Source organism: Streptomyces sp. NPDC002958, from assembly GCF_055563255.1.
On the sequence record NZ_JBVHDS010000002.1, the window covers coordinates 115,344 to 345,479 of the forward strand.

At 69.4% G+C, this 230,136-nt stretch carries 194 protein-coding genes, 6 tRNA genes, 6 pseudogenes and 1 riboswitch (2 of these 207 running past the window's edge); of the genes and pseudogenes, 60 read left to right on the top strand and 146 right to left on the bottom strand.

From position 1 onward, the window contains the following. Window positions 1-47, bottom strand: the 5' end (the start) of a protein-coding gene (gene rpsB, locus ACZ3IC_RS03970) for a 30S ribosomal protein S2 (protein WP_467412319.1). Its footprint begins 859 nt before the window's first position; the window shows 47 of its 906 coding nt (coding positions 1-47); the start codon lies at window positions 45-47; its stop codon lies beyond the left edge, outside the window. 278 nt (window positions 48-325) lie between these two features. Here rpsB and ACZ3IC_RS03975 point away from each other — a divergent pair. Next, window positions 326-985, top strand: a pseudogene (locus ACZ3IC_RS03975) (M23 family metallopeptidase); the annotation flags it as partial. 80 nt (window positions 986-1,065) lie between these two features. Here ACZ3IC_RS03975 and ACZ3IC_RS03980 read toward each other — a convergent pair. From ACZ3IC_RS03980 to proS, 18 genes are all read right to left on the bottom strand, one after another. Continuing rightward, the gene (locus ACZ3IC_RS03980; RefSeq protein ID WP_467413111.1) at window positions 1,066-1,632 is read right to left on the bottom strand and encodes a TetR/AcrR family transcriptional regulator; all 567 of its coding nucleotides are present in this window, start codon (window positions 1,630-1,632) and stop codon (window positions 1,066-1,068) included. Between the two features lie 117 nt (window positions 1,633-1,749). Beyond that, window positions 1,750-2,586: an RNA polymerase sigma factor WhiG gene (whiG, locus tag ACZ3IC_RS03985; RefSeq protein WP_467412322.1), complete on the bottom strand. Its 837-nt coding sequence runs from the start codon at window positions 2,584-2,586 to the stop codon at window positions 1,750-1,752. A 238-nt stretch (window positions 2,587-2,824) separates the two neighbouring features. Continuing rightward, a complete protein-coding gene (gene dprA / locus ACZ3IC_RS03990) occupies window positions 2,825-3,979 on the bottom strand; it encodes a DNA-processing protein DprA (RefSeq protein WP_467412323.1) in 1,155 nt (384 codons plus the stop codon). 107 nt (window positions 3,980-4,086) lie between these two features. Continuing rightward, on the bottom strand, window positions 4,087-5,712 hold the full coding sequence (locus tag ACZ3IC_RS03995; RefSeq protein WP_467412325.1) for a YifB family Mg chelatase-like AAA ATPase: 1,626 nt from the start codon (window positions 5,710-5,712) through the stop codon (window positions 4,087-4,089). Continuing rightward, on the bottom strand, window positions 5,712-6,071 hold the full coding sequence (locus ACZ3IC_RS04000; protein WP_467412328.1) for a YraN family protein: 360 nt from the start codon (window positions 6,069-6,071) through the stop codon (window positions 5,712-5,714). The genes ACZ3IC_RS03995 and ACZ3IC_RS04000 overlap by 1 nt, the downstream gene beginning before the upstream one ends. Window positions 6,072-6,198: 127 nt before the next feature. Continuing rightward, complete coding sequence (locus ACZ3IC_RS04005; RefSeq protein ID WP_003965949.1) at window positions 6,199-6,507, bottom strand: DUF2469 domain-containing protein; 309 nt, start codon at window positions 6,505-6,507, stop codon at window positions 6,199-6,201. A gap of 64 nt (window positions 6,508-6,571) precedes the next feature. Continuing rightward, on the bottom strand, window positions 6,572-7,060 hold the full coding sequence (locus ACZ3IC_RS04010; RefSeq protein ID WP_467412329.1) for an NUDIX hydrolase: 489 nt from the start codon (window positions 7,058-7,060) through the stop codon (window positions 6,572-6,574). Then, window positions 7,050-7,796, bottom strand: a complete 747-nt coding sequence (gene lepB / locus ACZ3IC_RS04015; RefSeq protein ID WP_467412332.1) for a signal peptidase I — start codon at window positions 7,794-7,796, stop codon at window positions 7,050-7,052. Before lepB (ACZ3IC_RS04015) ends, ACZ3IC_RS04010 begins: the two co-directional genes overlap by 11 nt. Window positions 7,797-7,847: 51 nt before the next feature. Then, the gene (gene lepB, locus ACZ3IC_RS04020; protein WP_467412334.1) at window positions 7,848-8,582 is read right to left on the bottom strand and encodes a signal peptidase I; all 735 of its coding nucleotides are present in this window, start codon (window positions 8,580-8,582) and stop codon (window positions 7,848-7,850) included. A 22-nt stretch (window positions 8,583-8,604) separates the two neighbouring features. Beyond that, window positions 8,605-9,720 carry a signal peptidase I gene (gene lepB / locus ACZ3IC_RS04025; protein ID WP_467412337.1) on the bottom strand — a complete coding sequence of 372 codons (1,116 nt, stop codon included), beginning with the start codon at window positions 9,718-9,720 and terminating at the stop codon, window positions 8,605-8,607. After that, window positions 9,713-10,483 (bottom strand): signal peptidase I, encoded by a 771-nt coding sequence (gene lepB, locus ACZ3IC_RS04030; protein ID WP_467412338.1) that lies wholly within the window; start codon window positions 10,481-10,483, stop codon window positions 9,713-9,715. Before lepB (ACZ3IC_RS04030) ends, lepB (ACZ3IC_RS04025) begins: the two co-directional genes overlap by 8 nt. 45 nt (window positions 10,484-10,528) lie before the next feature. Beyond that, entirely contained in the window at window positions 10,529-10,879 is a 351-nt protein-coding gene (gene rplS / locus ACZ3IC_RS04035) for a 50S ribosomal protein L19 (protein WP_366134408.1), read from the bottom strand. Between the two features lie 130 nt (window positions 10,880-11,009). Further along, complete coding sequence (gene trmD / locus ACZ3IC_RS04040; RefSeq protein WP_467412340.1) at window positions 11,010-11,831, bottom strand: tRNA (guanosine(37)-N1)-methyltransferase TrmD; 822 nt, start codon at window positions 11,829-11,831, stop codon at window positions 11,010-11,012. Further along, complete coding sequence (gene rimM, locus ACZ3IC_RS04045) at window positions 11,831-12,415, bottom strand: ribosome maturation factor RimM (RefSeq protein ID WP_467412343.1); 585 nt, start codon at window positions 12,413-12,415, stop codon at window positions 11,831-11,833. Before rimM ends, trmD begins: the two co-directional genes overlap by 1 nt. A gap of 79 nt (window positions 12,416-12,494) precedes the next feature. Next, window positions 12,495-12,734 (bottom strand): RNA-binding protein, encoded by a 240-nt coding sequence (locus tag ACZ3IC_RS04050; RefSeq protein WP_005311361.1) that lies wholly within the window; start codon window positions 12,732-12,734, stop codon window positions 12,495-12,497. Between the two features lie 2 nt (window positions 12,735-12,736). Next, window positions 12,737-13,180, bottom strand: coding sequence for a 30S ribosomal protein S16 (rpsP, locus tag ACZ3IC_RS04055; RefSeq protein WP_467412345.1), 444 nt, complete (start codon window positions 13,178-13,180; stop codon window positions 12,737-12,739). A 157-nt stretch (window positions 13,181-13,337) separates the two neighbouring features. Then, complete coding sequence (locus ACZ3IC_RS04060; protein ID WP_030928573.1) at window positions 13,338-13,931, bottom strand: hypothetical protein; 594 nt, start codon at window positions 13,929-13,931, stop codon at window positions 13,338-13,340. A 227-nt stretch (window positions 13,932-14,158) separates the two neighbouring features. Beyond that, entirely contained in the window at window positions 14,159-15,574 is a 1,416-nt protein-coding gene (gene proS / locus ACZ3IC_RS04065) for a proline--tRNA ligase (RefSeq protein ID WP_467412348.1), read from the bottom strand. Between the two features lie 241 nt (window positions 15,575-15,815). On the opposite strand from proS, the gene ACZ3IC_RS04070 reads away from it, so the two are divergent. Then, complete coding sequence (locus tag ACZ3IC_RS04070; protein ID WP_467412350.1) at window positions 15,816-16,676, top strand: methyltransferase domain-containing protein; 861 nt, start codon at window positions 15,816-15,818, stop codon at window positions 16,674-16,676. A 124-nt stretch (window positions 16,677-16,800) separates the two neighbouring features. Here ACZ3IC_RS04070 and ftsH read toward each other — a convergent pair whose 3' ends face one another. Next, complete coding sequence (ftsH, locus tag ACZ3IC_RS04075; RefSeq protein WP_467412353.1) at window positions 16,801-18,714, bottom strand: ATP-dependent zinc metalloprotease FtsH; 1,914 nt, start codon at window positions 18,712-18,714, stop codon at window positions 16,801-16,803. Between the two features lie 165 nt (window positions 18,715-18,879). Between ftsH and yhfZ the strand changes: the two genes are divergently transcribed. The 8 genes from yhfZ (at window position 18,880) to ACZ3IC_RS04115 (ending at window position 26,643) form a co-directional block, all read left to right on the top strand. Continuing rightward, entirely contained in the window at window positions 18,880-19,818 is a 939-nt protein-coding gene (gene yhfZ, locus ACZ3IC_RS04080) for a GntR family transcriptional regulator YhfZ (protein ID WP_467412355.1), read from the top strand. A gap of 96 nt (window positions 19,819-19,914) precedes the next feature. Next, complete coding sequence (locus tag ACZ3IC_RS04085; RefSeq protein WP_467412358.1) at window positions 19,915-20,301, top strand: PRD domain-containing protein; 387 nt, start codon at window positions 19,915-19,917, stop codon at window positions 20,299-20,301. A 64-nt stretch (window positions 20,302-20,365) separates the two neighbouring features. Beyond that, window positions 20,366-20,722: a DUF2620 domain-containing protein gene (locus ACZ3IC_RS04090; protein WP_467412359.1), complete on the top strand. Its 357-nt coding sequence runs from the start codon at window positions 20,366-20,368 to the stop codon at window positions 20,720-20,722. A 42-nt stretch (window positions 20,723-20,764) separates the two neighbouring features. Continuing rightward, window positions 20,765-22,099 carry a YhfT family protein gene (locus ACZ3IC_RS04095; protein WP_467412362.1) on the top strand — a complete coding sequence of 445 codons (1,335 nt, stop codon included), beginning with the start codon at window positions 20,765-20,767 and terminating at the stop codon, window positions 22,097-22,099. A 35-nt stretch (window positions 22,100-22,134) separates the two neighbouring features. Beyond that, window positions 22,135-23,097, top strand: a complete 963-nt coding sequence (locus ACZ3IC_RS04100; protein WP_467412363.1) for a phosphotriesterase family protein — start codon at window positions 22,135-22,137, stop codon at window positions 23,095-23,097. Continuing rightward, window positions 23,094-24,209, top strand: coding sequence for an aminotransferase class V-fold PLP-dependent enzyme (locus tag ACZ3IC_RS04105; RefSeq protein ID WP_467412405.1), 1,116 nt, complete (start codon window positions 23,094-23,096; stop codon window positions 24,207-24,209). Before ACZ3IC_RS04100 ends, ACZ3IC_RS04105 begins: the two co-directional genes overlap by 4 nt. A gap of 2 nt (window positions 24,210-24,211) precedes the next feature. Next, the gene (locus tag ACZ3IC_RS04110) at window positions 24,212-25,375 is read left to right on the top strand and encodes an alanine racemase (protein WP_467412407.1); all 1,164 of its coding nucleotides are present in this window, start codon (window positions 24,212-24,214) and stop codon (window positions 25,373-25,375) included. A gap of 26 nt (window positions 25,376-25,401) precedes the next feature. Then, on the top strand, window positions 25,402-26,643 hold the full coding sequence (locus ACZ3IC_RS04115) for a phosphopentomutase (RefSeq protein ID WP_467412409.1): 1,242 nt from the start codon (window positions 25,402-25,404) through the stop codon (window positions 26,641-26,643). Window positions 26,644-26,725: 82 nt separating this feature from the next. Here ACZ3IC_RS04115 and ffh read toward each other — a convergent pair whose 3' ends face one another. The 5 genes from ffh to nsdA all read right to left on the bottom strand — a co-directional run bounded on the left by ffh (window position 26,726) and on the right by nsdA (window position 34,535). Next, window positions 26,726-28,276 (bottom strand): signal recognition particle protein, encoded by a 1,551-nt coding sequence (ffh, locus tag ACZ3IC_RS04120; protein WP_467412412.1) that lies wholly within the window; start codon window positions 28,274-28,276, stop codon window positions 26,726-26,728. Window positions 28,277-28,507: 231 nt separating this feature from the next. Beyond that, window positions 28,508-30,967 (bottom strand): [protein-PII] uridylyltransferase, encoded by a 2,460-nt coding sequence (locus ACZ3IC_RS04125; protein ID WP_467412415.1) that lies wholly within the window; start codon window positions 30,965-30,967, stop codon window positions 28,508-28,510. A gap of 29 nt (window positions 30,968-30,996) precedes the next feature. After that, the gene (locus ACZ3IC_RS04130) at window positions 30,997-31,335 is read right to left on the bottom strand and encodes a P-II family nitrogen regulator (protein ID WP_093899110.1); all 339 of its coding nucleotides are present in this window, start codon (window positions 31,333-31,335) and stop codon (window positions 30,997-30,999) included. After that, entirely contained in the window at window positions 31,332-32,690 is a 1,359-nt protein-coding gene (locus tag ACZ3IC_RS04135) for an ammonium transporter (protein WP_467413112.1), read from the bottom strand. The genes ACZ3IC_RS04130 and ACZ3IC_RS04135 overlap by 4 nt, the downstream gene beginning before the upstream one ends. Before the next feature lie 369 nt (window positions 32,691-33,059). After that, window positions 33,060-34,535: a transcriptional repressor NsdA gene (gene nsdA / locus ACZ3IC_RS04140; protein ID WP_467412417.1), complete on the bottom strand. Its 1,476-nt coding sequence runs from the start codon at window positions 34,533-34,535 to the stop codon at window positions 33,060-33,062. A 422-nt stretch (window positions 34,536-34,957) separates the two neighbouring features. Here nsdA and ACZ3IC_RS04145 point away from each other — a divergent pair, with 422 nt between their 5' ends. Further along, window positions 34,958-35,617: a bifunctional DNA primase/polymerase gene (locus ACZ3IC_RS04145; protein WP_467412419.1), complete on the top strand. Its 660-nt coding sequence runs from the start codon at window positions 34,958-34,960 to the stop codon at window positions 35,615-35,617. A gap of 199 nt (window positions 35,618-35,816) precedes the next feature. On the opposite strand, the gene ftsY is transcribed toward ACZ3IC_RS04145, so the two are convergent. Beyond that, window positions 35,817-37,037, bottom strand: coding sequence for a signal recognition particle-docking protein FtsY (gene ftsY / locus ACZ3IC_RS04150; RefSeq protein WP_467412421.1), 1,221 nt, complete (start codon window positions 37,035-37,037; stop codon window positions 35,817-35,819). 110 nt (window positions 37,038-37,147) lie between these two features. On the opposite strand from ftsY, the pseudogene ACZ3IC_RS04155 reads away from it, so the two are divergent. Further along, window positions 37,148-37,450: pseudogene (locus ACZ3IC_RS04155) on the top strand (cytosine permease); the annotation flags it as partial. A gap of 334 nt (window positions 37,451-37,784) precedes the next feature. Next, window positions 37,785-38,750, top strand: a complete 966-nt coding sequence (locus ACZ3IC_RS04160; protein WP_467412422.1) for an LLM class flavin-dependent oxidoreductase — start codon at window positions 37,785-37,787, stop codon at window positions 38,748-38,750. Between the two features lie 73 nt (window positions 38,751-38,823). Here ACZ3IC_RS04160 and ACZ3IC_RS04165 read toward each other — a convergent pair whose 3' ends face one another. From ACZ3IC_RS04165 to ACZ3IC_RS04225, 13 genes are all read right to left on the bottom strand, one after another. Further along, window positions 38,824-40,242: a sugar porter family MFS transporter gene (locus tag ACZ3IC_RS04165; RefSeq protein WP_467412425.1), complete on the bottom strand. Its 1,419-nt coding sequence runs from the start codon at window positions 40,240-40,242 to the stop codon at window positions 38,824-38,826. 229 nt (window positions 40,243-40,471) lie between these two features. Beyond that, entirely contained in the window at window positions 40,472-44,146 is a 3,675-nt protein-coding gene (locus ACZ3IC_RS04170) for an AAA family ATPase (RefSeq protein WP_467412427.1), read from the bottom strand. A gap of 319 nt (window positions 44,147-44,465) precedes the next feature. Continuing rightward, window positions 44,466-44,678: a hypothetical protein gene (locus ACZ3IC_RS04175; protein WP_018551753.1), complete on the bottom strand. Its 213-nt coding sequence runs from the start codon at window positions 44,676-44,678 to the stop codon at window positions 44,466-44,468. Between the two features lie 440 nt (window positions 44,679-45,118). Then, complete coding sequence (locus ACZ3IC_RS04180) at window positions 45,119-45,400, bottom strand: acylphosphatase (protein WP_467412429.1); 282 nt, start codon at window positions 45,398-45,400, stop codon at window positions 45,119-45,121. 79 nt (window positions 45,401-45,479) lie between these two features. Further along, entirely contained in the window at window positions 45,480-46,397 is a 918-nt protein-coding gene (mutM, locus tag ACZ3IC_RS04185) for a bifunctional DNA-formamidopyrimidine glycosylase/DNA-(apurinic or apyrimidinic site) lyase (RefSeq protein WP_467412431.1), read from the bottom strand. A gap of 102 nt (window positions 46,398-46,499) precedes the next feature. Next, a complete protein-coding gene (gene rnc, locus ACZ3IC_RS04190; protein ID WP_467412433.1) occupies window positions 46,500-47,324 on the bottom strand; it encodes a ribonuclease III in 825 nt (274 codons plus the stop codon). Window positions 47,325-47,343: 19 nt separating this feature from the next. Further along, window positions 47,344-47,517 carry a 50S ribosomal protein L32 gene (gene rpmF / locus ACZ3IC_RS04195; RefSeq protein WP_003965982.1) on the bottom strand — a complete coding sequence of 58 codons (174 nt, stop codon included), beginning with the start codon at window positions 47,515-47,517 and terminating at the stop codon, window positions 47,344-47,346. A gap of 2 nt (window positions 47,518-47,519) precedes the next feature. Further along, entirely contained in the window at window positions 47,520-48,191 is a 672-nt protein-coding gene (locus ACZ3IC_RS04200) for a YceD family protein (protein WP_467412434.1), read from the bottom strand. A gap of 175 nt (window positions 48,192-48,366) precedes the next feature. Next, a complete protein-coding gene (locus ACZ3IC_RS04205; RefSeq protein WP_467412437.1) occupies window positions 48,367-49,440 on the bottom strand; it encodes an ATP synthase subunit B family protein in 1,074 nt (357 codons plus the stop codon). Window positions 49,441-49,538: 98 nt separating this feature from the next. Continuing rightward, window positions 49,539-50,018 (bottom strand): pantetheine-phosphate adenylyltransferase, encoded by a 480-nt coding sequence (gene coaD / locus ACZ3IC_RS04210; protein WP_467413114.1) that lies wholly within the window; start codon window positions 50,016-50,018, stop codon window positions 49,539-49,541. 26 nt (window positions 50,019-50,044) lie between these two features. Then, window positions 50,045-50,629 carry a 16S rRNA (guanine(966)-N(2))-methyltransferase RsmD gene (gene rsmD, locus ACZ3IC_RS04215; RefSeq protein ID WP_467412438.1) on the bottom strand — a complete coding sequence of 195 codons (585 nt, stop codon included), beginning with the start codon at window positions 50,627-50,629 and terminating at the stop codon, window positions 50,045-50,047. A gap of 135 nt (window positions 50,630-50,764) precedes the next feature. Then, the gene (gene recG, locus ACZ3IC_RS04220; protein ID WP_467412441.1) at window positions 50,765-53,050 is read right to left on the bottom strand and encodes an ATP-dependent DNA helicase RecG; all 2,286 of its coding nucleotides are present in this window, start codon (window positions 53,048-53,050) and stop codon (window positions 50,765-50,767) included. 338 nt (window positions 53,051-53,388) lie between these two features. After that, window positions 53,389-55,011 carry a DAK2 domain-containing protein gene (locus ACZ3IC_RS04225; protein ID WP_467412444.1) on the bottom strand — a complete coding sequence of 541 codons (1,623 nt, stop codon included), beginning with the start codon at window positions 55,009-55,011 and terminating at the stop codon, window positions 53,389-53,391. Between the two features lie 276 nt (window positions 55,012-55,287). Between ACZ3IC_RS04225 and rpmB the strand changes: the two genes are divergently transcribed. Further along, on the top strand, window positions 55,288-55,473 hold the full coding sequence (gene rpmB / locus ACZ3IC_RS04230) for a 50S ribosomal protein L28 (RefSeq protein WP_030928661.1): 186 nt from the start codon (window positions 55,288-55,290) through the stop codon (window positions 55,471-55,473). 86 nt (window positions 55,474-55,559) lie between these two features. On the opposite strand, the gene thiD is transcribed toward rpmB, so the two are convergent. Together thiD and ACZ3IC_RS04240 are read right to left on the bottom strand one after the other, a co-directional pair. Next, complete coding sequence (gene thiD, locus ACZ3IC_RS04235) at window positions 55,560-56,366, bottom strand: bifunctional hydroxymethylpyrimidine kinase/phosphomethylpyrimidine kinase (RefSeq protein ID WP_467412446.1); 807 nt, start codon at window positions 56,364-56,366, stop codon at window positions 55,560-55,562. Window positions 56,367-56,376: 10 nt separating this feature from the next. After that, entirely contained in the window at window positions 56,377-57,348 is a 972-nt protein-coding gene (locus ACZ3IC_RS04240; protein ID WP_467412448.1) for a thiamine-phosphate kinase, read from the bottom strand. Window positions 57,349-57,672: 324 nt separating this feature from the next. Here ACZ3IC_RS04240 and ACZ3IC_RS04245 point away from each other — a divergent pair, with 324 nt between their 5' ends. Together ACZ3IC_RS04245 and ACZ3IC_RS04250 are read left to right on the top strand one after the other, a co-directional pair. Continuing rightward, a complete protein-coding gene (locus tag ACZ3IC_RS04245) occupies window positions 57,673-57,906 on the top strand; it encodes an Lrp/AsnC family transcriptional regulator (RefSeq protein ID WP_327370084.1) in 234 nt (77 codons plus the stop codon). 20 nt (window positions 57,907-57,926) lie between these two features. After that, a complete protein-coding gene (locus ACZ3IC_RS04250) occupies window positions 57,927-58,415 on the top strand; it encodes a DUF3515 domain-containing protein (RefSeq protein ID WP_467412451.1) in 489 nt (162 codons plus the stop codon). A 52-nt stretch (window positions 58,416-58,467) separates the two neighbouring features. Here ACZ3IC_RS04250 and ACZ3IC_RS04255 read toward each other — a convergent pair whose 3' ends face one another. From ACZ3IC_RS04255 to ACZ3IC_RS04265, 3 genes are all read right to left on the bottom strand, one after another. Next, window positions 58,468-59,625: a D-alanine--D-alanine ligase family protein gene (locus tag ACZ3IC_RS04255; RefSeq protein WP_467412452.1), complete on the bottom strand. Its 1,158-nt coding sequence runs from the start codon at window positions 59,623-59,625 to the stop codon at window positions 58,468-58,470. 105 nt (window positions 59,626-59,730) lie between these two features. Further along, entirely contained in the window at window positions 59,731-60,741 is a 1,011-nt protein-coding gene (locus ACZ3IC_RS04260) for an NAD(P)H-dependent glycerol-3-phosphate dehydrogenase (protein ID WP_467412454.1), read from the bottom strand. Next, window positions 60,738-61,490, bottom strand: a complete 753-nt coding sequence (locus tag ACZ3IC_RS04265) for a lysophospholipid acyltransferase family protein (protein WP_467412455.1) — start codon at window positions 61,488-61,490, stop codon at window positions 60,738-60,740. Before ACZ3IC_RS04265 ends, ACZ3IC_RS04260 begins: the two co-directional genes overlap by 4 nt. A 170-nt stretch (window positions 61,491-61,660) precedes the next feature. On the opposite strand from ACZ3IC_RS04265, the gene cofC reads away from it, so the two are divergent. Both cofC and ACZ3IC_RS04275 read left to right on the top strand, forming a co-directional pair. Further along, window positions 61,661-62,344 (top strand): 2-phospho-L-lactate guanylyltransferase, encoded by a 684-nt coding sequence (cofC, locus tag ACZ3IC_RS04270; RefSeq protein ID WP_467412458.1) that lies wholly within the window; start codon window positions 61,661-61,663, stop codon window positions 62,342-62,344. 10 nt (window positions 62,345-62,354) lie between these two features. Beyond that, a complete protein-coding gene (locus ACZ3IC_RS04275) occupies window positions 62,355-62,558 on the top strand; it encodes a hypothetical protein (RefSeq protein ID WP_467412460.1) in 204 nt (67 codons plus the stop codon). A 122-nt stretch (window positions 62,559-62,680) separates the two neighbouring features. Here ACZ3IC_RS04275 and ACZ3IC_RS04280 read toward each other — a convergent pair whose 3' ends face one another. The 4 genes from ACZ3IC_RS04280 to leuC all read right to left on the bottom strand — a co-directional run bounded on the left by ACZ3IC_RS04280 (window position 62,681) and on the right by leuC (window position 65,821). Next, window positions 62,681-63,322, bottom strand: coding sequence for an HU family DNA-binding protein (locus ACZ3IC_RS04280; RefSeq protein WP_467412462.1), 642 nt, complete (start codon window positions 63,320-63,322; stop codon window positions 62,681-62,683). A 143-nt stretch (window positions 63,323-63,465) separates the two neighbouring features. Further along, on the bottom strand, window positions 63,466-63,693 hold the full coding sequence (locus ACZ3IC_RS04285) for an SCO5555 family protein (protein ID WP_093545158.1): 228 nt from the start codon (window positions 63,691-63,693) through the stop codon (window positions 63,466-63,468). A 104-nt stretch (window positions 63,694-63,797) separates the two neighbouring features. Then, window positions 63,798-64,391 (bottom strand): 3-isopropylmalate dehydratase small subunit, encoded by a 594-nt coding sequence (gene leuD / locus ACZ3IC_RS04290; RefSeq protein ID WP_467412464.1) that lies wholly within the window; start codon window positions 64,389-64,391, stop codon window positions 63,798-63,800. Between the two features lie 5 nt (window positions 64,392-64,396). Continuing rightward, a complete protein-coding gene (leuC, locus tag ACZ3IC_RS04295) occupies window positions 64,397-65,821 on the bottom strand; it encodes a 3-isopropylmalate dehydratase large subunit (RefSeq protein ID WP_467412467.1) in 1,425 nt (474 codons plus the stop codon). A gap of 174 nt (window positions 65,822-65,995) precedes the next feature. On the opposite strand from leuC, the gene ndgR reads away from it, so the two are divergent. Continuing rightward, the gene (ndgR, locus tag ACZ3IC_RS04300) at window positions 65,996-66,712 is read left to right on the top strand and encodes an IclR family transcriptional regulator NdgR (protein WP_467412470.1); all 717 of its coding nucleotides are present in this window, start codon (window positions 65,996-65,998) and stop codon (window positions 66,710-66,712) included. A 148-nt stretch (window positions 66,713-66,860) separates the two neighbouring features. Here the strand turns inward: ndgR and ACZ3IC_RS04305 are convergent. From ACZ3IC_RS04305 to ACZ3IC_RS04350, 10 genes are all read right to left on the bottom strand, one after another. Continuing rightward, window positions 66,861-66,933 (bottom strand) — tRNA-Glu (locus tag ACZ3IC_RS04305). 25 nt (window positions 66,934-66,958) lie between these two features. Continuing rightward, window positions 66,959-67,030: transfer RNA gene (locus tag ACZ3IC_RS04310), tRNA-Gln, on the bottom strand. A 12-nt stretch (window positions 67,031-67,042) separates the two neighbouring features. Next, window positions 67,043-67,115, bottom strand: a tRNA-Glu gene (locus ACZ3IC_RS04315). A gap of 60 nt (window positions 67,116-67,175) precedes the next feature. Beyond that, a tRNA-Glu gene (locus tag ACZ3IC_RS04320) sits at window positions 67,176-67,248 on the bottom strand. 25 nt (window positions 67,249-67,273) lie between these two features. Continuing rightward, a tRNA-Gln gene (locus ACZ3IC_RS04325) sits at window positions 67,274-67,345 on the bottom strand. 87 nt (window positions 67,346-67,432) lie between these two features. Further along, entirely contained in the window at window positions 67,433-68,152 is a 720-nt protein-coding gene (locus ACZ3IC_RS04330) for an HAD family hydrolase (RefSeq protein ID WP_467412472.1), read from the bottom strand. A gap of 18 nt (window positions 68,153-68,170) precedes the next feature. Next, window positions 68,171-68,347, bottom strand: coding sequence for a hypothetical protein (locus ACZ3IC_RS04335; RefSeq protein WP_467412473.1), 177 nt, complete (start codon window positions 68,345-68,347; stop codon window positions 68,171-68,173). A gap of 109 nt (window positions 68,348-68,456) precedes the next feature. Further along, entirely contained in the window at window positions 68,457-69,968 is a 1,512-nt protein-coding gene (gltX, locus tag ACZ3IC_RS04340) for a glutamate--tRNA ligase (protein WP_467412475.1), read from the bottom strand. Further along, window positions 69,961-70,737, bottom strand: coding sequence for a fumarylacetoacetate hydrolase family protein (locus ACZ3IC_RS04345; protein WP_467412478.1), 777 nt, complete (start codon window positions 70,735-70,737; stop codon window positions 69,961-69,963). Before ACZ3IC_RS04345 ends, gltX begins: the two co-directional genes overlap by 8 nt. A gap of 231 nt (window positions 70,738-70,968) precedes the next feature. Next, a complete protein-coding gene (locus tag ACZ3IC_RS04350; protein ID WP_467412479.1) occupies window positions 70,969-71,151 on the bottom strand; it encodes a hypothetical protein in 183 nt (60 codons plus the stop codon). 579 nt (window positions 71,152-71,730) lie between these two features. Between ACZ3IC_RS04350 and ACZ3IC_RS04355 the strand changes: the two genes are divergently transcribed. The 8 genes from ACZ3IC_RS04355 to ACZ3IC_RS04390 all read left to right on the top strand — a co-directional run bounded on the left by ACZ3IC_RS04355 (window position 71,731) and on the right by ACZ3IC_RS04390 (window position 82,226). Then, window positions 71,731-75,567: a sensor histidine kinase gene (locus ACZ3IC_RS04355; protein ID WP_467412481.1), complete on the top strand. Its 3,837-nt coding sequence runs from the start codon at window positions 71,731-71,733 to the stop codon at window positions 75,565-75,567. Between the two features lie 9 nt (window positions 75,568-75,576). Next, window positions 75,577-75,990 (top strand): roadblock/LC7 domain-containing protein, encoded by a 414-nt coding sequence (locus ACZ3IC_RS04360; protein WP_006127850.1) that lies wholly within the window; start codon window positions 75,577-75,579, stop codon window positions 75,988-75,990. 122 nt (window positions 75,991-76,112) lie between these two features. Then, on the top strand, window positions 76,113-76,520 hold the full coding sequence (locus tag ACZ3IC_RS04365; RefSeq protein ID WP_072487285.1) for a DUF742 domain-containing protein: 408 nt from the start codon (window positions 76,113-76,115) through the stop codon (window positions 76,518-76,520). Then, complete coding sequence (locus ACZ3IC_RS04370) at window positions 76,501-77,082, top strand: GTP-binding protein (protein WP_275537291.1); 582 nt, start codon at window positions 76,501-76,503, stop codon at window positions 77,080-77,082. Before ACZ3IC_RS04365 ends, ACZ3IC_RS04370 begins: the two co-directional genes overlap by 20 nt. A gap of 347 nt (window positions 77,083-77,429) precedes the next feature. After that, complete coding sequence (locus tag ACZ3IC_RS04375; RefSeq protein WP_467412484.1) at window positions 77,430-80,537, top strand: sensor histidine kinase; 3,108 nt, start codon at window positions 77,430-77,432, stop codon at window positions 80,535-80,537. 10 nt (window positions 80,538-80,547) lie between these two features. After that, complete coding sequence (locus ACZ3IC_RS04380) at window positions 80,548-80,961, top strand: roadblock/LC7 domain-containing protein (protein WP_467413115.1); 414 nt, start codon at window positions 80,548-80,550, stop codon at window positions 80,959-80,961. A 91-nt stretch (window positions 80,962-81,052) separates the two neighbouring features. Beyond that, entirely contained in the window at window positions 81,053-81,664 is a 612-nt protein-coding gene (locus ACZ3IC_RS04385) for a DUF742 domain-containing protein (RefSeq protein WP_467412485.1), read from the top strand. After that, window positions 81,645-82,226 (top strand): GTP-binding protein, encoded by a 582-nt coding sequence (locus ACZ3IC_RS04390; protein ID WP_014048542.1) that lies wholly within the window; start codon window positions 81,645-81,647, stop codon window positions 82,224-82,226. The genes ACZ3IC_RS04385 and ACZ3IC_RS04390 overlap by 20 nt, the downstream gene beginning before the upstream one ends. A 150-nt stretch (window positions 82,227-82,376) precedes the next feature. Here the strand turns inward: ACZ3IC_RS04390 and ACZ3IC_RS04395 are convergent, their stop codons facing one another. The 10 genes from ACZ3IC_RS04395 to ACZ3IC_RS04440 form a co-directional block, all read right to left on the bottom strand. After that, on the bottom strand, window positions 82,377-82,583 hold the full coding sequence (locus tag ACZ3IC_RS04395; protein WP_467412488.1) for an acyl-CoA carboxylase subunit epsilon: 207 nt from the start codon (window positions 82,581-82,583) through the stop codon (window positions 82,377-82,379). Between the two features lie 65 nt (window positions 82,584-82,648). Then, a complete protein-coding gene (locus ACZ3IC_RS04400) occupies window positions 82,649-84,235 on the bottom strand; it encodes an acyl-CoA carboxylase subunit beta (protein ID WP_467412490.1) in 1,587 nt (528 codons plus the stop codon). 153 nt (window positions 84,236-84,388) lie between these two features. Beyond that, entirely contained in the window at window positions 84,389-85,624 is a 1,236-nt protein-coding gene (locus ACZ3IC_RS04405) for a carbohydrate ABC transporter substrate-binding protein (RefSeq protein WP_467412492.1), read from the bottom strand. After that, window positions 85,621-86,640 (bottom strand): hypothetical protein, encoded by a 1,020-nt coding sequence (locus ACZ3IC_RS04410; protein WP_467412493.1) that lies wholly within the window; start codon window positions 86,638-86,640, stop codon window positions 85,621-85,623. The genes ACZ3IC_RS04405 and ACZ3IC_RS04410 overlap by 4 nt, the downstream gene beginning before the upstream one ends. Beyond that, window positions 86,640-88,040 carry a vWA domain-containing protein gene (locus ACZ3IC_RS04415; RefSeq protein ID WP_467412496.1) on the bottom strand — a complete coding sequence of 467 codons (1,401 nt, stop codon included), beginning with the start codon at window positions 88,038-88,040 and terminating at the stop codon, window positions 86,640-86,642. Before ACZ3IC_RS04415 ends, ACZ3IC_RS04410 begins: the two co-directional genes overlap by 1 nt. 250 nt (window positions 88,041-88,290) lie before the next feature. Further along, window positions 88,291-90,591: a serine/threonine protein kinase gene (locus ACZ3IC_RS04420; RefSeq protein WP_467412498.1), complete on the bottom strand. Its 2,301-nt coding sequence runs from the start codon at window positions 90,589-90,591 to the stop codon at window positions 88,291-88,293. Further along, complete coding sequence (locus ACZ3IC_RS04425; RefSeq protein ID WP_467412500.1) at window positions 90,588-91,982, bottom strand: S1 family peptidase; 1,395 nt, start codon at window positions 91,980-91,982, stop codon at window positions 90,588-90,590. The genes ACZ3IC_RS04420 and ACZ3IC_RS04425 overlap by 4 nt, the downstream gene beginning before the upstream one ends. A gap of 142 nt (window positions 91,983-92,124) precedes the next feature. Further along, window positions 92,125-96,000 (bottom strand): endo-alpha-N-acetylgalactosaminidase family protein, encoded by a 3,876-nt coding sequence (locus tag ACZ3IC_RS04430; protein ID WP_467412502.1) that lies wholly within the window; start codon window positions 95,998-96,000, stop codon window positions 92,125-92,127. A 160-nt stretch (window positions 96,001-96,160) separates the two neighbouring features. Continuing rightward, window positions 96,161-97,645 carry an AAA family ATPase gene (locus ACZ3IC_RS04435; protein ID WP_467412504.1) on the bottom strand — a complete coding sequence of 495 codons (1,485 nt, stop codon included), beginning with the start codon at window positions 97,643-97,645 and terminating at the stop codon, window positions 96,161-96,163. Window positions 97,646-97,670: 25 nt separating this feature from the next. After that, window positions 97,671-98,153 carry an ATP-binding protein gene (locus ACZ3IC_RS04440; protein WP_467412506.1) on the bottom strand — a complete coding sequence of 161 codons (483 nt, stop codon included), beginning with the start codon at window positions 98,151-98,153 and terminating at the stop codon, window positions 97,671-97,673. A 111-nt stretch (window positions 98,154-98,264) separates the two neighbouring features. Here ACZ3IC_RS04440 and ACZ3IC_RS04445 point away from each other — a divergent pair, with 111 nt between their 5' ends. Together ACZ3IC_RS04445 and ACZ3IC_RS04450 are read left to right on the top strand one after the other, a co-directional pair. Continuing rightward, entirely contained in the window at window positions 98,265-99,086 is an 822-nt protein-coding gene (locus ACZ3IC_RS04445) for a helix-turn-helix domain-containing protein (protein WP_467412508.1), read from the top strand. Continuing rightward, entirely contained in the window at window positions 99,083-99,346 is a 264-nt protein-coding gene (locus tag ACZ3IC_RS04450) for a DUF397 domain-containing protein (RefSeq protein WP_467412510.1), read from the top strand. Before ACZ3IC_RS04445 ends, ACZ3IC_RS04450 begins: the two co-directional genes overlap by 4 nt. Before the next feature lie 251 nt (window positions 99,347-99,597). Here ACZ3IC_RS04450 and ACZ3IC_RS04455 read toward each other — a convergent pair whose 3' ends face one another. From ACZ3IC_RS04455 to ACZ3IC_RS04480, 6 genes are all read right to left on the bottom strand, one after another. Beyond that, complete coding sequence (locus ACZ3IC_RS04455) at window positions 99,598-99,966, bottom strand: DUF4253 domain-containing protein (protein WP_467412513.1); 369 nt, start codon at window positions 99,964-99,966, stop codon at window positions 99,598-99,600. Between the two features lie 498 nt (window positions 99,967-100,464). Beyond that, window positions 100,465-100,752, bottom strand: coding sequence for a hypothetical protein (locus ACZ3IC_RS04460; RefSeq protein ID WP_467412515.1), 288 nt, complete (start codon window positions 100,750-100,752; stop codon window positions 100,465-100,467). A 733-nt stretch (window positions 100,753-101,485) separates the two neighbouring features. Further along, entirely contained in the window at window positions 101,486-101,890 is a 405-nt protein-coding gene (locus tag ACZ3IC_RS04465; RefSeq protein WP_467412517.1) for a hypothetical protein, read from the bottom strand. 500 nt (window positions 101,891-102,390) lie between these two features. After that, window positions 102,391-107,493: an RHS repeat-associated core domain-containing protein gene (locus tag ACZ3IC_RS04470; protein WP_467412518.1), complete on the bottom strand. Its 5,103-nt coding sequence runs from the start codon at window positions 107,491-107,493 to the stop codon at window positions 102,391-102,393. A 387-nt stretch (window positions 107,494-107,880) separates the two neighbouring features. Beyond that, the gene (locus tag ACZ3IC_RS04475) at window positions 107,881-108,744 is read right to left on the bottom strand and encodes a DUF4253 domain-containing protein (protein ID WP_467412520.1); all 864 of its coding nucleotides are present in this window, start codon (window positions 108,742-108,744) and stop codon (window positions 107,881-107,883) included. A gap of 485 nt (window positions 108,745-109,229) precedes the next feature. Then, window positions 109,230-109,667 (bottom strand): Imm1 family immunity protein, encoded by a 438-nt coding sequence (locus tag ACZ3IC_RS04480; protein WP_467412522.1) that lies wholly within the window; start codon window positions 109,665-109,667, stop codon window positions 109,230-109,232. A gap of 573 nt (window positions 109,668-110,240) precedes the next feature. On the opposite strand from ACZ3IC_RS04480, the gene ACZ3IC_RS04485 reads away from it, so the two are divergent. Together ACZ3IC_RS04485 and ACZ3IC_RS04490 are read left to right on the top strand one after the other, a co-directional pair. Next, window positions 110,241-110,314, top strand: a tRNA-OTHER gene (locus ACZ3IC_RS04485). A gap of 192 nt (window positions 110,315-110,506) precedes the next feature. After that, window positions 110,507-111,076 carry a DinB family protein gene (locus ACZ3IC_RS04490; RefSeq protein ID WP_467412524.1) on the top strand — a complete coding sequence of 190 codons (570 nt, stop codon included), beginning with the start codon at window positions 110,507-110,509 and terminating at the stop codon, window positions 111,074-111,076. A gap of 290 nt (window positions 111,077-111,366) precedes the next feature. Here the strand turns inward: ACZ3IC_RS04490 and ACZ3IC_RS04495 are convergent, their stop codons facing one another. The 3 genes from ACZ3IC_RS04495 to ACZ3IC_RS04505 form a co-directional block, all read right to left on the bottom strand. Next, the gene (locus ACZ3IC_RS04495) at window positions 111,367-111,891 is read right to left on the bottom strand and encodes a hypothetical protein (protein ID WP_467412526.1); all 525 of its coding nucleotides are present in this window, start codon (window positions 111,889-111,891) and stop codon (window positions 111,367-111,369) included. A 148-nt stretch (window positions 111,892-112,039) separates the two neighbouring features. After that, window positions 112,040-113,050 (bottom strand): helix-turn-helix domain-containing protein, encoded by a 1,011-nt coding sequence (locus ACZ3IC_RS04500; protein ID WP_467413118.1) that lies wholly within the window; start codon window positions 113,048-113,050, stop codon window positions 112,040-112,042. Window positions 113,051-113,204: 154 nt separating this feature from the next. Next, window positions 113,205-117,026, bottom strand: coding sequence for a S8 family serine peptidase (locus ACZ3IC_RS04505; RefSeq protein ID WP_467412527.1), 3,822 nt, complete (start codon window positions 117,024-117,026; stop codon window positions 113,205-113,207). Between the two features lie 244 nt (window positions 117,027-117,270). Between ACZ3IC_RS04505 and ACZ3IC_RS04510 the strand changes: the two genes are divergently transcribed. Next, window positions 117,271-117,657, top strand: coding sequence for a hypothetical protein (locus ACZ3IC_RS04510; protein WP_467412530.1), 387 nt, complete (start codon window positions 117,271-117,273; stop codon window positions 117,655-117,657). Window positions 117,658-117,838: 181 nt separating this feature from the next. Here ACZ3IC_RS04510 and ACZ3IC_RS04515 read toward each other — a convergent pair whose 3' ends face one another. From ACZ3IC_RS04515 to ACZ3IC_RS04560, 10 genes are all read right to left on the bottom strand, one after another. Further along, entirely contained in the window at window positions 117,839-120,541 is a 2,703-nt protein-coding gene (locus ACZ3IC_RS04515; RefSeq protein WP_467412532.1) for a SpoIIE family protein phosphatase, read from the bottom strand. 165 nt (window positions 120,542-120,706) lie between these two features. Beyond that, complete coding sequence (locus tag ACZ3IC_RS04520) at window positions 120,707-122,062, bottom strand: hypothetical protein (protein ID WP_467412534.1); 1,356 nt, start codon at window positions 122,060-122,062, stop codon at window positions 120,707-120,709. 113 nt (window positions 122,063-122,175) lie between these two features. Next, window positions 122,176-123,783 (bottom strand): citramalate synthase, encoded by a 1,608-nt coding sequence (cimA, locus tag ACZ3IC_RS04525; RefSeq protein ID WP_467412536.1) that lies wholly within the window; start codon window positions 123,781-123,783, stop codon window positions 122,176-122,178. 278 nt (window positions 123,784-124,061) lie between these two features. Then, window positions 124,062-125,396 carry an MFS transporter gene (locus ACZ3IC_RS04530; RefSeq protein ID WP_467412537.1) on the bottom strand — a complete coding sequence of 445 codons (1,335 nt, stop codon included), beginning with the start codon at window positions 125,394-125,396 and terminating at the stop codon, window positions 124,062-124,064. Between the two features lie 81 nt (window positions 125,397-125,477). Next, a complete protein-coding gene (locus ACZ3IC_RS04535) occupies window positions 125,478-126,101 on the bottom strand; it encodes a TetR/AcrR family transcriptional regulator (RefSeq protein WP_467412540.1) in 624 nt (207 codons plus the stop codon). Window positions 126,102-126,104: 3 nt separating this feature from the next. Beyond that, entirely contained in the window at window positions 126,105-127,118 is a 1,014-nt protein-coding gene (locus ACZ3IC_RS04540; RefSeq protein ID WP_467412542.1) for an agmatine deiminase family protein, read from the bottom strand. A gap of 38 nt (window positions 127,119-127,156) precedes the next feature. Continuing rightward, window positions 127,157-128,845 carry an urease subunit alpha gene (locus tag ACZ3IC_RS04545; RefSeq protein ID WP_467412544.1) on the bottom strand — a complete coding sequence of 563 codons (1,689 nt, stop codon included), beginning with the start codon at window positions 128,843-128,845 and terminating at the stop codon, window positions 127,157-127,159. Beyond that, entirely contained in the window at window positions 128,842-129,522 is a 681-nt protein-coding gene (gene ureA / locus ACZ3IC_RS04550) for an urease subunit gamma (RefSeq protein ID WP_467412545.1), read from the bottom strand. The genes ACZ3IC_RS04545 and ureA overlap by 4 nt, the downstream gene beginning before the upstream one ends. Before the next feature lie 186 nt (window positions 129,523-129,708). After that, complete coding sequence (locus ACZ3IC_RS04555) at window positions 129,709-130,797, bottom strand: branched-chain amino acid aminotransferase (protein WP_467412547.1); 1,089 nt, start codon at window positions 130,795-130,797, stop codon at window positions 129,709-129,711. A 258-nt stretch (window positions 130,798-131,055) separates the two neighbouring features. Continuing rightward, window positions 131,056-132,099, bottom strand: coding sequence for a 3-isopropylmalate dehydrogenase (locus tag ACZ3IC_RS04560; protein WP_467412549.1), 1,044 nt, complete (start codon window positions 132,097-132,099; stop codon window positions 131,056-131,058). Window positions 132,100-132,198: 99 nt separating this feature from the next. On the opposite strand from ACZ3IC_RS04560, the gene ACZ3IC_RS04565 reads away from it, so the two are divergent. Then, window positions 132,199-132,336, top strand: a complete 138-nt coding sequence (locus tag ACZ3IC_RS04565) for a hypothetical protein (RefSeq protein ID WP_467412551.1) — start codon at window positions 132,199-132,201, stop codon at window positions 132,334-132,336. Window positions 132,337-132,408: 72 nt separating this feature from the next. Here ACZ3IC_RS04565 and ACZ3IC_RS04570 read toward each other — a convergent pair whose 3' ends face one another. The 3 genes from ACZ3IC_RS04570 to ACZ3IC_RS04580 all read right to left on the bottom strand — a co-directional run bounded on the left by ACZ3IC_RS04570 (window position 132,409) and on the right by ACZ3IC_RS04580 (window position 135,574). Then, window positions 132,409-132,537, bottom strand: coding sequence for a hypothetical protein (locus ACZ3IC_RS04570; protein WP_093772350.1), 129 nt, complete (start codon window positions 132,535-132,537; stop codon window positions 132,409-132,411). A 431-nt stretch (window positions 132,538-132,968) separates the two neighbouring features. Continuing rightward, window positions 132,969-134,600, bottom strand: coding sequence for an L-glutamate gamma-semialdehyde dehydrogenase (gene pruA / locus ACZ3IC_RS04575; RefSeq protein WP_467412553.1), 1,632 nt, complete (start codon window positions 134,598-134,600; stop codon window positions 132,969-132,971). Window positions 134,601-134,647: 47 nt separating this feature from the next. After that, entirely contained in the window at window positions 134,648-135,574 is a 927-nt protein-coding gene (locus tag ACZ3IC_RS04580) for a proline dehydrogenase family protein (RefSeq protein ID WP_467412555.1), read from the bottom strand. A gap of 179 nt (window positions 135,575-135,753) precedes the next feature. Here ACZ3IC_RS04580 and ACZ3IC_RS04585 point away from each other — a divergent pair, with 179 nt between their 5' ends. Then, a complete protein-coding gene (locus ACZ3IC_RS04585) occupies window positions 135,754-136,932 on the top strand; it encodes a PucR family transcriptional regulator (RefSeq protein WP_467412557.1) in 1,179 nt (392 codons plus the stop codon). A gap of 308 nt (window positions 136,933-137,240) precedes the next feature. Here ACZ3IC_RS04585 and ACZ3IC_RS04590 read toward each other — a convergent pair whose 3' ends face one another. The 7 genes from ACZ3IC_RS04590 to ACZ3IC_RS04620 all read right to left on the bottom strand — a co-directional run bounded on the left by ACZ3IC_RS04590 (window position 137,241) and on the right by ACZ3IC_RS04620 (window position 147,615). After that, window positions 137,241-137,828, bottom strand: coding sequence for a TetR/AcrR family transcriptional regulator (locus ACZ3IC_RS04590; RefSeq protein WP_467412558.1), 588 nt, complete (start codon window positions 137,826-137,828; stop codon window positions 137,241-137,243). Window positions 137,829-137,908: 80 nt separating this feature from the next. Beyond that, window positions 137,909-139,501, bottom strand: coding sequence for a phosphoglycerate dehydrogenase (gene serA, locus ACZ3IC_RS04595; RefSeq protein WP_467412560.1), 1,593 nt, complete (start codon window positions 139,499-139,501; stop codon window positions 137,909-137,911). A gap of 276 nt (window positions 139,502-139,777) precedes the next feature. Further along, window positions 139,778-140,779 (bottom strand): ketol-acid reductoisomerase, encoded by a 1,002-nt coding sequence (gene ilvC, locus ACZ3IC_RS04600; RefSeq protein WP_467412562.1) that lies wholly within the window; start codon window positions 140,777-140,779, stop codon window positions 139,778-139,780. Between the two features lie 100 nt (window positions 140,780-140,879). Beyond that, window positions 140,880-141,407, bottom strand: a complete 528-nt coding sequence (ilvN, locus tag ACZ3IC_RS04605) for an acetolactate synthase small subunit (protein WP_018102507.1) — start codon at window positions 141,405-141,407, stop codon at window positions 140,880-140,882. A 22-nt stretch (window positions 141,408-141,429) separates the two neighbouring features. After that, on the bottom strand, window positions 141,430-143,286 hold the full coding sequence (locus ACZ3IC_RS04610) for an acetolactate synthase large subunit (protein ID WP_467412565.1): 1,857 nt from the start codon (window positions 143,284-143,286) through the stop codon (window positions 141,430-141,432). Window positions 143,287-143,503: 217 nt separating this feature from the next. Beyond that, complete coding sequence (locus ACZ3IC_RS04615) at window positions 143,504-146,356, bottom strand: putative bifunctional diguanylate cyclase/phosphodiesterase (protein ID WP_467413119.1); 2,853 nt, start codon at window positions 146,354-146,356, stop codon at window positions 143,504-143,506. Between the two features lie 308 nt (window positions 146,357-146,664). Further along, window positions 146,665-147,615, bottom strand: a complete 951-nt coding sequence (locus tag ACZ3IC_RS04620) for a 2-hydroxyacid dehydrogenase (RefSeq protein WP_467412567.1) — start codon at window positions 147,613-147,615, stop codon at window positions 146,665-146,667. Between the two features lie 147 nt (window positions 147,616-147,762). Here ACZ3IC_RS04620 and ACZ3IC_RS04625 point away from each other — a divergent pair, with 147 nt between their 5' ends. The 3 genes from ACZ3IC_RS04625 (at window position 147,763) to ACZ3IC_RS04635 (ending at window position 150,384) form a co-directional block, all read left to right on the top strand. Beyond that, on the top strand, window positions 147,763-148,719 hold the full coding sequence (locus ACZ3IC_RS04625; protein ID WP_467413122.1) for an aldo/keto reductase: 957 nt from the start codon (window positions 147,763-147,765) through the stop codon (window positions 148,717-148,719). Window positions 148,720-148,859: 140 nt separating this feature from the next. Continuing rightward, a complete protein-coding gene (locus tag ACZ3IC_RS04630; protein WP_467413124.1) occupies window positions 148,860-150,107 on the top strand; it encodes a PQQ-dependent sugar dehydrogenase in 1,248 nt (415 codons plus the stop codon). 31 nt (window positions 150,108-150,138) lie between these two features. Then, on the top strand, window positions 150,139-150,384 hold the full coding sequence (locus tag ACZ3IC_RS04635) for a DUF6191 domain-containing protein (RefSeq protein WP_467413125.1): 246 nt from the start codon (window positions 150,139-150,141) through the stop codon (window positions 150,382-150,384). A gap of 39 nt (window positions 150,385-150,423) precedes the next feature. Here the strand turns inward: ACZ3IC_RS04635 and ACZ3IC_RS04640 are convergent, their stop codons facing one another. The 13 genes from ACZ3IC_RS04640 to ACZ3IC_RS04700 all read right to left on the bottom strand — a co-directional run bounded on the left by ACZ3IC_RS04640 (window position 150,424) and on the right by ACZ3IC_RS04700 (window position 167,574). Next, the gene (locus tag ACZ3IC_RS04640) at window positions 150,424-151,131 is read right to left on the bottom strand and encodes a hypothetical protein (protein WP_467412568.1); all 708 of its coding nucleotides are present in this window, start codon (window positions 151,129-151,131) and stop codon (window positions 150,424-150,426) included. Between the two features lie 78 nt (window positions 151,132-151,209). Beyond that, window positions 151,210-151,758, bottom strand: a complete 549-nt coding sequence (locus tag ACZ3IC_RS04645) for a GNAT family N-acetyltransferase (protein WP_467413129.1) — start codon at window positions 151,756-151,758, stop codon at window positions 151,210-151,212. Continuing rightward, the gene (locus ACZ3IC_RS04650) at window positions 151,758-153,995 is read right to left on the bottom strand and encodes an MMPL family transporter (protein ID WP_467412570.1); all 2,238 of its coding nucleotides are present in this window, start codon (window positions 153,993-153,995) and stop codon (window positions 151,758-151,760) included. Before ACZ3IC_RS04650 ends, ACZ3IC_RS04645 begins: the two co-directional genes overlap by 1 nt. A gap of 193 nt (window positions 153,996-154,188) precedes the next feature. Further along, on the bottom strand, window positions 154,189-156,309 hold the full coding sequence (locus ACZ3IC_RS04655; protein ID WP_467412572.1) for a phosphocholine-specific phospholipase C: 2,121 nt from the start codon (window positions 156,307-156,309) through the stop codon (window positions 154,189-154,191). A gap of 322 nt (window positions 156,310-156,631) precedes the next feature. Then, window positions 156,632-158,140: an Asp-tRNA(Asn)/Glu-tRNA(Gln) amidotransferase subunit GatB gene (gatB, locus tag ACZ3IC_RS04660; protein ID WP_467412574.1), complete on the bottom strand. Its 1,509-nt coding sequence runs from the start codon at window positions 158,138-158,140 to the stop codon at window positions 156,632-156,634. Between the two features lie 15 nt (window positions 158,141-158,155). After that, window positions 158,156-158,395, bottom strand: coding sequence for a hypothetical protein (locus tag ACZ3IC_RS04665; protein ID WP_467412575.1), 240 nt, complete (start codon window positions 158,393-158,395; stop codon window positions 158,156-158,158). Beyond that, window positions 158,392-159,894 (bottom strand): Asp-tRNA(Asn)/Glu-tRNA(Gln) amidotransferase subunit GatA, encoded by a 1,503-nt coding sequence (gene gatA, locus ACZ3IC_RS04670; RefSeq protein ID WP_467412577.1) that lies wholly within the window; start codon window positions 159,892-159,894, stop codon window positions 158,392-158,394. The genes ACZ3IC_RS04665 and gatA overlap by 4 nt, the downstream gene beginning before the upstream one ends. Window positions 159,895-159,899: 5 nt before the next feature. Then, window positions 159,900-160,196 carry an Asp-tRNA(Asn)/Glu-tRNA(Gln) amidotransferase subunit GatC gene (gene gatC / locus ACZ3IC_RS04675; protein WP_467412579.1) on the bottom strand — a complete coding sequence of 99 codons (297 nt, stop codon included), beginning with the start codon at window positions 160,194-160,196 and terminating at the stop codon, window positions 159,900-159,902. A 176-nt stretch (window positions 160,197-160,372) separates the two neighbouring features. Then, a complete protein-coding gene (locus ACZ3IC_RS04680; protein ID WP_467413131.1) occupies window positions 160,373-162,460 on the bottom strand; it encodes a putative bifunctional diguanylate cyclase/phosphodiesterase in 2,088 nt (695 codons plus the stop codon). Window positions 162,461-162,977: 517 nt separating this feature from the next. Then, complete coding sequence (gene ligA, locus ACZ3IC_RS04685; protein ID WP_467412582.1) at window positions 162,978-165,170, bottom strand: NAD-dependent DNA ligase LigA; 2,193 nt, start codon at window positions 165,168-165,170, stop codon at window positions 162,978-162,980. A 30-nt stretch (window positions 165,171-165,200) separates the two neighbouring features. Then, a complete protein-coding gene (locus ACZ3IC_RS04690; RefSeq protein WP_467412584.1) occupies window positions 165,201-166,226 on the bottom strand; it encodes a methionine synthase in 1,026 nt (341 codons plus the stop codon). A 90-nt stretch (window positions 166,227-166,316) separates the two neighbouring features. Next, window positions 166,317-167,006, bottom strand: a complete 690-nt coding sequence (locus ACZ3IC_RS04695) for an SDR family oxidoreductase (protein WP_467412586.1) — start codon at window positions 167,004-167,006, stop codon at window positions 166,317-166,319. Between the two features lie 28 nt (window positions 167,007-167,034). Further along, window positions 167,035-167,574 carry an LOG family protein gene (locus ACZ3IC_RS04700; RefSeq protein ID WP_467412588.1) on the bottom strand — a complete coding sequence of 180 codons (540 nt, stop codon included), beginning with the start codon at window positions 167,572-167,574 and terminating at the stop codon, window positions 167,035-167,037. A 110-nt stretch (window positions 167,575-167,684) separates the two neighbouring features. Between ACZ3IC_RS04700 and ACZ3IC_RS04705 the strand changes: the two genes are divergently transcribed. Then, the gene (locus ACZ3IC_RS04705; protein WP_467412591.1) at window positions 167,685-168,020 is read left to right on the top strand and encodes a DUF427 domain-containing protein; all 336 of its coding nucleotides are present in this window, start codon (window positions 167,685-167,687) and stop codon (window positions 168,018-168,020) included. A gap of 3 nt (window positions 168,021-168,023) precedes the next feature. On the opposite strand, the gene ACZ3IC_RS04710 is transcribed toward ACZ3IC_RS04705, so the two are convergent. Continuing rightward, window positions 168,024-168,251 carry a hypothetical protein gene (locus ACZ3IC_RS04710; protein ID WP_467412593.1) on the bottom strand — a complete coding sequence of 76 codons (228 nt, stop codon included), beginning with the start codon at window positions 168,249-168,251 and terminating at the stop codon, window positions 168,024-168,026. 377 nt (window positions 168,252-168,628) lie between these two features. On the opposite strand from ACZ3IC_RS04710, the gene ACZ3IC_RS04715 reads away from it, so the two are divergent. Together ACZ3IC_RS04715 and ACZ3IC_RS04720 are read left to right on the top strand one after the other, a co-directional pair. Continuing rightward, window positions 168,629-169,222: a lasso peptide biosynthesis B2 protein gene (locus ACZ3IC_RS04715; RefSeq protein WP_467412595.1), complete on the top strand. Its 594-nt coding sequence runs from the start codon at window positions 168,629-168,631 to the stop codon at window positions 169,220-169,222. 1 nt (window position 169,223) lies between these two features. Further along, window positions 169,224-171,044: an asparagine synthase-related protein gene (locus ACZ3IC_RS04720; RefSeq protein WP_467412597.1), complete on the top strand. Its 1,821-nt coding sequence runs from the start codon at window positions 169,224-169,226 to the stop codon at window positions 171,042-171,044. A 135-nt stretch (window positions 171,045-171,179) separates the two neighbouring features. On the opposite strand, the gene ACZ3IC_RS04725 is transcribed toward ACZ3IC_RS04720, so the two are convergent. Further along, window positions 171,180-171,401 (bottom strand): hypothetical protein, encoded by a 222-nt coding sequence (locus ACZ3IC_RS04725; protein WP_467412600.1) that lies wholly within the window; start codon window positions 171,399-171,401, stop codon window positions 171,180-171,182. Between the two features lie 468 nt (window positions 171,402-171,869). Beyond that, entirely contained in the window at window positions 171,870-173,000 is a 1,131-nt protein-coding gene (gene mnmA, locus ACZ3IC_RS04730; RefSeq protein ID WP_467412601.1) for a tRNA 2-thiouridine(34) synthase MnmA, read from the bottom strand. Window positions 173,001-173,061: 61 nt separating this feature from the next. Between mnmA and ACZ3IC_RS04735 the strand changes: the two genes are divergently transcribed. Both ACZ3IC_RS04735 and ACZ3IC_RS04740 read left to right on the top strand, forming a co-directional pair. Then, window positions 173,062-173,754, top strand: coding sequence for an N-acetylmuramoyl-L-alanine amidase (locus ACZ3IC_RS04735; protein ID WP_467413133.1), 693 nt, complete (start codon window positions 173,062-173,064; stop codon window positions 173,752-173,754). Continuing rightward, a complete protein-coding gene (locus tag ACZ3IC_RS04740) occupies window positions 173,751-173,912 on the top strand; it encodes a hypothetical protein (protein ID WP_467412603.1) in 162 nt (53 codons plus the stop codon). The genes ACZ3IC_RS04735 and ACZ3IC_RS04740 overlap by 4 nt, the downstream gene beginning before the upstream one ends. Here the strand turns inward: ACZ3IC_RS04740 and ACZ3IC_RS04745 are convergent. The 11 genes from ACZ3IC_RS04745 to ACZ3IC_RS04795 all read right to left on the bottom strand — a co-directional run bounded on the left by ACZ3IC_RS04745 (window position 173,905) and on the right by ACZ3IC_RS04795 (window position 186,348). Continuing rightward, on the bottom strand, window positions 173,905-175,074 hold the full coding sequence (locus tag ACZ3IC_RS04745) for a cysteine desulfurase family protein (protein ID WP_467412604.1): 1,170 nt from the start codon (window positions 175,072-175,074) through the stop codon (window positions 173,905-173,907). The genes ACZ3IC_RS04740 and ACZ3IC_RS04745 overlap by 8 nt on opposite strands. A gap of 269 nt (window positions 175,075-175,343) precedes the next feature. After that, on the bottom strand, window positions 175,344-176,210 hold the full coding sequence (locus ACZ3IC_RS04750; RefSeq protein WP_467412606.1) for a thioesterase family protein: 867 nt from the start codon (window positions 176,208-176,210) through the stop codon (window positions 175,344-175,346). Window positions 176,211-176,305: 95 nt separating this feature from the next. After that, the gene (locus ACZ3IC_RS04755; RefSeq protein ID WP_467412607.1) at window positions 176,306-176,977 is read right to left on the bottom strand and encodes a trimeric intracellular cation channel family protein; all 672 of its coding nucleotides are present in this window, start codon (window positions 176,975-176,977) and stop codon (window positions 176,306-176,308) included. A gap of 18 nt (window positions 176,978-176,995) precedes the next feature. After that, window positions 176,996-178,228, bottom strand: coding sequence for an ABC transporter ATP-binding protein (locus ACZ3IC_RS04760; RefSeq protein ID WP_467413134.1), 1,233 nt, complete (start codon window positions 178,226-178,228; stop codon window positions 176,996-176,998). Between the two features lie 35 nt (window positions 178,229-178,263). Beyond that, on the bottom strand, window positions 178,264-179,364 hold the full coding sequence (locus ACZ3IC_RS04765) for an ABC transporter ATP-binding protein (RefSeq protein WP_467412609.1): 1,101 nt from the start codon (window positions 179,362-179,364) through the stop codon (window positions 178,264-178,266). After that, a complete protein-coding gene (locus ACZ3IC_RS04770) occupies window positions 179,361-180,362 on the bottom strand; it encodes an ABC transporter permease (protein ID WP_467413137.1) in 1,002 nt (333 codons plus the stop codon). Before ACZ3IC_RS04770 ends, ACZ3IC_RS04765 begins: the two co-directional genes overlap by 4 nt. A 144-nt stretch (window positions 180,363-180,506) precedes the next feature. Then, window positions 180,507-182,282, bottom strand: coding sequence for an ABC transporter substrate-binding protein (locus ACZ3IC_RS04775; RefSeq protein WP_467412610.1), 1,776 nt, complete (start codon window positions 182,280-182,282; stop codon window positions 180,507-180,509). A 95-nt stretch (window positions 182,283-182,377) separates the two neighbouring features. After that, window positions 182,378-183,382 (bottom strand): ABC transporter permease, encoded by a 1,005-nt coding sequence (locus tag ACZ3IC_RS04780; RefSeq protein WP_467412611.1) that lies wholly within the window; start codon window positions 183,380-183,382, stop codon window positions 182,378-182,380. 449 nt (window positions 183,383-183,831) lie between these two features. Further along, entirely contained in the window at window positions 183,832-184,614 is a 783-nt protein-coding gene (locus ACZ3IC_RS04785; protein WP_467412613.1) for an enhanced serine sensitivity protein SseB C-terminal domain-containing protein, read from the bottom strand. Window positions 184,615-184,796: 182 nt separating this feature from the next. Further along, complete coding sequence (locus ACZ3IC_RS04790; protein WP_467412614.1) at window positions 184,797-185,564, bottom strand: enhanced serine sensitivity protein SseB; 768 nt, start codon at window positions 185,562-185,564, stop codon at window positions 184,797-184,799. 106 nt (window positions 185,565-185,670) lie between these two features. Beyond that, window positions 185,671-186,348, bottom strand: coding sequence for an AAA family ATPase (locus tag ACZ3IC_RS04795; RefSeq protein WP_467412617.1), 678 nt, complete (start codon window positions 186,346-186,348; stop codon window positions 185,671-185,673). A gap of 156 nt (window positions 186,349-186,504) precedes the next feature. Then, window positions 186,505-186,602, top strand: a riboswitch (glycine riboswitch). Window positions 186,603-186,742: 140 nt separating this feature from the next. On the opposite strand from ACZ3IC_RS04795, the gene gcvT reads away from it, so the two are divergent. The 6 genes from gcvT (at window position 186,743) to ACZ3IC_RS04825 (ending at window position 192,045) form a co-directional block, all read left to right on the top strand. After that, window positions 186,743-187,858: a glycine cleavage system aminomethyltransferase GcvT gene (gene gcvT, locus ACZ3IC_RS04800; RefSeq protein WP_467412619.1), complete on the top strand. Its 1,116-nt coding sequence runs from the start codon at window positions 186,743-186,745 to the stop codon at window positions 187,856-187,858. Window positions 187,859-187,949: 91 nt separating this feature from the next. Then, window positions 187,950-188,327 carry a glycine cleavage system protein GcvH gene (gene gcvH / locus ACZ3IC_RS04805; RefSeq protein ID WP_189281127.1) on the top strand — a complete coding sequence of 126 codons (378 nt, stop codon included), beginning with the start codon at window positions 187,950-187,952 and terminating at the stop codon, window positions 188,325-188,327. A 20-nt stretch (window positions 188,328-188,347) separates the two neighbouring features. Further along, complete coding sequence (gene glyA / locus ACZ3IC_RS04810; RefSeq protein ID WP_467412623.1) at window positions 188,348-189,607, top strand: serine hydroxymethyltransferase; 1,260 nt, start codon at window positions 188,348-188,350, stop codon at window positions 189,605-189,607. Between the two features lie 185 nt (window positions 189,608-189,792). Beyond that, entirely contained in the window at window positions 189,793-191,175 is a 1,383-nt protein-coding gene (locus ACZ3IC_RS04815) for an L-serine ammonia-lyase (RefSeq protein ID WP_467412625.1), read from the top strand. Between the two features lie 202 nt (window positions 191,176-191,377). After that, window positions 191,378-191,656, top strand: coding sequence for a hypothetical protein (locus ACZ3IC_RS04820; RefSeq protein WP_467412626.1), 279 nt, complete (start codon window positions 191,378-191,380; stop codon window positions 191,654-191,656). Then, window positions 191,653-192,045 carry a type II toxin-antitoxin system VapC family toxin gene (locus tag ACZ3IC_RS04825; RefSeq protein WP_467412628.1) on the top strand — a complete coding sequence of 131 codons (393 nt, stop codon included), beginning with the start codon at window positions 191,653-191,655 and terminating at the stop codon, window positions 192,043-192,045. The genes ACZ3IC_RS04820 and ACZ3IC_RS04825 overlap by 4 nt, the downstream gene beginning before the upstream one ends. Before the next feature lie 212 nt (window positions 192,046-192,257). Here ACZ3IC_RS04825 and ACZ3IC_RS04830 read toward each other — a convergent pair whose 3' ends face one another. After that, entirely contained in the window at window positions 192,258-194,072 is a 1,815-nt protein-coding gene (locus ACZ3IC_RS04830; protein ID WP_467412629.1) for a serine/threonine-protein kinase, read from the bottom strand. Window positions 194,073-194,579: 507 nt separating this feature from the next. On the opposite strand from ACZ3IC_RS04830, the gene ACZ3IC_RS04835 reads away from it, so the two are divergent. Next, on the top strand, window positions 194,580-195,587 hold the full coding sequence (locus tag ACZ3IC_RS04835) for a terpene synthase family protein (RefSeq protein ID WP_467412630.1): 1,008 nt from the start codon (window positions 194,580-194,582) through the stop codon (window positions 195,585-195,587). Window positions 195,588-195,860: 273 nt separating this feature from the next. On the opposite strand, the gene ACZ3IC_RS04840 is transcribed toward ACZ3IC_RS04835, so the two are convergent. Then, entirely contained in the window at window positions 195,861-197,336 is a 1,476-nt protein-coding gene (locus tag ACZ3IC_RS04840) for a PucR family transcriptional regulator (RefSeq protein ID WP_467412632.1), read from the bottom strand. A gap of 177 nt (window positions 197,337-197,513) precedes the next feature. On the opposite strand from ACZ3IC_RS04840, the gene ACZ3IC_RS04845 reads away from it, so the two are divergent. From ACZ3IC_RS04845 to ACZ3IC_RS04855, 3 genes are all read left to right on the top strand, one after another. Next, entirely contained in the window at window positions 197,514-199,022 is a 1,509-nt protein-coding gene (locus ACZ3IC_RS04845; RefSeq protein ID WP_467412633.1) for a long-chain-fatty-acid--CoA ligase, read from the top strand. A 94-nt stretch (window positions 199,023-199,116) separates the two neighbouring features. Further along, window positions 199,117-199,257: a hypothetical protein gene (locus tag ACZ3IC_RS04850; RefSeq protein WP_467412635.1), complete on the top strand. Its 141-nt coding sequence runs from the start codon at window positions 199,117-199,119 to the stop codon at window positions 199,255-199,257. Window positions 199,258-199,266: 9 nt separating this feature from the next. Further along, window positions 199,267-200,754 (top strand): carboxylesterase/lipase family protein, encoded by a 1,488-nt coding sequence (locus tag ACZ3IC_RS04855; protein WP_467412638.1) that lies wholly within the window; start codon window positions 199,267-199,269, stop codon window positions 200,752-200,754. A gap of 73 nt (window positions 200,755-200,827) precedes the next feature. Here ACZ3IC_RS04855 and ACZ3IC_RS04860 read toward each other — a convergent pair whose 3' ends face one another. Continuing rightward, complete coding sequence (locus tag ACZ3IC_RS04860) at window positions 200,828-201,043, bottom strand: EF-hand domain-containing protein (RefSeq protein ID WP_467412639.1); 216 nt, start codon at window positions 201,041-201,043, stop codon at window positions 200,828-200,830. Window positions 201,044-201,193: 150 nt separating this feature from the next. Here ACZ3IC_RS04860 and ACZ3IC_RS04865 point away from each other — a divergent pair. After that, window positions 201,194-201,370: pseudogene (locus ACZ3IC_RS04865) on the top strand (GNAT family N-acetyltransferase); the annotation flags it as partial. Window positions 201,371-201,429: 59 nt separating this feature from the next. On the opposite strand, the gene ACZ3IC_RS04870 reads toward ACZ3IC_RS04865, so the two are convergent. The 7 genes and pseudogenes from ACZ3IC_RS04870 to ACZ3IC_RS04900 all read right to left on the bottom strand — a co-directional run bounded on the left by ACZ3IC_RS04870 (window position 201,430) and on the right by ACZ3IC_RS04900 (window position 208,462). Beyond that, a complete protein-coding gene (locus ACZ3IC_RS04870) occupies window positions 201,430-202,050 on the bottom strand; it encodes an ADP-ribosyltransferase (RefSeq protein WP_467413138.1) in 621 nt (206 codons plus the stop codon). Window positions 202,051-202,139: 89 nt separating this feature from the next. Continuing rightward, entirely contained in the window at window positions 202,140-203,342 is a 1,203-nt protein-coding gene (locus ACZ3IC_RS04875; RefSeq protein WP_467412642.1) for a YVTN family beta-propeller repeat protein, read from the bottom strand. Then, a pseudogene (locus ACZ3IC_RS04880) lies at window positions 203,342-203,506 on the bottom strand (polysaccharide deacetylase family protein); the annotation flags it as partial. The pseudogene ACZ3IC_RS04880 and the gene ACZ3IC_RS04875, both read right to left, overlap by 1 nt. 445 nt (window positions 203,507-203,951) lie before the next feature. Then, on the bottom strand, window positions 203,952-204,467 hold the full coding sequence (locus ACZ3IC_RS04885) for an ATP-binding protein (protein WP_467413140.1): 516 nt from the start codon (window positions 204,465-204,467) through the stop codon (window positions 203,952-203,954). Between the two features lie 251 nt (window positions 204,468-204,718). Next, window positions 204,719-205,486 carry an enoyl-CoA hydratase/isomerase family protein gene (locus ACZ3IC_RS04890; protein WP_467412645.1) on the bottom strand — a complete coding sequence of 256 codons (768 nt, stop codon included), beginning with the start codon at window positions 205,484-205,486 and terminating at the stop codon, window positions 204,719-204,721. Between the two features lie 87 nt (window positions 205,487-205,573). Continuing rightward, a complete protein-coding gene (locus ACZ3IC_RS04895; RefSeq protein ID WP_467412646.1) occupies window positions 205,574-206,827 on the bottom strand; it encodes a L,D-transpeptidase in 1,254 nt (417 codons plus the stop codon). A gap of 390 nt (window positions 206,828-207,217) precedes the next feature. Then, complete coding sequence (locus tag ACZ3IC_RS04900; RefSeq protein WP_467412649.1) at window positions 207,218-208,462, bottom strand: L,D-transpeptidase; 1,245 nt, start codon at window positions 208,460-208,462, stop codon at window positions 207,218-207,220. A 153-nt stretch (window positions 208,463-208,615) separates the two neighbouring features. On the opposite strand from ACZ3IC_RS04900, the gene glgX reads away from it, so the two are divergent. Further along, on the top strand, window positions 208,616-210,850 hold the full coding sequence (gene glgX / locus ACZ3IC_RS04905; protein ID WP_467412652.1) for a glycogen debranching protein GlgX: 2,235 nt from the start codon (window positions 208,616-208,618) through the stop codon (window positions 210,848-210,850). 3 nt (window positions 210,851-210,853) lie between these two features. On the opposite strand, the gene ACZ3IC_RS04910 is transcribed toward glgX, so the two are convergent. Genes ACZ3IC_RS04910 through ACZ3IC_RS04925 form a run of 4 tightly spaced genes read right to left on the bottom strand, consistent with a single transcriptional unit; the run spans window position 210,854 to window position 214,517 of the window. After that, window positions 210,854-211,504 (bottom strand): response regulator, encoded by a 651-nt coding sequence (locus ACZ3IC_RS04910; RefSeq protein WP_467412653.1) that lies wholly within the window; start codon window positions 211,502-211,504, stop codon window positions 210,854-210,856. A 19-nt stretch (window positions 211,505-211,523) separates the two neighbouring features. Beyond that, complete coding sequence (locus ACZ3IC_RS04915; RefSeq protein ID WP_467412656.1) at window positions 211,524-212,813, bottom strand: sensor histidine kinase; 1,290 nt, start codon at window positions 212,811-212,813, stop codon at window positions 211,524-211,526. Between the two features lie 23 nt (window positions 212,814-212,836). Continuing rightward, window positions 212,837-213,613, bottom strand: coding sequence for an ABC transporter permease (locus ACZ3IC_RS04920; RefSeq protein WP_467412658.1), 777 nt, complete (start codon window positions 213,611-213,613; stop codon window positions 212,837-212,839). 1 nt (window position 213,614) lies between these two features. Next, window positions 213,615-214,517 carry an ABC transporter ATP-binding protein gene (locus ACZ3IC_RS04925; RefSeq protein WP_467412660.1) on the bottom strand — a complete coding sequence of 301 codons (903 nt, stop codon included), beginning with the start codon at window positions 214,515-214,517 and terminating at the stop codon, window positions 213,615-213,617. A gap of 165 nt (window positions 214,518-214,682) precedes the next feature. Between ACZ3IC_RS04925 and ACZ3IC_RS04930 the strand changes: the two genes are divergently transcribed. The 3 genes and pseudogenes from ACZ3IC_RS04930 to ACZ3IC_RS04940 all read left to right on the top strand — a co-directional run. After that, window positions 214,683-216,554 (top strand): ABC transporter ATP-binding protein, encoded by a 1,872-nt coding sequence (locus ACZ3IC_RS04930; RefSeq protein ID WP_467412663.1) that lies wholly within the window; start codon window positions 214,683-214,685, stop codon window positions 216,552-216,554. Next, window positions 216,551-218,425: an ABC transporter ATP-binding protein gene (locus ACZ3IC_RS04935; protein WP_467412664.1), complete on the top strand. Its 1,875-nt coding sequence runs from the start codon at window positions 216,551-216,553 to the stop codon at window positions 218,423-218,425. The genes ACZ3IC_RS04930 and ACZ3IC_RS04935 overlap by 4 nt, the downstream gene beginning before the upstream one ends. 6 nt (window positions 218,426-218,431) lie before the next feature. After that, window positions 218,432-218,672, top strand: a pseudogene (locus ACZ3IC_RS04940) (flavoprotein); the annotation flags it as partial. A gap of 49 nt (window positions 218,673-218,721) precedes the next feature. Here the strand turns inward: ACZ3IC_RS04940 and ACZ3IC_RS04945 are convergent. Genes ACZ3IC_RS04945 through ACZ3IC_RS04965 form a run of 5 tightly spaced genes read right to left on the bottom strand, consistent with a single transcriptional unit; the run spans window position 218,722 to window position 224,078 of the window. Next, the gene (locus ACZ3IC_RS04945) at window positions 218,722-220,149 is read right to left on the bottom strand and encodes an FAD-dependent oxidoreductase (RefSeq protein ID WP_467412667.1); all 1,428 of its coding nucleotides are present in this window, start codon (window positions 220,147-220,149) and stop codon (window positions 218,722-218,724) included. Next, the gene (locus ACZ3IC_RS04950) at window positions 220,149-220,439 is read right to left on the bottom strand and encodes a (2Fe-2S)-binding protein (RefSeq protein ID WP_467412669.1); all 291 of its coding nucleotides are present in this window, start codon (window positions 220,437-220,439) and stop codon (window positions 220,149-220,151) included. The genes ACZ3IC_RS04945 and ACZ3IC_RS04950 overlap by 1 nt, the downstream gene beginning before the upstream one ends. Beyond that, window positions 220,436-221,638, bottom strand: a complete 1,203-nt coding sequence (locus ACZ3IC_RS04955) for an NAD(P)/FAD-dependent oxidoreductase (protein ID WP_467412670.1) — start codon at window positions 221,636-221,638, stop codon at window positions 220,436-220,438. Before ACZ3IC_RS04955 ends, ACZ3IC_RS04950 begins: the two co-directional genes overlap by 4 nt. Beyond that, window positions 221,631-222,569: a dihydrodipicolinate synthase family protein gene (locus ACZ3IC_RS04960; RefSeq protein ID WP_467412672.1), complete on the bottom strand. Its 939-nt coding sequence runs from the start codon at window positions 222,567-222,569 to the stop codon at window positions 221,631-221,633. Before ACZ3IC_RS04960 ends, ACZ3IC_RS04955 begins: the two co-directional genes overlap by 8 nt. A 51-nt stretch (window positions 222,570-222,620) precedes the next feature. Next, complete coding sequence (locus tag ACZ3IC_RS04965) at window positions 222,621-224,078, bottom strand: Na+/H+ antiporter NhaC family protein (protein WP_467412674.1); 1,458 nt, start codon at window positions 224,076-224,078, stop codon at window positions 222,621-222,623. A gap of 201 nt (window positions 224,079-224,279) precedes the next feature. On the opposite strand from ACZ3IC_RS04965, the gene ACZ3IC_RS04970 reads away from it, so the two are divergent. After that, on the top strand, window positions 224,280-224,813 hold the full coding sequence (locus ACZ3IC_RS04970) for a helix-turn-helix domain-containing protein (protein WP_467413143.1): 534 nt from the start codon (window positions 224,280-224,282) through the stop codon (window positions 224,811-224,813). A gap of 246 nt (window positions 224,814-225,059) precedes the next feature. Further along, window positions 225,060-226,082 (top strand): alcohol dehydrogenase, encoded by a 1,023-nt coding sequence (locus ACZ3IC_RS04975; RefSeq protein ID WP_467412677.1) that lies wholly within the window; start codon window positions 225,060-225,062, stop codon window positions 226,080-226,082. Here the strand turns inward: ACZ3IC_RS04975 and ACZ3IC_RS04980 are convergent. Together ACZ3IC_RS04980 and ACZ3IC_RS04985 are read right to left on the bottom strand one after the other, a co-directional pair. Next, window positions 226,069-226,212, bottom strand: coding sequence for a hypothetical protein (locus ACZ3IC_RS04980; RefSeq protein WP_467412679.1), 144 nt, complete (start codon window positions 226,210-226,212; stop codon window positions 226,069-226,071). The two genes, ACZ3IC_RS04975 and ACZ3IC_RS04980, sit on opposite strands and share 14 nt — an antisense overlap. Before the next feature lie 343 nt (window positions 226,213-226,555). Further along, window positions 226,556-226,762: pseudogene (locus ACZ3IC_RS04985) on the bottom strand (hypothetical protein); the annotation flags it as partial. Window positions 226,763-227,338: 576 nt separating this feature from the next. Between ACZ3IC_RS04985 and ACZ3IC_RS04990 the strand changes: the two are divergent. After that, entirely contained in the window at window positions 227,339-229,369 is a 2,031-nt protein-coding gene (locus tag ACZ3IC_RS04990; protein WP_467412681.1) for a M4 family metallopeptidase, read from the top strand. A 122-nt stretch (window positions 229,370-229,491) separates the two neighbouring features. Here ACZ3IC_RS04990 and glgP read toward each other — a convergent pair whose 3' ends face one another. Continuing rightward, on the bottom strand, window positions 229,492-230,136 hold the end of the coding sequence (glgP, locus tag ACZ3IC_RS04995) for an alpha-glucan family phosphorylase (protein ID WP_467412683.1). Its footprint extends 1,959 nt past the window's final position; the window shows 645 of its 2,604 coding nt (coding positions 1,960-2,604); its start codon lies beyond the right edge, outside the window; the stop codon is at window positions 229,492-229,494.

A 230,136-nucleotide genomic window follows, 5' to 3' on the forward strand; every position in this document is an offset into this window, starting at 1 on the left:
AAGTGGACGCCGCTTTCCAGCAGCTCCCGCATCGTGACGACGGCCATGGCCGTTCTCCTTGAGGTACTCGGTTGTCGCGACCGCAGGATTGCTGTCGCGCCTGACGCCCCGACGCGCCATGCCACAAGGGACCGAGGAGCGCGGCCACCGTCCGCAGAGAGGGAGGTGGCGGGGCGTGCGAAGTCGACCCGGTGACCCGGATCGCCATAGGAAGTGTACGGGACGGGCCGGGTGCCGGGTGACGGCGCTGTCCACAACCGGTCGGTAGTCCACAGATCCGGGTTCATGATCCCCCCGAATCCGAGCGGCGGGGGACGGTTCGGCCATGCGATGCACACCTGATCCGACCGTGTCCCGCTTCCGGTACAGACTCGGCTTCCGCGCGGCCGCACTCGTGGCGGTGGTGGCCGTTCTCGCCATGCTGTGCGGTACGCGGGTCGTCGCGGCGGCCGAAGCACCCGTTCCCACACCCGCGCCCGTCACCGCGCCCATTCCCTCGTCGGCGCCCGTTCCCTCACCGGTCCCCGGCCCGAATGACCCCCGGGTGTGGCCGCTCGCCGGGCGGCCTGCGGTCGTACGGGGCTGGGAGCCGCCTGCCAACGCCTACGGGCGGGGCCACCGCGGAGCGGATCTCGCCGCGGAGCCGGGCGCGGCGGTGCTCGCCGCGGCCTCGGGCCGGGTCTCGTTCGCGGGGCGTGTTGTGGCGGGGCGCGGGGTGGTGGCGATCGAGGTGGCCGACACCGGCGATCCGCCGCTGCGGACGACGTACGAGCCGGTGCGCGCGCTGGTCGCGAAGGGCGAGAAGGTGACGGCAGGACAGGTCGTGGCGGTCATGGAGGCGGGGCCCTTCCACTGTGCATCGGGCTGTCTGCACTGGGGACTGCGGCGTGGCGACACGTATCTGGATCCGCTGTCCCTGCTGCCGCCCGCGCTGCTGCGACGTGGGCCGTCCCGGCTGCTGCCGGTGTTCGGCGTGCCGAAGCCTTGGCTCCCGGCCGAGGGAGCCGGGGACGGACTCGCCGCCCCCGGCGTTCTGCTCGTCGTCGCCGCAGTCCGGCGACGACGTCAGTCCCGTACGCCCTGGACGCCTCGCAGGATCATGGCGACGGCGGTGTCGGCGATCACGGCCGGCTCCTCCGCCGCGCCGAGCTCGATACGCCGCACCGCGGCGTCCACCGAGCCCTGGAGCAGCATCGCCGCCAGCCTCGGCTGTTCGTGGCCGAGGTCGCCGAGCGCCTCGACGATCATGGCGATGAGCCCGCCGTGCGCAGCCCTGATCTTCTCGCGTGCGCCCGCGTCCAGCTCGCTCGCCGAGATGGCGACGACCGCCCGGTGGCGGCGGTCCCCGACGAGATCGAGCTGTCGGCGCACATAGGCCTCGATCTTGCCGTCGGGCGTGGTGGCCTGCTCCATCGCGCTCTCGACCTCGGCCGCCCAGACGGGGAAGTCGACGGCGCAGAGCTCCTCGACGACGGCCGCACGGGAGCGGAAGTACTCATAGACGGAGGACCGGGCAAGACCCGTGCGTTCGGCGAGGGCGGGGAAGGTCAACGCCTCCGTACCGCCCTCGGACAGCAGGGAGCGGGCGGCGTCCAGGAGGGCGCCGCGCTGCATGGTCCGGTGCTCGGCCACCGAGGCCGCTCGAATCCTGGGCACGTATCCACTCTACGGCGACCGATGTTCGAGAGGGTGCGTGCGGCCCCACTCGGTGGCCGAAGCAGCCACGGCCGGCACCGGCCACCGGTGGTGTCAGCGTCCGGCGTCTGCCAGTTTCGCGCGCAGTTGCAGCACCGATTTGGTGTGGATCTGACTGACACGGCTCTCGGTGACCCCGAGCACATTGCCGATCTCAGCGAGCGTGAGGCCCTCGTAGTAGTAGAGCGTGACGACCGTCTTCTCGCGCTCCGGAAGCGTATTGATCGCCCGGGCGAGCAGCCGTCTGAGCTCACGGTCCTCGGCGACCTCCACCGGATTGTCGGCGGTCGTGTCCTCGAGCGTGTCCATCAGGCTCAGCCGGTCGCCGCCTTCGCCGCCGACATGCAGCAGCTCCTCCAGCGCGACCACGTTCGCCAGCGACAACTGACTGAAAACCGCGTGCAGTTCCTCCAGCGCGATGCCCATCTCCGCGGCGACCTCCGGCTCGGAGGGTGTGCGTCGCAGCTGTGCCTCCAGCGTGGCGTAGGCGCGTTCCACGGCCCGCGCCTTCTGGCGCACCGAGCGCGGGATCCAGTCCAGGGCCCGGAGTTCGTCGATCATCGCGCCGCGGATGCGGGTGATCGCGTACGTCTCGAACTTGATCGCGCGCTCGATGTCGAACTTCTCGATCGCGTCGATCAGCCCGAACACCCCTGAGGAGACGAAGTCCGCCTGCTCGACGTTGGAAGGCAGGCCCACACTCACTCGGCCCGCGACGTACTTCACCAACGGCGAGTAGTGCAGGATCAACTGTTCCCGGAGCCGCTCGTCGCCCGTGGACTTGTAGGAACGCCACAACTCGTCGAGCGAGGAGGGGGCAGGGGGGCGCACAGTGCCACGCGCAGCCGGTGGTACTGCCGCGCGGTCAGACCCGGAGGTGTGCTGGGGCATGTGGTGCCTTGAGCCGTTCTGCTGTGAAGTGCCGGGGGAATTGTGTCTGAGTCGGGATTCTTGTGAGCGTAGCGTGACTGGGGCGTCGCGGTCCGCGCAGGACAGTGGTTCGGCGCTGTGCGATTCCGGCCGGTCGAACATGCCTTCCGGGGCCGCCGCCGCGTGCGTCGGCCCCGGAGGCGTCGCTGAAGGATCCGCCGAGGTCATCAGCATCACCTTTTCACCCGAATGCCCCAGGTCAAGTACCGCCTCGCCGCGCGTCGCGATTGCGCGCCGGTCGCGGCGTCAACCGCCATCCGTCGCCATCTCGTTCGACGAACCCCAGTGAGTGCAATTCGTACAGTCTGCCGAGCACTTCGTCGGCGCTGGTTCCCGCGGCACGGGCCACATCGCGCCCGCTGGCGGCTCCGCGGGGCGGCAGCGCGTCGAGGACCCTGGCGGAGACCGTGTCCAGCAGATCCCTGGGGCGTACGGTGCCGCGTCTGACCGGAGCGAGTTCGCCGATGTCCCCCACCAGTTCGGCGACTTCCGAGGCATCCGTCACCAGAATGCCCTCCCCGCGGAGGAGTTCATGGACTCCTGCTGACAACCCACTGGTGGCGGGCCCCGGCACACCCATGGTGAAGCGGCCGAGCCGCTGCGCGCTGCGCGCAGTGACCAGCGAACCGCTGCGGTATTCGGCCTCTACGACGACCGTCCCGCGCGTCAACGCGGCGATGACCCGGTTCCGGAGAATGAATCTGGTGCGGGTCGGATGATCGGACGGTGGTAATTCACCGATGACGAGGCCCTGTTCCGCCATGCGTCCGATCAACCCGGCGTGTCCCCGGGGATAGGCGACGTCCACCCCGCAGGCCAGGACCGCCATCGTCGCCCCGTCGACGGCGAGGGCACCACGATGCGCGGCCCCGTCCACCCCGAACGCCGCTCCCGACACCACCACCCACCCCAGCTCCGCGAGCCCCCCGCCGAGGCTCGCCGCCATATGGGATCCGTACGGTGTGCAGGCGCGGGCGCCCACCACGGCGACCGAGCGCAACGCCCAGAGCCGCAGATCGCGCGGCCCGCGCACCCAGAGGCCGGTCGGCCTGGCGTCCGCCAGGTCGTCGAGCTGGCTGGGCCATTCCCCGTCGCCGGGGCAGACGAACCGCCCGCCGAGCGCGGCGACCATCGAAAGATCCCGCTCGGGCTCGACGTTCTCGGCCCGCAGCCGGTATCCGTCGAGACGTTTCGGAGTCATTCCGCTCAGCTGCTCCGCGGCGCCGTCCCTGGTGGTGATCCGCCGTATCAGCTCGACGGCACCGCACTCGCGCAGCCAGCGGCCGCCGCGCTCGTCCCCCGGTTCCAGGATGCGGGTCAGCGCGGCCCGCGCCAGCCGCTCCCGGTCGCTCACCGCCACTCCTGGCCCCACGCCGCACCCCGGCACCCGCCCCGAGCCGCGTTCCGCGTCCCGTTCCGGAACGCACCCCGACGGTTCCTGCCCATCGTCCGCCCGCGGTGTCATGACACTCCGGCCTTCGTCCGGGCATCCCGTGGAACCCCGGTCCGCAGTTCCAGCGCCACCGCGATGTCGGAGGCGTCCGGGCGGTCGGCACCTCGCAGATCGGCGACCGTCCACGCCACCCTGAGCACCCGGTCCAGGCCCCGTGCGGTGAGCATGCCCCGTTCCATGTCCCGTTCGGCCTCCATGAGCGCGCCCGGCGCCGCGACCAGCCGGGTCCGCAGCTCATGGCCGGGCACCTCGCTGTTGGTGGTCCACGCGGTCCCGGCCAATCGGTTTGCTGCCCGCGCCCTGGCCTCCCGGACCCGGGCCGCGACCGTGGCCGTCGACTCGCCCGTGCCGCCCTGCCCCATCAGGTCCTTGCGCCGGACCGGATCGACGACCACCCGCAGGTCCACCCGGTCGAGCAGTGGCCCGGAGAGTCTCGCCTGATACCGCCGGACCGTCGAGGGCGGGCATTCGCAACCGGCACCGCTGAGGGTGTGCCGACCACACGGGCAGGGGTTGGCCGCCAGGACCATCAAAAATCTGGCGGGCAGCCGCACCACCGCGGCGCTGCGTGCCACCACCACATGCCCCGACTCCAGCGGCTGGCGCAGCGCGTCCAGTGCCCGCATGGAGAATTCCGGCGCCTCGTCCAGAAAGAGAATCCCTCGGTGGGCCAGGGAGACCGCACCGGGCCGCGGCAGTCCATTGCCCCCGCCGACCAGCGACTGCATCGTCGCCGAATGGTGGGGTGCGCAGTACGGCGCGCGGGTGACCAGTGGCTCGCCCGGCGGCAGTATGCCCGCCACCGAGTGCACCGCGGTCACTTCCAAGGACTCCTTCCTGGTCAGCACCGGCAGGATCCCCGGCAACCGCTCGGCCAGCATGGTCTTGCCCGCGCCCGGCGGTCCGGAGAGCAACAGATGGTGACCGCCCGCCGCGGCGACCTCCAGCGCCTTGCGGGGCAGCTCCTGCCCCGCCACGTCCGCCAGATCCGGCGGGTTGCCGTCCCCCTGCCCGGGCCCCCGGGCGAGCCCGGTGCCGATACCCGCGCCGGGCACCATCAGCCCGGCCAGCATGGCGTCGGGGCGCCCCTCGTCATGAGCCTCCCGCTCGTCCGGCACCGGCTCGTCGCAGAGCACCGCGATCAGCTGCCGCAGGCTCCGTACCCCGAGAACTGAGACCCCGGGCACCAGCGCCGCCTCCCCCGCGGTCTGCTCGGGGACGACGACCTGGCGGTAGCCGGCCTCCGCCGCGGCCAGTACGGCGGGGAGCACGCCGCGCACCGGCCGCACCCGGCCGTCGAGCCCGAGCTCACCGATCATCACCACATCGGCGATGGACGCCGGATCGATCCGCTCGGCCGCACCCAGCACCGCACAGGCAACCGCCAGATCGAAACCGGAGCCGCTCTTCGGCACGGAGGCCGGCGACAGGCCCACCGTGAGTTTCTTCTGGGGCCACTCGGCCCCAGAGTTCACGACCGCAGCCCTGACCCGGTCCCGGCTCTCCACCAGGCTCTTGTCCGGCAGCCCCACCAGGGTGAACGCGGCCACCCCCGCCTCCAGGTCCGCCTGGACCTCCACCACCACGCCCTCGACGCCGACGAGCGCCACCGAACACGCCCGCGCGAACCCCATCAGGCCACCCCACGCGCATGGTGGGAGACAGGCGCTCCGCGCCTGGGCAGCACCACGCCGATCAGGTCGATCCGGACCCCGCCGGGCGGCGGGCCGCCGTGCCGGTAGAGCCAGATCTGGGCCAGTCGGCGCAGCCGCTCCGCCTTGACGGGTGTGACGGCTGCCATCGGATGCTCGAAGGCTCCCGCCCTGCGGGTCTTCACCTCGCAGACCACGAGAGCGTCGCCGTCCATCGCGACGATGTCGATCTCACCGGCACGACAGCGCCAGTTGCGTTCCAGTACGGACATGCCGGCGTCGGTCAGCAGCCGCGCCGCCAGATCCTCGCCGTACCGCCCGAGTGCCCCCCGTGCGTTCATATCGGCACCACCTCCGGGACCGACTCTGACGCGTTCGGTCCCAGTTGGTGGATCTTGGTGGACAACTTCTGAAATGTGGATAACTCGGCCACCCGAAGGTGGGAATCAGTCCTTGGACTGAGCGGGCTCAGCCACCCGGAAGTTCGAGATCGCTCTTGTTGAGCTCCTCGATGTTGACGTCCTTGAACGTCAGCACACGTACCTGCTTGACGAAGCGTGCGGGCCGGTACATGTCCCAGACCCAGGCGTCCGCCATGGATACTTCGAAAAACACCTCACCCTGAACCGAGTGCACCTGCATCTCGTAGTCGTTGGTGAGGTAGAAGCGCCGTTCGGTCTCGATCACGTATTTGAACAGACCGACGACATCTCGGTACTCCCGGTAGAGCTTCAGCTCCATCTCGGTCTCGTACTTTTCGAGGTCCTCGGCGCTCATTGGCATGTTCCCCTTCAGCCGTGCGTCCCCCCATTGTGCGTCAGGGCCCGGCACCCCTGGGCGCTTAGGCGATTTCGGGGGCCAGAACCAATGGCGTACGCGGAGGACCCTCGTCGAGCAGCGTGCGCAGCAGCTCGGCGAGCCTGGTCGGGTACACCGTCTCACGTGCCGCCGACAGTTCGGCGGAGGTCCACCACCTCAGACCCGCGACGCTGCGCTGCTCCAGCCGCGTCAGCCCACTGATGTCGGTGGCGGTCTGCGCTGTACGTGCCAGGAAGTACCACTCGTCCTGGTCCCAGCGGCGCCCGTCGAACGGAAACGAGCACATCCGCTGCCAGAGCAACGGGCCGAGCTCGACATCGGTGATCCCGGTCTCCTCGGCCAGCTCGCGCAGCGCGGCCTGTTCGCGCGTCTCGTCGCCCTCCAGACCGCCACCGGGGGTGAACCACCAGGTACTCCCGGGGTCCTCCGGTTCGAATCCGTGCATCAGGAGAACGCGGTCGTCGGGGTCCAGAAGCACCACGCGGGCAACCTTCCGCTTCTCAATGCGCACCGGCAGTCACCCTCTCGCTCCTGTTCCGTGCCGATCGTGCGGACCGTGCCGCGATCGGGCCGTATGCGGCACCACCGAGGATGAGCACCACACCCACCACCATGGCGCCGAGCTGCAGTCGCAGCGGCCCTGGCGACGACACCCCACCGGGGAACTCGGCGAAGGCCTGCGGCCGCCCGACCATGCTGCCCAGTGGCCAAACGATGGCATCCACCCGTGCCTGCACCGCGCTGCGCGGCACGGAGCCCTGTCCCGGGTCGTCCAAATGGACCCGGGAGTCCAACGAGGTGCTGCGCTCGTCCCCGAGCAGGAAGAGCTGCCCCTCGGGCACATCCGCGGTGAAGTTGTTCGCCGAGGCGAGGCCCTTCGTCTGCAGATACGGTTCCTCGATGGATTTGCCGTTGACGGTGAGAAAGCCCTTGTCGCAGCAGGCGACCTTGTCGCCGCCGATCCCGACGACCCGCTTCACCACAGGCATGTCGCCCCACACCGGATCGGTGAAGACCACCACGTCGCCGCGGCGCACCTCGCCGCCGTCGATCCGCTGTGCAAGCACCCGGTCCCCGGCGTGCACCGTCGGTGTCATCGAGCCGGTCGGCACGGTGTACGGCCTGTACACCACGGCCCCCCAGGCGAACCCGCCGAGGAAGAGCACACAGCCGACGGCCACGGCCAGCCCCGACAGCATGCTGCCGAGCCGACCGTGGCCGCCACCCGTACGTCCTGTTCCACTCATCCCAGCGTCCCCCACCTCGAAGATCGACAATCGCTGATCCGAGTCGGCACCCTACCCGGCGGTACGCCCGCTGGTCCGCCTCCTGCGACGCCACAGCACGAGGGGCAGCGCTCCGGCCACACCGAGTGCTCCGGGCGCCAGACCCATCGCCGCGTTGATCCCCGGCTGGTCGAAGGTCTCCGGGATCGGCAGGGTCGACCAGCGGTTGATCGGCCACGCCACGACGATGGCCCGGCCGACCACCTCGTCGTTGGAGACGGTGCCGTTGCCCGGAAGCTCCTGGTGGTAGCGGGAGTCGAGCGAATTCTGACGGTGGTCGCCCATCACCCAGATCCGGCCCTCGGGCACCTTGATCGGGCCGAACGGCTCGTCATTGCAGGGGGTGTTCCCCGGGAAGATGAACGACTGGTCGTCCAGGGCCTTGCCATTGACCATGACAGGGCCGTTCTTCTTGCACTCCACCGTGTCGCCGCCGACCCCGATGACCCGCTTGATCAGGTCCTTCTCCTCGACGGACGGCATCAGTCCGATGAAACTGAGGAACTTCTGCACCACATTCGGTTCGGGCGTCGGGGTGTCCTCCAGCCAGCCGCCCGGGTCATGGAAGACCACGACCTCGCCACGCTTGGGCTCCGCGCCGAACCACGGAGTCAACTTGTCGACCAGCACCCGGTCGCCCCGCTGGAGCGTGTTCTGCATCGAGTCCGAGGGGATCGAGAACGCCTGCACCAGAAACGTCTTGATCAGCAGCGCGAGAATCAGCGCGATGCCGATGAGCAGGGGCAACTCCTTCCAGAAGGAGCGTGGCTTATTCTCGGCCGTGCTGCCGCCGTCCGGAGCGTCGCCGTCGCTCTCCGAACGGCCCGCCGTCGCCCCGGCGGACTCGACATTCTCCGGTTTGTCCCGCCGGTCCTCGGGTTCGTGTCCGGAACGTGCGCCGACCGCCAAATCCCCCACATCCACTCCTTACTCCGTGCCACCGCCCGCGCCCTAGCCGGTGCAGGCCCACCACTCCCATAACGAGCGGGAGTTCCGCAGGGGTCGGGAGAGGGATCATTCCGTTGGGATCCTTGGAAGACACACTATTCGACGGGTCGGACGCAGCAGCCGACCCGGCGCGCGCGTCAGGAACCGAACCGAATGTCGCCGGTTCCTCAAGCTTCCGCCAGTGGCCGAAGGGCCAGGCGATGACCACAGCCCGTCCCACGACATCGTCCTCGGAAACCGTGCCGTGTTCCGGCTCGTCCAGGTGATAGCGCGAATCAGCCGAATTGGAGCGGTGGTCGCCCATCACGAAGATCCGGCCGTCCGGAACCTTTACCTCGAATTTGATGAGGGAGGGAGGATCGCCGGGATACAGATACGGCTCGTCGAGCGGTACACCGTTCACGATGATCCGGCCGTCCTTGTCGCAGCACTTCACCGTGTCGCCGCCGACCCCGATCACCCGCTTGATCAGATCCTGCTCGTCGTCGGACGGCAGCAGCCCGATGAAGGTCAGTGCCTCCTTCACCTGCTTGACGACGACAGGTGGTTCCTTCTTGCCGACGGTCTCCTGCTTCAGCCAGCCACCCGGGTCCTTGAAGACGACGACATCGCCGCGCTGAGGCGTGGATCCGAACCAGGGCGTCAGCTTGTCCACGAGCACCCGGTCGCCGATCCGGATGGTCTGCTCCATCGATCCCGACGGGATCACGAAGGCCTGCACCAGGAAAGTCTTGAGTACGAGCGCGATCAACAGCGCCACGGTGACGAGAAGGGGGATCTCCCGCAGGGCCGTTCCGCGCCGCCGCCGCTTGACCTTGCGGGCCAGCTTGCGCCGCTCCGCCCTGGTAGGCAGTGAACGCGTGGCCGTCGGCCGGGGGCCGGTCGACAGCGGTATCCCGGAGTCGGCCCCGCCCCGCCCCCGCCCGCGGTTACCCATGGGCCTCGCCCGGCGCCGGTATGCCCTCGAAGGCGGCACTGTCCGGCAGCGAGCCCAGCCGGCCCAGCGGCCAGCCGATCCAGTCCACCCTGCCGACCACCATGTCGACCGGGACCATGCCACCGCCCGGCTCTCCCAGGTGGTCACGCGAGTCGCGGGAATTGCTGCGATGGTCACCCATCATCCACAGCGTGCCGTCGGGGACGACAACGTCGAAGCGCACCTGGGACGGCTCATCTCCCGGATACAGATAGTCCTCGTCGACCGGCCGGCCGTTGACCTCGACCCTTCCGCGCTTGTCGCAGCAGACCACCCGGTCGCCTCCCACGCCCACCACCCGCTTCACGTAATCGGTCTCGGCAGGTTCCGCCAGCCCCAGGGACGCCGCCGCACCGTGCAGCAGCCCGGTGACGGGATTCTCGTGAGGAGCCTCCTGCACAAAGGACCCGGTGCCGTCGAAGACCACCACGTCGCCGCGCTGCGGAACGGAGCCGAAACGGTACGCCAATTTGTTCACCAGCACCCGGTCGCCCACCTGCAACGTGGACTCCATCGAGCCGCTGGGAATCAGAAAGGGCTGCACCACGAAGGCGCTGAGGAGCAGCACGAAGACCGAGCAGGCGGCTCCGAGCGCGGCGGTCCGCCTCCACGACGGCGAGGCGGTCAACCGGTCCGGGATACGCGAAAAGCGCGACCTCTCCTCCGACCCTGTTGCGGGTGCGAAGGAGCGGTCGCGCTCCGAGGGCTTGGCTTCCGTGTCCATCGGGGCCAGAGCTTATCCGGCCGTCCTGTGAACCCGGGAGTCAGCTCAGTTGTCGCGCTTCTCCTTGATCTTCGCGGCCTTGCCGCGCAGCTCACGGAGGTAGTACAGCTTGGCGCGACGGACGTCACCGCGGGTGACGAGCTCGATCTTCTCGAAGATCGGGCTGTGCACCGGGAAGGTGCGCTCGACGCCGACGCTGAAGGAGACCTTGCGGACCGTGAAGGTCTCGCTGACGCCGGAACCCTGGCGACGGATGACAACACCCTTGAACTGCTGGATACGGGAGCGGTTGCCCTCGATCACTCGGACGTGGACGTTGACGGTGTCGCCGGGGCGGAACGCCGGGATGTCGGTACGCAGCGATGCGGCGTTGACGCCATCGAGCAGGGAAGCCATGTTGTCTGCTTTCTTCGCCGATGCCACAGGTCATCGACGGGAAATAGTAAGGAATTCGGGGGTGCTGATCGCGTCGGACGGGCGTCGTTCCCCCTGTGGCAGGGGCGCACACCGGACGTACAGCAGCGGCCTATTCTTCCACGGCTTCGGGCCTGCGCCAAAATCGGCCACCGGGCTCCGGCGACCAGCCGAGTATCGAGAGGATCTCGCGGTCCTTCTTGTCGAAGCCGCTCGCCTCGCAGCGCTCGATGAGATCGGGCCGGTTGAGCGCGGTGCGGCGGAACGCCTCGTCCCGCCGCCAGCGGGCGATCTTCCCATGGTGACCGCTGAGCAGCACGTCCGGAATGCCCCTGCCGCGCCACTCGGGCGGCTTGGTGTAGACGGGCCCCTCCAGCAGATCGGCCATCGCGCCGGGGGCGAAGGAGTCGTCCCGGTGCGATTCGGCGTTGCCGAGCACCCCGGGCAGCAGCCGGGCCACCGCCTCCGTGATCACCAGCACCGCAGCTTCCCCGCCGGCCAGCACGTAATCCCCGATGGACACCTCGACGACCGGCATGCGGGTCGCGTACTCGTCCATCACCCGCCGGTCGATGCCCTCGTAGCGGGCCGGCGTGAAGACCAGCCACGGTCGCTCGGAGAGCTCGACAGCAAGCTCCTGGGTGAACGGACGGCCGCTGGGGGTGGGCACCACCAGCACCGGGTGGTGCGCCCCGGACTCGTACCCGCCCGCCAGGACGTCGTCCAGCGCCTCGCCCCACGGCTCGGTCTTCATGACCATGCCGGGGCCGCCGCCGTACGGGGTGTCGTCCACCGTGTTGTGCCGGTCGTACGTCCAGTCCCGCAGCTCGTGGACGTGCACATCGAGACGGCCACGCGCGCGGGCCTTGCCGACCAGCGAGATGTTCAGCGGTTCCAGGTACTCAGGGAAGATCGTGACGACGTCGAGGCGCATCAGACGTCCTTCCCGGACTCGGGCGCCTCGTCCACGTCGCCCTCTTCGTCGCGCGAGGAGGCGATCACGGCCTGACTCTCGTCGATCAGGCCGGGCGGCGGGGTGATCACCGCGCGCTGCTCCTCCAGATCGATCTCGGTGACGATCTCCTCGACGAACGGGATCATCACCTCGCTGCCGTCCGGCCGCTCGACGATGAAGAGATCCTGGGACGGCAGATGCGTGATCTCGGTGATCCGGCCGATCTCGGTACCGTCGGCGAGGACCACGTCGAGATCCATGAGCTGGTGGTCGTAGAACTCCTCGGGGTCCTCGGGGAGTTCCGCCGGGTCGACCTCGGCGATCAGGAGCGTGTTGCGCAGGGCCTCGGCAGCCGTACGGTCGCGTACGCCCTCGAAACGCAGCAGCAGCCGTCCGCTGTGCACCCGGCCGGTCTCGATCGTCAGCGGTCCGGCGGTGGCCGGTTCGGTGGCGAGCACGGCCCCCGGCGCGAGCCGCAGTTCCGGCTCGTCCGTACGCACCTCGACGGTGACCTCGCCCTTGATGCCGTGGGCACGGCCGATCCGCGCGACTACCAACTGCACCTTGTGTCTCTCCTGTCATACGACGACGGGCCGGGGCGGGCGCATGGCCCTCCCCGGCCCGTGCCGGTGTTCAACTCTGTCAGCGAACCTGATCCACATCGACGAGGTCGACGCGGATGCCACGGCCGCCGATGGCGCCCACGACGGTACGCAGTGCGCGCGCGGTGCGGCCGTTGCGGCCGATCACCTTACCGAGGTCATCGGGATGGACCCGGACCTCGAGCACGCGACCACGGCGCAGGTTGCGCGAGGCGACCTGCACATCGTCGGGGTTGTCGACGATGCCCTTCACGAGGTGCTCGAGAGCCTCCTCGAGCATGCTCAGGCCTCGGTCGACTCGGCGGGCGCAGCCGCGTCAGCAGCCTCGTCCGCCTTCTTGTCGGACTTCTTCGACTTCTGCGTGATGGCCTCGCCCTTGGACTCCTCGCCGGTGTCCTTGGTCAGGGCCTCGAAGAGGGCGCGCTTGTCAGCCTTGGGCTCCGGCTGCAGCAGCGGCGCGGGGGCCGGGAGACCCTTGTGGGCCTGCCAGTCACCGGTGAGCTTCAGGATCGCGAGAACCGGCTCGGTCGGCTGGGCGCCGACGGACAGCCAGTACTGCGCACGCTCCGAGTTGACCTCGATGCGCGAGGGGTTCTGCACCGGGTGGTACAGGCCGATCTCCTCGATGGCCCGGCCGTCACGGCGGGTACGGGAGTCGGCGACGACGATGCGGTAGTGAGGCGAACGGATCTTGCCCAGACGCTTCAGCTTGATCTTGACTGCCACGGAAGTGGTGTCTCCTGGTCTCTGACGTGGTTGGGCACAACGAAAATGCCACGTGGGGTTGCGGTACTCGGGTGCCCGATGGACGCGTCAGCCGGAGGAGAGAGGGGTCCTGTGCGGCTGTCGAGTACAGCTAGCCATTGTGCCACACCGCATCGGGTCACCCCACCGCGACCGCGGCTTCCGGGATACGGAACGGCTTTCCGCAGCCACCGCAGACGATCGGCGCCTGCGCCAGGACCGACGGGACGACCCGCACATTGCGTCCGCAGTCGCAGACGGCCTTGACGCGGACGCCTCCACCGGAGGAACCGTGCCGGGCGGCCGGGCCTCGGAAGGAACGCTTGGTGTCGGCGGCCGTGGCGACCGTATGCGCCTTGAGGGCGCGCTGCAGCCGCTCGATCGTCGGGCGGTACCGGCGCTTGGCCTCGGGATTGAGCGTGACCAGGGAGAAGCCACTGCTGGGGTGGGGCTCCTCGGCATGGTCGAGGCCCAGCTCCTCGGCGATCGCGAGGAATCTGCGGTTGTGGTAACGGCCGGCCCGCGAGGTGTCGCGGACACCTCGCGCGGCGGCGATGCCATGGACTGCCTCATGCAGCAGTCGCTCGAAGGAGAGTTCGGCGCCACAGGCGGACGAGGACTCTCCGATCAGGGACTCGGGCGCGGCTAGATCCGGCAGCTCGGGGTGGTACCGCTGAATGTCGGCCCACGCCTGCGCCAGCTCTGCGGCAAGTACAGGTGGTGTCGTGCTCACGTCGTGACAACGAGCGCGGGTGCCCCGGTGTTCCGATTCCGGGCCATCCCAAATAATTTGCACGTACCAGTCAGTTGCCGTTGATGCGTCCTGACGAGGGCGGGTGCGCAGATCTGCGGAGAAGTCTCACAGCTCACACCAAGGTGGTACGTAGCGACCTGTACGCCCGGGCGCGCAAGCGGCAACCCTACGCCGGGTCGTCGAGCGGCCCCGGAGGCGGGTGAGCGTCAGTAGGCGCGTGCCACCAGGGCGACAGTACCGGGGGCATCGTCCGAATCCGGCACCGACCCGTCCTCGGCGACCAGACACCGTACGGACACCCCCTGCTCCGCGAGCCGGGCCTCCCCCGCCGGGCCGAGGGCCGCCCAGGCGATACGCGCCCAGCCGCCCGCTGCCGCCGCCTCCACGGCCTCCTCGACGGACGTGACCTCGCTGGTGGCGGATTCGCGCCGGCTCCGGGACTCACGCAGCAACGTCGCCTGATCCTCCTCCAGGGCCGCCACAAGCAGGGCGGGCAGGGCCTCGATCGCCACCGGTTCCTTCCCGCCGGGGATGCGGCGGGCCAGCATCGCGGTGCCGTTCTCCAGATCGCGCGGGCCGACCTCGATCCGTACCGGCACGCCCTTCAGCTCCCAGTCGACCGCGCGGCGGCCGAACGGGGTGTCGGTGCGGTCGTCGATCTCGGTCCTGATCCCCGCGGCACGCAGCCGCTCCCCGATGGACCGGACCGCGGTCAGCACCGCGTCGTCCCCCTTGATCGCGAGGACGACCGCCTGGACGGGCGCGAGCCGCGGCGGCACCCGGAGGCCGTGATCGTCGCCGTGCGCCATGATCAAACCGCCGACCATGCGGGTCGACGCGCCCCACGAGGTCTGCCAGACGAGCTCCTGCCTGCCCTCCCTGGACAGGTAGCTGGTGTGGAAGGCCCTGGCGAAATTGGTGCCGAGCTCATGGCTCGTGCCCATCTGCAGGGCCTTGCCGTCCCGCATCATCCCTTCGAGCGTCAGGGTGTTGACGGCCCCGGCGAACCGCTCGGCCGGGGTCTTGCGGCCGAGGACCACATCGATGGCCAGCACCTCGACCATGAAGTCCGCGTAGACGTCCCGGTGGATGTGCGCGGCGTACTCCCGGGCCTCCTCGTAGGTGGCGTGGGCGGTGTGGCCCTCCTGCCAGAGGAATTCCGTCGTACGGAGAAAGACCCGGGGGCGCATCTCCCAGCGCACGACGTTCGCCCACTGGTTGATCAGCAGCGGCAGATCCCGGTAGCTCTGCACCCACTTCGAAAAGTACTCATTGATGATCGTTTCGGACGTCGGCCGCACCACCACGGGCTCTTCGAGCTCTTTTCCGCCGGCGTGGGTCACGATCGCGAGCTCCGGCGCGAAGCCCTCGACGTGCTCGGCTTCGCGTGTCAGGTAAGACTGGGGGATGAAGAGCGGGAAGTAGGCGTTCCGGGCGCCCGCCTGTTTGATACGGGCATCCATCTCCTGCTGCATCCGCTCCCACAGGCCGTATCCGTACGGCCGGATGACCATGGTGCCGCGCACCGGACCGTTGTCCGCGAGTTCGGCCTTGTTGATCAAATCCTGGTACCAGCGGGGAAAGTCCTCGGCCTGGGGCGTGAGAACGGGTGGCTTTGCCATGGCGCGCATCGTACGGCGACACCGCCCACCACACGGAGCGACGGGCCCCGCTTCCACGGGCCGACCCCACGGGCGCACCACCGGAGCACACAACCATTGCCATCAGACCCCTGGACGCGGGCGCGGATGCGCAGTTCTCTGACACACGGGGGGGAGCGGGCGCACACGCACCAGGGGGAGCATCCACTCGGGCACGACCGATCGGAACACGACCGACCTCTCGGCGGATTGGGGCGCTTCCATGACACCAACGCTCGTCCGGCACCACAGCAACGCGGACACGGCCACCCCGGTGGACCCCGGTACCCGTGCCCGGGACTGGGCCGAGATCCAGGAACGGATGCTCGCACCGCTGTACGAAGCGGTGTACGAGCGGCTCGAAGTGGGAAGAGGCACACGGCTGCTCTCCCTGGGCTGCGGCTCCGGTCTCGCGCTGCTGATCGCGGCCGCGCGCGGGGCGCGCGTCACCGGCGTCGACACCGATCCCGAACGGCTGGCGCTCGCCAGGACCCGGCTGATGCCCGATCCGGGGAGCCGTGCCGGATCGTCGGCCGAACATCCCCGGCTCCTCGACGGTGATCCGTCCGCGGCAGCCCCGGCCGACGGAGCACCGTACAACCTGCTCACCGCGTTCACCCCGATCGGCTGCTCGTCCGGCGACGGGGAAGGTCTCGTGGACACGCTGCGGTCCGCCGTGCCGCTGGCCGCCCGGGGCAGCACGGTCGTGCTGACCGGATGGGGTCCGCCGGAACGGTGCGCGACGGCGCCGGTACTGCGGGTGGCGAGCAGGCTCTTCAACGGGGCCCGGGCGCCCCAGGCTGGCGGCTGGCGGGCGTCGGGCCGGGACGATCTGGAGGAGGTGGCGTACCGGGCCGGCCTGAATCCGGACGGCTCGGGCCGGGTGGCGTGCCCGTTCGGGTACGCGGACATGGACAGTGCGGTACGGGGGCTGCTGTCGACGCGGCACTTCGATACGGCGGTGCGGGCGACGGAACGGGACCAGGTGGAGAAGGAGGTCGCGGAGGCCCTGCATCCGCACCGGCGCCGGGACGGCACGATCTGGATGCCGAACGTCTTCCGCTATCTCGTGTGCACCATCTGAATCTCATGTGCACCATCTGGTCAACGCGGAGCGTTGGTGGCTGACGACGACAACACGGGAAGCGTGCGTGCCAGGTCGTGGCCGCCCGGTCGGCAGTCACCCGACAGGCTCTGAGCCCCAGCCGCTACTTGCCCGGGCGGAGGATGCCGGCCGCCCGGTAGGCCGCGGCCTCGTCCAGCGTCTCGTGCTCCAGCAGGGCTGCGGCCAGCGAGTCCAGCCTGTCCCGGTTCTCGCCCAGGAGCCGGCACGCCACCTCATAGCACTCGTCGACGATGCGCCGCATCTCACTGTCCACCGCGTCGAGCGTCGAGGGGGCCGCCGACAGTCCGTACGCCTGCTGGGCATCGCTCGGGAGGGCCGTCAGCCTGCCCACCCTGTGGCTCATGCCCCAGCGGCCGACCATGCCGCGGGCCAGGTTGGTGACCTGTTCCAGGTCGCTCTCCGCACCGGTGGTGATCATGTCGAAAACCACGTGCTCGGCGGCCATGCCGCCGAGCGCACCGATGATGCGGCCACGCAGATACTCCTCGGTGTAGGCGTACTTGTCGGCGTCCGGTGTCGAGAGGGTGACGCCCAGAGCCCTGCCGCGCGGCACGATGGTGACCTTGCGCACCGGGTCGGCACCGGGCTGGAGCATGCCGAGCAGGGCGTGCCCGCTCTCGTGGTACGCGGTCCTGCGGCGTTCCTCGTCCGACATGACGAGCGAGCGTTCCGCCCCCAGCTGGACCTTCTCCAGGGCGTCCGAGAGGTCGGACTGACTGACCTCGAACCGCCGGCGCTTGACGGCGAGCAGCGCGGCCTCATTGGCCAGGTTGGCGAGATCGGCGCCGGTCATACCGGGGGTCGTACCGGCCACCTGGGCCAGGTTCACGTCGTCGGCGAGCGGGATCTGGCGGGTGTGGATCTCCAGGATCGCCTCCCGGCCGCCCTTGTCCGGCGGGCTGACCTGAACGATCCGGTCGAAGCGGCCGGGCCGGGTGAGGGCGGGGTCGAGGACGTCGGCGCGGTTGGTGGCGGCGAGGACGACGACGCCCTCCGAACCGGAGAAGCCGTCCATCTCGGTGAGGATCTGGTTGAGCGTCTGTTCGCGCTCGTCATGGCCGCCCATGCCGGAGCCGCCGCCGCGGGCCCGGCCGATGGTGTCGATCTCGTCGATGAAGACGATGGCGGGGGCGACCTTGCGTGCCTCCGCGAAGAGTTCCCGCACCCGGCTCGCGCCGACACCGACAATCATCTCGATGAACTCGGAGGCCGATGCCGAGAAGAACGCCACTCCGGCCTCACCCGCGACAGCACGTGCGAGCAGTGTCTTGCCGGTGCCGGGCGGTCCCGCGAGGAGCACTCCCCCGGGCATCCGGGCGCCCATCTTCCGGTACGCCTGCGGGTTCTTCAGGAAGTCCACCACGTCGCTGAGCTCGCCCTCGACCTCGTCGATCCCGGCCACGTCCTGGAAGGTGGTGCGCTTGCCGCCCTCCAGCTCGACGGGTTTGGGCGGGGTCTTGCGCCCGAGGCCGCCCATCCCACCGCCCATGCCCCTGGCCATCCGGCGGGCGAAGAACACCCAGAGCAGGACGAGCAGGAGCATCGGGGCCAGCGAGATCAGCAGATTGGCGAGGAGGCTGCGCTGCTGGACGACCGGCTCCGCGGTGACCGTGACATCGCCCTTGACCAGTTCGGCCCAGAGATCGTCGGCCGCGAAGGCGGGCCGCTGAGTGACGAACTCGGTGTACTTCTTGTCGCTCCCCGGGACCTTCGCCTCCTTCTTGAGCTGCCCCTGGATGGCTTCACCCTTGGAGTAGATCTTGGAGACATTGCCCGAGGTGACCTGCTTGCTGAACTCCGTGTAAGCGATCGTCTGTTCTTTCCCCCCGTTGAAGAGGGCCAGTACCAAATTGGCGATCAGATAAACGGCGATCGCGGTCAGCAGCAGTCCGCGCCAGCCTCCCGGCATCTTCCGGCCCGGCGGCGGTGACGGCGGGGCACCCTCGGAGCGCCACGGCTGATCGGTTCGGTCACGGGGAGGTACGGGGGTGGTCACGCGCGCTCCTCTGCCGACAGCCAGTGCATGTGACATTAGCCGATAAACCGAGCCAAAGCGCCCCCTGGGCCCCCTAGTGGGCCCGCAGGGGGGAAGCGGGGCTCAGCGGATGAGCCTTCCGCAAACTTCTTGTCAATATCCAGAATCCTGTTTACTGTTTCATTCGTGAACGACTTCGATGACCGCTTCCTCACTCGAAACGGCCTCGCCGCCCGGCAGCTCGCCGTCCTGCTGCTCAACCATGAGCCGGACACCCGCCTGCCGCGTGTGCGCGACTTCGCCGAAGAGCTGGGCTGCGGAAACGGGACCGTTCAGGCGGCGCTGCAGCTGCTGGAGGATTCCGGGGCGATCGAGACGACCGCCCGTGGTCATCTCGGCACATTCCTTGCCCGTTCGGACCGCTCCGTCCTCTGGCGGCTGTCCGGACTCGGCACCCTGCTCGCCGCGATGCCGCTCCCGTACTCACGCAGGTACGAAGGCCTGGCGACCGGGCTGCGCGGCGCCTTCGAGGAGGCGGGCGCCCCGTTCGCGATCACGTTCATGCGGGGCGCCGGCGCCCGCACCGCCGCCCTGCTGGAGGGCAAGGTCGACCTCGTCGTCCTGTCCCGCTTCGCGGCCGACCAGCTGATCGCCGAGCACCCGGTGGAGCTCGTCGCCGACCTCGGCCCCGCCACCTACGTCGGCGCGCACGGCATGCTGCTGCGGCACGGCGTCGACCCGGACTCCCCCGGGCTGCGGGTGGCCGTCGACCACGCGTCCGAGGATCTGCGCATGCTCGTGGAGCGGGTCTTCGCCGGCCGGAAGGACATCAAGTGGCTGGAGGCCTCGTACATGCAGCTGCGCGATCTCTTCGCCCGCGACGAGGTCGACGCCACCGTCTGGAACCTGGACGAGGTACAGGACCGGCTCGGGCTCGGCGTCGATGTGCTGCCACTCGGCGACGAGGTCACCCGGGAGCTGTCGCTGCGCAACTCCAGTGCGGCCGTCATCGGCCGGACCGACGGGACGAAGGCCCTCGCCGCGGTCCGGGACTCACTCGATCTGTCCCTGGTGACCCGGCTGCAGAGTGAAGTACTGCGGGGCGAGCGCATGCCCTCGTACTGACCGGCACGGGTCCGGTGACGGAGATCTCATCCGTGCGGGACTTTCGCAATAGGAAAATACAGAATCCTGGTTACTGTTGATTTTAGGAGGTTCGCCATGGACGAGCAGCTCGCACTGCGGATCCAGCTGTTCCGCGAGGGCGGTCAGGTCAGGCCCGAGGTGGCCGACTTCGTCACCGCCGAGCTGACCGCCCTCGAAGCCGACGGCCGCACGGTCACCGAAGCGACCGCGGGCATGCTGACCAGCCATCTGATGATGGCGCTCACCCGGCTCCTCGACGGCGAACCGATCGAACAGTTCCTCACCGACGACCAGGTCGCCGCCGAACTGGCCGGCCACCCCGACGCCGTCGAACGCGCCCGCGCCGTATCCGCGCGGGCCGAGCGGGAGCTCGGCGCCGCGCTCCCCGACTCGGAGGTCAACTTCCTCGGCATGCACCTCGCCGTACTGGCCCAGCAGTCACCGGCCGCCCCCGCTTCCTGACCGTTCCCGCGCGGACGGACACCCCCCCCGCACGCAGAAACAGACCCAGAGAGAAGAGACAGCCATGACGAAGATCCTCACCGGTGGAGTCGGCAAGGTCGAGGTCGCCCAGGCCATCGGCAAGCTCGGCATCGACTCCCTCGACGTCGTCACCTCCAGCGACATGGACGCCGCGATGAAGCTCCGCGTGGGACAGGCCGATTTCTACCTCGGCACCTGTCACACCGGTGCCGGCGCCTCCCTCGGCGTCCTCGTCGGCCTCATGGGCAGCGCCGCCTGCCACACCTTCGGCCGGAGCGTGCCCACCGAGGAGGAGATCACCGCCCTGATCGCCGACGGCAAGAAGGTCTTCGGCTTCTCGATGGACCAGATCGACGCCATCGCCCCGCTCATGGCGCGCGCCATCGCCGCCCGCGGCTGATCCGGCCGCATCCCCCTCATCCCGGGCACGAAGGAGTGACTCGTGAGCACCACACTCGCCGCCGGCACCAGCCTTGATTTCACACTGGCCCAGCAGCTGACCGTGATAGCCCTCTGTGCGCTGACGGCATTCATCTCGCACATGGCTCTGGCCGTCTTCAACGACGGCGTGCGTCCGTTCCTGCTGGACTTCGTCCAGGGGCGCACCACCCGCAGTGCGACAACGGCGGTCTCCTTCGGCCTCTCCGCCGGGTTCATCTTCGGGCTCGGCGCCCCGATGGCACTCTCCACCGGCGTGCTCAACCCGTGGCTCCTCTTCCTGCCCACCGACATCCTCGGCATACTGGCGCCGAAGAAGTGGCTCGCGCCGATCCTCGGCGGCGCCTGGGGCGCGGTCGTCGTCTTCGGACTGGACGGCGCCAACAAGGTCGCCCACGACCTGCCCGTCGACTTCATCACCGCCATGCAGCAGATGTCGACGCCGATCCTCTACCTCTTCGCGCTGTTCCCGGTGCTCGCCATCACCAAGCAGTTCGGCCGCAAGTGGGGCGGCATCGCCGGAGTCCTGGAACTCGCCATGGTCGTCATGACGATGAAGATCTGGCCGAACATGTTCGCCGGGTCGCTCGCCATGGCCGTCGGTGTGCTGATGCTCATCGCGCTCGCCGTCTCCAAGGACGTCAAGCAGCGCAGGGCCGACCGGGCCGCAGGTGTCACCGAGGTCGTCCTGGAGGACGACCCGATGGCCTCGCTGTTCAGCGCCAGCGCGACCCGACTGCGCAAGTACCTCCCGCTGTTCATGGTGCTGGGCGCCGGAGTCTGCGTGCTGGCCCAGATGCACATATTCGGCGGCGGCGAAGCAACCAGCTTCCTGATAGCCAAGGGGCAGTACGTCGAGGCCGCCCAGGTCGACTTCTACCGGGTCTTCGGCTTCATCCCGCTGATCGCGACGACCGCGCTGGCCTCCGGCGCGTACGGCATCGCGGGATTCACCCTGGTGTACCCGATCGGCTATCTGATGCCGAACCCGTTCCTGGCAGCGATCGTCGGCGCCGCCGTCTTCGCCGCCGAGATCCTGGCCCTCTCGTACATCGGTAAGGTCCTCGGCAGGCTTCCCAGCGTCCGTGACTCCTCGGAGCACCTGCGCAGCGCGATCGGCGACACCCTTCAGCTCGCGATCCTCTTCGGCTCGCTGATGGCCGCCAACGCCATGGGCGGCGGGCTCGGCATCCTCATCGTCGGCGGGCTCTACCTGCTGAACGAGGCGATGGGCCGGCCGATCGTGAAGATGGCCGCCGCTCCCGCCGCGGTGATCGTCGGCGGCATCCTCCTCAACGTCCTGTACTGGCTCGACCTGTTCACCCCGATCAAGGGCTGAGGCCGGGTACGTACACGAAGAAGGAGCCCCCCACGATGAACCGTCCCGCACCGCACACCCTGCGCACCGTCACCGGCGATCTCAGCGCCGATTCCGTGGCCGGCCCCGCCCTCGCCCATGAGCACCTCGTCCTCGACCTGGACCACAGGGGCGACGGCGCGGCCGTCCTCGACCCGGTCCTTCACGCCGCGACGGTCACCGCCGAACTCGCCGCCCTGCGCGCCGAGTTCGGTCTCTCCCTCGTCGTCGAACTGACCTGCCGCGGTATGGGCCGCGACGTCCGTGCCCTGGCCCGCATCGCCCGGGACGCGCAGATCGCCGTCGTGGCCGCGACCGGCTGGTACTACGAACCGTTCCACACCCCCGAGATCGACGACAGCAGCGTCGAAGAGCTCACCGGCACACTCGTCCGCGAGATCGACGGCGGTATCGGCGCCACCGGTATCCGCCCCGGCGTCCTCGGCGAGATCGGCAGCCACGGCGATACCCCGACAGCGCCCGAGGCCAAGGTGCTGCGCGCCGGTGCGCGGGCCGCCCTCGCCACCGGACTCTCCGTCGCCACCCACGCGCAGCTCGGCCGCGGCGGAATCGCCCAGCTGGAGCTGCTGACCGGCGAGGGCCTGCCGGCCCACCGCATCAGCATCGGTCACCAGGATCTGCTCGACGACCCCGTCGTCCACAAGGAGCTGGCGGCGAGCGGGGCGTACGTCGCGTTCGACACCGTCGGCAAGGACGGCTACCAGAGCGACGACACCCGGCTGCGGCTGCTGCTCGCCCTCATCGAGGCCGGGCACGCCGACCGGGTACTGCTCAGCTGCGACATCTCCCGCCACGGCTACCTCCTCGACGAGGGCGGCCAGGGGTACGGACATCTCTTCCGGAGCTTCCTGCCCAAGGCCCGTGCGGCCGGTATCGACGACGACCTGATCGACCTGATGACCCGCCGTAATCCGCTGCGCTTCCTGACCGGCGCGCGCGTGGAGGAGATCCGCCCATGAGCCCCGTACTTCCGCAGACCTTCCCGCTCGCGACGGTGGAGCTGGACGACGCGATCGCCACACAGTTCCGGCTCCTGGAGGCCACCGCCGCGCACTTCGAGGGCCACCAGCTCTTCGACGCGGACGCCGGCGTCGTCCCCGGTCTCGGCCGCCCCCGCACCACCGCCCGCGTCGAGGCCGTGCTCGCGGACTTCTTCGGCGCCGAGGACGCCGCCTTCGTCCAGGGCGCGGGCACCGGCGCGATCCGTGCCGCGCTGGGCGCCGCCGTACGGGCGGGCGACCCGCTGCTCATCCACCGGGCCCCCGTCTACCGCACCACCGAGGTCACGCTGCGCGGCATCGGCGTACGGACCGTCGAGGTCGACTTCAACGACGCGCGGGCGCTGCGCGAGGCCCTGGAGTCCGGCCGGTTCCGGTGGGCCTACGTCCAGCACACCCGGCAGCGGCTCGCCGACTCGTACGACCCTGCGGGGGTCCTCGCCGCCTGCCGGGCCGCCGGGGTCCGCACAGTCGTCGACGACAACTACGCCGTGATGCGCACCCCCGCCGCGGGAGTGGAGCTCGGCGCCGACGCCTCCTGCTTCTCCCTCTTCAAACTGCACGGCCCCGAAGGCGTCGGCATCGTGGTCGGCGCCCGCGATCTGATCGGGCACATCCGCCGCGACAACTACTCCGGCGGCGGCCAGGTCCAGGGCCACCAGGCGCTCGACGCGCTGCGCGCCCTCACCCACGTACCGGTCATGTGGTCCGTGCAGTCCCGGGTCGGCGCCGAGGTCGCCGAACGGCTGACCGCGGGCGAGGTGGACGGCGTCGCCGAGGTACGGATCGCCAACGCCCAGGACCGCTGCCTGCTCGTCCGCCTCGACCGGCCGGTCGCGAAGGAACTGCCCGACGTCGCCGCCCGCTTCGGAGCCGCCCCCTACCCCGTCGGTTCCAACTCGCGCTACGAGATCGCGCCGCTCTTCTACCGGATGTCCAGCTCCGCCCTGGACGACTCCCCCGAGCTGGCCGACTGGACCGTACGCATCAACCCGATGCGGGCGGGCGCGGATCTCGTCATCGACATCCTGCGCCGCTCGCTCGACGTGCTGAACGACCCGAAGGACGGTTGACCGTGTTTCTCGAGACCGTGCTCACCCGCAACCCCGAGCTCGTCGACGCCGCGGCCACCCTTCACCGGCGCGGCGAGATCCCGCCCGACACCTATGTGATGGACCTCGACGCCATCGAGGCCAATGCCGCACTGCTGGCGGCCGAGTCCGAACGGGTCGGCATCGGCCTCTGGTTCGTCGTCAAACAGCTGGGCCGCAACCCCGAACTGATCAGGGCCGTCGCCCGGCACATCCCCAGGTTCGCCGCCATCGACCCGCCCGAGGCCCGCACCCTGCACGCCGCGGGCGCGCAGGCCGGCAACCTCGGCCACCTGGTCCAGATCCCCCGCCGCGCCCTGCCCGAAATGCTGGGCTGGCGCCCCGAGACCGTCACCGTGTTCGACCTCGCCAACGCCCGGGCCGTGTCCGAGACCGCCCAGCGGCTCGGCTTCGTCCAGGACGTTCTCGTACGTCTCGAAGGCGCCGAGGGCACCGTGTACCCCGGCCAGGAGGGCGGCGTACCGCTCAGTCGTCTCGACACCTTCGCCGAGGCCGCCGAACAGCTGCCCGGCATCCGGATCAGGGGCGTCACCGCCTTCCCCTGCGTCCTGTGCGACCCGGCGACCGGCATCCCCCACGCCACCCCCAACTTCGCGCTCGCCCTCAAGGCCCGCGAGGTTCTGGCCGCCCTGGGACACCAGCACCTCAAGCTGAGCGCCCCCAGCGCCACCTCGATGGCCTCCCTCCCCCTGCTCGCCGAACTCGGCGCCACCCATGGCGAACCCGGCCACGCCCTCACCGGCACCACCCCACTGCACGCCCTAGACCCGCAGCAGCCCGAGAAGCCCGCGTACGTGTACGTCAGCGAGATCGCCCACACCCTCGACGACGGCCGCCCGGCGATCCGCGGCGGCGGCTTCTACGCCCGGTCCCACATCCGCAGCGCCCTGCTGCCACGCACCGGCGCACGCCTCGGCGTACAGGACGCGCCCGCCGAGAACATCGACTACTACCGGCTGCTCGACGCTCCCGCCGACGGCCGGGACGTCCGGCTCGGCGACACCGCGCTGCTCGCCTTCCGTACCCAGATCTTCGTCACCCGCTCAACCGTCGCCGTCGTCTCCGGACTCGCCTCCGGCACTCCCCGACTGAACGGGCTGTACGACGCCCAGGGCCGGGCCCTGTAAGGCCGACCCCTGAATAGGAGGCACCCATGGCCAAGACCGTCATCGTCGTCATCGACGGATTCGGCATCGGCGCCATGCCCGACGCGGGCACCCTGCGCCCCGGCGATCTCACCGCCGACACCTGCGGGCACGTCCTCGACCACTGCCGCGCGGCCCTCGGCCGGCCGCTGCGCCTGCCGGTACTCGGCGCGCTCGGTCTCGGCCTGGTCCACCCGCACCCGGATCTCGCCCGCCGTACCCATCTGCCCGTCGCCGCGGGCCGCGCCGCGCTCGGCTACCCCGGCGCCGACACCTTCGCGGGCCACCAGACGATGATGGGCGCCGACTTCAGCCGGGTCACCGTGGCCCGGCTCGCCGACCATCTCGACGAGGTGACCGCAGCCCTGGAGGCGGCCGGGCACCACGTCGCCCCGCTCGACGGCAAGCCGCTCCTCCTGGTCGACGGGGCGATCCTCGTCCACGACAACCTGGAGGCCGACCCCGGGATCAACTGGAACGCCTCGGGGCGCCTCGACGATCTGCCCTTCGAAGGCCCCGGCGGCATCCTCGCCATCGCCCGTACCGTCCGCGCGGTCGCGCCCGTCGCCCGGGTCATCGCGGTCGGCGGCCACGCGGACGGCCCGCTGACGCGCTTCGTGCGCCCCGGTGACGGGGGAACCGTCGGCCTCGACACCCCCGCCACCGGTTTCTACCGCAACGGTGGCCTGGAGGTTCAGCACCTGGGTGCCGAGCTCGACCACACCCGCCAGCTCCCCGATCTGGCCGCCCGCGCGGGCATCCCGGTCACCCTCGTCGGGAAGGCCGCCGACATCCTGGCCTGCGACGCAGCGCGGCGGCATCCGGCCGTACAGACCGCCGACGTGCTCTCGTACACCCTCGAAGCGGTACGCGCCCCCGGCGACGCGCTCGTCGTCGCCAATGTCCAGGAGACCGACCTGGCGGGGCACCAGCAGGACACCGAGCGCTACGGACGCCTCCTGGAACAGGTGGACTCCGGGCTCGCCGGGCTCGTGGCGCTGCTCGACAATCCCGGCGACCGGCTGATCGTCACCGGCGACCACGGGAACGACCCCACGATCGGGCACGCCTACCACACCCGTGAGTACGTGCCTGTGCTGATCCATCGACCCGGCACGGACGGCGTCGAACTGCTGCCGGACACGGACAGCCTCGCGGACGTGGGTGCCACCGCAGCCGTATCGCTGTCCCTGAACCCCGGGCAGCTGGCCAACGGCACGACGCTGCGTCCGGGACGGCACGCCGCATAGAGCATGCGCAAGAGGCGCCATAGGGACATGCGCCAGGGGCGCCCACCATTGGTGGGCGCCCCTGGCGCATGTCGTCGGGCGCTCAGCCCATGAACTTCTTGAACTCGTCCGGCAGCTCGAAGTTCTTGTCCTCCTGCGCCGGCAGGCCGAACGCACCGCCCTGCGCCGCCGCCTGCTCGCGACGGGCCGCCGCGGCCTGCTCCTCGGCCTTGCGCTTCATCGGGTTGCCGCTCTTGCGCTTGCCCTTGGCCTGCTTGACCTGCTTCTTCTGACGGCCGGGACCGCCGCCCATGCCCGGCATCCCGGGCATCCCGGGCATGCCGCCGCCCTGCGCCATCTTCGACATCATCTTGCGCGCCTCGAAGAACCGCTCCACCAGGTTCTTCACCGTGCTGACCTCGACACCGGAGCCCTTGGCGATACGGGCCCGGCGGGAGCCGTTGATGATCGTCGGCTCGGCGCGCTCCTTCGGGGTCATCGACTTGATGATCGCGGCGGTACGGTCCACGTCGCGCTCGTCGATGTTGTTGATCTGGTCCTTGATCTGCCCCATGCCGGGCAGCATCCCGAGCAGCTTGGAGATGGAGCCCATCTTCCTGACCTGCTCCATCTGGGCCAGGAAGTCGTCGAGCGTGAAGTCCTTGCCCTTGCTGGACGCCAGCTTGGAGGCCATTTTGGCGGCCTCTTCCTGGCTGAAGGTCTTCTCCGCCTGCTCGATCAGGGTGAGCAGGTCACCCATGTCGAGAATGCGGGACGCCATGCGGTCGGGGTGGAAGGCGTCGAAGTCCTCGAGCTTCTCACCGTTCGACGCGAACATGATCTGCTTGCCCGTGACGTGGGCGATCGACAGCGCCGCACCACCGCGGGCATCACCGTCGAGCTTGGAGAGCACCACGCCGTCGAAGCCGACACCGTCGCGGAAGGCCTCGGCGGTGTTGACCGCGTCCTGGCCGATCATCGCGTCGACGACGAAGAGGATCTCGTCGGGGCTGACGGCGTCGCGGATGTCCGCGGCCTGCTGCATCATCTCCTGGTCGATACCGAGGCGGCCGGCGGTGTCGACGACGACGATGTCGTGGACCTTGGTCCTGGCGAACTCGATCGAGTCCTTGGCGACCTGGACCGGGTCGCCAACGCCGTTGCCCGGCTCGGGCGCGTACACCGCGACACCGGCGCGGTCGGCGACGACGCTGAGCTGGTTGACGGCGTTGGGGCGCTGGAGGTCACAGGCGACGAGCAGCGGGGAGTGGCCCTGGCCCTTGAGCCAGAGACCGAGCTTTCCGGCGAGGGTGGTCTTACCGGCACCCTGGAGACCAGCGAGCATGATCACGGTGGGCGAGGTCTTGGCGAACCGCAGCCGCCGGGTCTCGCCGCCGAGGATGCCCACGAGCTCCTCGTTGACAATCTTGACGACCTGCTGGGCCGGATTCAGCGCCTGGGAGACCTCGACGCCGCGCGCCCGCTCCTTGACGTTGGCGATGAAGGCGCGGACGACGGGCAGCGCGACATCCGCTTCGAGCAGGGCGATACGGATCTCGCGGGCCGTGGCGTCGATGTCCGCCTCGGACAAGCGGCCCTTGCCCCGGAGGTTCTTGAAAGTCGCGCTAAGGCGGTCGGAGAGAGTATCGAACACGGCGCTCGTCGGTCCTCAGGGTCGGGGGCGTGGTGGATCGCTCCCTAGAGTATCTGGCTCGAGCAAGCGGCAGCCCTTGCCGGTCGCGTGCGACCGGCAAGGGCTGAACCCCCGCAGTGGCGAGGCGCAGGTATCCACGCCGGGTGCGCATGCGATGGATGCCGGAACATCCCCTGACCGACGGGGAGCTTCTCCGTTCGTTCAAGGAGGACGAGCACGGTCCGCCATGCCTCACCGCAAGGCGTCCTCCAACGCCCTTGCCAGTGCCGCCGCCTCCACGTCCGGCAGCACCGAGCCGTCCTCACGCGTGACGTAGACCGTATCCACCGCGTTCGCCCCCAGCGTCGACACATGCGCGCTGCGCACCCGTACCTCGCTCTGTTCCAGCGCCCGGCCGATCCGGTGCAGCAGCCCCGGGGCGTCCTGGGCCCGTACCTCGATCACCGTCGCCAGCTGCGAGCCGGCCGCCGCGACCGTCACCCGGGGCGGCGGGGCCTTCATCCCGCGCCGCCTCGGGTGGGCGGCCTCGCGTTCGGCGAGGCGTGCGTGGATGTCCAGGGTGCCGTCCAGAGCGCGTACGAGGTCGGCGCGGAGCCGGGTGGCCTGCGGCAGGGAGCCGTACTCGGCCGCGACCCGCCAGCTGAGCAGGAGCAGGTCGGCAAATTCGCCCTCGCCGATCTCGGTGGGGAGTTCCACCGCACGCAGATCGGCCGCTCGGACGGTGAGGCGGTGCAGGGCGAGAACGCCCGCCGCCGCGGGCAGCACGCCGGGGCGGTCGGGCAGGGCGATGAGGAGCTCGACGCCGATGGGTTCCGGTTCACCGTCCTCGTTCGGGGTCTCGGCCTGGGCGTGCAGGGCGAGGACGGGTTCGCCGGTGCGCAGGGCCTCGATGGCGAGGCGTTCCTGTTCGGCGCTGGGTGCGGAGGGTTCCGGTTCCTCCGGGGCCCGGCCGGCGAGTACGGCGGCGACGCGTTCGACGAGGTCGGCGACGAGGGAGGCGCGCCAGGCGGACCAGGCGGCGGGCCCGGTGGCGAGGGCGTCGGCCTCCGTGAGGGCGTGCAGGAGTTCCAGGGTGGAGGTGGTGCCGACGGTGGTGGCGACGGAGCGGACGGTCGCCGGGTCGTCGAGGTCGCGGCGGGTGGCGGTCTCGATGAGCAGCAGATGGTGGCGTACGAGGGTGGCGATGACTCCCACGTCGTGCTGGTCGAAGCCGATCCGGGCGGCCATGTCGCGGGCGATGACCTCACCGGCGACGGAGTGGTCGCCGGGCCAGCCCTTGCCGATGTCGTGCAGGAGGGCGGCGACGAGGAGGAGGTCGGGGCGGCCGACGCGGCGGGTGAGGGAGGAGGCGCGGACGGCCGCTTCGACGAGGTGGCGGTCGACGGTCCAGGTGTGGACGGGGTTGCGCTGCGGGCGGCAGTGGACGCGTTCCCAGTCGGGGAGCAGCCGGGTGATCAGTCCTTCGGCTTCGAGTGCTTCCCAGACGGGGACCATGGCCTCGCCCGCGCCGAGCAGGGTGACGAGTTCCTCACGGGCCTCGGCGGGCCAGGGCACCGGCAGCGGGCGTGCGGCGATGGCGAGGTGGCGCACGACATGGCGGGAGAGCGGGAGTTCGGACTGGGCGGCCGCGGCGGCGGCACGCAGTACGAGCACGGGGTCGCGTTCGGGGCGGGCGGCGCGGGCGAGGACGACTTCGCCGTCGGCTTCGACAACACCGTCGGCGAGCGGGGTGCGTTCCGGGGAGGCCGCCTTGCCGCCGCCGAGCATGGCGCGCAGCCGGGGGCGCGTGGACCGGGAGCGGAGCACGCGGTTGACCTCGCGCCAGGTGACGTCGGTGGCGTACGAGACCGTGCGGGCGGCCTCGTACACCTGGCGGAGCAGGGCGTCCGCGTCGAGGAGGCCGAGGGCGGTGGCGACCTGGTCCTGCTCCTGCAGGGCGAGGCGGTCGGTGGCGCGGCCGGTGGTGAGGTGGAGGGCGTCGCGGGCGTCGAGGAGGATGCGGCGGGCTTCGGCGAGGCCTTCGCGGGGGGCGTCGGCGACCCAGGAGGCGGCGACGGCGCGCAGGGCGGTGGCGTCGCGCAGTCCACCGCGGGCCTCCTTGAGGTCGGGTTCGAGGAGGAACTGGAGTTCGCCCTGGCGTTCGGCGCGTTCGCGGCAGAGCTCGTCGAGGGCGGGGAGGCGTTTGGGGGCCTGGTTGCGCCAGTCGGCGAGGATCGCGGTGCGCATGGCGGCGATGAGGCCGTGGGCTCCGGCGACGGGCCGGGCGTCGAGCAGCCCCAGCTGGACCTTGAGGTCCTCGCCGGCCGTTCTGCGGGCTTCGGCGGGGGTGCGTACGGAGTGGTCGAGGGCCAGGCCGAGGTCCCAGACGGGGTACCAGATGCGGTCGGCGAGGGCGGCGAGGGCCGCGGTGTCGGCGTTGCCGTCGTGCAGGAGCAGGAGGTCGAGGTCGCTGCGCGGGGAGAGTTCGCCGCGGCCGTAGCCGCCGATGGCGACGAGGGCGGCGCCGCGGACACCTGTCTGTTCGGCAGCTGCGGTGAACAGCGCGGTGAGCCAGTCGTCGGTGAGCGATGCGAGGGCCGCCCGGCGCGGCGGCCCGGACTGCGCCTTCTCCTGGAGGAGGCGCAGCCGGGCCGCCGCGTAGCCGCTGGGTTCCGAGTCCTCGGATTCGGTGGTCACTTCGGTGCTCGTCACCCGGCTGCCTTTCGTTTCGGGACCTTCGGTCAGAGCGCGTCCGGGCCCCGTTCGCCCGTCCGTACGCGAATCGCGGTGTCGACCGGCACGCTCCAGACCTTGCCGTCACCGATCTTGCCGGTTCGGGCGGCCTTCACGACAACGTCGATGAGCTGTTCGGAGTCCTCGTCCTCGACGAGGACCTCGATGCGGATCTTGGGTACGAGGTCGACGGTGTACTCGGCACCCCGGTAGACCTCGGTGTGACCGCGCTGGCGCCCGTATCCGCTGGCTTCCGTGACCGTGAGTCCTTGGATACCGAAGGCCTGGAGGGCCTCCTTGATCTCGTCGAGCCGGTGTGGCTTCACGACTGCGGTGATGAGCTTCATGCGTCCACCTTCTTCGTCTTCGCTGCTGCCGTGCTGCCCGGTGCCGGTGCGGTGGCCGTGGTGCGCGGGGCCGCGCCGCCGCCCGCTCCGCTGAAGTCGTACGCGGTCTCGGCGTGTTCGACCTGGTCGATGCCGGAGATCTCGTCGTCCTCGTCGACCCGCATCCCGATCGTCCTGTCCAGGAGAAAGGCCAGGACGGCGGAGACGACCAGAGAGTACGCGAAGACGGCGAAGACTCCGACGGCCTGCTTGCCGAGCTGGTCGAGACCGCCGCCGTAGAAGAGCCCCTTGGCATCGGACTGGACACCGCCGGTGGCGAAGAAGCCGACGAGGAGGGAACCGGCGACACCGCCGACGAGGTGGACGCCTACGACGTCCAGGGAGTCGTCGTAGCCGAACCTGTACTTCAGGCCGACGGCCATGGCGCACAGGACACCGGCGATGGCGCCGACCGCGATGGCGCCGAGCGGGCTGACCGCGCCGCCGGACGGTGTGATGGCGACGAGGCCCGCGACCGCGCCGGAGGCCGCACCGAGGGTGGTGAAGGAGCCGTGGCGGAGCTTCTCGTAACCGAGCCAGGCGAGCATCGCGGCGGCGGTGGCGACCTGGGTGTTGACGAGCATGACCGCGCCGACGCCGTCGTCGTTGCCGAGCCACGAGCCGGCGTTGAAGCCGAACCAGCCGAACCAGAGCAGACCGGCACCGAGCATGACGAGCGGCAGGCTGTGCGGCCGCATCGGGTCCTTCTTGAAGCCGACGCGCTTGCCGATGACGAGGATCACGCCGAGCGCGGCGGCACCCGCGTTGATGTGGACGGCCGTACCACCTGCGAAGTCGATGACGCCGAGCTCGAAGAGCCAGCCGCCCTCGCCCCAGACCCAGTGGGCCACGGGGAAGTAGACGACGGTGGCCCAGAGTGCGATGAATAGGGCCCATGAGGTGAACTTGACCCGGTCGGCGAGGGCGCCGCTGATCAGGGCGGGGGTGATGATGGCGAACATCAGTTGGAAGACGGCGAAGACGTAGACCGGGATCGTGTAGCCGTCCCAGAGCTGGGTGATGCCGATCCCGCTGAGGCCGACGTAGTCCGAGCTCCAGCCGATGACGGAGCCGATGTCGGTACCGAAGGCGAGGCTGAATCCGTAGAGCACCCACAGGATCGTGACGATCCCGAGGCTGATGAAGCTCATCATCAGCATGTTGAGGGTGCTTTTGACGCGGACCATGCCCCCGTAGAAGAAGGCCAGGGCCGGGGTCATGAGCATCACCAGGGCGGAGCAGATGAGCATGAACCCGGTGTTGGCGGCAGACAGCGTCGGGGCGTCTGCGGCAAGCGTCGTCATGCCTGGGGGCATCGGCGTCTCCTCGTCGTCGGTGCGGCCGCGTGCGGGCGAGATGAGCGGCACTGCGTGCGGGACCACTGGGGAAAAAGTGCGGGCCGGTTATGTGCCATGAGATTCGCCCAGCACGGTTTCCGCCGATGCGTCACGGCGTTTCGCGACAGTGACGAAGAGGTCCGGCGTGTTACGTCCCCATGAACCGACCGTGGCGTATCCGGTGTCGGGCCTACTCTGCGGCCGGGGCCGCATACGGTGCGGTTACAACTCTCCCGTACGGGAACGGCAACATGAACCGGCCACGCCGACCACCCGCTGACCTGGCAATGGGGGAGCCGAAGTCGGTCTGTGCGGGGTGGTCGCCGTGGCCGGGGCCGGGGGTGCCGTTCAGACCGCTTCTGCGGTCTCGGGCAGCTGCTGGGTGAGGAGATCGGTGAGCCTGGCGACCTCGGGAATGTCCCCGAAGTCCCTGGCAGCGGTGTCGACGGTCTTGCGGAGACGGGTGTTGACGCGCTCGGAGCGGATCTTCTTGGCGACGCGCAGCGCCTTCTCGGCCAGCACCGTGGACTGCTCGGGCTCGCGCTGGAGGAGGTGGACGGTGGCGAGGCCGATCAGGTTGAGTGCGTACGACCGCTGGTGCTCGTCGTCCTCGCCGAAGAGCTGCACGGCCTTCTTCATGAGGGGTTCGGCGAGCGTGGCGTAGGTGGGGCTGCGGCCTGCGACATAGGCGAGGTCGCGGTACGAATGGGAGTTCTCGCCGTTGAGCTCGGCCTCCGTGAAGAAGCGGATCCAGTCGGGCTCGGGCTCGCCGTCGATCCCGACGTCGAGGAAGGTGTCCTCGGCCATCCGGACGGCTCGTTTGCACTTGCTGGGCTGGCCCATGTTGGCGTAGGCGCGGGCCTCCATCGCATACAGCATGGCCTGGGTGCGCGGGGTGGCGCAGTCGCGGCTGCCGTACTGCGCGAGGTGGATCAGTTCGAGGGCGTCGTCGGGCCGTCCGAGGTGGATCATCTGGCGGCTCATACTGGACAGAACATACGAACCGAGCGGTTTGTCGCCGGCCTCCTTCGAGGCGTGGAGCGCAAGGACGAAGTACTTCTGGGCGGTGGGATGGAGGCCGACGTCGTAGCTCATCCAGCCGGCCAGCTCCGCCAGTTCGGCCGCGCACCGAAAAAGCCGCTTGGCGGTGGCCGCCGGCTGGGGTTCCTGCAACAGGTCGGTGACCTCGTGGAGCTGTCCGACGACAGCCTTTCGGCGCAGTCCGCCGCCGCACTGCGCGTCCCACTGACGGAACATCGCGGTGGTGGACTCCAGCAGGTCGAGCTCGGGGCCGGAGAGCCGGGAGGGGCGACGGGCCGCAGCGGGCGACTCCGGCTGTGCGGGTCCGGTGGCGGCGACGGGCACCAGCCAGCGCTGCATGGGTTCGATGAGGGCGGGTCCCGCGGCCAGGACGAGCGAGGAGCCGAGGAATCCGCGGCGGGCGAGCATGAGATCGCTGCGGGAGAACTCGCTGAGCAGGGCGACGGTCTGTGGGCCCGCCCAGGGCAGGTCGACGCCGGCAACGGATGGTGACTGGTGCGCGGAGCGCAGCCCGAGGTCCTCGATGGCGACGACGGAGCCGAAGCGCTCCGAGAAGAGCTCGGAGAGGATTCGAGGGATCGGCTCACGCGGCTGTTCACCGTCGAGCCAGCGCCGCACCCGCGAGGTGTCGGTGCTGATGTGGTGGGCGCCCATCTGGCGCGCCCGGCGGTTCACCTGCCGCGCCAGCTCGCCCTTCGACCAGCCGCTGCGCACGAACCATGAGCCCAATTGCCCATTGGGGCGCTTACCGGCATTCGAATCGCCTGCGCCGCTGCCACTCACTGGAACGCCCCAATCCCGCCGAATACTGTCGCGCGAACCTTTATCAGAATGCCCTGATCCGATGCCGCCCATACGGAGGCTGCGCACGCTCGGACAGGAAATCGGGTTGCCTCCGGCATACCCATGGGTGCACATACTTCCACGACCCGCGTACCGACAGTAATCCTACGATCACGCCCTCCGCGAGGGCGATTACAGAATCGCCACCATTCGCCACCCCTTCGAATGAACGCCACCACCGTCGGTCGCGATTCACTTGACACACGGCGATCAGCAGCGGGCGCAGTGACGCACGACGGGGCGCGCGAACCATGTCGCACGACCCCGAGTGCACCGGCACGCCACGATCGACGCTGACGACGGAGCGTTACGACTCCGATCCGCGTCGTAACCACCGGCGAGTCGGACCCGTTGGAGGGGGCATGGGCTTCACGATCGGCGGCATCCGCGAGATGCGCACCGGCTCACGGCGCCGCGGCCGTGCGGCCGAGTGCACAGCAGTGGCCGAGTACACAGGACTGTGGGGCTGGGCCGTCGCGCCGGGAGCGCGGGCCGCGGCCGGCCGCTGTTCGTGCGGGGAGGCGGATTGCCCCTCCCCCGGCGCCCATCCGCTGGACTTCGCCCCCGAGGTCCCCGCAGGCGCCACGCTCGGCACGGCGGCGGACGCCTGGGCCCGGGTGCCGGGCGCCTCGATGCTGCTGCCGGTGGGCCGCACCTTCGACATCCTCGACGTCACCGAAGCGGCCGGGCGCAGGGCCCTGGTGCGCATGGAACGGATGGGACTGCCGCTCGGCCCGGTCTCGGTGACACCGGCCGGGCGGGCCCAGTTCTTCGTGGCCCCGGGGGCCGCCGCCGAGCTCCCGCAGCTGCTGTACCGGATGGGCTGGGACGACGCGGGGCTGGATCTGCGGGCGCTGGGGCCCGGCCGCCACATCACCGCCCCACCGTCCGACGAGGGCGGTCTCGGCCCGGTCCGGTGGCTGCGCCCGCCGGTGCTGGACACGGCGGCCGCGCCGCCGCAGGCACGGTTGCTGCTGGGCACGCTGGCGTACAGCTGCCATCGCGCGCCGCTGCGCGACTGAACGCGCCTTCACGACTGAACGCCCCTTTTCGGCTGAACCGCCGCCGCTTTCGCGGAGGTGGGCTCTCGCCGTCGTGGTCGCTCAATCGGTGATCGCTCTCGCGGCCACAGAGCCTGACAAGGCGCAAGGCCCGTTACGCCGAAGAGCCCGACCGCAGCTACGTCATGCGGTCGGGCTCTTCACGCGTACGCGAGAGGCGTCAGTCTCCGATCAGGGCATCCACGAACGCCTCCGGCTCGAACGGAGCCAGATCGTCCGACCCCTCGCCGAGACCGACCAGCTTCACCGGTACGCCCAGTTCACGCTGGACGGCGATGACGATGCCGCCCTTGGCGGTGCCGTCCAGCTTGGTGAGCACGATGCCGGTGATGTCGACGACCTCGGCGAACACCCGGGCCTGCACCAGGCCGTTCTGCCCGGTCGTGGCGTCGAGGACGAGCAGGATCTCGTCGAGCGGTCCGTGCTTCTCGACAACCCGCTTGACCTTGCCGAGCTCGTCCATGAGCCCGGTCTTGGTGTGCAGCCGTCCCGCGGTGTCGATGAGGACGACATCGGCGCCCTCGGCAATGCCCTCCTTCACCGCGTCGAAGGCGATCGACGCGGGGTCGCCGCCCTCGGGGCCGCGCACGGTGCGGGCACCGACGCGCTCGCCCCAGGTCTGCAGCTGGTCGGCGGCGGCGGCCCGGAAGGTGTCGGCCGCACCGAGCACCACGCTGCGGCCGTCGGCGACGAGCACCCTGGCCAGCTTGCCGGTGGTGGTGGTCTTGCCGGTTCCGTTGACGCCGACGACCATCACGACACCGGGGGTGTCGACACCGCTCTCCGTCTTGACCACACGGTCGAAGTCGGTACCGAGCAGGGTGAGGAGCTCCTCGCGCAGCAGCGCGCGCAGCCCTTCGGGGGTACGGGTGCCGAGGACGCGGACGCGTTCGCGGAGCCGCTCCACCAGTTCCTGGGTGGGTGCGACACCGACGTCGGCGGTGAGGAGGGTGTCCTCGATCTCCTCCCAGGTGTCCTCGTCGAGGTTGTCGCGGGACAGGAGCGTGAGCAGCCCCTTGCCCAGGGAGTTCTGCGAGCGGGCGAGCCGGGCACGCAGCCGTACCAGTCGCCCGGCGGTGGGCTCGGGCACTTCGAGGGCGGGGGCGGTGGGCACCTCCGGCTCGATGGCCTCGACAGCTTCCGGAGCTTCCTCGGCGGGAGCCTCGGCCGAAGGGGGGCCGACCTCCTCGATGGTGCGGCGCGGTTCCTCGCGCGGCTTTTCGGCTTCCTCGCCGACATGGGGCTCGGCGGGAGGAGTGATGGTCGGCGTGCTCGACGGCGCCGGGGGCAGCTGCCTCTTCTTGCGGCTGCTGACCACGAGCCCGCTGATCACGCCGACCGCGACCAGGGCGATGACTACAGCAAGGATGACGAATTCCATAACCCACCCAGTATCAGTCACGTCCGCCCGCGTGTGCCGCCCCGAAGGATCACCTCCACACCCCTCTTACCCGTTATGCACCCTTTGGCGGTAAAGATACGGTCCTGGCCGTGGAGACCCGTGACCTGGAGCCCGCCCCCGACAGCGGGCGCACCGACCGAGTCCGGCCCCTCTCCCCCACCTGGGTCGGCGCGAACCTGACCGTGCTCTTGCTCACCATGGGTGCGGGGCTGATCGTCTTCAACGGACTGAACTTCTGGCAGGTACCGGCCGTCGCTTCTGGCAGGTACCGGGCCGTCGCGATCGCGGCGCCGGTCGTCAGCTTCGGGCTCGTCGGCCCGGCCTCCATCGCGGGCAAGCAGGGCGGGGCTCCCGGCATGGCACCCTCCCGGGCCGTCCTCGGCCGGCGCGGCGGCGCTCCTGGGCGCCACACCGGCGGGCACCTACTGGCACACCGGCGGCTTGCCGTGACGGCCGCGGCCGCGTGGGCCGCGGGCCTGGTGACAGGCTTGCTCTTCACCGGCGTGGAGTGGCTCTGCGGCCCGCTCGCCACCACCTGGATCGGGCGCCACGGTCTGGGCCGGGGCGGCCACGATCGCCGTCTCCGCGGCGCCGCACGCGATCCTGCCGCGTCCCGCCGGGCGGGGCGCGGGCGACGGTCCGAAGGCGACACACCCCTACACTTCTGACGCTACGTCAGTTACTGTCCCGCCTCGCCGAGTCCGCCCGACGGAGGGGACAAGTGTCATGGCCTTCACAGTGGTCCGGTTCAATCTCGTCGATCCCGACGCCACCCCCGAGTCGCTCTCGGCCCGCTACCGCGCCGCGCTGGCGATGGCCGCGTACGCCGATGAGCATGGTGTCGACACCGTACAGACCGAGGAACACCACGGCGCCGCCAACTCCTGGCTGCCCTCCCCCTTCGTCTTCGCCGGCTCGGTCTTCGGCGCCACCCGCCGGATCGCGGTCACCGTCTCGGCGGCCATCGGCCCGCTGCACGACCCGCTGCGGCTGGCCGAGGACATCGCGGTCCTGGACCTGCTGAGTGCGGGCAGGCTGGTCACGGTGGCGGGGATCGGCTACCGGCCCGAGGAGTACGAACAGGCGGGCGTCGAATGGGGCAGGCGCGGCAGGCTCCAGGACGAGCTCCTGGAGACCCTGTTGCAGGCGTGGACCGGGGAGCCGTTCCTGTTCCGGGGCCGTACGGTCCGGATCACGCCGCGCCCGTACACCCGGCCGCATCCGCTGCTGCTGGTGGGCGGCAGCTCGCGGGCGGCGGCTCGGCGGGCGGCCCGGTTCGGGTTGCCGTTCTTCCCGAGCGCGCATCTGCCTGAGCTGGAGGCGTACTACCAGGAGCAGCGTGCGGAATTCGGGACGGAAGGCTTCTGCATGATGCCGTCCGCCCGGACGCCGCTGCTGCACGTGTCCGAGGACCCGGACCGGACCTGGGCGGAGTACGGCGAGCACTTCCTGCACGAGGCTCGCACGTACGCCTCCTGGCAGTCCAAGGACATCCGCTCGGCCGTGCGTTCGGCGGCGACAACGGTGGCGGAGCTGCGGGACGAAGGGGTCTACCGGGTCATCACTCCGGACGAGTGCGCGGGTGCGGTCGGGGAACTGGACAGCCTGGTACTGCATCCGCTGTGCGGCGGGATGCCGGTCGAGGAGGGGTGGCGCAGTCTGCGGCTGTTCTGCGACGCGGTCGCGCGCTGACCCGGTCCACCGGAACTGCCCGGCCCGCAGATAAGGGCCAGGGCACTCCGTGGTCGGGGAGGGGCAGCGGGGATCAGCCCATCTCCTCCAACGCCTTGCCCTTGGTCTCCTTCACGAGCTTGAGCACGAAGGGGATCGAGAGCGTGGCGAAGCATGCGTAGATGATGTACGTGCCCGACAGGTTCCAGTCGGACAGGCTCGGGAAGCTCGCGGTGATCGCCCAGTTGGCGATCCACTGCGCGGACGCGGCGATGCCGAGCGCGGCGGCGCGGATCCTGTTCGGGAACATCTCGCCGAGGAAGACCCAGACCACGACACCCCACGACAGGGCGAAGAAGAGCACGAACACATGGGCCGCGACGAGCGCCACGATGCCCTGGGTGTGAGGCAGTTTGCCGTCGACCAGGTGGGCGGAGAAGGCCCACGCCTCGAAGGCGAGGGCGATGGCCATACCGGTGGAGCCGACCAGCGCGAGCGGCTTGCGGCCCACCCGGTCCACCAGCACCATCGCGATCACGGTACCGACGATGTTGATGATCGACGTGGTGAAGGAATAGAAGAACGAGACCTCCGGATCGATGCCGACGGACTGCCAGAGCGTCGCCGAGTAGTAGAACGCCACGTTGATGCCGACGAGTTGCTGGAAGACCGAGAGGCCGATACCGACCCAGACGATCGGCAGGAAACCGAAGCGGCCGCCGAGCAGGTCCTTGAACGTGGACTTGTACTCACGGTGCATGGCGGTTTCGATCTCGGCCACCCGGGCGTCGAGGTCGACGTTCTTGCCTTCGACCTCCTCCAGGATCTGCCGGGCCCGGCCCTTCTTGCCCACCGAGATCAGGAACCGCGGCGACTCGGGGATCGCGAACGACAGGAGCCCGTACAGGGCAGCGGGGACGACCATCACGCCGAGCATCCACTGCCAGGCCTCGATGCCGCCGATCTCGCCGCGCTGATCGCCGTCGGCGAGCTGCAGAATGCCGTAGTTGACCAGCTGGGAGATGGCGATGCCGGTGACGATCGCGGCCTGCTGGAAGGAGCCGAGACGGCCGCGGTAGGCGGGCGGCGAGACCTCGGCGATGTACGCCGGGCCGATCACCGAGGCCATGCCGATGGCGAAGCCGCCGATGATGCGCCACATCGCCAGGTCCCAGAGCGCGAACGGGAGGGCTGAGCCGATGGCGCTGACGGTGAAGAGCACGGCGGCGATCTGCATGCAGCGGATACGGCCGATGCGGTCGGCGATGCGCCCCGCCGTGGCCGCGCCGATCGCGCAGCCGATCAGGGCGATGGCGATGACCTGGGCGAGCGTTCCCGAGCCGATGCCGTACCGGCTGCGGATCGCCTCGACGGCGCCATTGATGACGGAGCTGTCGTAGCCGAACAGGAAGCCGCCCATGGCAGCGGCTGCCGTGATGAAGATGACATGGCCGAGGTGGTCCGGGTGGGCCTCTCGGGCTCCGGACGCCGGTCCCTGCGCTGTGCTGGTCACGTGTACTCCTGATGCCTGGCCGCGTCGTCAGGTGTCGGGGTGAGCTCTCGTGTCTTTTGGGGGCTGAGCTCCTCCAAGTGGCGCATAACTTCCCACCTGCCACCACTTGAAGGTAAAGGAAAATTTGCAGAGCATATTCGTTCAATTTTCGAAGTAAATATCGGAAATTACGCAAATCGACCAGGCGCACCCAAAAGATGCGTTGAAGTATTGAAAATTGAGTAAAGGCTCAGCGCAGCCGCTGGCTGATGACCTTGGAGACGCCGTCGCCTTGCATCGAGACGCCGTACAGCGCGTCCGCGACCTCCATCGTCCGCTTCTGGTGCGTGATCACGATCAGCTGCGAGCTCTCCTGGAGCTCCTCCATGATCCGGATCAGCCGCTGCAGATTGGTGTCGTCGAGCGCCGCCTCGACCTCGTCCATCACATAGAACGGGCTCGGCCGGGCCTTGAAGATCGAGACCAGCAACGCCACCGCCGTGAGCGAGCGTTCCCCGCCGGACAGCAGCGAGAGCCGCTTGACCTTCTTGCCGGGCGGCCGGGCCTCGACGTCCACACCGGTGGCGAGCATATTGTCCGGGTCGGTCAGGATGAGCCGCCCCTCACCACCCGGGAAGAGCCGCGAGAAGACACCCTCGAACTCACGGGCCGTGTCCCGGTACGCATCCGTGAACACCTGCTCGACCCGCTCGTCTACCTCCTTGATGACCTGTATCAGGTCGGCCCGGGTCTTCTTCAGGTCTTCGAGCTGCTCGGAGAGGAATTTGTGCCGTTCCTCCAGCGCCGAGAACTCCTCAAGAGCGAGCGGATTCACCTTCCCGAGTTGCTGATACGCCCGTTCGGCCGACTTCAGCCGCTTCTCCTGCTCGGCCCTGACGAACGGCTTCGGCTGGTTGCGCGGGTGCTCCGGATCCTCCGGCAGCTCCTCGCCCTCGGCGGCCGGCGACGGCGGTACGAGCTGGTCGGGGCCGTACTCGGCGGCCAGCCCGGCCGGCTCGACACCCAGCTCCTCCAGCGCCTTCGCCTCCAGCTGCTCTATCCGCAGCCGCTTCTCTGCACCGAGCACCTCGCCGCGGTGGACGGAGTCGGTGAGCTTGTCCAGCTCGCTCTTGAGCTCGCGGCCCAGGTTGCGCTCGGTCGCCAGTTCCTGTTCCCGCTCCGCCTTCGCCGCCTCGGCCGCGACCCGCTGCTGCTCGGCCCGTACGACGGACACCTCGACATGGGCGAGCAGCTGACGGGCGCCGGACGCGACGGCCGAGGCCACCGCCACCTCGTGCCGCAGCCGGGCGCGGCGCTGCTCGGCGCGGGCGCGGGCCTCGCGTTCGGCGCGGGCGCCCCGGTCGAGGGAGTCCGCGCGGCCCGCGAGTCCCTTGACTCTCTCCTCATGGGTACGTACCTGGAGGCGGGCCTCCATCTCGGTCTGGCGTGCGTTGGCACCGTCGGCGGCGAGCCGGTCGCGTACGGAGGTGTCCGGCTCCTCCTCGACCGGCATCTCCTCGGCGACGAGCAGCCGCTCGGCCAGCTCCTCGGCCTCCTCCGTCGCGCGCTCCAGCGCCTCCTGGGCACGGGCGGCGGACGCGGTCATCCGCTCGGCCTCGCCCGCGGCACCGCGGGCCTGCCCGGCGAGCCGCCCGAGTTGCTGGGCCACCCCGGACTTCTCCCGCTCGGCGGCCCGACGCCGCTCCCCCAACTCCTCGACCAGCCCGGCACTCGCACTGCGCCGCTCCCCCGCGAGCCACTGCGCATCGGTCAGCTCCGCGCACCGTACGGCCAGTTCCTCCAGCTGTGCGGCGGCCTCGTCGACCGATGCCTGCACTTCGAGGAGGCTCGGCGCCCCGGCGGAACCGCCGTACGCAAAGTGGGCCGAGAGGATGTCCCCCTCGACGGTCACGGCCGTCAGCTCCGGGTGTACGGCGACGAGGTCCTCGGCATCCTCCAGGGTGCCGACGACCACCATGTCCCGCACCAGCCTCCGTACTGCGCCGATCAGTTCGACGGGCCCGCGGACGAGGTCGGCCACAACGGGCGGGGCTCCAACGGACGCTCCGGTCACACCGGCACCACCCGCATCACCCGCATCACCCGCATCACCCGCGCCACCCGCGCCACCAGCACCAGAGGCACCAGAGGCATGGGAAGCACCAGAGGCATCGGCAGCACCACCGTGATCAGCCACCCCGGCGCGCACCCCACCCAGCAGCAACGCCGCCCGCCCCGCGTCCTGCTTGCGCAGCAGCCGGATCGCTTCCGCCGCCGTGGCCGGGTCCGTAGCCGCGACCGCGTCCGCCGCCGCGCCCAGGGCCGCCGCCACCGCCACCTCGTACCCGGGCGCCACCGTCAGGAGTTCCGCGGCCAGGCCACGCAGGCCCGACAGGCGGTCCTGCGCGCCGAGCAGCACACCTGTGCCGTCCTTGCGGCGCAGGCCCAGGGCCAGCGCTTCATGGCGGGCCGCGACCGCCGCGCGCTTCCGTTCGGCGGCGGTGGCGGCCTCCCGAGCCGCGGAGAGCGCCGCCTCCGCCTCCGTGAGTTCCCGCTTGGCGGCGTCGTGCCGCTCGCCCAGCTCCGCATCGCCCGCGTCCAGGCCCTCGACCTCGGCCTTGAGCTGTTCGTACTCCTCCTGCGCGGCGGCCGCCCGTTCCTGCGCCTCGTCGCGGGAAGCGGCCAGCCGGTCGATCTCGGCCTGCGCCGAACCGGCCCGGCTGCGGGCCGCGTTGACCTGTCCGTTCAGCCGGGCGAGCCCTTCGCGGCGGTCCGCGATGGCGCGGGCGGCGTCCTTGAGCCTGCGCTCCTCGGCCGCCAACTCCCGTTCCAGGTCGGCGCGATGGGCGGCGGTGTCCTCCAAGGCGTGTTCCGCCGCCTCCAGTGCGGCCTCCAGTTCCGCCTCCTGCTCCCGGATGCGGGCGGCCTCCCGCTCCATGTCCTGCGGATCGCGGCCGCGCCGCTCCTCCTCGGGAGCGGCGGTGGCACTCTTCACCCGGGCGTCGGCCAGCAAGATCGTGCCGCGCACCCGCTCCGCCATCTGCGACAGCTCGTACCAGGTCTGCTGAGCGCGCTGGAGCCGCGGCGCCAGCCGCCGTACCTCGCCCTCCAGCTCCGCCTCGCGCGCCAGCGCCGCCTTGAGCTCCGCCTCCGCGGCCTCCCTGCGCCGCTTGAGCGCCTCTTCGTCGGCGATCTCGCTGCGCAGCGCGGTGTGCAGCCGCACCAGGTCGTCGGCGAGGAGCCGCAGCCTGGCGTCGCGCAGATCGGCCTGGATGACGGCGGCCCGGCGCGCCACGGCCGCCTGCCGGCCCAGCGGTTTCAGCTGTCGCCGCAGTTCGTCGGTCAGGTCCTGGACGCGGGCCAGATTGGCCCCCATCGCGTCCAGTTTCCGCAGCGCCTTCTCTTTGCGCTTGCGGTGCTTGAGCACGCCCGCGGCTTCCTCGATGAATGCGCGCCGCCCCATCGGATCGGCGTGCAGTACGGAGTCCAGCCGGCCCTGGCCGACGATGACATGCATCTCCCGGCCGATACCGGAGTCCGAGAGGAGTTCCTGGATGTCCAGGAGCCGACAGGTGTCGCCATTGATCTGGTATTCGCTGCCGCCATTGCGGAACATGATCCGAGTGATCGTCACTTCGGCGTACTCGATGGGCAGTGCGCCGTCGGAATTGTCGATGGTCAGCGATACTTCCGCCCGCCCGAGCGGCGGCCGTCCGGTGGTGCCGGCGAAGATCACATCTTCCATCTTGCCGCCGCGCAGAGACTTTGCACCCTGCTCCCCCATGACCCAGGAGAGCGCGTCCACCACATTGGACTTGCCGGACCCATTGGGCCCGACGACGCACGTGATACCGGGTTCGAACCGCAGCGTCGTGGCGGAGGCGAACGACTTGAAACCACGCAGGGTCAGGGCCTTGAGGTGCACGCCGCCGGACTCTACCTTTCACTCTCGGTTTCGCTGATGAAGGTGCAGGGCACATCAGACGGTAAGGGAAGGGGTGTACGTCCGGGGCGGGTCCCGCACAGGCCCGGGCGGAAAAGAAAGAAGGGGCGCCGAAGCGCCCCTTGTAAATCTTGTGCGGTATTGCGTGTGCGGTGTTGCTGGTGCAGCGGCACATGACGGATCAAGGACATGTCACCAACGTGACAGATCAAGAGCAGTGATCTTCAATGATCCGGCGACGATCCGGGTGAGGATCTCGGACGGCTGACGCGGCAGCCCGACCGGCCCTGGGGGCCATCGGTCAGGTCAGCGCCGGCTCCGCCTGAGGTACGTCGATGTCGATGCTGTCGAGCAGCGACTCTTGGTGCTGTGCGGCGGCATTGAGCGCGTCGTTCTCGTCCTGAATCCGTACGAGCTCGGATTCCAGGTCCTGGACGCGTTGCTGGAGCCGTCGCATCTCGGCGAGGAGTCGCGGGTCGGAACCGCCGACGTAACCGAGAAGCGCCTTTGCCATGATGGATGGTCCTCCACACTGAGTGACCGACCGATGCGGTGTGGGTCGTGAGGGAATCGCACCCGCGGTGCTCGGCAGTGCTCTGTATTCAATGCTGTTCTGCTGCCAAACAGCTCTGCCAAACAGCTAAGGTGCCGCGAGGATTTCAGCGTCTCACCAAAAAGTTTGACGGTCAACACGATCACGCCCGGTAGAGACGGGCAGCCCCGGGGCGCGCGGCTTGACGATCATGCGGCGCGACTCTCCTGCGGGGCCCTCGGGGGCGTTGAGATCATCCTTACTGCCGCAGCCTGGCACGCCAACCGAATCTTGGCAACCACCCGGTCATTCCGCAGGTCATTTCATGTGTATGCAGATGAGCGCCCCACCCCGTCACCCCACGCCGCCCGTCGAACACAGTCCGAACACAACCCGTCTCACGGACCCGGATCGAGCCCGCGTCAGCGGATCACGAAGCCCTCGTATCCGCCCCGCGGGGTGCCCCAGATCTCAGTGACTCCGTCAACGCGGCCGGGTGTGTCGTCGGAGCGCAGCCACTCCAGCAGACGGTGGCAATTTTCACGTTGCCCCTCGGCGACGACCTGCACCCTGCCGTCGTCGAGATTGACGGCGAATCCGGTGAGGCCACCGATCTCCAGAGCGTTTGCCCTGGTGAACCAGCGGAACCCTACTTGCTGCACTCGGCCGCGTACCCATGCGGTGAGTCGTACATCTTCATTCATGCCCGAACGCTAACCGGCCAATTGCTCTGGGAGCACTCCTTGCCGATGGGCCATGGCGTCCAGCCCCCTCGCAATAGCCTCACCCCATCGGGTGACGCGTGGTGACGCCGAGAGCGGCGGCCGGACCGCCGGAAGGGTGGGAAGTCGCGCGCGGCGGTCGCTGGCAGCGCGGGCAGAAGTAGCTGGAGCGATTCATCCATGCCCTGCGGCGCATCGGCGTACCGCAGCGATAGCAGGGCTCGTCCTCCCGCCCGTACGCGTCGAGCGAACGGGCGAAGTAGCCGGACTCGCCGTTCACATCGACATAGAGGCTGTCGAAGCTGGTGCCACCCTGGTCGAGCGCCGCGTTCATCACGTCGCGGACATGGCCCAGCAGCTCGGCCGATTTGGGGCGGGCCAGGGTCGCGGTCGGCCGGTCGTAGTGCAGCTTTGCGCGCCAGAGCGCCTCGTCGGCGTAGATGTTGCCGACTCCGCTGATCAACGACTGGTCGAGCAGAGCTCGCTTGATCGTCGTACGGCGCAGTCGCAGGGCCGTGTGGAACGCCGCGTCGTCGAACGCCGGATCCAAGGGGTCGCGGGCGATGTGCGCGATGGTGTCCGGCAGGCCGTCCGGGGTGTTCTCATGGAGCGAGAGCCCGCCGAAGGTCCGCTGGTCGACGAAGCGCAGTTCGGTGCCGAGGGAGTCGTCGAAGCGGATCCGTACGCGCAGATGCTTCTCGTCGGGTGTCTCCTGGGGCTGTACGAGCAGCTGGCCACTCATGCCGAGGTGGCCCAGCAGCGAGCTGGACGCATCGTTCAGCGGCACCCAGAGGTACTTGCCGCGGCGCATGGCCGTTCCGAAGCGGGCCCCGCCGAGCCGGGCCGCGAAGTCCACACCACCCGCGGGATGACGGCGGACGGCACGCGGGTGCAGCACCTCGACATCGCCGACCGTGCGGCCGGTGACCCAGCGCTCAAGACCACGTCGTACGACTTCGACCTCGGGCAGCTCGGGCACGGTATCGCTCCTGAGAGGTGAAGAGAAAAGAACTGCGGAGATGAAAAGAGTATCCGGGCAGGACAAACCCCCCGGTGCGCGGGGCACCGAGGGGTTCTCGGGTCAGGCCGGAGCGACGTCCGTGGACGGCGACGGGTCGGCAGGGGTGTCGGCGACCCCTCCGTCGGCAGCGGCCTTCGCCGCAGCCTCCCGCGCTTCCGCGGCGGCGGTGATCTCGCGCCAGGCGGACTCCGCCGCCTGCTGCTCCGCTTCCTTCTTGCTACGGCCGGTGCCGGTGCCGTACGAGACACCACCGACGCGAGCAGCAGCAGTAAAGGTCTTCTCGTGGTCCGGGCCGGTCTCCGTGACGAGGTACTCGGGGACGCCGAGGCTCTCGCTCGCGGTGAGCTCCTGGAGGCTGGTCTTCCAGTCCAGGCCGGCGCCGAGGTTCGAGGACCTGTCGATCAGCGGGTCGAAGAGCCGGTGGACCAGCTCCGAGGCCGCGCTGAGACCCTGGTCGAGGTAGACCGCGCCGATCACCGCTTCAAGGGTGTCGGCGAGGATGGACGCCTTGTCCCTGCCGCCCGTGCCCTCTTCACCACGGCCGAGCCGGATGAAGGAGCCGAGTTCGAGGCCGCGGCCCACTTCCGCAAGTGCACGCGAGTTGACCACCGCGGCCCGCAATTTGGCCAGCTGGCCTTCGGGCAGGTCGGGGTGGGTGCGGTACAGCGTGTCCGTGACCACCAGACCGAGCACCGAATCCCCGAGGAATTCGAGCCGCTCGTTGGTGGGCAGGCCGCCGTTCTCGTATGCGTACGAACGATGGGTCAGCGCACGCACCAGAAGGGCGGACTCGAGGTGGTACCCGAGCCGCCCTTCCAGAAGCGTGTGGGACGAGGCTGTGTTGACGTTGTCTGCCTGCTTCTTGGCGTTGGACAACTCAGACATCGGGCCTCTCACCAGCCGCTCAGACCTCGAGGACCTGGCGCTTGTTGTACGTGCCGCAGCTGGGGCACGCGATGTGCTGCAGCTTCGGCTCCTGGCAACGCTCACACGAAACCAGGGTGGGGACCGCAGCCTTCCACTGCGACCGGCGGTGGCGCGTGTTGCTGCGCGACATCTTCCGCTTCGGAACAGCCACGGCTACTTCTCCTGCTTCTCGTCGACGCCCGCATCGGCGCCGCCCATGTTGTCCTTCTCGCCGTCCTGAACGGTGTCGGCGAGTCCTTGCAATGCCGCCCAACGGATGTCGACGGCATCGTGGTGGTGACCGGGGTTCTCGTCCAGCCTGATTCCGCATTCGGAACACAGACCGGCACAGGACTCCCGGCACACCGGCTGCATCGGCAGTGCGAGCACCACCGCATCGCGCAGCACTGGTTCGAGGTCGAACAGGCCGTCCTCGATGAAGAGCCTGTCCTCATCGTCCTCGGCGTCGTCGGCCGGTTCCGCCTTGCTGCTGCGGCCCCGGTCATCGGCGTCAGGGTACGAGAACATCTCCTGGAAGTCCGCCGCAACCTCTTGGCGCAGCGGCTCCAGACACCTTACGCACTCCCCCTCGGCCGACGCACGGGCGGTGCCTGTGACAAGCACCCCTTCCATGACCGATTCGAGACGGAGGTCCAGCTCCACGGGTGCGCCTTCCGGCACACCGATGACCCCGTCGATGCCGAGGGCCGGCGAACCGGGTGCGTCCACCGAGCGGGTCAGCCGCTGGAGGGCACCGGGACGCCGACCCAGCTCGTGCGTGTCGAACACGAGGGGGTTTCGGTGGTCGAGGTGGCCGTTCAGGGCTTTTCCTGCTTTCGAAATCATGTGCATCACGCGGTGTGGGGAGGGCCGACCGGATTCGGATTCGAAACGGGCAGCCGGGATCGCGGACATACGCGCGACCGAAGGGCCAGGATACTGGACGCGCCGCTCAGCTCCCAATCCGGTCCGCCCAATCCGGTCCGCCCGGCCCCGTCCCGCCCGGCCCCGTCCCGCCCGGTCAGCGCTCCTGCTCGTACCGGCGGAGCTGGTCCAGGTCGATCATGCTGGTGTCGAACAGGCTGGTCTCGTCGAGGGCGCTCTCGCCCTGCGGCTGGAGTGCCTGCTGGGGCTGCACGGGCTGCTGCTGCCAGCTGTCGTACCCCTGGACCGGGATCTGGGCCTGGCTCTGGTCGTAGCCCTGCTGCTGATAAGCGGCGTACGGGTCCGGCTGCTGCTGGTACCCGTAGACATCCTGCTGCGGCTGCTCCTGGTACGCGTACGTCTCCGCATAGCTCGGCTGGGCCTGTGCGGGGAAGTGCGGCTGGGCCTGCTGGTGGACCGGCTGGGGCTCCGGGGTGGCGAGCTCGGCGAGGCCGGCCCAGTGGTCCTCGTCGCTCAGGTGCCGCTGGTTGCCTGCCGCGTCCTGGGCGGCCATGTGCGCGCCGAGTTCGTCGGTGGCGACCCGGCCGTGCAGCTTCTGCCGACCGCGACCGACCGCCTCCAGGGTCTTGGCGAGCACGGCCTCGAAGGCGCCGAGCTTGGTGTCGACGTACTCGTCCGCACGGCGCTGGAGCGTGGCCGGGTCGGTGCTGCGCTCGGGGGCCTCGGCGAAGTCCGGGTCCTCGTATCCCTGCTCGTCGAAGGCCTGGCCGCGGCCGAGGAGCTTCTCGCGGCCCCGGTCGACGGAACCGATGGTCTTGGTGAGGACGACCTCGAAGTTGGCGAGCTTGCTGTCGACGTACTCGTCGGCCTCGGCGCGAACCTCCTCGGCCTCCCTGCGGGCTTCGCCGAGGATCCGGTCGGCCTCGCTGCGGGACTGCCTGGCAACCTCGGTCTCGGAGATCAGCGAGGTGCGTTCGGCGTGTGCGGTCTCGATGATCCGCTCGGCCTCCTGACGGGCCTGCTCGACCATCTGTTCCCGGCCGCCGATGAGCTCCTGGGCATGGGCGAGGGAGCCGGGCAGGGCCTCTCGCACCTCTTCGAGCATCGCGAGCAGCTCGGCGCGGTTGACCACGCACGAAGCCGACATGGGCATGGACCGGGCGCTCCCGACCGCCTCGACGATCTCGTCGAGCTTCTTCTGCACGTCCACCGTGTGCTCGCCACTCTCTACAGCCGATTGGAGACGGACGGGACGACTGTACGGCCAGTCGGCGCCCACCCGACACCTGGTGACGGAACGTCAGCGATTCAGCGCTGGGCGAGGCGCTCGATGAGGGCCTCGTGGACCACCGGCGGCAGCAGGTGGGAGACGTCGCCGCCCCAGGTGGCGACCTCCTTGACCAGGGAGGAAGACAGGAAGCTGTAGGTGGGATTGGTCGGCACGAAGAGCGTTTCGACGCCGGACAGGCCGTTGTTCATCTGGGCCATCTGCAACTCGTAGTCGAAGTCGCTGACGGCCCGCAGGCCCTTCACGATCGCCGGGATGTCGCGCTGCTTGCAGAAGTCGACCAGGAGGCCGTGGAAGGACTCGACCTGGACGTTGCCGAAGTCCGCGGTGACCTGACGGATCAGGTCGATCCGCTCGTCGACCGTGAAGAGGCCCTTCTTGGACTGGTTGATCATCACCGCGACATGTACGACGTCGTACAGCTTCGAGGCGCGGCCAATGATGTCGAGGTGTCCATTGGTGATGGGGTCGAATGACCCCGGACAGACGGCGCGGCGCAACTTGATTCCCTCGCTCTCCGGTCCGGTCATCGTGCGTCTTCGCACGTAGAGGCGGCGCGACCGTACCAAAGCGTTCCCTCGCCATAGCGACGGGCCCGCAGTGGCTCGAATCCCTTGGGCCAGTTGAATTCTCCGCCTCTGGTGCTGCGTTCCACGGTGACGAGCGCATCGGCTGTGAGCCACCCCTGGGTACGGAGTGTGAGCAGTATCTCGCCAAGATCGTTGTCGGTCACGGCGTACGGCGGGTCCAGGAACAACACGTCGTACGGCTCCGCGGGCGCCGGACCCGTCACGATCTGTTCCGCTTTGCCGGTTCGGACTTCGGCGCCGGGCAGGCCGAGTGTGCGGACGTTGTCCCGGACGGTGCGGACGGCCCTGGGGTCGGCCTCGACGAGCAGCGCGTGGACCGCGCCGCGGGAGAGCGCCTCCAGGCCGACGGCGCCGGAGCCCGCGTACAGATCTGCGATACGGGTGCCGTGGAGGCTGCCCATAAGGGCTTCCCAGGTGGAGAAGAGGCCCTCGCGCGCACGGTCGGAGGTGGGGCGGGTGCCGGTGCCGGGCGGGACGGCCAAGCGGCGTCCGCCGGCCGAGCCGGCGATCACGCGGGTCATGGGTGTCTGGTCCTCGGTTCGTGGGTGGCCCACAGGGTGCTGCGGCGCCATGCCACCCACGATATGGCGTCGTGACGGATCGAGCCCGCGCACCCGTCGTCCCTTGTAGACCCCGGTCACTCCTGTCAGCCCTTGTCAGCCCTTGTCGAGGTACTCCTCGCGCTCCTTGTCGAGCAGCGCGTCCAGCGCGATCCGCAACTCGGGCAGGTGCTCCAGCTCCGGGTCGGTGGCGACGATCGCCACGGCCTCCTCGCGGGCGGCGACGATGACCTCCTCGTCATCGATGACGGTGAGCATCCGCAACGAGGAGCGGACCCCGGACTGGGCCTGGCCGAGGACATCGCCCTCGCGTCGTTGTTCGAGGTCGATCCGGGACAGCTCAAAGCCGTCGAGTGTGGCGGCGACGGCGGAGAGCCTGGCACGCGCGGGGCTGGCCTCGTGGGCCTCGCTGACCAGCAGACAGAGTCCGGCGGCGGAGCCGCGGCCGACCCGGCCGCGCAATTGGTGCAGCTGGGAGACCCCGAACCGGTCGGCGTCCATGATCACCATGGCGGTGGCGTTGGGGACGTTGACCCCGACCTCGATGACGGTGGTGGCGACGAGGACGTCGACCTGGCCCGCGGCGAAGCGGCGCATCACGTCGTCCTTGTCGTCGGGGTTCATCCTGCCGTGCAGCACCTCGATGCGCAGACCGGCGAGCGGGCCCTTGGCGAGCTGTCCGGCGATGTCCAGGACGGCGAGCGGCGGGCGCTTCTCGCCGTCGTCCTCAGCCGCCTTCTTCTTACTTTTCTTGCCCGCCGCCTCGTCCTCGGCGTCGTCGCCGATGCGGGGACAGACCACATAGGCCTGGTGCCCTTTCTCCACTTCTTCCCGGACCCGTTCCCAGGCGCGGCTGAGGAAGTGCGGCTTGTCCTTGGCGGGTACGACATGGCTGGCGATCGGTGAGCGGCCGGCCGGGAGCTGGTCCAGTACGGAGGTCTCCAGGTCGCCGAAGACGGTCATGGCGACCGTACGGGGGATGGGGGTGGCGGTCATGACGAGCAGGTGCGGCGGCCTCCTGTCCCCCTGGGAGTTCTCCTTGGACCGAAGAGCATCGCGCTGTTCCACCCCGAAGCGGTGCTGTTCGTCGACCACGACCAGACCCAGGTCGTGGAACTGCACCTTGTCCTCGATCAGCGCATGCGTGCCGATCACGATCCCGGCCTCGCCGGTGACGAGGTCGAGCAATGCCTGGCGGCGGGCCGCGACCCCCATGGAGCCGGTGAGCAGTACCACCTTCGTGCCCTGCTCGGAGCCACCGAGCGCTTGCCCGTCGCCCGACCGCCGCCCCTCCTGAGCAGGCGCTTCGCGCCACAGTCCCCAGTTCTCGGCCAGCTCGCCCATCATCTCGGTGATGGAGCGGTGGTGCTGCTGGGCGAGCACTTCGGTGGGCGCGAGCATGGCGGCCTGCCCGCCCGCGTCGACGACGCCGAGCATCGCGCGCAGCGCGACCATGGTCTTTCCGCTGCCCACCTCGCCCTGGAGGAGCCGGTGCATCGGGTGCTCGGTCGCCAGGTCATCGAAGATCTCCTTGGAGACCTTCTGCTGTCCTTCGGTGAGGGTGAAGGGCAGCTTGGCGTCGAAGGTGTCCAGCAGCCCGCCGGGCGTGGGTCTGCGGGCCACGGCCGGGAGTTGGGTGTCGGCGTATCTGCGGCGGGCCAGCGCGACCTGGAGGACGAAGGCCTCGTCCCATTTCAGCCGGTCCCTGGCCTGTGCGATGTCTGCCTTCGTCTGCGGGCGGTGGACCTTGAGCAGCGCTTCGGGGAGCGGGGTGAATCCGCGGCCCTCGCGCAGGCTCGGCGGCAGCGGGTCGACGGCCTCACGCGCGCTGGGCAGCACGGTGTCGACGGCCTTGGCGATCCGCCACGAGTCCATTTGCTTGCAGGCCGGGTAGATCGGCAGCAGCCGCCCGGCGAAGGCGTCCACCGCTTCCGTGGCGTCGGCCCCGTCGATGGACTCGGTGTCCAGCAGCTGGTACGTGGGGTGGGCCAGCTGCATCTTCCGGTTGAAGACGGAGACCTTGCCCGCGAACATCGCCCGCCGGCCGGGCAGCAGCTCCTTGTGCGGCTTGTGGACACCGTGGCCGAAGAAGACCAGCTGGAGGCGGCCGTTGCCATCGGTGAGAGTCACTTCGAGGCGCTTGCCGCGGCCGTTGTTGAACATCATGACGCGGGCGTCTGCGACCTGCGCGACCACCGTCACATGCTCGTCCAGCGGGAGGTCGGCCAGCGCCGTGAGCCGGCCGCGCTCCTCGTACCGCCGCGGGTAGTGATGCAGCAGATCACCGACCGTGTGCAGGTCGAGGTGGTCGGCCATCACCTTCGCGGTGGCTCCGCCGAGCAGCTTCTTGAGGGGTTCATCGAACGCAGACACGCGATCCATTGCACACCACACCACTGACAGATGTCCGGCGGGCACCACGCGGAACGCCGGAATCCCCTGTCAGAATTGTCGCCACACCCCCAGGATCGGCTCCCACGCTTCCGGCTCGCGATCACCTTCCACGGGATCGCCCGACTCGCGCCGTCGCAGGTGCCTCGCCCGGCGAGGCACAGGTATTCCCACCGCCACGCCGCGCACGATGCTGCCGTGGCTGTCGGCGGGCATTCCCGGCTCGCTGCGCGGCAGCGCGGCGCGCGCCCGGCTCGTACTGCACCATCTCAATCCGCTGATCCGGCGGGTCAGTTCGCTGGACGGCCCGGAGTCGGCCGCGCGCCGTCCTACTCCACCCCGATCAGCAGCGGAGCACACTGGTGACCGCCGCGGTACACCACCGTGTCGACCGCCAGGTAGCCCTCGCGTACGTGCTCCTCCAGCGCGTCCGCGAGGCTGTCGGGGACGTCCTCGCCCAGGACCAGGGTGACCAGTTCGCCGCCCGCCGCCAGCATGCGGTCCAGCACGTTCCGGGCCGTTTCCGGTACGTCCTCGCCGATGACCGCGACATCGCCGTCGATCAGGCCCAGGATGTCCCCGGCCTGGCAGATGCCCGCCATGGTCCAGGACTGCCGCTCGGCGACGGCCAGTTCGGCGTAGCGGGTGGCGCCGGCCGCGGCGGTCATCGCCACCACGTCCTCGTCGAAGCTGCGGTCGGGTTCGTGGACGGCGAGGGCCGCGATGCCCTGGACGGCGGCCCGGGTCGGGATCAGCGCGACCCTGACTCCCTCCGCGCGGGCTTGTTCGGCGGCGGCAGCGGCGGTGTGGCGAAGCTCCACGTCGTTGGGCAGGAGAACCACCTCGCGGGCGTGCGCCCGGCGGATCGCGTCGACCAGTTCACCGCTGGCGGGCGGCTCCCCGGGGCGCGCCAGGACCGTCGTCGCCCCGGCCTCCTTGCACAGGCCGCGGAGCCCGTCGCCGGGGACCACCACGACGACCGCGCGCTGCGCGGGCTCGGTATGGGGGTGCACCCGGTCCGCGCCGAAGTGGGTGATCCGGATGCGGTACGGCCGCCCCGCCTCGACGCCGGCCTCCACCGCCGCACCGGCGTCGTCGACATGCACATGGACGTTCCACAGCCCGTCGCCGCCCACCACCACAAGGGAGTCGCCGAACCCGTCGAGCCGGGTCCGCAACCGGTCCACGGCCTCGTCCGCGGCCTCCAGCAGGTAGATGACCTCGAAGGCCGGTCCGCCTTCCACGCATTCCTCCGGCACGGGAAATACGGGAACGAAGGGCGCGGGCACGGCCACGTCCGTACGCTCGGGCGCCTGCCCGGAGACCGCTTCGACGAGCGCCCCCAGGACCGTCACCAGCCCCCGCCCCCCGGCGTCCACGACGCCTGCCCGTCCCAGGACCGCGAGCTGTCCGGGGGTCGCTTCCAGGGCCGTCCGCGCCCCCTCGTACGCCGCCCGCGCGACCGCCGTGGTTTCGGCGGCGTCCGCCGTGCGTCCGGCGGCCTCGGCGGCTGCGGTGGCCACCGTGAGCACGGTGCCCTCGACAGGGTGGGCGACGGCCTGCCGGGCGGCGGTGGCGGCCCTGGTGAGCGCACGGCGCAGATGGTCGGCGTCATGCCCGTCGGCCAGTACCTCTGCCATTCCGCGCAGCAGCTGGGCCAGGATCGTGCCGGAGTTTCCGCGGGCACCGATCAGTGCTCCGTGCGCCATGGCCCGTACCGCGTCGGCTGCGACGGGCAGGGTCGTACCGGTCTCGTGTGCGGCGAAAACCGCTTCGACGGCCTGGGTCGCGGACTCCACGGTCAGATAGAGGTTCGTGCCGGTGTCCCCGTCGGCGACGGGGTAGACGTTGATCGCGTCGATCGCCTCGCGCTCCCGGCCCAGCGCCTCCAGGGCCAGTGAGCACCAGGTACGCACCGCGACGGCGCCCATGTCGTCGGCGGTCTGCGGCACCTGTCGGTCCTCCTCGAAATCGGCCGTGGGTGGCCGGCTGCACCGCAGAGTAGTCCCCGTGTGCCGGGTCCGGCGGGGACAGGGGGTCCGGCGGAAACAGGGGCGGGACGGGGGCGGCGAAACCCATGGTAGTTTCGTTCTGCCGACGCAGCCGTTGTATGCTGCTTCGGTTGCCCGGCGAGAGTCGGGCCATTCCTCCGGTACCGCCACTTCAGTCAAATGAATCCGGCGCGCCGGAATTCACTGTAAGTGCACCTGAAGTCTTTGGAGTGACCCGTGGCTGCCAACTGCGACGTCTGCGGCAAGGGGCCGGGCTTCGGCAACAACATTTCGCACTCGCACCGCCGTACGTCCCGTCGCTGGAATCCCAACATCCAGCGCGTGCGTGCCGTGGTCGGTCGGACGCCGAAGCGGCTCAACGTCTGCACCTCGTGCATCAAGGCCGGCAAGGTCGCGCGCTGACGTTCCCGTCGTAGCGCAGCCTTCCGGTTGCCCAAAAAGCCGGTCCACTTCGGTGGACCGGCTTTTTGCTGTGCGCTTCGGCGCGCTCAGGCGGTGCGCGTCCGCCAGCCGTGGTCGACCGGGCCGATCCCGGCGCCCAGCGGGAAGCCCGCTGCGATCGCCCCGGCGACGTACGCCTTCGCACCCCGTACCGCCGTGGGTACATCCTGTCCCAGGGCCAGTCCGCAGGCGATCGCCGAGGCGAGTGTGCAGCCGGTGCCGTGGGTGTGCCGGTTGTCGTGCCTCGGTGCGCGCAGCCAGTGTTCCTCGGTGCCGTCCGTCAGCAGGTCGACGGGCTCGCCCGGCAGATGCCCGCCCTTGATGACGGCCCAGCGCGGTCCGAAGTCCAGCACCGCGGTGGCGGCCTGCCGCATTCCGGCCTCGTCCGTGACGCTGACGCCGGTGAGTTGCGTCACCTCGTCCAGGTTCGGAGTGGCGACCGTGGCGACGGGCAGCAGTTTCGTCCGTACGGAATCGAGCGCCTCGGCGGCCAGCAGCGGGTCTCCGTGCTTGGAGACCGCGACAGGGTCCACGACGACCGGGGCGTCGGTGCCGGCGAGGAGTTCGGCCACGGTCTCCACGAGGGCGGCCGACGACAGCATGCCGGTCTTCACCGCGCGCACACCGATGTCGTCCACCACGCTGCGGTACTGGGCACGTACGGCCTCGACGGGCAGCTCCCAGGCGCCCTGCACCCCCAGCGAGTTCTGGGCCGTGACGGCGGTCAGCACACTCATTCCATGCACGCCGAGCGCCAGCATGGTCTTCAGATCGGCCTGAATGCCCGCGCCGCCGCCGGAATCGGATCCGGCGACGGTGAGCACTCGGGCGGGTACGGCAGCAGAGAAGGGCATACGCCGAAATCTACTGGGCGTCCTCGATGTCCCCGAAATGGTCCCAGCCGCTCTTGCTGGTCCACGGCGCCCCGTCGACCGTCACCTGCGGCAGCGCCGAAGGGTTGAGGACCTCGCCGATGACCTTCCAGCGGGCGGGCAGCTTCACGTCCGGTGGGAAGGTGGCGACGATCGCGTGGTCCTCTCCCCCGGTCAGCACCCACTGCAGCGGGTCCACGCCGACGGCCTGCCCGATGTCGGACATCTGCGAGGGGATGTCGATGAGTCCGGAGCGCAGGTCGATCCGGACCTTGCTGGCCGCGGCGATGTGCCCGAGGTCGGCGACGAGTCCGTCGCTGACGTCCGTCATCGCGGTGGCGCCGAGCCCGGCGGCCGCGGGGCCTGCGTGGTACGGCGGTTCGGGCCGCCGGTGGGCCTCGACGAAGGCGCGGGGCGAGCGGAAGCCGCGGGAGAGCACGGCGTATCCGGCGGCGGACCAGCCGAGCCAGCCGGTGACGGCGACGACGTCGCCGGGCTGGGCGCCGGACCGGGTGACCGGTTCGTGGTTGCGCAGATCGCCGAGCGCGGTGATCGAGACGGTGATCGTCTCGCCGCGCACCACATCGCCGCCGACCACGGCCGCACCCGCGACCTGACACTCGTCACGGATGCCGTCCATCAGCTCGCCGGCCCAGGTGACCGGGAGTTCGGCGGGGACGACCAGACCGAGCAGCAGCGCGGTGGGCACGGCGCCCATGGCAGCGATGTCGGCGAGGTTCTGGGCGGCGGCCTTGCGGCCGACGTCGTACGCCGTCGACCAGTCGCGACGGAAGTGCCGCCCCTCCAACAGGATGTCCGTACTGGCCACGACCCTGCGGTCGGGAGCGGACACGACCGCGGCGTCGTCGCCGGGGCCGAGCCGTACCGCCGGAGTGGTGGTGAGCCGGGAAGTCAGCTCCTTGATGAGCCCGAACTCCCCCAACTCGCCCACGGTTCCCTTCACCGAGTCTCACCTCTCATCTATCGCCCCGGACGATCATCCGGGCTGCTTCAGCGGCCGGGGGTCCGGATCGTGGACCGGCCGCCGCCGCAGGGAGCAGTCTGCACCGGTTTCCCATCGGCACGCCCGTCCCCCCTTCGCACCGCTGCGCTTGCGGTCGCGGGCCGTCACTGCTGTCGGTACTGTCAAGAGTTACGTCAACCTGTGTCTTGTGTACGCCACGCTGTGGGCGTCAACCGCCCCGTAGGTCTCCCCGCGGCCCGCGGCAACGCGATACCGTGGCGTCCCTTTCTCCCACATGATCCTCGTGGCCGCCCTGGAGGTTCCGTGGTACAGGCGTACATCCTTATTCAGACCGAGGTGGGCAAGGCGTCGACCGTCGCCGAGACCATTGCCAAAATTCCGGGAGTGATCCAGGCAGAGGACGTCACCGGCCCCTACGACGTGATCGTGCGCGCACAGGCCGACACAGTCGATGAACTCGGCCGCATGGTGGTCGCCAAGGTCCAGCAAGTGGAAGGCATCACCCGAACCCTGACCTGCCCGGTCGTTCATCTGTAGTCCCCGTCTACGCTGGGCCGGTGACATCTTCGCGCCGCCGGTTCCGCCGCCCCCTGTTTCTCGGTCCGTCCATTGCCGCGCTTTTGCTGACCGTGGCGGGCTGCTCCTCAACGGACGCCGCGGCGTCGATCACGGTTCCCACGCCGTCACCGGAAGCCGCAGCCTACTGCCGTGCACTGGACAAGGAACTGCCGCAGACCGTTGCCGGACTTGACCGCGGTGACACCGGGCCGGATTCCGAACTGACCGCCGCTTGGGGGGACGGAGCGATCGTACTGCGCTGCGGTGTCCCCCGGCCCGCGAAGATGGACGACCCCTCGGCGAAGGGAGTCGAGGCGGACGGCGTCAACTGGCTGCTGGAGCAACCGGAAGACGCCGGTCCGCGTTTTACGACGACCTACCGCAAGGCGTACGTGGAGGTGAGTCTGTCGACGGCGTACGCGCATGACGCGAGCCCGTTGGCCGCGTTCGGCCCGGCCGTCCGGAAGACGATTCCCAGCAGCCTGTAGGGAGTGCGCTCCCGCCCGGGAGCGCACACCCTGCGGCGCGGGTCCCGTCTTCTCAGCGCAGGCCGGTCGACCGGTTCAACGCGGCCTGGATCAGCCGGTCCACCAGCTCCTGGTAGCTCACACCGCTCTCCTGCCACATCCGCGGGTACATGGAGATCGGGGTGAAGCCCGGCAGGGTGTTGATCTCGTTGATCACGAAGCCGCCGTCCTCGGTGAGGAAGAAGTCGGCGCGCACCAGGCCCTCGCAGGACGCGGCCTCGAAGGCGTCGACCGCCAGCCGCTGGACCTCGGCCGTCTGCTCCTCGGTGAGCGGTGCGGGCACGATCCCGGAGGCCGCGTCGATGTACTTGGCCTCGAAGTCGTAGAAGTCGTGCGAGGTCACCGGCGGGATCTCGGCGGGCACGCTGGCGCGCGGGCCGTCCTCGAACTCCAGCACCCCGCACTCGATCTCGCGGCCCCGCAGCAGCGACTCGACCAGGAACTTGGGATCGTGGCGGCGGGCTTCCTCGATCGCCTCGTCGAGACCGGACAGGTTGTCGACCTTGGTGATGCCGATCGACGAGCCGGCCCGGGCGGGCTTGATGAAGAGCGGCCAGCCGTGGTCACCGGCGAAGTCCACGATGCGCTTGCGGACAGCGGAAGGGTCCGTGTCCCATTCGCGGGGGCGAACCACGACGTACGGGCCGACCGGCAGCCCGAACGAGGTGAAGACCCTCTTCATGTACTCCTTGTCCTGGCCGACCGCCGAGGCGAGCACACCGGCGCCCACGTACGGCACGCCGGAGAGCTCCAGGAGCCCCTGAAGGGTGCCGTCCTCGCCGTACGGACCGTGCAGCACGGGAAAGACGACGTCGACCTCGCCGAGCGCCTTGGGGACCGAGCCGGGCTCGCTGTACACCACTTCACGGATGCCGGGGTCGACGGAGAGCACCACGCCGCCCTCGGTGGACTCGGCCAGCTGGGCCACGTCCGGCATCTTCCGGTCCGTGATGGCCATGCGTTCGGGCTCGTCTGCGGTGAGCGCCCAGCGGCCGTCCGTCGTGATGCCGATCGGCAGGACGTCGTACTTGGTCCGGTCGATGGCGTTCAGGACGGCACCGGCCGTGACGACCGAGATGCCGTGTTCGGAGCTGCGGCCGCCGAACACGACGGCCACGCGCGGCTTGCGGAGCTGCTGCTCCGGGCTCTGGGGGAGGTTCTCGCTGCTCATATCGCGTTGAGCGTACCTGCTGGTACCACTCCGGTCAGCGTGGCCGGACCCGCTGGGGCGGTGACCGCGAACACTCACCGCCCCGACAGGCCCCAGGGCCTGTCGTCAGCGCCGCTCGGGCTTCGCGCTGCGCGACATCAGCTCGCCCAGCGCGACCATCGGCGGCTTGCCCTCGTGGACGATGCCGACGACCGTCTCGGTGATGGGCATGTCGACGCCGTGCCTGCGCGCCAGATCGAGCACCGACTCACAGGACTTGACGCCCTCGGCGGTCTGCTTGGTGACGGCGATCGTCTCCTGGAGCGTCATTCCGCGGCCGAGGTTGGTGCCGAAGGTGTGGTTGCGCGAGAGCGGCGAGGAGCAGGTCGCCACCAGGTCGCCGAGGCCCGCGAGTCCGGAGAAAGTCAGCGGGTCGGCGCCCATGGCGAGGCCGAGGCGAGTCGTCTCGGCGAGACCCCGGGTGATGAGCGAGCCCTTGGCGTTGTCGCCCAGACCCATGCCGTCGGCGATGCCGACGGCGAGACCGATGACGTTCTTGACCGCGCCGCCGAGCTCGCAGCCGACCACATCGGTGTTGGTGTACGGGCGGAAGTACGGGGTGTGGCAGGCGGTCTGGAGGCGCTGGGCCACGAACTCGTCCTGGCAGGCGACAACGGCCGCGGCGGGGCGGCGTTCGGCGATCTCCTTGGCCAGGTTGGGGCCGGTGATGACGGCGACGCGGTCCGCGGAGACCTTGGTGACGTCCTCGATGACCTCGCTCATCCGCTTCGCGGTGCCGAGTTCGACGCCCTTCATCATGGAGACGAGGACGGTGTCGGAGCCAAGGTGCGGGGCCCAGTCGACGAGGTTGGCGCGCAGTGTCTGCGAGGGCACCACGAGCACGGCGAAGTCGGCGCCGTGCAGCGCCTCGGCGGCGTCGGTGGTGGCCCGGATCGACGTGGGAAGTTCAATTCCCGGCAGATAGTCCGGGTTGGTACGGGTCGTGTTGATGGCCTCGGCGACTTCGGCGCGGCGGCCCCAGAGGGTGACGTCGCAGCCGGCGTCGGCGAGAACCATGCCGAAGGCCGTACCCCATGAGCCGGTTCCGAAGACGGCTGCCTTTGCGGGGTGCGTCACTTGAATCCCTTTCCTTCGGCCTTGCGCCGCTGTTCTGCACGCGCCTTGCGGTGGTCGTACGGCTCCACGGGGGCCTTCTCGCCCCGTACGGTCTCCAGCTGCGCGGTCACCGCGGCCATGATGGCCTCGGTCGCCTCGCGCAGGAGATCGGGCGTCGGCTCCCTGTCGTAGAACCGGGACAGGTCGACGGGCGGTCCGGCCTGTACCCGGAGGGTCTTGCGGGGGAAGAGCCGGAGCTTGTTCTCCTTGGCGTACGGCGGCATCACCAGGTTGGCGCCCCACTGGGCGACCGGGATGACCGGGGCCTTCGTCATCAACGCGACGCGGGCGGCACCGGTCTTGCCGGCCATCGGCCACATGTCGGGGTCGCGGGTGAGGGTGCCCTCCGGGTAGAAGGCGACGCATTCACCGCGCTCGATGGCGTCGACGGCGGCCCGGAAGGCGTCCAGCGCATTGGTCGTCTCGCGGTACACGGGGATCTGTTTGGTGCCGCGCAGCATCATTCCGACGAAGGGGGTCTTGAAGAGGCCCGCCTTCGCGAGAAGTCGCGGCACGCGTCCGGTGTTGTACTGGAAGTGACCGTAGGAGAGCGGGTCCAGATACGAGTTGTGATTGACCGCAGTGATGAATCCGCCGTCGGCCGGAATGTGTTCCATTCCCCGCCAGTCACGCTTGAACAGAACCACCAGCGGCGGTTTTGCGATGACCGCCGCCAGGCGGTACCAGAAGCCGATTCTGCGGCGGGACACTCGGACACCTTCCTGTAAGGACCTGACTGCTGCCTGTCCGGATCTGACTGCTGCCTGGCTACCGACGGTCAAGTCTCGCCCCAGGCCCCTGCTCTGTCGAGAACACCGTACGCCCCGCTTTCGGGACCGACCCTCCAGGTTCTCGCACCGGCAGGCGAGAATAAGCGGCGATGCCCATCGAGAGGGAGATCGCCACGAACACCGCCCCGGCCGGTCCTTGGACCCTGGTCGTCCCGTTGAAGCCCCTGGCGCGGGCCAAGAGCAGGCTCGCGCCGGCCGCGGGCGCCGCGCTGCGCCCGCGGCTGGCCCTCGCCTTCGCCCGGGACACCGTGACCGCCGCCCTGTCCTGCCCGGCGGTACGGGATGTGGTGGTCGTCACGGACGACACGGAGGCCGGGGCCGCGCTGGCGGCCCTCGGGGCGCGCATCGCCCCCGACGAACCGGACGACGGGCTCAACGCCGCCCTGGCACACGGTGAGCGGACCGTGCGGGCCCAGCGGCCCGGGGCGGCGGTAGCCGCTCTCAACGCGGATCTGCCCGCGCTGCGCCCCGGAGAATTGGCCAGAGTGCTCGCTTTTTCCGCCGCATTTCCCCGCGCATTTGTCACCGACGCGGCGGGAATCGGTACAACATTTCTTTCGGCTGCACCGGGAGTGGAATTGCGTCCGGTTTTCGGTGGCCCTTCCCGGGCCCGGCATCTGGAATCTGGAGCGGTGGAAATCACTCTGACCGGCATCGATTCGGTCCGCCAGGACGTGGACACCGGCGACGATCTCCGGGCGGCGCTGGCCCTCGGCGTCGGCCCGCACACGGCGGGACGCTGGGCCGCGGGAGTCCCCTCGCTGGACCGATAGGCTGCCGTTCATGCAGGCGACCTCGTACACGTACGACCCCGAGACCCGCACCGGCAGTGTGCTGCTCGACGACGGCACCCCGGTGGAATTCGACGCCCGGGCCTTCGACGCCGGCGGTCTGCGGCTGCTGCGTCCGGGCCAGCGGGTGCGGATCGAGGGCGTCGGCGAAGGTGCGGATCTGCGGATCACCCTGGTGACTCTGCAGACGCTCTGAACCCTGATGACCCCGCGGACGGCCTGAACGGCTCCGCGCGCACCGCCCGGATCAGCCCGCGGGCCGGGCTCCCCGAGGGGAACCCGGCCCGGCGCGTGTGAGCAGCCCTGCGTTGCTCGGCCTCACTTCTTCCGTGCAGTGGCCTTCTTCGCCGTGGTCTTGCGCGCCGTGGTCTTCTTTGCGGGCGCCTTCTTCGCCACGGCCTTCTTGGCGGGCGCGGTCTTCTTGGCGGCCGTGGTCTTCTTGGCCGCCGCCGTGGTCTTCTTGGCTGCCGCGGTGGTCTTCTTCGCGGCGGCCTTCTTGGCGGCGGTGGTCTTCGCCGCGGTCACGGCCTTCTTCGCCACGGCCTTCTTCACCACGGCCTTCTTCGCCACGGCCTTCTTCGCGGCGGCCTTCTTGGCGGCGGCCTTGGTCGTCGCACGGCCGGCACCGCCCGTGAGGCTGCCCTTGGGCGCCTTCTTCACGGCCACATCGTGCTTGGGGAGCTTCTTCGAGCCGCTCACCAGGTCCTTGAAGCCCTGTCCCGCGCGGAAACGGGGCACCGAGGTCTTCTTGACCCGCACCCGCTCACCCGTCTGCGGGTTGCGGGCGTAGCGGGCGGGGCGGTCGACCTTCTCGAACGAGCCGAAGCCGGTGACCGATACACGGTCCCCCGCGACAACCGCACGGACGATCGCGTCGAGCACCGCATCGACGGCGTCTGCGGCCTGCTGACGGCCGCCGACCTTGTCGGCAATCGCTTCTACGAGCTGCGCCTTGTTCACGTCTTCCCCTTCGGAGACATTGCCAGAACGAAAGTGTTCAAGCGTTTTCGCACGTTAGGTAGATATATACCGCAAATCAAACACGAAACGGGCTAATCACCCTAGTGCCGCAACGAAGTCGACCGCTGCGTAGTTCCGCAGAGTCAGTCACCTTCGGGGAATCGGCCCTCATCGAGGTCCTTCATCAACCGGTCCAGACGCCTTGCCGCATCCGGGAGATCGTGCTTAGCCGCGGCCGTGATGACCAACAGCTTCCGGGACAGCGCCATCCTTACGCCCTCCGGGACTTGCAGTGTGCGCACTCTTGTGTGCGCTTCCTTCAATCGGTCGGCGACTTGGCCGTAAAGCTTGAGTTGGCTGTCGCGTTCCATGCACCGATTGTGCCATCTGAGGCGAGTTGTCGCCCGACGGGGTCTCAACAAGCGACTGCGCCCCCTACCAGAAGGTAGGGGGCGCAGTCCTGGAAACGCGCTGCTCAGGCGTTAATTGTACGCGGCTTGAAGGTCGGCCTTAGCACCTCATAAGTCGCAATGTCCGCTTCGTTCCGAAGGGTGAGACTGATGTCGTCCAGCCCGTTCAGCAGTCGCCAGCGGGCGTTCTCGTCAAGCTCGAAATCGGCCGTGATGCCCTCGGCACGGACCTGGCGCGCCTCCAGGTCGACGGTGATCTCGGCCGCAGGGTCAGCCTCGGTCAGCTCCCAGAGCGCGTCGACGGCCTTCTGGTCGAGAACGACGGTCAACAGCCCGTTCTTCAGCGAGTTGCCGCGGAAGATGTCGGCGAACCGGGAGGAGATGACGGCCTTGAAACCGTAGTTCTGCAGCGCCCACACGGCGTGCTCGCGGGACGATCCGGTGCCGAAATCGGGACCGGCCACCAGCACCGTGGCACCGCTGCGCTCCGGGCGGTTGAGGACGAAGTTCTCGTCCTTGCGCCAGGCCTCGAAGAGTCCGTCCTCGAAGCCGTCGCGGGTGACCTTCTTCAGCCAGTGGGCGGGGATGATCTGGTCGGTGTCGACGTTGCTGCGGCGCAGCGGGACGGCCCGGCCGGTGTGTGTGGTGAAAGCTTCCATGATTCTCAGACTCCGGCGGGCGTACGAGCGTCGGACAGGTCGGCCGGCGAGGCGAGGTGGCCCAGCACGGCGGTGGCGGCGGCGACCTGCGGGGAGACCAGGTGCGTACGACCTCCCTTGCCCTGCCGGCCCTCGAAGTTGCGGTTCGAGGTGGAGGCCGAGCGCTCGCCGGGGGCCAGCTGGTCGGGGTTCATACCGAGACACATCGAGCAGCCGGCGTGCCGCCATTCGGCACCAGCGGCGGTGAAGACCTTGTCCAGGCCCTCCTCGACGGCCTGCAGAGCGACCCGGACGGAGCCCGGAACGACCAGCATCCGTACGCCTCTCGCGACTTTGCGGCCGTCCAGGATCGCGGCCGCGTTACGCAGGTCCTCGATCCGGCCGTTGGTGCAGGAACCTACGAACACGGTGTCCACGTTGATCTCGCGCAGCGGCTGTCCGGCGGTCAACCCCATGTATTCCAGGGCCTTTTCGGCGGCGTCCCGCTCCGAGGCGTCCTCGTACGAAGCCGGGTCGGGGACGTTTGCCGACAGGGGCGCGCCCTGGCCGGGGTTGGTGCCCCAGGTGACGAACGGTGCCAGTGCGGCGGCGTCGATGACGACCTCGGCGTCGAAGACCGCGTCGTCGTCGGTACGCAGCGTCTTCCAGTACGCGACGGCGGCGTCCCAGTCCTCGCCCTGCGGGGCGTGGTCGCGGCCCTCCAGGTAGTCGAAGGTGGTCTCGTCCGGGGCGATCATGCCTGCCCGGGCGCCGGCCTCGATCGACATGTTGCAGATGGTCATCCGGGCTTCCATCGAGAGCTTCTCGATGGCCGGGCCACGGTATTCGAGGATGTAGCCCTGGCCGCCGCCGGTGCCGATCCGGGCGATGATCGCGAGGATCAGATCCTTGGCGGTGACACCATCGGGCAGTTCGCCGTCGATGGTGATCGCCATGGTCTTCGGACGGGCCATCGGCAGTGTCTGGGTGGCCAGGACGTGCTCGACCTGGCTGGTGCCGATGCCGAACGCCAGCGCGCCGAAGGCTCCGTGTGTGGACGTGTGGGAGTCGCCGCAGACGACCGTGGTACCGGGCTGGGTCAGACCCAGCTGTGGGCCGACCACGTGCACGACGCCCTGCTCGACGTCACCCAGCGGGTGCAGCCGTACGCCGAACTCCGCGCAGTTCTTGCGCAGGGTCTCCAACTGGGCGCGGGAGACGGGGTCCGCGATCGGCTTGTCGATGTCGAGGGTCGGGGTGTTGTGATCCTCGGTGGCGATGGTGAGGTCGAGTCGCCGCACTTTGCGTCCGGCCTGCCGCAGGCCGTCGAAGGCCTGGGGGCTGGTCACCTCGTGCAGCAGGTGCAGATCGATGAAGAGGAGGTCGGGCTCACCTTCGGCGCGCCGGACGACATGGTCGTCCCAGACCTTCTCCGCGAGTGTCCTACCCATCGCTTTCCCTCCGGCCGGCGTCTTCGCCGACCCAACTAGAGATTCGGTGCGCCGCCGTCCGGACCCCCGTGCGGGGCGGTGGCTACGGGCCGTTGTGTGGCCGCCCGTACAGATTCGCAACTTCCGCCGAAAATTGAACTTGCGTTTCACAGAGTGAGACGGGAGTATCGTCGTATGGACAACTCTAGCGGCGTCGGCGTTCTCGACAAGGCAGCTCTGGTATTGAGCGCCCTGGAGTCCGGTCCGGCCACCCTCGCCGGGCTGGTCGCGGCGACCGGGCTCGCACGACCCACGGCACATCGACTGGCCGTGGCACTGGAACACCACCGGATGGTGGCGAGGGATATGCAGGGCCGTTTCATTCTCGGCCCCCGGCTGGCGGAGCTCGCGGCGTCGGCGGGCGAGGACCGCCTGCTGGCCACGGCGGGACCGGTGCTCACCCACCTCCGCGACATCACAGGCGAGAGCGCGCAGCTCTACCGGCGACAGGGCGAGATGCGGATCTGCGTGGCGGCTGCGGAGCGGCTGTCCGGTCTGCGGGACACCGTGCCGGTCGGCTCCACACTCACCATGAAGGCCGGATCGTCGGCCCAGATCCTGATGGCCTGGGAGGAGCCGGAACGCCTGCACCGCGGCCTCCAGGGCGCCCGCTTCACGGCAACGGCGCTCTCGGGCGTACGGCGCAGGGGCTGGGCCCAGTCGATCGGCGAGCGCGAGCCGGGCGTCGCCTCGGTCTCGGCGCCGGTGCGCGGCCCCTCCAACCGGGTGGTCGCCGCCGTCTCGGTCTCCGGACCGATCGAGCGACTGACCCGGCACCCGGGCCGGATGCACGCCCAGGCGGTCATCGACTCGGCGGCACGGCTCAGCGAGGCCCTGCGCCGCACCGGCTGACGTCCGCAACTTCCCTCGGCCGCCCCAGCGTCGCGGCGGCCTCCACCAAGTCACCGTCCGGGCCCCGGAGATGACGGGGAGACATACCTCAAGGACAAGCAGAAGGGCCCCTCACCGAGGTGAAGGGCCCTTCTCTGTCGCTCTGTTGTACCCCCGACCGGATTCGAACCGGCGCTACTGCCGTGAGAGGGCAGCGTGCTAGGCCGCTACACAACGGGGGCTTGTTACTTCTGTTGCATTTCTGCGCTGGGCTACCAGGACTCGAACCTAGAATGACGGTACCAGAAACCGTAGTGTTGCCAATTACACCATAGCCCATGGTGTTACAAGTACCCCCGACCGGATTCGAACCGGCGCTACTGCCGTGAGAGGGCAGCGTGCTAGGCCGCTACACAACGGGGGCCCTAGCGATCCTGCATCGAGAACGTGGGTGCGACCCAGATGATCTCGCGGGAAGGATCTGTACCCCCGACCGGATTCGAACCGGCGCTACTGCCGTGAGAGGGCAGCGTGCTAGGCCGCTACACAACGGGGGCTTGTTACTTCTGTTGCATTTCTGCGCTGGGCTACCAGGACTCGAACCTAGAATGACGGTACCAGAAACCGTAGTGTTGCCAATTACACCATAGCCCACCAAAACTCAACCCCTTTAAGGGGTTTTGTTCTGCTTGCGCTTCCCGTTCGGATCTTTCGTTCCGCTCGGGCGGCGCAGGAAGAACATTACCCGAAGGTGTCCGGCGCTCCAAAACGGGTATTGCCCGCCAGCAGGCCGGGCAACTGACCGAGCCCGTTGATACGGACGAGTTCGGGCCGCCCGCCGCGTCCGCCCCGGTCCAGCCAGATCCCCATCAGCCCTGCGGCGACCGCGCCCCCCGCGTCGATGTCCGGCTCGTCCCCCACGTACGCGACCTCCTGCGGCTCCAGCGCCAGCGCATCGCAGGCGGCGTGGAAGGCACCGGCCTCGGGCTTGGAGACGCCCAGTTCCACAGCGCACACCACGGCCTCGAACCGGTCCCGCACACCGAGCGTGCGCAGCTTCCGGTCCTGGTTGTGGATGCTGGAGTTCGACAGCACCCCATGCCGGAACCCGTCAGCCAACAGATCCAGAACGGGCAGCACATCGGGGAAGAGCGACCAGGCGGCCTCGTAATGGGCCGCGTGCCGACCAAACCAGTCGTCGGCCTCGGCATCGTCCAGGGCCCGCGAGACGAACTCCCGGACCCGGTCCCGGCGCTGCCCCTGGAAGTCCGTCTCCCCGGCGGCAAACCGCGCCCAGTGCACATCGGTGATCGCCCGCCACGCTGCGAGGGCCTGCTCGACGGAGTCGTATCCGTCGGGCAGGCCCTCCTGTTCGAGATGCTTGCTCATGCCGACGCGGTCGGCGCCCGTGTAGTCGAAGATCGTGTCGTCGATGTCCCAGAGGACCGCGCGGATCGTCATGCGGCCCAGCCTAGGGTCCTACGCTGCGAGCGCGGTGGGCTTCGCGGTGCTCCGCAGGCCGATGAAGACAATCTTCAGGTCGTCGATCTCCTCGGGGGTGAACAGGTCGTCCGGGCCACCGGGCGCCCGGTCGTGGAAGGGACTGCCGGCTTCGTACAGGTCTCCGCGGTCGAGCAGACCACGCTTCGTGACCACGTCGACAATGAGTGTGACGAAGTCCAGCTGACCGGCGCCCGGAACAAATGAATACCGATGGGGTGGCTGCTCGGCGAGAGCAGCCACCCCATCGTGTGACGCGAAACCGCTACGCGGCCAGCTTGGCCAGGGCGGCGTCGATGCGGGCCAGGGTCTTCTCGCGGCCCAGGATCTCCAGGGACTCGAAGAGCGGCAGGCCGATCGTGCGGCCGGTGACCGCTACGCGGACCGGGGCCTGGGCCTTGCCGAGCTTCAGGCCGTGCTCCTCGCCCGCGGTGAGGATGGCGTTCTTCAGGGCGTCCGCGTTCCACTCGGCGTCGGCCAGCTTGGCGCGGGCCGTGACGAGCAGGGCGTCGGAGCCCTCCTTCATCGCCTTGGTCCAGGACGCCTCGTCGGTGGCCGGCTCGTCGAGGAAGAGGAAGTCAACGTTGACCGTGATGTCCGAGAGGACCGTGACGCGGGTCTGGGCGTGCGGGGCGATCGCCGCGAACTGCTCGGCGTCGAAGGACTCCGGGGCCCACGGGGCGAACGGCGCCTTCAGCCAGGGGCCGCAGGCCTCGGTGAACGTCTTCACGTCGAGCATGCGGATGTGCTCGGCGTTGATGTGCTCGCACTTCTTGAGGTCGAAGCGCGCCGGGTTGGCGTTGACGTCCTTGATGTCGAACGCGGCCACCATCTCCTCGATGGAGAAGATGTCGCGGTCCTCGGCGATCGACCAGCCCAGCAGGGAGAGGTAGTTGAGCAGCCCCTCGGGCAGGAAACCTCGCTCGCGGTAGAGGTTGAGCGAGGCCTGCGGGTCACGCTTGGAGAGCTTCTTGTTGCCCTCGCCCATGACGTACGGGAGGTGACCGAACGCGGGGGTGTCCTTGGCGATGCCCAGCTCGATGAGCGCCTTGTAGAGGGCGAGCTGGCGCGGGGTGGAGGAGAGAAGGTCCTCGCCGCGCAGCACGTGGGTGATCTCCATCAGCGCGTCGTCGACCGGGTTGACCAGCGTGTAGAGCGGGGCGCCGTTGGCGCGGACGATGCCGTAGTCCGGCACGTTCTCCGGCTGGAAGGTCAGCTCGCCGCGGACCAGGTCGGTGAAGGTGAGCGCCTCGTCGGGCATCCGGAAGCGGACGATGGAGGTGCGGCCCTCGGCCGCGTACGCGGCGATCTGCTCAGTCGTGAGGTCGCGGCAGTGGCCGTCGTAGCCGGACGGCTTGCCGGCGGCGCGGGCGGCGTCGCGGCGGGTGTCGAGCTCCTCGGTGGTGCAGTAGCAGTGGTACGCGTACCCGCCCGCGAGGAGCTTCTCGGCGACATCCTTGTAGATGTCCATGCGCTGCGACTGGCGGTACGGGGCGTGCGGGCCGCCGACCTCGGGGCCCTCGTCCCAGTCGAAGCCGAGCCAGCGCATCGAATCCAGGAGCTGGTTGTAGGAGTCCTCGGAGTCGCGGGCCGCATCGGTGTCCTCGATGCGGAAGACCATGGTGCCGCCGTGGTGCCGGGCGAAGGCCCAGTTGAACAGGGCGGTGCGGACCAGTCCCACATGGGGGTTGCCGGTCGGAGAGGGACAGAAACGTACACGGGGGGGCACCCCGTGCTCGAGCGGAGCCGAGAGCTTGGGGGAGGGTGCGTTAACCACGCTTGATCACCTTGTTGGTGAGAGTGCCGATGCCTTCGATGGTGACGGCGACCTCGTCGCCGACATGGAGGGGTCCGACCCCTGCGGGAGTTCCGGTGAGGATCACATCGCCCGGGAGCAGCGTCATGGCTTCCGTGATGTGGACGACCAGATCCTCGATCGAGCGGATCATGTCGCTCGTACGGCCCAGTTGGCGTTGCTCGCCGTTGACCGTGGCCTGAATGGTCAGGTCGCTGGGGTCGAGGTCGGTCTCCACCCAGGGGCCCAGCGGGCAGGAGGTGTCGAAGCCCTTGGCCCGGGCCCACTGCTTCTCGCGCTTCTGGGCATCGCGGGCGGTGACGTCATTGGCGCAGGTGTAGCCGAAGATGACGTCCTTCACGCGCTCACGCGGCACTTCTCGGCACATGCGGCCGATGACCACGGCCAGTTCGGCCTCGTGGTGGAGCTCGTTGGAGAAGGAGGGGTACTCAATGGCGTCGCCGGAGCCGATCACCGAGGTGGTGGGCTTGAAGAAGGCGACGGGGACGTCCGGTACCTCGTTGCCGAGTTCCGCGGCGTGCTCCGCGTAGTTGCGGCCGATGCCGACGACCTTGTTGGGGAGCACGGGCGGCAGGAGGCGGACCTTGCTCAGCGGGACCTTGGTGCCGGAGAGCTCGAACTCGGCGTACGGAATGCCCTTGATGATGTCGAGGACGAGACCATCGGGCTCGTCGCCCTCGACGGCACCGAAGGCGACATTGCCGTCGATGGAGAACCTGGCGATGCGCACGGGATGCTGTCGCCTCTCACTTGCTGGCTGAAGACTGACGCTTCAGGCTAACGCGGGTGAGGGGGGGCGACGCGCGCTGGACCCACCGACCATCGGAGGGCGGGAGGAGGAGCGGGGGCCGGTGTGTGCGGCTGCAAGGCGGGGAGGGAGGTAACGCGGAGCGTTGTTGACTGACGGCAACGCCGCAGATGGGTGTGCCGACCTTCGCGACGCCGCCCCCGCCGGCCGGTCCTATTGCGTGGCTGCGGCCGGGGCTTGCATGAGGATGGTGCGGCGGGGGTTGGCCGTCTGGGTGGGCAGGTCGATGGCATGTTCCGGCACTTCCGGCGTCTGCAGCTCGTCGGCGTCCTCGAGGTGAGCCAGCGTGGTGCGCCGGGGGTTGGCGATATTGCGGAACATCGTCGTCGTCTTCATCTGCCGTGAGGACCCTGTCGGTACGGGCGCTGCCCGGAGGGGCGCCGGTTGTCGGATTTGCCATCACTGTAAAGCGTCAGGCTAAACATTCAATTCCCTCCGGAAGCCCGGATGAGACCGCGATCATCATGTGAGTTTGCTCACGATCGCGTCGACAATTGCCTTATTTCGGACGGTCGACCACCTCGACAGAAACGGACATTGCAGCACTGAATGATCCATTCCGCTCCTGATCATGTCGACTGGGACACCTTTCACTCTCCGCCGATTCACGCGTAATCGCCCACTTTGCCCTCGAACACGCTCCACGGCTTGTTACTCATCCATCACAACGCGTCACCCGGCTCGCGGCCCGGCGCTGGGCCCTTGTTGGAGATCCGGCACTGTGCTGGAATTCCAAGCACCGCCGCGGGTTTCAGGCCGGCGCGCAGGGGCGCAACGCAGCGCCGAGTGGCGGCGGGAAGGGGGAGAGCGCCGGTCACTCACGACCACCATGGGGCGTACACGACGCCCCACGACGCCGACACCGTCCCACCCGCTCCGTGCGGAGGGACGCCTGGTCCAGAGGTTGCGACGCTAGTGCAGGGACGTTTCAAGAGGGATGGCAGCGCTGCGGCGGAACAGGAGCCGCACGGCGGGACCGACCGCGGTTCCTCGCCCCAGCACGCCCAGAACGCCGGACCGACCGCGGCCGACGACAGCGGCGACCGCGACCGACACCCCGGCGCCACAGCGAGCAGCACCACCGATCCGATCACGTCGCTCAAGCCCCGGGGCCCCGCCAGCACGGGCCCGCGAGTAGCTCTTCGCAACTGGCGCATCAGCACGCGCCTGGTCTCCCTGCTCGCCCTCCCCGTGGTCGCCGCGACCACGCTGGGCGGACTGCGGATCAACGACTCCATGAACGACATCCAGCAGCTGGACCACATGCAGCTGCTGACCAAGATGACCAAGCAGGCGACCACGCTCGCCCAGGCGCTCCAGGAGGAGCGCGACCGCTCTGCCGGTCCGCTGTCCAACGGGGTCAAGTCCGACGACTTCAAGGTCACCGAGCCCCGCAAGAAGACCGACCGGGCGAAGGCGGCCTTCTTCGAGTCGACGAACTCGATCGGCGACCCCTCCGGCGACGAGTCCCTCGAGAGCATCTCCTCGAGCGTCCAGCAGATCGCCGGCCAGCTGGGCGAGATCCGCGACATCCGCAAGACGGCGTACGCCAAGGGCACCCCGAGTCTCCAGACCGTCGACCAGTACAGCCAGCTGATCACCTCGCTGCTGAGCCTCTCGCTGGACATGGCGCAGGCGACCAGCAACTCGGAGATGATCAAGCGGACCCGGGCGCTGGCGGCCTTCTCCTCCGCCAAGGAGTACGCCTCGGTCCAGCGGGCGATCATCGCCGCGTCGCTGCCCGGCGGCAACGACAAGCAGCCGCACCTCGACGAGAACGACCAGCAGTTCGGCCGCGCCGCGCTCCGCAAGGAGGAATCGGCACGCCGCTCCTTCGAGGCGGTCTACTCCGCCACCGGCCAGGACGCCGACGAGCTGACCGCCACGCTGGACGACGGCAATCCGGAGATCAAGGCCGCCGACGCCTACGCGAAGAAGGTGCTGGACAGTCCGTCGGGCATGAAGGGCACGGCCCCACGTTCCTACCTGGACTGGTACGACCAGAGCTCCACCAAGATCCAGGCGATGAAGACCATCGAGGAGACGCTCCTCAGCGACATGGAGGGCAAGGCCCGCGAGCTCCGCGACGAGGCGAAGCGCGAAGCGATCATCAGCGGTGCGCTCATCCTGCTGGTGCTCGGTGTCTCGCTGGTCGGCGCCTTCGTCGTCGCCCGGTCGATGATCCGCTCGCTGCGGCGGCTCCAGGACACAGCTACGCGCGTCGCTCAGGACCGGCTGCCCGAGCTCGTCAAGCAGCTTTCCGAGGCCGACCCGCAGGACGTGGACACCTCGGTCGAGTCGGTCGGTGTGCACTCCCGGGACGAGATCGGCAAGGTGGCCGCGGCCTTCGACGACGTGCACCGCGAGGCCGTACGTCTCGCCGCCGAGCAGGCCCTCCTGCGGGGCAACGTCAACGCGATGTTCACCAACCTCTCGCGCCGCAGCCAGGGCCTCATCCAGCGCCAGCTCTCGCTCATCTCCGAACTGGAGTCGCGCGAGGCCGACCCGGACCAGCTGTCCTCGCTCTTCAAGCTCGACCACCTCGCCACCCGTATGCGCCGTAACGGCGAGAACCTCCTCGTCCTCGCGGGCGAGGAGCCGGGCCGCCGGTGGACCCGCCCCGTCCCGCTGGTCGATGTGCTCCGTGCCGCCGCCTCCGAGGTGGAGCAGTACGAGCGCATCGAACTGGCCGCGGTGCCCGCCACCGAGGTCGCGGGCCGCGTCGTCAACGACCTCGTGCACCTGCTCGCCGAGCTGCTGGAGAACGCCACATCGTTCTCCTCGCCCCAGACGAAGGTCCGGGTCACGGGTCACGCGCTGCCCGACGGGCGGGTGCTCGTCGAGATCCACGACACCGGCATCGGCCTCTCCCCCGAAGACCTCGCGGCGATCAACGAGCGGCTCGCCTCGCCGCCCACCGTGGACGTCTCGGTTTCCCGCCGCATGGGCCTGTTCGTGGTCGGCCGGCTGTCCTTGCGTCACGGCATCCGGATCCAGCTGCGGCCCTCCGACTCCGGTGGTACGACCGCGCTGGTCATGCTGCCCGTCGATGTCGCGCACGGCGGCAAGCAGTCGGCCCCCAAGCAGGGGCCGGGGCAGCAGAACGCCGCCCCCGGCGGTCTGCTCGGCGGTGGCAGCGGTACGGGCGCGGGCAACGGCTCCCGTCCCGGCCTCGGGGGCGCCCCGTCGGCCCCGGCCGGCCGGCTCGCCGCGGGGCCGGGTGCCGCGCGCGGTCAGGTCGGTGCGGGCTCCGGTCCGCGCGCCGCACTGCCCTCGCGGGAGGGCGGCCCCCGCCGGCCTCAGAACCAGCAGGGTCAGCCGGGCCGGCAGAGTCAGTCCGGTCAGCAGAACGTCGACTTCCAGTCCGCCGGGCTGTCCAACACCGGTCCGCAGGACCTCTCGCGCCAGGAGCCGCAGCGTCAAGGCGGCGGCCTTGCCGGCGCCTTCGGCAACGGTGCCCGGCTCGGTGGCCGCGGCCAGGGCGGCGGAACGGGTCGTGCGGACTCGGGCCGGCCCGACCTGTTCGGCCAGAACCGCCAGGACCCGAACGGCCAGGACCCGAATCGTCAGGACCCGAACGGTCAGCAGGGCCGGTCGAACGGCCCGGTCCCGTGGCAGTCTCCGCAGTCGCAGCAGGCCCGGCAGAACCCGGCCGGTCGCGGTGGCTTCCAGCAGCCCGGCGACCCGGTCGAACCCGGCCGTCAGCTGCCTCCGGTCAGTGGTCCGCGCGCCGAGCTGCCCGGTGGAAATCCGCAGCCGCAGCGCCCGCAGACCACCAGTTGGGGCACCGAGGAGCCGTCCATTGCGCGGCGTACTCCGCTGGACGCCCCGCGCGGTCACGAGGAGCCCGAGTCCACGGGCCAATTCCAGCGGCCGATGAGCCCGCCGCTCACCCCGCGGCCGGCCATGGACGACCGGCAGGGCCCCGGCTCCACCGCCGAGTTCGCCCGCCCCGACTTCTCGGCTCCGGCCCCGCAGGACCGGTCGTCCCAGGACCCGGCGAGCACCGCGCAGTTCGCCCGCCCCGACTTCTCGGCTCCGGACCCGCAGGACCGGTCGTCCCAGGACCCGGCGAGCACCGCGCAGTTCGCCCGCCCGGACTTCGGACAGCCACAGCCCGCTCAGGCGCAGGACCAGGGCCTGCCGGCACCGCGTCAGCGCGGCCGGGACAACGAGGACTTCGGTGCCCCGCGTCCGATCGCCGCGTCCACCGGCGACGCGCAGTACCGTCCGATCCTGCCGCCGCAGCCGCAGCCCGAGGCGCTGCCTCCGGCGGCCGGGCCCGGGGACGGTCGCACGCCGCTGTACGACACCCTGGAGACGAATTGGTTCCACGGCCCGCAGCAGGGCGGCCAGCAGCCGCCCGCCGAGCCGCAGGCGCCCGACTTCGCTCAGGAGAGTCCCGCTCCCGCCGCACCGCGCCCCAGCGGCGGCGACACGGGCGGCACCACAAGCTCCTGGCGCCCCTCGCCGAACGACGAACTCGTACGGCAGGCGGAGCGGGTCAAGAAGCCCGCGGCAGGCGGAATCACCACCTCCGGACTGCCTCGCCGGGTACCCCGCGCCAATCTGGTGCCGGGCACCGCCCAGCAGCAGAACCACCAGTCCGGTCCTCAGGTGTCGCGTGCGCCCGATGATGTGCGCGGCCGGTTGACCAATCTCCGCCGGGGCATCCAACAGGGACGGCAGGCCAACAACGGCCAGTCGACCGAAAGTTTCCCACTCGGCCCCACTCACCAGCAGGAGCGTTAGTTGAGCCCGATGAGTCAGGCCGCGCAGAATCTGAACTGGTTGATCACCAACTTCGTGGACAACACCCCCGGGGTGTCGCACACGGTGGTGGTCTCCGCCGACGGACTCCTGCTGGCCATGTCCGAAGGTTTCCCACGTGACCGCGCCGACCAGCTGGCGGCCGTCGCCTCCGGTCTGACCTCGCTGACTGCGGGCGCCTCCCGGATCTTCGAAGGCGGCGCCGTCAGCCAGACCGTGGTGGAGATGGAACGCGGGTTCCTCTTCTTGATGTCCATTTCGGACGGTTCCTCGCTGGCCGTGCTCGCCCACCCGGACGCCGACATCGGTCTGGTCGGGTACGAAATGGCCCTCTTGGTCGACCGGGCGGGCACCGTCCTCACCCCGGACCTCCGCGCCGAGCTCCAGGGAAGCCTGCTCCACTAGGCGGACATGGATCGATGACAGACTCGATTGACCCTCATCCCTCGCCCGTCCGGCCGCTTCGAGCCCCCCACCGGCCCCTTCAGACGGCAAGCCGACACTCTGCTGTCACGCCCGGAGGATTCATGACCCCGCCACCCGCCTCACCCGATCCGTACGGCGCACTGCACCACGCGTCGTACGACGGTGAAGGCGACCAGCCTCTGGTCCGTCCGTATGCCATGACCGGCGGCCGGACCCGGCCTCGCTACCAGCTCGCGATAGAGGCGCTGGTCTCCACCACAGCCGACCCCGCACACCTGGGGACGCTGCTCCCGGAGCACCAGCGGATCTGCCACCTCTGCCGTGAGGTCAAGTCGGTGGCCGAGGTCTCGGCGCTGCTGTCGATGCCACTCGGCGTGGCCAGGATTCTTGTCGCGGACCTGGCGGAAGCCGGCATGGTGGCCATCCACCAGCCGGGCAATGGAGAGACCGGCGGCGCGCCGGATGTGACACTGCTCGAAAGGGTGCTCAGTGGACTTCGCAAGCTCTAGCGGCGGAGCGGCCCGGGCCACCACGTCGGCGAAGATCGTGGTGGCAGGGGGCTTCGGCGTGGGTAAGACCACGTTCGTCGGTGCCGTTTCGGAGATCAACCCGTTGCGTACGGAAGCCGTGATGACGTCCGCGTCCGCGGGCATCGACGACCTGACGCACACCGGGGACAAGACCACCACCACGGTGGCGATGGACTTCGGCCGCATCACCCTGGACCAGGACCTGATCCTGTACCTCTTCGGTACGCCCGGACAGGACCGCTTCTGGTTCATGTGGGACGACCTGGTCCGCGGCGCCATCGGAGCCGTCGTCCTCGTCGACACCCGGCGTCTCGCCGACTGCTTCCCCGCAGTCGACTACTTCGAGAACAGCGGGCTCCCGTTCGTCATCGCCCTCAACGGCTTCGACGGACACCAGCCCTACACGCCCGACGAGGTCCGCGAGGCGCTCCAGATCGGCCCCGACACCCCGATCATCACGACGGACGCCCGGCACCGCGCCGATGCCAAGAGCGGCCTCATCACGCTCGTGGAGCACGCGCTGATGGCGCGGCTGAAGTAGGCACAAGTCCGTATTGGTATACGGCAGTTAACGCGACTAAACGGGGGCGGGCTGTGTCCTTTGACACGATCCGCCCCTCGTGTTCATAACGTTTCGACAGAGAATTGACCCGCGTTCGACACCCGACGCATTCGCCCGGTACCACTGTGCGCACATGAGCCCCGCCTTTTGGCGGGGCTCGCTCTGTATGCCCGTTTTATCCGAGGCCTGGACCACTCGGAATGGCTGGTTCCGACTGTTTGGAACGCGACCGGTCCGCGTGCTGGAATTCGACGAATCCCGAGTAGTACGACCCTGAACGAAACACGGCACAACGTAGGTGCCGACGCCGAGAGGTTGTTGGTCGAGTGAGGCGAAGGAACGAGGGCTCCGCGGCGCAGCCGGAGCGGGGCAACTTCACCCCGCCGCCGCGCGCCGCGTCGTCGCCTGCCCGCGTGTCCAAAAAGACGGCGTCGGGTGGCAGCACCAGCCGGATGTCCCCCCGCAACTGGCGGGTGCCCACTCGGCTGAACGCGATCCTCCTGATCCCCGTGCTGGTAGGCCTGGTCATGGGCGGCACCCAGGTCAAGGGGTCGATCGACATCTGGCGAGAGGCGCAGGACGCCGAGAAGACCGCACTGATCGTGCGCGCGGCCTCCGAGTACGGCCAGGCGCTCCTCAATGAGCGTGACATCTCCGCTCAGCCCCTGTTGTCGAACAAGAGGGACGCCGCCGTCGTCAGCCGGGCCCAAGCCACCACCGACGCGGCCGCGGCCAAGTTCGACATGGCGGTGAAGGACCTGCCCGAGAAGCAGGGCCTGGAGCGGCGTCTCGAGCTGTTCCGGCAGGAAGAGCCCAAGCTCCCCGATCTGCGCAAGACAGCCTATGCCGAGGCCATGGACCCGGTGAAGACAGAAGAGGGCTACACCGAGGTGCAGCACTCCCTGATGGATTTCTGCAACGAGCTGGGTCTGGGCACCGGCAACATCACCAGCTATGGCCGTACGGTCTACGCGATCGAACTCGCCAAGGCCGCAGTATCGCTTCAGCGTTCCATCGGTATGCATCTGCTGGTACGTCCGAGCCAGGAGGGCGCCAAGTTCGACGCCCAGGTCAAGGCCTTCGGCTCGTACAACTACCTGGAGCAGATCGCGCTCGGCGAGTTCGTCTCCGGTGGTACGGAGGCCGACGCGGCCCGACTGAAGCAGGTCATGGCCGACAAGTCGGCCGAGGGTGCGAAGAAGCTGAAGAAGGCCAAGGAGCAGGCCGACGCCGCGGGTGTCCCGTTCGTCACGCCGCCCAGTGTCGACGGCTCGGTCTTCGACGGCATGGCCCAGCAGATCGGGCAGGGCAAGTCGCCCGAGAAGCTGGCCGAGCAGGGCATCACGCCCGAGACCTGGATGTTGGCCGCCACCGCCAAGTTCGACGGGTACACCACGATCGAAAACGAACTCGTCGACCAAGCGGTGACCGAGGCCGCGGACATCTCGTCCAGCGCCAAGAACGACGCCCTCATCAACGCCGCCGTCGTGATCGTCTCCCTGCTGGCCGCCTTCGTCCTGGCCGGGTTGATGGCCCGTCAGATGAGCCGCTCGATGCGCCGACTGCGTACCGCCGCCTTCGGGGTCGCCGAGCAGCGGCTGCCGATGCTGGTCGACCAGCTCTCCAGGACCGATCCGGGCCGGGTCGACACCCGCGTCCAGCCGATCCCGATCAACAGCCGTGACGAGATCGGTGAGGTCGCCCGCGCCTTCGACCAGGTGCACCGCGAGGCCGTCCGGCTGGCGGCCGAGCAGGCCATGCTGCGGGGCAACGTCAACGCGATCTTCGCCAACCTGTCGCGTCGCAACCAGTCGCTGATCGAGGGCCAGCTGACCCTCATCTCCGACCTGGAGAACAACGAGGCAGACCCGGACCAGCTGGAGAGCCTCTTCCGGCTGGACCACCTGGCCACCCGTATGCGCCGCAACGGCGAGAACCTCCTCGTACTCGCCGGCGAGGAGCCGGGCCGCCGCTGGAACCAGCCGGTCCCGCTGGTCGACGTGTTGCGGGCCGCCTCCTCCGAGGTGGAGTCGTACGAGCGCATCGAGCTCTCCGGGGTGTCGGAGACCGAGATCCACGGCCAGTCCGTCACCGACCTCGTGCATCTGCTGGCCGAGCTGCTGGAGAACGCCACCACGTTCTCCTCGCCGCAGACCAAGGTGCGGGTCACGGCGACCCGACTGCCCGACAGCCGTGTGATGATCGAGATCCACGACAAGGGCATCGGCCTCACCGCCGAGGACTTCGCCGACATCAACCACAAGCTGGCCAACCCGCCGACCGTGGACGCCGCGGTGTCGCAGCGCATGGGCCTGTTCGTGGTCGGCCGGCTCGCCGACCGGCACGGCATCCGGGTCCAGCTGCGCCCCTCGGGCGAGCAGGCCGGAACCACCTCGCTGGTCATGCTGCCGGACGCCATCACCCACGGTGGCGGTGGCGAACCGGCTTCCGCGCAGGACGACTTCACCGTCTCCTCGATCATTCCGCGGCAGCAGACCTCCGGGCAGCCGGCGCCGCAGCCCTCGATGCGCACGGCGGCGGAGCTCGGTTTCGACGACTCGCGCTACGAGCAGCCGTCGGTGGATGCCGCGCAGCTGGAGCCGGTGGGCCGCTCGCTGATGCGCAAGGAGCGCCGGGCCGCGCTGGGGGCTCGGACGGCCGACGGCGAGCGCCCGCAGTTCGCGCAGGAGCCGTACGCCGGGAACGAGCCCTCGGACAACGGGTACGCCGAGAACGGGTACGCCCAGGAGCCGTACGAGCAGACGTCGTACAAGGGCGGCTATGCGGAGGATGCGTATGCGGCCGGCGGGAGCGCGCAGCCGTCGTACGAGGAGCAGTTCGCTCCCCGGTCCCACCAGGATGAGTGGGCGAATCAGGGCGCGCACCAGGGTGCTTACGAGCCATCGGCACAAGTCGAAGCGGAATCTCTCCCGAGCACTGCCGCGGAGCCGCGGGAACGCGTAGGCTTCGACCGTCCGGGACCCATCCCGAACTCAGGTCCCGAGCTGACCGAGGCCGGTCTGCCGCGCAGGGGCGGTCAGCAGCACTGGCAGCCCACCGGCCGCGGGAACAACCGGCCCGTCGCCGCGCAGCAGCAGCCGCAGCAGCAGGAGGAACTGCCGCCGCAGCAGTCGCCCGCGCAGCAGGACGGGAACGGCTCCGCCGACTGGCGCTCGACGAACGACGAGCGCTGGGAGCGGGCCGAGCAGCTCCGGGAGCCGAAGGCGGGCGGGGTCACCCCGTCCGGACTCCCCCGGCGGGTGCCCAAGGCCAATCTGGTCGAGGGTACGGCGGAGCAGACCTTGCAGGGCGGCCCTCAGGTCTCTCGCGCCCCCGAGGACGTCCGTGGCAGGTTGAGCAACCTGCGGCGGGGCGTGCTGCGGGGACGTAACGAGGGTTCGGACACAAGTAATACCTACAACCAGGAGCGTTAGTGTGAGCCCGATGAGCCAGGCGGCGCAGAATCTGAACTGGTTGATCACCAACTTCGTGGACAACACCCCCGGGGTGTCGCACACGGTGGTGGTCTCCGCCGACGGACTCCTGCTGGCCATGTCGGAAGGATTCCCACGTGACCGTGCCGACCAGCTGGCGGCCGTCGCCTCCGGTCTGACCTCGCTGACCTCGGGCGCCTCCCGGATCTTCGAGGGCGGCGCAGTGAATCAGACAGTTGTGGAGATGGAGCACGGATTCCTCTTCATCATGTCCATCTCCGACGGATCTTCGCTGGCCGTGCTCGCGCATCCGGACGCCGACATCGGTCTGGTCGGGTACGAAATGGCCCTTCTTGTCGACCGCGCGGGCACCGTCCTCACCCCGGACCTCCGCGCCGAACTTCAAGGAAGTCTTCTTAACTAACAGACAGACAGTGCGTTTCGCGCCACCGGGCCATAAGGTGCGGTGGCGCGGACCCCCTGGGACGGGACCGGCAGGCGGAGGAGGAGGAATCGTGGCAACACCCCCAGACGGACACCAGTACAACGGTGGCCAGAACGTACCGGGTGAGCACGGGGACAACCGTTTCAACTTCCCCTCCACACCGAGCAGGCAGGGCACGCAGCAGCCGTATCAGCCCTATCAGCAGCCGCAGCAGCCGCAGGGCGCCCAGCAGAACACCGCTTGGCCTCCGCCGCGGCCGCACCACCACGGCTCGTCCCAGCCGCCCCGCATCCAGCCCGTACAGCCGCGGCAGGCTCCCGAGCCCGCCGCGCCCGCCGCGCACAATCCGTTGGTCCGTCCGTACGCCATCACCGGCGGCCGGACCCGACCGCGCTACCAACTCGCCATTGAGGCGTTGGTCAGTACCACGGCCGATCCGTCCCGGCTGCAAGGGCAGTTGCCCGAGCACCAGCGGATCTGCCGACTGTGCTTCGAGATCAAGTCGGTCGCCGAGATTTCGGCGCTGCTCTCGATCCCACTCGGCGTTGCCCGGATCCTCGTAGCCGACCTGGCAGAGGCCGGACTCGTCGCTATCCATCAGCCCGGCGGCGAAGAGTCCGCCGGCGGCCAGCCAGATGTGACACTGCTCGAAAGGGTGCTCAGTGGACTTCGCAAGCTCTAGCGGCGGAGCAGCCCGCTCCACTACCTCCGCGAAGATCGTGGTGGCAGGGGGCTTCGGCGTGGGTAAGACCACGTTCGTCGGTGCCGTTTCGGAGATCAATCCGCTGCGCACCGAAGCCGTGATGACGTCCGCGTCCGCGGGCATCGACGACCTGACGCACACCGGGGACAAGACCACCACGACGGTGGCGATGGACTTCGGCCGCATCACCCTGGACCAGGACCTGATCCTGTACCTCTTCGGTACGCCCGGACAGGACCGCTTCTGGTTCATGTGGGACGACCTGGTCCGCGGCGCCATCGGAGCCGTCGTCCTCGTCGACACCCGGCGTCTCGCCGACTGCTTCCCCGCAGTCGACTACTTCGAGAACAGCGGGCTCCCGTTCGTCATCGCCCTCAACGGCTTCGACGGACACCAGCCCTACACGCCCGACGAGGTCCGCGAGGCGCTCCAGATCGGCCCCGACACCCCGATTCTCACGACGGACGCCCGGCACCGCGCGGATGCCAAGAGCGCGCTCATCACGCTCGTGGAGCATGCACTGATGGCTCGGTTGCGGTAGGGCTCGCCGCCCGGCAGACATGCGTAAGGCCCCCGCACTCCTCGGGAGTGCGGGGGCCTTGTGGTTGCGCTGCCTTCGGCCGCGCTGTGTCCTCGGTCGCCGGACGGGCTTGATTTCAAGCCCGTCCGGCGACCGAGGACAGAAAAGAACTCAGCCCTGCCAGGAGTGCGGGGCGCGGAAGCCCGGGGTGCGTTCCAGGCGGCGCCATCCGGCGGTGCTGCGGCCGCGGTGGGCGGGGCTCGTCGCGGCGGGCTGGGCGGCGGCGCGGGCGAGCAGGACCGCGGTTATCGCGGCCAGCTCCTCAGGGTCGGCAAGACCCTTCTCGACACGCAGCACGGACTCGGCGGCAGTGCTCATGGGTTGTTTCTCCGTCTTCTCGGCAGGTCTTCGCGGGCTCGGCAGATTGCTGCGCGGGCCGCGGACTACTGCGGGGGGTTGCCGTGCTTGCGGGACGGCAGGTCGGCGTGCTTGGAGCGGAGCATGGCGAGCGAGGCGATCAGCACCTCGCGGGTCTCGGCGGGGTCGATGACGTCGTCGACCAGGCCGCGCTCGGCGGCGTAGTACGGGTGCATCAGTTCGGCCTTGTACTCCTTGACCATGCGGGTCCGCATGGCTTCCGGGTCCTCGGCGTCGGCGATCTGCCGACGGAAGATGACGTTGGCGGCACCTTCGGCGCCCATCACCGCGATCTCGTTGGTCGGCCAGGCGTACGTAAGATCCGCACCGATGGACTGGCTGTCCATCACGATGTACGCACCGCCGTAGGCCTTGCGCAGGATCAGCGAGATCCTCGGCACAGTGGCGTTGCAGTACGCGTAGAGCAGCTTCGCACCGTGCCGAATGATTCCACCGTGCTCCTGATCCACCCCGGGCAGAAAGCCGGGGACGTCCAAAAGAGTGATGATGGGAATGTTGAATGCATCACACATCTGGACGAACCGGGCCGCCTTCTCCGACGCCTCGATGTCCAGGACACCGGCGAGGGACTGCGGCTGGTTGGCCACGATGCCGACGACAGAGCCGTCCAGACGGGCCAGGGCGCAGATGATGTTGCGGGCCCAGCGCTCGTGGATCTCCAGGTAGTCGCCGTCGTCGACGAGCTCCTCGATGACCTTGTGCATGTCGTACGGGCGGTTGCCGTCGGCCGGCACCAGGTCCAGCAGGACGTCGCCGCGCCGGTCGGCCGGGTCGTCGCTCGCCACGGTGGGCGGGTTCTCCCGGTTGTTGGACGGCAGCATCCCGATCAGGTAGCGGACCTCGGCGATACAGGTCTCCTCGTCGTCGTACGCGAAGTGCGCGACGCCCGAGGTCTCGGCGTGCACATCGGCGCCGCCGAGGCCGTTCTGGGTGATCTCCTCACCGGTGACCGCCTTCACGACGTCCGGTCCGGTGATGAACATCTGGGAGGTCTCGCGGACCATAAACACGAAGTCGGTGAGCGCCGGGGAGTAGGCCGCGCCGCCCGCGCACGGGCCGAGCATCACGCTGATCTGCGGAATGACGCCGGAGGCCCGGGTGTTGCGCTGGAAGATCCCGCCGTATCCGGCGAGCGCGCTGACACCCTCCTGGATTCGGGCGCCCGCGCCGTCGTTCAGCGAGACCAGCGGGGCACCGGCCGAGATGGCCATGTCCATGATCTTGTGGATCTTGGTGGCGTGGGCCTCGCCCAGCGCGCCGCCGAAGATGCGGAAGTCGTGTGCGTAGACGAAGACGGTGCGGCCGTCGACCGTGCCCCAGCCGGTGATGACGCCGTCGGTGTACGGCTTCTTCTCCTCCAGGCCGAAGCCGGTCGCCCGGTGCCGGCGAAGCTGCTCGACCTCCTTGAACGACCCCGGGTCCAGCAGCAGCTCAATGCGCTCACGCGCCGTCAGCTTGCCCTTGGCGTGCTGCGCCTCGGTCGCCCGGTCACTCGGTCCGCGGCGGGCCTGCTCGCGCAGTGCCAGCAGTTCGGCCACACGGCCACGGGTGTCGCTCGGCTGCTCGCCCGAGGTTTCGTCCACAACGGTCATGTACTGACCCTACGAAGCCCAGCAAGCAAATCCTGCCGTCGACTCCGCACAGTCTCCTGCCCCGTTTCCTGGTGGAGCCTGACAGAATCACGGAGTTATGCAGGCGAAGTGCCAGCCTGCACGGTCCCGACTTTGTGAGGGTCCGACAAAGACTCACTGTGGTCTGCTGCACACCCGTGTCAACCTCGGGGTGTCCTCCGGTTGGGCGTCCTGGACCTTCTGGACGTCCTCAAGACGGTCCCGCACCGGGTCACCGGGGTGAGCGATGGTCAGTAGGACCGCTTCGTAGAAGGCGTCCCGTACGGCTGCCGGCATGACGTCGGAGGCGTCCAGGCAGAGCGGCACCCGGTGGTCGGTGAACCGGCTGCTGATCTCCTTCTCGACCGCTCCGTTCTTGGCGTGCACGGCGGAGTTCGGCGAGAATACCCCGGCCTTGCGGCCCCACTCCTCCTGGGCCTTTCGGGAGGCGAGCAGTCTGAGGAGATCGCGGGCCTGCGCGGACCGGCCGAACAGGGCGGCGAAGTCGGCGGACACCTCGCGGCCCTTCATTCCGGGACTACCGGGCAGCAGCGGCGCGGAGTCCGTGAAGGCGGCCCGCTCCTTCAGGTCTCCGTAGAACGACCGGGCGAACGAGCCCTGGTGTTCCAGGTCACAGTCACCCCCGAAGAGCAGTCCGTGCCCGCCGGGCCTGCCCCGATGGTCGAAGAGCAGGGCCCGGCGGGCAGCCGCGGGATCCTGGGCCAGCAGCCCGGCCCATCTGGTCCAGGCGTTGACCACCGGGTCGTCCGTCCATTTCATGTCCCCGGTCGCCCATCGCTCGTACAGCACCGGGCCGGCGCTCTGCAGGATCAGGTCCTCGATCCAGTCGCTGCCGGGCCAGCCGGAGGCCCCGTCGTCGCCCATACCGATGCACCAGGAGGCCAGCGGTGCGGGTTGGGCGGGCGGGGGCCGGTCCTTGCGGTACCAGACGATGCTCTTGAGGTCGGCCTTGAGCGGCACCCACAGATCGTCGGCGATGCCTTGCGCCTCGGGCTGCCAGGGCTTGCCGTACTCCTTGGGTTCGTACAGGCCGTCCAGGGAGCGCAGCCGGTGCTCGGCGGCGTACTCGACGAGCTCGCCGACGCCCGGCAGGATCGCGATGTCGGGCGGATTGCCCGCCTGCACCTCGGCGAGCAGGACCTCCCGGGTGGCGGCGGTGCCCTGGTAGGTGTACGGGATGCCGAAGCCGTCCAGGACGTCCTTGAACTGCTTCTCCTGGTCGTCGGTCCAGGGGCCGAGGATCGTCACCTTCGGCTGTTCGTCGCTGCCGCCCGGAGCCGCGAGTCCGCAGCCCGCCGCGGTCAGGACCAGGGCCATCACAAACAGAAGGGCGCGGGCGGGCGGGATCATCCGGCCCTCCAGTAGTCGGCGTTGAGGCGCCTGCCGATACCGACGGCGGGCAGCAGAACGATCAGCGCGCTGCCACCCAGCGCTCCGTAATAGGTCCAGCTCTGCCAGTCCTGGGCGGCGAGATCGCTGCGTACGCTCGTCGACCTGTCGGTGACGCGCTGCTGGGACCTGGCCAGGTCATGGTGTTCGTGGGCCCGTTGTTCGATCTCGACGAGCCCGTCGCGGGCGGTGTCCAGCCGGTGCTGGGTGATCGTGGTCGCCCACAGCGGGAACACCGCCAGCACGACCGTGGCCGCCAGCGAGGTCAGCAGCCAGGGGTCGAGGCTGCGCCCGCAGCGGCTGCGCAGCACCCGGAGCGCGGACAGGGTGGTCAGTGCCATGGCCAGCAGGGCGAGTTCGGCGATCACCCAGCCGGTCCGCTGGAGGGTGCCCATGGAGCTGATGGTCCCGATCCGTTGCATCTGGTGCTTCTGGAGGACGTCGAGGCGCGGCACCACACCGGTGCCGTCGCGGCTGAGGAGCGTTCTGGCCTCTGCGAACTTCTCCCGCTGCATCAGATCGTCCGACACATACTTCACCGCGCCGGGGGTGATGGAGCTGCTGTACGAGGTCAGCACGCCGTTGACGGTTTCGAGTACCCCGCGGCCCCGGTCCCCGTCGATCTGTACGTCGGAGAGCCGGGAGAGCCCCTGCCCGGCGGCGGCGAGCTGGTTCTCGTACCGCGCACCGGCCCCGACCACATGGTCGATGTCCTGGCGCACGGATGCCTCGGCCTCCTGATGGGCGCGCAGCAGGGCGAGTTGGGTGGCGGCCACCCCCTGCACGGCGGGCGCGCCGCGGGAGCGCATCTCGCCCGCCGAGATCTGCACCTCGCGGTACGAGACGAGCAGGACGGTCACCGAGACCAGGGCGGCCACCAGCATCGCGGTCAGATGCCATTCCAAAAGCCGCCGGGTCCGTGAACCGCTGGACCGGCGGGTCCGCAGGGCGCTGATCCAGCGGGTCGGCCAGGGCATCACAGGTGCCTCCCGCAGGCGATGCAGAACAGGGCGGCGGGGCCCGCCGGGTGATCGCAGTCCGGGCATCGGGCCGGTGACCCGGCCGCAGCGTCGGGCAGTTCCACCCGGTGCGCGGAGGCGATGCTCAGCTGACCGCGGCGGACGGTGCCCCGGTCGACGGTCGGCCCGATCCTGACCCGCCCCTGCCGGTCGTCGACGATCTCGGCGACATTGCGGACCTCGGCCGGGACCCAGGAGGCGCCGATCCCGGCAGCCAGCCGGACCGCACGTCCGAACTGCGCCTCGGCCTCCCCGCGCCGCTCCAGATCGAGGGCGTCGTAGGCGCGTTTGAGGGCGGTCCGTATCTCGGTGGAGGCGTTCATGGCGTGGACGCTCCGGTCCGCGCCACCGGACGGGCCCGCCGTGGCCGCGGCGGCTCCCGACGGCAGCCAGCGGACCACGACCGCTTCGGTGATCTCGCCGATGGAGACGGTGGCGAGCTGGAGCGGCACCCCCAGCGGATCGTTGGCCGCGTCCACCCGGAGGGCGAGGAGGTAGTCGCGGGTCTCCTCCTTCCACTGATGGGTGAGGAACACCGGCCGGCGCGGATCGCCCCCGTCGCCGGCCGGGTCGAGCTGCTGCTGATGGGGGGTGGTCTCGGTGAGGGTCACCTCGCGCACCGCCGGACGTACGGTGACCGTGAGGGGGAGTGCGGGGCTGCGGATCGTACGGAGCCGGCCGATGGCCTCGTCGACGGCGGGGGCGAACGCATCGGGTGCGTACGCGGCGGCGCCGTGCAGCCGTTCCGCGACGGCGAGCAGCGAAGCCGGGTCCCAGGTCTCCCCGAGGGCGAGCACATCCGCGGTGAACTCTCCTTCGCAGCATGCGAGTTCGGCGTGCAGCCCGCTGTCCTGCCGGTAGGCGTCGTCCTCCTCGCCCCGGCCGCTCCCGTCGGTGATCAGTAGCAGATGCCGCACGGGGAGCGCGCATTCGGCGAACAGTTCGCGCGCCCTGGCCAGCCAGCCGGCGTATCCGGTCGGCCGCTGCCCGGCGGCGGCGATCCGTCCGACGCTGAACGCGGCGCGGCGTCTGTCGTCCGTATCGGCGATCGCCCAGCGGCCGTGCAACGGGTAGCACCGGGAGGCCTTGCCGCCCAGCACCGTGTAGGAGATTTTGTCGGGCAGCGCGCCCACGGCTTCGGCCAGCGCGGCGACGGCCGCGGCACGGCGTGCTGCGGCGACATCCACCGCGATGACGAGGGCGAGCTCGTCGGCGGGAATCCGGTCGCGGGGCCCGACGGCGACCGCCTCGACCTTCACATGGGCTTCGATCCGGACGTCGGCGCCGGGCGGGTGCTTCTCCGGGACCTGGACGAGCAGTCCGATTTCGAGGCCTGGCGCGGGAGCGGTGCGGCCCATTCAACTGCCTCCAGGGATACGGCGTCGGGGTTGCGATCGGAAGGGGGGTGCGGACGGAGACGGGGTTGGGGGCGGAAGCGGGGTTGGGGGCGGAAGCGGGGTTGGGGGCGGAAGCGGGGTTGGGGGCGGAAGCGGGGTTGGGGGCGGAAGCGGGGTTGGGGGCGCAAGCGGATCTGCGGATGGAGACGGAGTTGCGGGCGGAGACGGGGGTTGCGGTCAGAAGCGGGGGCGGGCGGAGACGGATCTGCCGTCAGAAGCGGGTCTGCGGGCGGACGGCGTGCGAGAGGTCGATCAGCCGCTCGTACTCGGCAGGTTTCTGGCGCTGACGGGCCAGCCAGCGGTAGCACTGCTCCAGTTCTTCGCGTACGGCCCGTTCCCCTGGGACCGGCACCGGCGGCAGGCCCCGCCATCGCCGGCCACCGCGCCGTGCGCCGCCGGCCGCGGCCCGGACGACGTCGAGCTTCCACTCGAACAGCTCGGTGCGCAGCAGCCGTGCCGCTTCGTCACCCGCCACCACGGACGCCGGGTCCGAGCCGCCTTCGCGGAGCGGGACCGCGGCAAGACTGGCGTCGATCTCCCGCCCCTCGGGCAGCGGCCGCTCCCCCGTCGCCAGCCGCGCCGCCCGGATGCGCAGGGCGGCGATGCGTGCGACGGCGTGGTCCCGCGACTCGTCGGGCACCTGGTCCAGGACCTCGGCCGCCGCCTCCCGGTCGCCGCGTGCCAGGGCGAGCCTGGCCAGGCCCAGCGCGGCGCCGACATGCGAGGGGTTGCGGGCATGCACGGCCCAAAAGAGTTCGTACGCCGACGGGGCCACGCCGACCGGGCGCTCCGGGCCGAGCTGCTCCGCGACGTACGCGAGCGCCAGCTTCGCCGCGTACTCCCCGGGCAGCGCCCGGTGGACGGCCGCGAAGTGCTCCAGGGCAGCCTCCAGCATCTGCTGCCGGTCGTCCAGAACCTCGGCGCTGCGCAGCGCGACGAGCCCCCAGTGCCAGCGGAGCCGCCACTGCCGCACCGGCCCCGGGCCCGGTATGGCGTTCGCCTCCTGTACCTGTTCGCGCGCCCTGACCAGTGCTTCCTTCTCCTCCTGGCCGAGCAGCAGCCGGGCGTTGTGCAGACAGATCTCCACCGACCGCTCCCCCTCGGCCGGCTGGGTCAGCGGCTGGCCGGGGTCATAACTGCTGACCAGGAACCGGGCGGCCGCCGGGTCCCCCGGATAGGGCCTCGGCACCGGCAGCCGCCGGGCGATCTCGGTGGGCGTGGGCAGCCCGGAGTCCAGGGCCGGGGCGTCGGGCGGCTCGTGGCGGCGGTAGAGGGGGCGGCGCAGCCAGTGCGTGTAGTCGGGTACGGAGCCCAGCCGGGCGCCGAGCAGTTCGGTGGACGGGGTGAAGTACGCGGAGGGCTCGGGCTGGTCCCGTTTCCCGCGCAGCGCCCGGATCTCGCGCAGTACACCGCGGAGCTGGCCCGCCATCTCCTCGGCGGTCCCGAACCGGCGCTCCGGGTCGAAGGCCGTGGCCCGTTCCACCACCAGCCGGAAGGAGCTGATGCCGAGGCCGGGTACGTCGTCGCCGACCGCCCAGCCCGCCAGTTCGGCCAGTGTCACCCCGACCGTGTGGATGTCGTGGGCGACGGTCAGCGGTCTGCTGCTGTCCGTCTCGGGGGCCGCGAATCCGTTGGTGATCACGGGCGGCGGCTCGGTGGCCCCGCTCTTGCGCACCCCGCCGAGGTCGATGACCTTGATGCCGTCGTGCCGGTGGACGACGTTGGACGGCTTCATGTCCCCGTACAGGAATCCCATGCCGTGCAGATGGGCGAGGGCTTCGAGGATCTGGCAGCCGTAGGTGATGACGTGCTCGATGTCGAGGACGAAGGTGCCCTGCCGGGTCGATTCGATGATCGCGGAGAGCGTACGGTCGCCGACGTCCTCCATCACGATGTAGCCGCCGGACACCGTGCCGTCCTGCCTGCGGGTGCTGACGAAGTCCCGGATGCGGACGATGCGTTCATGCCGGATGGCGACGAGGCTGCGACGCTCCTCGTCGGCCTGGGCGGCGCCCCGTTCCGCATACCGGTTGAGGAGCCCCTTCACGGCGACGTACTCCTCCAGGTGGGTGTCCTCGGCGAGATAGACCCAGCCCTGGCCGCCGTGGGCGATGGGCCCGCGGATCCTGTACTGGTCCTGGAGCAGCGGCCCGTCCTCGGTGAGCTCGGGGCGGTAGGCGTACGGGGCGCCGCACTTGGGGCAGTGGCCCTTGTCCGGCGGCGGGGACGCGGTGTACGGGGCGATGAAGTAGGTGGCGCAGGACTTGGCCGAGCAGCTCATCAGGATGCGTGCCTGCGAGGTGGCGGCGTCCAGTCGCTGGTCCGGGCTGCTCGGTTCGAGCGGGGGCAGTTCCAGCAGACCGCCGGGTCCGTACTTCTCCGGGGCGGTGGGCAGCGGCGGGAGTCCGGGACCGTTCTCGAAGCGGCCGCAGGTGTCGCAGTAACCGGTGAGCTGTACGGCGCCGCCGCAGGGGGCTCCGGTGAACCGGCGGTGCGGGCAGGCAGTCCTCATCGGCCCTCCGCCCGTCCCCCGTCGGTGCGCTGCCCCGGGACCTCCGCCCGGCCCGCTCCGGCGTGCCGGTCGCCCAGGTCCGCTTCCAGTTCGCGCAACAGAGCGCGCAGGGCCGTGAGTTGTTCCTGCGGGTCGGCGATGGCGCGCAGCCGCTCAAGCTGCCGGTGGCGGCTGGCCGGGTCGACGCGCGGCGGCGGGGCCAGCGACGCCGATTCCACCATGCCGTTCAGCCTGGCCCAGTTCTGTTCCAGGCCCTCGACGCGGCGGAGCAGCTGGGTGGCCCGCTCGTCGAGGGCCGGCAGGAGGAGGTTCCGGGCCACCTCGGTCACGCCTTCGCCTCCGCTGTCCCTGGCGATGACCAGCAGCCGGAAGCCGAGCGTCCGTACGCGTGCGAGTAACGGCACCAGTCGGCGCGGCTGCCGGTCCTCGTCGAGTCCGATCACGGCGAGCGTGGGCCCGGAGGTCCCGGGCCGCCCGGCCGCGGCCCGGTCCGGCGGGGTACCACCGTCCAGCAGCCAGTCGCGGTACGCCCGGAGCTGGTGGCGCGGCGGGCGCAGCCGGGCCACCAGCTCGTCGACGAACTGCTCGGGCGTGGTGCGGCCGCCCCGGTAGACGAGATGGGCGCGGTACAGCTGGTGCCGCAGGGTCCGGTCGCGACCGCCGCCGTGCGGTACGACACTGAAGCGCACCGCGGGCTGCTCACCGCCGGCGAACCAGTCCCGCAGCCGCCGCGCCAGCGCGTGGTCCCAGCCGTCCGGGCCACTCAACTCGGCGACCAGCGGCACGAGTTCGGCGACCCGGTCGATCGGGATCATGTACGAGAACGCCAGGTCGTTGTCGCCGGGGAGCGCCAGATCGAGGTCGCCGCGCCAGCTGACCACCATTCCGACGACCTGCTCGGGCCGCCCGTCCCGCTCGCCGCGCACCTGTACGGCGGCGCCGCTGAACCCCGGCCGCACCACCTGCTCGTTGCGCCCGGCGTCGAGCTGGATCCACGCACCGTGCGCCCCGCTGATCCGGCCGGTCAGCCACATGCCGTCGGCGAAGCTCCGCGAGTACCCGCCTATCCACACCTCGCGGCCGCGCTCCAGACCGCGGGCGAGCGAGGCGGGGGCGGCCTGCGGGCGCGGGCTGTCCAGGGCGAGTACGGCGATGTCCTCGCGGGTCGCGCCGAGGCCGGGCAGCCAGCCGTCCTCGGCGACCCGTGCCCCGACCGGGGCGATGCCGGGGTTCTCGGCGAACTCCACCCACATCCGGGCGTCCTGCTCCCCGACGACATGGGCACAGGTCAGTACCCGGTCCTGGGTGAGCAGCACACCGGCCCCGCACACCGGTCCGTTCGCCTCGCCGCGACGCAGCCTGAGCCGCCAGTCCGCCTTCAACTCCCCCATACCGCATGAGGGTACGCGCGTAACAGGCACCGCTCCCAGTCCCCGGACAGACTCCGGTCACCCGGTGTCCACCGGACGTCACACCGTCTACCGGACATCGCACCGCGGGGTGCGTCGCGCACCCACCCCGCATCCTGTGGTCTCAACTGCCGCAGTGGAAGCGGGCGTCACCCCAGTCCGCGTGGTCGTTGCCATTGCCGTCGCTGCCGTCGCCCACGACCAGTTCGACGTACTTGGCGCCGGTGACGTCCGCCGTGAGCGACCAGGCGTCGTCGGCCGCCTTCAGGACGGGTGACTTCACCTTCTCGGCGCCGTCGGCCGTGACGCCGAACTGCACGCTGCCTCGCGAGGTCTGTGCGTCGTCCACGCCGACCCGGGCGGTGAAGGAAGTGCACCTGCCGCCCAGGAAGTAGCGGATCTTCGCCGGGGCGTGGCTGCCGAGGCCCTTGGTGTAGACGGTGCCGCCGATGGTCAGCGGGGTGCCGTCACCGGTGCCGGTCTCGCCGTTGGAAAGATCGCGCTCGACGGGCCCCCAGCCGTTCTCGGACGCCGTCCAGTCCAAGTCACTGGCCCAGCTGTCCGTGGTGGGCGGCGGCGGCAGGGTCCGTACGGAGGTCTGCGCGCCGAGCGTGCGCTGTACCCCGCCGACCGTGTATGTCGCTTCGGAACTCAGGCTGTACGTCCGGTACTCGGCGTCCACCGGCGGCGTGACCTGCCAGCTGCCGGTGACCTTGGCGCCTGCCGCGACCGAGTCGAAGGTGACGGCGCCCGCGGGCTCCGCCTTCCAGCCCTCGGGGACGGTCAGGCTCAGTGCGACGCCGGTTGCCGCGGTGGCCTCGTAGTTGGTGAAGCTTGCCTTGACGGTGTTGGCCGTGCCCGGCTCCAGGGTCTCGGCGGCCGGGTCGACGGTGAGCGTGCCGCAGGCGGCCTGCTCGGAGGCGGGGGCCGGGCCGAGGTCGGTCACGGTGAACGCGTCGAGGACGAAGTCGGCGCCGTCGGGTGCGTCGCCACGCTTGCGCAGCCCGGTCCAGGTGTCGCCGCAGCCCGCGGTGACGGTCTCGGTGAAGTGGCCGGTGGTGCGCTGCTGTCCGATGGGGGTGGCCCTGGTCTCGACCGAGTCGGGCTTGCCGTCAGCGGTGATCCGGTCGTAGCCGTCGACCCACTCGTAGGCGCCGACGTGGCTGGACTGGTAGTCGTACTCGACCTTGTAGCGGTGGCCGTCGGCCATCGGCACGGTCCAGGGGGCGGTGCGGTAGACGAGTCCGGTGTTCTCCTCATGGGCCTTGAGGGACTCCTTGCCGCCGATCACGTCGTCGACGAGCTTTCCGTTCCAGCCGGCCTGGGTGTAGGGGGTGTGCAGCTGGGAGATGACGGTCCGGGGGTCGGTGGAGCCGCCCGCGTCGCCCTTGAGGAAGGGGCCCCAGCCCTGGTCGACGTCCTCGAAGTCCTCGTACACGACGGTGTTCTTCCTGGTCGCCGGGGCGCTCGCGACAATGCGTACGTCATCGGCCCGGACGCTCGCCGAGCTGCCCTTGGCAGCCTCGATACGGAGGGTGGCGCGGCCGTTGGCGGGGGCGGTGAAGTTCACCTTGGCGCGTTGGAAGTACGTGCCGTGCCAGTCGGACGCGGCGACGTAGTCCTCGGCGGTGGAGCGGTCCACGGCGACGGACTTCCCGCCGATCGAGAGTGTCGTGTGCCGGGTCTTTCCGGGCTGGACCTCGATGAGCGCCGACGCGGTGTAGCGCTTGCCGGGCGTGAGGCCGTGGATGCTCTGTGAGAGTGCCGCCGTGCCGGCGCCGGAGAGCTCGGCACTGTTGCGGCCCTGGCCGTCGGTGTCGCGGGCGACGGTGCCGGTCTTCGCCCAGGCGTCGAGCCCGCTGTCGTTGAAGCCCGGGTCGTCGACCGGGGTGCCCTCGCCCCACTTGGGGTCGGCGGCCTTCGGCGCGCGGTCCGGGTAGAGGACATACGGCTGACCGGCCTCGGCCGTCAGCGTGATCCTCCCGTCGACGGGACGGACCGTGCCGGCCTTGACCCGGCCGTTGTCGGTGAGCTTGTAGACGGTGTACTCGCCCTTGGACGGCACCGCCCAGCTGCTCGTACCGCCGGACTTGCTGTAGTGGTACAGCTTCTTCCCGCCGTCCCACGGCAGCAGGTAGTCGGTACCGCTGAGGACCTTGCGGCCGTGGTCGTAGAAGGTCCGCTTGCCGTTCTCGACGGTGCCCCGGACGTCGCCGGTGAAGGTGATGTCGTTGCCGTCCCAGCGGGTGATCTTCTGCTGCTGGAGGTACTTCGCGGGGAGGTTCCGCTGCCAGATGTTGTCGTAGAAGGCGTTCCAGTCGGTCTCGTTGGTCCAGCCCTCGAACTCCTCGATGGCGGTCTGGCCGAGGACCGGATCGTTGTTCCAGACGTCCTTCTCGTCGTTGCGGATGAACCGGATGATCTTCGAGTTGAGGCCCTTGTTGGTGGCGCCGCCGTAGTTGAGGTCATTGGCCCAGTGCGACCAGAGCGAGCCACGCTCGAACTTGTCGGCCCACTCGGTGGCGACGTTCCAGCCCTGCTTCTGCACGGACTGGAGGGTCTTGTCCGCGATCCAGCCATGCGTGTAGTAGACGTCGATGTAAAGCAGGCTGAGGTTCTGGTCCGTCTCGTCGCGCAGCCGCTGGAAGCGCTTGGCCAGGTCACCGCTGTTGATGTCGCGGCGCTGGTCGATGTAGTAGCTCTGGCCGAGCCAGTTCCAGCCGGGCTTGGTCCTGTCGACGAGCTTCTCGTCGAAGGCCTTGGCATCCGGGTACGCCTCGGTGGCGTTGACATGGACGCCGAAGGTTGCGCCCCACTTCTTGCCGTCCTTGAGGAGCTCGTTGAGGTCCTTCAGCCCGCCGGCGCGCTTGTTGTAGTTGCCGCCGTAGTCGGGGTGGGCGGAGTCGTGGCCCTCGGAGGCGTATCCCTTGAGGAGCGCCATCTGCCCGAGGCCGTCGGTGGCGAGCGAGATCCGCTTGACGTCGTCCAGGGTGCGCAGGAAGGGGTGGGTGGCCTGGCTGGCGAAGTTGAACGGGATGTGGGTGATGACCCGGTCCGGGGTGTCCTTGCTGCCGGGCGCCGTGATGCCGATCGAGCGGAACGCGACGGCTCCGTCCTGCCAGTCGACCAACTTGTCGCCGTTGGCGTCGGGAGTGACGACGACCTTCGCCCAGGGGAGGTTGTCCCTGCTCTCCGGCTGCGACGCGCCGTCGCCGCGGTAGGTCCACTGCCCGGACCGGACGCCGACCCGGACGCTGCCGTCGTCGGCCTTGCGGGCCTGGTGCCAGAACCGGGCGTCGTCGCCGCCGGTGGCTCCGGACGGCTTGTCGTACGAGGAGTTGGACTCGATGGCCGCGGCGAGCGAGCCGGTGTTGAGAAACGCGTACGAGGCACCGACCGGCGCCGTATCTGCGGCGGTGTCCGGGGTGACCTGGGCGAAGACGTCGGCGGTCTTCGTCGAGTCGTTGTCCAGCCGTGTGAAGGCGGTGGCGGCGCCGGTGTCCGTGGAGCCGACGGAGACCAGGTCGTGGCCGGGGATGTCGATGGTGCCGACGCGAAACGCCTCGGTGTCGCGGACGGCTGTCACCTTGAACGTGGTGGCGCGTCCGGAGACGGAGAGCGAGGTGTCGATCTCGATGCCGGGCAGGTCGGTGAAGGTCAGCGTGTAGCGGGCGGCCGAGGCGGTGACCTCGGGGGCGCCCTTGAGCTTCACCGGGTGCGCGGTGCCGTTGAGGGTGACGGCGGTGACCGGCTGCGTACTGCCGAGCAACTGATCGCCGCTCGCCCTGTCGGTGTACGCCAGGACGCGCGGGAAGTCGTCGGCGACGGCGACCGAGAGTTGCGCGGACCGGATGACGGTGGCGTCCGCGGGTACGGCCGACTCGACTGCGGCGGGTGAGGGAGCGGAGGCGGCGGTGGCGGGGAGCGCGGTCCCCACCAGCGCCAGGACGGCGGCTGAGGCGGCGGCGACAGCGCCCGCCGAAGTGAATCTTCGCGACATGTGCCCTGAGTAGTCCCCTGTCCGGACACCGTCAACGGCGTACGGCTCCTCGGGGCGCTCCAGTCCAACAACCGTGATGCGTAAGTCCAAGTGGACGGTGTGCGTCCGTTGGTTGACGTCTCTTCGCGGACCCGTGCGGTGTCCCGGGCGCCCCCGGCATTCACTCCGCCGCGTACAGCCGCCGCAGATCCACGAGGACGACCTCGCCGTTGGCCTGCGCGTTCCACAGGCCGTCGGTGAACCCGGCGCCGCTGTAGCAGGCCGGCCGTACGGCGGAGGTGTCGATCCCTCGTCCCGCAAGCAGTTCCGTGATGTGCCGCAGGCGCTCCAGATGCCCCTCCCCCATGACCTGGTCCCACTTGGCCTCCCCCAGGGAGAGCAGCACCCCGTTGTCCTGTCCGACGGCTCCGCGCACGACCACGTCGACTTCGTGACTGGTGCGGGCCGCCGGGTCGGCGACCGTCCCGTACGAGACGTCGATCGGCATGCCGCCGAAGGTTTCCGGGGCTGCGAAGTGCGCCACCCACTCCCGGCAGATCTGCTCGAAGTGCGGCCCGACCACCGCCGACAGGAACCGGGCACGGGAGTTTTCCCAGACCTGCTCCGCCAGTCCCCGGTCGAGCAGGGCAAGCTTGGTCCGGGAGACGACATGATCGAACGCGATCAGTGGTTCACCGATGCGGTACACACTCCGGTTCTTGCGGAAGGCGTCCACTTCACGGCGCACGAGGCCGCAGTCCTGGAGCACCGTGAGCGGATGCGTGATGTCGCCCGCCGGTCGCCCCAGGCAGCCCGCGATCCCGCCTGCCGTCGCGTTTCCCGAGGCCAGTGCGGCAAGCACGGAGTGGTAGAGCGCCCGGTCCCGCAGATCGGATTCGTCGGCCAGCAGGTATCGCGCCTCACGGTAGAGGGGCGAGCGCGGTGACAGGGCGGTACGGCACACCCAGGCGTCGAAGTCGTCGAGCCCGGCAGGGACATCGTCGCGTACGAACTCGCGGCGGTACGCGGGGGTGCCGCCCACCACGCTGTGCACCAGAAGTGCGAGCCGGGGATCGTCGATGCCCCAGAAGCTTGCTGCCTGCCGGAAGTCGAGCGGCTGGACGATCAGCTCAAGGCTCGCCCTGCCCCGGAGCGGCGAGGTGCCGCCGAGCAGTCCGCCCATGAACGAGAGGGAACTGCCGCACAGAAGCAGCCTGGTGCGGGACTCCAGCCGCTCGGGGCGGCGCGGGCCGTAGGCGACCTGAACAATGGAGGGGAGGGACGGGGTGGCGCGGGCGAGGTAGGGAAACTCGTCGATCACCACCGGCACCGGCTTCTCCCGTCCCAGCGCGAGCAGCGCGTCGACGCACTGCTCCCACCGGTCGAAACGCAGCGGCCCGGCCGCCCCCGTGTACTGGCCCAACTCCTCCCCGAACCGGCGCAGCGACTCCGCCTCCGTGGCCTCGTACGCGCAGAAGTTGAAGCCACCCGCAGCCCGGGCGAGCGAGTCGAGGAGGAATGACTTTCCCTGCCGCCGCCGCCCCGACACGACGCCGAGTGTCGCCTCGGGGCCGGGGTCGGCGGCGAACGCGGTGAGCTCGCTCCACTCCCAGTCTCGGTCGAACATGTCGGACGGCTTCGCGAGATTGCGGGGTTTCCCGGCCATGAGGAACGACCACTTTCGTACTGGCTTACGGAATCACATTTCCCAGAAGTACGTTTCCGTTAACGATTCCGTACGGCCCGGGACACGGGGCCGCCCCACGCACCGCGAACTCGCACCACACCACCTTGCCGGGGTTCCGCTCCTTCAGCCCCCATTTGTCGGCGAGCGCCGCCACCAGCAGCAGCCCGCGCCCGCCCTCCGCATCGGGAGCCGCGTCCGCGACGACGGGGCGCACCTCCCCCTCGCCGCTGTCGTGGACCTCTACGCGCAGGATGCCGTCGGCCGGCTCCAAGTAGAGGTGGACACGGAAACCGCGACCGGGCGGGACGCCATGCAGCAGGGCATTGGTGGCGAGTTCGCTCACGCAGAGCAATACGTCGTCGGCGCGGGCGTCGCACGCCCAGTCGACGAGGGCCTGGCGCACGAACTGTCGTACGAGCGGCACGGACCGGCGTTCGCGACGGTAGAACGCCTCGCGGAAGTGGGGGAGTTGAGTTGGTTCGTTCACGCAGCCAACGTCACACAAAGTCACTACCGTTGATCAGCGCGTCGAGTCGTACAACGGACTTGTACGGCTTCTGGCGGGTCATCCGGGGTCGGCAACGGGGAGAGGCAGTTCATGCACTCGGCAAAGAGGAACAAGCGGATCACGTCCTGGCACCTGATCGGCGCCCAGCTGGCGACGTTCCGCAAGGCGGCCCGGATGACACAGACGGCACTGGCTGATCAGTGCTGCGTGGGCGAGGACACGATCGCGTCGATCGAACAGGGGCGCAGGCCGCTTCAGGCGGACTTCGCGGCGCAACTGGACGAACTGTTCGACACCAAGGGGGTGTTGCAGGTCGCGGTGTCGAAGGTCCCGAAGAAGGAGCGATTCCCGGCGTTCGTACAGGACTTCGTGGAGTACGAGCAGGAGGCAGTGACGCTTCTCTCGTACCAGAGCCAGGTGGTACCTGGGCTGCTCCAGACCGAGGAGTACATCCGGTTCGTCTTCTCCTGCCTGTATCCGCCGCTCGAAGAGGACGAGCGAGAGGAGTGGGTAGCGGGCCGACTCGACCGACAGAAGCTTTTCGAACGCAAACCACGCCCCATGCTGCACTTCGTGCTGGAGGAGAGCATTCTGCGCAGCGAGATCGGGAATCCCGTCATGCTCCGAGATCAGATCCGGCATCTGCGCCAATGCATGGAACTCCCCTTCCTGGGGCTGCAGATCATGCCGATGAGACTCCCGAAGCACGCCGGGCTCGCGGGGCCGATGGTGCTGCTGGAGACCCCCGATCACGACCACCTCGTCTACGTGGAGGGTCAGCTGACCAGCTACCTTCACGAAGATCCAGATGACGTCAGCGTCCTCCAGCAGATGTATGGGATGCTGCGTTCGCAGGCGCTTTCCGTCGAGAAGAGCGCGCGCCTACTGGACGAACTGCTTGGAGAGTCATGACCCGCGCAGCACACCCGGCCCCTCACTCCGCCACCCTCGTCTGGTTCAAGTCCAGCTACAGCAGCAGCCAGGGCGGCGACTGCGTCGAAGTCGCTTACGACTGGCGCAAGTCCAGCTACAGCACCGACCAGGGCGGCGACTGCGTCGAGGTCGCCACCCACCCCGCCGCCGTGCACATCCGCGACTCCAAGGTCACGGGCGGCCCCGTCCTCACCGTTCCCCCTACCGCTTGGGCCGCCTTCCTCGAAGCAACGGTCTGAGACACACCGCCCCGCCCGTCAGAGCGGCTCCAGGCACGGGACCGTGTCTCCGACCTCCACCTCGTGGTCGTCGATCGCAAGTCCATAACCGCCATGCACACCCCTGCCCTTGCCTGCTTGTCAGCGCAGAGGGTTGCTGGCTTCCGGGGTGGCAAGGAGGCGGGCCGCGTCGTCCACGGTGACATGCTCCGTGCCACAGCCCACAACCAGGACCGCCACGACAGACGCCAGAATCCGGGCGCTCCTCCTCATCAGTCCCACCAGAATCTCCATGCCGTCGACCGGACCTCGCCGTCGCCGAGCACCGGCAGGTCCGGAAGCCCGTCACTGCAGTACGCGAAACGCTCCACCGCCGCACGGGCAGCGGTGGCGGGGGCGAGAGGCGGTCTCCGCACGACGAGGCGCATGCTACTGCCGTTCAGAAAGAACAGGTCGGCGCCGAAGCGCTCGTGCCAGCTGAGCAAGAACGCCACATGGTCGGCGGGCAGCAGCAGCCGCCCGGTGGGCTCGCTCCACCAATTCGGGGCGTCCGGGTGCCCGGGGAGCAGGGCCGGGATCTCATAGCCCTGCTTCGCCTCCACGAGGCACAGCCACAGCTTCGGTGCGGTACCGAGGTGCATGCCCTCCCAGATTTCGCCCTCCTGGGGGGGGTGGCGGCAGCCTCTTTCAACGCATCCGCGAGCCGCTCAGGAACGAGCTCGTCGAGCCATTCCTCTACGTCCTCCTCATCAGTAGTATTCGCGAGGGTGTCGCGCACTGCCGCCACAACGACCTCCTCCACGACCGCGTCGGGGTCACGCGCCAGGGCGGCGGCAAGGGCCTCACGCCCACCCACGCCAAGCCGCCTGGGCGGGTCCCAAACCAGACCGTCCGGGTCGAGCGGCGTGACAACCGGATACCGGCCGGTGACATCACGCCGGTCGAGCCACAGCTGCCACACGGCGAGGGCGTCGGGTTGCCGGACGGGGAACCCCATGACATGGACCCCGTGGGCCGAGACGGCGGCCCTCACCTGACCCGGCGGGATGTCGAAGCTGTGCGCCCTCATGAGGGCGCACACGTCGTCCGCCGTAAGCCCGTGCGGATCCTTCGACACACCGACCTCCTCTGTCGTCATCTCAGGTACTCGATGAAATCGTGTCCGTCGCCCTGCCAGGGCTGCCGCAAAGTCGTATTTCATGAGGAAACCTGCTGGTCAGCGGGTACTCCGAAGAGGTCGAGTGGGGCCTTGTAGGCGCCAGTGCGAGGCGACGTTGCGCGTCGACGATGGAACTGCCGGTCCAGCGAAGAAAATTGATGGCGATCGATCTCAACGTGGCCATGTTGTGCGGGCCGTGGCCAGTGCGGATCCGCGCGGCGTCCTCGCCGAAGGCCACATCCCGCACATAATGGATCTTGTATTCCACTCCCCCAGTGACCCCTCGCATACCTCGCGACGCTCTCGGGAGCCGCCCGCCGCAAGGTGAGGTCGGTGATCAGGTAGACGGTCTCGCGGGTCCGTTTCCCCGACGCCTCCACCCGGGCGACCTGCCGCACATGCGGGAAGGCCAGATCGCCCCAGGTCCCCGCCTTGGTCACCCGAGTCTCCAGCCGGCCGTGCCCCCGCTCGCTTTCCTTGTGCATGGCCGTCAGCTCCTCCCACGGGATCGAACGGCACGCCTCCCACAAAGCCGGCTGGTTCCGCTTCACGGTGAAGACGAAATGCGCGCCCATCTCCTCACCAGCACCTTCGCGGTCTCCGCCTGGCTATGCAGGGCATCAGCCGTCACCACCACACCCCACAGGTCCAGGATGCTGAGCAGCGGGGCCAGGGCCGGATCTCATTGCTCTTGCCCGCGACCCGCTGGATCGCTACCAGCGTGCCGTCCTGAGCCATCGCGCCGATCAGCATCACAGCACTCTCCGTACCCCGCCGTGATCCCCGCAGGGCCTTGCCGTCCGCCGCCACCGGACAGCAACTCCAACCGGGGCACGGACGTGACAAACTGACGTTTCACCGAAGCTCCGTTGGTTCAGGACGACTTGCGAGGTCACCCACCCCAACCGAGCTTCGGCCTTCCCAGACACGGGCCTCTCACCAGCGGAAACATCTACACGCAGGACTTTGCGGCAGCCCTGGCCTGACCATAACCACTTTTATTACAAGCCATCCGCAAAATTCGAGGAAACGAACACACCGGCTTCCTCCTCTTCGAGGAGAACATAATATTCCCCATCCGCAATGAAGCTGTCATAGATTCGATTTGCGAAAAAGTCCTCAGGACAGTCACCTCGAGGAAGGATCCTCACGTGCGCAGGAACCATCCTGTACGGCCATCCAGAATCAACCGCATCGTCTACAAGGACTTGGACGAAGAAATCTTCCGAATCAAAGTTAGCACTGAAGAAGTGTGGGGCATCGCGATGCCACACGGGCTCTACGGAAAGGCTGGCAGAAACGACGCTTACGAGACGTTCGAACATGAACTCCGGATCCGCCTCGGCCTGTCGCCAACGCTCGAGCAGATCACCGCTGAATCCGACGTGCAGCATGTACGTATACATTCCCATTTCCTCCCGCTGTTCAGTCGGATACCCCCACCCCTAGAACCTTCCGGAACTTTTCCATGCATCGCTACCAGGAAAGGAATCCTGACTGGCAGCGGATAATTCGACCCCTCCCCCCTAAGCGGTCGCGCACATAGGTGGGTGGAGGAAGGATCGGGGCGAGGGGCATAGCCTGGCAAGGCGGAGGGGGAAGGCGACGCGCCCATCGGTACGCGACGCCGACTCACCTATGTACGCGACCTCTAAATCCCACAGCTTACATGGCGGGCAGTCTCTCGCCAGCCGGCGCACGTCGCCAGCACCACGCGAACCCAAGATGCACACCGCGAAAAGACGACCCGCGATTCTGCATCAACGCGGAGCCGACGGCATACCTGCCCAAGCGTGTAGCGCAGAGGAGGGACAGTCATTCCAGAGGTGAGCCGATTCCCTATGGGCACACCACAGGCCCGAGGATGCTGCTGAAACCCCTGAAGCGTCTGCTCCGAGCAATATGATTAACCACCACCAGGAAGAGTGAAATCAGAGTTACCGGTGATGAACATAACCGATTCCAAATGGGACGTTCTTTCCCGCTGGAAATCCTTCAACGCTGTTCGCGCCGTCTCTTCACTTGCCCCACCAGGCCGCAAATCTATGACTGCCATGCGTACACCTGCCGCGGCCTGCTTGTTGGCGCTGGCAAGTCGATCGACGATCGTCGAGGATTTATCCTTGGTTACTCGCTTGAAGTCCGCTCGGACGCCGTCGACGTAAGCATCGCCGCCCGTTGTGTCGTCTCTGGACATGACGTCGTGGCCCTTGCGAGCAAGGTAGAAGGCCGTCTCGAATTCCTGATCGCTGAATCCTATATCGAACGACAGTCCTGTCTTTCTACGCGCCTTGGGACCCCAATTGCGCCCCCAACTCTCATCAATCCTATCCAGAACCCCCTCCAAGTACTTCTCTATCTGCTTCTTTACCATTTCTTCCACGAGGAAGTCGGAGAGTCCGCACATCTTGCCGCCACCGAGCCTGCAGTTCATTTTCGCCGCATCGCCCGCAATATCCGCAACCTCTCCGTAATCCCCGTTTAGCAACTGGTTGAGGCGATATTCTCTTGCTATTTTCGCGTAGTTATCATTGTGATGCTGGGCGTATTCCTGGCTCTTCGTTGCATGAGCCACACTGGCACCGGCCCGGCCACCACTGCTACGGCCACTGCTGGCAGTGCCTGTTGTCTTGCCGGGAGTCGGGCTTGATGGGCCAGCTGGCCCTCCATCGCGCCTGGGCTCGCTGTGGCCGGTGCCGTCGTCGATCCACAGTCCGGTGGGGTCTGCCGACGTGACCGGGGTGTTGTTGGCGTAGCTGTAGCCGTTGAGCGACTGGTGTTGGTCAAGGGCAAGTACGGGGTCGACGCTGATGAACTGGCCGATGGTGGGGTCGTATTCACGTGCCCCGATGTGGGTGAGGCCTGTGGTGGTGTCGGCGGGCTTGCCGAGGAATGCTTTGTCGTCGGGCCAGGTGGTGGGGGTGGTTCCGCGGGGGGCGCCGAAGGGGGTGGTGTAGCGCTTGGTGACGTCCTGGGTGGTGGCGTCGATGGCGATGCTGCTGGTGCCATGGTGGTCGGCGGCGAGGAGGCTGAGCTTGCTGCCTGCGGTGCCGGCTGTTGCGGTGCGGACGGCGATGGTCTGGCCCGCGGCGGTGTAGTAGCGGGTGCCGGAGATCGTTTCGGTTGCGCCCTTGGTGGTGAGGCGTACTTCGGTGGCGCCGAGGTAGAGGACGGTGTCGCCGTCTCCGGTGGCGCGGCGGATGAGGAGTTCGCCGTCGGCGTCGTAGAGGTAGGTGGTGCCGAGGGCGGGTTTGGTGCCGGCTGCCGGCTCGGTGGTGGAGGCGAGTTCGCCCTCGGTGTTCCAGTCCAGGGTCTGGGTGCCTTGGGTGCCGGGGCGCCCTGTGGTGTTGCCCGCCTCGTCGTACGTGTACGTGGCGGCCTTGGCGCCGGTGGTCTGGACGAGCGGGTGGGGCTGGCCGGTCGGTGTCTTGTATCCGTACGTGGTGGTGGCGTCGCCCGTGGCCGCGTGGGTGGTCTCGGTGTCGCGCTGGCCGGCGTTGTTGTAGGTGTAGCTGGTCCAGTACGGGGCGGCGCCGTCGAGGTTGGCGGTGGTGCGGCCACCGGTTGCACAGTCGGCGGTCTTGGGGGTCCAGGCTTCGGTCAGGCGCCGGTTGGCGTCGTAGGTGAAGCACTGGTTGTCGGCCTCGGTGGTGCCGCCGAGGGTCGTGGGGTCGAAGATGGACTGGACGTTGCCTGCTTCGTCCTGGGTGAAGTTGAGATCCTGCAGCATGTACGGATGGGTTTGGTCCGTGACGTGGCTGCGGGTGAGACGGCCGGTGCCCGCCTCGTACTTGTTGGTGATGTAGGCGTTCTTGGCACCCGCGATGCCGAGGGTGAGCTGTTCGGTCTGGCCGAGGGCGGAGTAGGTGACGCCGAGGAGGTAGGTGCTCGTTCCGGAGAGTTCGGTGGTCAGGCCGACGGAGTTGTACTTGGGTTCGACGATTTCCTTGGGGAGTCCGGCGACGCCCGGCTCTTTGGTGTTGTTGAGAGTGCCGTCGAGTCGGTAGTCCGTGCCGAAGGTGATCGTGGACGGCACCGCCCCGGAGGTGACCAGGGGGTCGTCGGCCGGCAGTACGACGTCGGTGCTGATGGCGCGGCCGAGGGTGTCGTAGGCCGTGATCTGCTTGGTGTATGCCTTGCCGGTGGTGCCGCCGACGTAGCGGGTGGAAGCGGTGGGCTTGCCCTTGAGCAGAGTGTCGTAGCTCCAGTGGGCGAGTTTGTTGGCGTCCGTCCTCGCGGTCTGCCACAAGTCGGTCTTGCGGCCGATTTCGTCGTACCCGTACAGGAGGGCGGCGTTGCGTGAGTCGGTGGTGGTGTCGATCTGGTCGAGGTCGGTGTACTCGGTGGTCGATGTGCCCTTGTCCGGGTCGGTGGCGCTGGTCTGGCGGCCGAACAGGTCGTAGGCGTACGTCCACTTGGCGTCGTCGATGCCGGTGATCTGTGACTGCTTGCCGTCGCGGGTGTAGTCGTACTTCACCCGGGTGTAGTCGGTGCCGGTCATGGCCCCGTACGCGGTGTCGTTCGGTTCGGTGCCGGCGTAGGTGCGGGTTTCTGTGGTGCGGCCCAGCGCGTCGGTGATGGTGCGGGTGGCGTTGCCGCCCTTGACGGCGGTCGTGGCCGTGGAGTCACCGGTGTAGCTGGTGGTGGTCGACCACCGGTCTTCGCCGAACACCGTGAACGTGCTGGTTACGGGGCGTGCTGCCGCGTCGTACGTGTTCCGGGTCAGGGCCGGGGTGTGCGCGTAGGAGGCACGGGCGTAGGTGCCGTTCGGAGCCGTGGTGTTGTCGTAGATGTCGGCGTACGTCTCGTAGGCGAGGCCGCGTGAGTTGTAGCGGGTGTCGGTGAGGATGCGGCCGCCGAGGGGTGAGGCGGTCTGGGTCTGGAGGGGGCGCAGGAGTGCGTCGGTGATGGCGTAGCTGGTCTGGTAGCTCTGGCTGTCGGCCTTGAGGGTGGCGACGGAGGTCCAGGGCTGGCTGCCGCGGGCGAAGTTGTAGGCGTACTTCACATTCGGGGCGTCGATGCCCTTGTGGCGGTTGGGTGCCCAGGTGTCGGTGATCCGGCCCAGTGCGTCGTAGGAGTTCTCGGTCTTCTTGACGTTGGCGTCGAGGATGCTGGTGACCGATCCGCGTGCCGGGTCGACGTAGGTGTACGTCTTGTGGCTCTGGCCGTTGGAGGCGAGCTTGGGTGCGGCGACAACGGTGGAGGTGAGCGGGCCGGCCGCTGCGGGGTAGTACGTCGTGGTGGTGACGCCGCCCTTGGCGTCCGTCACGGTCAGCGGGCGTCCGAGGGTGTCGTGGGTGATCTTGGTGACCGTCTGCCAGCCGTCGTTGAGGGCCGGGGTGCGGTCATTCGTGCCGATGGCGGCCGGGTATGCCTTGGCTCTGCCGGTCCAGGTGGCGAGGCCGCGGGTCGGGATCTGCGAGGCGGACCAGCCGGTGGCGTCCGTGTCGTCGTAGACGGCGGCGGTGTCAGAGAGCACGTCGCCGGGGGTCTTGGAGTTTGCCGGGAGGTTCAGTTTGTCGTCGGTGATGACGGCCCCGGCGGAGTCCAGGCAGAGGGAGGAGCAGTCCGTTGCTGTGCAGCGTTCCTCGTAGGTGAATTTCACGATGCCGGAGGTCTTGCCGGTGAACAGTGTGTCGGAGCGCTGTCCGTACTTGATCTCTTCGAGGTAGCCGCCGCGGGTGTAGGCGGCGAGCTTGGTCTTGTCGCCGTTCTTGGCGTAGTGGTTCGTCTCCGCCTTGTACCAGTAGGTGGAGGCGTTGCCGTGGATGTCGGTGACGAGGTCGAGGTTCCAGCGCCATGCCTGTGTCTTGGCGCGTCCGGAGAAGCTGGTGTCGGAGGAGTATCCGGGCTCGCCGGAGTCGTCGCCGAAGACGGGGGCGGTCCAGACCGAGTTGGTGCGCTCGGTGTCGGCGCCGGGGAGTTTGTTCAGGCCGAAGGTGTAGGTGGTGCCGTCACCGGTGACGACCTTCCAGTACTCCCCCTTGCCGTCGCCCTTCCCGTCGACGATGTTGTCGCCGTCGTCGCCGTTGTCGGCGCCGGTCTCGTGGGTGACCTGGGAGGCGTCGTCGTTCTTCAGGTGCCAGGTGCCCTTGGTGTCGTCCTTGACAAGTTCGGTGGCCTTGCCGTTGAGGACGAGGGAGGCGTTCTCGTACTTCCAGCACTGGTCGGACTTGTCGTCCTGGCCGTCGTCCTCGCACGAGCCGTACTTGCGCTCGATGTAGGAGGAGGTGAGGTCGAAGCCCTCACCGAGCATGGTGCCCTGGTTGTTGGTGTTCGCGGTCCGCCCGTCGGTGCTGCCCGAGTCGTAGGACAGCGAGAGCGCGGGGGCGGGGCCCGCTGCTGCGGGTGGCACGCTGATCGGGTAGGACCAGGTGAACGCCCCGGATGAACCGCCCGCTTCCCAGCTGGAGGAGGCAGTGAGCGGGGTCGCCTTGTAGTCACCGGACCCGGATGCCGGAACAGCGGCGGCCGCAGTCACGGCGAAGACACCCGCTGCTGACGTGCCGCTCTTGGCTGTGGTCGCCTGTGGCAGGGAGACCTGCGCGGAGACGTTCTGCTTCGTGGCATCGTTTCTGGAAGAGACGGGTGTCTGCGTACGGCACTTGGCCTTCTGCGGACTGGTGAGCGCGCAGGCGGGCAGGGAGACCAGGCCGAGACGAGGCCCCCAGTTGCCGCCGATCGCGTCGGCGAAGGTGGAGTAGTCGACGGTGATGCCGACAGTACCGGGGGATTCGGCTGCTGCGGTGAACACGACGCCGGTGATACCCGCGTTACGGGCTGTCTTCTGGTCGAGCACCTTCACCGTGGCAGTGCCTGCGGCAGCAACGGCCGGCTTTCCGTCACGTGCTGCGGCCTTCGCGGGGCGGGGGGTGGTGACGAAGACGGGAGCCGTTCCCGGCTTGCCGGATATCTTCTGCGTGCTGTGTGAAGCCTTCGGCCAGCGAGCGGCCCGCTCACTGCGTGCCTGAGCGGCCTGCTGGTTGTTGGCGGCTCGGTTCTTCACCACCCGCTCGCGGGCCTCCTTCGCCCCGAGGTGTACGCCCGGTTCGTCTTCTCCTGCCTCTACCCACCTCTGGAGGTGGAAGAGCGGGGGGAGTGGGTAGCGGGCCGACTCGATCGGCAGAAGCTCTTCAACCGCAAACCCCCGCACTGCCCCGCCCGTCAGAGCGGCTCCAGGCCAGGACCATGTCTCCGACCTCCGTCTCATGGTCGTCGATCGCAAGTCCATAACCGCCATGCGCACCCCTGCCCTTGCCTGCTTGTTAGCGCAGAGGGTTGCTGGCTTCCGGGGTGGCCAGGAGGCGGGCCGCGTCGTCCACGGTGACACGCTCCGTGCCACAGCCCACAACCAGGACCGCCAAGACAGGCGCCAGAATCCGGGCGCTCCTCCTCATCAGTCCCACCAGAATCTCCATGCCGTCGACCGGACCTCGCCGTCGCCGAGCACCGGCAGGTCCGGAAGCCCGTCGCTGCAGTACGCGAAACGCTCCACCGCCGCACGGGCAGCGGTGGCGGGGGCGAGAGGCGGTCTCCGCACGACGAGTCGCATGCGACTGCCGTCCAGAAAGAACAGGTCGGCGCCGAAGCGCTCGTGCCAGCTGAGCAAGAACGCCACATGGTCGGCTGGCAGCAGCCGCCGCCCGGTGGGCTCGCTCCACCAGTTCGGGGCGTCCGGGTACCCGGGGAGCAGGGCCGGGATCTCATAGCCCTGCTTCGCCTCCACGAGGCACAGCCACAGCTTCGGTGCGTTACCGAGGCGCATGCCCTCCCAGATGTCGCCCTCCTGGGGGGTGGCGGCAGCCTCTTTCAACGCATCCGCGAGCCGCTCGGGAACGAGCTCGTCGAGCCATTCCTCTACGTCCTCCTCGTCAGCAGTTTTCGCGAGGGTGTCGCGCACTGCCGCCACGACAACCTCCTCCACGACCGCGTCGGGGTCACGCGCCAGGGCGGCGGCAAGGGCCTCACGCCCGCCCGCGCCAAGCCGCCCGGCCGGGTCCGAAACCAGACCGTCCGGGTCGAGCGGCGTGACAACCGGATACCGGCCGGTGACATCACGCCGGTCGAGCCACAGCTGCCACACGGCGAAGGCGTCGGGATGCCGGACGGGGAACCCCATGACATGGACCCCGTGGGCCGAGACGGCGGCCCTCATCTGACCCGGTGGGACGTCGAAGCCATGCGCCCTGATGAGGGCGCTCACGTCGTCCGTCGTGAGCCCGTGCGGATCCTTCGGCACACCGACCTCCTCGGTCGTCATCGCAGGTACTCGATGAAAGCACTATCCGGAGCGACAACCGCCAGGACAGGAACGGGCAACCGATAGCTGCCGCTCCGCCAAGCCGAGTCATGGCAAGCAACTCTGTGTAGCCGTCAGGGAATTAGCGACTGCGGTTGCCCGGGCCCAGGGCTCGGTCGGACGTCCGACGCCCAGAACCTCTCATGTGTGACAATTGTGATGCATCGCCAGGGGCACGGCATAGCACACGAGTTGTTCCCGTATCCGCAGGAGGCTGCGCGCTTCGGTCGCCTCGGTCGACCAAGGCGCCGCGAACGACGGCAACCCGCGCCACTTCACGGTGAGCGTGGGAGCCTGAGGCGGGTCGGCGCGGGCTGCCCCGACCGGGGCACACCACTCTTCCGCGCCGACACCGCCCTGGACCGCTCCCTCACGAACGACTTACGGTAAGTGGCATCTGGTCGTGACGTACTCCCGCTTACCGGGTGCGGGACCAGGACTGGCGACTACCAGATTTCTGGCTCCTGCCATTGGGCGCACGTTGGACGCTGCCCCCCGGAAGAAAGGAATTCTTTTGCAGCCTGACGTACCAAAGCTAGGGGGATTTCCGCAGTGGCGGGAAACTCGGTCCGATTCCCTGCGACAAAGTAGGCAACCTCCCCTCCATTGCTCCCCGAAGATCCGAGCGAGACGAAGTTCTTCTCGTCCATGAAACTCAGAACCCCTACCTGCCGTTTCTTGTCGGCGCCAACCATGAACTCATGATCTGGGAATCCTGACGACAGAAGCTCACGCTCCGAACTGTGCAGAACAGCCAAGTTCTCGAACTCATGGCCCGTAGCAAGAGCATCGATAAGCGCATCGACATCCTCAGGGGTTCGGACTACCAATGGTTCGTCTGCATGCTGTACGCAGTAGTACACCTGAACCCTGTTTTGCGTCACTTTCCACCCATCCCTATGTGGCCATTCCCGCGGGCTGACGAGCCGCAGCCAACTTGCTCGTTCGACCAGTTAACCCCTTCTATCCTGACGCTGGCGCGTGGTGAAAGAGGACGATCGCCTTCGCAGGGTCCGTGATCCGGTTGGTGCTGCAGCGGATCTTTCGCAGAAAACACCAGCCCTTGAGCGTGGCCATGGCCTGCTCACCGACGCAGCAAATCTTGGCGTGCGTGCCTTTGTGACGGCGCTGACACCGCCGGAGCCGAAGACCGCGGAACGGGAACCTGATCGGGCGACCTGCGGCTTGGCGCCTGCTTGCTCGGTAGCCGTACCGGTCCGTAGATAGTTGAGCAGTGCCGTTATGACTCGGCGGCGCCCGAAGGTGTAGAGCGCCGGCTCGATGAACCAACGGCAGAAGCTGGGGTCAGGGTCGTGGACGGCTGCGGCCATCAGCGGTGCAAAGAACTTGCCTGGACCGGACGTTGCTTCTGTGATGCGGCCGCGCTGAGGTCTGCGTCGTCACGAATATTCGTGAGCGGCAGTGCGCAGGGGGCTCGTATACTCGCGAGCGGGATGGGGGCTCGTAGCGCAGTGGTCGTCGCGCCTTCACCGCGTGTGGGAGGACGCCGGTTCGAATCCGGTCGGCCCCATCCCGCCTCTTGCCCGGCTGCAGCCGGTTGCTTCCGCCTGCAGCCGGTCGAGACAGTCCCTGATCGTCATGTGCAGATCGCCCCTGGCGCCGGTATCCGCTGTCACCTCGTGTGCGCAGCGCGTGGGCTCCTTCGTTGCCGTGGCCCCTGCGGACACAAAACAGTGGCGGGCTCGGGTCGTTGGGGACGAGCATGGGGCGTATGAGTGATCAACCCGCACGATGGAGCCAGGCGACCGTCTACCCCGATATGTGGGCCGACCCGGACAACGATCCCCGCAACAAGAACGGGACCAGTCCGGACGGCGAGCTTGCGACGCTGGAAGACTTCCTGACGGGGTACCGCTTGACCCTGCGGATGAAGTGCGAGGGCCTGGACGCGGAGCAGTTGGCCCGGCGGTCGGTTCCGCCGTCGACGATGTCGCTGCTCGGTCTGCTCCGTCACCTCGCCGAGGCGGAACGGGACTGGCGTAACTGGATCAGCGACGGCGATCCGCTCCCGAAGCTGTACGGCGTGCGTGACGCGGACTTCGACGGAGCCGTCGCCGATCAGGCCCTGGTCGACGCCGCGTACGCCGATCTGGAGCGCGAGCAGGCCGCGACCGACGCCGCGCTGGCCGAACACCCGGATCTGGGCGAGCGCCTGGGGAAGGACCGCACCGCGGTCCGGGAGTTGATGGTGCACCGGGTCGAGGAGTACGCCCGTCACTGCGGGCACGCCGACCTGTTGCGCGAGTGCGTCGACGGGAGGGTGGGCCAGTGACGAGGGCGAGTGTGAGGGCCTGAGCCCGGGGCGGGGCGGCACGCCGTGACGGCACGGCGGGCCGCCCCGCCCCGGCACCGGCGCACCGTTGGTCCGCGCCGGCCTCGGTGGCGGCGCGGGCCAACGGGCCGGGCGGGGTCAGCCCGCGGTCGGCGGGACCCGGCTCATTGCCTGGAGCAAGCAGTGTTCACCGTCGGCTCGTTGCCGACGAGATCGCGTACCCGCACGGGTGCCCCGTCCGGCGGAGGGGGCACCAGCGCGAGCGGACGCGGCGCGGAAGTCAGCGGAGGTCAGCAGCCGCCGCAGTTGTAGTACGTCACGTCCCAGTGGTTGCCCTCGTCGGCGTAGATGTTGCCGGAGCCCGCCTTGTACTGGGGGGCGCCGTCACCGCGCACGCCTATGTAAGTGAAGGCGTTGTGGACGTAGTTGGTGAGACAGGTCGACTTGGCGAAGTCGAGCTTGTAGCCGTTCCAGTGCGAGTACGTGCCACTGGCGTGCCCGGTCTCGGTGCCGCCGGTGATGTTCAGCGCGCAGCCCGTGGCGCTCTTGAGGGTCTGGGCGCCCTGGGCGGTGGCCAGGTTGAGCTGGTCGAACGAGGTGCAGGTGGAGACGTAGCGGTTGGAGCAGCCGCCGGAGGACGACCAGGTGATTCCGGAAGAGCTGAACCGGGCGGTGGCCTGGGCGTGGGTGAGCTTGGTGACGGCGTGGGCCTGGGTCGCACCACTGCCGAGAACGCCGACGCCGGGGGCGAAGAGGACGCCGAGAACGAGGGCGAGGGCGGTCAGGACGGGGCGCAGTGTCATACGGGACACCATGGGGGACTCCTCCTGCTCATGACAAATAAGGGGCAGGAAGATAGTGCCCGAGTTCTACGCGCGTCCGCCAGAGGGTGCAAGGGGTTGGATGAGCAGACGGGTCGCCGTCCGCGACCATCCGCACCGTACGTCTGGGCGTGCGCGGCCGTCAGGCCCACCCCCTGCGGGCGGCGATCCAGCCGAGCTGGATGCGGCTTTCCGCGCCCGCCTTGAGCATGAGTTCGCCGATGCGGCGCTGGACGGTGCGGCGGGAGACGCCGAGCTGGCCGGCGGCAGCCTGGTCGGTGAGACCGGCCAGGACCAGGGCCAGCACCCGGGCGTCCATCTCGTCCAGGCCGTCCGGGCGCACCTCGGTGATGCTGCCGCCCACCGTATTGGGGGAAAGCGGATAGGCATGCTCCCAGGCCAGTTCGAAGTAGGCGATCAGGGCCTCCAGCAGCCCGCTGGAGTGCAGCAGGATCGAGGCAGGGGCGGAGCGGCATCCCGGCAGCAGGGGCACCATGGCCAGCTCCCGGTCGGCGATCATGAATTTCACCGGCACCGATTCCGCGACGCTGACCTGCTGGTCGGCCGCGATCGCACCCAGTACCTCGGCGACCATGCCGGGCTGGCCCAGCACCTCGCGCTGCACGATGGTGCGGTAGAGCACACCGCGGCGCACCCCGGCATGCTCGGCGGTGTTGTGCTCGCGCCGCACGACGGTGGACTCCGGCACCATCATCGCCCGGATCTCGTGCCGCGCGGACTCCTGGAGCTGCATGAAGCGGTGCCGTACCGCGCCGGAGTCGGTGATCACTTCGACGATGCTGCCGCCGGCCGCCGCGTTGCGATACTCCTCGGTGAGTGCCAGCAGGGCCTCTTCGGCGGCCCGTAGATCGTCGCGGCGCTGCCGTAAAGTTCCGCCGAGCGCTACGGCCGGGGGCGCGGCGGTGAAGACCGTCGACATCCCCGGCCGTGCGCCGTCGCCCTCGCCGTCGTCCTCGCCCTCACCGCCGTCGGCGCCGACCATGGCGAGGCCGCGCCGAGCCAGCGCGGTGAGCAGCGGCTGCACCTCGCAGGGGCGGCGGCCGGTCTCGGCCGCCAGTTGGTCGGCGTTGGCGCCGGCACGGGCCACCAGGAGGCGGTAGACCTCCTCCTCGGCCGGGCCGAGCCCGAGCATCGAGAGCACGGAACCTCCTCGTGATCGAGTGGTTCGATCGCATCGATCGAGCGAAGTCCCGATGACAATACGGAGGCTGTCGCCCCGTCAGTCACCCGGGGCTGGGTGACGTGGCGGAAGGGGGGCCGACAGCCTCCGTATCGGATCTTTTCGCCTACTTCAGACCGTAGGCGCGGATCACCTCCTGGCTGATGCGGTTGCCCGCGTCGTCCCAGGCCTCGGCCTTCAGTGACACATAGCCGTGGCGCGGGGCATCGTAAGAGGCGGTCCAGGTACCGGACTTCGGGTCCGGGAGCAGCTGCGCCGGCTTCCAGGTCGCGCCGTCGTCGTACGACACCGACAGCGTGGCTCCCTCGACCTTCCCGGCGCCGGCCGCGTCCGGCAGGTGGCTCGCGGTGAGCCGGAGCGACTGGCGGCCGCCGCGGGCGTCACCGGCCAGGTCGGTGTCGATGTGGTAGTCCAGCTGCAGCATCGCCATCCGGTCGATCTGCTTCGGGTCGGTGACCGGGTCGGACTTCACCTGCCACACCGTGTGGGCGCGGGTGGACAGCCGGTAGACGTCCGCGTCGCGTTCGGCGCTCAGGTCGAAGGTGTAGACGGAGGTCGTGGTCGGGAGGTCGAAGATCACCGCGGCCGGCCGGCCGGTGGTCTTGACCAGCGTGCCGTCCTGGTAGATCTTCAGGTCCAGCTTGTCGCCGCCTTGCTGAATGGCGCCGCCGTGTCCCATGCCGCCCGCAGGGTTGTTGCCGCCGTCCGACCACGGCTGGAAGTTGACCGACAGGGAGCTGCTGTAACGCTGCGGCCACCAGTAGCCACCGCCGACGGCAGGGCGTGTCACGGGGCCGAACCAGTTGTGGATCTGCCGGGAGCCCGGCTCGTAGCTGAACCGGCCGCTGCGGGACTCCCACACCCGCTTCGGCCCGTTCACCGCGAACTCGGCCCACACCGTGCCGGGCTGCGCCGAGACGTAGTCGGTGCGGGTCCCGGGCATGTCGATGGGCATCGTGTACCCGGACGTGACCTCGCGATACGGGCGGAAGTTCACCCGGCCCTCGCCGCCGGGCATGGTGGTGGTGCCGTGGTACCGCATCTCCACGGTGGCCAGGTCGGACGAGCGGGGACGGTAGGTCAGCCCGGTGGACGGGATCTGGCCGGTGTGCGGGTCCGACAGGTCGTATGCGTACGGGGAGTTGGGCACGCCCTTGACGTCCAGCTGCAACCGGCCGCGCTTGGCGTCCGCGATCAGCGGCGCTCCGACGCGGGCGGTCACCGAGGCCACCGGCACGTTGCTGTTCGTGCCGTTGCCGCCGACGTACTCCCGCAGCTTGCCGGGCCCGTCGTTGACGACGATCAGCAGTGCGGCCCCGGCGTCGGCGGCCGCCTGGGCACGCGCCGATCCCTTCAGCTCGTCCGAGCTGGTCACCAGCGCCGCCTTGCCCTTGACGTTCAGCCCGGCGTACTCGGCGGGGGTGCCGGTGCCGGCGTAGACCACGTCCAGGCGCTTGCGCCCGTCGTAGAACGAGGAGCCGGCCTGGTCCATCAGCGGGACCGGTCGGCCGTCGGCGGTGAGCGTCAGCAGCGGGTACGCCTTGCGCCAGCGGGTCTCGTATTCGAAGCTGCCCTGGGTCACCTTGCGGGTGGGGAGCACGAACATGCTGTCGTACGTCGGCGGCAGAATGTACTGCTGGTCCAACGCGCCCGATCCGTCGGCCGAGTCGTCCGAGCGGTACCAGTTCATGGACAGCATCCGGTCCTGGGTCTTGCGCGGCACCTCCGCGCGCACCTCGCGGGTCCGGCCGGCGTCCAGCACGACCTCCTGGTCGTGGTCGAGGGTGATCTCCGGGTCGCCCATCAGCGCCATGCCGACCGAGTCGGGGCCGTTGCTGCCGGCGACGGTCAGGTAGGTGAAGACGCTGTAGGTGCCGGCCCGCAGCCGCAGGTCGAGACGGCCGGTCTCGTCCACGGTGATGACCAAGGGGTCCTTGCCGGTGCCCAGGTGCTGGATCACGGCATAGCCTGCGGCGGGCTTTCCGGAACGGTCCTTCAGGACGATGTCCAGGTTGTGCTGTTGGTCCTCCCGGTACAGGCCGACCTGGGTGCGGGCGCGCAGCTCGCCGGTGGCGTCCTTGGCGGTGATCTGTCCCAGGTAACGGCGGCCGTCGGCGCCCAGGCCCGGCTTGGCGGTGGCCGTGACGGTGGTGGAGCCGTGGGCGGGCACGGTCACGGTGTCGGAGGAGAGGGTGAACATTCCCGCCGGCGCGGGCTTGCCCGCGTCGGCGGCCGGGTCCGTGTCGTACGGGCCGCCGGCCACGGTGGCGTTCAGCGCCAGACGCAGCTCCACCGGCTCGTCACCGCTGTTGCGGTAGGTCACCGTACGGTCGACGGACTCCGCGCCGTCGTGCGGCCAGGCGTCGAGGCCGAAGTACGCCGAGCCGGTCGCGGTCACCGTGGCGGCGGTCGCGGCGGCGATGTCGGCACGGCCGCTGCCCACCTGGTAAGTGGTGTACGCCGACAGTTCCTTGGAGGTGCTCATCAGCGCGTCCTTGAGCTGCTGCGCCTTCCAGTCCGGGTGTTCCTGGGCCAGGATCGCGGCCGCGCCGGCGACGTGCGGGCTCGCCATGGAGGTGCCGCTCATCTTCTGGTACCAGCCGGTGGCCGCGCTGCCGCCGGCCTTGGCCGCCAGGATGTCGACACCGGGGGCGGAGATGTCGGGCTTGAGGGCGTAGTCCTTGTAGCGCGGGCCCTGGGAGGAGAAGGACGCGCGCTTGTCGGCGGAGTCCACGGCGGCGACGGTCAGGGCCTCGTCGGCGGCGCCGGGGCTGCCGACGGTCGCCTCGGCGCCGGCGTTGCCGGCCGAGATGACGAACAGGGCGCCGCTCTCCTCGGTGAGCCGGTTCACGGCCTGACTCATCACGTCGGTGCCGTCGGAGGGCTCCGAGGTGCCCAGGCTCATGTTGACCACCTTGGCGCCGTGGTCGACGGCCCACTCCATGCCGGCGATGAGCCAGGAGTCCTGGCCGGAGCCCTCGTCGGCGAGCACCTTGCCGATCAGCAACTCTGCGCCGGGCGCCACGCCCTTCTCGGCGCCGTCGGCGGCCGCGCCGCTGCCGCCGACGGTGGAGGCGGTGTGGGTGCCGTGGCCGTGGCCGTCCTGGACGGTCTCGTCGGGAACGAAGCTCTGCGACTCGCCGATCCGCCCGGCCAGGTCGGGGTGGTTGAGGTCGGCGCCGGTGTCCAGCACGGCGACCTTGACGCCCTTGCCGTCGTAGCCCTTTTCCCAGGCGGCGGGCGCGCCGATCTGCGCGGTGCTGTCCTGGAGGGTGGCCTTGACCTTGCCGTCCAGCCAGATCTTGTCCAGCCCGTCGCTCAGCTCGGGATCGGCGGAGCCGGCGGCGGGCGCGGCGGGGGCGACCGCGGTCCACAGCTCGCGGGTCTTCTTCTTCGCCGCCTGGACGGACGTGGCGTTGACGGCCGGCAGCGACCGGATCTTCGTCGCTCCGGCAGGCGGCACGGTCCGGGCGGACGCCGCGGCCGAGGAACGGTAGCCGAGGATCAGCGGGATGCCGTCGCTGTGCTCGTCGTCGTAGCCCTGCTCGATCAGTTCGGTGACGTTGAACAGCCGCCGGTCCAGCCGGTTCGCGGCCAGGTAGGGCAGCACCTCGTCCGGGAAGACGTAGAGGTCGTCGCCGATGGTCTCGGTGCGCACGCCGCCGGTGGCGCCGCGCGGGCGCGTCACGTCGACGCTCTCCTTACCGCCGCCGACATCGGCGACGCGCACGATGTCACCGGTGAGCAGGGTGACGGTGTGGTCCCCGGTGGTGCCGGTCGCGGAGGGGTGGGTTACGGCAGCGGCTGACGGCACGTCCGCCACCGCGGAGCCGGTCGGCCCGGCCAATGGCGTCAGGACGGCGACGGTGCAGACCGCCGCCGCGAATGCCCGCCGGCGATGCCGGCGGGGAGGTGTGAGAGAAGTCATGCAGGGGTTCTTATCGGCCCGGCTCCTGTGCGGGAACAGCAGTCCGCTGGCACCAAAGCGCCACGTCCCACATGTGCCAGCGCGACCGACGCGCCGCCGGGCGGCGGTACTTGCCCGGAGAGCGGTGCGCGGCGCCCATTCGGCCTGATCCGACGCCCGCCTCGCCCGGCTGCGGGCATTTGGTGGTGCCGAGCGCAATCCGCGAGCTCACCAGTACGGACCCTAGGACCGGAGTCCGCGGGGCATGCCGGGCCCGCAGCCGCGGACCTCGCCGGCCAACTCCAGCGCCGTCGCCGCCGACTGGGCACTTGACCCGGCCGATACCGGCGCGGGCGAGCGGCTGGCCCGCACCCTGTGCACCGGCGGTCACGACCAGCTCGACAACCCCGAGTGGGTGGCAGGGGCCCGGGACACCTGGGAGGACGTTCCGTTCCCGCTGCGCCGTGGGGTGCGCCGGTCTCGAAGGCACTCCGGCCCGCAGGGCACATTGGTGATCGGCGGCCTGCCCGTCGATCAGGCGGCCCTGCCCGCGACACCGACCGTACCCGGCTCGGTCCAGCGCCAGGCCACCATCTGGGCATCGCCGATGCGTCCCGCGTCGAGCAACGGGGTTGCCAACCCCGCTCACTGATTCACATCAGACTCCGCAGCGGCCCTTCCGTCAGCGGACCCCTCAGGGGCAACCCTCGGCGCCGCGCATTGGCCGACCGGGTGCACACCGCCGACTCCGTCACCGGCCAGGGCCGGGTCTTCGCCCGAGGGAGCGTCATCCACGAGATCCCCGCCCCGCCGCAGCGATACGCCACCGCACATCACCGAGACCGGCCCTGGAGGTCATCCCTCTCCTCCGATTCACCGACCGACTGCTCCGACCAGATCACCTTGCCGGTCTCGGTGTAGCGGGTGCCCCAGCGTTCGGCGAACTGGGCGACAAGAAACAGGCCACGGCCGCCCTCGTCCATCGTCGCCGCGTAGCGCAGATGGGGTGAGGTGCTACTGCTGTCGGACACCTCGCAGATCAGGTTGCGGTCGTACAGCAGGCGGACCTCGATGGGCGCCGAGCCGTAGCGCACCGCGTTGGTGACCAGCTCGCTCAGGATCAGCTCGGTGGTGAACGCTTCCTCGTCCAGGCCGCGCTCGGTGAGCCACCGGGTGACGTTCTTGCGGACTCCGGCGACGGCCGCCGGATCGGTGGCCACGGCCCATTGCGCGACCTGGTCGGGATCGAGCCTGCGGGTACGGGCCACGAGGAGGGCCACGTCGTCGGTCGGCTGATCGGTCAGCATCGCGTCGAGCACGTCGTCGCAGGTCTCCTCCGGTGTCCGGTCGCGACCGGCGAGGACGGCGCGCAGCACTTCCATGCCGGTGTCGATGTCCCTGCCGCGGTGCTCGACGAGACCGTCCGTGTAGACGACCAGACGGCTCCCCTCGGGTACGTGGAACTCGGCCGCCTCGAAGGGCATGCCCCCGATACCGAGGGGCAGTCCGACCGGAACGTCGGGGCACTCGACGCTGCCGTCCGGGAGCACCAGCACGGGTCCGGGGTGGCCGGCCCGGGCCACCGAGCAGTTCCCGGAGACCGCGTCGTAGATCGCATACAGGCAGGTGGCTCCGGCGATCTCGGCGCCGCCACCGTCGGCCGCTTCTTCCTGGTCGATCCGGTTGACCAGTTCGTCGAGATGTCCCAGGAGTTCGTCGGGCGCGAAGTCCAGCGCGGAGAAGTTGTGGATGCTGGTGCGCAGCCGTCCCATGGTGGCGGCGGCGTGCAGACCATGCCCGACCACGTCACCGACGACCAGCGCGACCCGGGCGCCGGACAGCGGGATCACGTCGTACCAGTCGCCGCCCACCTCCGCCCGCGCCGGCAGATAGCGGTGGGCGACATTGAGGGCGTTCTGCCCGGGCAGGTCGCGGGGCAGCAGGCTGCGTTGCAGCGACACGGCCATTTCGTGCTCATGCGTGTACCGGCGGGCGTTGTCCACGCTGACGGCCGCCCTGGCCACCAGCTCCTCGGCGAAGGACTGGTCGTCGTCGTCGAACGGTTCCGGATTTCCCGCACGCCAGAAGTTGACCAGGCCCAGAACGACGCCACGTGCGTGCAGGGGTACGGACAGCACCGAGTGGAATCCGTAGTCCAGGATGTCCGCGGCCCGCTCGGGATCCCAGTAGCGCCATCCCAGCTGTGTGATCACCTCGGTCCCCAGTCCGACCTCCTCACTGTTCACGCGCATGGCCCCGGTCCTGTCGGGGACGAATCCGACCAGTCGGCCGATCGCGAGCAGGGGCTGGTCCGGGTCCGTGGTGGCGATGGCGGTACGGCGCATGTCCAGCGGGGCACCTGGCGGCGTGACGGGTTCCTCCCCGGGGGGCGCGGGAGCGGCTAGGTCGACGGTCGTGACGTCGGCGAATCCGGGGGTCGCCACATCCGCCAGCTCCTGGGCCGTCCGGGTCACGTCGAGGGTGGTACCGATCCGGGCAGTGGCCTCGTAGAGGAGCAGCAGACGTTCGTGGACGAGTTCCGCCCGGCCCGTGACCTTTCGGAGCTCGGTGGTGTCCCGCAGGGTCGCCACGGTGCCGGGAGGCCCACCGTGCGCATCGGTCGGACGGAGGTTGACGACCAGCAGGGAACTGCTGGCGCGCACCACCTCGTCCGTGACGGTCCGGCCGGAGGCGAGCAGACCGGCGATGGCGGGGTCCAGCCCGAGGCCCGTCACCGCTCGACCCTCCGCGTCCGGGGACAGGGCGAGGAGCCTGCGGGCCTCGTCGTTGGCCAGGATCAGCCGGTGGTCGGCATCCATGATGAGGACGCCCTCGCGGACCGCGTGCAGCACCGCGTCGTGGTGCTCGTACATGCGGGTCATCTCGGCCGGTCCGAGCCCATGGGTCTGGCGGCGCAGCCGTCTGCTCAGCAGGGCGGCGCCGCCCGCAGTGAGCGCGAGGGCGGCCACCGCTGCTCCCGCGCTCAACGGGAGGGAGCGGTCCGCCAGGCTGTTCACGGACTCGACGGTGACTCCCGCTGCCACCAGGCCGGCGATCGAGCCGTCGGGCCGGGGGACGGGCACCACCGAGCTGACCACGGGCGCCTGGGCGCTGGTGATGGTTGTGGTGAAGCTTTCGCCGGTCAGCGCCTTCTTGTACGTCGAGCCTGGGACGCGCTTGCCGATCAGCGAGGGGTCCGGATGGGTGTAGCGGATGCCCTCAGTGCTGGCCACGATGATGTAGTCGACATCGGCCTCTCTGCGGATCTGCTCCGCGCGTGGCTGCAATATCGCGGGGGGGTTCTCGCTGTCCAGCGCCTGCACGATCCCCGGCGAGTGGGCGAACGTCTCGGCCACGCTCAGTGTGCGGGCTTCGGCCGCCTGCATGGTGTCGCGACGGCCCTGCGCCACCAGGGCGATCGTGGCGCCGGAGATGAGCAGGAACACGAGCGCGAGCACGAAGCAGAAGACCTGGCCGGCCACGGTGCGCACACTGAACAGGGACCACAGTTCGCGGGTCGTGGCGCGGTGGGTCATGTCCCGGTCGGGCGGCGCGGGGGTGGCTTGGCCCGAGCGCCCCCCATCGTGCCGATGTGGTCGCCGGACGGAGCGTCGCAGCCTCGCCCGGAACCGGCCGATACCAGACATAACTTTAGGTCTAGCATGAATCGCACCTGCCCGAGAGGTAGCCGGTCAGCGGGCTCAGAACCCGCCGCCGTCGAATCCGCCGCCGCCCCCGAAGTCGCCGCCGCCGAAACCTCCGCTGTCGAAGTCGGAGCCGGAGAAGTCCCCGCCGCTCCAGTCTCCGCCGGAGCCGAAGTCGCCGCCGCCATACTCCGCCGCGTACGCCGGGGACGACAGCATCGAGCCGAGCATCGTGCCGACCAACAGGCCGGGGAGCAGGCCGCCGCCGAAATAGCCGCCCGCCCAGGGGCCGTACGCAGGGCCCGCCTCCCAGTACGGGCGGCGGCGGCCGTCCCCCGTGTCGACGGTGCGGCTCAGCGGCTCCTCGCCCTCGCGCAGCCGGATCTCGTCCGCCCCGCAGACCGGGACCTCACGGGCCGTGCCGCCGGACGGGGACCAGTGGACGTCGGCGACCGAAGGACCGTGGCGCGGGTCGAAGAAGCACGGCGGGCGGCGGGCCGGCACTTCACTGCCCGTGCGGCGGGCGTCCAGGACGGCCAGGGAGAACCGGCCGTCCTCCAGGGCCTGGGTGACTCCGCGCACGTCGGACGGATGCTGGGCCCGGGACATGCGGAATTTCGCGCTCTCATAGGAGTCCAGTGCCCGCTCGTAGTCGGCGCGCATGGTGTCGTCGGCGCCCGGCTCCGCGGGGCGGAAGTCGAGACGGTCCAGGGTTTCGCCGTACGCGGTGATGTCCTCGTCCACAACGACCCGGAGCTTGTCGAGTGCGGCCCGTTCCTCGGCCTTCTTGCGGTTCCGGTTGCGCCGGAAGATCGTGTAGGCCGTGCCGCCGCCCAGCACCAGGATCGCGCCGGCCGTGATGAGTCCGACCAGGGACGGTGGTCCGTCGCCCGCAAAGGAGGCGCCCCAGGAAGCGGGGGCGCTGCCCCGGGCCTGTTCGACGGCCCGGTCGACGAAGGCGTTCAGCTGGGTCGCGGCGTCGGTGTCCGCGCCGGGTGCCTTCACAGCGGCAGTGAGGTTCTCGACCGCTCGGGTGGACATCACCTGCGGGTCTGCGCCCGCGTCGAACCCGTTGCCGAGGCGGACCGCGTAAACGCCCGTGATGCCGGTGTCGGTGCGCAGGGTCGCCAGCAGGGTCTGCTCGGGGAACGCCGAGGTCCGTGGCAGCACCGCCACGAAGACGGGCTTGTCGGCGTCCTTGATCTTCTTCGTCAGGGCGGTCGCCTGGCTTGCGGAGAGCTGGTCGGCGGCGGCCGGGTCGACGTACACAGGGCCCTTGCGCAGCGCCTGCGCGACCTCGTCGATGGCCGAGGCGCCGACCGCCGCGGGCGCAGCTGGAACCATGGCGAGCACGGCCACCGACAGAATCAGCAGCAGGCCGGCCAACAAGGTAGGGAACAGCCTGTTCCGCATACTTAAAAGTTAACCCAGGTGGGCCGCTTTCGCGCCGCCACCCACCTGGGTCAGCTCTTTCGGTGGGACTCCGCGGCCCGGTACGCCGCCTTCGCGGTCGCGGACGAGCCGCGTTACTCCGTCGGCTCGATCCCGGCCCGCAGCAGCCCGTAGGTGTACGCGTCCTCCAGTGCCTGCCAGGACGCCGCGATGACGTTCTCCGCGACACCGACCGTCGCCCATTCGCCGGTGCCGTCGGCCGTGGTGATGAGGACTCGGGTGGTGGACTCGGTGCCGGTGCGGCCTTCGAGGATGCGGACCTTGTAATCGACCAGTTCCAGCTTGGCGAGCTGCGGGTAGATCCGCTCCAGCGCGACGCGGAGCGCCCGGTCGAGTGCGTTGACCGGGCCGTTGCCCTCGGCGGTGGCGACGATGCGCTCGCCCTTGGCCCAGAGCTTCACGGTCGCCTCGTTGGCATGCGTGCCGTCGGGGCGGTCCTCGACGATGGCGCGCCAGGACTCGGTACGGAAGTAGCGGCGTACCCGGCCCTCGGCCTCGGCGCGCAGCAGCAGCTCGAAGGAGGCGTCGGCGGCCTCGTACGTGTAGCCCTTGAGCTCGCGCTCCTTGACCCGCTCGACGACCCGGCCGACGAGCTCGCGGTCACCGCCGAGGTCGATGCCGAGCTCCTTGCCCTTGAGCTCGATGGAGGCACGACCCGCCATGTCGGAGACGAGCATCCGCATGGTGTTGCCGACCAGTGCGGGGTCGATGTGCTGGTACAGGTCCGGGTCGACCTTGATCGCGGAGGCGTGCAGTCCGGCCTTGTGGGCGAAGGCGGAAACACCCACATAGGGCTGGTGAGTGGAGGGCGTCAGATTGACGACCTCGGCGATGGCGTGCGAGACACGGGTCATGTCGGCGAGTGCGCCCTCGGGGAGGACGGTCTTGCCGTACTTGAGTTCCAGGGCGGCGACGACGGGGAAGAGGTTGGCGTTGCCGACCCGCTCGCCGTAGCCGTTGGCGGTGCACTGGACGTGGGTGGCGCCCGCGTCGACGGCGGCGAGGGTGTTGGCGACGGCGCAGCCGGTGTCGTCCTGGGCGTGGATACCGAGCCGGGCGCCGGTGTCGGCGAGAACGGTGGAGACGACGGCCTGGACCTGGGCGGGGAGCATCCCGCCGTTGGTGTCGCAGAGGATGACGACATCGGCGCCGGCCTCGGAGGCGGCGCGGACGACGGCCTTGGCGTACTCGGGGTTGGCGCGGTAGCCGTCGAAGAAGTGCTCGCAGTCCACGAAGACCCGGCGGCCCTGCTCACGGAGGAAGGAGACGGTGTCGCGGACCATCTCCAGGTTCTCTTCGAGGGTGGTGCGCAGGGCGAATTCCACATGGCGGTCATGGGACTTGGCGACCAGCGTGATCACCGGCGCGCCGGACGACAGCAGTGCCTTGACCTGGGGGTCCTCGGCGGCCTTGCCACCGGCCCTGCGGGTCGCGCCGAAGGCGACCAGCTCGGCGTTCTTGAACTCGATCTCCTGCTGGGCGCGGGCGAAGAACTCGGTGTCGCGGGGGTTGGCGCCGGGCCAGCCGCCCTCGATGAAGCCCACGCCGAAGTCGTCCAGGTGCCGGGCAATGGTCAGCTTGTCCGCGACCGTCAGGTTGATGCCTTCGCGCTGGGCCCCGTCGCGCAGCGTGGTGTCGAAGACATGGAAACTGTCGTCGGTGGCCTTGGCCTTGGTGGTCATGCTGGTCTGACTCCTGTCGGATGAGTGGATCCGGACGATCTGGCTCCACTTGCCCCCATCATCCCGCGCGCCTCGCCCCTGCCGAGGTGATGGCCGGAAAACGAAAAAACCCCTCGCGGGTGCGAGAGGTCTGCGCGCGGGTCTGGGGCACGGTGGCCGTGCCGCACAGGGTGGTACGGGACGGTCACTGCGGACCGGCGCGCCTGTTGCCAATAATCATGACGAACGAGGGCACGGGGGCAGTCTTGCACAGGGCTGCCTCCGTGCCGTGTCCCGTCTCAGGATGCGGGCGTGACGCTGGTCGCTCCGGACCGCTCCGGACGCTCCTGCTCCGACTCCTTGGCACCGACCCGTCCCAGGTCGATGTCGCGGGTCTCACGCATGGTCAGGTAGACGACCAGGGAGACCGCGGCGCAGCCCGCGACGTACCAGTAGAAGCCGGACTCGATGCCCGCCTTCTTGAACCAGAGCGCCACGTATTCGGCGGTGCCGCCGAAGAGCGCGTTGGCGATGGCGTACGGGAGGGCGACGCCCAGGGCGCGGATGCCGGTCGGGAAGAGCTCGGCCTTCACGCAGGCGTTGATCGAGGTGTACCCGGTGACGACGACCAGGGCGAGGAGCGCCAGGCCGAAGGCGGGCCAGAAGGTGCCCGCGTGCTTGAGCATCGTCATGATCGGCACGGTCAGGAAGGTGGAGCCGACGGCGAAGGTGATCAGCAGCGGGCGGCGGCCGATCCGGTCGGAGAGCATTCCGGCCAACGGCTGGATGCACATGAAGACGAACAGGGCACAGAAGCTGACGAGCGAGGCGGTGGACTTCTCCATCCCGGCGCTCTTGGAGAGGAACTTGGTGAGATAGGTCGTGTACGTGTAGTACGCGACGGTCCCGCCCATGGTCAGCGCCATCACCAGGAACGCCTCCCGCTTGTGCCGCCACAGCGCCTTCAGCGTGCCGCGGTCCTCCTGCTCGGCCACGCCGGACTCCGCGTACACCTCGGTCTCCAGCATCGCGCGGCGCAGATAGAAGACGATCGCGGCGCCGAGCGCCCCGACGATGAACGGGATGCGCCAGCCCCAGCTGTGGAGGGCCGCGTCGGACATGGTGCGCTGGAGGATGATCTGGAGGCCGAGGCCGACGAGCTGTCCCGCGGTCATGGACACGTACTGGAAGCTGGAGGCGAAGCCGCGCCTTCGGGGTGCGGACGCCTCGGTCAGGTAGGTGGCGCTGGCAGCGTACTCGCCCCCGACGGAAAGGCCCTGGAGCAGCCGGGCCACCAGCAGGACGGCGACACCGCCGTATCCCGCGACGTCGTACGTCGGCGCGACGGCGATGAGGATTGCGGAGGCCGACATGAGGGTGACGGTGAGGGTGAGCGCGGCCTTGCGTCCTCTGCGGTCCCCGATCCGGCCGAGCATCCAGCCACCGACCGGCCTCATGAAGAAGCCGACGGCGAAGATGCCCATCGTATTCATCAGGTTCGCGGTCTCATTGCCTTCGGGGAAGAACGAATCCGCGAAGTAGACGGCGAAGGTCGCGTACACGAACCAGTCGAACCACTCGACCATGTTGCCGGCGGAGCCGACCCAGATTTTCTTCCACTGCTCTCGTCCCATGGTCCGTCACCGTGCCCGAACAGCCAGGACCGGAACAAGGCCGCAACGGGCAACGATCACGCGTACTTACGTGCGTTTCGTTCACGGCACGCCGGGCCGCTCCGGGACGTTGAGCGAATCGTCGATGAACTCCCGGACCCTGGCGAGGACTTGCTCCCGCCCGGTACCCGGGATGCCAACGGCGACATGGACGCTGAACCCGTCGAGCAGGGCGCGCAGCCGGGTCGCGAACCGTTCGGCGTCGACGGCACGGAACTCGCCGCGCGAGGCGCCCTCCGCCAGCAGCGCCACCAGGTCGCGGTGCCAGGCGCCCTCGATCGCGGCCTGCCGGGAGCGTGCGTCGTCGTCGGCGTTCCGCGAGCGGTTCCAGACCTCCAGCCAGAGCGTCCAGTGCGGATCGCGGTGGCCGTCGGGGAGGTACAGATCGATGTAAGCGTCGAGCCGTTCGCGGGCCGTCGCCCGCCCGGACAGCAGGGTGCCCCGCTGTGCGCCGAGCCGGCCCTCGCTCCACTCCAGGGTCTGGAGCAGCAGCTCGTCCTTGGTGCGGAAGTAGTAGAGGAGGTGTCCGCTGCTCATGCCGACCTCACGGCCGAGCCCGGCCATGGTGAGGCCGTCGAGGCCCCGTTCGGCGATGGTGGCCATGGCGGCGGCCAGCACGTCCTCGCGGGGCGGGGCGGTGTTGCGGCGGCGTGGAGCGGGGGGCACGGTTCAGACCTTCGGCTGCTGCTGCGTGATGCAGTGGATGCCTCCACCGCCGGCAAAGATCGTACGGGCGTCGACGAGTGTCACCGTACGGTCGGGGAACAGCTCGCCGAAAATCGCCGCCGCTTCCTTGTCGCGCGGGTCGTCGAAGGCGCAGAGGATCACGCCGTCGTTGCAGAGGTAGTGGTTGATGTAGGAGTAGTCGACCCACTCCCCGTCGGCCTTCAGCACGGTGGGCGCCGGGACCTCCACCACGTTCAGGGACCGGCCCCTGGCGTCGGTCGCGGCGCGCAGGACGCGGACGGTCTCGCGGGTGATCTCGTGGTCGGGGTGGGCCGGGTCCGGCTGGACATGGGCGACGACGGTGCCGGGGCGGGCGAAGGCGGCGACGATGTCGACATGGCCGAGGGTGCCGTACCTGCCGTAGTCACCGGCCAGTCCGCGCGGCAGCCAGATGGCCTTCTCGGTGCCGAGCCGGGCGTGGATCTCGGCCTCGACCTGCTCACGGGTCCAGTCGGGGTTGCGTTCCGCACCGAGCTGGACGGTCTCGGTGAGCAGGACGGTGCCCTCGCCGTCCACATGGATGGCGCCGCCCTCGTTGACGAGCGTGGAGCTGTGTACGGGGACGGCGGCGATCTCGGCGACGCTGCGGGCGATGTGCTGGTCGTGCTCCCAGCGGGCCCAGCTCTGGGCGCCCCAGCCGTTGAACGTCCAGTCGACGGCGGCAAGTTGACGCCCGTCACTGACGAAGGTGGGGCCGATGTCGCGCATCCAGGCGTCGTCGAGCGGGCGGACGGCCAGCTCGATGTCCGGGCCGAGGAGTGCGCGGGCGCTGTCCTCCTGGCCGGGGCCTACGACCATCGTGACGGGTTCGAAGCGGCGGACGGCGCGGGCGACGGTGGCCCAGGCACTGCGGGCTTCGTTCAGTTCGGCGTCCGATTCGAAGGTGGGGTTGGGGCCCGGCCAGGCCATCCAGGTGCGTTCGTGCGGGGCCCACTCGGGCGGCATACGGAAGGTCATGGAGAGTCCTTGAGAAAGATTCAGAGGAATCAGAGGAGTCAGAGGAAATAGAGGCGGTTGAGGGAGACGGAGTCGGCGGGCTCGGAGCGCAGCGGGTCGCCGTCGAGGGTGACCAGACCGTTGCGGGCGTCCACGGCGACTTCTCCGGTACGGGAGTTGTGGACGAGGTCGCAGGGGCCGATGCCGCGGGTACCGCGCACTCCGACGCGGCGCCGGCGTGTGGGCATCAGGTCCGCCCCGAGCTGGGTCGCGGCCTGCGAGACGAAGGCCACGGACAGATCGGCGGCGGTGGCTCCGTACGCTCCGAACTGCGGTCCGAGGACCAGGGGTTCGCAGGTGTCGGTGGCCGCGTTCGGGTCTCCCGTGACTCCGTACGCCGGAAAGCCGGACTTCAGCACGAGCTGCGGCTTCGCGCCGAAGAACTCGGGCCGCCACAGCACGATGTCGGCGAGCTTCCCGGTCTCGATGGAGCCGATCTCGTGCGCAAGGCCATGGGCGATGGCGGGGTTGATGGTCAGCTTGGCGATGTAGCGCAGCACCCGGGCGTTGTCGTCCGCGGGACCGTCGCCGTCCATCGGACCGAGTTCGGCCTTCATCTTCCCGGCCATCGCGAAGGTGCGGCGTACCGTCTCACCGGCCCGTCCCATGCCTTGCGCGTCGGAGGAGGTGATGCCGATGGCACCCAGGTCGTGCAGGACGTCCTCGGCACCCATCGTCCCGGCACGGATGCGGTCGCGGGCCATGGCCGCGTCGCCCGGCAGGTCCGTCTTGAGGTCGTGTACGGAGACGATCATCCCGTAGTGCTCGGCGACGGCGTCCCGGCCGAAGGGCAGCGTCGGGTTGGTGGACGAGCCGATGACATTCGGGACGCCCGCCATCTTGAGGACGTTGGGGACGTGTCCGCCGCCGCAGCCCTCGATGTGGAAGGCGTGGATCGTACGGCCCTCGAGGACACGCAGGGTGTCCTCGACCGACAGGCACTCGTTCAGCCCGTCGCTGTGCAGGGCGACCTGGACGTCGTGCTCCTCGGCGACCCGCAGTGCGGTGTCCAGGGCGCGGGTGTGGGCGCCCATGTCCTCGTGGACCTTGAAGCCGCAGGCCCCGCCCTCCGCGAGCGCCTCGACCAGCGGAGCGTGGTGGGAGGACGAACCGCGGCCCAGGAAGCCGATGTTGACCGGCCAGGCGTCGAACGCGTTGAAGGCATGACGCAGGGCCCACGGTGAGTTGACGCCGACACCCCAGACCGGGCCGAACTCCTGGCCGATGATCGTGGTGACGCCGGAAGCGAGCGACGCCTCCATGATCCGCGGCGAGAGCAGATGGACGTGGGTGTCGACAGCGCCCGCCGTCGCGATCATCCCCTCGCCGGAGACGATGGTGGTCCCCGTGCCGACGACGACGTCGACGCCGTCGAGGGTGTCCGGGTTACCGGCCCGCCCGATCGCCGCGATCCGGCCCTCGCGGATACCGATCGACACCTTGCGGATGCCTTGCACGGCGTCGATGACCAGCACATTGCTGATGACGACATCGCAGGTGTCCCGGACGGCGGCGGCCTTGAGATGCAGCCCGTCGCGGGCGGTCTTGCCGAATCCGGCGAGGAACTCCTCGCCGTACCGCTGTGCGTCGGACTCGACACGGACGGTCAGACCGGAGTCACCGAGCCTGACCCGGTCCCCGGCGCGCGGGCCGTGCACGGAGGCGTACTCGTACGGATCGATGCTCATCGCTCTGCTCCCAGATATCCACAGGCCGCCGCGCGCCGCAGGGCCTCCTCACGTGCGCCGGGCGCATCGAGCGGTCCGTCGACCAGTCCGGCGAACCCGATGGCGATCCGGTCACCGCCGATGGGCACCAGCCCCACCTCGACCGACTCCCCCGGCCCGAAGCGGACGGAGGACCCGGCGGGGACGCGGAGCCGCATCCCGTACGCCGCAGCCCGGTCGAAGTCGAGCCGCGGGTTGGCCTCGAAGAAGTGGAAGTGCGACGTCACGGAGACCGGCACGGTCGCGGTGTTACGGACGGCCAGCCGCGCCACGGGCTCCGGCTCGGGCAGGGCCGGGCCGGGGACGACAGCCCCGGGCGCGTCGTCGCCGAGCCCGCCGCCCAGCGGCCGGGAGACCACGGCGAGCCGAGAACCGTCGTCGAAGACGGCCTCCACATGGACCTCGGTGACGACATCGGCGACCCCCGGCAGCACATCGTCGGGTCCGAGCACGGACCGCGCGGCCTCGATGGCCTCGGCGAGCCTGCGCCCGTCGCGGGCGGCCTCGCAGACCGTGTCCGCGATCAGGGCGGTCGCCTCGGGGACATTGAGCTTCAGCCCCCGGGCACGGCGGGCCCGGGCCAGTTCGGCGGCGCCGAAGAGCAGCAGCCGGTCACGTTCCGTCGGGGTCAGTCGCACGCCTACACACCTCCTGTTTAGAGCAGCACTCTAACCGTGGAACAGGAGAAAGTGGAAGATCTGTCCGTCATCTTTGACTGGTGCTCCAATGATGCGGCCGGGGCGGGCGACCGGCTCGGGCATACGACGAAGGCCGCGCCCGGCAGGAACCGGGTGCGGCCTTCGCGCAACGACGGACGGGGCGGACTAGCCGAGCGGGTGCATCCAGCCGTGGGTGTCCTCGGCGACACCGCGCTGGATGTCCAGCAGGCGCTCGCGCAGCTTCATCGTGACCTCGCCGGGCGTGCCCTCGCCCTGGGTCCACTCGCCGCCCGCGGACTTGACGGTGCCGACGGGGGTGATGACGGCGGCGGTGCCGCAGGCGAAGACCTCGGTGAGGGTGCCGTTCGCGGTGTCGGCCCGCCACTGGTCGATGGAGACGCGGCCCTCCTCGGACTCGTAACCGAGGTCGCGGGCGACCTTGAGCAGCGAGTCACGGGTGACACCGGCGAGCAGGGAGCCGGTCAGGGCGGGGGTGATGATCTTGTTCCCGTACACGAAGTACAGGTTCATGCCGCCGAGCTCCTCGACCCACTTGTGCTCGACCGCGTCGAGGTAGGCGACCTGGTCGCAGCCCTTCGCCGCCGCCTCGGCCTGGGCGAGGAGGGACGCGGCGTAGTTGCCGCCGGTCTTGGCGTCGCCCATGCCGCCCGGGACGGCGCGGACGCGGTCCTCGGAGAGCCAGATCGAGACCGGCTTGACGCCACCGGGGAAGTACGCGCCGGCGGGCGAGGCGATGACGACGAAGAGGTACTCGTTGGCGGGCTTCACACCGAGGCCGACCTCGGTCGCGATCATGAACGGCCGCAGGTAGAGCGACTCCTCGCCGCCGTGCGTCGGGACCCATGCCTCGTCCTGCTGGACGAGCACGTCACATGCCTTGATGAACGTCTCGACGGGCAGTTCCGGCATGCCCAGCCGGTGCGCCGAGGTCTGGAAACGCTTGGCGTTCGCCTCGGGACGGAACGTGGCCACGCTGCCGTCGGGCTGGCGGTAGGCCTTGAGGCCCTCGAAGATCTCCTGCGCGTAGTGCAGGACAGTGGTCGCGGGGTCCAGGGAGAGAGGGCCGTAGGGGACGAGCTGACCGTCGTGCCAGCCGCGGCCCTCGGTCCACCGGATCGTCACCATGTGATCGGTGAAGTAGCGGCCGAATCCGGGCTTGACCAGGATCGCCTCGCGCTCCGCGTCGGACAGCGGGTTCGAGGAGGGCTTGAGCTCGATCGTGGGCGTCGTCATGAGTGCGTGTCCTTCACCGGTTGTGTGTGTTGGACCGCGCTCACGTCACTCCTGTCAGACAGGTGCCAGGACGCAGACAGGTGCCAGGACGTCCGAGCTTCACCGCGAGCCACGGCCCCGTTCGATTATCGCTCCCGGGTGGCCGTGCACGAAATGACGCGAATGCGATCCAGTGGTCGATGGTGACACCTGGGACCGCACAGGAGAAGCCGCCGGGTGCGCTTGCGACCCGGCGGCTTCGAAAATGGAGTCGTCGGGTCAGCTCGCTACGCGTACCGCGAGCGCGTCGCCGATCTCGTCGGTCGTACGGCTCGTCGCCCCTTCGCGCTCCGCGAGGTCGGCGGAGACGGCGTCCTCGATGCGCACGGCCTGGGCCTCGTAGCCGAGGTGACGCAGCAGAAGCGCGCCGGAGAGAATCGCGGCCGTCGGGTCGGCCTTGCCCTGGCCCGCGATGTCGGGGGCAGAGCCGTGGACCGGCTCGAACATCGACGGGTACGCGCCCGTCGGATTGATGTTGCCGGAGGCGGCCAGGCCGATGCCGCCGGTCACGGCCGCGGCGAGGTCGGTGAGGATGTCACCGAAGAGGTTGTCGGTGACGATGACGTCGAAGCGCTCCGGCTGGGTGACGAAGAAGATCGTCGCTGCGTCGACGTGCAGATAGTCGGTGGTGACCTCGGGGTACTCGGTCGCAACCTTGTCGAAGATGCTCTTCCACATGTGACCCGCGTACACCAGGACGTTGTTCTTGTGAACCAGCGTCAGCTTCTTGCGTGGCCGCGCGTTCGCCCGCTCGAAGGCGTCACGGACGACACGCTCGACGCCGTACGCGGTGTTGACGCTGACCTCGGTGGCGACCTCGTGCTCCGTACCGGTGCGCAGCGAACCGCCGTTGCCGGTGTACGGGCCCTCGGTGCCCTCGCGGACGACGACGAAGTCGATGTCCGGGCAGCCGGCCAGCGGGGTCGCTGTGTTCGGGAACAGCTTCGACGGCCGCAGGTTGACGAAGTGATCGAAGACGAACCGGAGCTTCAGCAGAAGCCCGCGCTCCAGGACGCCGGACGGCACGGAGGGGTCACCGATCGCGCCGAGCAGGATGGCGTCGTGGCCCTTGAGGGCTTCGAGTTCCGCGTCCGGGAGGGTTTCACCCGTGCGGTGCCAGCGCCGGGCACCGAGGTCGTACTCCTTGGTCTCCAGCTTCACATCCTGCGGGAGAACAGCGTTGAGGACCTTCAGGCCCTGAGCCACGACCTCCTGGCCGATACCGTCACCGGGGATCACTGCGAGATTGATGCTGCGAGACATGTCCGCACCCTACTGCGCGTCCCATTTCATGACACGTGACGTCCACCATACGGACGCGCCGGGAGCTGTACGTGTATCGCTCACCTACCCGACGGGGCGGTGTCAGGCAGCAGGTGGATGTTCTCGTCCGACGCGTGGGTACCGCTCTTCGAGAAGCACCCAATAGACCGGATGAAGGTCACCGCACTCGCCGAATCGGGCGAGCGCATCGACCACTTCGAGATCAGCCGCGGCTGAGCCTCTCCTCGGCGACACCCGCCGGGCCGGTCGCCATGAGCGGTGCGGGCGACCTGCCCCGGGCGACCGTTCTCAGTGCCCCGTGGAGCCGCCGTTGTCCCTGCGGTCGAGGGCCCGCTGCAGGGCGGCGGCGGCATTCTGACGCTCCGACTCGGTCGGGCGGTGGGTGTGACGGACGCGGCGGACAGTCGTCTCGGCCATGGTGGATCGACTCCTTGAGATCGCGAGGATTTCGAGATCGAAATTCGTGAACGTGAATTCGAGATCGGGATTTCGAGATCGGGATTTCGAGATCGAGATTTCGAGGCGCCGGAAGGGGCGGGGAGCGGGCGCTACAGGGGTTGCCTGCACGGGGCGCGCACTCACGACCGCCAGTCGCTGGATCTAGCGAGACGTTCGGCTCCTACAAAGCTAGGGCAGCTCGGCCGGTCTGTCTCCACAATTACTCGGACTTCCTACTATCTGAGACGGGGGTTTACGGCCGCTCGCCTGCACTGAGGGACGGCCCTCCTGTGCTCAGGGACGGCACCGGAATGGAAACCGCCTCCCGTCCGGCAGGGGAACCGGGCGGGAGGCGGGATTCATGGCGGGGCGCCGGGGGTGCGGCACCCCGGGGTCAGCCCTGGTGGGGGTCAGCCCTGGTGGGGGTAGGTGTAGTCGGTCGGCGGAACCAGCGTCTCCTTGATGGCCCGGGTCAGCGTCCAGCGCTGCAGGTTCTGCGGGGCGCCGGCCTTGTCGTTCGTGCCCGAGGCACGGCCGCCGCCGAAGGGCTGCTGGCCGACCACGGCACCGGTCGACTTGTCGTTGATGTAGAAGTTGCCCGCGGCGTACCGCAGCTTCTCCATCGTGTGCGCGGCCGCGGCGCGGTCGCCCGCGATGACGGAACCGGTCAGCGCGTAGTCGGAGACCGACTCCATCTGCTCCAGCATCTCGTCGTACTTGTCGTCCTCGTAGACGTGCACGGCAAGGATCGGGCCGAAGTACTCGGTCGTGAAGACCTCGTTCTCCGGGTCGCTGCACTCGATGACGGTCGGCCGGACGAAGTAGCCCACCGAGTCGTCGTACGTGCCGCCCGCGATGATCGTGCAGGACGGGTCGGACTCGGCGCGGTCGATCGCGGCCTTGTTCTTGGTGAACGAGCGCTCGTCGATGACGGCACCGATGAAGTTCGACAGGTCGGTGACGTCGCCCATGGTGATGGAGTCGACCTCGGCCGCGAACTTCTCCTTGAAACCGGAGTTCCAGATGGAGGCCGGGACGTACGCACGGGAGGAAGCCGAGCACTTCTGGCCCTGGAACTCGAAGGAGCCACGGGTCAGCGCGGTCTTCAGGACGGCGTGGTCGGCCGACGGGTGGGCAACGACGAAGTCCTTGCCGCCGGTCTCGCCGACGAGCCGCGGGTAGGTGCGGTAGTTGGCGATGTTGTTGCCGACCGTCTTCCACAGGTGCTGGAAGGTGGCGGTCGAACCGGTGAAGTGGATACCAGCCAGGTCGCGGTGGTTCAGGGCCACCTCGGAGACGGCGATGCCGTCACCGGTCACCAGGTTGATGACGCCCTTGGGCAGACCCGCCTCTTCCAGGAGCTGCATCAGCAGCACGGCGGCGTGGGTCTGCGTCGGGGACGGCTTCCACACCACGACGTTGCCCATGAGGGCGGGGGCGGTGGGCAGGTTGCCCGCGATGGCCGTGAAGTTGAACGGCGTGATCGCGTAGACGAAGCCCTCCAGCGGGCGGTGGTCCATGCGGTTCCACACGCCCGGCGAGTTGGCCGGGGGCTGCTCGGCCAGGATCTGGCGTGCGTAGTGCACGTTGAAGCGCCAGAAGTCGACGAGCTCACAGGGGGTGTCGATCTCGGCCTGCTGGGCGGTCTTCGACTGGCCGAGCATCGTGGACGCGGCCAGCGTCTCGCGCCAGGGGCCGGACAGCAGCTCGGCGGCGCGCAGGATGATCGCGGCGCGGTCGTCGAAGGACATCGCGCGCCAGGCCGGGGCGGCGGCCAGCGCGGCGTCGATCGCGTCCTGGGCGTCCTGCTGCGTGGCGCCGGCGAACGTACCGATGACGGCCTTGTGGTTGTGCGGCTGCACGACGTCGAAACGCTCGCCGCCGCCCATCCGCTTCTCCCCACCGATGGTCATCGGCAGGTCGATCGGGTTCTGGCTGAGCTCCTTGAGCTTCGCCTCCAGGCGGGCGCGCTCCGGGGAACCCGGGGCGTAGGAGTGGACCGGCTCGTTGACCGGCGCGGGGACCTGAGTAACAGCGTCCATGAGTGCCTTGTCTCCTTGTGTCAGGGGGTGGGGGTCAGCCGGGCAGGTCAGCCCTTGGTGAGGATGGAGCGGCCGAAGAACAGCAGGTTCGCCGGCTTCTCCGCGAGACGGCGCATGAAGTAGCCGTACCAGTCGGTGCCGTACGCGGTGTAGACACGCATCCGGTGGCCCTCGGCCGCGAGCCGGATGTGCTCCTCGCTGCGGATGCCGTACAGCATCTGGAACTCGTACTCGTCCAGCTTGCGCCCGGCCTTCCGGGCCAGCTCCTGGGCGATGGCGATCAGACGCGGATCGTGCGAACCGATCATCGGGTAGCCCTCGCCCTCCATCAGGGTCTTCAGGATGCGGACGTACGCCTTGTCGATCTCGGCCTTGTCCTGGTACGCGACGGAGGCGGGCTCCTTGTAGGCGCCCTTCACGAGGCGGACGCGGCTGCCGGCGGCGGCCAGGCGGCGGGCGTCGTCCTCGGTGCGGAACAGGTACGACTGGATCACACAGCCGGTCTGCGGGAAGTCCTTCCGCAGCTCCTCGTGGATCGCGAACATCGAGTCGAGGGTGGTGTGGTCCTCGGCGTCCAGCGTAACCGTGGTGCCGATCGCGGCGGCGGCCTCGACGACCGGGCGGACGTTGGCGAGCGCCAGCTCGTGGCCACCGTCCAGCGCTTGGCCGAACATGGAGAGCTTGATGGACATCTCGGCCTTGACGCCCAGGCCCAGGTCCTTGAGGCGGTCGACCAGTTCGAGGTAGGCGTCGCGGGCGGCGGCGGCCTGCTCGGGGGTGGTGATGTCCTCGCCCACCACGTCCAGGGTGACTTCGAGGCCCTTGTCGGCGGCGTCCTCGATGATCGGGACGACCTGGTCGACGGTCTCACCGGCGATGAACCGGTCGACGACCTGCTTGGTGCCAGGCGCGGCCGAGATGAAACGGCGCATCTTGTCGCTGCGGGACGCGGCGAGAATCACGGGACCCAGCACGGGGCACCTCCACGGAAAGTACGAACGAAGGCCATACCGGCACATGGGGCACAGAGCGGTACAGCACGGAGAACCACCGTGAAATCTAAGGATCCCTCCGATCGTGTGCCATCGACAGCTGTCACGCATCCGTTCCCCGGATCTCAGACAGATGTCTGAAGGGGTGCGAGAATGGCCGGGTGAAGGGCGATTACCAGGAGCTGGTCGACGAGATCTCGGGGCTGCTCGGCGCCCCCGCGACGCTGGAGAACCGGGATTTCGGCCTGGTCGCCTTCGGCGCCCACGACAGCGACGACGACATGGCGATGGACCCGGTCCGCACCCGCTCGATCCTGACCAGGCGCTCCACTCCCGCGGTCCGTGCCTGGTTCGAGGGCTTCGGCATCGCCCGCGCCACCGGCCCGGTCCGCATTCCGGCCGCCCCGGAGGCCGGGGTGTTCCGGGGCCGAATCTGTCTGCCGGTACGCCATCGGGGCGTGGTGCTCGGTTACGTATGGCTGCTCGACGCCGACGTCGGGCCGACCGACGAGCAGCTGGCGGCGTCGATGGAGGTGGCGGCCCGGATCGGGGCGCTGCTCTCCGACGAGGCGCGGGCCGGCACGGATCTGTCCCGGGAGTTCGGTGTGGTCCTCACCGCCGGGCGGGGCTGGCAGCGCGACACGGCAGTGGCCGCTCTGCACGAGGCACTGGGCCGGGACGCGGAGGGGCTGCACACGGTGGTGTGCGTGACCCCGTGGCCGGACGATCCGCCATCGGTCCGTATGGTGTCGTCGGCCGCGGCCCTGTCCTCGGTCCCGGCTCCGAGGGCCGCCGGGGCCTTGGGGCCCCCCTCGCTGGCCGCGCTGGTCCGGCTGCGCTCCACCCATGTCCTCGACCCGGCGCTCACCGCCGCGGACCGGTTGCGTTCCTCCGCGGGCCGGGGCGCCACCGCCGGGGTCGCGGTGCCCCGCCGCGGTCTGGCGGACCTGGCCGCGGCCTGGCACGAGGCGTCGGCAGCGGCCCACGCGGCGGCGGCCGAGTCCCGCTTCGGGCCGGTCGCCGAATGGTCGGCGATCGGCCCGTACCGGCTGCTGACCGCGCTCCCCGCGGAAGCGACCGCCGACCCCGCGGTCCGTACCCTGCTCACCCCGCTGCACAAGGATCTGGCCCGCACCGCCGAGGTGTTCCTCGACTGCGCGGGCCAGGCGTCCCGGACGGCCGCCGCACTCGGCATCCACCGCCAGACGCTCTACTACCGGCTCTCGCGGGTCCATCAGCTCACCGGCCTCGATCCGAACGACGGTGAGGACCGGCTGCTGCTGCACATGGCACTCAAGGGCGCACGGCTCCGAGCCCGCCCGGGGTTCGGCGCCTCGTAAGCAATCCGGGGCTTCGTGAGCGATTTCGGGTCCTGGCCGGGTGGAGGTGGCCCTGGATGTCTTCGCGATGTCCTTCGCCGCCCCTGCCACCCGGGCCCCGGGACGGGTCCAGGGCGGCGCCTCAGAGCCTGTCGGGTGACCTCCGACCGGGCGGCCACGCCCTGGCGTTGCGCACATCGCGCGGGCCGCCGGAACGGCGTCCGCGACATCCTGCGCGCCGTACGCGGCACGTGCCACGCGGCACGCAGCACGCGCGAGCCCCGGCTCGCACAGGGACAGGGCAGGGGCTCCGTGTCGATCGGCCCCGGCTACCGCACCCGCCCCTCAAGCACCGCCTTCAGGCCGTCCGTCAGATCCTGTGCGGACGGGGCCGATTCGGTGTCCATCAGCCACTGCACCATCACACCCGCGAGCAGCGCCTGGCAGAACAGCCCGGCCACCCGCGCCTTCTCCGGGTCCGCCTCCGGGTCGATTCCGAGCATGTTCTGGGCAAGTCCGTCACGGCCCTCGCGCTGCGGGCCCATCAGGGCCCTCCGCAGCTCCGGGTCCTTGTCGATCCGGGAGACGACCTCCATCTGGAGCTGCCAGACGGACCGGGTCTGCTCATAGCTGTCGATCACCCGCTCCCAGGTGTCGCGGAACTGGTCGAGCGGCAACCGGGGCCCACCGTCGCTGTCCGCGGCCTCGTCCGGCTGTTCGGTCAGCACATCGCCCCACTCCTCCGTCACCTTGAGGAAGGCGAGGTTGAGCAGGGCCTCCTTGGAGCCGTAGTGGTAGCCGATGGAGGCGAGGTTCGTACCGGAGGCGGCCACGATGTCGCGTGCCGTCGTCCGGGCGTACCCCTTCTCCAGCAGGCAGCGCTTCGCGCCTTCGAGCAGATCCTCACGGTGTCCCATAAAAGCAGCGTACCCGGCATGCAGACGTTCGTGTAAGACGTACGTCTAGATGTCGGGTGCGCTGGGAAGGCCTGGGGCCGTCAGTCGTTCAGGTTCACCGTACGGGCCGACACGGCACCGATCTCCGTGGAGATCTCGGCGAGCACCGACGCCGGGACGTCGTCGTCGACGGTGAGCACGACCAGCGCCTCGCCGCCCGCGTCCGTACGCGAGACCTGCATGCCCGCGATGTTCAGACCGGCCTCGCCGAGGATCCGGCCCACCGTGCCGACGACCCCGGGACGGTCCTCGTAACGCAGCACCAGCATGTGGTCAGCCAGCGCCAGGTCCACGTCGTACTCGCCGACGGCGACGATCTTCTGGAGGTGCTTGGGTCCGGCCAGCGTGCCGGAGACCGCGACCTCCTCGCCGCCCGAGAGCGTGCCGCGGACGGTGACCATGTTGCGGTGGTCCGGCGACTCGGAGCTGGTGGTGAGGCGGACCTCGACACCGCGCTCCTGCGCGAAGAGCGGGGCGTTCACATACGACACGGTCTCGTCGACCACGTCCTCGAAGACGCCCTTGAGCGCGGAGAGTTCGAGCACCTTGACGTCGTGCTGGGTGATCTCGCCGTACACCTCGACATCGAGGCGGACCGCGACCTCGCCCGCGAGCGCGGTGAAGATCCGGCCGAGCTTCTCGGCGAGCGGGAGGCCGGGGCGTACGTCCTCGGCGATCACGCCGCCCTGGACGTTGACCGCGTCCGGTACGAGCTCACCCGCGAGGGCGAGGCGCACGGACCTGGCGACCGCGATGCCCGCCTTCTCCTGGGCCTCGTCGGTGGAGGCACCGAGGTGCGGGGTGCAGACGACCTGGTCGAACTCGAACAGCGGCGAGTCCGTGCAGGGCTCCTTCGCGTACACGTCCAGACCGGCGCCGGCGACCCGGCCCTCCTTGAGGGCGGAGGCGAGCGCCACCTCGTCGATGATGCCACCGCGCGCGGCGTTGACGATGCGGACCGAGGGCTTCACCTTGTGCAGCGCCTCCTCGCCGATCAGGCCGAGCGTCTCGGGGGTCTTGGGCAGGTGCACGGTGATGAAGTCGGCGACCTCGAGCAGCTCGTCCAGCGCAAGGAGCTTGACGCCCATCTGGGCGGCACGCGCGGGCTGCACATAGGGGTCGTACGCGACGATCTTCATGCCGAAGGCTGACATGCGCTGCGCGACCAGGACGCCGATGCGGCCCAGGCCTACGACGCCGAGGATCTTCTCGCTCAGCTCGACGCCTGTGTACTTGGACCGCTTCCACTCGCCGTTCTTGAGGGCGGTGTTGGCCTGCGGGATGTTGCGCGCGGTGGCGACCAGCAGACCGCAGGCCAGCTCGGCGGCGGTGACGATGTTGGAGGTCGGTGCGTTGACGACCATCACGCCGGCCTTGGTGGCGGCGGAGACATCGACATTGTCCAGACCCACGCCCGCGCGGGCGACCACCTTCAGCTTCTTCGCGGCGGCGATGGCCTCGGCGTCGACCTTGGTGGCGGAGCGCACCAGGATGGCGTCGACATCGGCGATCGCGGGAAGGAGCTCGGCGCGGTCCGCGCCGTTGCAGTGCCGGATGTCGAAATCCGGTCCCAGGGCGTCAACCGTGGCAGGCGACAGCTCTTCAGCGATGAGTACGACAGGTTTCGAGCTCACGTGAGTCCTCACAAGTCCAGTGCGGACGGCCGTCCCGACGGCCGCAGGCGGTGGAGGGGCTTGCCGCGTGGAAGACGCACGACATTGTGGGCCTGACGCGTGTATGTACGGAGAAGTGTAGTCATGCGCCCGGCACGCATACTGCGCCCCGATGGAAGGATCACCCACACGGAGTGGACGACTTGTACACACGTACGACGCCGCTCTTCCAGCGGTGAAGCAGGGGGAACGCCCCGGGGGGTGGGTCAGGAGACCCGCCCCCCCGGGGCGTCGGTGTTACGCGTCCTCGTCGTTGACCCAGCTCATGAGCTTGCGCAGCTCACGGCCGGTGGTCTCCAGGAGGTGGTCGCTGTCCGCCTTCTTGTACTCGTTGTACTTGGGCAGACCGTTGTGGTACTCGGCCATCCAGTTCTTGGCGAAGGTGCCGTCCTGGATCTCCGCGAGGATCTTCTTCATCTCGGCCTTGGTGGCGTCCGTGATGATCCGCGGGCCGGTGACGTAGTCGCCCCACTCGGCGGTCTCCGAGATGGACCAGCGCATCTTCTCCAGGCCGCCCTCGTACATCAGGTCGACGATGAGCTTCAGCTCGTGGAGGCACTCGAAGTACGCGATCTCCGGCTGGTAACCGGCCTCGGTCAGGGTCTCGAAACCGGCCTTGACCAGAGCGGCGGTGCCACCGCAGAGAACGGCCTGCTCACCGAACAGGTCGGTCTCGGTCTCCTCGGTGAAGGTCGTCTTGATGACGCCGGCGCGGGTGCCGCCGATGCCCTTCGCGTACGACAGGGCGAGCGCCAGGCCGTTGCCCGAGGCGTCCTGCTCGACGGCCACGATGCACGGAACGCCGCGGCCCTCCTCGTACTGGCGGCGGACCAGGTGGCCCGGGCCCTTCGGGGCGACCATGCAGACATCGACGCCGGCCGGCGGCTTGATGAAGTCGAAGCGGATGTTCAGGCCGTGTCCGAAGAACAGCGCGTCGCCGTCCTTGAGGTTGTCCTTGATGGACTCCTCGTAGACCTTGGCCTGGATCGGGTCCGGGACGAGGATCATGATGACGTCGGCCTCGGCTGCGGCCTCGGACGGGGTCACCACGCGCAGGCCCTGCTCTTCGGCCCTGGCCTTGGACTCGGAGCCCTCGTGCAGACCGACACGGACGTCGACACCCGAGTCGCGCAGCGACAGCGCGTGGGCGTGCCCCTGGCTGCCGTAGCCGATGACCGCGACCTTGCGGCCCTGGATGATGGACAGGTCGGCATCGTCGTCGTAGAACAGCTCGGCCACTGGATCTCTCCTTGGTGTGCAGGTGTTGCGTCCCACCGTACGGCGGGGTGCATCAGATACGTTTTCGGGTCTCGCCATACGAGCGGCGAGGTGGCGGCGCCTAGGCCGAACGGTCGAGGGCGCGCAGCGAACGGTCGGTGATCGAGCGCGCGCCGCGCCCTATGGCGATGGTGCCGGACTGGACCAGCTCCTTGATGCCGTACTGCTCCAGCATCTTGAGCATGGCCTCCAGCTTGTCGGCGCCGCCGGTCGCCTCGATCGTGACGGCCTCCGGGGAGACATCCACGGTCTTGGCGCGGAACAGCTGGACGATCTCGACGATCTGGGAGCGGGTCTCGTTGTCGGCGCGGACCTTCACCAGGACGAGCTCACGCTGGATCGCAGCGGACGGCTCGAGTTCGACGATCTTCAGGACGTTCACCAGCTTGTTGAGCTGCTTGGTCACCTGCTCGAGCGGCAGGTCCTCGACATTGACGACGATGGTGATGCGCGAGATGTCGGGGTGTTCGGTGGTACCGACCGCGAGCGAGTCGATGTTGAAGCCTCGGCGGGAGAACAGGGCGGTGATCCGGGCGAGGACACCGGGCTTGTTCTCGACCAGGACGGAGAGCGTGTGCTTGGTGGACATGGAGTCGGTCCCTCTCTGTCTCTCAGTCGTCTTCGTTGTCGCCGAAGTCGGGGCGGACCCCACGGGCGGCCATGACCTCGTCGTTGGAGGTGCCGGCGGCGACCATCGGCCACACCATGGCGTCCTCGTGGACGATGAAGTCGATCACGACGGGTCGGTCGTTGATGGAGTTGGCCTCTTCGATGACCTTGTCCAGATCGGCCGGGTCCTCGCAGCGGATCGCGTAGCAGCCCATGGCCTCGGACAGCTTGACGAAGTCCGGGACGCGCGTGCCCTTCGCCGGGATGCCCTCGGTGTCGGCGCCGGAGTGCAGCACGGTGTTGGAGTACCGCTGGTTGTAGAAGAGGGTCTGCCACTGGCGGACCATCCCGAGCGCGCCGTTGTTGATGACGGCGACCTTGATCGGGATGTTGTTGAGCGCGCAGGTGGTGAGTTCCTGATTGGTCATCTGGAAGCAGCCGTCGCCGTCGATCGCCCAGACCGTGCGGTCCGGCATGCCGGCCTTGGCGCCCATCGCGGCCGGGACCGCGTACCCCATCGTTCCGGCGCCGCCGGAGTTCAGCCAGGTGGCGGGCTGCTCGTACTGGATGAAGTGCGAGGCCCACATCTGGTGCTGGCCGACGCCCGCCGCGAAGATCGTGCCCTCGGGGGCGAGCTTGCCGATGCGCTGGATGACCTGCTGCGGCGAGAGGCTGCCGTCCTCGGGCAGGTCGTAGCCGAGCGGGTAGGTGTCGCGCCAGCGGCTGAGGTCCTTCCACCAGGCGTCATAGTCGCCGACGTGACCGCCGGTGTGCTCGGCCTGGACGGCCTGGACCAGGTCGGCCAGGACCTCGCGGGCGTCGCCCACGATCGGGACGTCGGCGTCGCGGTTCTTGCCGATCTCGGCCGGGTCGATGTCGGCGTGGACGATCTTGGCGTACGGGGCGAAGCTGTCCAGCTTGCCGGTGACGCGGTCGTCGAAGCGGGCTCCGAGGGCGACGATCAGGTCGGCCTTCTGCAGCGCGGTGACAGCGGTGACCGCACCGTGCATGCCCGGCATTCCGACGTGCAGCGGGTGGCTGTCGGGGAATGCGCCGAGCGCCATCAGCGTGGTGGTGACGGGTGCTCCGGTGAGCTCCGCGAGGACCTTCAGTTCGGCGGTGGCCCCCGCCTTGATGACACCGCCGCCGACGTACAGCACCGGGCGCTTGGACTGGGTGATCAGCTTGGCGGCTTCGCGGATCTGCTTGGCGTGCGGCTTGGTGACCGGGCGGTAGCCGGGCAGATCCAGGGTGGGCGGCCAGCTGAACGTGGTCTGCGCCTGCAGGGCGTCCTTGGCGATGTCGACGAGGACGGGTCCCGGACGGCCGGTGGAGGCGATGTGGAACGCCTCGGCGATGGTGTGCGGGATGTCCTCGGCCTTGGTGACCAGGAAGTTGTGCTTGGTGACCGGCATGGTGATGCCGCAGATGTCCGCTTCCTGGAAGGCGTCCGTTCCGATGGCCTTGGAGGCGACCTGGCCGGTGATGGCGACCAGCGCGACGGAGTCCATGTGGGCGTCGGCGATCGGCGTCACGAGGTTGGTGGCGCCGGGGCCCGAAGTGGCCATGCAGACGCCGACCTTGCCGGTGGCCTGTGCGTAGCCGGTGGCGGCGTGCCCGGCGCCCTGCTCGTGACGGACGAGCACATGGCGGACCCGGGTGGAGTCCATCATCGGGTCGTACGCCGGAAGGATGGCGCCGCCGGGAATGCCGAATACCGTGTCGGCCCCCACTTCCTCAAGAGACCGGATGAGGGACTGCGCGCCCGTGACGTGCTCAACGGTGGCGGCGGACGATCCGCCGTTACGGGCCCGCGGCTGGGGATGGTGGGCCCCGGTGGCCTGCTCGGTCATCGGCATTCTCTTCTCGAAGCTGAGGGTTTCTGCGGATGTTTTGCGACGGTTTGCCTGGTGCCAGTGCAACAAAAAACCCCTCGTGCCGTGAGGCAAGCGAGGGGAGCGCGTCGGTGTGGTTTGCAGAGTGTCAACGAGGGACTCCGCTTCAGCCGACGCGCTGTCCAAGTACGAGAATTCGGGTGCGCATGGCAATGACCCTCTCTCCGACGCACGCAGCGTGTCAAGTGGGTGGGACAGGCGTCTCAACATGTGAGCCGCTGAGGAGTGGGACCGAGCCGCCGGCCAGGACCGGCTGGGCGGTGGTACTTCCGGGCACCGGGAACTCGCCGCGGGTCAGGGCGCGACGCAGCCGGTACTCGTCCAGCGGCCCGGAGAACGCCATTCCCTGGCCGTGCGTACAGCCCATGGCGCGCAGCGCGAGAACCTGCTCCGGTACGTCGACCCCGTCGGCCACGGACTGCATGCCGAGGTCACAGGCGATGCGCAGCAGGCCACTGGTGATCTTGTACAGCCGGGCGGATTCCACGACGCCCTCGACGAGACCGCGGTCCAGCTTCAGTACGTCGATGGGGAGCCGGCGCAGGGCGTTGATCGCGGCGTAGCCACTGCCGAAGCCGTCGAGCGCGATACGGACGCCGAGCCGGCGCAGCGCGACGAGACGCTGTTCGAGTTCATCGAAGGAGATCCGGGGGTCGCTGTCGGCGACCTCGATCATCAGGGCGCCCGACGGCAGGCTGTGCCGGGTGAGCAGCGCCTCGATGGAGCCGAACGGCGCCCCCTTGTCGAGGAGCTTGCGGGCGGAGAGCCGCACGGCGACGGAGACCGGGTGTCCGGCCCTGGCCCGGTCGGCGGCCTGCTCGACGGCCTCTTCGAGGAGCCAGCGGCCGAGCTCGGCGGTGCGGTCGCTGTCCTCGGCCACGCGGAGGAATTCGGCCGGGGTGAACAGGATGCCCTGGGCGGAGCGCCAGCGGGCCTGAGCGACGACGGCGGCGACGGTGCCGCTGGCGAGATGCACCACGGGCTGGTGGAGCAGGGCGAACTCGCCGTCGCGCAGGGCGGCGCGCAGCCGGGCCGCCAGTTCGGAGCGGCGTACGACTTCGGCCTGCATCTGCGGAGCGTACAGCTCGACGCGGTCCTTGCCGCCTGCCTTGGCGCGGTACATGGCGAGATCGGCGTTGCGCATGAGGTCGCTGGGGCTGATGCCGGGCTCGGCGAAGGCGACCCCGATGGACGCGGCGACCCGGACCTCGCCGGCACCGATGCGGTACGGCTGGGAGAGGGTGAGGCGCAGCCGGTCGGCGATCTCATGGACCTGGCATTCCCGGGCGGCCTGCTCGCGGGTCCCGTCGCCGAGGATGATGGCCGCGAATTCGTCACCGCCGAGGCGGGCCGCGGTGTCGCCGGCCCGTACGGATTCATGGAGGCGGCGGGCGGCCTGGACGAGGAGTTCGTCGCCCGCCTGATGGCCGAGGCGGTCGTTGACCGCCTTGAAGCCGTCGAGGTCGATGAAGAGAACGGCGGTGCCGGGGTCGCCGGAGCGGCGTCCGCCAAGGGCCTGGCGGACGCGCTCGGTGAACAGGGCCCGGTTGGGCAGGTCGGTGAGCGGGTCGTGCTCGGCGTTGTGCTGCAACTGGGCCTGCAGCCGCACCCGTTCGGTCACGTCGCGGCTGTTGAGGATCAGCCCGCCCTGGTGGCGGTTGACCGTGGATTCGACATTGAGCCAGTCACCCGTACCGGATCTGAAACGGCACTCGATCCGAGTGGTGGGTTCCTCGCCCGGAGGGCAGGCGAGGAACCGGCGCACCTCGTGGACCACCCGTCCCAGGTCCTCGGGGTGGATGATCGACGCGAGCTCGGCGCCGACCATGTCGTCGGCATCGCGCCCGTACACCCCCGTGGCGGCGGGGCTGACGTAGCGCAGGACGCCGGTGGGGGCGGCGATCATGATGACATCGCTGGAGCCCTGCACCAGGGAGCGGAAGTGATTCTCCTTCTGCGCCAGCTCCTGGGTGAGGGCGATGTTGTCGACGAGCATGATGCCCTGCCGGACGACCAGGGCGAGCGCCACTGTGCAGCCGGTGAAGACCACGACGCGGTCCACCCGGCGGCCCTCGATGACGTTGTAGAGAATGCCGAGGGTGCAGACGGCTGCGGCGAGATACGGCGTCAGCGCGGCCAGCGAACCCGCGACGGGGCGGCTGGTCGAGCGCGGCGCCTCCCGTTGCGGGACGGCATGGTCCATCGCGCTGTTCGCGCCCCAGGGTGCGTACGCGAGGAGCAGGGAACCGGCGAACCAGCCCGCGTCCAGCAACTGGCCGGAGTGGTAGGTCTGGCGCAGCAGCGGGGAGGTGAACAGGGTGTCGGACAGGACCGTCAGGGCGAGTGCGGCAATGGCGGTGTTCACCGCGGAGCGGTTGACGTTGGACCGCCGGAAGTGCAGGGCCAGCACCATGGAGACCAGCACGATGTCGAGCAGCGGGTAGGCAAGTGAGAGCGCCGCCCGGGCCACGCTCGCTCCCTCGGCGTCCGCGAGATGCGCGGTGTGGGCGAGGGCGAGGCTCCAGGAGAGCGTGAGGAGCGATCCGCCGATCAGCCAGGAGTCCAGTGCGAGACAGACCCAGCCGGCCCGGGTGACGGGGCGTTTGGCGAGGACGAGCAGCCCGACGATGGCGGGCGGTGCGAAGCAGAGATAGAAGACATCGGCGACGGAGAGGCTGGGCACAGGGAGCCCGAGCACGACCTCGTACCAGCCCCAGACCGCGTTGCCGCCCGCGGCCATGAGCGAGGACAGCGAGAACAGCAGCCAGGCGGGCCGGAACCGGTCTCCGCCGGTCCGCTCTCCGCCGGTCCGGGCGTACAGAAAGCAGGAGACGGCCGCGACCAGCGCGGCAGCACTGAGACCGAAATCCCCCATGATGAGGGACAGTTCCAACGAGCCCCAGCCGAGGGCCGCTCCCACCGCGTATCCGCCGCAGACGAGGCCGAGCAGGATCTGCCAGATCAGCACGGACGCACTGCCGACGGCCGACCGCCGGGTGAGGAACGCCCCGAGGGCGCCGGCCGGGGCGCTCACCGGGGCGCACCCGGCGTCGGGTGCGCGCGCGCCCGACGCCTCGCCGGAGCCTGTCGCGGGCTTCCCGCCTGCGTCGCGACGCCCGGCACGCCCGCTCGTCGCGTTGTCGGTTCGTTCGCCCATCGGCCATACATCGCCCGTCGCCCCCTCGCGTGTTGCGTCCTCCCCGGCGCCGCCCCTTCCTCGACGCAGCGCCCCTTTCGGGACGATACACCAGACCCGTCACGCAGGGACATAGCCCATCTACTCTCCGTGACGATCAGGGAGCTTGTCGCAACGGTGTGCAGTCGAGTGGACTCACAGCGTGGTCATTCGGTTATCCGTACGACGTTCTGCACCGGCTCCCCCGCGGCGAAACGGCTCAACTGCCCTGCCACCAGGCGCTTGGCGCGCGGCAGGAACGCCGAGGTGCTGCCGCCCACATGCGGAGTGATCAGGAGGTTCGGAGCATGCCAGAGGGGGTGGCCGGCGGGCGGCGGTTCCGGGTCGGTGACATCGAGGGCGGCGCGCAGCCGGCCGGACTCGAGTTCGAGCAGCAGCGACCCGGTGTCGACGACGCCGCCGCGTGCGACGTTCACGAGAAGCGCCCCGTCCTTCATCGCGGCGAGGAACTCCGCGCCGACCAGTCCTTGTGTGGACGGGTTCAGCGGCGTGGACAGCACGACGACATCGGCTTCGGGCAGCAGTGCGGGCAGGTCGTCGAGCGTCTGCACGGGGCCGCGTGCTGTTGTCCGTGCAGAGCGCGCGACGCGCGCCACCCGCGCGCACTCGAAGGGTGCGAGCCGGTCCTCGATGGCGGCCCCGATCGATCCGTACCCCACGATCAGCACGGACTTGTCGGCGAGCGCCGGGTAGAAACCGGCCCGCCACTCCTCCTTGTCCTGGCCGCGGACGAACCCGGGGAGGCCCCGCAGGGAGGCGAGGATCAGGGCGAGGGCGAGCTCCGCGGTCGATGCCTCGTGGACCCCCTTGGCATTGCACAGCCGTACCCCGGCCGGCAGCAGGCCGAGCCCCGGCTCGACATGGTCGATGCCCGCCGTGAGCGTCTGCACGATCCGGACCTGCGCCATGCCGGCGAGCGGACGGACCGCGATCTCCGATCCCTTCATGTACGGCACGACGTAGAAGGCGCAGTCGGCCGGGTCGGCGGGGTAGTCCTGCGCGCCGTCCCAGAAGTGGTACTCGAAACCCTTCGGGAGTCCTTCGATCTCGTCGGCGGGAAACGGCAGCCATACGTCGGGAGTCTTCGTCGAAGTCATGGTCAGGAGGCTAATCGCCGGGAGGCTGCGCGAAGGGTGGAGGGTGGCAGAGGTTAGTTTGGGGTGCGGTGTGGTCCTGTGACGGCGGGACCTAGGGGAGGGTTCGGGGAGTTGGAGCGCAGGAGTCTCGGTGCGGCGGCGCTGGCCGTGGGTGCGGTCGGTCTGGGCTGTATGCCGATGAGCTGGGCGTACAGCGCGTCGCAGCAGAGTGGTGACCGTGCGTTGCGTGCGGTGCACGCCGCGCTCGACGCGGGTGTCCAACTGCTCGACACGGCCGACATGTACGGCCCCTTCACCAATGAGCTGCTGGTGGGCCGGGCGCTGAAGGGCCGCAGGTCCGACGCCTTCGTCTCCACCAAGTGCGGGCTGCTGGTGGGTGATCAGCACATCGTCGCCAATGGCCGCCCCGGCTATGTGCGACGAGCCTGTGACGCCTCGCTGCGGCGGTTGCAGACCGATGTGATCGATCTGTACCAGTTGCACCGGGCCGATCCCGAGGTGCCGGTCGAGGAGACCTGGGGCGCGCTGGCGGATCTGGTGACCGCCGGGAAGGTCCGGGCGCTCGGGCTCTGTGCGGTCGGGGCGCGGGCTTCTCGCCGACCAGGGGCCCGAATGTATGACGAAACGATCCGTCAGCTGGAGCGTGTGCAGCAGGTCTTCCCGGTGAGCGCGGTGCAGGCCGAACTCTCGGTCTGGTCGCCGGAGGCGCTGGAGTCATTGCTTCCGTGGTGCTCGGCCCGGGGTGTGGGGCTGCTGGCGGCGATGCCACTGGGGAACGGCTATCTGACGGGCACACTGACCCCGGGGCAGGGCTTCGAGAGGGACGATCTGCGGGCCAGGCATCCGCGGTTCACGGCCGAGATGATGGCGGCGAACCAGCCGGTGGTGGTCGGGCTGCGGCGGATCGCCGAGCGGCACGGGGCGACCCCGGCTCAGGTCGCGCTGGCCTGGGTGCTGCGGCAGGGTCCGCATGTGGTGCCGGTGCCGGGGACCAAGCGGGAGCGGTGGGCGGTGGAGAACGCGGGGGCGGCCGGGCTGACGCTGACCGCGCGGGATCTGGCGGAGATCGCCCGGCTGCCCCGGGCGCGGGGGTCGTGGGACTGATCGCCGGGCCGACTTCGTGATCAAATCGCCGGGCCCGACTACGTGATCAACGGGAGAGACATTCGGCGCTCATCGGCACCCCGGGGCGGGGCCGCGGTGTAAGAACAGTAGTTGGGGTGACCGTCGAAGGGATCGGTGCTGTGCGCGGTGTTCTGTTCGGATCTTTACGAGGCCCTGCGGGCCGTCCGGGGCGGCGTCAAGGCGTGCGCGACGGGATGGTGGCCGTGCTGGCGGCGGGTGCGCTGGTCCTGACCGCGGGGTGTTCCTCGGGGGACGGTTCCGGCGGTGCGGCGGGGGCCGGGAACATGCCGCCGCACCGCTCCTCCGCCACCGCCTCGGATCCGTCGGCCTCCCCGTCCCCGTCGGTCGCCCTGCCGGCCGCGAAGGGCTCGGTGAGGGTGGTCTCCACGCTCACCGAGGGCCTCGACTCGCCGTGGGGGCTGGCGGAGCTGCCCGGCGGCGATCTGCTGGTCTCCTCGCGCGACGAGGGCACGATCACCCGGATCGACGGGGAGAGCGGGAAGAAGACCCTGCTGGGCGCCGTGCCCGGGGTGTCGCCCGGCGGGGAGGGCGGGCTGCTGGGCATCGCGGTCTCCCCCACATACGGTTCGGACCATCTGGTGTACGCGTATTTCACGACCGCGTCCGACAACCGGATCGCGCGCATGCAGTACGACGAGAACGGCACGACGCCCGGTCGGCTGCTGGGTGCACCGGACACGATTTTGCGGGGCATCCCGAAGGGCTCGATCCACAACGGCGGGCGGATCGCTTTCGGCCCCGATCACATGCTGTACGCGGGCACCGGGGAGACGGGGGACGACAGGCTCGCGCAGGACAAGAAGTCACTGGCGGGCAAGATCCTGCGGATGACTCCGGACGGCCAACCGCTGCACGGCAATCCGGAGGCCGACTCCGTGGTGTATTCGTACGGGCACCGCAATGTGCAGGGGCTGGCCTGGGACGAGCAGAAGCAGCTGTGGGCGTCCGAATTCGGGAAAGACACCTGGGACGAGCTGAACCGGATCGTGCCGGGAGGGAATTACGGCTGGCCGGAGGTCGAGGGCAAGGCGGGAAAGAAGGGTTTCATCAATCCCGTGGCACAGTGGAAGACGTCCGAGGCGTCCCCGAGCGGGATCGCCTTCGCCAAGGGTTCGATCTGGATGGCGGGCCTGCGCGGTGAACGGCTCTGGCGGATTCCGCTGTCCGGCACGGAAGCCGAGGAACCTCTGGCGGCCCCGCAATCGTTCCTGGAAAGGAAGTACGGCCGTCTGCGTACCGTGCTCGCTGCGGGCGGCGACAAGCTCTGGCTCGTCACGAGCAATACGGACACCCGTGGCACCCCGAAACCGGGAGACGACAGGACCCTGGTGATGGAGGTGCGGTAGCGGCTACAGCAGGTGAAGGGGCGTGCGGCCGGTGTTCAACTTCTTCGAGGCACTCTTCGCGCCGGGCCGTAAGCATGCCGCCGATGAACAGAAGCGGCTGGAGCTGACCCGGGTGGATCTCGGCGTCGGCGACCCGGGACGCGGTCCGATAGACCTGGCCTCCGGAAAGGTGATCGTCAGGGCGGCCGGTACCGACAGCGACCCGGAGGCGGACGGTGACGCGATACCGGACCCGGGTCGTCCCGGACCAGGATCAGGTCCCGGACGACCCGGATGAGGCGTCCGGCGCCTTGGACGGCCGTGGGAAGGTGCGCACTTACTGGGTGGGGCCCACGGTCGGCAGGGGCATGATGAGGTCGAAGTACATGGCGCCGGAGATCACCAGACCAAGGACACCGAGCACGATGCCGGCGGTCGCGACGGCGCGCACCCAGCCGGGCTGCGGGTGGACGGAGGGTACGCCGAAGGCCGGACGGACCAGTGCGAAGAAGCCGACCAGCACGGCGAGCAGTGCGAAGAGGCCGTTGACCATCGCCGTGGCGTGCCAGGCGTCACCGTAGATCTGGGAGATCTGCTGGGCCGCGGTGCCCCCGCTCGCTATCTCGATCTGCCCGATCAGGGTCTCGCGCTCGGCGGCGACCTTACCGGTCCAGGACCCGCAGAGCGCGACAACACCGAGACCTGCCGCGACGACACCCGCGGCGGCCGCGGCGACGCCGGACGGCCCCTGGTCGGCGTCCTCGGAATCGGAGTCCTTGAAGTCGGCATCCGGATCGAGATCCTCATCGGAGTCCGGGCCGGAGCCCGCTCCGGCCTCGTCGGCCACCGCGAGCTCTCCCTCGGCTTTGATCGCCGCCTCGTCGGTGCCGTGCGCCGTGTCCTCGGTCGCCTTCTCCTCGGCCGCCGTCTCCGCGGCCGCCGTCTCCGCGGCCGCCGTCTCCGCGGCCGCCGTCTCCGCGGCCGTCGTCTCCGCGGCGTCGGGAGCCGTGGGGGTGGTGGGGTTCGTGGGAGTTCTGGGGTTCATGTCCCGCACGCTAGGCGGCCCGGATGAGAACCTTCTTAACGTTTGGCCCCGCCCCGTCCCCCCACCCCGGCCTCAGGCCTACCGTGCCCGCCAATCCGGGGCCAGCACGGACCAGATCTCCGAGTCGTGCCGCTCCCCGCGGTACAGGTAGTTCTCGCGCAGCACCCCGTCGCGTGTCATGCCGAGTCGCTCGGCCACGGCGATGCTCCGGGTGTTCGCGGCGGACGCGACCCACTCCACGCGGTGCATGCCGCGCTCGTGGACCGCCCAGTCGATCAGCTTCCGTACCGCCCGGGTGACCAGGCCCCGCCCCTCCCCCGCCGATTCCAGCCAGCAGCCGACCTCGCAGTTGCCCGACTCCTCGTCGAAGATCCGGAACAGGACACCTCCGACGAGCGTGCCGTCCAGCCAGATGCCGTAGAGCCGCCCCGTGTCGGCCGCCTGCTTCTCCGCGTACCGCCGGAGCAGGGCGCGCGCCGATTCCAGGTCGGTGGCGAAGGAGGCGAAGGGGATCCAGGGATCGACGAGCTCGCGGGCCCGGTCCATATGGGCGAGAAACTCCTCCGCCTGCCAGATCTCCAGCGGACGCAGTTCCGCTCCGTCGTCGCCCAGGGATATCGCGAACATCATGCTCCTTCTCGAACCGCTTCCGCCGCCTGCACGGCGTGCACCGCTTCCACTGATTGCGCTGCCTGCGGGATCTTCGCATGCGGCGCGCGGCACTCGGGAGGCTCGATGCTGATCCGGGGCAGCCACCGGTCCAGCCAGCGCGGCAGCCACCAGTTCGCTCCGCCCAGCAGATGCATCAGGGCGGGGACCAGCAGCGTACGGAGAACGAAGGCGTCCAGGGCGACGGCCGCGGCCAGCGCGATGCCGAACATCGCGATGATCCGGTTCCCGCTGAGGACGAACGCGAGGAAGACCGAAATCATGATCACGGCAGCGGAGTTGATCACACGACCGGTCTCGGCAAGGCCGACCCGGACCGCCCGCCGGTTGTCTCCGGTCTCCAGCCACTCCTCGTACATCCGCCCCACCAGGAACACCTGGTAGTCCATGGAGAGCCCGAAGAGCACGGACACCATGATCACCGGCAGGAACGGCTCGATGGGCCCGGGGCTGCCCAGCCCCAGCAGCTCGCTCCCCCACCCCCACTGGAAGATCGCGACGACGACTCCGAACGAGGAGGCGATGGCGGCCACATTCATCGCGGCGGCCTTCAGCGGAATGGCGATCGACCGGAAGGCCAGCAGCAGAAGCAGACAGCCGAACCCCATGACGACGCCGACGAAGAGCGGCAGTTTACCGATGATGATCTGCGCGAAGTCGTCGTAACCGGCCGTCACCCCGCCCACATGGGCCTGGAGCGAGGTGTTCGCCTCGGCCTGCGGGATGACATCCGTACGCAGCCGGTCGACGAGCGCGCTGGTCTCCTGCGACTGCGGTGACGACTCCGGTACGACGGTGACGAAGGCCGTACTGCCGCTGCTGTTGTACGTGACCGGGCCGACCGAGGCCACGCCTTCGGTGGCCCGCAGGGTGGCCGGCAGGCCGTCCATCGCGAGCCGGTCGTCCGCGCCGTCGAGCTCTGCGGCAATCGTCAGCGGGCCGTTGACGCCGGGCCCGAATCCGTCGGCCAGCAGGTCGTACGCCTGCCGGGTGGTCGACGAGGAGGCGTTGTTGCCCTGGTCGGAGGTGCCCAGATGCAGGGAGAACGCGGGCAGCGCGAGGACCAGCATCACCACGGCGGCGAACGCTGCGAGCAGCTTGGGGTGGCGCTCGACGAACGCGGACCACCGGGCGGCGAAGCCGGTGGGCAGTTCGGGCTGTGGCCCGCACTCGGCGAGCTGTCGGCGCTCGCGCCGGCCCAGCGCCCGCATGCCGATGAAGGACAGCAGGGCGGGCAGCAGGGTCACGGAGGCGGCCACGGTCAGGATGACAGTGAGCGAGGCGGCGATCGCCACACCGTTGAGGAACTCGAGCCGCAGGATCAGCATGCCGAGCAGCGCGATGCACACGGTGGCTCCGGCGAAGACGACGGCCCGCCCGGTCGTCGCGACGGCATTCTGCGCCGCCTCGGTGACCGTCATGCCTGTGCGCAGGCCTTTGCGGTGCCGGGTGACGATGAACAGCGCGTAGTCGATGCCGACGCCGAGCCCGATCAGCATGCCCAGCAGGGGGGCAAAGTCGGCGACGGTCATCACATGCCCGAGCAGCACGGTGCCCGCGTACGCCGTGCCGACGGAGACGAGGGCGGTGGCGATGGGCAGCATGCTGGCGGCGAACGAGCCGAAGGCGAGGAACAGCACGACGCCGGCGACGACCACCCCGACGGCCTCGCTGAGGTGGGCGGACGGCACCTCGGTGAGGGCGACGGCCGAACCGCCCAGTTCCACCTGGAGGTGGTCGTCGGCGGCCGCCTGCGCGGTGTCGACGACGGCTTGGGCCTGCTCCACCGGGATGTCTTCGACCCGCTGGTCGAAGGTGACCGTGGCGTAGGCGGTGTGTCCGTCCTCGCTGATCTGCCCGGCGCCGGACGCCCCGTACGGCCCGGTGACGGCGCCGACACCGGGCAGCTCCTCGACCGCGTGCAGGGTCCGGGTCATCGTCTGTTGGACATCGGCGGCCCGCACCGTGGATTCGGTGGTGTGCCAGACGATGGTGTCGCTGTCACCACCGAGGTCGGGGAAGCCGCTCTCGAGGAGCTCGGTCGCCCGGCCCGACTCCGTACCGGGCACCTCGTAGTCGTTGGAGTAGGCAGAGCCCGCGAAACCCGCCGCGGTGGCTGCGCCGCCGAGGGCGACGAGCCAGATGAGGACGGCGATGAGACGGTGCCTGATGCACCAGCGGGCAATGGCACCCAACAGACGTGCTCCCTTATGGTTCGCGATTCCTCAGCGGGACAAAACATGCTTTACCCGCAATGGACATATGACCTGAGAACACCACTCTGGCAGCCAATAGTGATCCTTTGTCCTTTTCGTGGCATTACTCACAATGGTCGCAAGGCTCACAATGGTCCCAAGAATCACCACGGCCCCGCACCGCCTCACCCCGTCAGCCGGAGACGCTCGCCCTGCCGTTCTCGATGTGCCCCATCAGTCGGCGCCGGAATACGTCGTCCCCGTCGACGGTGACGGCCAGGTCGTACCAGCCGTGTGCGTCGGCCGCCGAGTGCACGACCGTACGGCTGCGTCCCGGCTTGACCCTGACGGTCCTGGTCCAGTCCCGCAGGTCCGCCTCGTCGACGTATCCCAGCGGCCGAACGGTGAAGGTCAGCGTCGTCCTACCCGTGTTGCGCAGGGTGAGATGCAGATCCCGCTCATGTGCGTCGACCCGCGAGGCGACCTCGGCCCCTGCCGAAGCGCCGCCCTCGGCGGGCCCGGCGAACTCGCGCCGGAAGCCGTTCGGCCCCGTCACCGTGAACCGGTACTCCGCACCGGTAAGGGGCACCGTCCATTGCGCCGTGCCCCTTACATCCCGGTGCTGCGGTACGGGGAACTCCCCCGCGTACGGATACAGCGCGAAGTGTGCGGACGAGCGCCCCGTGTTGCTGAGGACCACCTGCACCGCCCCGTCCACCAGCGTCGCCCGGGCGTCCGGCTGGTACGGCAGCGCGCGGGCCGGGCGGGTACCGGGCTCCTGTACGGGCATGTGCTGCACGAGCGGCGGCTGCGGCGACCAGCGTCCGCTGAACGGCGGGATGGCGCCCGGCTGCTCCACCTCGGGCCGCTGCCGCGCACGCTTGAAGTCGAAGGCCGAGGTCAGATCACCGGTGACGGCGCGCCGCCAGTCGCTGATGTTCGGTTCCCGCACCCCGGTCCAGCGCTCCAGGAAGCGGATCACGGACGTGTGGTCGAAGACCTCGGAGCAGACGTAGCCGCCCACGGTCCACGGCGACACGACGAGCAGCGGCACCCGTATCCCGAGACCGGTGGGCTTGCCCTCCCACTGCTCCTCGGCCACCTCGGGCGGCGCGACCGGCGGCGGCACATGGTCGAAGAAGCCGTCGTTCTCGTCGTAGTTGATCAGGACGGCGGTGTGCCGCCACACATCGGGGTGCTTGCCCAGCGCGTCCAGGACCTTGTAGACGATCGTCGCGCTGTGTATCGGCGAGGAGACGCTCGGATGCTCGGAGTCGACTGCCGACGGCACCAGATAGGAGACCTCGGGCAGCGTGCCCGCCGCCACGTCCTTGGCGAACTCATCGGCCAGCGTTCCGGTCTCCACCCGGCGCAGCCCACGCTCGAAGAGGCTGCTTTCGGTCTTGTCCAGGGTGGCGACACCCTCCTCCAGCAGCCCGAACAGCCGCTCCCGCTCCGTGGCGTCGGCGTCCCGCACCGCCGAGTAGAACGACTCCATGAACGTATGGCCGCCGGTCTTCGCCAGCGCCTTGCGGGCGACCGCCTTGAAGGTGGCGAAGAACTCGACCTGGTTGTCGGTGAAGTTCTCCCACTCGGTGTAGGTACGCCAGCTGCGCCCGGCCTTCTCCAGCCGCTCCGCGTACGTGCCCCAGTCGTATCCGGGATGCGTGCCCTCGTTGTACGCGTCATTGCCGACGGCCCGCTTGCCGTTCGCCTCGTTGCCCGTCTTCCCGCTCCACAGGTGGTTGCGGTTGGGGCTGGTGGAGGTGTGGATGGAGGAGTGGTAGGCGTCGCAGACCGTGAAGGTGTCGGCCAGCTCGTAGTGCAGCGGGATGTCGCGGCGGTCGTAGTACGCCATGGTGGCGGCCGTCTTCGCGGTCACCCAGCCGTTCATCCACCCCCCGGCCCATGCCTTGCCGCCGCCGCTCCAGGAGTGGTCGAGAGCGCCGATGTACTGAAGGTCCTTCTTCTGCGTCTCGGCCGCGTCGCGCACCGGGAACGGCAGCACGGAGGTGCCCGCAGCAGCGGGCTGCTCGAAGACCTGCTTGCCGGAGGGCAGTTCGATGGCGTTGCGGTCGCCGAAGCCGCGCACTCCGCGGAGCGTCCCGAAGTAGTGGTCGAAGGAACGGTTCTCCTGCATCAGGATCACCACATGCTTGATGGCTCCCAGCCCGCCACCGGACCCCGCCGAGTGCGTAGGCTGCGCCGCGATCGCAGCCTGCAATGACGGCGGCAGCAGAGACCCCGCCGCTGCGGCGCCGAGCGCACCGCCGCCGAGCGCGAAAAGCCGTCGCCTTGAAATGTCCGTGGTCAAGTGAGCCTCCCGAGTCCTGTCGTACAGCCGGGAAGCTAATCAAGGCATGTGGCGCCGAGAAGGATTTCGTACGGCTCGGTGGTGAACGTCCAACGCCCCCGGGGGCTTACGACAGCGAAGGCCTGCACGCCGAGCAGAAGGACGACGGCGACGGTCTCGGCAGTGACTGTGCTCGGCGGACTGTGCCTCTCCGGACGGGCGAAGGGGCGGTGCACCCGGCTCACGGGTGCACCGCCCCTTCAGGGACGTACGGGAACCGCCCGGAGGTCCGGGACGGCCTGCCTCTCGGGGATCAGCCCTCGGACGCCGGGCCTCTCCGGGATCAGCCCTCGACTCCGAGCTTCTCCAGGATCAGCTCGCGTACGCGGGCCGCGTCCGCCTGGCCGCGGGTGGCCTTCATGACCGCGCCGACGAGCGCGCCCGCCGCCGCGACCTTGCCGCCGCGGATCTTGTCCGCGATGGCGGCGTTGGCGGCGATGGCCTCGTCCACGGCCGTGGACAGCGCGCCCTCGTCGGAGACGACCTTCAGGCCGCGCTTCTCGACGACGGTGTCCGGGTCGCCCTCGCCCGCCAGGACGCCCTCGATGACCTGGCGTGCCAGCTTGTCGTTGAGGTCGCCCGAGGTGACGAGCTCGGCCACCCTGGCGACCTGCACCGGGGTGATCGGCAGCTCGTCGAGGCCGCGGCCGGTCTCGTTGGCGTTACGGGCCAGCTCGCCCATCCACCACTTGCGGGCCTGGTCCGAGGGGGCGCCCGCGTCGGTCGTGGCGACAATCAGGTCGACCGCGCCCGCGTTGAGGATGGACTGCATGTCGTGCTCCGAGACACCCCACTCCTCCTTCAGCCGCTTGCGGCGCAGCCGCGGCAGCTCGGGGAGGCCCTTGCGGAGTTCCTCGACCCACTCGCGGGCCGGGGCGACCGGCACCAGGTCGGGCTCGGGGAAGTAGCGGTAGTCCTCGGCGTTGTCCTTGATGCGGCCGGCCGTGGTCGAGCCGTCCTCCTCGTGGAAGTGCCGGGTCTCCTGCACGACCGTGCCGCCGGAGGACAGCACGGCCGCGTGGCGCTGGATCTCGAAGCGGGCGGCACGCTCGACGGAACGCAGCGAGTTCACGTTCTTCGTCTCGGAGCGGGTGCCGAAGGTCTCCGTGCCGTTGGGGCGCAGCGACAGGTTGACGTCGCAGCGCATCTGGCCCATCTCCATGCGGGCCTCCGAGACGCCGAGCGCCTTGATGAGCTCGCGGAGCTCGGCGACGTACGCCTTGGCGACCTCGGGAGCCCGAGCGCCCGCACCCTCGATCGGCTTGGTGACGATCTCGATGAGCGGGATGCCCGCGCGGTTGTAGTCGAGCAGGGAGTGGGACGCGCCCTGGATACGGCCGGTGGCACCGCCGACGTGGGTCGACTTGCCGGTGTCCTCCTCCATGTGGGCGCGCTCGATCTGCACCCGGAAGATCTCCCCGTCCTCCAGCTGGACGTCCAGATAGCCGTTGTAGGCGATCGGCTCGTCGTACTGGGAGGTCTGGAAGTTCTTCGGCATGTCCGGATAGAAGTAGTTCTTCCGGGCGAAGCGGCACCACTCGGCGATCTCGCAGTTCAGCGCGAGACCGATCTTGATGGCGGACTCGACGCCGATCTCGTTGACGACCGGCAGTGCGCCGGGCAGGCCGAGACAGACCGGGCAGGTCTGGGAGTTGGCGTCCTGCTTGAGCTCGGTCGAGCAGCCGCAGAACATCTTGGTCTTGGTGCCGAGCTCGACATGGACCTCCAGGCCCATGACGGGGTCGTAGGACGCGAGCGCGTCCTCGTACGACACCAGGTCGGTGACAGTCACGGTGAAACTTCCCTCTCAGCCCAGCAGTACGTCGTCATCGCCGAGGCGCTTGAGTTCGCGCACCAGCAGGGCGACACCAGTGGCGATGGCGGCGGCGGAGACAACGGCGTCGATCAGTCGGAGCGTGTCGTGCTCGTGGCGTGCCTTCTTGGCCTGCTTGAACACGCCGACCGCACCGAAGGCGGTGGTGCCGATGGACAGGTACGTACCGGTCTTGGACTTCTTGAAGCCCTTGGCCTTGGTCAGTGCGCTCACAGCGACGGAGCCTCCTCCAGCAGCGGGTGACCCCACTTTTCCACGAAGGCGGCCTCGACGGCGGCTCCGACCTTGTACAGCCGGTCGTCCTTCATGGCGGGGGCGATGATCTGCAGTCCGACCGGCAGGCCGTCCTCCGGGGCCAGGCCGCAGGGCAGCGACATGGCGGAGTTGCCGGCGAGGTTGGTCGGAATGGTGCACAGGTCCGCGAGGTACATCGCCATCGGGTCGTCGGCACGCTCGCCGATCGGGAAGGCGGTGGTGGGCGTCGTCGGGGAGACGATGACGTCCACCTGCTCGAAAGCCTTCTCGAAGTCCTGGGTGATGAGGGTGCGGACCTTCTGCGCCGAGCCGTAGTACGCGTCGTAGTAGCCGGAGCTGAGGGCGTACGTACCGAGGATGACGCGGCGCTTGACCTCGTCGCCGAAGCCGGCCTCACGGGTGAGCGCGGTGACGTCCTCGGCGGATTTCGTGCCGTCGTCGCCGACCCGCAGGCCGTAACGCATGGCGTCGAAGCGGGCCAGGTTGGAGGAGCACTCGGACGGCGCGATCAGGTAGTACGCCGACAGGGCCAGGTCGAAGGACGGGCAGTCCAGCTCGACGATCGTGGCACCGAGCGACTTCAGCAGCTCGACCGACTCGTTGAAGCGCTGGACGACACCGGCCTGGTAGCCCTCACCGGCGAACTGCTTGACGACACCGACGCGCATGCCGTCGACGCTGCCGTTGCGTGCGGCCTCGACGACCGGCGGGACCGGGGCGTCGATGGACGTCGAGTCGAGCGGGTCGTGCCCGGCGATCGCCTCGTGGAGCAGGGCCGCGTCCAGGACGGTACGGGCGCAGGGCCCGCCCTGGTCCAGGGAGCTGGAGAACGCCACCATGCCGTAGCGGGAGACGCCGCCGTAGGTGGGCTTCACGCCGACGGTGCCGGTGACGGCGGCGGGCTGGCGGATGGAACCGCCGGTGTCCGTGCCGATGGCGAGCGGGGCCTCGTACGACGCGAGCGCGGCCGAGGAGCCACCGCCGGAGCCGCCCGGGACACGAGTGAGGTCCCACGGGTTGCCGGTCGGGCCGTAGGCGCTGTTCTCGGTGGAGGACCCCATGGCGAACTCGTCCATGTTGGTCTTGCCGAGGATGACGACGTCGGCGGCCTTCAGCTTCCTGGTGAGGGTCGCGTCGTACGGCGGGATCCAGCCCTCGAGGATCTTGGAACCGACGGTGGTCGGCATGCCCTCGGTGGTGAAGATGTCCTTCAGCGCGAGCGGGACACCGGCCAGCGGGCCCAGCTTCTCACCGGCCGCCTTCTTCGCGTCGACGGCACGGGCCTGCGCGAGCGCGCCCTCGCGGTCGACGTGCAGGAAGGCGTGGACCTTCTCGTCGACCGCGTCGATCCGGGCCAGGTGCGCCTCGGTGACCTCGACGGCCGTGAGCTCGCCGGAGGCGATCTTCGCGGCGATCTCGGCGGCGGTGAGCTTGATGATGGTGCTGTTGTCCGTCATGGCTGTTAGTCCTCCCCCAGGATCTGCGGCACCTTGAAACGCTGCTGCTCCTGGGCCGGGGCGCCGGAGAGCGCCTGCTCGGGGGTGAGCGACGGACGGACCTCGTCCGCGCGCATGACGTTGGTCAGCGGCAGCGGGTGGGAGGTCGGCGGTACGTCTTGTTCGGCGACCTCGGAGACGCGGGCGACCGCGCCGATGATGTCGTCGAGCTGACCGGCGAAGTGATCGAGCTCTTCGCCCTTCAGCTCCAGACGCGCCAGCCGGGCGAGGTGGGCGACCTCCTCGCGCGTGATGCCAGGCATGCAGCGATCCTCAGGGGTTGGTGTGTGGTTTTGGCCCAATCCTATGGTGTCGGCCGCAGCCACTCCCGCCACCCGGGCGAACACCCTGGTCGGACGCCGGATTCAAGCCCGTCCGGCGATTGAGGACGAAGCGGCCACCGGACGCCGACGGTGCCCACGGGTCGCACCCCTCACGCTCACGTCGTCGCGGGCCGCGACTTGACCGCCCGCCCGGGCGGCCGCTGCTCCAGCTCGGGCGTCGCGGCGGCCGCGGCGGCCGCGGCTGCGGCTGCGGCTGCGGCCGCCGCGAGCTCCGCCGGCCGCCGCCACCCGTGCTCGCCCCGCGCCCGCAGCCAGGCCGTCATCTCCTGCGGCGGCATCGCGGCGGCGACCAGCCACCCCTGTACCGCGTCGCAGCGCAGATCCCGCAGCCGTTCCCAGGTCTCGTCGTCCTCGACCCCTTCCGCCACGACCAGCAGTCCGAGGGAGTGGGCCAGGTCGATGGTGCAGCGGACGATCTCCGCGTCCTCGTTGTCGACGGCCAGACGCGCCACGAACGACCGGTCGATCTTCAGCTCGCTGACCGGCAGCCGACGCAGATGGACCAGCGAGGAGTACCCCGTACCGAAGTCGTCGAGGGACATCTTCACGCCGTGCCCGGTGAGTCCGGCGAGGGTGTCGGCGGCGCGCTGCGGGTCCTCCAGCAGCACGTGTTCCGTTATTTCCAGCTGAAGTGCCCCGGCCGGGACGCCGTGCCGGGCGAGCCGGGCCGCGACGCCGCCCGCGAATCCGGGAGTGTGGACGTCGCGCGGGGAGACGTTGACCGCGACCGGGACGAACAACCCCTGCGCCCGCCACCGGGCCACCTGGGCCAGCGCCGTCTCCAGGACGTACTCCGTGAGGTGCGGCATCAGGCCGGACGACTCGGCGATGGCGATGAACTCGTCCGGAGGGACCCGCCCGCGCTCCGGATGCACCCAGCGCACCAGTGCTTCGAGGCCGGCCACCTGGCCGTCGAAGCGGACCTTCGGCTGGTAGTGGAGCTCCACCTCGCCGGCGTCCAGCGCACGCCGCAGATCACCGAGGAGTCCGAGCCGGTCCGGGGTGTTGCTGTCCCGCTTCGACTCGTACACCTCGACGCCCGTACGGTCACGCTTGGCCTGGTACATCGCCACGTCCGCGCGCCGGAGCAGTCCTTCGGCATCCAGCGCGTGGTCCGGATAGACGGCGACTCCGGCGCTCGCCTCCAGCACCAGGGTCAGACCGTCCAGGTCCAGCGGGGAGGACAGATCGGCGACCAGATGGCGGGCGACCCGCTGGGCACTGGTGGTGGATTCCGCGGTCGGCAGGAGCACGGCGAATTCGTCACCGCCGAGCCGCGCGGCCTCCGCTCCTCGGGGGAGCGCGAGTCTGAGCCGTTCCGCTATCTGCAACAGCAGCCGGTCCCCCGCCAGATGACCGAGGGTGTCATTGACCGCACGAAAACGGTCGAGGTCGATCAGGACGAGAGCGGATCTGGCACCGATGGACTCGGCGTCCTCCAGGGCCGTCCAGGTGCGTTCCAGCAGCCACTGCCGGTTGGGCAGCCCGGTCAGCGGGTCGCGCAGCTGCTCCTCGGCCCGGGCGCGGGCGATCCACAGGGCGGAGTCGAGGGCGATCAGCGGGACCGCGAAGAGCGGCAGGAGTACGGGCGCGGCCATCGCGACGACGCAGATCAGCGGTGTGATGCCGAGCAGGGCGACCGCGACGAGGCCCTGGCGCAGCAGGGCCGTGCGGGTGATGGTCGGCAGCTTGCCGCCCTGGAGTGCCCGTGCGCACCACAGCAGGACCCGGGTGACCAGGAGATAGGTGGAGGCCGCCAGGAGGATTTCCGGGGCGGCTTCGATGCCCCAGTCGAGTGGCTGCCAGGGCGATTCGACGGTCTGCACCTCGCCGAACGCGGCGAGCACCAGGGCTGCCGCGCCTATCCCCAGGATGTCCACCGCGCCGTGCAGCAGCCCCTGCCACCAGCGGTTTCTGCGGGCCACACCGACGAGGACGACGACTACCAGGCTGACCAGACCGGCCGGCACCCAGCCGTAGAGGAGCAGCACGGCAAGGGTGAGGGCGGCACCGGAACCGGTGCCGCCCCACCAGCGGTCGCGTCCGAGCGCGACCAGATGGCCGACGATGATTCCGATGAGGACGGCGAGGGACCAGCCGGCCCTGCCGTCGGGGAAGAGTGCGTGTCCTTCGCTCACGGTCCGGTAGAAACCGGTCGCGAGCTGAACAACGGCGATCGCCATGACGACGGCACCCACTTTGGGTGTGAGGCCGACGAAACCTTGCAGCCGCGACACCGGTGCGGCGTTCTCGGTCGGTTGCATTCCGTCCCTCTCACAGCCGGCGGTGCCGATGTCACCTGTTGGTTCGGCTCCATGCCACCACGCCCCGATTTCCCACCCTGTGGCCGGGCACGGCAGGTGCACATCTCAACAGTAGGGCGCAGAAGGCTTCTACGGGCAGCGCTGTGCAGCTCTTGCCCGAATGCGGACCGACCGTCCGTCAGCATCTGGTATGCGCCGATCGGGTGAACTCGGCGCCCCGAGGACAACTCTTGCCCCTGTCCGTCCGTCTACGCCCTTTCTGTGACGCCTTGTTCGCCCTCTGGTCGGCCGCTCGCCCACCGATCGGCCCCATCCCGGATTTGTCCGACGGAGAGCTGCCCCATTCCGCCGACTCCCCGACGCGAAGCTGCCCCATTCCGCCGACTCCCCGACGCGAAGCTGCCCCATTCCGCCGGTTCTCCGACGGGGAGCTGCCCTATTTCGCCGGTTCTCCGACGGGCAGGGCCGCCTCGCGCGCGGCCTCCGGCCCCTGTTCGAGCAACACGGTGAAGCCGTCCTCGTCCAGCACGGGCACCTTCAGCTGCATCGCCTTGTCGTATTTCGAGCCGGGGTTGTCTCCGACGACCACGAAGGATGTCTTCTTCGAGACGGAACCCGTGACCTTGGCCCCCCGGCTCTGGAGCGCCTCTTTCGCGCCATCCCTGGTGTGGCCGGCCAGCGTGCCGGTGACGACGACGGTGAGTCCTTCGAGCGGGCGCGGCCCCACTTCCTCCCCCGCTCCCTCGTCCTCCATCCGGGCCCCGGCCTCCCGCCACTTGCGCAGGATCTCCCGGTGCCAGTCCTCGGCGAACCACTGCTTCACCGAAGCGGCGATGATGGGACCGACCCCGTCCGCGTCGGCCAGCTCCTGTTCGGTCGCCTTGTCGATCCGGTCGATGGAGCGGAACTGACGGGCCAGCTCCTCGGCCGCGACCGGGCCCACATGGCGGATGGAGAGCCCGGTGAGAATCCGGGCGAGCGGGGCGTTCTTGGCCGTGGTGATGGAGTCGAGCATGGCGAGGGCGTTCTTCTTCGGCTCGCCCTGCTGGTTGGCGAAGACCCAGGCGGTCTTCTCCTCACCGGTCTTCGGATCGCGCTTGGGCAGACCGCTGTCCTGGTCCAGGACATAGGCACGAATCGGCAGCAGCTGCTCGATGGTCAGTCCGAAGAGATCGCCCTCGTCGCGCAGCGGCGGCTCGGCGGGCTCCAGCGGCTTGGTCAGGGCCGCGGCCGCCACATAGCCGAAGTGGTCGATGTCGAGGCACTTGCGGCCCGCGAGATAGGCGACGCGTTCCCGCAACTGCGCGGGGCAGGATCGCGCGTTGGGACAGCGGACGTCGATGTCGGCCTCCTTCATGGGCCGCAGCTCCGTCCCGCACTCCGGGCAGTGCGTCGGCATCACAAACGCCTCCTCGGTGCCGTCGCGCAGATCGACGACCGGGCCGAGGATCTCCGGGATCACATCGCCCGCCTTGCGGATCACCACCGTGTCCCCGATGAGGACGCCCTTCGCCTTCACCACGTTCTGGTTGTGCAGGGTGGCGAACTCGACCTCGGAGCCCGCCACCTCGACCGGCTCGACCTGCGCGTACGGCGTGACCCGGCCGGTGCGTCCGACACCGACCCGGATGTTCACCAGCTTGGTGTTGACCTCCTCCGGCGGGTACTTCCAGGCGATCGCCCAGCGCGGGGCGCGCGAGGTGGAGCCGAGCCGGCCCTGGAGCGGGATCTCGTCGAGCTTGACGACGACGCCGTCGATCTCGTGCTCCACGGAGTGCCGGTTCTCGCCGAAGTACGCGATGAACTCCCGTACCTCGTCGAGGGAGTCCACCACCTTGTTGTGCCTGGCGGTGGGCAGGCCCCATTCGTGCAGCAGCTCGTAGGCGTACGAGAGGCAGTCGATGTCGAAGCCCTCGCGGGCGCCGATGCCGTGCACCACCATGTGCAGCGGGCGGGTGGCGGTGACCTTCGGGTCCTTCTGGCGCAGTGAACCCGCCGCCGCGTTGCGCGGGTTGGCGAACGGTTTGTCGTCGGCCTCGACGAGCCGGGCGTTGAGCTCCTCGAAGGCCTCCATCGGAAAGAAGACCTCGCCGCGGATCTCGACCAGCGCCGGAATCCGCTCTCCCTTCAGCCGGTGCGGGATCTCGGCGATCGTACGGACGTTGGGGGTGATGTCCTCGCCGGTGCGGCCGTCGCCGCGGGTCGCGGCCCGGGTCAGCCGCCCATGCTCATAGGTGAGGTTGACCGCGAGGCCGTCGACCTTCAGCTCGCACAGGAAGTGGTAGTCGGTGGTGCCGATGTCCTTGGCGATCCGCTCGCCCCAGGACGCCAACTCCAGGTCGTCGAAGGCATTGTCCAGCGAGAGCATCCGCTCACGGTGCTCGACGGAGGTGAATTCCGTCCGGTAGGGCCCCGCGACCTTCTGCGTCGGTGAATCCGGTGTGCGCAGCTGCGGATACGTCCCCTCCAGGGCCTCCAGCTCGCGCATCAGCCGGTCGAACTCGGCGTCGCTCACGACCGGCTGGTCGTTCACGTAATACCGGAAGCGGTGCTCCTCGATCTGCTCGGCGAGGAGTGCGTGCTGCTCCTGCACCTGTGCGGGCACTGCCATCTGCTGTTCGCCGACCATCGTCTCGTCCTCCCGTTACCCGTTGCCCCGTTACTCAGGGTTGTCTGCGAGCGATCTCGCGGCCCGGGCGCAGTGGGCGAGCGCGGCGCGCGCATACGCGGGCGAGGCACCCGCGAGCCCGCACGACGGGGTGATCACCACGGACTCCGTCAGAGTCCCCGGATTCAGCCCCAGCCTGCGCCACAGCGTCCTGACACCCATGACGCTACCGCCCGGGTCGGACAATCCACCCGAGGCCGGTTCGGTGCCCGGCACCACCCCGAGGAAGAGCTGGGTGCCGCCCTCGACCGCTTCCCCGATCGCATCCTCCTCACGCTCCGTGAGCAGCGAGAAATCGAACGAGATGCCGTCGGCCCCGGCGCGGCGCAGCAGCGCGAACGGCACATCCGGCGCGCAGGTGTGAACGACCGTCGCCCCGTCCCCGCCCGCCGCCAGAACATCGCGCAGGGTCCCCTCCACGACCTGGCGGTCCACGGCCCGGTAGGTGCGATAGCCGCTCGCCGTCCTGATCTGCCCGCGCAGTACACCGGTCAGCGACGGTTCGTCGAGCTGGAGGATCACTTCGGCGCCAGGCACCCTGCGCCGTACCTCCGCGAGGTGGGCGCGGAGCCCCTCCGTCAGTGAGCCCGCCAGGTCACGGCAGGCCCCCAGATCACCGAGCGCGGCCTCGCCGCCCCGCCGTTCCAGTGCGGTGGCCAAGGTCCAGGGGCCGACTGCCTGGACCTTGAGAGGTCCCTCGTACCCCTGGGTGAACTCCTCCAGGGCGTCGAGGTCCTCACCGAGCCAGGACCTGGCCCGGCGGGTGTCCCGTCCGGGCCGGTCGCTGATCCGCCAGCCGCTGGGCTCGACGTGACCGTACAGGTCGACGAGCAGCCCGATGGTCCGCCCGATCATGTCCGCACCGGGCCCGCGGGCCGGCAGTTCCGCCAGATACGGCAGGCCCTCGCCGCCCCCGAAGGACCCGGTGACGGTCTTCGCCGCCTCCCGGGCGTCTCCCCCGGGCATGGAACCGATTCCGGTGGCCGGGCAACCCCTGAACTTGCTCTTCTCGCTCACACGGGAAGCCTAAGGCCGTGCCCGACCCGTGCTGTCAGCGGTCACGGGACGGCTGGCCGGCCCCGGCCGATGACGGCCGGTCGGCGGCGGTCAGTGCCCGGGGCGCACCGTGAGGTCGTTGACCTCGGCGTCGCGCGGCAGGTCGATGGCCATCAGGATCGTGGTGGCCACCGACTCCGGGTCGATCCAACGGGAGGGGTCGTACTCCTTGCCCTCCTGCTGGTGGACCTTGGCCTGCATGGGACTGGCGGTGCGCCCGGGGTAGACGGAGGTCACCCGGACGCCGTTCGCGTGCTCCTCCTGGCGCAGCGAGTCGGCGAGCGCCTTCAGGCCGTGCTTGCTCGCGGCGTACGCGCTCCACTCGGCGTGCGCGGCGAGGCCGGCGCCGGAGTTCACGAAGAGCACATGGCCCTGGGCGACGCGCAGCTGCGGCAGGAAGAGCCGGGTCAGCTCGGCAGGCGCGACCAGGTTGGCGTTGAGCTGGAAGTGCCATGCCTTGGGCGTGAGGTCACCGACCCTGCCGAGCTCGACGACGCCCGCGATGTGCAGCAACGAGTCGACCTGCTCCGGCATCGCCTGCTGGGCGAACGCCCAGGAGAGCCGGTCCGGGTTGGAGAGGTCGCCGACGAGCGTACGGGCGCCGGGGTGGAGAGCGGCCAGCTCCTTCGCGCGGCCCGCGTCACGGGCCAGCAGCACGGTCTCGTCACCGCGCTCCAGAAGACGACGGGTGACAACTGCGCCGATGCCGGAGCCTGCGCCGGTGATGACATGAGTGGACATGCCCTCATGGTCGCACCCCGCCGCCGCGTCACCGCAGGCCGGACCACTCCTCCAGGTGGGCCAGGGCGCCCACGCCGTCCTTCGCGAAGAACACCAGGTCGGTCAGCGGAAAGGGAAGGAAGCCCTCGTCCTCCATGCGCTGGAACTGCTGGCGCAGCCCGTCGTAGAAGCCCGCCGTGTTGAGCAGGACCACCGGCTTGTCGTGCTTGCCGTGCTTCTTCAGCTCCAGGATCTCGGTCGCCTCGTCGAGTGTCCCGGTACCCCCCACCATGATCACGATCGCGTCGGCCTTCTCCAGGAGCAGCGCCTTGCGCTCGGCGAGATCACGCGCGATCACCATCTCGTCCGCGTTGGTACGCGCCTTCGCGGCCAAAAAGTCGACCGACACACCGACCAGCCGTCCGCCCGATTCCTGCACCCCGTCGGCGACGACCTTCATCAGCCCGCTCTCCGACCCTCCCCAGACCAGTGTGTGTCCGCCCCGGCCCAGCAATTCGGCGAATTCGCGGGCGGGCCGGGTGTAGCAGTCGTCGAGGTCGGCGGCGGAGAGGAAGACGCAGATTTTCATGCAGCCACCGTAAGGGCCACCACTGACACACCTGGGCAGCCGGGCGGAAATCCGGCCGGCGCCAAGGGGCCAAGGGGAAGAAATCTGCCCGCGACACGGCTGAACCAGACATGACTTCCACACGAGGACACATCATCACCGTCGAACCCGGCATCGAGCATGTACGTGTGGTACGGAACGGGCAGGTGCTCGCCGAGAGCCGGCGCCCGCTCATACTGCGCGAGACGGGCTGCCCGGTCCGCTACTACCTGCCGCCCGAGGACGTCCGTACCGAACTCCTGACAGCTTCGGACACCCACACCCACTGCCCGTTCAAGGGCGATGCCTCCTACTGGTCGCTGCCGGACGCGGCCGATCTCGTCTGGGTATATCCGGAACCCAAACCCGAAGTCGCCACAATCCAGGACCACTTCTGCTTCTACGACACCGAGACCGTCTCTGACTGATCGTCAATCACCGCTCGCCGAGGGGTTGTCGTTTGTCACGGCGCGCACGCCGGTGGCCTGCGGCGACTCCAGGCTCACCCCGGCTTGGGTCCGGTCGCGACCCGCGCGCCGGCGGAGGCTCTCCCGCGCGCCCGCCACCGCACCCTGGCGGGCCAGACGCGCGATCTGGCGCCCCAGGCGATGGCCCTGGGTCCTGGCGGACTTCTTCGCCATTGAGGTGATACGAGCCATACCGGACTCATGGCGTCGTGCGTCATACAGGCCACTACACTGTGTCACCGTTTGGGCGTAATGTTCCGCAGGCATGGCCGGTCGAATTCGCGCTCGGTTGCGGAGCATCCGGGGCAGAGTAGCTTGGAATTGACGGACGCTCTCTGATCCTGGAGGTAGGCCATGCTTCTCCAACTGCTGCGGCGTCGTATGCCAGATGAGCTTGTTCTTCTCGGCAACGGCCGTCTGATCCGGGGCTTCAGCGGCGGCCTCTACGACGGTCACGGATATCTGTCCTGACACCGTCCACAAGTCGAACCGAGTCCGCCGCAGAATCGCTGCGGCGGACCGACCTTGGAGGATGCACGGTGTCGCAGGAGACTGATGCCCTGGTAGCCATGGAGCGGATCCTGTCACCGCATTGCCGTGTCACCCGGATGTCCGACGGAGCGCTGATTGCGGACTGGCGGCGGACCCGTTTTCTTGGAATGGCGACGGCGGACATTCAGAAGTTCGCTGACGGAAGCTCTGAGGAGTGCGCCGAACTCGTCAACGGTCTCAGCCGTGCCGGGTGTGCGAGGGCCCGCCGACAGGAGCATTCGGACGTCGAGATCGGGCTCTGGCTGCGCGGAGTGCACCTGCTGATCCGAACCATGGGATTCGGGCGCGTCCTTCGGCTCCTGTCCTTGGCAGCCCCGGATTATGCCCGTGCAGACCCCGCCTCCGCGGAGGATGTCGCACGGCTGAAACGAGCAGTGCAATCGCACGGCTGCAGAAGCTGGTTCGTCAACGACGACTGCAAGGCCGAGGCCGTGACGGCTTTCGTCCTGCTGCGGCGGCGCGGCCTGAAGGCCGTGCTTCACGTCGGTGTGCGCGAGCACCCGTTCGCTTTGCACGCCTGGACGTCTTCGGCCGGTCTGTGCATCCCTGCCGCCGATCCGCGCGGGCACGCGTTCGTGCCGGTTCTCTCGATCAACGGCGGAGGGCAGTGACATGGAAGCCCTCCGTCTCGAGTGGGCCGGGGGCGCACCGAAGCTCTCGGCGGTCGGGGCCATGGCGCGGCAGGGACTCGTGACGACGGTCTCCTCACGAGCCGGCACCGCGGTGGTCGCCGGCTGGGTCGGCTCGGTCCGTGACCGCGTGGCGGGTGCGCGCGGCCTCCTCGACGACTTCGGCCGGCCGGGAGCCGCACCGCGTCTGCCGACCGGCGACTATGCAGCTGTGCTGGTGTGCCGCGACCGCATCCTGCTGATACGGGACGAGCAGGCACGCATCCCCCTGTTCTTCAGGGAGTCCGGTGGCCGTGTGAGCGCGGTGAGTACCTCGGCGCTCCGTCTGGGCGGCGGAGCAGAGCTGGAACGTCGCTACTTCTGCCGGTACCTGACCGGGAACATGGCGCAACCGCACTCGGAACTCACCCCCTTCGCCGGGGTACACCGGGTCCTGGGTGGCGAGGTGGTGGAACTTTCGGTCACCGGGCAGATGCGCGGTCGGTCGCTGCGACGCGTCCGTCAGACGCACGACCCGCCGATACCGGCAGCAGACAGCCTCCGCCTCGGCGGCGCCGCGAAGGACCTGCGCCTCGCGCTGGAGGATGCTGTCGGACGCCGTATGGGCACGATGACGGCATGCCACGTCTCCGGCGGCACGGACTCCACCAGCATCGCGTTGCTCGCAGCACGCCTGCTGATTGCGGGGCAGGGCCACCCGAGGGACCTTGTCCTGCTCGCCGGGCGCTTCAGCCGGGGAGAACTGGCTGGGGAACAGCCGTACCTCCACGAGGCAATGGAGGAGATCCGCCGTCACGCACCCGCAGCCCGCCCGGTGATCGTCGACGTCGACGATGTGGCCGACTTCGACGACTTCCAGCACCACGCGGGAGACCCGGACGAGCCTCATACGCACGCCTTCCGCGCCCCGTTCTGGAGCAGGCTTCATGCCGCGGCGGCGGAACTGGGCTGTGACACCCTCGTGACCGGCTGCGGGGCCGATCCGATTGCGGACGCCAACCCGCTGCACCTGTACAGGCTGGCCCGCACAGGACAGCTCCGGAAGATGACGAAGCACGCACGTGCCTGGGCCGCGGGCAGCGAGCGGGGCTTGTGGGACGTCGTCTCCGCCTACGTCGTGCAGCCGGCTCTCCCGCTGACAGCCGAACGGATCACAGCGCTCGTCCGCTGCCGCGGAACGGTACTCGGCGGCCTCGGCAACTTCGCCCGCCCCCGATGGCTGCGATCCGGATTCGCGCGGGCCCACGGCTACCATGAGGCCAGCATCGCGGAGAGCCGCTTCGTATTCGGGCGCAAGCCGGAACAGTCGCTCTACGACGCGGCCAACTACATCGCCGCTCCCGACCCGCTGTCCTGGCGCCGCGCACGGCAGGACGGATTCTTCCTCTCGCACCCCTTCCTCGACCCGGAAGTCATCGCCACGATGCGCCGCCTCCCCGCCGAAGCGACGTTCCATCCCGGCCGTCCGAAGGCGGTTCTGCGCGAGGCCATGGCAGATCTGCTCCCGCCCCGGATCCGCGGCCGGGCGGTCAAGGTTCCCTTCAACCAGCTCTACGCCCGCGGCTTGCGGACACACGGCGACGAACTCATCGACCTCTGCCGCTCCGCGAGGCATCCGCTGATCGCGGAGATGTTCGACGTCGAGACGTTGTGCCGGGCAGTGAGGGAGGCGCAGATCGGCATAGGGGACTCCTACTCCTGGGATCGTATGAACAGCTCTCTCGCCCTCGTGGTGTGGCTGGAGCGATTGAACCAGCGCTCCCACGCGCACGGTGCGGCCATGCCGGTCATCGCTGGCTCGTGACGTTCCACAGCGTCAGTTCGATCGGGCCCGTCACGGATGTGACGAGACCGCCCACATCGCTGTGGTTCGCGAGATGGATGTTGACCGGCACGGCAAATGCCTTACTGTCCTGACTCAGAACAGGCTGACCCACAGTCATCTTGACGACGGGCTTGGCTCCGCGCTGGCTCGGCTGGTAAAGGTCTTCGTAGAGCCGAAATTGGCCATCGCGAGAGCCGAGGAGACGATCAGTGCCGCGGCCACCCGCTTCGGAGCGGGGATCACGACCGAGGTCCAGTACACCGCGATGACAGACCATGCGGAACCCGCCGTGAGCAGGCCCCAGAGCACCTTGAAGGCCGTGGAATCGCCGTCCATGAGTGTCTCGAACAGGGGAGCATGAAGTTGGCCAACAATGCCGCGACCGTGCCGATCAGCGCGACCATTCCGGAGTAGGAAATCTGTTCCGGAACCAGTGGTCCAGGACCGAGACAGCGCCCAACAACGTGCTGCGCCGGAGGCTCGAGCACCATGGTTCCCGGAGATTCGTCGGATCACCATCCGGATGCCTCCGGACGGCCCAGGTCCGTACTTCGCGGGTAGCTCGTTTCAGGTCTCACCTCCCTGCTTGCCCTGCTCCCCGTGCGGCGGCGGACTCTCAGCCGCTGGTGGCCGGCGCCGTCACTGATCTTTCTGGCAGTAGGCGCAGCACGCTGGGCGTACATCGTTCACACCTATCCGCAGGGTGCAGGCGGCTGAGTGGCGCAGCAGCCCCATTTCTCGCACGACAGTGAACTGCGCGGTACCGGGCGGGGAAGCCCGCAGGCATCGGAGCGAGTCCGGCGATCAGCCGGACGCCGCTGCCGTCTCCCGCCGTACCGTCGTCGCGATCGTCGCCGAGCCGACCACGCGGGTGCCGTCGTAGAGCACCACCGCCTGGCCGGGGGCCACGCCCCGTACCGGCTCGGTGAACGAGACGTTCAGCGTCCCGTCGACCAGTTCCGCCGTCACCTCGGTCTCGCCGCCGTGGGCGCGGAGCTGGGCGGTGTACGTGCCGGGGCCGGCCGGGGCCGTGCCGCACCAGCGGGGCTTGATGGCGGTGAGGGCGGTGACGTCGAGGGACTCGACCGGGCCGACCGTCACCGTGTTGTTCACCGGGGAGATGTCCAGGACGTAGCGCGGCTTGCCGTCGGGGGCGGGGTGGCCGATGCGCAGGCCCTTGCGCTGGCCGATGGTGAAGCCGAAGGCGCCCTCGTGGGTGCCGACCTTCGTACCGGACTCGTCGACGATGTCGCCCTCGGCCGTGCCGAGCCGGCTCGCCAGGAAGCCCTGGGTGTCGCCGTCGGCGATGAAGCAGATGTCGTGGCTGTCGGGCTTCTTGGCGACGGCGAGGCCCCGGCGCTCGGCCTCGGCGCGAATCTCGTCCTTGGTGGTGAGGGTGTCACCGAGCGGGAACATCGCGTGGGCGAGCTGCTTCTCATCCAGGACGCCGAGGACGTACGACTGGTCCTTGGCCATGTCGGAGGCGCGGTGCAGCTCACGACTGCCGTCCTCATTCAGTACGACGGTGGCGTAGTGGCCGGTGCACACGGCGTCGAAGCCGAGGGCTAGGGCCTTGTCGAGCAGCGCGGCGAACTTGATCTTCTCGTTGCAGCGCAGGCACGGGTTGGGAGTGCGTCCGGCCTCGTACTCGGCGATGAAGTCGTCCACGACGTCCTCGCGGAAGCGTTCCGCCAGGTCCCAGACGTAGAACGGGATGCCGATGACATCCGCGGCGCGGCGCGCGTCGCGGGAGTCCTCGATCGTGCAACAGCCGCGCGCTCCGGTACGGAAGGACTGCGGGTTCGCGGAGAGGGCGAGGTGCACACCGGTCACGTCGTGGCCCGCCTCGGCGGCGCGGGCCGCGGCGACGGCGGAGTCGACACCGCCCGACATGGCGGCGAGCACACGGAGGGGGCGCTGGGAAGTCTGAGTCATAGCTTTACCAGGGTACGGGGCGCCGGGAACCGAACGCTCATGGATATGCGTTGTGGATCGCATGGAGACCAATGGGGCGGCGGGCGCCAAGCCGTCCGCGGGGGCGAAGTCCGGGCACGGCATCAGCCGACGCGCGCTGCTGATCGGCGCTGCCGCCACTGCCGCGGGCACGGCCGCGCTGGCATGGGAAGAGCTGGAGCGTGCCTGGTGGCGGCTGCCCGGGGTGGACAAGCCCCGGAAGCCGGGCGCGGTGGACTACGCGCGGGCCGAGTGGATATCGGCGTCGTCGGCGAACTGTCGGCGGGCCGACCGCCCCGCCGACTACGCCATCGACCGGGTCGTCATCCATGTCACCCAGGGCAGCTACCAAGGTGCGGTGAAGGTCTTCCAGGACCCGGGACACGGGGCGGCGGCGCATTACGTGGTGCGCAAGGACGGCCATGTGACGCAGATGATCCGTGAACTGGATGTGGCGTTCCACGCGGGGAACAGGTCGTACAACGAGCGCAGTGTGGGTATCGAGCACGAGGGGTTCGTGGACCGTCCGCAGGACTTCACGGCGGCGATGTACGGGGCATCGGCGCAGCTGACGGCGGCGATATGCGGGCGGTACGGAATACCCGTCGACCGCGAGCACATCGTCGGGCATGTGGAGGTGCCGGGCGCGGACCACACCGATCCGGGGGAGCACTGGGACTGGGACCGGTATCTCAAGCTGGTCCGGGCGGCGGATTCGAGGCCGTCCGGCGCTTGAGGGCGTGGCAGTCGCCGGAGAGGCCCGATCTACTCGACGGGCCCGATCCGCTCGTTCCGCTCGACAGGCCCGATCCGCTCGACGGGCCCGATCCGCTCACCGGGCCCGATCTGGTCTACGGGCCCGATCTGGTCTACGGCCTTGATCCGCTCAGCTGAGTCCCGCCGTCCGTGCCCGCTCCACCGCCGGGCCGATCGCGCGGGCCACCTCGTCGATGTCCTGCTTGGTGGACGTATGGCCGAGCGAGAAGCGCAGGGTGCCGCGGGCCAGGTCCGGGTCAGTGCCGGTGGCCAGCAGGACGTGGCTCGGCTGGGCGATCCCGGCGGTGCACGCGGAGCCGGTGGAGCATTCGATGCCCTGGGCGTCCAGCAGCAGGAGCAGGGAGTCGCCCTCGCAGCCGGGGAAGGTGAAGTGGGCGTTGGCCGGGAGCCGGCCGCCCGGGGCCGGGTCGCCGCCGAGGACGGCGTCCGGCACGGCCGCGAGCACGGCCGCGACCAGGTCGTCGCGGAGACCGCCGATCTCGCGGGCGAACTCCTCGCGCCCGTCGGCGGCCAGCCGTCCCGCGACGGCGAAGGAGGCGACGGCGGGCACGTCGAGGGTGCCCGAGCGGACGTGCCGCTCCTGGCCGCCGCCGTGGAGCACGGGTACAGGGGTGTATTCACGGCCGAGCAGCAGCGCGCCGATGCCGACCGGTCCGCCGATCTTGTGCGCGCTGACCGTCATCGCTGCCAGCCCGGACCGGGCGAAGTCGACTTCCAGCTGTCCGAAGGCCTGCACCGCGTCGGCATGCATCGGTACGTCGAACTCGCGGGCCACAGCCACCAGTTCACGTACCGGCATGATCGTGCCGATCTCGTTGTTGGCCCACATCACGGTGACCAACGCGACATCGTCGGGGTTACGGAGGATCGCCTCGCGCAGTGCGTCCGGGTGGATGCGTCCGTGCGGGTCGACGGGGAGGTATTCGACGTTCGCGCCCTCGTGCTCGGCGAGCCAGTCGACGGCGTCCAGCACCGCGTGGTGCTCGACCGGGCTGGCCAGCACCCGGGTGCGGTGGGGGGCGGCAGCGCGGCGGGCCCAGTACAGGCCCTTCACCGCGAGATTGTCGGCCTCGGTGCCTCCGGAGGTGAAGACCACCTCGCTGGGGCGTGCGCCGAGGGCGTCGGCGAGGGTCTCTCTCGACTCCTCGACGGTACGGCGGGCCCGGCGCCCGGCGGCGTGCAGTGAGGACGCGTTACCGGTGACGGCGAGCTGGGCGGTCATCGCCGCGATCGCCTCCGGAAGCATCGGCGTGGTCGCGGCGTGGTCGAGGTAAGCCATGGTGGGATCGATTCTACGAGCCCGCGGCGGGGCGTATGGCGGGCGCATCGCGGCCCGGCCCCGCGCACCGGGCAGGGCGCCCGGTCGCCCGCCCCGATCCGAAGCCCGATCCGGTCAGGCACGGGCCGTCGCCCACCCCGATCCAAAGCCCGATCCTGTCGGAGACGGCGCCCGGCAGAGAGCGCCGGTGCGGGACGCACGTATGTGGCCCTCCGCCCTCCGCCCTCCGCTCCCCCGCCCCCCGCGCCCCGCTCCCCGCTCCCGTGCGGCTATGCGCGCGGCGCCCGCGCGAGTTGGCGGGACTGGGCCACCAAGCGGTCCGCGCTGTCCCAGACATCCGCGTCCTCCTCCAGGAAGCCGCCCGCGAGGTTGCGGGTGGTGATGGAGACGCGCAGCGGGCCGGGGGCGGGGCGGCAGCGGATGTGGGTGGTGAGTTCGATGGTCGGCGTCCAGCCCTTGAGGCCCAGCTCGAAGGAAGTGGGCGGCAGGGCGTCGACGGTGAGCAGCAGCGAGAGCGGGTCGGCGTCGCGGCCGTCCGCGAGGCCGAACCAGCCGCGCATCTCGCCCTTGCCGGAGGGTGCGCCGACGGCCCAGCCGATCGTCGCCGGGTCGAGCCTGATGTCGAGCCGCTCGGTGATGGCGGAGCTGCCGGGGATCGGGGCCGGGCCGTCGCTCGGGCCGAGGCAGTGTGCCGGCGGCGGGATGGCGGGCGGCTTCGCCGAGGTGCGGACCTCGTCGGACAGCGCGTCCAGATCACCGTAGGTGGCGATGACCCGGATGCGTTCGACCTCGGTGCCGTCCTCCGCGTACTGGAAGAGGGAGGCCTGGCCGGTGGAGAGGGTGCGGCCGGTGCGGACCGTCTGGGTGCGGATCACCGCGGGGCCCGGGACGGACGCGGTGAGGTAGTGCGCGGAGACCGAGAAGGGGTCCGGGTGCGGCAGGGCCTCGCCGAGTGCGCGGCCGATCATGGCCAGCAGATAGCCGCCGTTGACCGCGTGGATGATCGTCCATCCGGCGGAGAGCTCGGCGTCGTAGACGCCTTCTTCGCGTCGAGTGACGGCGGTGTCGCAGTCGAACTCGCTGTTCCCGATGGTTGCCTGCGCGGTCCGCGTCGCCTGCTCTGCTGCCTGTGCCATGCGATGCACCGTACACCGATTGTATTACTGAGCGGTAGCTTTTTTGTGGCCGGAAGATGCCGGCGCGTGGCGTCGGCCCCGCCGCGAAGCCCCTGTCAGGTGGCCGCGGGGCCCTCCTCGGCAGTAGCCGACCGCCTGTTGTAGGCGCGTGGGGCCCGCCAGTGGTAGCGCATCGCCAGCAGCCGCAGCACGAAGGCCACGATCACCGCGGTGCCGCTGGTGAACGCGTTGAGCACGTCGAAGCGGAGGCACAGCGCGATCATGGTGGCGCCGACCATCGCGGGCACCGCGTACAGGTCGCGGTCCCAGCGCAGCAGCGAAGGCACCTCGTTGGCCAGTACGTCGCGCAGCACACCGCCGCCGACCGCGGTGGCCAGCCCCAGGGTCGCCGACGCGGTGAGACCGAGGCCGTATTCGTACGCCTTGACCGTGCCCGTGACACAGAACAGCCCGAGGCCGGCCGCATCGAAGACATTGACACCCACCTGGATCCGTTCGACGTGCGGATGCAGGAAGAACACCAGGCCGGCGGCAAGGAGCGGGGTGGTGAGGTAGCCGAGATCCGTGAACGCGGCGGGCGGGACCGCCCCGATGACGATGTCACGGAACAGCCCCCCGCCCAGCGCGGTCACCTCGGCGAGTACCGCGATGCCGAAGACATCGAAGTTCTTGCGTACGGCGAGCAGTGCGCCGGAGATCGCGAAGACGAAGATTCCGGCGATGTCGAGCGCATGCTGGACGGAGGGCGTGAACAGTTCGTTGAGCACCGGGTAATTGTGCCGGTACTACTCCTTCGGGCTGTCCTCCGGCGTATCGGACGATGCGGTGCCGTCGTCGGAAGCGGTCTCGCCCGTCTCCGGCTTGCGCACCTCGGCAGCCTCCGGCTTGCGCACCTCGCCCGTCTCCGGATTCCGCACCGTGACGACCTCGATCGCCTCGCGCGCCGCCGCCGTCACCGTCTCGCCGGGCGCCTGGTCGGGCGCGTTCTCCGGGTGGTGGCAGGCCACCTGGTGCCCGGTCTTCAGCGCGACCATCGGCGGCTCCTGCGTCTTGCAGATCTCCGTGGCCTTCCAGCACCGGGTGTGGAAGCGGCACCCGCTGGGCGGCGAGATCGGCGACGGCACGTCGCCCTTCAGCAGAATGCGCTCGCTCTTGGCCGAACGGCGCTTCGGGTCCGGGATCGGAACCGCGGAGAGCAGCGCCTTAGTGTACGGGTGCATCGGCGCCTTGTACAGCGACTCGCGGTCCGCCAGCTCCACGATCTTGCCGAGGTACATCACCGCGATCCGGTCCGAGACGTGCCGGACGACCGAGAGGTCATGGGCGATGATCACATACGTGAGGCCCAGCTCAGCCTGCAGATCGTCGAGCAGGTTCACGACCTGCGCCTGGATCGAGACGTCCAGCGCCGACACCGGCTCGTCCGCCACGACCAGCTTGGGGTTGAGCGCGAGCGCGCGGGCAATCCCGATGCGTTGGCGCTGACCGCCGGAGAACTCGTGCGGATAGCGGTTGTAGTGCTCGGGGTTGAGACCCACGACCTCCAGGAGTCGCTGGACCTCCTTCTTGGCGCCGCCCTCGGGCGTGACGCCCTGCAGTTTGAAGGGGGCGCCCACGATCGTGCCGATCGTGTGCCGGGGGTTCAGCGAGGAGTACGGGTCCTGGAAGATCATCTGCATGTCGCGGCGCATCGGGCGCATGGCGCCGACGCCGAGGTGGGTGATGTCCCTCCCCTCGAACTCGATGTTGCCCGCGGTGGGTTCGAGCAGCCGGGTGATCAGCCGGCCCATCGTCGACTTTCCGCAGCCGGACTCCCCGACGACGCCCAGGGTCTCGCCCGAGCGCACCTCGAAGTCGATCCCGTCGACAGCCTTCACGGCACCGGCGCTGCGCTGCAACAGCCCCTTCTTGATGGGGAAGTGCTTCTGCAGCCCGGTCACCTTGAGCAGCACCTCGCGGGAGGCGGCGTCCTTGACCGGTGCGCCGCTCCCGGCAGACCTCTGTGCCGGAACGTCCACGCCCTTGTCCTCGCTCGTCACGGCCTTGTCCTCGCTCACAGCTTGGGCGCAATCTCTTCGGTCCAGATACGCTCCCGCTGCTCCTGCGACATGTGGCAGGCCGCCCAGTGCCGGCTGCCGACCTCCTGCAGCTCGGGCCGTACGGTGCGGGTGACGTCGTCCTTGGGTACATCCGCGTACGGGCAGCGCGGGTTGAAGGCGCAGCCCGAAGGGATGTTGATGAGCGACGGCGGGGAACCCTTGACCGGGATGAGCCGGTCGGTCTGGTCGCGGTCGAGGCGCGGCATCGAGCCCAGCAGGCCCCAGGTGTAGGGGTGCCGGGGCTCGTAGAACACCTTCTCGGCCGGTCCGCGCTCGACGCAGCGCCCGCCGTACATCACCAGGAGGTCGTCGGCGAGCTCGGCCACGACGCCCAGGTCGTGGGTGATGATGATGACCGCGGACCCGAACTCCTTCTGCAGATCCCGGATCAGGTCGAGGATCTGTGCCTGGACGGTCACGTCCAGCGCGGTCGTCGGCTCGTCGGCGATCAGCAGCTCGGGGTTGTTGACCAGCGACATGGCGATCATCGCGCGCTGGCGCATCCCGCCGGAGAACTCGTGCGGGTAGCTGTCGACGCGCTTGTCGGGCTGCGGGATGCCGACCCGGTCGAGCATCTCGATCGCGCGCCTGCGGGCGGTCTTCCTGTCCACGTCGTGATGGACCCGGTACGCCTCCACGATCTGCTTGCCGATCGTGTAGTACGGGTGCAGCGCGGACAGCGGGTCCTGGAAGATCATGGCCATGTCGCGGCCGCGCAGCTTACGCACCTCGTCGGGGTCCGCGGACAGCAGTTCCTTGCCGTCCAGCCAGATCTCCCCGGTGACCTGTGCCTTGCGCTTTCCGTACTGTCCCGCGGTGTGCAGGCCCATGATGCCCAGCGAGGTGACGGACTTGCCGGAGCCGGACTCGCCGACGATGCCGAGGGTCTTGCCCTTCTCCAGCTGGAAGTTGAGCCCGTCGACGGACTTGACCAGACCGTCGTCCGTCGGGAAGTGCACCCTGAGGTCGCGCACTTCGAGGAAGGCGGTGGGAGCGGGCGAGCCGGCCGGGGAGGGTTCGCCCAGCGCGGCACCGCTCTTGTGCAGTTCGGTCATCCCAGCCTCACTCGCGGGTCGATGACGGCGTACAGAATGTCGACGACGAGGTTGGCGACGGCGATCGCGAGAGCCGCGAACAGGGTGACGCCGAGGATCACGGGCAGGTCCTTGCTGCTGATGGCCTGGACCGCCGCGAGCCCGAGCCCCGGGAGGTTGAACGTGGACTCGGTGAGGACGGCGCCACCGAGGAGCACGCCGATGTCGAGGCCGAAGACGGTGAGGATCGGCGTCATCGCGGAACGCAGGGCGTGCCGGGTGATGACGGTGCCCTCGCCCAGACCCTTGGAGCGGGCGGTACGGATGTAGTCCTCGCCGAGCACCTCGAGCATGGTGGCTCTGGTGAGCCGGGCATACATCGCGGCGTTCAGGAAGGCGAGCACGATCCACGGCAGGATCAGCGTCTGGAACCAGGTGCCGATGCTGTCGTCCGTGGAGAGGTTGTCGGCGATGTGCACCCAGCCGAAGTTGTGCACGAACAGGCCCATCGCGACCATGCCGGTGAAGAAGATCGGCAGGGAGACGCCGGCGAGGGCGGTGGTCATCGCGGCACGGTCCCAGATGCTGCCGCGCCGCAGCGCGGACACCACACCGGTGGCGACACCGCCGAGGAGCCACAGGACGCAGGCACCGGCGGCGAGCGCACCGGTGACGGGCAGGGCGTCCTTGAGCGTGGTCCAGACCGGTACCTCCGTGCGGAAGGAGTATCCGAAGCAGGGTGCGGCGCAGTGGGTGACGTCGTCACCGTTCGCGTAGTCGCGCCCCATCGGGATGCCCTTGACGAAGTCCCAGAACTGGACGAGAAGGGGGTCGTCGAGACCCAGTTTGATCCGGATGCCCTGGAGCTGCTCGGCACCTGTGGCCTTGCCGGCGAAGAGGACGGCGACGTCCTGACCCGCCCACTTGGGCAGCATGAAGAAGATGGTGAACGTCGCGAGCAGTACGACGAGCACCATGATGACTACGGCGAACAGGCGCCGGATGAGATAAGCAAGCACTGTGCGCGGCCCGGCGGTGGCCGGGAACCCCTTGTGGGGGCTCCCGGCCACCGCCCCGGCCATCACCTGCCCTTCGGACTGGCGGGTTTCGGCGGCGGTGGGGCAGTCAACCGGGTTGACTGCAAATGCTGTTGACTACAGCGACTACTTGACGACGCCGAGCGAGACGTAGTCGTAACGGCCGCTGTAGGCGTCGGACATGTAGACGTTGGTCAGTCGGTCGCCGCGCCAGGTGATGTTCTTCTCGTAGATGAAGGGCATCCAGTCGGCCTGGTCGAGGATCCGCTTGTCGAGCTCCTTGTAGATCTCGCCGGCCTTGACCGGGTCGGTCTCCGCGATCGCGTCGTCGAAGAGCTTGTCGATCTTCGGGTCGTTGATCTGCGACTCGTTGTAGTTACCGGTCTCGGCCAGGAACCGGCTGTCCCACAGCGGCTGGCCGAAGCCCTGGCCGGACGGGAAGTCCGGGCCCCAGCCGCTCATCGTCATGCCGTAGCCGCGCTTCTTCACGACGGACGGCGAACCGGTGATGCTGGACGCCTCGGCACCGTCGATCGGGTCGACCTCGATCTTGATGCCGACCTTGCCGAGCTGCTCCTGCATCGCCTCGGCGACGTCGACCTCGCCCGGGTTGTTGTTACGCGCGGTGAGCTTGGTGGAGAAGCCGTTCGGCTGACCGCACGCCTTCAGCTCTTCCTTGGCCTTGGCCGCGTCCGGCTTGCCCTTGCGGGCGAGAACACCGTACGGGTCGTAGTCGCTGTGGCCCTTGATGGAGGTCGGAAGCGTGCTGTTGGCGATCTCGCCACCGGCGATCTCGCCACCGCGGGTCTGCTGAAGGCTGGCGAAGTCCGTGGCGTAGAAGACGGCCTTGCGGCAGTGGACGTTGTCCAGCGGCTTGGTCGTGTGGACGAGCGCGACGTAGCGGACGAAGGACGTCAGCATGTTGTCGACGCTGTCCTTGTGGTCCGAAACGGCGGTGACACGGCCGGACTGGGTCATGCCGGTGCCGTTGAGGTCGACGTCGTAGTCGCCCTCCATCAGCTTCTTGTCGTTCTCCTCCAGGTTGGCGGAGATCGTCACGGTGACCTTGTCCGGCAGCGCGGCGCGCACCGGGTCCGAGGACTTCTGCCACTTGTCGTTGCGGACGAGCACGATGCTCTTGCCCGGCTTGTACGACTCGAACTTGTACGGGCCGGCGGAGAACGGGCGCTGGGTGTACTTCGTGCCGGTGTCCTTGTCCGCCTTCACGGGCGAGCCGGACGGCATGGCGAGGAACTGCTCGAAGTCACCGTTGGGCTTGGGCAGCCTGAAGATGATGGTGTTGTCGTCGGGCGTCTCGATCGCCTTCAGACCGAGCTTGTCCGCGGACTTGTCCTTGTAGGGGCCCTCGTACTCGCCCTTGGGGTCCAGCGTCTGCTTCAGGTACTGCGGGCCACCGGTGATGGTGTCCGTCGCCCAGATGCGCTCGATGCCGTACTTGACGTCCTTGGAGGTCAGCTTGGAGCCGTCCTCCCAGGTGAGCCCGTCCCGCAGCTTGTACGTGTACGTCTTGCCGCCGTCCGTGATCTCACCGGGGCCGGTGGCGAGGTCGCCGACCAGCTTGGTGGAGGCGGCGCCCGGCTTGGTGTCGTACGTGACCAGCTGGCGGGTGTAGAAACGCATGAAGTCCCAGGCCATGCCGTAGTAGGCACGCTGGGGGTCGGCGGAGTCGAGGTCCTGCTTGCCGACCATCTTCAGCGTTCCACCCTTTTTGGTGGACGGGTTGGCGACCTTGTTGAACGCCGCGTTGAAGCCGGCACCCTTCGCCTTGCTGTCGCCGCCGCCGTCGCCGTCGCCGCCGCCGCACGCCGTGGTGGTCACCAGCGCCGCGACCACGAAGGCCACACCAGCGGTGAGCCGTCGTTTCGAGGTAACTGTGGACATTTTCTCGCAACCTCCGAGATCGCGGTCCCAGGCCATTGCTTGCCGGAGAACCATGGGCAAAGCCACCTGACAGTGCGGCAGGGGCAAGTCGTGGGTTATCGGGTCCCCTTGGGATCCAAGGCGTCGCGCAGCCCGTCCCCGAAGAGGTTGAAGGCCAGTACGGTGATGAAGATCGTCACGCCGGGGAAGACCATGAACATCGGGTCGTGCTCGTACGTCTCCAGGGCGTCCCGCAGCATTCCTCCCCAGGAGGCCGTGGGCGGCCGGACACCGGCGCCGAGGAAGCTGAGGGCCGCTTCGGTGAGGATGTTGGTGGGGATCATGAGCGTCGCGTAGACGGTGATCGGCGCCACCAGGTTCGGCAGTAGCTCACGGAAGAGGATGTGCCCCCGCCCGCCGCCGAGACTGCGCGCCGCCTCCACGTACTCGCGTTCGCGCAGCGAGAGCGTCTGGCCCCGGACGATGCGTCCCACGTACGGCCATCCGAAGAAGCCGATGACGGCGACGAGTACGGCGATGCGCACCCCGCTGCCGGTGAGCCCGAGCAGATCGTCGGGGAGGACCGAGACGAGGGAGATGATGAAGAGGAGCTGCGGGAAGGACAGCAGTACGTCCATGACCCGGCTGATCACCGCGTCCACCCAGCCGCCGAAGTATCCGGCGACGATCCCGAAGAGCGTGCCGAGCGCCACGGCGACCAGGGCCGCCAAGAACGCCACGAGCAGCGAGATCCGGGCGCCGTAGACGATCCGGCTGAAGATGTCGCGCCCCTTGTTGGGCTCGACACCGAAGAGGTAGTCGCCGCTCACGCCGCCGAGGTCGCCCTTGGGGAGATTGGTGAGCGGGTCGAGCATCTCCTGGTGGAATTCGTTCGGCGGGTGTCCCAGCAGGTTCACGATCAGCGGCGCGAAGACCGCCACCACGACCAGGACGAGCACGGTGATACCGCCCGTCAGCGCGACCTTGTCCTGCTTCAGGCGGTTCCAGGCGATCTGCTTGAGAGACCGTCCCTCGACCTTCTTCACCCCGGAGTCGACTGCGGGACCGCCGGTCGCGATCGGGTCCGCTTCCTTGGTCGGCTCGTGCAGTGGTGCCGTCATCGTGGCAAGGACCCCTCTCAACCGGCGGTGGCCGGGCCGAACTGGCCGCTGTGGCGGCACGATCAGTCAGTCGTACGCAGAGGCGGCAAGACGCCCTTGCTGCGGGAGTCTTCATTGCCGTCGCGACAGCTAGCCATACCGACAGGCGAATGGATGCCTAACCGTGATGCGCGCAGGGGCGTTCCGTTATCCGAACGGACATGAACGCCCGTCGAACACAGGTCAGTTGAGGCGGAAAGAGGGCACAGATACAGATTCGCTTCGCATTCATCACCAGACGCCCCAGCGCGGAGATCTCGGACATGAGGAGTCAGGGGCCACGAAGAAGACTTGGGCGAGGCGCGGATTTCGCGTCGCGGCAAAACGAACGCGCGGCTGCATTACGGGAGTTGAGAACAATCGGCGACATTCCGGGCGCCGTGGACGTACAGCCCCCGTTGCCGGCAGGGTCAGTACGTGTTCTGCGGCGGCGGGTAGCCGTAGCCCGCCACCGGGGCCGCCGGCGCGTGGGCCTCGCGGTCGTAGAACGGGCGGGCGTTGGCACGCAGCCACATCGCGACCGGGTCGTACTCGTCCGACATCGCGACGGTGGAGACGGGCAGTCCCTCCGGTACCGCGCCGATCGACTGCTGCATCATCGCGCGCACCGCGTCGACCGAGGTCTGACTCGTGTCGTAGAGATCGAGACCGATGGCGAGATACGGAACCCCGAGCGCGGGCTGCACCCAGGCACGGCGCAGCGAGCGGATCGCGGGCGTGTGATGGGCGTTCTGCGTGAGCAGGGCGTAGAACTGCGGGGTCTCGATGGCCGGCTCGGTGAGCCGGAGCGGGCCCGCGGGCATCCGGTCGAGGCCGGTGGCGATCCGGCGCAGGTCCAGCCAGGGAATGCCCACGCCGCCGCCCGGGGCGTGCGGGTTGAGCCAGATGCCCCAGCGGTCCGGGAAGAGGGCGCGGGCGATGTCGCGGCCGGTGACCAGTTCATGGGCACGGTTCCAGCCACTGGCCGAGAGCTCCTGGGCGGAGGTCACACAGGGGGCGTAGCCGAGGCCGTCGATCTCCACGTTCCCGTACTGGGCATCGGGCGAGCCCGCCTGACCGTGCCAGAGGAGCATCCAGATCCGGCCGTTGGCGAGGGCCTGCAGCAGCGCCTCGTACGCGTCGTAGCGCCCGGGCGTCACTTGGCGCAGCATGTGCTCGACCTGCCCGGCCGCCGCGGTGCCTGACGCACTCACCTGGTCCCCGCCCCTCTTCGATCCACTGTGTCGGCCGCCGCGCCCGGGCACACGGGTGCGGCATGGTGCCGTGGCACCAGCCATCAAACCAGCTTATGCGCCGATCCTGACACCGACTTGACGCCTTGGTTCAACGCGTTGATCCGCTCCGAAGCGGTCCGCGGGCTCCGTGCCGGGCCCTACTAGCCCGCGCGCCGGTAGAACGGCCGGACCTTCTCCCGCATCCAGTCGCCGACCGGGTCCTGTGCCACGTCGAGCAGGACCAGATTGACCGGCCAGGGCACCGCGACCCGGCCGAGCGCCCGGCCGAGGGCGTCCATCGGGGCATTGCGCCCGGCGCCCTCCCAGGTGGAGACCTCGACGCCGATGAAGAGGACGGGCTCGCCCCCCTCGATGCTGGCCAGCGCCCGGCGGGCGGTGAGCACGACACCGCTCTCCTCGAATTCGCCGGCCGCCGCGGAGAGGAAGTCGATGGGCTCCTCCTGCCAGGCCGGTTCGTACAGCCGGACCCTGCCTCCGGTGACCGGCCCGTCCAGCGGGGTGCGTCCGGCGCGGCAGAGTTCGGCGACGGCGGGCGGCGGCAGCGGCACCCCGACGGCACCGCCCGGGTTCACCGCGATACCGAGCTGCGGTGGCAGGCCGCGGGCGAACTCGCGGGCGGGCGCGACGGTGTAGGACATATGGGTGCCGACGCAGGTGAGGAACTGCTGTTCGGAGCTGAACACGGGAACGTAAGCGGCACCCTCGATCTCCAGTGTGGGCAGGTCCAGGTCGGGGGAGTCGGGCCCGCCGCCATTGGGCAGGGGCACCCAGACGTGGCTGCGGCCGAGCACCTCGACGAGCCGCCCGCCCGCCTCCGGGCTGCCCACCGATGCCATCAGCACTTCTTCGAGCTCATTGGCCGGCCATCCGCCCTGCGGATGGGACTGGACCTGTGCCGGAATGTCCACTGCTTCCCCTTCTTGCCCGAGCCTTCCGGCAGAAGATTAACGTCCGGCCGCCCGGCCCTCCGGCCCCTCACCCCCATCTACCGGCCCTCCGGCCCCTCACCCCCGCCTATACGCCCGCGAACGTGATCCGGCCCAGCTTCCCCGCCGCCGCCCGGTCCAGCAGCACCACCGAAGCGCACCCGGGCGGCAGCAGGCCGGTCTCGGCGTTCCGCAACAGCCTGCCCACCGCCCTGCGGTGCCGGGCGAACGCATATCCGGAGACACCGCGTCCGCGCTCCCGCTGACCCTCCCGCGCCGTCTGCGGTGTGACATCGAGCAGGACGAGGTGGAGGGCGCGGCCCCGGCGCCGCGCGTCACGGGCCAGCCAGCCGCGTACCCACGCCTGGGTTCCGCAGTCGTGGACGACGACGGACTCGCCGGAGCGCAGCACCCGCCGCAGCCCCCAGTAGTGGGCTACGCGAACGACGGGACGGTAGAGGGAGTACGGGAGCAAACGGGGCATAAGTCGCGCCCAGCGGTCCCGGGTGTCCTGGGAGTCGATGGCGGGCACCGTCGTCACCGCCCGCCGGATGAGCGTCGATTTGCCGCTGCCGGGCAGCCCGGAGACGACCACCACATCGCCCGCCGCGAAGCGCAGGCTGCGCGGGCTGCGCCCGGCCCGCTCCCGCAGATCCCGTACGACGGGCGCCTGCGTGCCGAGCGTTTCGCCGGCCGGAACCCCCGGCCGTGCGGGCATCGCGTCGTGCGCGACCCCCGCGGTCGTCGCGTACCGCTGCAACGTCATCGCTCTCCCCCTGTCGGTCACCCACGTATGCCCATGAAGTGTAAAGAAAAGGTAATGCTGCACAACCGTCCACGCCGTTGATTCCCGTGAGGGACCGGGGCCCCACTCGGACGCGATGCGTGCGATGATGACCCGGCCAACTGCATAAAGGCCGTTTGAATCCGCGCGGGAGAGTTCCGGTCACTGCATGTGCCGGGCGCCGAAGGAGCAAGTTCCTCCCTTGAATCTCTCAGGCCCCGTACCGCGTGGATGAGGCAGATCTGAAAAGTGGGCCGCTCTGCGGCTCCACCCAAGGTGCAAGCCGTACCCTTCAGGGGCTCTCGGCGAACCTCTCAGGTTCCGATGACAGATGGGGAGGGATTGTCCTCGTCGTCATGCCCTGGGAGTCACATCCATGAGCACCGCCCCCCGCCTCACCGCCCTCGATGCCCTGCACCGTTCGCTGGGCGCGACCATGACCGACTTCGCGGGCTGGGACATGCCCCTGCGGTACGCCAGCGAGCGCGACGAGCACAACGCGGTACGCACCAGGGCCGGTCTCTTCGACCTGTCGCACATGGGCGAGATCACCGTCACCGGTCCCGGGGCCGCGGCCTTCCTGAACTTCGCACTGGTCGGCAACATCGGCACCGTCGCCGTGGGCCGCGCCCGCTACACGATGATCTGCGCCGAGGACGGCGGCATCCTCGACGACCTGATCGTCTACCGGCTGGGCGAGAGCGAGTACATGGTCGTCGCCAACGCGGGCAACGCCCAGATCGTGCTGGACGCGCTGACCGCGCGGGCCGACGGTTTCGACGCCGAGGTGCGCGACGACCGTGACGCGTACGCGCTGCTCGCCGTCCAGGGTCCCGAGTCCCCCGCCATCCTGGCCTCCGTCACCGATGCCGACCTGGACGGTCTGAAGTACTACGCCGGTCTGCCCGGCACGGTCGCCGGTGTGCCCGCGCTGATCGCCCGTACCGGCTACACCGGCGAGGACGGCTTCGAGCTGTTCGTCGCCCCCGAGCACGCCGAGCACCTGTGGAAGGCGCTGACCGAGGCGGGCGCCTCCCGCGGCCTGATCCCGTGCGGACTCTCCTGCCGTGACACGCTGCGCCTGGAGGCGGGCATGCCGCTCTACGGGCACGAGCTGACCACCGAGCTGACTCCGTTCGACGCCGGTCTGGGCCGGGTCGTGAAGTTCGAGAAGGAGGGCGACTTCGTCGGCCGCAAGGCCCTCCAGGCCGCTGCCGAGCGCGCCGAGACCGCCCCGCCCCGCAAGCTCGTCGGTCTGATCGCCGAGGGCCGCCGGGTGCCGAGGGCCGGCTATCCCGTTGTCGCCGGGGGCCAGGTCGTCGGCGAGGTCACCTCGGGTGCCCCGTCGCCCACTCTGGGCAAGCCGATCGCCATCGCGTACGTGGACGCCGCACACGCCACGCCCGGCACCGGGGGCGTCGGAGTGGACATCCGGGGCAGCCACGAGCCGTACGAGGTCGTGGCGCTGCCGTTCTACAAGCGCCAGAAGTGACGTCCGCGCACCTCGGAAGTGACGCAGTCGCGTCTCACAACGTAAGACCCCCGTTCACCAGCACTCCCCCGCATACAGGAGAATTCAGGTCATGAGCAACCCCCAGCAGCTGCGTTACAGCAAGGAGCACGAGTGGCTGTCGGCCGTCGAGGACGGTGTGGCCACGGTCGGTATCACCGAGTTCGCCGCCAACGCGCTCGGCGATGTCGTCTACGCGCAGCTCCCCGAGGTCGGTGACACGGTGACCGCGGGCGAGACCTGCGGTGAGCTGGAGTCCACCAAGTCGGTGAGCGACCTGTACTCGCCGGTGACCGGCGAGGTCACCGCCGCGAACCAGGACGTCGTGGACGACCCGTCGCTGGTGAACTCCGCTCCCTTCGAGGGCGGCTGGCTGTTCAAGGTACGCCTGGCGGAAGAGCCGAAGGACCTGCTCTCCGCCGACGAGTACACCGAGTTCTCCGGCAACTAAAGACCCCAAGGGACCACCTGATGTCGCTTCTCAACTCCTCCCTCCACGAGCTGGACCCGGACGTCGCCGCCGCTGTCGACGCCGAGCTCCACCGTCAGCAGTCCACCCTCGAAATGATCGCCTCGGAGAACTTCGCTCCGGTCGCGGTCATGGAGGCCCAGGGCTCCGTCCTCACCAACAAGTACGCCGAGGGCTACCCCGGCCGCCGCTACTACGGCGGCTGTGAGCACGTCGACGTCGTCGAGCAGATCGCCATCGACCGCATCAAGGCGCTGTTCGGCGCCGAGGCGGCGAACGTCCAGCCGCACTCCGGTGCGCAGGCCAACGCCGCGGCGATGTTCGCGCTGCTGAAGCCGGGCGACACGATCATGGGCCTGAACCTGGCCCACGGCGGTCACCTGACCCACGGCATGAAGATCAACTTCTCCGGCAAGCTCTACAACGTGGTCCCGTACCACGTCGACGACACCGGTGTCGTGGACATGGCCGAGGTCGAGCGCCTGGCCAAGGAGTCCAAGCCGAAGCTGATCGTCGCCGGCTGGTCCGCGTACCCCCGTCAGCTGGACTTCGCCGCCTTCCGCCGCATCGCGGACGAGGTCGGCGCGTACCTGATGGTCGACATGGCGCACTTCGCCGGCCTGGTGGCCGCGGGTCTGCACCCCAACCCGGTGCCGCACGCCCATGTCGTCACGACCACCACGCACAAGACCCTCGGCGGTCCGCGCGGTGGCGTCATCCTGTCGACGCAGGAACTCGCCAAGAAGATCAACTCCGCGGTCTTCCCGGGCCAGCAGGGTGGTCCGCTGGAGCACGTGATCGCGGCCAAGGCGGTCTCGTTCAAGGTCGCGGCGACCGAGGAGTTCAAGGAGCGCCAGCAGCGCACCCTGGACGGCGCCCGCATCCTCGCCGAGCGCCTGGTCCAGCCGGACGTCACCGAGGTCGGTGTCTCCGTGCTGTCCGGCGGTACGGACGTCCACCTGGTCCTCGTCGACCTGCGCGACTCCGAGCTGGACGGCCAGCAGGCCGAGGACCGGCTGCACGAGCTGGGCATCACGGTCAACCGGAACGCCATCCCGAACGACCCGCGGCCTCCGATGGTCACCTCGGGTCTGCGGATCGGTACGCCGGCCCTGGCCACCCGCGGTTTCCAGGCCGAGGACTTCACCGAGGTCGCGGAGATCATCGCGTCGGCGCTCAAGCCGTCCTACGACGCGGACAGCCTGAAGGCCCGCGTCGTCGCGCTGGCCGAGAAGTTCCCGCTGTACCCCGGCCTGAAGTAGTCCGGGACGCAGGTCGTCCTGAAGCGGTTCCGGGACGCAGGTCGTCATCTTTCGGGCGGGGCACCGCGCACACTGGTCAGTGGGCGCGGTGCCCCATCCCTTGTCCCCCGCTGCTCTTCGGGCCGACCGCCCGTATCGCATCACCCGGCAGACAACGGCGTCTACCAACCCTTAGGAGTCCCCCCGTGGCCATCTCGGTCTTCGACCTGTTCTCGATCGGCATCGGCCCGTCCAGCTCCCATACGGTCGGCCCGATGCGCGCCGCCCATATGTTCGCGCGCCGGCTGAAGAACGACGGCCTCATCGCCCACACCGTCTCCATACGCGCCGAGCTGTACGGCTCGCTCGGTGCGACCGGTCACGGCCACGGCACCCCCAAGGCCGTCCTGCTCGGCCTGGAGGGCGAGTCGCCCCGTACCGTCGACGTGGAGTCCGCCGACGACCGGGTGGAGCGGATCCGTACCACCGGCCGGATCAATCTGCTCGGCATGCACGAGATCGACTTCGACGCCGACGAGCAGCTGGTCCTGCACCGCCGCAAAGCGCTTCCGTACCACGCCAACGGCATGACGATCTTCGCCTTCGACCACGAGGGCGCCCCTCTCCTGGAGAAGACGTACTACTCGGTCGGCGGCGGCTTCGTGGTCGACGAGGATGCAGTGGGCGAGGACCGGATCGTCCTCGACGACACCGTGTTGAAGCACCCCTTCCGCACCGGCGACGAACTGCTGCGGCTCTCGAAGGAGACCGGTCTGTCCATCTCCTCGCTGATGCTGGAGAACGAGAAGGCCTGGCGCACCGAGGACGAGATCCGCTCGGGCCTGCTCGACATCTGGCGCGTCATGCAGGCCTGCGTCGCGCGCGGCATGTCCCGCGAGGGCATCCTGCCCGGCGGCCTCAAGGTCCGCCGCCGCGCCGCGAACACCGCCCGCCAACTGCGCGCCGAGGGCGACCCGCAGACCCACGCGATGGAGTGGATCACCCTCTACGCGATGGCGGTCAACGAGGAGAACGCGGCGGGCGGCCGCGTCGTCACCGCCCCCACGAACGGCGCCGCGGGCATCATCCCGGCCGTGCTGCACTACTACATGAACTTCGCGGCCGGCGGCGCCACCGAGGCGGAGAAGGAGGACGGCGTCGTCCGCTTCCTCCTGGCCGCCGGAGCCATCGGCATGCTCTTCAAGGAGAACGCCTCCATCTCCGGTGCCGAGGTCGGCTGCCAGGGCGAGGTCGGCTCCGCCTGCTCCATGGCAGCGGGCGCCCTCGCGGAGGTCCTCGGCGGCACGCCCGAGCAGGTCGAGAACGCCGCCGAGATCGGCATGGAACACAACCTCGGCCTGACCTGCGACCCGGTCGGCGGTCTCGTCCAGATCCCGTGCATCGAGCGCAACGGCATGGCCGCGGTCAAGGCCGTCACGGCGGCGAAGATGGCGCTGCGCGGCGACGGCACCCACAAGGTCTCCCTGGACAAGGTCATCAAGACCATGAAGGAGACGGGCGCGGACATGAGTGTGAAGTACAAGGAGACGGCGCGGGGCGGGCTCGCGGTGAACATCATCGAGTGCTAGGCAAATAGGCCCTGACCAGCGCGTTCGTACCTTTCAGCGCCGTCAGGGCCTTCCCTGCTTACGCGGCGGAATGTCCCCTGAATGTCCCTGGGACAACCGTGAAAGTCCCCGAAAAGCCCCGGGAAATCCCAGGCCGCCTCCGGTCAAGCCGCAATGCCACAGAATCACCCCCGAATAACAAGAATTTTGTTAACGTGGCTGCATGGCCACCAGCCCCGACCCTGCCCCCGGCGAAGGCCCTATCCGCCCGGTCTCCGTCTCCCTCCACGAAGGCACCATCGCCGCCCTCAAGGCACGCACCGGCAAGCGCAGCATGTCCGCCTACGTCGAAGCCCTCATCCAGCGCCAACTGGAACGGGACCGACTGCGCGAACTCATCGAAGACGCGGAGGCCGAGCAGGGCCCGGTGGATCAGGCGGCGGTCGACGCCAAGCGGGCGATCCTGCGCGGTGACACGGCAGGCTCGGCGGACGCCGCGTGAGCGGCACGCTGATGCTGGACTGCGAAGGCCTGTCCAAGCTCGTACGGCGCACCCCCGAGCTCACCGAGTGGCTGGCCGCGGCCGAGGCGGAGGACATCCGTGTCGTCACGAGCTCGGTGACCCTCGTCGAGGCCCGCGACCCCAGGACGAACCAGGCCCGCTTCGACTACGCCGTCTCCCGCGTCAACATCGTCCCGCCCACCGAAGCCATCGCCCGCCACGCGAGCAAGCTGCTCGCCGCCGCTGGCCTGCACGGCCACAAATACGCCCTCGACGCCCTCGTGGCTGCCACCGCACTGGCCTCGCCCGCTCCAGTAACCATCTTGACCTCAGACCCCGAAGATCTCCTGATGCTGAGCGGCCCTGTCGTACGCGTGGTGAAAATCTGACCCGCTCCGCAACTCATGGCCGAGAGATCTGCCCCGACAAAGCACTCTTCATCAGTGCGCGGGGCGGGCTCGCGGTGAACATCATCGAGTGCTGAGGAAGCACCCTCCGGCGTGGGCCTGCGGCTCGGATGGAGCCGCAGGCCCTTGCCGTATCGCCTTCCTGCCGTATCGCCTTCCTGCCGTGCGGCGGACGACGGTCGCGTGAAGGGCGATCAGAGCTGGTGGGTGAGCGAGGAGCCGTCGAACTGCCAGGCGGTACTTCCGGCGCCGTTCTTGCTGGTGGGCGAGGGGGTCGCGCCGGCGTGGACGGGGCCGGGGGTGCTGGGACGGGAGCTCATGGGACCGCACTCCTTGGTCTCGCCGGGCTTCAGCGTCACGGTGCAGGTCTGGCGGTTGCTGATGAAGATGTCGTCGGCGACGTTCGGATCCTCGTCCGCGCGGCCCAGGTAGTAGTAGACGGTGACGGTCTGGGCCGTGGGCGAGCTGACAAGGACCTTGTAGCCGACCTGTCCCGGCGCCCATGCGGTGACGCAGGGATTGAAGCTGAACCGCTTACTCGGTTCGGTCACCCATTGGCCGCGGCAGTGCCACTGCAGCGCCGGAATGTCGGGCGCGTCCGGGGCATCGTCGTCTTCGGCTTGTGCGGAACCGGCCGGACGCTCGGGTTTGTCGATGACGGCGCTGGGTGACGGGGTATCGCTCTTGCTGGGGGACGCGGTGACGGACGGAGAGGGCGAAGCCGTGTCGGTGGAGGGCTTAGGGGTGGCGGTGGCGGAGGTGTCCGGGCCGGTCGCGGCGGCGTGGGTGTCGTGGATGTCCTCGCGCTGGGTCCACCACCAGCCTCCGGCGACCAGCAGGGCCAGGGCGACCACGGTGGCGGTGAGGGCGGGGATGACCCGGCGGCGTCCGCTGCGGTCGGCGGCGTCGCGGCCGTTGCGCGGTGCGGCCCGGTTGCTGCGAGAGGAGACGGTGGTGCCGGAAGCGGCGTCGGGGGACGCGGCTCCGGCGGAGGACGGTGAACCGGGCGCCGCCGAGCCGGCGGGCGGCGTGGACGGGGCGGTGGCCGTCGAGGCGTCGGCAACAGGCGGTGTGTCCGGTTCGGTGAGAGGAGCGGTTGCCTGGAGGTGCGCGCCGGTGCCTTCGGCGGCGCGCTGGGCGGCCAACTCGGCGACCGGCGGCGGGAGCCAGGCGTCGGTGCCGAGGACGGTGACCACGTCGTCGGTCGGCTCGACCAGTTGCCGGAGCAAGGCGGCCGTGGTCGGCCGGGCAGCCGGCTCCTTGGCAAGGCAGGCCTCGACGACGGCGCGGAGGTCGGCGGACAGGTCGTCCAGGGCCGGACGCTCGTGCAGGGTGCGGTAGAAGAGGAGGTTGCGGTCGGTGCTGTACCGGCCGAAGGGGTTCTGGCCGGTGGCCGTGTGGGCGAGCAGTACGCCGAGGGAGAAGATGTCGGAGGGCTCGCCGACGGGCTGGTCCAGGATCTGTTCCGGCGAGGCGAAGCCTGGCGTGCCGAGGAACGCACCGGGGGCGGTCATCGTGGAGGCGTCGGCCACCACGGAGATACCGAAGTCGATGACGCGGGGGCCGTTCGAGGTGAGGATGACGTTCGACGGCTTGAGGTCCCGGTGGACGACCCCGGCGGCGTGGATCGCGGAGAGCGCCTCCACCAGGCCGGCGCCGAGGGCACGGACCGACGCCGTCGGCCAGGGGCCGTGCTGCCGAAGCGCCTGGTCAAGAGGGACTCCGGCAACGTGCACGGTGGCCAGCCAGGGATCGTCGGCCTCCGGGTCGGCGTCGACGACGGCCGCGGTGTAGGCGCTGTTGACCTGGCGGGCGGCCTGCACCTCGCGCGCGAAGCGGCGGCGGAACTCGGCGTCGTCGGCGCGATGGGGGCGGATCACCTTCACGGCGACCTTCATGCCGCCGGGACTGCGGCCCATGTAGACCTGGCCCATGCCTCCCTGGCCGAGGCGCGCGACGATGCGGTACTGCCCGATACGGTCCGGCAGCGGAGAGTTGTCCCAGTCCACGGTCGATTCCCTGTCAATTTCCGCACGCTCACCAGCAGTTGCGCGCATGTATGGGACTCGGGAGTCTGCCGAAAAGCAGTCTGAGCTGTCCATTCCGGTTCTGGCACCGTTCTGTTCCGCGTCGGTTCCGGACCGGGTGGGGCCCGAGGGCGACCCGGCGCCGTCGGTGAACTGCTCAGAGATGTTCGTGACGATCACGCAATTTCAGCCACAAACGACTTCCCTCCCTTGCCCACAGAGGGTTGACTACGGGTCACGCATGGTGATGCCGCCGTCCTGGGCCAAGGGCGCTTGCCATCGCGGGCCCGCGAGCCCGGCCCCGATGCCCCGACCCCCGGCGGAGGAGAGCGAGCAGGGATGACCGGCTCATCTCGTACGGTGACCCACCGGCCAGGGCCGGGCGAGAGCAGGCGGCCCGCGCCCCTATGCGTACTGGCGCCGGCGCGTGAATTTTGATCAGATCCCCGTTCGTATCGTTCATCCGCATCGTCTCGACGAGGGGCACCAATGAGCCAGATTGCGCTGCCAGAGTTTCATATGCCGTTCCAGAGTGCGGGATGCAATCCCGGAATCGAGCAGACCGGGAAGGCCGCTTGGGAATGGGCCGAATCCAATGGTCTCGCACTCTCCCCGATGGCCCGGAAGAAAATGATCCTGACCAGGCCCGAACTCTGGATATCCCTCATATTCCCCACTGCTTCGCAGCAGCATCTCGATCTCTTCTGCCAATGGCTCTTCTGGGCCTTCCTCGTCGACGACGAGTTCGACGACGGCCCCGCCGGACGTGATCCGCGCATGTGCGAGGCAGCGATCGACCGGCTGGTGGACGTGCTCGACGGCGGACAGCCCCTCGGCGCCATGGAGCACGCGCTCGTGGGCCTGCGGGCCCGTACGTACCAGGGCCGCTCGCCGCGCTGGATCCGGCAGTTCCGGCGGGACACGGTCGCCTGGCTGTGGACCTACTACGCCGAGGCGGTGGAACGGGCCGCCGGGCAGGTGCCGACCAGGAGCGAATTCGTGAAGCACCGCCGGGATTCGGTGGCCATGCAGCCCTTCCTCGATCTGCATGAGATCACCGCCGGCATCGACCTTCCGGAATCGGCCCGCAGCCTTCCCGGGTATATCGCCCTGCGCAATGCCGTAACCGATCACTCGGGGCTCTGCAACGACATCTGCTCCTTCGAGAAGGAGGCACTGCTCGGTTACGAGCACAATGCGGTACGGCTCATTCAGCGCGACCGGGGATTCACCCTCCAGGAGGCCGTCGACGAGGCCGGGGCGCAGCTCGCGGAGATAGCGGAACGGGTTCGGCGTGCCGAGAGGGAACTGATCGAGGAAATAGAGGCGGCCGGGATCCACGGCCGCACCCGGGCCGCGCTGGAGCGATGCGTGCAGGACTACCGCGGGCTGGTCCGGGGCGACTTCGACTACCACGCCCGCGCGGAGCGGTACACCCGTCCCGATCTGGTGGAGGTCGACGAACGGGCTTCGCTGTCACGGTACTTCGCCGCCTGATCGGCCGACAGTATGGCGCAGGGGGCCGGGGTCGGACGCCCGGCGGCGTATCTCCGAAGGTCCAACGGCCAGTCTCCGAAGGCCGACGGCCGGTCCCCGAAGGCCCAGCGGCCGGTCTCCGAAAGCCCGACGGCCAGTCCCCGAAGGCCCAGCGGCCGGTCTCCGGAAGCCCGGCAGCGGGTCCCCGAAGGCCCGACGGCCGGTCTCTGCATCCCCGCGCCGCCTCCGGCCGCCGTCAGCCACCCCCGACCGCTATCAGGGCTTCTGCCGCCGTCAGGGCTCCCTGCCGTCCGGGATGCCCGTCCAGCCCAAGTAGTCGCCTATCGGCGCCGGTTCGTCGTCTGCTCCCCTCAGTGGCAGCGCTCTGAGGGCCAGCGCCCACCCCAGCCGGGCCTCGCCCGACTCCGCGGAACGGCCGGTGAGTTCGGCGATCCGGCCGATCCGGTTGAGGACGGTGTTGCGGTGGCAGTAGAGCTGCTCGGCGGCCCGCGCCGCCGAGCAGCCGCTGTCGAGCCAGACCCGGAGCGTGCTGAGCAGCACGTCGCGCTCGACCGCCGTGTCCAGGACGGCGCCCAGCTGCGTGGTGACGATGCGCTCGGCGATCTCGGGCCGGCCGACGAGAAGGACCTCCGGCAGCCGGTCGTCGAACGCCGCCGCCTCGCCACTTCCTGCGGGCAGCGTACGCAGGGCCTGCTCGGCCAGCCGCAGGGCCCGGCCCGCCTGGGCGAGCCGGTCGAACTCCGGTGACACACCGGCGGTGGCACCGGTGTGGTGGCGCAGCAGGTCGAGCAGTACGCCGGACTCCCCCGCCGCCAGCCGCACGATGCCCGCGTACCGGCCCGATCTCGGCCGCCAGAAGGACCAGATGCCGTGGGCGTCGAGGACGGGTGCCGGGTTGGGCGGCGCGGCCGGGTCCTGGGCGGCGACGATGACGACGTACCGGTCGTGGACCGGCACGCCCAGTGCGGCGGAGGCCGCCGCCGCGACCGCCGGGTCGTCCCCGCGCCCGTCGAGCAGGGCCTCGAAGAGTGCGACGCGGCGGGTGTCCTGGCGGCCCTGCATCTCCAGCTGGGTCAGCCGGTACGACTCCGCCATCACGAGCGAGTAGCGGTCGATGGTCTCCCACACGGCGCCCGCCATGTCGAGCTCGGTGTCCCGGTCACCGGCGACCGGGACGACGGCGTCCTGTCCTCGCCCGGCTCCACCACCAGCTCCATCGACCCCACTGGCCCCACTGGACCCACCGACCCCACTGGACCCACTAGATCCACTGGCCCCATCGACCCCACCAGCCCCACCACCATCACCGCCCCTACCGACCCCACCTGCCGCACCGGCCCGTCCGGCCCGCGTCGCCCGCAGGTGTTCCGCCATCATCTGCCACATCACGCGCCCACCGCGCCGGTAGGCCTGCAGCACGGTGTCCAGCGGTACGTTCTGCTCCGCGCGTCGGCGTCCCGTCTCGCGCGCCGCGTGCTCGAATTCGCCCCCACTGGGGGGCAGCCCGCCGAAGTCCTCCAGCGCCCGCAGCAGGTTGTCGCGGCAGATCTCCCACAGATCGTCCCGGCTGACCGGCGTGCCGGAGGCGTACGTGCCGCTGTGCGCGTGGATGTCGGCGACGACCCGCCGGGTCAGTTCGTCGATCTCCGGCACCAGGGCGACGGCCAGGGCGCGGCGCCGTTCGCCGTCGTCCCCGCCATTGCCGTGGTCGTCGCTGCGAGGGGTCCGGGCTCCGGGATTGTCCGCCATGCCGGAAGGTTAGCGCCGGCCGCCCTTTAGGCGGATGCCTTGCCACGTACACCTCTGAGGGGCTGCTGCCCAGGTGGACGGGGCACATGGTGGGCACCTGCACATTGTGCGGAGGCGGGCCGACGGCCGATTCTGAGCAGCAGTAGCCGTGTACACACCATGTTCCTGGAGCGTGTCATGTTTCTCAGCGTCGCCGCTGTCCTCGGTGAGTCGGCCCGCAGGTATCCCGACCGCGTCGCCGTGGTCGACTCGGAGGCGCAACTCAGCTACCGGGAGCTGTGGGCCCGGGCGCTGCGCTGTGCGGGCGCGCTGCGGGCCTCCGGCGTGCGGCCGGGCGACCGGGTGGCGGTGCTGCTGCCCAATTCGGCGGACTTCCTGTACGCGTACTACGGGGTGCTCGCCGCCGGGGCGACGGTCGTGCCGGTGCACGGTCTGCTGGTGGCCGACGAGGTGGCATTCGTACTGCGGCACAGCGGTTCCGTCGCGCTGATCAGCGGTGGTCCGCTGTGGCCGGTGGCCGAGGAGGGGGCGCGCGCCGCGGGGGTACGGGCCGTGCGGGGCGTACCGACGGACGGTGTGCCGTTGCCCGCGCCGGAGCCCGCGGCACCGGACGACACCGCGGTGATCCTCTACACCAGCGGCACGACCGGGCGGCCGAAGGGTGCGCTGCTCACCCACCTCAACATCGTGATGAACGCGTCCGTGGTCGCCCACGACCTGCTGGGACTGGACGTCGACGACGTGGTCCTGGGCTGTCTGCCGCTGTTCCACAGCTACGGGCAGACCTGCGCGATGAACGCGACGCTACGGGCAGGGGCGAGGCTCGTCCTCATGTCGCGCTTCAGCGGCGCGGGCGCCCTGGAGCTGCTGGCCGCCGAGGACGTGAGCGTCTTCATGGGCGTACCGACGATGTACCACGCACTCGTCGAGGCGGCGGCGAAGAACGCCACGGCGCGGGACGACACGCCACACCGTTTCACTCTGCGCGCGGCCGTCTCGGGCGGCGCCGCGCTCCCCGTCGCCGTGCTCGAACGCTTCGAGGAGACCTTCGCGACGCAGATCCTGGAGGGGTACGGGCTGACCGAGACCTCCCCCGTCGCCACCTTCAACCAGCCGGATCTCGGTCGGCGCCCCGGCACGGTCGGCCACCCGGTCTGGGGTGTGGAGATCGGCGTCGCGGACGCGGCGGTCGAGGACGCCGTGGTGCTGCTGCTGGACGGGGAGGTCGGCGAGGTCGTGGTGCGCGGCCACAACGTGTTCGCGGGGTACCTCGACGATCCGGGGGCGACGGCCGCCGCCGTGGTCGACGGCTGGTTCCGCACCGGGGATCTCGGGGTGCGGGACAAGGACGGCTTCCTGAGCATCGTCGACCGGAAGAAGGACCTGGTCATCCGGGGCGGCTTCAACATCTATCCGCGTGAGATCGAAGAGGTGCTCGTCCGTCATCCGGCGATCTCCGAGGTCGCGGTGATCGGTGTGCCGGACGAGGCACGCGGTGAGGAGATCTGCGCGGTCGTCGTGCTGCGTGACGATGCCGGTGCGGTGACGGAACAGGACGTGATCGCCTGGTCCCGGGACCGGCTCGGGCGGCACAAGTATCCGCGGATCGTGCGGTTCACCGAGACGCTGCCGCTCGGGCCGACCGGCAAGGTCCTCAAGCGGGCGCTGACGGCCGCCTCTTCCTGATCCGGACGCGGCGCACGGCCTTCGTGTTCCCGCTCACCCACCACGCCGACGTCCCGACCGACGACCGGAGCCACGTCCGCCATGACCGGAGCGGGTGCGGCCCACCCGCACCCCCGACGGCTCCCTCACCCACCATCCGTCCGGCTCGTCGGCCGTCGCACTCTCCACCACCGCACCGTCCGCGGAGACATCGCTCCGCGCAACACTGTCCGCGATCGCGCCGCAGAAGGGCTGAAGCCACCTCATGTCCGCCGTTCCCCCTCCCGTATCCGAGACGTCACCTCAGGTCGGCACCGTCCACGGGGCGGTGCGCGGCACGCTGGAGGACGGTGTCGCCGTCTTCCGCGGTATCCCGTACGCGGCCGCACCGGTCGGCGCCCGCCGTTTCCGGGCGCCCGAGCCGCCGGAGCCCTGGGAAGGGGTGCGGGAAGCGGTGGCGTTCGGGCCGACCGCGCCCAAGCGGCCGTACTCCCCGCCGCTGGACCGGCTGCTGCCCGATCCCGACGTGGCGGGCGACGCCTGCCTCAACCTCAATGTGTGGACGCCGTCGCCGGCGCGTACCGGGCTGCCCGTCCTCGTCTGGATCCACGGCGGTTCACTGCTGCACGGCTCGTCGGCCGTGCCGCTGTACGACGGGGCGGCGTTCGCCCGTGACGGTGTGGTCCTCGTGTCGGTCAACTACCGCCTGGGCATCGAGGGGTTCGGGGTGTTCCCGGACGCGCCCGCCAACCGGGGGCTGCTCGATCAGCTCGCGGCGCTGGCCTGGGTGCGGGACAACATCGCGGCGTTCGGCGGTGATCCGGATCTGGTCACGGTGTTCGGTGAGTCGGCGGGGGCCATCAGCATCGCCGCCCTGCTGGCCGCCCCGCGTGCCAAGGGCCTGTTCCGGCGTGCGGTGCTGCAGAGCGGTGCGCCGACCGCGCTGCCCCTGGGCGACACCGCCCGCCGCACCACGGAGCTGATCGCCAAGCGGCTGGGGGTCGCGGCGACGGCCGGGGCGCTGGCCGCGGTGGACCCGGCCGAGCTTCTGGCCGCGCAGACCGAGGTGACGGCCGGCGGCTCCCCGCTGACCGGCGGGAACTCCTTCCAGATCGTGGTGGACGGCGATCTGCTGCCCCGTGATCCGCTCGAAGCGCTGCTGGCCGGCGCCGCGAACGATGTCGATCTGCTGATGGGCACGAACAGTGAGGAGTACCGGCTCTGGTTCGTGCCGAGTGGTCTGACGGAGCGGCTGTCCAGGATCAAGCTGCGGCTGGCCCTGCTGAAGTTCAAGGTGCCTGGCGCCACGGCGCGTACGTACCGCGAGCACCGGCCCGGCGCCACTCCGGGTGAGCTGCTCGGGGCGCTGGCCACCGATCTGCTGCTGCGCGTCCCGCTGAACCGGGTGGCCGATGCCCGCTCCGGTGCCTCGGGGAGCACCCATCTCTACGAGTTCGGCTGGCCGTCCCCCGTGCTGCGGCTCGGCGCCTGTCACGCGCTGGAGATCGGCTTCGTCTTCGACACGCTGGACCGGCCCGACGCGGTGGCCCTGGCCGGCGAGGACGCCCCGCAGGAGCTGGCCGACGCGATGCACGCGGCGTGGGTACGGTTCGCCGCCTCGGGTGACCCGGGCTGGCCGTCCTGGGACACGTCCCGCCCGGTAATGGGCTTCGGCCCCGGAGCCCCTGCCGTGGTGCACGCCCCTCGCGACGAGGAGCTGCGCGGCTGGGCACCGTACCGGAGGAACAGCTGAGACCGGTCGGTCTGCCGCGGACAGCGGTGCGGATCGGCGGTCCCCGGCCCGTGGGCCGGGGTCCTCCCGGCCATCAGTCCTTGTTCTGCGCCGCCCAGAACTCGTCGAACGTGAGCAGCCCGTCGCCATTGCCGTCGTGCGAGTTGATGACGGCCTGGGCCACCAGCTCGGTGACGTAGTGGTCGCCGAGCTGAGCCATTGCGCTCTTGTACTCGGCAGCTGATATCAGCCCGTCGCCGTTCTGATCGAACCGCTCGAATGCCTTGCGTGCCGACTCGATGTCCGCCACAGTTCTGCCCCTTCGTAATGCCTGACCGATGCCCGACCAAATGTCTGACTGACGGGGGTCAGATTAACGGGCGCGACGGATGGCGGTCGCGGCGGCCGGTCGTCGATCACGAGCGGGGTGCCCGGCGCCCGGCGGGCCACGGTCCGGACCGCCGAGGAGGCGCGCGGCCGGCGGCTGGGGGAACGGCCGGCGCGGGCGGCCCGGCATCTGGTGCCGGACGCGGTGGTGTGGGCGCAGCAGTCGCCGGGGAACGCCCGCAGTGTGCGGACGTTCCAGGCGGCGGGCTACCGGCCGGTGGGCTCGAAGGCCCTGTTGGTCGCGGGGTGAGGGCTCAGAGCCTGTCGGGGGACCTCTGGTCGAAGGTCACCCGACAGGCTCTCAGCGGATCAGCTGCGCCACGGCTTGTAGTGGGGGTTGTCGACGCACTCGCTCATGATCTCGGTCTTGGTCGCCTGGTCGATCGGGCACGCCCCGACGATGAACGTCCGGTCGATGCCGCCGGGGAAGGCGACCTCCACCTGGTCGGCGTACTTGTGGGTGTCGCCGATCGTCTTGTTCACGTCGACGCCTCCGGGGGCGTCGACGTAGTAGTTGAACGCGCTCTTCCACCGCTTGTACAGGTCGTGGTCGTATGTGGTGGAGACGAACGGCGAGGGCTGGTTGACCAGGACGTACTTCTCCAGGTCGTACTGGCCGTAGACGATGTCCCTGGCGTGGAAGCCCTCGTCGAAGATGGTCTCCGGGCCCCGGCCGTCCGCCCGGTAGAGCTGGCGGCAGTTGTCCCGCCAGGAGGGCTGCGGGGTGATCCGGCCGACGTCGACGGGGTCGGCGGCGGCGAAGAGATGGTCGGTGACGACCGGGCAGCCACCGGGCTTGAAGGCGACGGCCCCGGAAGCAGCGGCCGGGGCCGCGGCCGGGGAGGCCTCGGTCGCCGCGGCGGGGACCAGTACGGCGGAGAAGGAGAGAACGACAACTGCGGCCCGACGCCGCAGACGAGAAGTGATCATCATGTTGATCACTGTCTCGGCAGCGCGGCGCCGGGCCGGGGAACGTCACCCCAAGGTGAGCGTGTTCGGTGAGATGTTGACGCCGGGTGTCAGCGGAAGACGCCTGTGTGGCCGAGCGAGTAGCGGCCCGGCTGCGGGTAGACGGCGAGTCCGTGCGGGCCACTGTCCACCGGGATCCGGGCGAGCTGTCTGCCGCTGGCGGTGTCGATCGCATACACCTCGGAGTCGTAACGCCCACTCAGCCAGAGGACCTTGCCGTCCGCCGAGACTCCACCCATGTCGGGGCTGCCGCCGTCCGGCAGGTGCCATTTCTTCACCAGCTTTCGCTGGGCGAAGTCGAAGACGGAGATGGAGCCCTCGCCCCGGTTGGAGATGTACATCTCCTTGGAGTCGCGGCTGACGTAGAGGCCGTGGGCGCCCTTGCCCGTGGGCATCAGCTTCGGGGTGGTGAACTTCTTCCCGTCCAGCATCCACACCCCGTTCGCGATCATGTCCGCGATGTAGAACGTGCCGCCGTCGGGCGACAGTTTCACGTCCTGCGGCATCGCGCCGGTGATCGGCAGCTTCTGCCGGCCGACGACCTCCATCTCCTCCGTGTCGACCTTGAGGAGTTCGCCGGAGAACTCGCAGGAGACGATGAAGTACCGGCCGTCCATGGAGAAGTCGGCGTGGTTGACGCCCTGGCAGCTGACCGGGACGGTCTTGGCCGTCTTCATGGTGTGGGCGTCGCGGAAGACCAGTTCACGGTCCATCGAAGCCATCACCACGGCGTACTTGCCGTCCGGTGTGAAGTAGAGGTTGTACGGGTCGGAGACGGGCACCGTGCGGCCCACCTTGCCGGTGGCCGGATCGATGGCCGTGAGGCTGTCGCCGATGTCGTTGTTGACCCAGAGGGTCTTCATGTCCCAGGACGGGACCACGTGCTGCGGCTGGCGGCCGACCTTGATGGTCTCGATGACCTTGTACGTCGTGGGGTCGATCACCGAGACCGTGTCGGAGTTGGTGTTGGGGACGTACACCCGGGACGGGAAGTTCTTGACGGCCGGGGAGAGCTTCCCCGGCCGGTCGGCCGCGTAGACGTCCTTGGCGTCGAGCACCGGCGGCATCCCGGGCAGCCCCGGATCCGCGGGCGGTACGGGCGAGGTGAGGCGCTTCGGTTTGACGGGCGGTGCGGCGGCCTCGCTGCCGACGGCCTCGGCATTCCCCTTCTCGGCGGGGGTGCCGCAGCCGGCGAGTACCGCAAGGAGGACGCCCCCGAGCAGGGCCGCGGTGTGCTTGGTGGAGGAAAGCATCAGGTCAGCAGCTCCGTGGTCGTCACCGCGCGCAGTTGGCGGCGGTCGATTTCGGTGAGGAGGAGGGGCAGGGCGGCGACCGTGTCCACGTAGCCGAAATGCAGGCTCACCACCGATCCGTGGCTGATCTCCCCGGCCACCTTGCGGGTGCCGCCCGCGCCGCCGGAATCCACGCATCCGGCAGTGAGGGCAGCCCCTGCTCCCGCGCGCAGGACACCGCGGCGGTGCACCGGTGCGTCGGAGACGTTCATGTGCAGACACAGTAGGTGCGAAATGTGCAAAAAATAACAATGCGGACTCATGGGCGGCGCGAATGAATCATTCGTCGAATTGCATAAATATTCACAGTTTTCCAGGCAAGTGGCCCATAACACCTGCGATTCGGCGAGATAATGTCACGTTACGACCCCGAAATGCCATGTTTGCACCTTTGGCGGCGAGGTCGCCCATCTGCCATAGTCGGTGACACGACCGCATCGACCCGAGCCGGTCATCACGAGCGGCCGTGAACACACCCCCCATTTCACGGCCCCCACACAGCAGCCCCCGAAGCGCCCCACCACGGCGGACCGGGGGTTGCTGTGTATCCGGGCACGGGCCCGCCGCGAGTCAGCGGTCGGAGATCCGCATCTCGAACCAGGTGGTCTTGCCGCGCGGCAGCAGATCCACACCCCACCGGTCGGAGAGCTTGTCGACGAGGAAGAGTCCCCTCCCACTGACGTCCATCTCCCGGACGGGCATCAGACAGGGCAGTCCACGCGAGGGATCGCAGACCTCGATCCTGATCCAGCCGCGACGGCGCAGCATCCGTAACCCGAAGACCCGGGCACCGGTGTGCCGTACCGCATTGCCGACGAGCTCCGAGACGAGCAGCACGGCGTATTCGGCGGTCTGCGCAGGGAGCGCCCACTGACGCAGCACCACACAGGAAGTGAGCCTCCGGGCGGTGGCCGCGGACTCCGGACGGGAGGGCAGCCGGACTTCGCCCTCCGCCGGATTCCCGAACAACTCCAGTGCTCTGAATGCCTGTTCCTCGTCGACAGTCGACATCCAGCGTGCCGCTGTCGCGCCGCCGCGCGGTCGCGGCTGTTCCACACCCTCCAGGCCCGCCATGCACACCATCATGACCGCAAGGCGCACACTCCGGGGCCGTTCCGAAGGAATCCGCACCCCGGAATGAGCCATGCCGCAGAGATCGACAGTCATATGCCAATGGCAGAATGCCGCCCGGTGTACCCCCGCTGACCTGCCCGGATACCGCACCCGAGCGGGGTTGCCAGTCTCTTCGGACAGCGGGGCCTCAAGGTCCTCTCAAGGCCCCGCTAATCCCCCCGCACGGATGAACCCGCGTCATTCTGTGCCCAACTGGCATTCGGTCAGAGGAACTTGGCCTTGCCCGGACCCTCTTCCACAAAGCTGCGCATTCCGCGCTCCCGGTCCTCGGTGGCGAACAGACCGGCGAACCAGTTCCGCTCGATCGTGAGCCCGGTGTCGATGTCCGTCTCCAGGCCGGCGTCGATGGATTCCTTGGCGGCGCGCAGCGCGAGGGCCGGTCCCTTCGCCAGCGCGGCGGCCCAGGCGTGCGCCTGCTCGTACACCTCGGCGGCGGGCACCACGCGGTCCACCAGACCGATCGTCAGGGCCTCCGCGGCCTTCACATGGCGGCCGGTGAAGATCAGGTCCTTGGCCCGCGAGGGGCCGATCAGCCGGGCGAGGCGCTGGGTGCCGCCCGCGCCGGGGATCAGCCCGAGCAGGATCTCGGGCTGGCCCAGCCGGGCGTTGTCGGCGGCGATCCGGAAGTCGGCGCAGAGCGCCAGCTCGCAGCCGCCGCCGAGCGCGTAGCCGGTGACTGCGGCGACGACGGGCTTGGGAATCCGGGCCACCGCGGTGAAGGAGTCCTGCAGTGCCTTGGACCGCACGACCATCGCCGTGTGGTCCATCGCCTGCATCTCCTTGATGTCCGCGCCCGCCGCGAACACCTTCTCGCCGCCGTAGAGGACCACGGCACGCACATCGTCGCGCCGGGTCGCCTCCTCGGCGAGTTCACGCAGTCGGTCCTGGGTGGCGACGTCCAGGGCGTTCATGGGCGGACGGTCCAGCAGGATCGTGCCGACGCCGTCGCGTACTTCGAGGGTTACGGTCATGAGAGGCAGGTTAACCGGCGCTCACGCGAGCGGGCCCGGTGCTGTTGGTCACAGCACCGGGCCCGCTCGTGTTCCGTACGACGGGAGCTACTTGGTCCACTCCGACCAGGACATGTTCCAGCCGTTGAGGCCGTTGTCCGGCTGGATCATCTTGTCCTGGGAGTTCTTCACGACCACGACATCGCCGATGAGCGAGTTGTTGAAGAACCAGGCCCCGGAGGTCTTCTTGCTCCAGGCGCCGCGCACGTCCGGCAGACCGACGCAGCCGTGGCTGGTGTTGGTCGTACCGAAAACGCCGGAGCCGCCCCAGTAGTTGCCGTGAATGAAGGTGCCCGAGTCGGACAGGCGCATCGCGTGCGGCACGTCCTTGATGTCGTACTCGCCGCCGAATCCGACGGTGTCGCCGTTCATCCGGGTCACCTCGAACTTCTGGCTGATGACCATCTGACCGTTGTACGTCGTGGTCGCCGGGGCGCCCGCGGTGATCGGGATGTCCCTGATCTGCTTGCCGTCGCGGACGACCTTCATCCGGTGCGTGTCCGCGTCGACGGTGCTGACCTGGCTGCGGCCGATGGTGAAGGAGATCGTCTTGGCCTGCTTGCCGTAGACGCCCGGACGGCCCTCGACACCGTCGAGGTTGAGCTTCACAGTCACCTTGGTGCCCGCGGCCCAGTACTCCTCGGGGCGGAAGTCGAGGCGGTCGTTGCCGAACCAGTGTCCCTCGATCGGCACGGACGGCTCGGACGTCACCTCGATGGCGTTCTCGACCGCGGCCGGGTCGGTGATGCCACGGGTGAACCGGATCGAGACGGGCATGCCGACGCCGACCGTGGAGCCGTCCTCCGGGGTGTACTGCCCGATGAACGTGTTTTGCGGGACCAGCGTCGTGAAGCTGGTGTCCTTCGCCGACTCACGGCCCTTCGCGTCCTCGGCGACCGCGTGGACCCGGTACTTGGTCGCTGCGGCCAGATGCATCTGAGGCGTCCAGCTCGTGCCGTCCGCCGCGACCCTTCCCTCGATTTCGGTGCCCTTGGGGTCGGTGACCTTGACCGTGGTCAGCTTCCCCTGCTCGGCGGAGATCTTCAGCGCCCCGCTGGTGGCGACGGCGTCCGCCCCGTCCTTCGGCGCGATGGTCACCACGGCCTGCGAGGCGGTGGTGTCATCGGCCTTCGCCCCGTCCTCGCGGCCCTTGTTCCCGCTGCCGGCGTCGTCTCCCCCGCCGCACGCCGTCACCAGCAACAGCAGCGCACCCAGTACCAGAGCCAGCAGTCCGGTGGCCCCACGTCCGCGCCGCCCGCTGTCCGCCCCGGCCGATGTCCCCGATGTCGGCTGCCCGTTCAATGTGCTCGTCTCCCCTCACACGGCCTGGCCCCGCCAAGGCCCTGGGAGCCCGCAGGCCCCCGCCCCCGCGCGCTACACATGCACGCTCAGCGAAAGATAATCACACTGACCCGAGGGAGATGACCCCCAGAATGTCACTGTTCAGTCATAACTTGCCCCGGGACTCGGCCGGGTGGCGGGGGGCACGGGTACGGCGGGGCCCGCCCGGGCCTGTGCTGCCCTGATCCACCGGACAGGCTCTCAGCTTGAGATTCAACCTCGCCGTTCGAACACGGCCCTCCGCCGTGCCGGCTGGGCGTTTTCACCCGATTCGACCCCGTCGCGGGCGCGTTGGTCGCGCCTGAAAGCGCCGGTCAGACGTATTCGAATCTGCTGGGTTGAACAACAGGCTCAAGGAAGATCCGACGAAGCCTGGCGGAGGGCGGAGCCGGCCTTCCACCGGCTCCAGTTCAGATTCCAGCCTCCGAGTCCGTTGTCCGGTGCGACCTTCTTGTCCTTGGAGTTGACGACCTCGACCACATCTCCGACGAGTGTCCGGTCGAAGAACCAGCCGGCCGGGGTGTCGCTGCTGCCGCCCTGCACATCGCTCAGCCCGACGCAGCCGTGGCTGACGTTGGCCGAGCCGAAGACGTCCTCGTCCGACCAGTAGTTGCCGTGCAGGAAGGTGCCGGAGTTGGTGAGCCGGAGGGCGTGCGGGACGTCCTCGATGTCGTACTCGCCGCCGAAGCCGACCGTGCGGCCGTCCATCCGGGTCACCTCGTGCATCTCGCTGACGACCATCTTCCCGTTGTACGTGTCCATCCCCGGGTAGCCCGCCGTGACCGGGACCGTGGCGACGAGCCGGCCGTCGCGGCGCACCTCCATCGTGTGGGCGGCCACGTCGACACGAGACGTCTGGGAACGGCCCACCTTGAAGGTGACCGTCTTGTCCTGGGTGCCGTACACGCGTGGCGCACCCTCCACATCCCGCAGCCCCACCTTGACGGTGACCTCGGTGCCCGGCGCCCAGTAGGCGGCGGGGCGGAAGTCGAGACGCTTGTCGCCGAACCAGTGCCCCACCACCTCGACCGCCGGAACCGAGGTCACCCGGATGGCCTTCTGCACGGCCGCACGGTTCTTGACCGGGCGGTTGAAGTCGAAGGAAATGATCATTCCGGTGCCGACCGTGGACCGGTTCTCCGGTTTGAAGTAGCCGATGAAGCGGTGTCGGGGGACCGCCGTGGTGAACGTGGTGTGGCGGGCCGAGCGGTGCCCGGCACCGTCCACGGCGACCGCGTCGACGCTGTACTCGGCGGCGAGCCTGAGCCGGCCCGTCTCCCCCCGGGGCGCCCAGGAGAGACCGTCCTGCGCGATCCGGCCCGGTACCTCCTGACGCTGCGCGTCCTCGATCCGCGTCACCTTGACGCTCTCCAGCCGCCCGTCGGGAACCTTCACCTCCATCCGGTCGTCCGGACCGACGTTCCTCGCCCCGTCCCGCGGGCTGATCGTGATCGCGTCCTGCGGGGAGCGCTCCTTCTCGCCGAAGATGGATCCGGCGCCGGTGCAGCCGCTCAGCAGGGCCGGCACGGCGAGCAGCCCCGCCCATGTCAGCACGGTGGCCGAGCTCGCCACCGCCCTCTTCGCTACGTGGTTCACGTCCCCCCAACGACCGGGGCCGGTCGGGGGAAACGTGAGTGCGGGCGCCGGTGTGGGCAGAACAGGGGGGAGGACCACACTCGGGGAGCCACGGCCAAGACGCCGTGCGCTCCTTTTCGGTGCCGGTCCCCACGAGCCGCGGGAGGCGAGCAGGTGTCGAGCGCAGCCGAGCAGGAGGCAGTGCAGGAGACGGAGACAGCGGACGGGCGGGAGGGAGTGCGGCAGGCCGCGCCGGGGCGGCCTGCCGCCGTGTGGCCCGGCGCCCCGATGCCGCTCGGGGCCCGCTTCCGGGTGGGCCCCGACGGGGTGGCGGGCACCAATTTCGCGCTCTGGGCGGGCGGCGCGGAGGCCGTCGAGCTCTGCCTCTTCGACGAGGAGGGCGGCGAGACACGCCTTCCGCTGACCGAGCTGACCCATGAGATCTGGCACGGTTTCGTGCCCGGCGTACGGCCGGGTCAGCGGTACGGCTACCGGGTGCACGGCCGCTGGGACCCCTGGACCGGTGCCCGCTGGAACGCGGCGAAGCTGCTCCTCGATCCGTACGCGCGGGCCGTGGACGGCTCGTTCACCCTCCCGGCCGAGGTATACGGCCACGTGAGGGACTGGCCTCAGCAGCAGGTCGCCGACACCGTGCGCGACGAACGGGACTCCGCTCCGTACGTGCCGAAGGGAGTCGTGGTCCACGATGACGACGACTGGGTGGAGGACCGCCGGCCCAAGACCCCGTGGGCGGACTCGGTCATCTACGAGCTGCATGTGCGCGGCTTCACCAAGCTGCACCCCGGAATCCCGAAGGAGCTGCGGGGCACGTACGCCGGTCTCGCCCATCCGGCGGCCATCGGGCATCTGCTGCGGCTCGGCGTGACGGCGGTGGAACTGCTGCCGGTGCATCAGTTCGCCCACGAGGACCATCTGCTCCGGCGCGGCCTGCACAACTACTGGGGCTACAACTCCATCGGCTACTTCGCCCCGCATGCCGACTACTCGGCGAGCGGGACCACGGGCCAGCAGGTCGGCGAATTCAAGCGGATGGTGCGGGCGCTGCACGACGCCGGCATCGAGGTGATCCTCGATGTGGTCTACAACCACACGGCGGAGGCGAGCGAACTGGGCCCGATGCTGTCGCTGCGCGGCATCGACAACCGCGGCTACTACCGGCTCCAGTCCGACGCCCGCAGATACGCGGACTACACCGGCTGCGGCAACACCCTGCATGTGGTCCAGCCGCACGTCCTGCGGCTGATCACGGACTCGCTGCGCTACTGGGTCACGGAGATGGGTGTCGACGGCTTCCGCTTCGATCTGGCGGCGGCGCTGGCCCGCTCGATGCACGACGTCGACATGCTCTCCCCGTTCCTCGCGGTGATCGCCCAGGACCCGGTGCTGCGCCGGGTGAAACTGATCGCCGAGCCGTGGGACGTCGGCAACGGCGGCTACCAGGTGGGCGCCTTCCCCCCGCTGTGGACCGAGTGGAACGACCACTACCGCGACGCCGTACGGGACTTCTGGCGCGGCGCCCTGCCCGACGTACGCGATCTCGGCTACCGGCTGACCGGCTCCAGCGATCTGTACGCCTGGGGCGGCCGCCGCCCGTACGCCTCGGTCAACTTCATCACCGCGCACGACGGCTTCACCCTGCGTGATCTGGTCAGCTACGAACAGAAGCACAACGAGGCCAACGGCGAGGGCAACCGGGACGGCACTTCGGACAACCGGGCCTGGAACTGCGGCGCCGAGGGCGAGAGCGACGACCCCGGGGTCAACGCGCTGCGCCGTCGCCAGCTGCGCAATCTGCTCACCACGCTGCTGCTGTCGACGGGTGTGCCGATGCTGGTCGCGGGCGACGAGATGGGCCGTACGCAGGGCGGCAACAACAACGCGTACTGCCAGGACAACGAGGTCAGCTGGCTGGACTGGTCACTGCTCGACCGGCCCGAGTGGCGGGCGCTGACCGAGCTGACCTCCCGGGTCCTCGCCCTGCGCCACACCCACCCGGTGCTGCGCCGCCGCGCCTTCTTCTCCGGTCGGGCGCAGGCGGCGGACGGTCTGCGGGATCTCGCCTGGTTCACCCGGCAGGGTACGGAGATGACGGAGCAGGACTGGTACGCACCGGCCGCGACGGTCGGGCTCTATCTCTCCGGACGCGACATCCCCGGCCGGGACGCACGCGGCGAACAGGTCACCGACGACAGCTTTCTGGCGATCCTGCACGCGGACCACCGTCCGAGCGATTTCCGGCTTCCCGGGCCGCCGTGGGCGCAGCGTTACGAACTGGTCCTGGACACCTCGCGGGAGGACCAGGCCGTGGCGCCCGGCACCGTCCACCGTGGCGGCGGGACGCTGACCGTGCCGGCCAGAACGGTGCTGCTGCTGCGGGTCAGGGGGTGAGGGTCAGCCGAGGATGCCCCGGTCGTAGCCGATCGCGACGGCGGCGGCCCGGTCCTTGGCGCCCAGCTTGGCGAAGACATGGGTGAGGTGCGTCTTCACGGTGGCCTCGCTGATGAACAGCTCGGCGGCTATCTCACGGTTCGAGGTGCCCTTCGCGACGAGTGCGAGCACCTCGCGCTCCCGGGCCGACAGCGACTCGTTGCCCGGGGCCGCCGGGGTGCGTACCCGTGACACGAGGCGGGAGGCGACGGCGGGCGAGAGCACGGTGCGGCCGTCGGCGGCGGCACGGACGGCGGTGAACAGCTCATCGCGGGGCGCGTCCTTGAGCAGATAGCCGGTCGCACCGGCCTCGATCGCGGGGAGGGTGTCGGAGTCGGTGTCGTACGTGGTGAGGACGAGGACCTTGGAACGGGCGCCGCGCCCGGTCAGTTCGGCGATGGCGGCGACTCCGCCGCCGCCCGGCATCCGCAGATCCATCAGGACGACATCGGGGTCCAGCCGGGCCACGACGTCGACCCCCTCCACCCCATTCGACGCCTCGCCGAGGACCTGGAAGCCCGGGGCCGAGTCGAACATGCCGCGCAGACCGTCCCGTACGACGGGGTGGTCGTCGACGACGACGAGCGTGATGACGCGTCCGGAATCCTCAGCCATGGCAGACCAACCGTACGGGTCATGTGCTGTGCCGCACCAGTGGCACCCGGGCGCAGACCGCTGTTCCGCGGCCCGGCTCCGTCTCCACCTCGACGGTGCCCGCGATGCGTTCGGCGCGGGCCCGCATGCCGCCGAGCCCGAAACCGCCCGTGCCGCTGTGCCGCGGCAGGGCGGCCGGGTCGAAGCCGCAGCCGTCGTCCCGTACGTCCAGGGCGAGTTCGTCGCCCATGAAGGACAGGGTGATGCCGACCCGCGAGGCCCTCGCGTGGCGGCCGGCGTTGGCAAGGGCTTCCTCGGCGACACGGAGCAGGGTGGCGGCTATCTCGTCGTGGACCGGCTCGACGGTGCCGGTGACGGTGAACTCGGCCCGGATCCCGTGGCGTTCCGCCCAGCCGGTGACCGTCTTCTTCAGCGCGCCGGGGAGGTCGTCATGCTCCAGTGCGGCCGGGACCAGATCGTGTACCGAGCGGCGCGCCTCCCCCAGGCTGTGCCGGGCGAGGGCGGCGGCACGATCGAGGTGCTGCCGGGCCAGTGCCGGGTCGGTGCCGGCGACCGAGGTCACCACCTGGAGCTGGGCGATGATGCCGGTCAGGCCCTGCGCGAGGGTGTCGTGGATCTCGGCGGCCAGTCGGCGCCGCTCGTCGGCGACGCCCGCTTCGCGGGCCTGGACGAGGAGTTGGGCGTGCAGGCCCGCGTTCTCCGCGAGGGCCTGTTCGAGGCGGGCGTTGGCGGACTCCAGTTCGGCGATGGTGTCGACCTGGGCGCGGGTCTGCTCGGCCTCCCGGTCGCCGATCTGGGCGAACACCATGGTGAGGGTTGCGTGCAGGGCGAGGAGGACGCCGAAGGCGATCCAGTTCATGAGGTCGGCCGGTGGGAGGCCGCTGCCGGACTGCGAGCCGGCCATGATGACGGCGGTGACCAGCAGCCCGACGCGCACGGCCCGTTGCGGAAGCAGCCGCCCGGCGTCGAAGTAGCCGAGCACCGCGAACATGGAGAAGAACGGGTTGCACCAGGTCAGTACGGAGGCGAGCGTCGTCCGGGCGACGAAGTAGAACTGCGCCGCCCGCGACTGCGGGGGAACACGCGGACAAACCCGCCCCCACCAGAGCTGGAGGACGAGCGCCGCCGGGACCAGCACCGCGGCGACGTACACCTCCGAGCGGGACATGATGAGTTCGGCGGTCACGGCCGAGACCGCACTGGCCAGGCCGAGCAGACCGTACGGCCCGTACCGGAAGAACCGTTCCCACCACTGTGCGGCCGTCGTCGCTCCGGTTGTGCTCGCCTCTGTCATGTCCCCCGTTTTCATGGGTGAAGTCTCTCCCGGAACGGTCACTCCCACCGGAACAGTCGGGTCGCGAGCAGGGTCACCACGGCCGCCCACAGCGCCATCACGCCCAGTTGGGCCCAGTCGGGCCAGCTGCCGGACGCCGCCCGGTCCAGCGCCTGGGAGGCCGCGCCGAACGGGGTGATCTGAACGATGCGCCGGAGAATGTCGGGCATGGTCTGCACCGGGATCCAGACCCCGGCGGTGAACATCATCACGAGGTAGACGACCGAGCCGATGGCGGCGGAGGCCTTGGTGGTGCGGGAGAGCGCACAGAGCAGCGCGCCGAGGGCGAGGACACTCGCCGTTGCCAGGAGCAGCGCCAGGACATAGCCGAAGGGCTGTCCGGGCAGCGTGACGCCGAAGGCGGTCCGGCCGACGGTAATCACCAGCGCGGCGGAGCCGAGGGCCGCGGCGCCGTGCAGGGCGATCTGCGAGGTGAGCAGGGCGGACGGCCGTACCGGAGTGGTCGACATACGGCGCAGGATGCCGCGCTCGCGGTAGCCGGTGAGAACGGGCGGCATGGCCTGCAGTCCGGCCATGATCATGGCGAGCAGCACCGACACCGGTACGTACAGATCGATGACGCGACGGCCGCCGAGCGCGTCGTCGGGGTCCCGGAAGGACGGGATCAAGCCGAGGATCGTCAGCAGCGCGGTCGGGAAGACGAGGATCCAGAACAGGCTGCCGGGCTCGCGGAGGAAGAGCCGTGTCTCGGTCCTGAGTACCGCTGCCCATGGAGTGGGTGTGTTCATCGCCTTGGCCGGGTTCGCCGTGGTCATCTCAGGCCGCCTGTTCTGTGAGGTCGAGGAAGGCGTCGTCCAGCGTCGCCTCGGTGACGCGGAGTTGGTGTGCGGTGATGCGGTGGCGGGCCAGCAGCGAGATCACCGCGTTGACCGTCTCGTCGGTGCCGTTGATGACGATCCGGCCGTCGTTCCGTTCGACGGAGACCGCCCCGGGCAGCAGGCGCAGCTCGGTGTCGTCGAGCGGCTGTGAAGGCGTGAAGGAGATGACCGTGGCGCTGTCGGCCCTGCTGATCAGGCCGGACGGGGTGTCAAGGGCGACGACCCTTCCCTTGTCGATCACGGCGACACGGTCGCAGAGCCGGCCGGCCTCTTCCATGAAGTGGGTGACCAGAAGGACCGTCACGCCACTGTCGCGTACGTCCTCGATCAGCTTCCAGGTGTCCCGGCGGGCCCGCGGGTCCAGGCCGGTGGTCAGCTCGTCGAGGACTACGACCTCCGGGTTCCCGACCAGGGCGAGCGCGATGGACAGCCGCTGCTTCTGACCACCGGACAGTTCGGTGAACCGGGTGTTGTACTTGGTGTGCAGTCCGAGCCGTTCGGCCAGCGCGCGCCAGTCGGCGGGGTTTGGGTAGAAGGCGCTGTACAGCTCCAGCGCCTCGGCCACGGTGATCTTGGGTTGCAGCTCGCTCTCCTGGAGCTGGGCGCCGAGCAGCCGGGTCACCCGGTCGTGGTCGGCGACGGGGTCGAGACCGGCCACACGGACCGTACCGGCGTCGGGCACCCGCAGTCCCTCGACGCACTCGACGGTGGTGGTCTTGCCCGCGCCGTTGGGGCCGAGGATCCCGAAGATCTCCCCCTCGTCGACGGCGAAGCTCACTCCGTCCACGGCGGGGCGCCCGGCGTAGGCCTTGTGCACCCCGTTCACTTCGATGATTGCCATGCCTACGAGAATCGTTTCTCAGGGAGCGGCACACCATCGTCCATCGCGCTCGAAGCGGCGTCGGCCGATCGGTTGATACGGGCTACGACCTACGGGCTCCGGTACCGCCGGACGGCCGAAAAACCACATGAACGATGTCAGTGGTGAACCGTAGGCTCGCGTTTGATGCCAGAAGAACATGTAGAGCCCAAGGACAGGTCCACCGTACGAACCCTGTTGCGGTTGTGGCCCTATGTGAGGCCGGTGCGGAATCGCCTGTTCGGTGCCGCTCTTGTCGCGGTAGTCGCCTCCTGTATCGGCCTGGTGATCCCTCTCGTACTGAAGTGGATCGTCGACGGCCCGGTGGCGGACCGTGATCCGGGTGGTGTCTGGCTGGGCGCGCTGTACCTGCTGCTGCTGGGCATCGCCGAGGCCGTGCTCTTCGGGATACGGCGGTGGCTGGTTGCCCGGCCGCTGGTCGGGGTCGAGGCGTCGATGCGGGCCGACCTGTATCGGCATCTGCAGCGGCTGCCGGTGGCGTTCCACGACCGCTGGCCATCGGGGCAGTTGCTTTCGCGCGGGACCACGGACCTGATGCTGGTTCGCATGTTCCTGGCTTTTCCGCTGACCTTCCTGCTGGTCAACGGAACGACGATCCTGATCGGTTTCATCATTCTGCTGATGCAGCAGTGGACGCTGGGGCTGGTCCTGCTCGCCCCGGTGGTGCCGTTGGTGATTCTCTGCTCGGTCTTCGAGACGAAGTACTCGGTCGTGGCGCGCAAGGCGCAGGACCAGGTCGGTGATCTGACGACCGTCGTCGAGGAGAGCGTGCTCGGCATCCGCATCATCAAGGGCTTCGGCCGGCATCGCAGCCAGGCCCTCGCGTTCCGTGCCCTCTCGCAGCGGCTGCGCGGCACGGAGCTGAGCAAGGCGCGCCTCCTCGCGGGCATCTGGGCCGTCATCACGACGATCCCCGAGCTGGCCATCGGGGCGGCGCTGGTCCTCGGCACAATCCAGGTCGCGGACGGCGGGCTCTCGGCGGGCACCCTGGTCGCCTTCCTCTCGACGGCGCTCGCGCTGCGATGGCCGATCGAGTCGATCGGCTTCCTGCTGGCGATGAGCCAGGAGTCGGCGACGGCGACCGAGCGGTTCTTCGAGGTAATGGATGTGGCCGAGGAGGAGGACACGGCCGCGGCCGACGGCTGCACGCCGAAGGGCACGGCCGGTCACGGCGAAATGGTCTTCGAGGGTGTGGAGTTCCGCTACCCCGACGCGGAGCCCGGTTCCGTACCCGTACTGTCCCGGATCGATCTGCGCATCCGCCCCGGCGAGACGATGGCTCTGGTCGGAGCCACCGGCTGCGGGAAGACCACGCTCACCGCTCTCGTGCCGCGGCTGCACGAGGCCACCGGGGGGCGGATCACGCTGGACGGCAGGGACATCACCGCTATGCCCCGGGAGGAACTGCGCCAACTGGTGTCCGTGGCGTTCGAGGAGCCGACGCTCTTCTCGGCGACCGTCGGGGAGAACGTGCTGATGGGCGCCGAGGGCGCCGGGGAGGAAGAGCTGCGGCGGGCGCTCGCCGTCGCGCAGGCCGACTTCGTGTACGACCTGCCCGACGGCATCGGCACCCAGGTCGGCGAGCAGGGCCTCAGTCTCTCCGGCGGCCAGCGGCAGCGGCTCGCGCTCGCCCGCGCCGTGGTCGGCCGGCCCCGCTTCCTGGTGCTCGACGATCCTCTCTCCGCCCTGGATGTGCACACCGAGGCACTCGTGGAGGCCGCCCTGCGGCAGGTGCTTGAGGAGACGACGGCAATCGTGGTCGCGCACCGTCCGTCCACCGTGATGCTCGCGGACCGGGTGGCGCTGCTGTCGGAAGGCCGAATCACCGCTGTCGGCACGCATCAGGAACTGCTGCGCAGCAGCGCGGAGTACGCCTGGCTGATGTCGGGCGCCGGAATCACGCCGGAGGGGGCCTTTACCGAGGACGCCTTCCCCGACACGTCCGACGAGGACCCCCTTGTGCCGGACGTCCCTGCCGAGAAGGGCCGCACCCGATGACCAGTACGACGACGACCGGGCCCGCCGGGCGGCGCGACGCACGGAAGAAGGCCGAGGACCCGTCCCCCTCCGACGATGCCGGGGATCAGTTCGACCGGGACGATCTCCCCACGCCCCGTGGTGCGACCCGCGCACTGCTGATGTCGCTGCTCCGGCCGCACCGGGGCCGATTGCTGGTGTCCGCACTGTTGCTGCTGATCCAGCAGGCGGCGGTGCAGGCGGGCCCGCTGCTCGTCGCGTACGCCATCGACCGTGGTGTGCCCGCCTTCCGGGACAAGGAGTACGGGCCGCTGATCGCGGTGGCTGTCGGGTACGCGTTGTGCTCGGCCGCCGCGGGCGGCATGCACTACGCGTTCATCCGGGCCTCCGCCCGGATCAACCAGGACGTGCTGCTCGATCTGCGCGGGCGGATCTTCCGGCACGCGCAGGCGTTGAGCGTGGATTTCCATGAGCGCTACACGTCGGGCCGGCTGATCTCCCGTTCCACCACGGATGTGGAGTCGCTGCGGGAACTGCTCAGCGAGGGGCTGCAGGAGCTGATCGGCATCATCCTGTCCTTCGTCTCCATCTCGCTGGTGCTGCTCTGGCTGGACTTCGGTCTCGGCGCGGTAGCGGTGCTGTCCTTCGTACCCCTGTATCTGCTGGTACGGCTCTACCGGCGGCGGGCTGGAGTGCTGTACGCGGCACGGTCCACGGCGGTCGCCGCGGTCATCGTGAAGTTCGCCGAGTCCATGAACGGCATCCGTCCCGTCCAGGCCTTCCGCCGCGAACGCATCAACGACCGGCACTTCGAGGACCTCAACAGCGCACACCGTTGGGTGAACGGCGGCGCGATGCTGGAGATGGCGCGCTATGTCGTCGGCTCCCGGCTGGTCGCCAACACGGCGGTCGCCGGGATCGTGCTGTGGGGCGCGTACCGCGTGGCGTCGGGCACACTGGCGCTCGGTGTGCTGGCCGCGGCCGTGCTCTATCTGCGCCGGCTGTACGACCCGATCGACCGGCTCGGCATGTTCCTCAACTCCTACCAGTCGGCCGCGGCTTCGCTGGAGAAGATCGCGGGCCTGCTCGCCCAGACCCCGTCGGTCCCCGAGACGTCGGATCCGCGGGAGCTGCCCGCGCTCACGGGTGAGCACCCGGGCCGCGCGGTCGTCTTCGACTCGGTGCGGTTCGCCTACCGGACGGGCGGCGAGGTGCTGCCCCGCTTCGATCTGACGGTTCCGGCCGGCCAGACCGTGGCCGTGGTCGGTTCGACGGGCGCGGGCAAGTCGACGCTCGCCAAGCTGCTGGCCCGCTTCTACGACCCGACCGAGGGCCGGGTCCTGCTCGACGGGACCGATCTGCGGGAGCTGGCCGTTCCCGAGCTGCGGCGGGGTGTGGTGATGGTGACCCAGGAGGCGTTTCTCTTCTCAGGAACGGTCGCCGAGAACATCGCGATCGGCAGCCCGGACGCCACCCGCGAGGAGATCGAGCAGGCCGCCAAGGCGATCGGCGCGCACGATTTCATCGCCGGGCTGCCCGAGGGGTACGACACGGACGTACGCAAGCGGGGCGGCCGGATCTCGGCCGGTCAGCGCCAGTTGGTCGCGTTCGCCCGGGCCCTGCTGGCGAACCCGTCGGTGCTGATCCTCGACGAGGCGACGAGCTCTCTGGACATCCCCGGCGAGCGGGCGGTGCAACGGGCCATGGACACGGTGCTGCACGGCCGCACCGCGGTGGTGATCGCCCACCGCCTCTCCACGGTGGAGATCGCGGACCGAGTTCTGGTGATGGAGCACGGGCGCATCGTGGAGGACGGTGCCCCGTCCGAACTCATCGGCGGCACGGGCCGCTTCGCCGGGCTCCACCGGGCCTGGCAAGAGAGCTTGGCGTGACGGGGCGGGTTCCGGGCGGCTCCGGGCGGCTCCGGCGCCTGCGCCTTCACCGCGCTCGCCGGTCTCGCCGGTCTCGCGGACCTCGCGAAGTCCGACGACGGCGCCGGGACGAAGGCGGTGTGGATCCTGCGCCGGGCGTCTCCGGCTCCGCCTTCGGCGGCGGCACCGCCGATCAACTGCCCGCCCGCGGCGCCCTCGGCTCGCCACGAAGGCCGCCGTGAACCACGGCCACGCCGACGCGGCCACAGCGAGCGCTCCCACGCCGGACGACATACATCCGAGTCGTCCGACGCGGGCTACTCAGCAACCGCGTCGAGGTCCCGGAGGTCGCCGACGGGCACAGGTTTGATCGGCAGATGGGCGGAGAAGCGTCCGCCGAGTCCAATCGTCTGCTCACGTGCCGATGCGAGGATCGTGCCGACACTGCTCTCGCAGTAGCGTCCCTGGCAGGGGCCCATGCCCGTCCGGCAGGAGAGCTTGACGGCGTTGACGTTGCTGACGAACGGTGACGATTCGAGGAAGTCGTCGAGTTCGCCGCGCGTGACCAGTTCGCATCGACAGACGGTGGTTTCTCGCGTCGCCAGGTCTCCGAGCGCGCCACGGACTGGTTCGAACATGCTTTGCACAACAGCGGAGAATCGTGTCGATGCGTGGATGCCACGTTCTGCTTCGGCGAAGGCCGCGGCCGACACGGTGCGTCCGAGGCTCGCGGCGATCCCGAGACCCGCGAGCGTACCCTCGGCGCGGGACTGGTCGGCGCCGGCGACGCCCGTGGGCTCGCCGGCGACAAACACCCCGGGGACGGATGTCTGCAGCCGTTCGTCGTGTGCAACCACCCAGCCACCCCGCGGCGAATCAAACGCGAGCTCGCATCCGATCTGACGGGCGAGCTCCGTCGACGCGGAGAAGCCGTACCCGAGCACGAGATGCGATGCGGCAACCTCGCGGGGTGTGCCGGTCACCTTCCACCGCCGGTCGACCCTGGCAAGCTCGATCCGGGACACGTGTTCCGTGCCGTGGGCGGCCGTCACGATGGTCCGGGCCGAGACGCGAACGCCCTTGCGCACCAGCCGCGCCACGATCGCACCCGTCTCTGCGAGCATCCGCAGATGACCTGGTACTGCGCCGAGGGCGCGGATCATGTCCGCCGGCGTCGGGATGCTCTGGGCGAACGCGACCTCGCGCACGGGAACGCCGTCGCGGATGAGCAGGTCGGCCACGAGCAGCAGCAGCGGATGCGCCCCGGCCAGCACGACGTCGCCGACGGGTGCGATCTTCTGCGCCTTGACGAGGGTCTGGACACCGCCGGCGGTCATCACGCCGGGCAGCGTCCAGCCGGGGAAGGCGACGGGAAGGTCGTAGGCTCCGGTGGCGATCAGCAGCCGACGCGCGCCGATCACGCGCGTGCCGTGTTCCGGGTGATTGATCGCCACGCACAGACCATCCGGCTCCGCGTCGTCGTGCAGCAGGCCGATCGCCGACCAGCCGAACTCCGTCGTCAGCCGCGGGTCCGTCTCGAAGCGCCGGATGAGCTCGGTGGCCCAGCCGTAGCCGGCGGTCGGGTGCAGGACGCTTCCGGTGAAGGTCTCGGGCGGCTGACGGAAGATCTGTCCGCCCGCCCGCTGCTGCTCGTCGATGACGACGACTGTCAGGCCGTGATCGGCTGCGGAGAGAGCCGCCGACATGCCCGCCGGACCCGCGCCTATGATCGCGAGATCAAACATCACAGCCTCCCTGGCGTCTTGATGACCATGCCCTCGCGCGCCGGAATGAGGCAGGTGCGAGTCAGCGGCCGGCCGTCGACCGTGGCGGCGCACTCGAAGCACGTCCCCATGTTGCACAGCGGCGCCCGCGGAGCTCCGACGCGGTCTCGTTCGAACGCGGCCCCTGCGGCGAGCATCGCCGCAGCCACCGTCTCCCCCGTACAGGCGCGAACCGGTTCGCCGTCCACGGAGATTGTCACGGCGTCGCCGCGTTCTTGCGCGGTGTGACGCCAGGATCCGTCTGTGGTCATGGGGCGCTCCCTTCCGCGAAGCGGGCCGGGTCGTAGGGTGCGAGGTCGATATCGGGCGAGCGCCCGGCGATGAGGCCGGTCAGCACCCGCGCGAAGCTCGGCCCGAGGGTGAAGGCCGATCCGCCGGTGGCGACGAACACCCCCGGCGCGCCCTTGACCGCGCCGACGAGCGGCAGTTGGTCGGGGGCCACCGTGGTCGCGCCGACCCAGCTGCGCACGGCGGGGACCCGCTCCAGCGCGGGAACGGTGTTCACGGCCGCGCGCGCGTTGCCGGCGATCGACTGCGGGATCAACTGGTGCTTGCGGTCAAAGGCCGGGACGCCGTGCGCGTCCCTCATCAGTCGTGCCGGCCACCCGCCGCCGATGAGGACCGTGTTGTCGAGCGACTGCTTGAGCGACAGGCGCGCGCCTGCGTGCTGGACGAGGTGGGGGATGAACTTGGGGACCTTCGAGGTGACGGTCATCGTGAGGGCGAGGGGGACGGTGGGGAGCTCGGCGTCGAAGACCCGGCCGAGCTCGGTCGTCCATACGCCGGCGGCGAGCACGACTGCTTCGGTCCGGACGGTGCGGGCCCGTTCGCCTCCCGCGCGGTCTGTCTCCCGAAGGGTGACTTCCCAACCGGTCGGCACGCGGTGCGCGCCGACCAGGCGGGAGCGTGCGCGCACGGTCGCGCCGGCCGCGATGGCCGCGCGTCCGACCGCGGGAGCGGCGATACGGGCGTCCGCCTTCCCTTCCAGGGCGCTGAGGTTGGCTGCGACGATGTCCCGTGAGAGGTACGGTGCGACGTCATCGAGCTCGGTGCGATCGAGCGTGCGCACGTCGAGGCCCCAGGAGCGTTCCAGCTCCGCCTTGAACTCGAGCATCCCGACCTGGCCGGAGTTCTCGGCGACCATGAGCCCGCCCGTCTGGCGCACGCCGAGCGGCTCTCCGATCTCCTCCTCCATACGCGCCCACATCCCGGCAGCGTCGAGGTGCAGCGGCATCGCCTCCGCCGCGACGCGCGCGGCCTGCCGGCCCGCCTCGACCATCCGGTATTCGAGCTGGAAGTGAAGGCTCCCCGCGTTCTGGCCCGAGGCGTGCTGGTTCACCTGGTCCTTGTCGACCAGGAGCACGTGCGCCCCGTCGCGGGCGGCCATCCACGCCGTGAGGCAGCCGAGCAGGCCGCCGCCGACGACAACGACGTCGTAACGCTCAGTCATCGGCGAGGGAAACCGTCTCGATGCCGAGCTCGTGCAGGGTCGCCTCGACGCGGGCGACCTCGTCCGGCGTGAGCTCAAGAAGCGGCGCCCGCACGAATCCCGCGGGGATGCCGCGCAGCCGCAGTGCGGTCTTGATGATCGCCTGCTGGTTGCCGAACTGCACGCCGTAGTCGGGACGGAACCACGCGTCCATGTACACGCGGTCCCTCTTGCCCAGTTGGACCGCGCGCTCTCGGTCCCCGGCGTCGACGGCGTTCCAGAAGTCGGCCTGGTCGCGGCCGAGGATGCCGCCCGTTCCCATCAGGCCGTCGCCGTGGCCGAGCATCGCGAGGTCGGCGCCGAGCGCGTTGGTGGGCAGACCGAAGTACCGCACGTCGCCCTCCAGCGCGTACATCCCGGCGAGGAAGCTCGCGAAGTCTCCCGTCGAGTTCTTGATGGCGACGACATTCTCGATCTGCGCGAGTTCGGCCAGCAGTTCCACGCCCATGTCCACGACGCAGCCGCGCGGCCAGTTGTACACGGTCATCGGGATGTCGGTGGCATCGCTCACCGCCCGGTAGAACGCAACGATCTCCTTCCCGTTGGGCACGATGTAGGGGGGCGGGGTGAGGAGGATGCCGTCGAGGCCTGCCGCCTGTGCCGCGCGGGCGTGGGTGATCGCCTCCTGCGGGGTGAAGGCGTTGCAGGCGCCGAGGACCGGGAATGCGTCGCTTCGGTGTTCGGCGCCCGCCGCGAACAGTTCCGCGCGCTCCTTCGCGGACAGGGAGAACCACTCGCCGCTGGTGCCGGCCAGGATCGCGCCCTGGATGCCCTCGTCGACGAGCCAGGCCATCTGCTGGTGCAACGCGTCGATGTCGAGCGCGCCCTCGCGGGTGAACGGTGTGGTGATGGCGGGGATGTAGCCGCGCCAGTTCACGGTGTTGCGATCCATGTCTGCTCCAATCGCCGGTCGTCCGGCGGTGTTCTTCCTGGGGTGTGCTTCTCAGACCGCGGCCGGCACGGACTCGGGTCGCTTCAGTTCGACACCGTCCGCGCCCTCGAAACGGCGGCCCCAACCGGTTGCTGCCGCCACGATCATGACGACGGTGAGGATGAGCGGGTAGAGCATCGCGACGAAGATCTCCGTCGTGGACAGGGCAGGAACGCCCTCGATCCCGGACGTGAGCTGCGCGCCGATGAACAGATAGGCGCTGAGCACGGGGACGATGGAGGCGATCCCCATCGCGAAGCAGTCCATGACGACCGCTCGGCGGTAGGGGTGCAGGCCGACGCGGTCGCCGATCTCATTGGCGACCGGGCCGAACGTGAGCATCGCGGCCGAGTTCACGCCGCCGAACAGCAGCGTGGTGAACGAGATCCCGATGCCGATCGCGAACTCCGCACCGCGCGGGGTGCTGGACAGGCGGCTGTTGGTGAGGGCGGTCACGAGCCAGTCGAGGATGCCCGCCTCGGTGAGTACGCCCATGATGCCGAACACGGTCACCACCAGAGCGATCACGCCGAGCATGTCGCTGATGCCGGAGACCAGGAATCCGGTCGGCGCCCCGTCGGTGACGCCGATGATGCCCTCAAGGGTCAGCAGGCCCGAGGCGAGGCCGGTGACAATCCCGGCCGCCAGCCCGACCGTGACCGCCTTGAAGATGTCGCGGGTGAGCAGCGCCACGGTAAGCATGAGCGCGACGGGGATGAGCATCACGAGGGCAAGCGGGTCGGCGGCCTGCTCCAGCAGCTCCTGCGACTGGGCGTGGTCGCTCGATGTGCCCGACGACCCCAGCAGAAAGAATCCGACGGCCGCGAAGCCTGCCGCGGTGAAGGCGAAGCGAGCCCGGTTGCGAACCACTCCGGCGATATCGGCGGTGCCGGCCTTGCGACGGAACGTCTGCGTCGACGAGGAGATGACGGTCGTGTCGGAGATCGGGGCGACGTTGTCTCCGAAGATCGCGCCGGAGATGATCGCGGCGGCGAGGAACGCCGGCTCGGCGCCGAGGAGCACGCCGGCCGGGTAGAAGATCGGGAACGCCGTGAACATCGTCCCGATGGACGACGCCGTCGCCATCGAGATGACGCACACCGCAACGAACGCGAACAGCGTGAAAGTGCCGCCGTCGACGCCGAGGAGCTCGGCGAGCCACACGAACCCGCCGGAGACGTTGGTCTCCTTGATCAGGGCGGACATCAGCCCCACGCAGAACAGGATCATCACGATCGTGACCGCGGTGGACGACCCGATCCCCTTCGTCACGGCGGACCAGTACGCCGCATACGACTTGGCGAACAGCGCGCCGACGAGCAGCGCGACAACGCCTCCCGCGGCGAGCGCGGTCATGTCGAACGTCTTGAACACGCCGAAGAAGAGGACGCAGAACGCGAGGAACACGACGACCGGCAAGAACGCCAGTGCCCTTCCTCCTCGGAAGGCCAGATGCTTTTCGGCGCTCATGGCGGTGAACCTCTCCACAACATTGGGGACAGCACAGCAATCGTGCACTTATTTACGTGTGTACACAAAAGTGCACGAAGCTTCGACTGTCAACCATTGACTCCTCAGGGAGGACGTGCTAGAGGCCACGTGAAAACCACGTGGTTCTCGTACACAAGCGTGCACAATAGTGAGCACAGCTCGGCTAGGCTGAACGCCGTGATGGGAGACCAGCTACGGACGCTGCGGACGGAGGCAGGCCTCAGCCTGCGCGACCTTGCAGCGCAGACCGGCCTGTCGGCGACCCTGCTCAGCCAGGTGGAGCGAGGTGCCCGCGAGCCGAGCCTCAAGACCCTCCGCGCCTTGAGCACGGTCTTCGGTCCATCGACCGCCTCGCTGTTCCATGAGCAAGCCCCGCTCACAGCCCACCACAGCCGCCCCGGCGAACGCTCCCGCCTGCTCATGCCGAAGGGCCTCGTGCAGTACGAACGCCTGACCCCGAGCAACGGCCAGCTCGAAGTTCTGCTCGGCACGCTCGAACCGGGCCAGGCATCCAGCGACGAGCAGTGGGGCCATGTCGCGGTCGAGTGCGCCTACGTCATCAGCGGCACCGTCACGGTGCACGTCGCCGACCAGCGTTTCGAAGTACACGCGGGTGAGGCACTGACCTTCGACGCCACACGGCCTCACCGCTACACGAACAACGGAAGCGAGGCAGCGACCTACCTGACGTCGGTGACACCACCCACGCCATAGCGAAACACCGCAATGGCCATGGGGCCACGACGCCCGCCGAAACGGCATCCGCGCGCCCCGTCCGCAGGACTCATTGCCAACGATCACGAGGAACCTGCACGGGTGTGACGGGGAGGATGCGGGGCCTCGATTCCGGCGTGTACGACCCGGGCCCGCCCTTCGCCCGCCCCACTCGGCGCGCGCGATCGGGCCGGAGCTGGTCTGCTGATCCCGGGGGCCGTCCACCCGTACTCCGGAGAGATCCAGATGAGCGTCTATCGAGCCGCGCAGGTCACCACCGCCGCCGGTCCGTTCGAAATCGTCGAGCGCGAGGTGCCGCAGCCGGGCCCCTGCCACGCACGGGTGGCCGTGGATGCCTGCGGGATCTGCCACAGCGACGCCCTTTTCGTGAACGCCGCACTTCCGGGCGTACGGTTTCCGCTGGTCCCCGGGCATGAGATCGCCGGGCGGATCGAGGAGCTCGGTGAGGGAACGCAGAACGCCTGGCAGGTGGGCGACCGCGTGGCTGTGGGCTGGTTCGGCGGCAGCTGTGGCCACTGCACACCCTGCAGGCAGGGCGACTTCGTCGTGTGCCAGAACCTGAAGGTCCCCGGATGGGCGTACGACGGGGGCTACGCCGAGACGTTGATCGCACCGGTGGACGCCCTGGCCCGGATCCCCGACGCACTGGCGGCGACCGATGCGGCGCCCATGGCCTGCGCGGGAGTGACCACGTACAACGGGCTGCGGCGCAGCTCCGCCCGGCCGGGCGACCTGGTCGCCGTGCTGGGCATCGGCGGGCTCGGCCACCTGGGGGTGCAGTACGCGGCCGCGATGGGCTTCGAGACCGTGGCCATCGCCCGCGGAGCCGCCAAGGCCGACTTCGCCAAGGAACTCGGCGCGCACCACTACATCGACAGCACGGCGGACACCTCCGTCGCGGACGCGCTGCAGGCCCTCGGCGGCGCCAGGGTCGTCCTGGCCACCGCCGCCGACTCCGGGGCCATCACGGCGACCGTGGAAGGGCTCGCCCCCCGCGGTGAGCTGGTGGTCATCGGCGCGGACCCCGAGCCGCTGGGAATCAGCCCGACCCAGTTGCTCATGAGCGGCAAGGTCGTCCGGGGCCACCCGTCAGGCACCGCGCAGGACGTACAGGACGCCCTGGCGTTCAGCGCCCTGCAAGGAATCCGCCCGATGACGGAGACCGTGCCGCTGGACGGGGCCACCGAGGCGTACCGAAAGATGATGTCCGGTGCCGCCCGCTTCCGGATGGTGCTCACCACCCGCTGACGCACCCGTCGCTGCCGCCGTCGAGGTGCTGCACCAGTTCCACCAGCTTGTTGCCCCGGTCGAGGTCGAGGTCTCGCAGCAGCCAGGTGATGACGGTGGTGTTCGTCACCGCCCAGATCAGGGCGGACACCGTCGTTGAGTTCGGGCATCGAGGGCAGCGGCGCCAGATCGAGGACGTACGGCGCGTCGGCGTCCGGGGCCGCACGAATCCGGCGCAGCCAGTCCTGGTCCGTGTGTTTCCGGCGGATCGCACCCAGGCAGCCGTGGCCGAGACCGGTCCGCATCCGCTCCAGGTGCAGACAGGTGAGGCGGTGCAGCAGGGAGATCTCACCGGGCGCTGCCGCAACACCCGGGAAAAGTCGACGAACTGTTCGGTCGTCACTTCGACCGTGAATCGACAGCGGATACCAGGTCTCCCCGGCGAGGAAGTAGGCGCCGTTGATGCCGCCCGATGAGCAGCCGTACACCACGTCGAGGGCGTTCTGGTAGCCGTAGTCCTCCAGTTGGGACAGCATCGCCGCGGCGATCACCCCTCGCATGCCGCCGCTCTCCACGGCGAGGACCACTCCGGCCCCGTCGCCCCGGCAGGCTCCCGGAGGCGCGCCGGGCGCGCAGGATCTCCAGAACGGGTGGGCCTGATTCCAGTACTCGGCCCTGCTCTCGGCATCACACACCCGCATGGCACCACCTCCCCCGGCTGGAACATGCCCGGGTTTTCCCGCCACCACACGCCACGGCGGTACCGCGCGCAGAGTGCCTGGCGGCGATGCGGGAGACCGTCCGCGGGGGCACCGGATCGCCGACCCGTATGCCGCGTCAGCGTACGGGTGCACGGAGTGGGCTCATGCGCCGACTTTCCGTACCGGTGGCGGGGTCGGGTGCGAGCACGGGCGGTGCAAGGCGCCGGGCCGAGCCGTCCAACTCCCAGAACAGGGAGAGAAATCAGCCACATCCCACCACCATCTCGGCCAGCAGCGACCATGCGCTGTTCGCATACGGCCGATTCGGGCCCGCCCCGCCCCTCTCCCTGAATTCCGGCCGCGCGGACCTCTTACGGCATCGCGATGACGATCCGCGAAACGTCCGCTTAACGAACATGACCTTTCCGGCAACGAACGAGTTCCGGCCAACTTGTTGACGCGGTCCTGACAGGAGCGCCCTCGGGCTGACACTCTTCACCCCGTTCTGCGCACTTCCCGTTCTCCCCCGGACGGCCCACCTGCGCCGCCGGTACCCCCCTCGCAGAAGGAGTCCGCGTGAGATCCACGCCCAGCCGTCGTGCCACCGCGACCGGCGCTCTGATTGCCGCAGCAGCCCTCCTCGCCGTCGGAGTCCAGACCGGTACGGCCACGGCCACCCCCGGCAGCGCCACCACAGCGGTGCCTGCGGCCTCCGGTGCCGACCGAGGCGCCCTGCCCAAGCAGCTCACCCCGTCCAAGCGGGCCGAACTGATCCGCGAGGCCGACGCAACCAAGGCAGCCACGGCCAAGGAGCTCGGTCTCGGCTCAAAGGAGAAGCTCGTCGTCCGGGATGTCGTCCAGGACAACGACGGCACCACGCACACGCGTTACGAGCGCACCTTCGCCGGACTTCCGGTGCTCGGCGGTGACCTGGTCGTCCGGGAGACCAAGGCGGGCGCGACCGAGGGCGTCACCAAGGCGTCCAAGGTCACCAGTAGCCAGCTGAAGGCCGTGGACACGACGGCCGATGTCGCGCCCGCCGTTGCCGAGAAGCAGGCACTCGGGCTCGCCAAGGCCGACGGCTCGAAGAAGTCCGAGGCCGACCGGGCGCCCCGCAAGGTGGTCTGGATGGCGCAGGGCAAGCCGCAACTCGCCTACGAGACCGTCGTCGGCGGCCTCCAGCACGACGGCACCCCCAACGAGCTGCACGTCATCACGGACGCGGCCACCGGGGCGAAGCTGTACGAGTGGCAGGGGGTCGAGAACGGCACCGGCAACACCCAGTACAACGGCCAGGTCACCCTCGGCACCGCCCCGTCGTACACGCTGACCGACACGGGCCGCGGCAACCACAAGACCTACAACCTGAACCACGGGTCGTCCGGCACCGGGACGCTGTTCACCAACTCCACGGACGTGTGGGGCAACGGCAACCCGTCGAACGCCGAGACGGCCGCCGCGGACGCCCACTACGGCGCGGCCGAGACCTGGGACTACTACAAGAACGTGCACGGCCGCACCGGCATCCGCGGTGACGGCGTCGGCGCGTACTCCCGCGTCCACTACGGCAACGCCTACGTCAACGCCTTCTGGCAGGACAGCTGCTTCTGCATGACGTACGGCGACGGCGAGGGCAACGTCAAGCCGCTGACCTCGCTCGACGTGGCCGCGCACGAGATGTCGCACGGTGTCACCGCCGCCACTGCCAACCTGGTCTACAGCGGCGAGTCCGGCGGCCTGAACGAGGCCACCTCCGACATCTTCGCCGCGGGCGTGGAGTTCTACTCCAACACCGCCGAGGACCCGGGCGACTACCTCGTCGGCGAGAAGATCGACATCAACGGCGACGGCACCCCGCTGCGCTACATGGACAAGCCGAGCAAGGACGGCGCGTCCAAGGATTCGTGGTACTCGGGCATAGGCAACATCGACGTCCACTACTCCTCGGGCCCGGCGAACCACTTCTTCTACCTGCTCTCCGAGGGCAGCGGCGCCAAGGTCATCAACGGGGTCTCCTACGACTCCTCGACCTCCGACGGCCTGCCGGTGACCGGTATCGGCCGCGACAAGGCCGAGCAGATCTGGTTCAAGGCGCTCACCACCAAGTTCACCTCCACGACGAACTACGCGGCGGCCCGCACCGGCACCCTCGCGGTGGCCGGTGAGCTGTACGGCACGACCAGCGCCGAGTACAAGTCGGTCGCCGACGCCTGGGCCGGCATCAACGTCGGTTCGCGTCCGGGCGGCGAGCCCAACCCCGGCACGGTCTTCGAGAACACCACCCCCGTCGCCATCCCGGACGGCCGCAAGTCCGTCACCAGCTCGGTCACCGTCACCGGCGTCACGGGCAACGCGCCGAGCACCCTCAAGGTCGACGTGGACATCACCCACACCTGGCGCGGTGACCTGGTCATCGACCTCGTCGCCCCGGACGGCACGGCCTACCGGCTGAAGAACTCCTCGCTCAGCGACTCCGCGGACAACGTCCAGGAGACCTACACGGTCAACGCCTCGTCCGAGGTGGCCAACGGCATCTGGAAGCTGAAGGTCCAGGACGTCTACTCGGGCGACAAGGGCACCATCAACAGCGTCAAGCTGACCTTCTGAACCCGGAGCCGGGCCTGACCCGGCACAACCCGCCCGGGAGGAGCGCACGCTCCTCCCGGGCGGTTCCCTGTGTGCGGCAGCCACCCGGCACCGCGCAGGTGCCGGGCCCCGGAGGGGGTGCGTCAGCGCATCAGCAGGCCCGCGCCGTCCCCCGTCGACTCCGTGGGCAGTGCCACCAGGCCGAGTTCCGCACTGGTCGCCAGCAGCGGATGGGCGGGGAGCACCCGCACCGTGTAGCCGTACGGCCCGGTGCGGTCGAGGGCCAGCGGACCGTCGTACACCCAGCGGCCCTCCAGGTCCTGGCCTCCGGCGGGCTTCAGCGGGAAGGCCTGGGCGTCCGAGATCCCGTCGGCGGCGTCCACCCGGCCGGCCACCACCTGCACCTCCACATCGTTCGGTTCCAGCACGCCGAGGGCGATCCTGACCCGCAGCACCAGCGTCGACCCCAGCTCGGCCGGCCCGCCCGCCGCATTGGGCGCCACCGCCTCCACGTGGTCGACGGCGACGCGCGGCCAGGCGGCCCGGACCCTGGCCTTCCAGTCGGCGAGCTGCCGCGCCGTCCCGGGGTCCAGCGCACGCTGGGCGAGCGCGGCGGGCGCGTACAGCCGCTCCACGTACTCGGACACCATGCGATCTGCCAGAACCTTGGGCCCGAGGGTGCCCAGCGTGCGGCGGACCATCTCGATCCAGCGCTCGGGGAGCCCTTCGCCGCCCCGGTCGTAGAAGCGCGGCGCGACCCTTTCCTCGATCAACTCGTAGAGGGCTCC

Excerpts from the sequence above, each read along its gene's own strand:
- ACZ3IC_RS04005 (WP_003965949.1), bottom strand. The coding sequence starts at position 6,507 with ATGAGCGCCGAGGACCTCGAAAAGTACGAGACCGAGATGGAGCTGAAG.
- glyA (WP_467412623.1), top strand. The coding sequence starts at position 188,348 with ATGTCGCTTCTCAACTCCTCCCTCCACGAGCTGGACCCGGACGTCGCC.
- ACZ3IC_RS04725 (WP_467412600.1), bottom strand. The coding sequence starts at position 171,401 with ATGGACGGCGATTCCACGGCCTTCAAGGTGCTCTGGGGCCTGCTCACG.
- ACZ3IC_RS04950 (WP_467412669.1), bottom strand. The coding sequence starts at position 220,439 with ATGACCACAGACGGATCCTGGCGTCACACCGCGCAAGAACGCGGCGAC.
- ACZ3IC_RS04910 (WP_467412653.1), bottom strand. The coding sequence starts at position 211,504 with ATGGCTGAGGATTCCGGACGCGTCATCACGCTCGTCGTCGTCGACGAC.
- ACZ3IC_RS04560 (WP_467412549.1), bottom strand. The coding sequence starts at position 132,099 with ATGTCTCGCAGCATCAATCTCGCAGTGATCCCCGGTGACGGTATCGGC.
- ACZ3IC_RS04135 (WP_467413112.1), bottom strand. The coding sequence starts at position 32,690 with ATGCCCCCAGGCATGACGACGCTTGCCGCAGACGCCCCGACGCTGTCT.
- leuD (WP_467412464.1), bottom strand. The coding sequence starts at position 64,391 with ATGGAAGCTTTCACCACACACACCGGCCGGGCCGTCCCGCTGCGCCGC.
- ACZ3IC_RS04180 (WP_467412429.1), bottom strand. The coding sequence starts at position 45,400 with ATGAATGAAGATGTACGACTCACCGCATGGGTACGCGGCCGAGTGCAG.
- lepB (WP_467412338.1), bottom strand. The coding sequence starts at position 10,483 with ATGGACACGGAAGCCAAGCCCTCGGAGCGCGACCGCTCCTTCGCACCC.
- ACZ3IC_RS04515 (WP_467412532.1), bottom strand. The coding sequence starts at position 120,541 with ATGACCCACCGCGCCACGACCCGCGAACTGTGGTCCCTGTTCAGTGTG.
- ACZ3IC_RS04890 (WP_467412645.1), bottom strand. The coding sequence starts at position 205,486 with ATGACCGTAACCCTCGAAGTACGCGACGGCGTCGGCACGATCCTGCTG.
- rsmD (WP_467412438.1), bottom strand. The coding sequence starts at position 50,629 with ATGACCCGCGTGATCGCCGGCTCGGCCGGCGGACGCCGCTTGGCCGTC.
- trmD (WP_467412340.1), bottom strand. The coding sequence starts at position 11,831 with ATGCGCCTCGACGTCGTCACGATCTTCCCTGAGTACCTGGAACCGCTG.
- rplS (WP_366134408.1), bottom strand. The coding sequence starts at position 10,879 with ATGGCTTCCCTGCTCGATGGCGTCAACGCCGCATCGCTGCGTACCGAC.
- ACZ3IC_RS04775 (WP_467412610.1), bottom strand. The coding sequence starts at position 182,282 with ATGTCCACAGTTACCTCGAAACGACGGCTCACCGCTGGTGTGGCCTTC.
- ACZ3IC_RS04430 (WP_467412502.1), bottom strand. The coding sequence starts at position 96,000 with ATGTCGCGAAGATTCACTTCGGCGGGCGCTGTCGCCGCCGCCTCAGCC.
- ACZ3IC_RS04175 (WP_018551753.1), bottom strand. The coding sequence starts at position 44,678 with ATGGCAAAGGCGCTTCTCGGTTACGTCGGCGGTTCCGACCCGCGACTC.
- ACZ3IC_RS04050 (WP_005311361.1), bottom strand. The coding sequence starts at position 12,734 with ATGCTCGAGGAGGCTCTCGAGCACCTCGTGAAGGGCATCGTCGACAAC.
- ACZ3IC_RS04540 (WP_467412542.1), bottom strand. The coding sequence starts at position 127,118 with ATGACCTTCCGTATGCCGCCCGAGTGGGCCCCGCACGAACGCACCTGG.
- ilvN (WP_018102507.1), bottom strand. The coding sequence starts at position 141,407 with ATGTCCACCAAGCACACGCTCTCCGTCCTGGTCGAGAACAAGCCCGGT.
- ACZ3IC_RS04960 (WP_467412672.1), bottom strand. The coding sequence starts at position 222,569 with ATGGATCGCAACACCGTGAACTGGCGCGGCTACATCCCCGCCATCACC.
- ACZ3IC_RS04820 (WP_467412626.1), top strand. The coding sequence starts at position 191,378 with ATGGCCACCAGCCCCGACCCTGCCCCCGGCGAAGGCCCTATCCGCCCG.
- ACZ3IC_RS04000 (WP_467412328.1), bottom strand. The coding sequence starts at position 6,071 with ATGAACGCACGGGGGGCACTCGGGCGGTACGGCGAGGATCTGGCGGCG.
- ACZ3IC_RS04505 (WP_467412527.1), bottom strand. The coding sequence starts at position 117,026 with ATGACTTCTCTCACACCTCCCCGCCGGCATCGCCGGCGGGCATTCGCG.
- ACZ3IC_RS04285 (WP_093545158.1), bottom strand. The coding sequence starts at position 63,693 with ATGGAACGCGACAGCCAACTCAAGCTTTACGGCCAAGTCGCCGACCGA.
- leuC (WP_467412467.1), bottom strand. The coding sequence starts at position 65,821 with ATGGGTAGGACACTCGCGGAGAAGGTCTGGGACGACCATGTCGTCCGG.
- ACZ3IC_RS04445 (WP_467412508.1), top strand. The coding sequence starts at position 98,265 with ATGCACTCGGCAAAGAGGAACAAGCGGATCACGTCCTGGCACCTGATC.
- ACZ3IC_RS04930 (WP_467412663.1), top strand. The coding sequence starts at position 214,683 with ATGCCAGAAGAACATGTAGAGCCCAAGGACAGGTCCACCGTACGAACC.
- ACZ3IC_RS04415 (WP_467412496.1), bottom strand. The coding sequence starts at position 88,040 with ATGGGCCGCACCGCTCCCGCGCCAGGCCTCGAAATCGGACTGCTCGTC.
- ACZ3IC_RS04945 (WP_467412667.1), bottom strand. The coding sequence starts at position 220,149 with ATGTTTGATCTCGCGATCATAGGCGCGGGTCCGGCGGGCATGTCGGCG.
- lepB (WP_467412337.1), bottom strand. The coding sequence starts at position 9,720 with ATGGGTAACCGCGGGCGGGGGCGGGGCGGGGCCGACTCCGGGATACCG.
- ACZ3IC_RS04715 (WP_467412595.1), top strand. The coding sequence starts at position 168,629 with ATGGAGCGGATCCTGTCACCGCATTGCCGTGTCACCCGGATGTCCGAC.
- ACZ3IC_RS04975 (WP_467412677.1), top strand. The coding sequence starts at position 225,060 with ATGAGCGTCTATCGAGCCGCGCAGGTCACCACCGCCGCCGGTCCGTTC.
- ACZ3IC_RS04405 (WP_467412492.1), bottom strand. The coding sequence starts at position 85,624 with ATGATCCCGCCCGCCCGCGCCCTTCTGTTTGTGATGGCCCTGGTCCTG.
- ACZ3IC_RS04530 (WP_467412537.1), bottom strand. The coding sequence starts at position 125,396 with ATGGGACGAGAGCAGTGGAAGAAAATCTGGGTCGGCTCCGCCGGCAAC.
- ACZ3IC_RS04255 (WP_467412452.1), bottom strand. The coding sequence starts at position 59,625 with ATGAGCAGCGAGAACCTCCCCCAGAGCCCGGAGCAGCAGCTCCGCAAG.
- ACZ3IC_RS04590 (WP_467412558.1), bottom strand. The coding sequence starts at position 137,828 with ATGGGACACCGTGAGGATCTGCTCGAAGGCGCGAAGCGCTGCCTGCTG.
- ndgR (WP_467412470.1), top strand. The coding sequence starts at position 65,996 with ATGGACAACTCTAGCGGCGTCGGCGTTCTCGACAAGGCAGCTCTGGTA.
- ACZ3IC_RS04700 (WP_467412588.1), bottom strand. The coding sequence starts at position 167,574 with ATGAAAATCTGCGTCTTCCTCTCCGCCGCCGACCTCGACGACTGCTAC.
- ACZ3IC_RS04780 (WP_467412611.1), bottom strand. The coding sequence starts at position 183,382 with ATGACGGCACCACTGCACGAGCCGACCAAGGAAGCGGACCCGATCGCG.
- ACZ3IC_RS04330 (WP_467412472.1), bottom strand. The coding sequence starts at position 68,152 with ATGACGATCCGCGCGGTCCTCTGGGACATCGACGACACGATCTTCGAC.
- ACZ3IC_RS04410 (WP_467412493.1), bottom strand. The coding sequence starts at position 86,640 with ATGCCCTGGCCGACCCGCTGGATCAGCGCCCTGCGGACCCGCCGGTCC.
- ACZ3IC_RS04090 (WP_467412359.1), top strand. The coding sequence starts at position 20,366 with ATGACGAAGATCCTCACCGGTGGAGTCGGCAAGGTCGAGGTCGCCCAG.
- ACZ3IC_RS04750 (WP_467412606.1), bottom strand. The coding sequence starts at position 176,210 with ATGGCACAGGCAGCAGAGCAGGCGACGCGGACCGCGCAGGCAACCATC.
- ACZ3IC_RS04350 (WP_467412479.1), bottom strand. The coding sequence starts at position 71,151 with ATGAAGACGACGACGATGTTCCGCAATATCGCCAACCCCCGGCGCACC.
- rnc (WP_467412433.1), bottom strand. The coding sequence starts at position 47,324 with ATGTCTGAGTTGTCCAACGCCAAGAAGCAGGCAGACAACGTCAACACA.
- ACZ3IC_RS04970 (WP_467413143.1), top strand. The coding sequence starts at position 224,280 with ATGGGAGACCAGCTACGGACGCTGCGGACGGAGGCAGGCCTCAGCCTG.
- ACZ3IC_RS04555 (WP_467412547.1), bottom strand. The coding sequence starts at position 130,797 with ATGACGACGCCCACGATCGAGCTCAAGCCCTCCTCGAACCCGCTGTCC.
- ACZ3IC_RS04845 (WP_467412633.1), top strand. The coding sequence starts at position 197,514 with ATGTTTCTCAGCGTCGCCGCTGTCCTCGGTGAGTCGGCCCGCAGGTAT.
- ACZ3IC_RS04955 (WP_467412670.1), bottom strand. The coding sequence starts at position 221,638 with ATGACTGAGCGTTACGACGTCGTTGTCGTCGGCGGCGGCCTGCTCGGC.
- ACZ3IC_RS04885 (WP_467413140.1), bottom strand. The coding sequence starts at position 204,467 with ATGATGGTGTGCATGGCGGGCCTGGAGGGTGTGGAACAGCCGCGACCG.
- gcvT (WP_467412619.1), top strand. The coding sequence starts at position 186,743 with ATGAGCACCGCCCCCCGCCTCACCGCCCTCGATGCCCTGCACCGTTCG.
- ACZ3IC_RS04400 (WP_467412490.1), bottom strand. The coding sequence starts at position 84,235 with ATGACCGTTGTGGACGAAACCTCGGGCGAGCAGCCGAGCGACACCCGT.
- ACZ3IC_RS04705 (WP_467412591.1), top strand. The coding sequence starts at position 167,685 with ATGACTTCCACACGAGGACACATCATCACCGTCGAACCCGGCATCGAG.
- ACZ3IC_RS04455 (WP_467412513.1), bottom strand. The coding sequence starts at position 99,966 with ATGCACCTCGGTACCGCACCGAAGCTGTGGCTGTGCCTCGTGGAGGCG.
- mnmA (WP_467412601.1), bottom strand. The coding sequence starts at position 173,000 with ATGACTCAGACTTCCCAGCGCCCCCTCCGTGTGCTCGCCGCCATGTCG.
- ACZ3IC_RS04160 (WP_467412422.1), top strand. The coding sequence starts at position 37,785 with ATGGCCTTCACAGTGGTCCGGTTCAATCTCGTCGATCCCGACGCCACC.
- ACZ3IC_RS04085 (WP_467412358.1), top strand. The coding sequence starts at position 19,915 with ATGGACGAGCAGCTCGCACTGCGGATCCAGCTGTTCCGCGAGGGCGGT.
- ACZ3IC_RS04795 (WP_467412617.1), bottom strand. The coding sequence starts at position 186,348 with ATGACGTTGCAGCGGTACGCGACGACCGCGGGGGTCGCGCACGACGCG.
- gatA (WP_467412577.1), bottom strand. The coding sequence starts at position 159,894 with ATGACGGACAACAGCACCATCATCAAGCTCACCGCCGCCGAGATCGCC.
- ACZ3IC_RS04435 (WP_467412504.1), bottom strand. The coding sequence starts at position 97,645 with ATGGCCGGGAAACCCCGCAATCTCGCGAAGCCGTCCGACATGTTCGAC.
- ACZ3IC_RS04490 (WP_467412524.1), top strand. The coding sequence starts at position 110,507 with ATGGGGCGTATGAGTGATCAACCCGCACGATGGAGCCAGGCGACCGTC.
- ACZ3IC_RS04870 (WP_467413138.1), bottom strand. The coding sequence starts at position 202,050 with ATGATCACTTCTCGTCTGCGGCGTCGGGCCGCAGTTGTCGTTCTCTCC.
- gatC (WP_467412579.1), bottom strand. The coding sequence starts at position 160,196 with ATGCCTGGCATCACGCGCGAGGAGGTCGCCCACCTCGCCCGGCTGGCG.
- ACZ3IC_RS04620 (WP_467412567.1), bottom strand. The coding sequence starts at position 147,615 with ATGACTTCGACGAAGACTCCCGACGTATGGCTGCCGTTTCCCGCCGAC.
- ACZ3IC_RS04425 (WP_467412500.1), bottom strand. The coding sequence starts at position 91,982 with ATGGGGGAGTTGAAGGCGGACTGGCGGCTCAGGCTGCGTCGCGGCGAG.
- ACZ3IC_RS04100 (WP_467412363.1), top strand. The coding sequence starts at position 22,135 with ATGAACCGTCCCGCACCGCACACCCTGCGCACCGTCACCGGCGATCTC.
- cofC (WP_467412458.1), top strand. The coding sequence starts at position 61,661 with ATGCCCATCGAGAGGGAGATCGCCACGAACACCGCCCCGGCCGGTCCT.
- ftsY (WP_467412421.1), bottom strand. The coding sequence starts at position 37,037 with ATGGAATTCGTCATCCTTGCTGTAGTCATCGCCCTGGTCGCGGTCGGC.
- ACZ3IC_RS04450 (WP_467412510.1), top strand. The coding sequence starts at position 99,083 with ATGACCCGCGCAGCACACCCGGCCCCTCACTCCGCCACCCTCGTCTGG.
- ACZ3IC_RS04365 (WP_072487285.1), top strand. The coding sequence starts at position 76,113 with ATGACCCCGCCACCCGCCTCACCCGATCCGTACGGCGCACTGCACCAC.
- ACZ3IC_RS04475 (WP_467412520.1), bottom strand. The coding sequence starts at position 108,744 with ATGACGACCGAGGAGGTCGGTGTGCCGAAGGATCCGCACGGGCTCACG.
- ACZ3IC_RS04145 (WP_467412419.1), top strand. The coding sequence starts at position 34,958 with ATGGGCTTCACGATCGGCGGCATCCGCGAGATGCGCACCGGCTCACGG.
- ACZ3IC_RS04840 (WP_467412632.1), bottom strand. The coding sequence starts at position 197,336 with ATGGCGGACAATCCCGGAGCCCGGACCCCTCGCAGCGACGACCACGGC.
- ACZ3IC_RS04380 (WP_467413115.1), top strand. The coding sequence starts at position 80,548 with ATGAGCCAGGCGGCGCAGAATCTGAACTGGTTGATCACCAACTTCGTG.
- ACZ3IC_RS04200 (WP_467412434.1), bottom strand. The coding sequence starts at position 48,191 with ATGATTTCGAAAGCAGGAAAAGCCCTGAACGGCCACCTCGACCACCGA.
- gcvH (WP_189281127.1), top strand. The coding sequence starts at position 187,950 with ATGAGCAACCCCCAGCAGCTGCGTTACAGCAAGGAGCACGAGTGGCTG.
- ACZ3IC_RS04570 (WP_093772350.1), bottom strand. The coding sequence starts at position 132,537 with ATGGCCGAGACGACTGTCCGCCGCGTCCGTCACACCCACCGCCCGACC.
- ACZ3IC_RS04835 (WP_467412630.1), top strand. The coding sequence starts at position 194,580 with ATGAGCCAGATTGCGCTGCCAGAGTTTCATATGCCGTTCCAGAGTGCG.
- thiD (WP_467412446.1), bottom strand. The coding sequence starts at position 56,366 with ATGCCCTTCTCTGCTGCCGTACCCGCCCGAGTGCTCACCGTCGCCGGA.
- ACZ3IC_RS04915 (WP_467412656.1), bottom strand. The coding sequence starts at position 212,813 with ATGAAAACGGGGGACATGACAGAGGCGAGCACAACCGGAGCGACGACG.
- ACZ3IC_RS04070 (WP_467412350.1), top strand. The coding sequence starts at position 15,816 with ATGACACCAACGCTCGTCCGGCACCACAGCAACGCGGACACGGCCACC.
- ACZ3IC_RS04735 (WP_467413133.1), top strand. The coding sequence starts at position 173,062 with ATGGAGACCAATGGGGCGGCGGGCGCCAAGCCGTCCGCGGGGGCGAAG.
- ACZ3IC_RS04500 (WP_467413118.1), bottom strand. The coding sequence starts at position 113,050 with ATGCTCGGGCTCGGCCCGGCCGAGGAGGAGGTCTACCGCCTCCTGGTG.
- whiG (WP_467412322.1), bottom strand. The coding sequence starts at position 2,586 with ATGCCCCAGCACACCTCCGGGTCTGACCGCGCGGCAGTACCACCGGCT.
- ACZ3IC_RS04465 (WP_467412517.1), bottom strand. The coding sequence starts at position 101,890 with ATGTATACGTACATGCTGCACGTCGGATTCAGCGGTGATCTGCTCGAG.
- ACZ3IC_RS04920 (WP_467412658.1), bottom strand. The coding sequence starts at position 213,613 with ATGACCACGGCGAACCCGGCCAAGGCGATGAACACACCCACTCCATGG.
- ACZ3IC_RS04745 (WP_467412604.1), bottom strand. The coding sequence starts at position 175,074 with ATGGCTTACCTCGACCACGCCGCGACCACGCCGATGCTTCCGGAGGCG.
- ACZ3IC_RS04935 (WP_467412664.1), top strand. The coding sequence starts at position 216,551 with ATGACCAGTACGACGACGACCGGGCCCGCCGGGCGGCGCGACGCACGG.
- ACZ3IC_RS04360 (WP_006127850.1), top strand. The coding sequence starts at position 75,577 with ATGAGTCAGGCCGCGCAGAATCTGAACTGGTTGATCACCAACTTCGTG.
- ACZ3IC_RS04510 (WP_467412530.1), top strand. The coding sequence starts at position 117,271 with ATGCCGGGCCCGCAGCCGCGGACCTCGCCGGCCAACTCCAGCGCCGTC.
- ACZ3IC_RS04695 (WP_467412586.1), bottom strand. The coding sequence starts at position 167,006 with ATGTCCACTCATGTCATCACCGGCGCAGGCTCCGGCATCGGCGCAGTT.
- ACZ3IC_RS04640 (WP_467412568.1), bottom strand. The coding sequence starts at position 151,131 with ATGAACCCCAGAACTCCCACGAACCCCACCACCCCCACGGCTCCCGAC.
- pruA (WP_467412553.1), bottom strand. The coding sequence starts at position 134,600 with ATGGACGCTGTTACTCAGGTCCCCGCGCCGGTCAACGAGCCGGTCCAC.
- cimA (WP_467412536.1), bottom strand. The coding sequence starts at position 123,783 with ATGACCACCAAGGCCAAGGCCACCGACGACAGTTTCCATGTCTTCGAC.
- ACZ3IC_RS04105 (WP_467412405.1), top strand. The coding sequence starts at position 23,094 with ATGAGCCCCGTACTTCCGCAGACCTTCCCGCTCGCGACGGTGGAGCTG.
- ACZ3IC_RS04965 (WP_467412674.1), bottom strand. The coding sequence starts at position 224,078 with ATGAGCGCCGAAAAGCATCTGGCCTTCCGAGGAGGAAGGGCACTGGCG.
- ACZ3IC_RS04710 (WP_467412593.1), bottom strand. The coding sequence starts at position 168,251 with ATGGCTCGTATCACCTCAATGGCGAAGAAGTCCGCCAGGACCCAGGGC.
- ACZ3IC_RS04395 (WP_467412488.1), bottom strand. The coding sequence starts at position 82,583 with ATGAGCACTGCCGCCGAGTCCGTGCTGCGTGTCGAGAAGGGTCTTGCC.
- ACZ3IC_RS04680 (WP_467413131.1), bottom strand. The coding sequence starts at position 162,460 with ATGGCGATCGCCGTTGTTCAGCTCGCGACCGGTTTCTACCGGACCGTG.
- ligA (WP_467412582.1), bottom strand. The coding sequence starts at position 165,170 with ATGGTCGGCGAACAGCAGATGGCAGTGCCCGCACAGGTGCAGGAGCAG.
- ACZ3IC_RS04115 (WP_467412409.1), top strand. The coding sequence starts at position 25,402 with ATGGCCAAGACCGTCATCGTCGTCATCGACGGATTCGGCATCGGCGCC.
- recG (WP_467412441.1), bottom strand. The coding sequence starts at position 53,050 with ATGGATCGCGTGTCTGCGTTCGATGAACCCCTCAAGAAGCTGCTCGGC.
- proS (WP_467412348.1), bottom strand. The coding sequence starts at position 15,574 with ATGGCAAAGCCACCCGTTCTCACGCCCCAGGCCGAGGACTTTCCCCGC.
- ACZ3IC_RS04720 (WP_467412597.1), top strand. The coding sequence starts at position 169,224 with ATGGAAGCCCTCCGTCTCGAGTGGGCCGGGGGCGCACCGAAGCTCTCG.
- ACZ3IC_RS04765 (WP_467412609.1), bottom strand. The coding sequence starts at position 179,364 with ATGACCGAACTGCACAAGAGCGGTGCCGCGCTGGGCGAACCCTCCCCG.
- ACZ3IC_RS04520 (WP_467412534.1), bottom strand. The coding sequence starts at position 122,062 with ATGCGGAACAGGCTGTTCCCTACCTTGTTGGCCGGCCTGCTGCTGATT.
- ACZ3IC_RS04275 (WP_467412460.1), top strand. The coding sequence starts at position 62,355 with ATGCAGGCGACCTCGTACACGTACGACCCCGAGACCCGCACCGGCAGT.
- ACZ3IC_RS04545 (WP_467412544.1), bottom strand. The coding sequence starts at position 128,845 with ATGAGCATCGATCCGTACGAGTACGCCTCCGTGCACGGCCCGCGCGCC.
- ACZ3IC_RS04130 (WP_093899110.1), bottom strand. The coding sequence starts at position 31,335 with ATGAAGCTCATCACCGCAGTCGTGAAGCCACACCGGCTCGACGAGATC.
- ACZ3IC_RS04925 (WP_467412660.1), bottom strand. The coding sequence starts at position 214,517 with ATGGCAATCATCGAAGTGAACGGGGTGCACAAGGCCTACGCCGGGCGC.
- ACZ3IC_RS04645 (WP_467413129.1), bottom strand. The coding sequence starts at position 151,758 with ATGTTCGCGATATCCCTGGGCGACGACGGAGCGGAACTGCGTCCGCTG.
- ACZ3IC_RS03995 (WP_467412325.1), bottom strand. The coding sequence starts at position 5,712 with ATGGGGTTCGCGCGGGCGTGTTCGGTGGCGCTCGTCGGCGTCGAGGGC.
- lepB (WP_467412332.1), bottom strand. The coding sequence starts at position 7,796 with ATGAGTGGAACAGGACGTACGGGTGGCGGCCACGGTCGGCTCGGCAGC.
- ACZ3IC_RS04875 (WP_467412642.1), bottom strand. The coding sequence starts at position 203,342 with ATGCTTTCCTCCACCAAGCACACCGCGGCCCTGCTCGGGGGCGTCCTC.
- ACZ3IC_RS04495 (WP_467412526.1), bottom strand. The coding sequence starts at position 111,891 with ATGGTGTCCCGTATGACACTGCGCCCCGTCCTGACCGCCCTCGCCCTC.
- ACZ3IC_RS04420 (WP_467412498.1), bottom strand. The coding sequence starts at position 90,591 with ATGAGGACTGCCTGCCCGCACCGCCGGTTCACCGGAGCCCCCTGCGGC.
- ACZ3IC_RS04855 (WP_467412638.1), top strand. The coding sequence starts at position 199,267 with ATGTCCGCCGTTCCCCCTCCCGTATCCGAGACGTCACCTCAGGTCGGC.
- ACZ3IC_RS04610 (WP_467412565.1), bottom strand. The coding sequence starts at position 143,286 with ATGCCGATGACCGAGCAGGCCACCGGGGCCCACCATCCCCAGCCGCGG.